Origin of the sequence: Chryseobacterium paludis (assembly GCF_025403485.1) — a bacterium.
In the GTDB taxonomy this organism is placed as follows: domain Bacteria; phylum Bacteroidota; class Bacteroidia; order Flavobacteriales; family Weeksellaceae; genus Chryseobacterium; species Chryseobacterium paludis.
In genome coordinates, this window is sequence record NZ_CP099966.1 from 1,730,145 (window position 1) to 1,960,830 (window position 230,686).

Genomic DNA, 230,686 nt, shown 5'->3' on the forward strand with positions numbered 1-230,686 from the left:
TGTAATTGTTATTCCCTGAACAACCGTTTTATGTAATAATGAATTCGTTGCATGAAGCAAAAGCTGAAATTTACCGTCTTTAAATTCTGTGATTTTAAAAACCCTCTCACCATAAGCTTTCTCTAATCCAAAAGGAAGCACTTTTACAACATCAGCATTGGCTGTCTGCCAGTTTATAATGATCTCTTCCCCTTTTTTCGCATGAATCTTATTCGATGTAAAAGTTTTGATAGCCGGTGGAATATTATATCTGAAACTTTTTTGATGATTTTCTAAATTCTGATCATAAGTTCCTCTCCTGGCTGAATCACTTAATGTTTCATAAGCTTCCTGAATTTCACGAAAACGATCTGCAAAAAAATCGTCGTTCTCATTTTTATCAGGGTGATACTTTAAAGACAATTTTCTATAGGCTTTTTTGATGTCTTCTTCTGAAGCATCCTGAGAAATACCGAGAAAATAATAGTAATCTTTCATGTAGAATGATACAAAAATAAGAATTTATTTCTCTAAATGCACTTAAAGAATATACGATTTTTGTCATTGCAAATTGAGTGATCATCTCTCATATATAACCGAAACCCCTCATAATTCTTTTTTAGGTCTCGCAGATTTCGCTTCTTTGACGGCTGATTGAGAATAAAATACGATCTATAGGATCTTCTTTTATGATTTTAATTTGCAAGAGAGAGAAGCATTTCAGTCTACCAGCTTCAAATATTCTCAGATCATCTACATAAAAAATTACGACGCGGGAAGCTATGCTTCCCGCGCCGTAATTAAACAATTTCAATTTAGTTATAGTGATTAAGCTTCTGCAGCCTCACTTCTTCTATGACATCTTGATTTGAATTCTTTTTTGAATTTACCTTTCAATTCTTCATATTGTTCTTCATTCATTTCTCTGATTTTATCTGCAAGACCAAAAGGTGATCTTTCTTTAATTCCATATTCATCAAAAATACCTCTGATAAATCTTTTTCTTTCTGCCATTTTTTTAACAGCTAATGCTACGCCTACAACGGCTAGTGCTCCTAGTGCACCTTTTAATACTGAATTTTTCATTTTTTCAAAATTTTAAATTTTACTACTTCTTGTTTTTTATATAGACGAATGAATTCTAATTTTACTTTACTACTTCTTTAAAAACTTCAAATTATTCGTTATTTCTGTTGTGTCTGTTGAAGAATCCGCTTTCGCATTTACTTCTCCACACCTCTTTGAACTTTTCTCTTTCTTCGGGAGATAAGTGTTGCATTCTTTCCCTCATCTTTCTTTCCTTAAAATCTCTCATTCCTTTTCCAAAGTGGAAACCTCCGAAAAGAATTTTGCTTAAGATCAATACTCCCATTGCCTGCCAATAGGTAATTGATTTTACGCCTAAAATTTCAGGAAGAAGGCAATTCCATAGCGACATGACAATCCATGTAACGGCTAATAAAATCAATGGTGGACATAGAATTAAAAAAATCCAACCTTTTTTGTGTTTATGATTCATAATATCTTCTTTCTATTTCTAACTGTTTAAATCTTCGTATAATGCTCTCAATCTGTTTCTCAGATGTTTCACCGCATAATTTTTCCTGCTGATAATGGTCTTTATATTTTCACCTTGTTCATCAGCTATTTCCTGGAGGGTCTTATCGTTCAGTTCATTTTCCATGTAGACCAGTTTTTGCTTTTCAGGAAGTTCTTCTAAAGCTTCAAATAACTTCTTCCAGATTTCATCCTGAAACATTTTAACTTCAGGTCCCGCACTGTCATCCATCAATAAAATATCTTTGATAGAAAAATCACCATCCTCATCTTCATATACAAAATCTTCAAGATTTTCTGTTTTCTTTTTGCGATAACGGTCGGTAATTTTATTGGCAGTAACCCTGTACAACCAACCCCCAACATTTACAATCTCAGAAAGATTGGTAATGTTACTAAACTGATACCAGACCTCCTGCAGAATATCTTCCGCATCTTCCGTGTTTTTCACTTTCGGACGAATGAAAGACATCAGTTTTCCTCCGTAGCTTGAAACGGTTTGCGAGATGATGTTTTCTTTCTCTTTCTGTGGCATTGTTATTTTTTCGACAACCTCCATACTAACATGACGATTGTACATTTTGTTTTACTTTAATAAATTTAAAATATTTTTTATCAAATATTCACTTTTCTTTTGTTAATCGTATTTTGACAGTCTGAAAAAAATAATATTTATAAGGAGCTTAATCCCGCTATCCGCTCATACTCCTCGCTCCATCCTTTGCCTGACTCTTGCTGTGGGGTAACCGCTACTATCGGGGCTATTGATCCGTCATTACGAGTAAAGCGAAGCAATCTTTTATTAACAGATCTGCTATAAGACGAGATTCTAAAGTACACTTGTGAACTACGTTCGCAGACCTTCAGCCTGTGCTCGGAATGAAAAATTCAGCTTTCAGTAACAAACAAAAAGAACGGAAAGCAAAATGCTTTCCGTTCTTTTATAAAAATTGTATCAGTCTTATTTACTTTTATTAAAATTCTCAGCAAAAAATCCTAACATATATTTGTAGAGTTCAAGTCTGTTCGGCTCCTTTCCAAAGCCATGACCTTCGTCGTATTTTACCATATAGGGTGTTTCAAAACCTTTGGCACGCATTGCTTTTACAATCTGATCGGATTCATTGATGTTCACTCGTGGATCATTAGCTCCTTGTACAACAAAAAGAGGTTTTTTGATCTTATCGATCTGAAATACCGGAGAAACCTCTCTGGCAATTTTTGCCTCTTCAGGATTATCCAGATCATACCATATCTGTTTCGTCATTTCTTTATATGGCTTCCAGTATTCAGGGAATGAATCAAAGAATGTAAAGATATTGGAAACTCCAACATAATCTACACCACAGGTATATAAATCTGGAGTTTTAATCAGCCCCATTAATGTAGCATAGCCACCGTGGCTTCCTCCGTAGATGGCAATTTTATCCTTATCCACCCATCCTTGCTGGATTGCATATTTTACTCCATCTTCCACATCATCCATTGCTTTTCTCCCTATTTGCTTATAACCTGCTTTCTGGAACTCCTTTCCATATCCCCCTGAAATTCTAAAATTCACCTGTAAGGTCGCATATCCTCTACTGGCAAACAATTGTGTTTCAGGATTAAAGCCCCAATCATCTCTAATACCTTGTGGCCCTCCATGAGGATTTACTACTAAAGGAACTTTTTTCCCTTCCAAAGCAGCTTTTGGCAATGTGATATATCCATAGATAGTCAACCCATCTCTGCTTTTGAATTCAATGGGCCTCATTTCTGCCATATCCTCTTCCTTCAATTGAGGCATCAGATTATAAAGAAGCTTTGTCTGCTTGGTTTTGGAATCATACTCGTAATAGGTTCCATATAGCTTATCACTTCCAACTACGACCAAAAGTTTATCATTATTATCATCTGATGAAACAACACCAAATTCTTTATCTCCAAACTGAGATTTTAGTTGAGCATCAATTTCTGTGTAGAATTTACTTACCGGAACAGTTTCACTTTTCACTCCGTTATAACTGATATAATCCAGTTCATAATTTCTGTTTTTACCGGCAGTACGTATTGAACTTACATCATAAACAGGATTAGAATATACATCTTTAATCGCTTCATTTTTCTTTAAGTCATATAAAACAATTTTTGCTTTATCACTGTCCAGATTTGTCACAACATAAGCCTCATCTTTATTCTTAGAATGATCATTGAAATCTATAATACTAAATGTATCAGACCAGTCCGTTGATTTAATGAGATTGAATTTCCCTGTCTTCAGATCTTTATAATAAGTCTTTGTAATCAATCCATTTTCAAGAACAATATATCCTCTTAAATCCCCATCTTTATCAAAGATATAATCATCAATAGGACTATTAACATCTTTATTTTCATACAGCTGAATCATTTCACCTGTAACGAAGTTTATTTTGTACGGTTCGAAGATCTGTTTGTTATTTTTATTCATTGTGACAACGACAAAATCGGTATCCTTTATCAATTTTACGGACCCCAGTGTTACTCCATCAAATGGAGTAAGGTCCTTGAGATTACTTCCATCAACATCCGCCGCATACAAATGAAGATTCTCATTTCCCCCTTTATCCTGAGTGAAAAACAAACGCTTTTTATTCAACCATCCATAGCTTTTTACAAGATCTTCCTTCTCTTCGATCGCTTGGGTAACTTTTCCGGTTTTTAAATCTTTTACATAGACATGATTCTTACTGTCTTTATCTTTTTCTTTATAAGAAAGAAAATTTCCGTCTGGTGAGATTTTAAATTGTGAAGCTTTTGGCCTGGCAAAATAGTCTTCAACTTTGTATTTAAAATTTCCTGTGTCATAAGAAATAAGTTTCTCAAGACTGGCTTTGGTAGATGGTAGGGTAGCATCACCGGGTAACTTAGTGGTCGTGTTTTGTGCATTCATCATAATCGTTGAGAGAGCAACCTGAGCGGTTACTATAATTTTAGTTTTTATGTTCATGACTTGTGATTTGGAGTGAATTAAAACGTAGCAAAAAAAATGCTTTCTATATTAGACGTTTAATCACCCTTAAATGTTACATTTTTCTCTCTTCAATGTGAAAAAAAAGCACGAAAAGTAAATTCCGTGCTTTTTATATGAAAAAATATTCTTTTAATGTAAATAAATTCCAAAATACCAGGTCCATAAAATAAGTATAACCTGCATTGGGAGCCTTTCTTTATATAAATAAGCCATTCCTGGGCCTGTATAATCTCCCTTAAAAATATTGACTTTTTTCTTTGATGAATTGATGTTGGCAATAAAAACCATAACAAAAAAAACAATCAACAAAACAGCTGTGGTCTCACGTATTGATGGAATCATCAATCCAATTCCAGCCGCAATTTCAATAATTCCCGTAATGTATACCCAAAACATTTTGGCAGGAATAAAATCGGGGATCATCATGGCCATTCCTTTTTGAAATTTAAAATGGGCAAAACCTGTAAACAGAATAAATACTGCCATTCCCAAATTTCCAGAAAATAAAAAATTCCAGCTTCCCTGAAACAGTTTTGTACCTAGCAAAGCCAGAATGAATGTGGCAAAAAGGATTGTTAATAATTTCATGTGTTATTTTTATCTCTCGAAGATGATACAAATTTCGCAAATGATTGCAATTAGTTCAATGCTAAAATTATAACAAAATTGTGCGTCAACTATAAAATCTGCTCAATAATATTATTTAGCTCACAGCTAATTTCCTTCAGCAAGAGTTTTTACAATTTCAAGACCTTTAGTAAAGCCTGTATTCATATGTTCTTCCCAGTCTTTTTCGGTTTGTACCTCTGCATGAAGTTTTGTTTTTCCATCAAAATCAATAAGAAAATATTTTTCAAACGCACCACTCCATTGCTTAATCTCCATACTTTCGGTGTCTTCTACACCATCCTTAATCATTCCAAGGTGTTTAAACACAATTTGATTAGGCTCATCCAAACTGTCAATGGTAGAAACCATTCCTTCATTATTTGAATCTACAAAATAGGTTTTTCCTCCTACCCTCCAATCCGATTTCATGTATGAACCCGATGAATTAAAGAACTTTGTCCATTCATTATATGTTTCAGGTCCCCAAAGGATGTCCCATACTTTCTGTTGAGGCGCATCGATTACTGTTTCATAAGATAATGTTTCCATATTTCTAATTTTGTGATTATTAAGTTAAGTAACTAAGTCTTTAGTCCGTAAAATTAAAGCTGATTTTGCGAAAGGTTTTTCACGATTTCCAAGGCATTAGGAAATTTCTCTTCAAAAAAATCTTTAAACTCAGCAGGGGTCTGGATTTCACTTTTTAAAATTGTACCATTTTCAGTTTCCTCTAAAACATAAGATTCCGTTGCTTCCCCCCAATCCTGAGGGGCTTCTACACCCTCATAAATTTCTCCCAGATGTAAAAATTTTATTTCTTTATTGGGTATATTTTTTTCAACACGGCTGTACATTCCATTATTATTGGGATCTAAAAACTTCACAATACTTCCTTCTTCAAGATTTCCCTGATAAAAAGAACCTTCTGTGAAGGCAGCTGTCCATTGCCTATAGGTCATTTTACTCCAAAGTACCGTCCATATCTTTTCAGGGGTAGCATTGATTCGTATTTCATAAGTTAATCTTTCCATATATTATTTTTAATTTAGTGTTTATAAATCTATTATTCATGGGTAACCTTCTAACCGCCGACAAAATCACCCCCATTAATGTGAATGATCTCACCTGTAATAAAACTGGAATCCTCAGAAGCAAGAAAAACATAAGCCGGAGCGACTTCAGAAGGTTGTCCCGCTCTCTTTAAAGGATTATCCTTTCCAAATGTTGAAAGATCATCAAATGTTTCTTTCACCAGTGGTGTCCAGATAGGCCCCGGTGCAACTCCATTCACTAATATTTTCTTTTCAGCAAGATTAGTAGCTAAGGAACGGACAAAGGTAGCAATCGCTCCTTTTGTTGCCGAATAATCGATAAGATGGTCACTTCCCCGATAGGCCGTAACAGAAGTTGTACAAATAATTCTTGATCCTTTATCCATTAACGGCAAAAAATCCCGTGTTAAAGAAATCATTGAAATGATATTTATGTTAAAAGTCTCCGTTATCTGATCATCTGAGATCTTTTCAATATCATTTTTAGGAAATTGCACTCCTGCATTGTTGACCAGAATATCCAGGCTCTTCCATTCCTTCTTAATTTTCTCAATACATTTGTTTCTAATTGCTTTTTTGGAAACATCTCCCTTAAATAAGAGGCATTTCTGACCTTCTTTTTCTACGAGCGTCAACGTTTCTTTAGCATCTTTATCACTTTCTTTATAAATAATAGCAATATCAGCTCCTTCTCTGGCATAATGAACTGCAACGGCCTGCCCTATTCCACTGTCACCTCCTGAGATAACGGCTTTCTTATTAAGAAGTTTTTTACTTCCTATATAATTTTTACGGATAATCTCGGGAAATAATCCTTCTTTAGGCACTTTAGATTTGGATCTTGACTTGTTCTGTGTGTTCATAAGCAAATCTTTTTCTAAAATACCATCAAATGATAAGCCGAAATAGATTTAAGAATTATAAGCTTCTTCCAACTCTTGGATAATAATTTTCTGCATTTTCATCATCACCTGTACTACTTTTTGAGCCTTTTCCTGGTTCGAATCGTTCATAAGCTGAATAAGTCTCTTTGGAACGATCTGCCAGCTAAATCCGTATTTATCTTTCAGCCAGCCACACATACTTTCTCTACCCCCACCCGATATCAGCGTATTCCAAAGAAAGTCTGTCTGTTTCTGGTCATCAGTCATGATCACCATTGATACCCCTTCATTAAAATCGAATTTATGATCATATGAAGAATCCATACAGTAAATATCGTAACCATCAATCATAAAGTTGGCATGCTGAATATTTTCAGGATTTTCATTAGGTTCACCACCATCTTTATATTTCAGAATATTTCCAATTTTTGAGTTAGGGAAAGTTTGGGTATAAAACTCCATTGCTTCCATCGCCTTACCATTATTCTGATGCATGAACATTAATGTCGGAACAATTTTTTGGTCACTTGTTTTCTCTCCGAAAAATAATTGCCAACTAACTCCATACTGATCATCAAGCCATCCGAATTTTTTACTCCAGGGATAAGAGTCAAGTGCCATCAATTCCTTACCTCCTACCAATAGCTGATCCCAATATCTTTGAACTTCATCTTCAGTTTCACATATAACCATAAAAGATACTGATGGATTTTTTTCAAAATGAGGACCACCATCCAGGAGCATTAATTTTTGACCAAAAAGGTCAATATTCATTACTACAGGAGTATCTGCAGTAATTCTTCCATTAAATACTTTGCAGTAAAATTCTGCTGATTGTTTTGCATTTCCGTCGCACCAAAGGCATGGAAAAATATCATTATTCATAATTTTTATTTTTTGTGGTGAGTTGATGTAATTTATGTTGTCAATACAAGCTATTCGATGTATTGAATTTAAGTTCATAAATCTTAGGTGTCGTAAAAAGAATGACACCAATGGGTATTGGTTAATTTTTAAAAGAAATTTGATGCTCTTGCATATAGACTTTAAGCTTCTCCATTGTATTTTTTCCAAAACCATGAAGCTGCATGATTTCATCTTCAGAATAATCTGATAATTTTTCTAAAGAATCAATCTTCTCTTTTTCTAAAGCACGTCTTGCAGGCATAGCAACTACGCCCTGCAAAAAAGTTCCCTGAACAACATGATTAACAGCACAAATGGAACTTAAACATTTTGCCATTATTAATAGATTGATCATGATTGTAAAAATATTTTAATGTTTTTCAACGTATTTGTGGAAATTATCCAAAATAGCATACCATCCATCTCTCTGCATTTCCACGGAGTTTTGTTTTTCAGGATCAAAAACTTCAGTAACTTTTGTCGTATCAGGATCTATTTTTTCAAAGATTACATCTACATTTCTCCCATCTTCAAGGTGATATTTTATCCTTTGATTAGGAATAACCTCATCATAAACACCCGCAAAATCAAATCCGAAACTTCCGTCTTTAGCTTCCATTCTGCTTTTGAATTTGCCACCTACTCTAAGGTCGTTTTCAGAGCTTGGACATTGCCAGCTTTCGTGAGCAAAATTCCATTTTATAATATGATCAGGCTTATTAAAATAATCCCAAACCTTTTCAACAGGAGCTAAAATTGTAATATCTATTTTAATAGGATCCATAATTCTATTTTTAATGATTTAGTTAAATAAGGGCAACCATTAAAAAGTTGCCCTCTAATAATTTAGTTAAATATAAGATTATTTTGCAGATTCTTCATTATAGTTCACCATCCAATGAACACCATATTTGTCCTGAAAACTACCGAAATAATCTCCCCAAAACTGGTCTTCAATAGGCATTTCAATATTGCCGCCATCAGAAAGACCTTTAAAAAGACGGTCTGCTTCTTCCCTTGATTCCGGAAATATAGAAACATAATTATTGTTCCCAACCGTTAAAGTTTGTCCGAATCCGGGAACGATATCAGAAGCCATCAGTAAGTCATCGCCAATAGGTAGAGCAATGTGCATAACCCTGTTTTTTTCTTCGTCAGATAGGTTTTCAGTTCCTGGGGCATTCCCCATTTTATGAACTTCACCGCGAAATTCACCTCCGAAAACAGATTTGTAAAAGTTGAATGCTTCTTCAGCTGTACCATCAAAATTGAGGTACGAATTTAATTTTGCCATGATATTAATTTTAAAAGTTATTGTTTATTTTATAATTTTTAAAAACAGATAGTAAGAATGATTCACAAATAACACTATTTGATTATTTGTCATTTATCTATGCCGTGTTTTTATTCTTAAAGTCGATTGAGAATTAATGATTTAAGAATTTCACTACTTCATTAGTAGTTAAGCTAATCAGATTTTCATCTGTATTTCCTTCAAAATCTGCCATCATATAAGAACCATGAGTTGCCGGAAGGATCAATAATTGAGAATCGGGAATCAGGCGCCACATTTCAACAACATGTTCTGGCTTCATAACATCCTTATCTCCAGAAATGAAAAGTGTAGGTGAGTCTATGGAGGTTAATATCTTTTCGTCCCAATCTTCAAAATTCTGCATTCTTTTGCTGTCTTTATCAAATAGATTTTCAAGTTTTGAAAAGTCAGGGTTTAATTCAAGAAAATTAATCTTCAAAGGTTCGGGCATTGATTCTAAAGTCGCTTCAGACATAGACTCAAAAAAGCCGTCTATCATTCCATTTCTTTTGAAAAATGAAGAAGCAACAATCAGTTTTTCTATTATTTCCGGATAAAGATGACCAATTTGCATGACCGTATTTCCACCATTACTGAATCCCCAGAATGAGGCTTTTTCAATTTTCAATTCCTTTAAAAGGGCTGCCACATCATGAGCATCCTGTTCGAAAGTTTCGGGAATATCTCTATGTTCGGTCTTTCCATGGTTTTGTAAATCTATTCCGATGAGTTGAAATTGAGATTCCAATCTTGAGATGACTTCTTTAAAGTCAAATAAAATTGAAGATCCACCACCATGAACGAGAACCAAAGGCTTTCCTGAACCGTAGATCTCATAGTACATTTGAATTCCATTGACTGTTTTAAAGCCCTTTTCAGTAGGATTCATTATTTAGTATTTTAAATTATCATCAGTATCATACTTCATTCCAGGATATCCCAGAATTTTTCGCATCAAACCTATTTGTCCACATAAATAGTCTTCACGACTGATAGACATTCCCGTAAAATTGAGTTTTGTCTCTGGAACATAAGGTACATTCATTCCGATTTCAAATATTTCCTCAAGCTGCTCATCCGTTGCTTCGAGTAATTTTTGATATACTTTTGGTGAAATTGCATGAAAGTTCTTCTTCAATTCTTCCAGACTTGGATAATTAAAACTCTCATCTAAAGCCTTTCCCTGAAAGAAAAGTTCTGTGTATGGATCCTCTTCCTGAAGTCCTAAAACCCAGCCTAAGCCATAACGCATATTGAGAAAATTTCCTGCCATCCAAACAATATGGTTGGTTTTACCGTCAATTCTTTTCATTCCATCTTCTTCCAAAATACCATCCAAAACATTTAAAAAGCTTTGGGAATGCATCCTGTACGCCGGAATAACGATATCTAATTTTTTTGATTTTGGTGTGTCCATTATAAATGGTTTTTAGTATTAAAGTTTTAATTCTTTGTGATTCTACTTTATAGCTCCCGATTTTCCGAGAATTCTTCTGAGGTAACCAAATTGTCCGCTGTGGTAAATTTCGTGCAGAGAAAGTCCCGAAACATCATTAATTATTGCTGGATCAATACTTTCGAGATTATTAAGATTTGATTCAAGTTTATTCTGAGTTTCTTTTAAATATGATTTTAACTCTTCAAAACTTATAAACTCATCCTTCCTGTTTAAAGGCGTTTCCCCTCTGTTATAACATGAATATTTTTCATTATCCCAAACTGATTCTTCACCTAAAACATTTAAAAAAGCATTTCTTATATAAATTAAATGTCCTAAGATCCAATTCATGCAATTTGCTTCACCATTAGGAAAAACCATTGCTTCTTCATTGGAGATACCTTCGATATTCATTGAAATCACTTTGTAATTGCTAAAGACAAGGTATTTTATGATTTCTATATCGTTTGATTTCGATTCCATAATGAATAGGTTTTAGAATTAAGCTATTCTGTTGGAAGTTGAGACATATCCGCGAACATAACTTCCCACTGATGTCCATTAAGATCAGCAAAAGCGTTTTGATACATCCATCCGTGATCCTGAGGTTCACTATATTTTGAACCACCATTCTCTAAAGCTGTTTTTACCATATTGTCAACTTCTTCGCGACTGCTAACGCCGATGGCTAGAAGCACCTGTGTCGTCTCACCCTGCGCAATAGGTCTATTGGTAAATGTTTTGAAAAATTCTTCTTTTAGAAACATGGCGAATATGTTTTGTTCGTTCAAAACCACACATACTGCATTTTCATCAGAAAACTGTTCATTGATCGAGAAACCAAGCTTGGTCCAAAACGCTCTTGTACTTTCAACGTTTTTTACGGGTAGGTTTACATAAATTTGATTGACTTTCATTGTTGTAATTTTAGTGTTAAACTTTAAACCAAAATTACCAAGTCAATATCAGAATCATCTTGCCCTATGACAAGATTTAATTTTTCTTTGGATGTGAAACTATTTCTTTACGAATTCTGCTCAGAGAAGTATCTGTAACACCCAGGTAGGAAGCGATTTGTTTTAAAGGAGCGAATTGAATAACCTGACATTTTTGTTCAAGCAAATTAAGATAGCGTTTTGTTGCTGAAAGAGTAAACATCTCTACGGAACGCTGTTTGTAGGCAAATAATTGCTGGGACATCCATGATCTTCCCCATTCTCTAAGATTAGGAATTTTATGAAACAGATCCTGAAAGGTATCATAATCTAGCTTCCAACATTCGCAGTCTGTGATACACATGATATTTTCCTGTGATGGAATCCTTTGAAAAAGAGAGAGAACTTCTATAATGATTTCATTCTCTGCAAAAAAGTGAGTCGTTACTTCATTACCATTAAAATCATTCACGAATGATCTTGCTAAACCTTTATCCAAAACATAATATTCATTAGCTGTTTTTCCTTCTTCAAGAATAAAATCCCCTTTTTGAAAACTTATCTTTTCATGAGCTTTGAAGATCTCATCCAGCTCATCATGCATGAAGAAAGGAAAATCATATGAAATTTCTAAAGCTTTATTTGCCATGAGATGAATATTTTTTAGAGTTTTAAAATTAGAATTTTTATTGGAATTGATATAAAAAAGTTTTATAAATGTAAAATTAGGAATGCTTTACTAACCTCAGTTTATCCGTTGAGTGGACCTTCTGAGAAAGGTATATTCAGAAATTTTTCATCAATATTTCCGATACATAATCAGCTTCACTTAGATTACAAATGGCTTCAGCCAAAACAATTATTATTACTTTAAAACAATGAAAGTTGAATAGAATTTGGTTTTGTTGGTTTTTCAGCATCTCCAAAAACGGTTTTCCCGCCAAACCTCCAGGAGTTCTGCCTTTCTTCTTCTATGACCTCCTGGATATCGAAATCCGGAGTGAAATCCTTTTCTGTTGCAGCTACAATCTGATGTAGCTTATTTAATGTCTTCAGTTTATCGGAATTTCCCAATTTTGACTTTTCAATTCCCTTTCTAAGAATATCTATGCTTTCATCATACACTTTCGTAGGAACAGGAAACGGATGTCCGTCCTTCCCACCATGAGCAAAAGAAAATCTCGCAGGATCGGAAAATCTTGATGGTGCCCCATGAATCACTTCACTTACCAGAGCTAAAGACTGCATTGTTCTGGGACCAACGCCCTCCAACATCAGTAGATCTTCGAAATTTTGTGGTTGCTGTTCGCGGGTTACATACAAAAGTGCACCTAAACGTTTTAAATCAACATCAGAAGCCCGAACATCATGATGACTGGGAAGAATCAATCTGGAAAAATCACTCATGATCTCAGCAGAATCTGTGTGAGAAATATCCAGAATTCCTTTTCTGCTTTGTGAAGCATTAGCATCAGTAAGATTGAGGATCTTGCCTCTATAAACTCCATTGATACCAGTATGTGGCTCTTCGACAAAAGATTTTATATTTTCCGAGTGCCAATGATAACGTCTCGCCGTTCCATCGGATTCATGCATTCCCTGTTGAACCACACTCCAGCTTCCATTATCGGCCAGAATAAAGTTATGTAGATATAATTGATAACCATCCTGAATCGCTGTATTATCAACTTTTGCAGATAGTTTACTAGCCTTTACAAGCTCAGTTCCATTAAGTCCTGTTTTATCAGCAATCTGAATTAATTCCTGAGGTGTATTTCTTGAAAGCTTTCCTTTTCCGCCACAGATATAGATACCCAGTGATTGAGAATTCGGATTTACGGAACGTTTTAAAGCACCCATTACAGAAGTAGTTATTCCTGATGAATGCCAATCCATTCCCATTACAGCACCAAAACTCTGGAACCAAAATGGGTCTGCCAGTCTACGAAGCACCTCATCCTTACCATAATCCATTAAGATTGCTTCAACTATAGAAAGTCCAAGTATAGACATACGTTCATACAACCACGGCGGTACTTTGCCATAGTGTAAAGGTAGATCTGCTGTTCCTGAACGTTTCATGTAGTTTAAAATGTAAAGTTAGTAGATATTAAATAAGATTTTGATGATTTGAATCATTAATCCAGGTGCTTTTTAATCACAAATGATATTAATATATGATATAAATTTCCGCTGAAAAGCCCTTTTTTATTGAATTTAAAATTGCTGAGGTTCTTCACTTCATTTACATTGCGTTCTGAATGACAAAATCACTCGAATGAATAAAATTCCAACCCCTTATGTTTCGCTTCATCAAATTTTTCATTAAAAACAATTTTGTTTCCAAAAGGATCATTAACTGTAAAAGACACAGCGTCGTAAAATGTTTTTTCCAGTCCGGGTCTGTTGTATTTATATTTTTTATCAATCAGCTCTTTATGGTATTCTGCTACCCCTTCTCCCCAGATAAAAACACTGCTTCCGGGTGTTGAATCTCCATGATGCTCACTTAAATGAAGAATGATATTGTCTTTTTTCACTTCCATATAAACAGGTGTATTTTCTTCGAAACGATGTTCTAAAGTAATTTCAAAACCTAACCAATCAACGTAAAACTCTATTGTTTTCTGATAATCAAAAATTCTTAGAATGGGAATAATGTGTTCTGCTTTCATTGTATATTTAATTATTGATGTGAAAGAATATTAATTAATTTATCAAACGGATCTTTGACAAAAAATCTACGGACTCCCCAGTCTTCATCAGTAATATCATAAGTTACTTCAAACCCTGAATCCTTCATCTTGTTATACACTTCATCAACCTCATCAACTTCAATGGACAGATCCGGAACAGGAGTATTATTCCCGCCTTGTGTTGCAAAACTTATCTGAACTTTCGATTCTACATCATTTCCAAATGTTTTGATCCACCCATGATCCATCAATATTTCAAGACCTAAAATATGATGATAAAAATAATCTGCACGGGACAAATCTTCAGTTTTGATGTTTGTAACAATTCTTTTTACCATTTTTATTTAAAATTATGAAATTATTACCATCAAAAAAGCCCTGCAAAAATAAAATCTTACAAGGCTTTCTTTTTAAAAGAGTTTTACTTCAATTTTATTTTAATGCTTCTAAAGCAGCACTATAATTTGGTTCGTTTACAATTTCGGAAACCTGTTCTGTATAAACTACTTTATTATTTTCGTCCGTAACGATTACCGCACGGCTTAAAAGGCCTTTCAAAGGAGAATCTGTAATGGTAACTTCATAATCATCTCCAAAGCTACTTCTGAAATCAGAAAGTGTTTCTACGTTATTCAAGCCTTCAGCAGCACAAAATCTTCCTAATGCAAATGGCAGATCTTTAGAAACATTGATCACAACAGTATTATCTAAACTGGAAGCTTCTTCATTAAATTTTCTTGCTGAAGCTGCACAAGTTCCGGTATCGATACTAGGAAAAATATTGAATACTTTTTTCTTTCCTTCAAAGTCAGAAAGCGTTTTTACAGCTAATCCAGAATCTACCAATGCAAAATCTCTGATGCTGCTTCCTACGGATGGTAAATTACCTAATGTATGTACTTCGTTTCCTTTTAATGTGATATTTGACATAATTTATTTTTTAAGGTTTTTCAAATTTACTTAAATAAGGCATTTTTCTCGTTGAAATAAAGGTTAAATAATTCTTAAAGTGCAAAAACTTATTTAGGTTTAATCTAAAAAATTTAAATTTTAACTAAATTTGTGGGAGTTAAAAAATCAAATAATAAATAACAGTATAATGTCAGAAAAATCAAAAATCTATTACACATTAACGGATGAAGCTCCAATGCTTGCTACACACTCGTTTTTACCTATTGTAAAGGCATTTACAAAATCAGCAAATATTGAAATTGCAGTTCCGGATATTTCTTTAGCAGGAAGAATTCTAGCTAACTTCCCGGAATTCTTAAGAGAAGACCAAAGAATTGGTGATGCCTTGGCTGAACTAGGCCAACTGGCTACAACACCAGATGCCAATATTATTAAATTACCAAATATTTCAGCTTCTGCACCTCAATTAGATGAGGCTATTGCGGAACTACAATCTAAAGGATTTGCTGTTCCAAATTATCCTGCTGAACCCAAGAATGAGGAAGAAAAAGCAATCAAAGCTAAATATGCAAAAGTATTAGGAAGTGCTGTAAACCCTGTATTGAGAGAAGGAAATTCTGACAGACGTGCTCCAAAAGCTGTTAAAAACTATGCAAAAGCGAACCCACACAGAATGGGTGATTGGGCTTCAGACAGTAAAACTGACGTTGCTACCATGGCCAATGGAGACTTCTATGGCACTGAAAACTCTACAACTCTTGAAAATGCTACAAAATATAAAATTGTATTCAAGGGAAATGATGGTTCTGAAAAATTATTGAAAGATTTCGCAGGTCTTCAGGCTGGAGAAATTATTGATTCTTCCGTAATGAACTTAAATGCTTTGAAAGCTTTTGTAAAAGAAGCAATTGAAGAGGCTAAAAATAAAAATGTATTACTTTCTGCTCACTTAAAGGCTACGATGATGAAAATCTCCGACCCTATTATTTTTGGTGCTATCGTAGAAACGTTCTTTAAAGATGTATTTACAAAATACGCTGATACTTTTAAATCTTTAGATGTCAATCCAAATAATGGTCTTGCAGATCTTTTTGAAAAAATAAAAGGAAACGCTCAGGAAGGTGAAATTAAAGCGGCTATTGAAACTGCTTTAGCTAACGGACCAAGAGTAGCTATGGTAAATTCTGATAAAGGAATTACCAATTTCCATGTTCCTTCAGACATTATCGTTGATGCATCTATGGCTGCTTTAGTAAGAGGAGGCGGTAAAATGTGGAATAAAGAAGGTAAAGAAGAGGATACAATAGCAATCATTCCAGACCGTTCTTATGCAGGTTTCTATCAGGCTGTGATCGATGATATGAGAGCTCACGGTAAATTAGATCCTACTACAATGGGTTCAGTTCCAAACGTAGGGTTAATGGCTCAAAAAGCTGAAGAATATGGTTCTCATGACAAAACTTTCCAGGCTGATACTGACGGAACAATTGAAGTTCAGGATGAAACTGGAAATATACTTCTTTCTCAAAAAGTAGAAAAAAGTGATATCTTCAGAATGTGTCAGACTAAAGATGCACCTATTCAGGACTGGGTAAAGCTGGCTGTAAACAGATCAAGACTTTCTGATACTCCTGCGATCTTCTGGCTAGATAAAGGAAGAGCTCACGATAGAGAGATCATCAAAAAAGTAGAAAAATACTTACAGGATCACGAGACTGCAGGACTGGACATTAGAATTCTTGATGTTAAAGATGCAATGACTGAAACACTTAAAAGAGCAAGAGAAGGTAAAGATACCATCTCAGTTTCAGGAAATGTATTGAGAGATTATTTAACAGATCTTTTCCCAATTCTTGAGTTAGGAACTTCTGCAAAAATGCTTTCTATTGTTCCGTTAATGAATGGTGGTGGTTTATTTGAAACTGGTGCCGGAGGTTCTGCTCCTAAACACATTGAACAATTCCTTGAAGAAGGATACCTAAGATGGGATTCTTTAGGTGAATTCTTAGCGCTTCAGGCTTCTTTAGAGCATTTAGCTCAAACTCAAGGAAATACAAAATCTCAGGTGTTAGCAGATGCTTTAGATGAGGCGAACGCTAAATTCTTAGCTACTGACAAATCTCCAGCAAGAAAAGTTGGCCAGATCGATAACAGAGGTTCTCACTTCTATTTAGCAATGTACTGGGCTGAAGCTTTAGGTAATCAAACAGTTGATGCTGAGATTGCTCAAAAATTCAAATCAATAGCTGCTGCTATGCTAGAGAACGAGGCTGTCATTAATCAGGAATTAATATCCGCTCAAGGTAAGCCTCAGAATATTGATGGTTACTATAAAACCGATACATACAAAACATATGCAGCGATGAGACCAAGTACTATTTTAAATGAAATTATTGATGGAATTTAAATCTATAAAAAATCTTTGGTTTCTAATTTTTGCATTATTATTTACAGTTTCATGTTCTGGCGATTCAGATGAAGTAGTTGCACCTCCCCAACCTATTGAAGAAAAAATAATTCTAAAAGATGTAATAGTCGTTAACGATACTACAATCAGATTAGAATGGACAACAACAGGTAAAAATGTATATCAGAATTTTCAATTTTTGAGAAGTAACTCTGAAAATGCAACTCCAGAATATCTGAACCAGGAAAGCGGAAGTACATTTATAAAAGTAGATGCTAATGTTCCTTATTCTTCATATGTAGATTACCAAGTAATTGGGTATACTACTAACGGTGAGCCGATAAAAAGTAATATTGTTTCTTATAAGAGACCCAGTATTAAACCGCTACTTAATATTAAACCAATAGATGCATTATTCGATGCTGATAATGGAAGTATGTTTATATTTAGCTCTACCGGTAATATAATGAGGTATGATGTAACAACAGGTACCGTTACAAAAGAAATATCTACCGGCGCTACATTGGGCTACTCGTTCTTAGGTACATATAATGGTCAAAAGGAATTATATGTTCCTAGAAATGATGGTTGGGTTTATATTTATAATCCTAATGATTTATCTTTAAAAGATCAAATAAATTTCGGAAGCGAAGTAAAAAGTGTTGTTTTAACAGATAATAAATTATATGGAACTACAGGAGCTATTTCGAATGTTTCTTTAAAATGTTTTGACAGAGCTTCTAAACAATTAATATCTGAGAATGGAAGTTATCAGTTTGGTAGAATAAAAAAAGTAGCTAACACAAGTTCGAGTTTCTTTTTTATCACTACAAACGTAAGCCCTACCAACCTTATACGTTTTAATTATAATGCCGATGGATCATTTGTTAATAGATTTGAGGACACTTATCATGGTGATTACCCTTTAAACCCTAGAATATTTGAATCTTTGCCAACCGGAAATGGCTTCTTAACAGCTATGGAAGGAGTTATTTATAATTCTAATTTAGTTTATATAGGGCAGTTACCACGTGGTAATTCAGGACTTTCAAGTTATGATTTTGATGCTAATAATATCATTGCAGGAACTGATAAAAAAAGTATTGAATTTTATAACTTAACAGGTTATGCAAAGGTAAACTCAATAAGTACTGAAAGATATCCGTTTAAAGTATTTAATTATGGGAATAAAGTAGTTTCCTTAAGCTCAATAAATGCTTTAAATATAGGTTCAGGTTATTCCGATCCTCCTGAAAATGTTATCGTAGAAATATTTAATAAATAATAAAAACCTCTCCTTCTGGAGAGGTTTTTTGATATAAATTGAATTGAAATTCTAAAACATCAGATCTTGTCTTCTACAATCACCTTCCGATGCTCTCTACCCCAATTGATCATTTCCATTATAATTTTCCCAAAGGTTCTGCAATAATCTGTAGGTATATATTCAATTAGAACCGGAGTATCCGGATACACATTTCTCGTCACCAGTTTATTGAGTTCCATATCTTTCAGTTCCTTTGAAAGCATTCTTGTGGTGATGCCGGGAATACTGCGCTCAATTTCACGGAAGCGTCGGTTACCATTACAAATCGCATTGATTACCGGAATCCGCCATTTACCCCCTATAAAATATAGGGTATCCTGCAGTGCTCTTAATTCTTCTGTCTGATCTCTTTCCATTTTGTAAAAATTAAGTTGATATACTCTGTGATACTGATTACAAAAGTATACCATTTTCACTATAACTTTGTCAAAAATTTTAAGAAATGAATAAATTTAACAACAAACTGGCTATCGTAACCGGTGGAAATAGTGGAATCGGATATGCAACAGCAAAAGAATTAATTGCGGAAGGAGCAAAAGTAATTATTACCGGAAGAAGAAAGGAAGCCATAGACAAAGCAGCAGCAGAGTTAGGAGCAGTCGGATTTGTTTCTGATCAGGGAAAATTAGAAGATATCTCTTTATTGAAAAAAGAAGTTGAGGATCAATATGGAAAAGTGGATATTCTATTTATCAACGCTGGAATTACAGGAACATTAACCTCTATTGAAAACATGAATGTTGAAAATTTTGACAGTGTAATGGATATTAACTTCAGAGGTGCTTACTTTACGCTGAGTCAGTTTATTCCTACATTAAATGATGGAGCGTCTGTCGTGTTTTTATCATCAATTGTAGCGGCTACACATAATCCAAACAGTTCGATCTATCAAGCCAGTAAAGCGGCACTAAACTCCATTGCAAAAACAGCAGCTGCAGAATTAGCACCAAGAAAGATCAGAGTAAATATGGTAAGTCCCGGGCCTACAAAAACAGAAATAATGAATAAAGCAGGACTTGATGATGTTACCTTACAAAATATTCAGGAGCGCCTGATCAATGAAATTCCATTAAAAAAAATGGGAACTGCTGAAGATGTTGCCAAACTTGTAAGCTACTTATCTGATGACAGCATATCAAGTTTTATTACAGGTACTGAAATCATCGTTGATGGCGGAATGGTTTTATAATAAAATTCTTTCAACTATAAAATACCGGAAATACTTCCGGTATTTTATAGTTATAACTGAGGGATAAAAATTCTAGTTTCACCCTTTAAATTGTCCGGTTCACCATTCTTTACATTTCATCATTCTGAACCAGTATCTACTTTTGAACCATAAAATAAAACGATTATGGATTCAGTAAAGAAAAAGAGAACAATAAAACCTATAGCTATACTATTCATAGCGATCCTGGGAACCTTTGCAGGACTGCAGCTTTTCAATCCACCACTCGAAGGTAAACCTGTAACCGGTACCATTGAAGCGCCTCGTGAAGTGATCTCTATCTTAGAAAGATCTTGCTTCAATTGTCATTCTAATGAGCAAAAACTCAGTTGGTATGATAAAATTGCTCCTCTATCATGGGCCGTAAAAAAAGATGTGGAAAGGGCGAGAGAAGTAATGAATTTTTCAGAATGGTCGCAGCTTTCTCCAGGAGAACACAAAGGAAGAATGTATTCCATCCTAAACATGATGCAGGCCGGAAAGATGCCTCTTCATGAATATACTTTGCTACACTCATCAGCAAAGATTTCCAGTAAAGATATTGAAGTGATCAGAAAATATACTTTATCTCTTTCCGGAAAAAATCCCACTCCAATAAATAAAAAAATTAATGATCCACATCAGGATATAAAACAGGCTTCCGCAGGTTATCCGGGTTTTCCTGTGTCACCCAACGGAGTTCGTTATACACCTGAATTTAAAAAATGGAAAGTCATCAGCATGAGTACGTTGTTCGACAATTCCATTCGTGTGATCTATGGAAACAATATTGCTGTTAAAGCTGTAGAAACTGATAACTTTCATCCATGGCCAGATGGCAGTATTGTGGTAAAAGCAGTATTTAAACAAACCGAATCCGCTGACGGAGAAATAAGACCTGGTGAATTTATTAACGCTCAGTTTATGGTAAAAGATGCAAAAAAATATACCGATACGGAAGGCTGGGGATTTGCTAAATTTTCCGGAAAAGATCTTCATCCGACAGGAAAAACAGCATCATTTGCAAAGGAGTCATGTATTGCCTGTCATCGCCAATTGGCAGAACCTACAGGATACCTATTCGATGTTCCCATGAAAGTAAACACAAAAAATCTAATCGAAAAATTACAGAAAAAATGAAAAATATAAACATCGCTTTTTTAGCAATTTTCTTCCTTTTAACGGCATGTAAAAATGAAGATCCCAATAAAGATCATGTACGTCTGGTGTTTGATGCAGGTCATCTTAAATTTATCGGTTCTTCATTAAACAAAAAGAAAGAAACCATGTCTGCTTTGTATGGAAACAACCAGGCACTGCTATCGCTATCAAAGAAGAAAACTCAACCGGAAGCAGGAACTAAAATGAAACTTGTCACCTGGAAGTATCATGAAAATCCACAGTACACCGGCGGAACCATCACAGGTGAATTGCTGAGTATAGAAACTGTTGAAACGAATGCCAAGGGAGAGACATCATATCATAAGGATAACAGTTCTACTAAAGGAAATACCCAATCCTTTGACAAAGAACAAAGAATACAATATATGCTGGGTTATCAACCCGTCGTTATGCCCTAATTGAAAATAAAAATTATCAGGTAATCTGGGATTGAAATATCAGTCCCAGATTATATTTATTAAAGTATTATGATTAAAAAATATTAATTTAACATTTTTAAAACCTACCTTCTTAATGCATCAGGAAAAAATAAAAATATCGCAGGCTGTCATCTGGATAAGCTCCATTTTTTTAGGGATCCTATCGTCAGTTCCCCAGCTTGCTTCTCACGACTTCAATCTCATGGAAGCTGTAGTGAACGCAGCCATTACCTCAGCTTTTGCGGTAGTCATGTGGTACCTCAACATCTTCCTGCTCAACCGCAACAAAAAAAGACGCCAGGGAATTTCTTACTCCAGGCTATTAGTGGTACTGGCATTGGGTATGGTGGTCATGTTTGCATTGGCATGGGTACAACAATTAATTTTATCCCACATCAACTTTGGTCCTGTCATGCTGATGGTAGAAGTCAGAGGGATTCTGATCAACCTTGTTTTCTATATGTTTTTAAATCTTGTTCAGCATAATTATACCGGCCAGCAAGTTCATTTGGAATTAGAAAAAGTAAAAAGTGATAACCTGGGTGCTCAATATGAATTACTTAAACAACAGGTGAACCCTCACTTTCTTTTCAATAGTTTAAATACACTGAAGTCTATGGTGGAAACGCATGATGAGGAAACTGTTGATTTTATTATTAAGCTTTCCGATTTCTATCGTTTTACTCTGGAAAGCAGAAAGCTTGATCTAATCACAGTAGAGGAAGAAATGAAAATATTAAACTCTTATCTTTTTCTTCAAAAAGCCCGATTTGGTGATGGTTTTACTTTTACCGATACATTGGATAAAGACACTTTAAAGACACTTATTCCGCCTTTCACTTTGCAGCTATTAGTGGAAAACTGTATCAAGCATAATATTGTTTCACAAAGTAAACCTTTACATATTAAGATATATGACGCAAACGATAAGATTATTATTGAAAACCCTATTCAGCGTAAAATGATTCCTGAAGATTCTTTAGGTGTTGGCTTAAACAATGTTAATATGCGTTACAAACACTTATTAGATCAGGAAATTGACATTACAGACAACAATCAAATTTTTCAAATAAAACTACCTTTTATCCATGAATATCATCATCATTGAAGACGAATTCAGAGCGGCAAAATCACTGCAGAATTTAATCAAAGAATTAAAACCTGAATCTACAATTACCGGAGTTTATGACAGTATAGAATCCAGTGTAGAAGCTTTATCCCAAGGTAACAAACCCGATCTTATCTTTATGGATATCCATCTGTCGGACGGGCTTTCTTTTGAAATTTTCAAACAGGTTGACATCACCTGCCCGGTGGTCTTTTGTACCGCATTTGATCAATATATGCTGGATGCTTTTAAAAGCAAAGGGGTTGATTATGTTTTAAAGCCATTTTCACGGGATGACATTGCTGAAGCTTTAAGAAAAGTTGACGAGTTGAAAAAATTTTTCCAAAAGACAGAAATTCCTGAACTGGAAGCTATTTTACAAAAAATAAATCAGCCTCAAGCTTCTACTAAAAGTAGTTTCCTTGTTTTTAAAAATCAAAAATACACTACGATACTCACAGAAAATATTGCCTATTTCTATATTCATAATGAAATGACCCATCTGGTTACTTTTGATAAACAGCAGTTTTCACTCACCCAATCATTGGGTCAGGTGGCAGAACTTGTTTCTCCTAAACAGTTTTTTAGAGTAAACAGACAGTATATCGTTAATTTCACAGCCATTAAAGAAATGGAACATTATTTCCAGCGTAAGATCTATGTTAAATTAGTCATTGACACTCCTGAAAAGCTTCTTATCAATAAAGAAAAAACACATAGCTTTTTCTCCTGGCTAGAAGACCGGTAATTGCTCAAATCTTAAACTTATTTTTTTCAGGGTTCACCTTTCTATTTGTCTGGTTGAGCCCTTTTTTCATTTTTTAACATCACTCAGGTATCTACTTTTGAATAAAATTAAAAGAAATGATATCTAAAAAACTATTGATAGTAGGTGTATTTGTCGCTTTACTATTTACAATTTCTGCATTTGTGCAAAAAGATAAGACTAACGAAAACTTTAAAAACATTCCGATTGGAAATAATGGTGGTTTTGCAGTCTTAGAATTATTTACTTCTGAAGGATGCTCAAGCTGCCCTCCTGCAGATGCTTTAATGGGACAGATTAAGGAAAGCAGCAAAGATCAGCCTGTGTACATCTTGGCCTATCATGTTGATTATTGGAACCGTCTTGGTTGGAAGGATCGGTTCAGTACTCCAGAAAACTCTGAACGTCAGCAACAATACAGCAGGCTACTAGGTTCTCAGGTTTATACTCCACAACTTGTTATCAATGGCAGACAGCAGTTTGTAGGATCAGATAGAGCAGCCGTTGAAAACTCTATTGTTAAAGCCTTAAGTAGTACTGGTGGCAGTATAATAGATCTGAAAGCTCAATCTGATTCTAAAGCAATCAGTGTTGCCTATAAAGTCTCAGAAAGCAATACTCAAAACAAACTACTGATCACATTGGTAGAGAAGAAATCTTCTACTAACGTAGCAAGAGGAGAAAATGAAGGCCGACATTTAGAACACTGGCAGATCGTTCATCAACAAAATCAAATTTCTTTAAAAAGCAGTTCTGAAGGCAGTTCCAGCTTCCCGTTACCTAAGGATTTTAATATCAACAATTGGGAGATCATAGGATTTATTCAAAATGCAAGAACAGGACAGATTTCGGGAGCTTCAAAAGCTATATTTCAATAAATCTTCAGGAAAGGACTAGACAATAAACAATAATAATTTAAAACAATAAAAAAATGAAAACAAAAACAACAAAAATCATCTATTGGTCAGGAGCAATTTTTATGTCATTATGGTTTGGAACAAGTGGTATATTTGAACTCATTAAAAGTCCGTTTGTATGGGATATTACTTTACAACTTGGCTATCCCCCGCATTTTATTTATATACTGGGAGTCTTCAAAGTTTTAGGAGTTATCGTACTTTTAGTTCCCAATAAGCTATTAAGATTAAAAGAATGGGTATTCGCCGGAATGTTTTTCGATATTACCTTCGCTTTCTTTTCTAAAATTGCAGTTATTGGATTTCCATCTACCATCGATGCTATTATAGCGTTTACCGTTCTGTCTATAACGTATTTTATGTTTAGAAAAATTTACAGTTCTGAACTGGTTCTTAATGAGGTTAAATTTAATTAAATATGAAAGATTCTTATTAAAATAAATCCTCTCAGTATTGAGAGGATTTATTGTTGAAACTATATTGTAGGAAATTTTATCTTTTCTTTTGTCTTGAAACAAAAGAAACAAAAGTTCAAGACTGGAATTTTCGACTAAAATAAACTTTGTTCTCTGAAAATTCTAAACTCGTACGGATATAAAGTGTATTTATTATCAAATTTATGTCCCGTACTCAAACAATAGAATTTTCTTAACGTTCACAAAATTTATTTTTTTTGACGCCTCAACTTTCTAGGTCGTAACGGAAAAATCTTCGATTTTTTTTAAAGAACTGATGTGCCCTTTTTTTATACAGCATGAATTAACCTTAAAAAACTTAAGTGTTTAAAAACTTTTGTGACTTTTGTGGTTTAAATCGTTTCTTTTGTCTTAGCTCATAAATGATTCCGGGATCCATTCAAATACACGATCCTTCTTTTTAGTAAAACCTAGACCTGGCCAAGGTAAATGATAGGCAAAAGCTCTGGATCTGGTTTCAGCTAAGTGTTCAAGGACTTTTTTACGTGATGCTATAGCAATATCCAGATCAGTATCTCCAAAATATCCCCAGTCAGGATGTGGAAACAGAATAACATCAGAGTGCATAAGATCTGCTATATACAATAGCTTCTCATTTCCTGAGGTTATAGTCACCAAAGTAAGTCCTGGCGTATGTCCTGGAGCTAGTTGAAAGTTAAAATTCTCATATAATGTTTTGTCAAGTTCATAAAATTTCAATTTTGGCTTTATTGTTCTCAGAATATTCTGAATACCGGGAATAACCTGATTAAGAAAATCAGGCTGATTCTTTAATGCACTGTTATTAAAATCTTTGAGTGTCGCCTGCATCCAAAAATCGTGTTCAATTTTTGAAATAAACATTTGAGCATTTGGGAAAACCAATTTGTTTTGTTTATCTACTACTCCACCGATATGATCGGGATGAGCATGAGAAAGAAATATATCTGTAATATCTGAAGCTGAAAAGCCCGCTTTTTTAAGACTTTTCAATAAAAATCCGGTTCTGGCATCAGCAAAAATCCCCATTCCGGTATCCATTAGGATCAGCTTATTCTTTGTTTTAACCAGTAAGACATTCATTGCCATATCGATAGAATTATCAGAACGAAAATTATCTTTAAGAATCATTTTCATTTCTGATACATTTCCGCGGGGAGCAAAAGAATTAAGATTCTCTTCGTGAATAAATCCGTCCGAAAGAATGTACAGATCGAAATCACCCAACTTTATTTTTTTAACACCCGAAAGGTCATCCTCTGTGAGTACCGTTTTCCGCTCACCTGCTAAAGAGCTTGAAAAAGGAATGACACTGAAAGCCCCGGCTAAAATTCCATTTTTTAAAAGTTCTCTTCTATTCATAATTAAATTTGTGATTTGGTAATAAAAAAACATGGATTCCCAAATAATCAGGAATCCATATTTACCTATGTTTTAGTTGTTAACCAACTTCATTGAGCCTTCACTATATCTTTCTCCTACATTAGGATATTTCTTTAAAATCATATCAATAGTATCCAAGTCGGATGTAGAAAGTTCAACATTAATTGCTGCGATATTTTCTTCGAGATATTTAATTCGTTTAGTTCCTGGAATAGGAATAATATCATCGCCTTGATTAAGGACCCAAGCCAAAGCAAGTTGAGTTCCTTTTATTCCTTTTGAAGCAGCCAGATCATTAAATTCCTTAACCAGCTTTCTGTTATTTTCAAGACTTTCTTCCTGATAGCGAGGTAATGATTTTCTGAAATCGTCGTCACCAAAATTCTCAACTTCATTAATGTTTGCAAAAAGTCCTCTTGCTAAGGGAGAATAGGGAACTAAAGAAATTCCAAGCTCTCTGATCGTGGGTAAAATTTCTTTTTCAACATCTTTGGTAAGAATAGAATATTCTGACTGCAAAGCTGTAATGGGATGAATATTATTTGCTTTTTTAATGGATTCTGCAGAAGCTTCTGATAAACCAATATATTTTACTTTTCCCGCTTTTACAAGATCAGCCATTGCTCCTACGGTTTCTTCAACTGGAATATTTGGATCAACTCTATGCGCATAATACAGATCTATAGTATCAATTTTCAAACGTTGCAGACTTAAATCTACTGCTTGTCTGATCCATTCTGGAGAACCATCAAAATAGGTTCCTGGAGCTCCACTATGACTCGCTTTACCATCTTTAAATCTAAATCCGAATTTTGTAGCGATAAAGATTTTATCCCGATTCGGAACTAAAACTTTGGAAATTAGCTTTTCATTTTCTCCATTGGCATACATATCTGCAGTATCCCAAAAGTTCACCCCCAGATCCAGGGCTTTATGCAATGTATTGATACTTTCCTGTTCATCTGCCGGGCCATATGCAAAGCTCATTCCCATACATCCTAAACCAATTGCTGATAGTTGTTCGTCTGTGTTTCCTAATTTTCTAAATTTCATGATTGCTTGTGATTTTAAATTACAGGAACAAAATTATAACAACGTAGATTAATTTTTCATATAGAATTCAAACTAAGAATTATAAAATTCAAACAAGGTCAGTTCTTAAGGCATTGGGTGTACTTCCGGTTTGTTTTTTAAAATAATTGGTAAAATAAGCAGGTTCTTCAAAGCCAAGTCCATAAGCAATTTCAGAAATATTCCAATCTGTATGTTTTAAAAGAGCATTGGCTTCCTGAATAATTCTTGCTGTGATCTGCTGGGTTGTCGTCTTTCCGGTCATCTCTTTCACAGAACGGTTTAGAGAATTTACATGAACTGAAAGGCTTTCGGCGTAATCATTCGGTGATTTCAGTTTTAAATAGGATTCAGGGCTGTCGATAGGAAACTGCCGCTCCAACAATTCCATGAACAACGAGGCTACTCTTTGTGAAGCATTCTGATGGTGCTCAAAATTCTCAGCAGGATTCATCTTCATGGTTTCATGAATTAAAAGATGAAGGTAATTACGGAGCATATCATATTTATGGATATAATCGGACTCAATTTCAGTCATCATTTTATCAAATATATCAGAAACTTTTTTTTGCTGCTCTTCATTAACAAAGAAAACCGGTGTTCCTCCTATTTTGAAAAGCGGTGAGTCCTGAAGATTTCCCAAACGGGTTCCATTTTGCATGAACTGATCTGTGAACAGACAGAACCATCCTTTCTGATTATCGTCATCCGCTTCCCATGAATATGGAATAACAGGGTTAGAAAACAGCAATGCTGGTTTATCTACACGGATCCACTTATCTGCATAATGAAGTTTACCCTTTCCAATAATCAGCGAAACTTTATAAAAATCTCTTCTGCTGTATGGGGTAACCAATGCACAGTTATCGCGGGAGAAAACATTAAAATGTCCTAAACCCGTATTCGAAAGACAGGAAGGGAAAACTCTTACCTGCGTACGATGGTAAAATTCTTGTAATGATTCTGATGATTCCATAAAGCAAAGTTATAAAATTCAAACAAAATCAAAATATTTTATTTTATACAGTCTGGGGAATAAAAAATGACTGATCTTACGAACAGTCATCAAGAAAAATTTGAATATATAGTGAAATGTGATTCATTATGGTGTTCATGTCATTTCAATTAAAATGCCAAAGCGGGGAAATCCTTTATTTATCTTTGTTAAAGGCTTGTAAGCAATTGAAAACGTAGGAAATAAATTTGGGTGGGATTTGAAATTGTGTCGTAAAGAGTTCGAGGTTATGATATTATAGTTAGATAATTACTACCTTCAAACTCTCCTGCTCTCAAACCTATTTAGCTTAATTTAAAAGAATATAAATTAGACTTAGCTTATTAAAAATTAGCCTGTTGTATTATTTTAATTTGTAATTTTAAAGAAGAGATCTGATCTTAAGTTCTCAAAATCATTTTTAATTCAACCTAATCTCAATACTTATGGAAAATGTAAAATTTGAAATATCTCCATATCAAGATGAATTGCAGATATTAATTGGTGAGAAGAAGGCTGGCTATATGTCCATAGCGATTGATGGCAGACAATTAATTGTATACTACACCAAACTTAACGAAGATCTTGAGGGGCAGGGATATGCCAAAATGCTTCTAGATGAACTCGTACGATATGCTGAGGAAAAAGACTTGTTAATAGATCCTGAATGTGATTTTGTAAGACAGCAATTTGAAAATCATCCGAAAAGGTATAAAGATATCTGGCACGCCTGAAGTTAATCTTCCCACCATGCTTTGAATTGGTTATCGGATCGATTTAAGTCTACTCTCTCTCCAATCATAGGAGTAAGGATATGTAAATTTTTCTCTTTACCGGAGTTTGCTATTTTTTTTAGCGGTTCATTCCATGGATGAAGCGCCAAAGCAAATTTTGAAGAATGAACAGGAATAATATATTTAGCATTAATATCTATACTCGCCTGTATCGTATCTTCAGGAAGCGTATGGATATATCTCCAGGCTGCATTGTATTGTCCGTTCTCCATAATAGCATAATCAAAAGGACCATATTTTTCACCGATCATCTTAAAGTGGGTATCATAACCACTATCACCCCCTAAGAACATCTTTTTTGTTGGTGTTTCCAATACATAAGAAGTCCACAAGGTTCCATTTCTTTTTATTTTTCTTCCTGAAAAATGTCTTGCCGGTGTAAAAGTTATTTTAATATTATTTTTTAGATTAGAAATACCACCCCATTCTTCTTCGATCAGCTGTTCTTCTTTGTAGCCCCACTTTTCAAAATGTGCTCCAACACCTAATGGCAAGATAACCTTTGCAACTCTATCTCTTATCTTTTTAACCGTAGGATAATCCAAATGATCAAAATGATCATGAGTAATAACAAGGTAATCAAGATTGGGAACATCTTCGGGTTTAAAGATATCAGACCCGGCAAAAGCTTTATTAAAAAACTTAAATGGCGATCCGTATGTGCTTAAAACCGGATCAATTAAAAATGAAACACCATCTGTTTGGATAAAATATGATGAATGTCCCAACCAAACAAAAACATTCTGATCTTTTGGAATTGTTTTTAAATCGGTATGTATAGCAGGTATATTCTTTAAAGGTTTTAAAAGTGGGTCTTTTTTAGCCAGAAAAAAATCATAAAGAACACCAGGCATGCTATACCCTTCTGCAATTGATGGTGTATGGCTAAGGTTCTGAAACTGCTCATCTCTGTAATGCTCAGATTTCCTCATTCTTTCCAGTCTTTTCCCTTTAGGTTCAGCGCCAAAAACGTCCTGATTGATTATTAAAAAATATGCCATCACTAATAAAATGGCTATCGCAATAATTAAATACATCATTTGATAAAAAAATAAGCATCAAATGTATTAACTTTTGTGATTAAATGATATAGCTAACAAGCAAATAACCTATTTATTTAACGTAACATTATAGGTCATACTTAAAAAATTATCATTATTTTAATATTTGAATAATTATAAACACTTAAATTTGTTGGTTTTAAACACAAAGGCTTTGAAAATTTCATTAATTCTACTCGGACTCATTTTCCTGTGGTCCTGCTCTTCTGTCACAAATAGTGAGCAACAGGAACGACTTGTCATTCCTCCTGATCAGCTAAAAAAAGATATTGATTATGCTTATGGCAAATTAAAGGAAATGCATCCTCAACTTTATCGGTATACCACAAGAAAAGATCTTGACCGAAGAATTGACAGCCTTAAACAAACCATTGACACCCCTCTAACACCTGTTCAGTTTTATTTTAAACTACAACCTGTAATTACAACAATAAGAGAAGGACATCTTTCACTAACGATTCCTTTTGATAAATTAAAAAAGGATTTCCATGGGAAGAAATTATTTAATTATTTTAAATACTATATCAAGGGAGACCACATGTATATAGTGGAAAATAAGGATTCTATTCATCATATTAAACCTGGCACTGAAATATTAAGTATTAATGATGTTCCCATAACATCCTATATCAACAGATATAAAAAACTGATTAGCAGCGATGGGCAAAATACTACTTTTACACCCTATTATCTAAAAGATACTTTTTTTTACTTTTTCAGTATGGAAAATGGCTTTTTGGATCAGGTAAAACTTGAAACTTTATATAGTAATAAGAAACAAATCTATATTCTGGAAAGAGAAAAGCAAAATGAGGTGGAGCGAGAAAAATCCAGAAGTCAGACTACCGATAATAAAGGAGGCCTCCATTGTTCCACAAACAGAAATTTTCAATTTTTAGATCATGATAATTCTATTGCTTATATAAGCATAAAGAAATTTTCAGATAATAATTCCGATAAATTCTATAAAGAAACTTTTGAAAGAATTAAAGAAGCAAAGTCATCTTATCTTATACTGGATATCAGAAATAATTATGGCGGTTCCTTACAGGAGATCAACAATCTTTACTCCTATTTGGTTTCTGAACCTTTTACGCTGATAAAACCTTCAAGATTAAATTCTGGCTTTACCCCACTAAAAACCAATTATTTCAAAAAGAGCACACCTCTTGAGTATGCATTGAAAGGAATAACCTACCCAACCTATTTTTTTCTTAAAACCCTTCATACATATAAAGGAAAAGATGGTAAATTTTATTATAAAATAAAAGCTGATAAAGTTACCCAACCGAATAAAAATGCCTTTAATGGGAAAATCTATGTATTGATTAATGGTGGAAGTTATTCGGCTTCTTCTATTATCAGTTCTAAATTAAAGTTTGATAAAAAGGCCACACTTGTTGGTGAAGAGACCGGTGGTGCAAATGACGGAACTGTTGCAGGATTTTACTCTTATCAAATACTTCCAAATTCTAAACTGACCCTACCTATCGGTTTATTGCTGGTGAACCCAAATATCACACTTACCAACTCTCTAAGAGGAGTAATACCAGATATACCAATCAGTGAAACCTTACAGGATATTATTAATAAAAATGATGTTCAGTTAAACTGGATAAAGGATGAGATAGTAAAAGAAAGGGAAAACCGGTAAAGTAAGCTGATAATGAAAAGTACATTTTTTTCAGTCCAAAAATCAGATTCAGAATATTATAAAAATATTTTTAGCGATTCTTGTTATCATATCTTCTTATTTGAGGGCATTGGAAAGATTGTGATAGATTTCACAGAATATGATTTTAATGGGAAGATTGTTCTTTTCTCTTCGCCTTTTCAAAATATTCAGATCTTAAGTGATCATTCTATTGGTGTTGAAACCCTTAGTTTTCATAGTGATTTTTATTGTATAGAATTTCATAAAAAAGAAGTTGCGTGCAACGGTTTATTATTTAATAACATTTATCTCTTTCCTTATATTGGGTTAAACAAAGAGGTTTTTGATGAGATTTCAGAGTACTTTTCAAAAATTAAGAAAGTTGATCTTCAGGAGGATTTCTCGGAATCCATTTTGCAATCCTATCTTCAGCTCATTCTTGCCATCTGCAGTAAAGAAAAAAATAAAATACTTTCCGACAAGGATTTAGTTAATGATGATTTCAAAGAGTTAAAATATTTTCAGAATTTGGTGGAAAAGCATTTTATTGCTGAGAAAACCTTATCATTCTATGCAGATCTACTGAATATCACACCTAATACCTTAAGTAAAAAGATTAAATCACGCTTTAATAAAACACCTTCACAAATTATCCAGGAAAGAGTTATTCTGGAATCTAAAAAGCAGATTCACCTAACCCGTAAATCATTTAAAGAAATTGCGTTAGAACTTAATTTCAGCGACGAATTTTATTTCAGTAAATATTTTAAAAAACATACAGGTGTTTCACCTACTCATTTCCGCAAAGAAGCAGGTATTTCGATTGTTGCAGATTTGTACAAATAAAGTCCATAATCTTCCATTCCCTTGAGTATCCATTCGTTCTAATTTTGTCAAAAAAAATAGTATGATTGAATTCTTAGCCCACTCACAGAAAAACTTTATTCATATTTTAAGAATAAGTGTGTTCATCGTCATGGCGTGGATTGGAGGATTAAAAGCTTTTCATTATGAAGCTGAAGGAATAATCCCATTTGTTGCCAACTCTCCTTTTATGAGTTTCTTTCTTAATAAGAAAGTTTCGGACACTGATAATTATGAGCTTCATAAAAGCAAAGAAGGAGAGGTCATTCCTGATCATATAAAATGGCATGAAGTAAATGGCACTTATACTTTTTCTTATGTATTAGGAAGTCTTATTCTTGGTATTGGAATTTTAGTTGTATTCGGAGTATTCTTTCCTAAGATCGGATTATTATCAGGAATTTTAACTGCTGGAATGTCTATTATTACTCTTTCTTTTCTTATCACAACACCAGAAGTCTGGGTTCCTGATTTGGGTGGTCCAGATCATGGTTTCCCTTATCTCTCAGGAGCAGGCAGACTGGTTATAAAAGATATTATTATGTTTGCAGCTGGTTTAGTGATAGCATCAGATTCGGCAAAAAGTCTCTTAAAGCAGTCTAGTAAATTGACTATATAAGATTCTCGGCGGGCATTCTGCCCGCCGAAAATTTCACTTCTGAAACTCTAATAAGAGCTCTTCTATTTTCATAATATATTTACCATAGAATTTCTGAAACCACCATTTTCCAAGGAGATATAAAAAGAATAATCCAAATACGACAGAACCTATCAGAATGCTCGCTATTTTAAGATCACTTAAGGGTTGGGGCCGAGGGATAAATTCTAATACAATAATGATCTCACAAACAAGAAAAGGAACGAAACTCAGATAAAATGAGAGGTAATATTGTTTATTCAGATTGAACTGATGAAGTAAATCTTTTAAACCATCATAAGTCTTCATCACAGGATCGCCCATTTCCTTATATAGCTTAAAGAATTTATTAAAAAAAACAAAGGTAACCAGAGCCATGGAAGCCAATAGTATAGTAAGATAAAATTTAAATTTAAATGGTGCTCCGCATAACCAGACTATCACAAAACCAAAAATAAAAATTCCAATTGTGGAGAGAAACTCATGCCTCATATTTTTACGCATCCTTTCCAGAGGAAGATTAATCTTATTTTTATTTTCAATAGTGATTTCCGGTGTTTTCTCAAAAACATCATCATTCCACGTATTTTTTAGTTCATCTATATTCATTGTTATTGATTTAAAAAATTAGTATTTATTTGAGTTTAAGATATCTTTCAACTTATTTTTAGCGCGATTCATTTTTACTCTCACATTTCCGTCAGAGATTCCCATTTGCTCAGCAATTTCACGTCCGGGGAAGTCTTCCAGATAATAGAATATAAAAGCTTTATCTATTGGGTTTAACTGATGAATAGCCTGATACATTGCAGATAATTTCTCTTCTTTTTCATCATCATACTCATCTTGTACGATCTTGTAATTTGAAAAATCCTCATTAGCGATAAAACTTCTTTTCTTTTCAGATTTTAAAAATACGATCGCCGTATTCAAAGCTATTCTGTATAACCATGTAGAAAACTCACTTTGTCCTTTGAAACTTGGATATGCTCTCCAAACCTGATAGGTAATCTCCTGAAAAAGATCATCGCGGTCATCCTTATTATCCATGTACATTTTAGAAATCTTGAAAATGATTCCCTTATGTTTTTCAATTTTTTCTAAAAATTCTTGTTCTAATGCACTCATGGTTTTTAGCTCTATAGAGTTAGTGACACTTTAGTAAAAATGTTACAAGTATTTATGAAAATAATAAAAATACATCCACGCATTTAAAAAAGTTCAATATAAATTTCGTTTTTACCATTTGGTAAATAGAATGGTTTACAGTTACAAGAAATTTGTACCCATAAAAATAAGTAGTAATGATACCAACAACAAATTCTTTAGATGGAAAACATGTAATACTAATGGGCGGCAGTGCAGGAATAGGTCTTGCAACAGCAAAAGCAGCGGCCGAAAAAGGAGCTATAATTACTATTGTCGCTTCTAATCAACATCGTATTGATTCAGCATTAGCCCAGTTACCTGAAAATGCAACAGGTCAATCCGTTGACTTGAGTAAAGAAGAAAATATCCAGAATTTCTTCACGAATCAAACTTCCTTTGATCATCTTGTATATACTGCAGGTGAGAATCTTCAATTAACGAATATTAAAGAAACTTCACTTTCAGAAGCACAAAAATTCTTTACAATTCGGTATTGGGGTGCTTTGGCAGCTGTAAAATATGGCTCATCAAAAATAAATGCCGGAGGTTCAATCGTTTTAACAAGCGGAATTGCGGGTAACCGCCCTGGAAAGGGTTGGGGAATTGCAGCCAGCATTACCTCAGCTATGGAAGGTTTTACCAGAGCTATGGCAGTTGAACTAGCTCCAATAAGGGTTAATGTTGTATCTCCAGGTATTGTAAAAACAGACTTATGGGGAGCTATTCCGAAAGAAGCCCGTGAGGAGATGTATCAACAATATGCAGACAGTTTATTGGTGAAAAAAGTCGCAATTCCTGAGGACATTGCTCTTGCTTATATTTATCTGATGGAGCAAAGTTTTGGAACAGGAAATACGATTGTTGCAGATGGTGGTGGGGTTTTAGTTTGAACTGGCGCTCCGATTGCGTAATTCAAGTTCTGAAATTTGAGATTAAATTATAGAAAAACCGTACTAAGTTTAGATTTAGTACGGTTTTTATTTTGAATTTATTACTAATCTTTAGAAGATATAATCTGTACTTAAGAAATTGGAGTCATGGTCTCTTACGATTGTGTTCAACAATTCTTTATTGGATTCCGTAAGTTTGGCTGCTACTAAAGATCTTATGGAAAAAGAACGAAGGGCATCAAATACGGAAAGCGTTCCTTCAGCACTATCCTTTCTTCCTGTAAATGGGAAAACATCCGGACCACGCTGTGCCTGACAATTGATATTGACACGGCTTACAAGATTAACAAAAGGATCGATGAGTTTTGATACTTCATGTGGATCCTGACTGAAAATACTTACCTGCATTCCATGAGATGCATTCACTTGATAGTCGATAGGCTCGTCGATACTGTCAAAGGGAACAACTGGAATTACAGGACCAAACTGCTCCTCATGATACAGTTTCATTTCACTGGTAACAGGATACACAACTGCCGGAAAAACAAAAGAAGCTTCATTATAGCCACCATTCTCATTTAAAACTTTAGCACCATGAGCAATTGCATCATCAATACATTCTTTCAGATAAGGCGGTTTATTAACTTCTGGAAGAGGTGTTATTTTAACGTCTTTTTCCCAAGGTAATCCTGGTTTTAAGGCAGATACTGCTTTGTTCAGTTTCTCAGTAAATTCAGCTGCTACTTCTCTTTGTACAAATAACAGTTTTAGTGCTGTACATCGTTGTCCATTAAAGGAAAGTGCTCCTAAAATACATTCGCTTACTGCTACATCAAGATCTGCATTCTTAGTGATGATCGCTGCATTTTTTGCATCTAAACTTAAAATAGCCCGTAACCTGTTTACTTTTGGATGCAGCTTTTTCAATCCATTAGCTACCTTACTGGATCCGATAAAGGCCAGTACATTTACTTTTCCACTTTCCATGATCGGTGTAATAATTTCCGAACCTTTACCATAAAGTGTATTTACAGTTCCTTTTGGAAAAGCTTCTTTAAAAGCGTTTAGTAAAGGATAATGAGCCAAAACACCATGTTTAGGAAGTTTAAATAAAATTGTATTTCCCATAATTAAAGCCGGGATCAACGTCGTAAATATCTCGTTTAATGGATAATTAAATGGCCCCATGCTTAAAACAACTCCCAGTGGAGCTCTGCGAATCTGAGCAATCGTTCCTTCGGCCTGTTGAAAACGTGAAGATTCACGATCCAGATCTTTTAGTGCATCAATGGTCTGGTTGATATAATCTACCGTACGATCAAATTCTTTTGTGGAATCCGCCAATGTTTTTCCAATTTCCCACATTAGCAGTTTAATGACCAAATCACGTTGCTGGATCATTAAGTACACAAATTTTTGCATACATTTTATACGCCCTTCCACCGACATTGTCGGCCACTCACCCAGTCCGTTATCATACGCTTTTACCGAGGCTTCAAGAACTTCCATTGCATCTGCCGGACTGATGTTTGGAATACTTCCCAACAGCTTTCTTTCAAGCCCGTTTTCTGTACGTATACATACCGGTGAGTAGATATTCATGACCTCCCCTTTCCATTCTACCAATTCACCATTAAGAAGATAGGTCCGCTGGTGAATTTCCTGAATTTTAAATTCTTCAGGTATTTCGTTTTCGCTTTTAAAAATCTCGTGAAGGGATGAGTTATGTACTGAATCCATATTTTTTATCTTTTTAATAATTAAGTGTCAACTTTTGATAGAATAAAGGTAGACGTTACAATTGATTATAAAAATAGGTGATTAATAGATTCGGTCTATTTAAAGACTGTTTGAATTAAAATTAATATTTGAATCTAAAAAAAGAATAATTTTGTTAAAAATAAAATTCAATGTTTTCAAAATTAATTTTCAGCGCATTATTATTTTTCTCTGTATCACATTTCGCTCAAAATACTAAAGCGGAAAATACGATTATGATGGGAGGAAAACCAGTACATACTTACTCGAAATTACCGGCCGTAGATAAAGCGGCTCCGAAATTTACGCTTGCAGATGTTGCTATGAAAGATCAAACACTAGATTCTTACAAAGGAAAATTCTTAATTCTTAATATTTTTCCAAGTGTAGATACAGGTGTCTGCTCGGCTTCTGTCCGTCATTTCAATGAAGATGCGGCCAATCTTCCAAACACAGTGGTTCTTTGTATTTCTAAAGATCTACCTTTCGCACAGAAAAGATTTTGTGGTGCTGAAGGCATAAAAAATGTAGTGATGCTTTCAGACTTCCGTTCTGACTTTGGGAAAACCTATGGTGTAGAAATTACAGATTCCATGATGAAAGGTCTTTTGAGCAGAGCTGTTGTTGTGATCGACCCTTCGGGAAAAATTGTTTATGAAGAGCAGGTTGCAGACATTTCACATGAACCTAATTATGAAGCAGCGATTAAAGCCATAAAAAATTAAGCTTCTATTCTTACAATAGTTTAAAAAAAGCTCCAGCGATTTTCAATCGCTGGAGCTTTTTATTCATATCTAATCTCCATCACATCCTATTCCATTAAATTCTTTGCTGGAATAATGCAGGAATAATAAGGCTAAAGCATCATCTACAGAATCATCCATTTCAATACTAAAAAAAGGATTTTTAAACCATTTTTTATGCGTTTGGATATCTATCAGCAATTTTTTATGTTCGAACAGTTGCATTCCTTTACCAAATTTAAAGTGACAAACCTTCGTATTATCGCCTGTTTTCACAATCCTGTCTTTACCAAAATCTGTGTAGTAGATCACTTTTCTACCGTCTGAAAGTTCTATGTCATTCCATAGAAAACCTACATTTTTGATATCATATCGTTTGGAGTCACACATAATGTATTTCTTCCAGGGGATAATTTTATTCACCTCCACAATTTTTCCTATTTCTGAATTACTTTCTGAAAACAGGGTTAATTGTCTCTTTTCGAATTTTGCAATATATCTTTTCAAAGGCTTATTTTAAAATTAAACGGTCTTTTGTGAAAAGTTTATAAAGCTAAAATCTCCATGATAGACAAGGCTCAATTGGCCTTTCTGATTACGAGTTACATCACTCCGCCATTGACAGCTAGGTTTCGGTGCCGAAATTTTCATTATTCTATTGTTTTGTATAAAAATAAAAAAACTTTGCAACAAGCAAAGCTTTTTATTGAATATTTTTTACAAAATTATAATAAATTATCATCAACCATATTAGGAAGCGTTACTTTTAAGTTTGGCTCTACTTCCATAGCTCTCTTTATAGCGAAGATTGCTCCTTCATTTCTTGCCCAGCTTCTTCTTGAAATACCATTATTAACATCCCAGAAGAGCATAGATTTCAATCTTCTGTCAGCCTCATCACTCCCATCCAACAACATTCCGAAACCACCATTGATCACTTCTCCCCAACCAACTCCACCACCATTGTGAATAGAAACCCAGGTTGCACCACGGAAACTGTCACCAATTACATTATGAATTGCCATATCAGCTGTAAATCTTGATCCGTCATAAATATTCGAGGTTTCTCTGTAAGGAGAATCTGTTCCCGATACATCATGATGATCTCTTCCCAATACTACAGGTCCGATTTCACCACTTTTAATAGCTTTGTTGAATGCTTCTGCAATTTTCATTCTTCCCTCTGCATCGGCGTAAAGAATTCTAGCCTGAGAGCCAACAACCAGTTTATTTTCCTGAGCTCCTTTGATCCATTGAATATTATCTTTCATCTGCTGCTGAATTTCTTCCGGAGAACCTTGCTGTATCTCTTCCAGAATCTGGCAGGCAATAGTATCTGTCTTATGTAAATCTTCAGGCTTTCCACTTGTACATACCCAACGGAATGGTCCAAAACCATAATCAAAACACATAGGCCCCATAATATCCTGGACATAACTTGGGAATTTAAACTCCCTCCCCAAAGTAGGATTTTCCGCCATTACATCTGCCCCCGCTCTGGAAGCTTCTAATAAAAAGGCATTTCCATAATCGAAGAAATAAGTTCCTTTTTCAGTATGTTTATTAATAGCTGCAGCATGTCTCCTTAAAGTTTCCTGAACTTTTTCTTTGAATAATTCAGGATTCTCAGCCATCATAGTATTAGATTCTTCGAAACTTTGTCCGACAGGGTAATAACCTCCGGCCCAAGGATTGTGAAGTGAAGTCTGGTCTGAACCGATATCGATTCTTAAATTTTCCTGATCAAATTTCTCCCAGACTTCAACGATATTTCCTAAATAAGCTAAAGAAACAGTTTCCTTATCTTCCTGAGCTTTTCTTACTCTGGCTACCAATTCATCAAGATTTTCATGAATTTCGTTCACCCATTTTTGATCGTGACGGATTTTCGTGATCTTAGGATTAACCTCAGCACATACGGTAATGCAACCGGCAATATTCCCTGCTTTTGGTTGCGCTCCACTCATTCCTCCCAATCCAGAAGTCACGAATAAACCACCCTGAGTTTCTTTTTTAATTTTTCTGAAAGCATTCAGCACCGTAATCGTTGTCCCATGAACAATACCTTGTGGTCCGATATACATATAGCTTCCGGCAGTCATTTGTCCATATTGAGAAACCCCCAATGCATTGAACTTTTCCCAATCGTCAGGTTTTGAATAATTAGGAATAACCATTCCATTGGTTACCACGACCCTTGGTGCATCTTTGTGAGAAGGAAATAATCCCATTGGATGCCCTGAGTACATGGTCAAAGTCTGCTCATCTGTCATCTCAGACAAATATTTCATCGTCAAAAGATACTGAGCCCAGTTTTGGAAAACAGCTCCATTTCCACCATATGTAATTAATTCATGAGGGTGCTGCGCCACGGCATAATCCAGATTATTTTGAATCATGAGCATAATAGATTTTGCCTGCTCAGATTTTCCAGGATACTCTGATATTGAGCGAGCTTTCATTTCATAATCCGGGCGAAAACGATACATATAGATTCTACCGTATTTTTCCAGCTCTTCTTTAAATTCTGGTATTAGCTCTGCATGAAACTTCGGTTCGAAATAACGTAAAGCATTCTTCAAGGCAAGTTTTTTCTCTTCTTCACCTAGAATTTCTTTACGTTTTGGTGCATGATTAATATTAGTTTCGTATGGTTTGGGTTGCGGCAACTGGTTAGGAATACCTTGTTGTATTTGTTCTTGGAAAGTCATATTTATATTAAAGTTCTTCGTTTAAAATTCAAAGTTTTAAAGATATTCAAATTAGAAAATATAATGCAAAGAAAACATAAAAAATTCCCCTCTTTTACTGGTATGGATCTCAAAATTAATTAGATTTCAGAGGCTGGTACAGATCCAAAATGCAGAATAATAAAACTTTCTAATTCTCCCATTACAACAGTAAGGTTATTTTTGATGGCTAAGTCCGTAATTCTAAAAACTTTTAATCCTAATGATTCTAAAAATTCTTGTCTTATACTATCATAACCTTGTTTTGAATCTTCAATTTCTACAACCAGGCCTAAATTATTCACATAAAAATCTACAATATAATTTCCAATGATTTTTTGTTTATCAAAGTCAATTTTATGAAATGATCTGGCACGAACCAGCATCCAGAAAAGCACTTCACTTAACATCCCTGTTTTGCGCTTATTTTTTAGGAGAACTTTCAGTTTTGGATTATAGGGTAAATTATCAACGAAATTTATCTGAATAGGGATTTCATTGATATGTGTAAGAATTTGATTCATGTTATGTTTTTATATGGATGTCACAGCTTCTCGTTCACTTGACAGGTATTTCAAAAGACCAGAATTTTCCATCTTCTAAGTTAAGAATTAAAAACCCAGGATTGAGCAAATAAAAAACCTTACTCAATTGAGTAAGGCTGGTTTTATGTAAGTACATCATCATTTTCTTCTTCATGATCATCATCATTATCACTGGTACTCCAATAATTATTCTCTTCATCTTCTGAGCCGATTTCCTCCATATCATCATCTTCATCTGCACCTGGAACATCAAGATCCATATCATAATCTTCCGCATTCTCATCGATTATTGGATTTCCGTCCCCATCCAACGGAATATGTTTTTCTTTATTAAAAAAGTCTTCATTAGGATTATAATCCATTTCTCTTAACTTTCTATTTTGCTCGTTGATGTTGTCTTCTGGTATCATACTATTAGTATTTAAAGTTAAATGTTATAGAACAAAAATAATTCCAAGTTTCATTTAATTATGGTAAACTTCAGGATTCACACAATGAATCATCTTCTCCCCTTTTGAAAATGCAATGATATTTTCCGCGGCAACTTTTGCCATTCCGTTTCTGGCCTCAATTGTTGCTGAACCAATGTGTGGAAGTATACAAACATTAGATAATCCTAATATAGGGTCATCTTTTAGAATTGGTTCCGGATTGGTAACATCTAAACCAGCCCCCCAGATTTTCCTTGAAACTAATGCTTCATATAAATCTGTTTGATTATGAAAACCACCTCTGGCTGTATTAATGAAGATAGCGTTAGGTTTCATCCTCTCAAAAACCAGGTTATTAAAAAGATCTTTCTGCTCAGGTACAAAATTAGCATGAATGCTTAAAACATCGGCTTGTTCAACCAGCTCATCAAAAGAAACGTATTTTGCATTCAATTCTTTCTCAGCTTCTTCATTATGACTTCTATTATGATAAATGATACTCATATCGAAAGCTTTCAGAGACTTCTTTGCCATTTCAAAACCTATTCGTCCCAATCCGAAAATACCTAAAGTTTTCCCGTACAATTCCTGACCTAAAGCATGCAAAGGATCAAAATCACCCCAATTTCCTTCTTTTACTTTCTGAAAATTATAGCTGGCTCTTCTTGCTACCGATTGCATCAATAAAAAAGCAACATCGGAAGTCGCCTTACTTAATACATCTGGTGTATTTCCAATAGGTATATTTCTATGATTAGCTTCCTTTATATTTACATGATCAAAACCTACAGAATATAGAGCAATTGCTTTTACATTTGGACATTGTTCAAAAAAATCTTTATCAAATGAATGATTTCCTACATTTAAAATAGCATCTGTATTTTTACAATAGCTAAGCCACTCTTCATGAGATAAGTTATCATTTTCAGGTATAGTTATTTCTAATCCTGCATCTTCAAGCATTTTTATTCCAATTTCCGGAATTCTTTTATTAATGAATACTTTCATTGTTTAATATTTATACATTTTTTAAATAAAAAACCTCACTCCTTATATAAGTGAGGCCATAACTTTATTATTTAAAAATTATTACTTATCTTCTGATTGTTCTTTATTCTTATCCCAGTCCCCGGAAGTCATTTCCTGAATCTCATTCCAAACATCCTTAGCTGATTTTTGCGTGTGGTTCATAAAACTCTTTGTAGTTTCCTGATTTTTGCTTTTCATATCATTTACATAATCCTTTGCCTGCTGAGCATATCCATCAAGACTATATCCTGGATTATTGGAGATATTTTTCTGGATATTACTAAAATCGTGTGATGATTTAAATCTGTTTGTGTCCATAATAATAAGATTTAAGTGATTTCGTCATAAGAATACTTCAATTTCTATTCCGAAAAACACCTCCGTAATATTATTTTTAATGAACAATTTTGGTGATCTCCTCTAAGAAAAGGATTATAGAATTATTGAAATTTTAAATCAAAATTACAGTTTATTTTAACCGAATCAATTCTCCTTTTCTTTTAACAATATTTTTATAATCCCATTGGATTTGTCGAGATTTTTCAAGCCATCTTTTCAAATCATCTTCACTGATTTCCTGTTTGGAAGTATATCTTTTCTCTGCTGCCTTAAAAGTTCCTTCTATTTTTAGACCTTCCTCACCAAAGGACTGTCCACTCCAAAATAGCAGACGCACAGAATCTTTTAATTTACTATATCCCACAATAGGATTTCCATCCAGAAACCATACAGGATGCCTATGCCAGATTTTATTTTCTGCATCCTGTAATTCAGCATCAATAATAAGAGATAGCTGTATACAGATTTCCTGATCTGACTTCGACTGTGTATTATTATAATCTGTAATATCAGGATGTATCATATTTATGTATTGGTATTATTAAGCATTGGAACAAATTTATATGCTCCGAATTCCTCTTTTTCAATTTCAGTCGGAGAAATTTTTGTGAACCTATATAAAACCTGTTCATCGGTTGGACCCAAAGGAATAACCATTTTCCCACCTACTTTTAACTGTTTCAACAATTCTGTTGGTAAGACGGATGCTCCACAAGTAACAATGATCTTATCAAAAGGGGCAAACGTTGGTAGTCCGGCAAAACCGTCACCAAAGCTTTGAAATTTTGGAAAAAGATGAAGCTCTCTAAATTTTTTCTTCGAAAAATCAAATAAATCCTTTTGTCTTTCAACAGTGTATACCAAACCTTTCATAGCCAATAAAACAGCAGTTTGATATCCACACCCTGTTCCGATTTCAAGTATTTTTTCTCCCGGTGTCACCTGTAAAAGTTCTGATTGCTCAGCAACTGTTGAAGGATGAGAAATAGTTTGATGTGCGAGAATTGGAAAAGCACGGTCTTCATAGGCAAAATCTTCAAAAATACTTTCTATAAAAAGATGTCTCGGAACTTCATTCATTGCCGAAAGTACATTCTTATCCGTAATCCCAATTCTTTGCTGAAGGTATTCAACTAAGATTTTTCTTTTTCCTTTATGTACAAACGAATCTTGCGTCATTAGATAGTAGTTATTAGGTTGCAGGTACTAGTTTATCACAAAAATAAGGATTAGATTTTAGATTTCAGGAAACAGCAGGAATTTTTGCTGATTAAAGTCAAAAGTGTTTATATCTAAAATCTCGTACCTAATTTATATCTTTACAAAAATTAAAAAAGCTATGTTGAAAGCAGGTTTGGTAGGTGCCGGACATTTGGGGAAAATACACTTAAAACTTCTCAATCAATCAGATAGGTATGATTTTGTAGGTTTCCACGACAAAGATGTAGAAAACGGAAAAAAATTAGAAGCCGAATTCGGTTACAAATATTTCGAAAATTTTGATGATCTATTGGACCAGATTGATATGCTGGATATTGTAACACCAACGGTTTATCATTATGATTACGCTCTGAAAGCGATCGAAAAGCGACTGCATTTTTTCATTGAAAAACCTGTTACCCAAACGCTTCAGCAAGCAGAAGAAATCCTTTATAAATGTCGTGAAAATGGGATTAAAGCCCAGGTAGGACACGTTGAGAGATACAATCCTGCTTTTATGGCAACTAAAGAATACATCAAAAACCCAATGTTTATTGAAATCCACCGATTAGCAGAGTTTAATCCTCGTGGAACGGATGTTTCTGTTGTATTGGATCTAATGATCCATGATCTGGATATTTTATTGAGCATGGTTAAATCTAAAGTAAAGGTCATTCATGCCAGTGGCGTTTGTGTGGTAAGTAAAACTCCGGATATTGCAAATGCACGAATAGAATTTGAAAATGGATGTGTTGCCAATCTTACGACTTCAAGAATCTCTATGAAGGCGATGAGAAAAAGTCGTTTCTTCCAGAAAGATGCTTATATCTCCGTTGACTTCCTTGAGAAAAAAGCAGAGGTGATCCGCATGAAAGATGCTCCTGAAGTACCTACTCCATTTGATATGATCATTGAAAATGCTGATGGAGAAAAAAATCAGATTTTATTTGAGTATCCAAACATCCAGCCCAATAATGCTATCCTTGATGAATTAAATTCGTTTGCAGATTCTATTACACAAAATAAAAATGTAGAAGTATCATTGGAAGATGGAACTGAAGCTTTGAAAATCGCTTTGGAAATTATGAAACTGATCAGCTAGATTATATAGATTGTAGTTTTCAGAAGATCCTAATACTTCATTTCTGAATATGATGATTATCATCTACAAATAATATTCAGCATAAAATTTATTCCTCTTTAAATAGTTCACCTATTTAGAGAGGAATTTTAATTTTAATTCAATAATTTTTAAATATATTTGTGATTACTAAACATTTAATTCTAAAAGTAATCCCATAATCTTATAAAATCAAACTATGAAAAGAACCATCCTACTATCCGCACTTTTATTGTCTCAATTTGGGACATCGCAATTATTAAAAACAAATGGTCAAAAAATCGTTAATGACAAAGGTGAGAATATCCAGCTTAAAGGCTTAGGTTTAGGAGGATGGATGTTGCAGGAAGGCTATATGCTTAAAACAGCAGATTTTGCAGGTCCACAATATAAAATCAAACAGAAGATTTCTGAGCTTATTGGAGAGGATGGAATGAATGAATTCTACAAAGCTTATCTGAAGAATGGAATTACAAAACAAGATATTGATTTTCTTGCTAAATCAGGATTCAATTCTATCAGACTTCCAATGCATTACAATCTGTATACTTTACCTATTGAAAAAGAGTCAGTAAAAGGCCAGAATACATGGTTAGAAGAAGGTTTTAAAATGACAGATGATTTATTAAAATGGTGTGCAGACAATAAGATATACCTTATCCTCGATCTTCATGCAGCACCTGGAGGACAAGGAAACGATGTGAATATTTCTGATAATGACAAATCAAAACCTTCACTTTGGGACAGTGAAGAAAATCAGAAAAAAACAATTGCCTTATGGAAAAAACTTGCTGAACGATATAAGGATGAGCCATGGATTGGAGGTTATGATCTCATCAACGAGCCAAACATCAACTTCACAGGGAAAAACCCAAATGGAACGGATGAAATGTCAAATGCTCCTCTCTGGAAATTACAAAAGGATATTACCACCGCTATCCGGGAGGTTGACAAAAAGCACATTATTATCCTTGAAGGAAATGGCTGGGGAAATAATTACAACGGATTGATACCACTTTGGGATAACAATATGGTTTTCAGCTTCCATAAATATTGGAACAATAATGATGATGCCACAATAAAAGGCATTCTCGAGCTAAGAGAAAAACACAATATACCGATCTGGTTAGGTGAAACAGGGGAAAACTCTAATGTGTGGTTTACAGAGTTGATACAGTTGATGAATAAACACAATATTGGCTACGCTTTCTGGCCAATGAAAAAGATTGACAACACAGCGGGTATTGCCAATGTAAAGATCACTCCGGAATATCAGAAATTGCTGGATTATTGGAAAAACGGTGGTGAAAAGCCATCAAAAGAAATGGCAACAAAAGCTTTAATGAAGATTGCTGATAATTATAAATTCAATAATACTGAAATTAAAAATGATGTTGTAGATGCTATGTTCAGACAGACAACGGATGACTCTACGAAACCATTTAAAAATCACAATGCACCAGGAAGGGTTTTTGCTACAGATTATGATTTAGGAAGGATGGGTTCCGCGTATATGGACAATGATTTCGTTAATCTCTGGGTAAGTGATCCTGCTAAAAGGTCTGAATGGAATGCTGGTCATCAAATGAGAAATGATGGGGTTGATATTTATCCATGTAACGATAAAATCACTAATCAATACTATGTAGGAAAGACAGAAAAGGGAGAATGGATCCAATATACCATCAATAGCAAAACAGATAAAAGCTATACTTTCGACATCAGATATGCAAGTGGTAGTGAATCTAAAATAAAAATCTCAGATGCATCTGGAAACGAATTAGCAAGTGTTTCATTGTCGTCCACAGAAGGTAAAGATAAATGGAAAACAATTTCAGCTAAAGGTATCAACCTGAAAAAAGGTGAAAACAAAATCAGGATCGTTTTTGAAAATGATGGTGTAAATCTCAACTATTTTGAAGTGAAATAATAATTATATTAAATTACAAATCCCTTTTTAAGTTCTAAAAGGGATTTATTTTTTAAATTTACTGCTATGAAAAAAGCAGGCTTATTATTTCTTTTTATTTCGGCATTTTCCTTTGCACAAACAACAGCTCTGGAGCAAACTATAAATTCGATTGTTAATAACAAAAATGCTACAGTAGGAGTTTCTGTCCTGGGAATTGAAGATCCCTTCAACTACAATAAGAACGGAGAGAAAAAACTTCCGATGCAGAGTGTTTTCAAATTTCATATTGCCAGTGCCGTTTTGGACTTTGTAGATAAAGGAAAGTTATCATTACACAAGAAAATCTTAGTGAAAAAGTCTGACCTTCTTGATGATACATGGTCCCCATTACGAGAGAAATATCCTAATGGTAATATCGAACTTCCACTAAGTGAAATTATCGACTTTACAGTCGCTCAGAGTGATAATAATGGCTGTGATATCCTTTTGCGCTTAATTGGTGGAACCGCTACTGTTCAGAAATTTATGAATTCCAAAGGAGTTAAAAATTTCCAGATCAAATTCAATGAGGAAGAAATGCACAAAAGCTGGGATGCACAATATGAAAATTATAGTACAACCAATTCAGTTGCAGAAGTTTTAAAAAAGTTCTATCAGGGAAAACTACTCTCTAAAAAATCTACTGATTATCTGATGCAGGTAATGCTTGGAACAAAAACGGGAACGAATAAATTAATTGAACAGCTTCCAAAAAACACCCCTATTGCTCATAAAACGGGTTCTTCGGGAAAAAATAAGAATGGACTGACTGGTGCTGAAAATGATATGGGAATTATCACATTATCTAATGGGAAGCATTATGCAATTGCTGTATTTGTAAGCAACTCAACTGAAACAGATGTTGTAAACTGCAAAATTGTTTCGGATATTTCCAAGGCCGTTTGGGATGATTTTAATAAGTAAATTTTAAAGCTTAATTTTAGGACAAAGAAAAAGACTACAGGTAATCGGTAGAAAACTTTGCTTAAACTTAACTCAATGTATTAAAATGAAAAAAACAGCCATACTTCTAAGCATTTTTTGTTTTACATTCTTTTTTTCACAAAAGAATCAAAACTATTTGCAAGTAGGTTACGCAAGTATTTGTTGCGGAACTCCTTCCGAACAACCTGTTATCAATTACATATCTCAATTTCAGAAAAAAAACAAGACCAAACCCTTTGAAATATACAGACAAAGTGGCTTAGGAAGAGAAGGCGAGTTTAATCTATATATAGGAATTGATGCCTTATCAAAAACTAAAAAAAGCAATTTTATATCAGGTCTGAAAACAGCTGTTTCATTACAAAACATGAAAAAAAATAAAAGCAGTGAAGGAAATGTGAATTTTGATGAAACACAAATTCTTACAAAAGCTGATTTAGCAAATTCAAGAAATTTAACTATCTATAAAAAATAATTTAATTTAAGGAAAAATGATCAAAAACGTTGTAGTTATCGGAGCTGGAACCATGGGAAATGGTATTGCACATACTTTTGCGCAAAGCGGATTTAAGGTAAACCTGGTAGATGTATCTCAAGATGCTTTAGATAGAGGATTAAAAACCATTACCACCAACCTCGACAGAATAATTGCAAAGGGCAACCTTACAGAAGAACAAAAAGCAGAAACTCTAGGAAATATAACCACTTTTACTGAACTTAAAAATGCTGTTGGATCAGCAGATTTAATTGTAGAAGCGGCTACTGAGAATCAGGATCTGAAATTAAAGATCTTTGGACAAATGGATGAATTTGCTCCTGAAAACTGTATTCTGGCAACTAATACTTCTTCTATTTCTATTACAAAAATAGCAGCTGCAACAAAAAGGGCTGATAAAGTGATTGGTATGCATTTTATGAATCCGGTTCCTATTATGAAATTGGTAGAAATTATCAAAGGCTATTCTACTTCTAAAGAGACTTTTGATATCATCTATGATATGAGTAAAACATTAGGAAAAGTTCCTGTGGAAGTTAATGATTATCCTGGTTTCGTTGCCAACAGAATTCTAATGCCAATGATCAATGAGTCTATTGAAACTCTTTATAATGGTGTTGCCGGTGTTGAAGAAATTGATACTGTAATGAAGTTGGGAATGGCTCATCCAATGGGTCCTCTCCAATTAGCAGACTTTATTGGTCTTGATGTATGTCTTGCAATTCTTAATGTAATGTATGACGGTTTTAAAAATCCTAAATATGCTCCAAATCCATTATTGGTAAATATGGTGATGGCAGGAAAACTAGGTGTAAAATCCGGTGAAGGGTTCTATGATTATTCTGAAAGCAAAAAAGCAGAGAAGGTTTCAAAAATGTTTTTAAAATAGTTTTAAATACATAAGTTGTACGTTATATCGCGATATGGCTAAAAATACTTATAATCGTTAATCAACGAACTGCAGCTTAATGAAAATTAAAGAAAAAAATATTCAGATATCATTGGTCATCATTACTATAGTGATGACCATTTTACGTTTTTTACTCAACGAAAAAGGCAGGGTAAATCCGGACTCGATCCGTTACATGAGATTTGCACATGTGTTTCCAACAATTGATAATACAACCACTCCATTGGGATATCCTTTAAGTATTAAGTTTTTTACTTATTTTGGTTTTGATGAATTCTGGAGCAGTAAACTTGTTGGAATTCTGGCCTTCCTATTCATCGTTATTTTTTCTTGGAAAAAGAATTTTTATCCTAAGGAATCCATTGTTATCAGTGCTTTGTTCAGCTTTATTTCGATATATGCATATACGATGAGTGAAGCATTGATCCTTCCTTTCGTATTTCTATTCTTATACACCGCTCATTTAATTATCATTGGAAAATTAAAGAAATGGAAAGCCATATTCTACCTTTCTTTATCTTTAATAGCACTATATAATATCCGTTACAGTTCATTATTCATTATTGGTGGAACCGGACTTTTTGGATTAATGGTTTGGAAAAAAAAATATGCTAAAATATTTATAGTCTCAGCAATGATAGGATGTATTTTCATCGTTGCCTATAAGTTTCTATTTTTAGATTATTTTAATGAAAGCTATATCAATCAATTTCTGGAAATGGGATTACATCCTACTTCACAACTGTTAAAAGAATTATTTCAAGGGCTTACGACCTCCTTCAACCCGTTTATTCATATGGCAGATCCGGGTGGCGGATTGATAAATTATGCAATTTATGGAATTGGCCTTCTCAATATATTGTTGATGGTATTTCTCTTTGTAAGAAGCAAACTTTCAGAGACGGAATTTTTCTTTATTGGTATTGGTATTTCAGGTATTATATGTTCTTATTTTGTCCAATATTTTTACTCTGTAAATCCATTAGATTATAGATTAATTGCGCCATTCAGCTTTCCGATCTGGTTGGTATATTTCAAAAAATTATTTAGCCTTTTTGATATTAAAGTATATGTAATTGGAGCATTGAGTTTATTATCTGGTGTCTTTTTCACCTGGCTTTCGAAAGGAAACTATCTTGAAAACAGAAAGAATATAGAACAGTTTTTACAATCCGAAAATTTAAAGAATATCCCTATTAAATTCTATATTGAAACTGAAGAAGATCTGGAAAAAATACAAATTGCGGAGTTAATAAGCACGGTAAATCCTAATGTAAGTCTAACTTTTAAGCCAAAAGACACCTTACAAAAAACCACATTAACGCGATATAAAGTTTTACAAAAAATTAGAATCGACAAGAACAAGTATCAATAATTTTATTATCTTTGAGAAAGTTAAAATATTAAAAAAATGAAATTACCAAAGTTTTTATTAGCAGATAATTCGGAATTTCCTGAGGATTTATTCGTGGTTCATACTGAATACCCAAGATTTATCTTAAACGTTGAGGAAGAAGAAGTTGAGTGGCTAGATGATTTGGAAGGCGACGATGAAGAGACCATGGCAGATGAAGCTACTAAAGTGGTAGAAGCAGCATTCAAATGGTGTGACGAAGAATTGGCTAAGTACGATGAAGAAGAGGAAGAATAAGAAAAAACATTAAAGCATAAAAAAGGAACTCAATTGAGTTCCTTTTATTTTTTATTCTGATTTATTAAATTTCAATAATAAAAGATTGTCTTTGTATAGTTCTAATGTAGTTCCGGAAATTACATATTTGTTAGCTTTCCCCATCATATCCATAAAGTTCTGCTCTACATTCATATTATCACAAGCCATTTTTGTAGAACCCATTTGGCCCGCAGCAAAATTACCTGTAGAAGTATCCAACTTCACTGTTCCAAAATAATTGTTGCATCCTGCATTTCCATTGATCTTTTCTCCTTCGATATTCAATGTAGGAATTTTTCCTTTTACATTATCTGCTAATGTCCATTTCGTATTCACTAATGACGGTTGAGATTTCCCTACTTTTGAAGCAGATGCGCTTGACATAGTTCCGCACGACGCCAAAATCACGGCTGCACTTATACTTAAAAAAAGATTTTTCATTTTTTTCTTTTTTGATTTAACCAAATTTACGGAAATTATATTATTTAAACGCTTTTCAAAGAATTTTATTATACTGCAGAACTTTATATTAGTGAAATTATTTAGTATAAAGCTATGGCAATTAGCAACAAAAAAGACGGGCTAACCCGTCTTTTTACTATATTATTTTTATAATATTCTTTTATGATCTCAATTCCGCATTAAATTCTTTTTGGAAAGATTTAATTAAAGAATCCATTACTTCTGAGATTTCTTTTTCTTCCAAAGTTTTTCCTTCATTCAGCAATTCGAAGCTCATAGCATACGATTTTTTTCCTTCAGGAAGGTTTTTCCCTTCATATACATCGAATAAATTAATATCCTTGATAAATGGAGATTTATTCTTTTTTGCTGTTTGATATAATTCCTGATAAGTAATATTTTTATCAATCAACAAAGCTAAGTCTCTTCTTATTTTATTGAATTTAGGAATATCTTTGAACTTTAATTCGTTTGTAGAACGTAGTTGCTGAGCCAATTCCAATTCTATTTCAGCATAGAAGCAATCCTGATCAATATCAAAATCTTTCAATAGATTTGTAGAAACCTTCCCGATTCTTACTAAAATTTTCCCATCTGCTTCATAAGCTAATGCATCAGAGAATCTTTCATCAGATAAAGCAACTTCTTTATAATCGATTGCCAATTTCTCTAATAATACCTTTACGTATGCTTTCAAATTATAAAAATCTGTTGCCGATTTCGGCTGTAACCAGTTTTCTGCTACATCTCTTCCGGAAACCAGAATAGCCAGTTGCTTTCTTTCTTCATACTGAGCTCTTTTGTGGTAAATTTTTCCAAATTCAAAGAACTTTATATTCTGATTTTTTCTGTTGATGTTATAGATGGCATTTTGAAGAAGTCCTTCCAATAAAGATTTTCTCATAAATGCTAAATCACCACTTAAAGGATTCAATAACTTCACAGCATCAGTTTCATCCTTTACAGAAGTTAATGAGTTGTTCATTACTTCATTGAAACCTACACTTTGTAAAGTTCTTGCCCAATTGTTTTCCAACTCATCCTGATCATTTGCACTTAATTTAACAGGTGTAAATGAGATCTTTTGTGGAGCATCAATTTTGTTGTATCCGTAGATTCTTAAGATCTCTTCAATAACATCTATTTCTCTTGTTACATCCGCTCTGTAAGCAGGAACAGAGATCTCCAGTCCATTCTGAATTTCATTTAAAACCTTTATTTCAAGAGCTTTTAAAATCTCTTTTACTTTCTCTCTATGGATTTTAGTTCCTAAAATCTGTTCAATTTTAGAAAATCTTATAATCACGTAACTGTCTTCAATTTTCTTCGGATATTCTTCCAATAGTTCACCTACCAGTTTTCCTTCAGCAATTTCCTGGATCATTTTGATCGCATGGGTGATCGCTGTTCTTGTGATATTGGGATCTACACCTCTTTCGAATCTGAAAGATGCATCTGTATTCAAACCATGAAGCTTAGCTCCTTTTCTCACTGCTACCGGATTGAAATAAGCACTTTCCAGGAAAATAGTTTTTGTTTCGTTAGAAACTCCAGAATTGGCACCCCCGAAAACTCCGGCAATACACATTGGTTTATCTTTTCCATCTTTGATCATGACTTCAGAACCATTTAAAGTTCTTTCAACACCATCTAAAGTAGTAAACTTCGTTCCTTTTTTTACCGTTCCAACCTTTACTTTTTTATCTGCTATTTTATCTGCATCAAAAGCATGGAGTGGCTGTCCGAATCCGTGAAGAATATAGTTTGTAATATCTACAATGTTGTTGATAGGACTTAAACCAATTGCTTTCAATCTGTTTTTTAACCAAGCCGGAGACTCTGCTACTTTTACGTCTTCAATAACTGCTCCGATATACCTTGGGCATAATTCAGTATCTTCTACTTCTAAAGTAAAACTGTGAGATCCCTCATTATTTAATGCTTCAGAAGCTACTTTTTCAAACTGTGCTTTTTGCTGATTGGTTGAAAGAAAAGCGTATAGATCTCTAGCAACACCATAATGTGACATTGCATCAGTTCTGTTTGGTGTTAAACCAATTTCGATAACCTCATCATTTGTCAATTCAAAATAATCTGCAAAATTCTTCCCAACTTCATATTGAGTTTCATCTAAAACCATTATTCCACCATGGTCCTCACTAAGACCTAATTCGTCCTCAGCACAAATCATCCCCTGAGAAACTTCACCTCTGATCTTTGCTTCTTTGATTTCAAAAAAGTTTCCGGTTTTATCATAGATTTTTGTTCCAACAACTGCTACAGGAACTGTTTGTCCTGCTTCAACATTGGGAGCACCACAAACAATGTTAAGTACTTTTCCGTTTCCTATATCTACAGTTGTTTTCTTTAGTTTATCAGCATTTGGATGTTTTTCACAGGTTAAAACTTTACCTACAACAATTCCCTCTAAACTGCCTTTTACACTTTCAAATTTATCTATACCTTCAACCTCAAGACCTATATCAGTAAGGAATTCACCGATTCTTTCAGTTTTCAATTCCGTTTTTATGTAATCTCTCAGCCAGTTATTTGATATTTTCATCTGCTTAAATCTATTTTTTTATCATTCAGACTCAACCATTAAGCGGTTTCATCTGTATTATTTTGAAAAACTTTACTTCAAATTTTGCGTTTACAAAGGTCGTGTTTTTTTAAGAAATAACGAAATTTTTAACTTCTCAACTCAATGTAAAAACAAAAAAAGAGGTCTTGAAAATTCAAAACCTCTGTTATTTCATTTAACTTAATTTTACAACCCAATTACTGGCATTGATAACATTAAGATATTTTCGTTTTCTTCAAGACCATCCAGAGGTTCAATAATTCCGGGTCTATTTGGTTGAGACATTTTCATGGTGATATCATCAGAACCAAGAATCGTCAACATTTCAGTTAAGAACTTCGAACTAAATCCGATGTTGATATCTTCACCATTGTAATCACAAGGAATCTGCATATCAGCCTTGTTTGCATATTCTGTATCTTCTGCGTGAAGGTGAAGAATGTTTGCAGACAATTTAAATCTAACCTGATTAGTTGATTTATTGGACATAATTGATGCTCTTTTGATCGCACCTAATAAAAGGTTTCTGTTGATCGTTAATACATTCGGGTTTTCTTTTGGAATTACCGCTGTATAGTTAGGATATTTTCCATCGATCAATCTACAGATCCAGATATGTTTGCCAAAAGTAAATTTAGCCATGTTTTCATTGAAATCGATGGTAACATCTTCATTCGAACTTGCTAAAATATTTTTGAAAATATTTAAAGGTTTTTTAGGCATGATGAATTCCATTGGTTCAGCATTCATCAGATCCATTCTTTTGTAAACAACCAATCTGTGAGAATCTGTAGAAACAAAATTTGTTTCATTTTCTCCAAACTGGAAAAGAACTCCTGTCATTACAGGACGAAGAGAATCGTTACTAGTTGCAAAAAGCGTATTGGTAAGTGCTTCAGATAAAACTCCTGCAGACATTGTCACACTTTGAGAAGCATCAAATTCCGGTAATTCAGGATAGTCATCTGCATTATCCAATGCTACCGCAAAATTATCTTTCTCATCCAAAATCTCCAGTTGGCTGCCTGTTCCTTCCGCATTATCTTTTACAGACAATGTTAGAGGTTGTTCACCATACGTTTTGATAAAATCTTGAAAAATTTTAGCAGGAACAGCAAATTTACCCGAATCATCAGACTTCACTTCCAAAGAAGTTACAAGAGTTGTTTCGCCATCAGATGCTGTAATGGTAACTTGAGTTTCGTTTAACTCGATAAGATAGTTTTCTAAAATCGGTCTCGATTGAGAGCTTGATATTACGCCACTTACAGTTTGCAAAGCCTTCTGCAGTTCCCCACTTGAAATAATAAATTTCATAGATTTAAAAATAAATTTTTACAAATATAATAAATAGAAAATAGATTAAAAAATATAATTCTGAGAGTTATTAACAACGAGTAAAAGATTTTTAAAACTACTTCCGGTACATTTTTTTGATAGCAAAACTATCATAAAGGACTAAAGATAGGCATTTTCTTTAAGCAATTAATTATATTTGTACATAATCTTATTTATCATGCGTAAACCACCTATTCATAAAAGTTTCCAGAATGCTTTTCGAGGTGTTTTTTGATGATAAAAACAGAAAGAAACTTCCAAATCGAGTGTGTTGCTCTTCTGGTTAACCTCATTCTTATCTTTTATTTTCAGCTTTCCGGCATTGATGCGACTCTAATTCTTATTGTTTCTTTCGGGGTTTTAACTGCTGAAATTTTCAATACAGCCATCGAAAGAATCTGTGACATTATCCAACCTGAATTTGACAAGAGAATAGGTTTTATTAAGGATATTTCTGCGGGAGCTGTTATCCTGATGAGTATTGTTTCGGTTATTGTTGGGATTTTGGTTTACTGGAAATATATTTTCAGCTAAGGTTTTCATTTTGATTTCTTGCAGATTATACAGATCAAGCAGATTTTTGCACCTTAGTAAAACGCACCTGTCATTAAGAACCTAGTACAATAGAGTGACAAATATTTGATCGTTTTCATAAGAATATCTTCTATTCCTTTATCGTTATCTATTGATTTTATACTTATGAAATACACAACACAACACTCAGCACACTGACTTTTTATCACTAGATAATGATATAAATTAATATATTTGTTTCAAACTAATTATATCATTAATATGAAAATCAAACTGTTTTATGCTATCATCATAGCATCATTGGTTTCTTGTGCTACAGAAACCTCGGTACCTAATCCAATTGAAATCACAAAAAGTAAAGAAATTTTAGATTTTGAAAAATCCATCAAGAGTCTTTCGAACCCCGAAAACCGTGAGACTCCTGAAGAAATAAGAAATAAAAAATCACTTGAACTTAATGACAGACGCAAGAATATTCTTATTCCATCAGCCTTGGAGTTAATAAAATCTACTGGTCCGAACGAAAAAGAAATCACCAACACAACAAAAGGAGATCGGGACAAAATTTTAACCTGGGCTGTAAAAATCTACAATGAAAAATTAAGCAAAATCAAACAAAATTCTAAAAACTAATAAACATGAAAAAGATATTTATTATTCTCGGATTGAGTTCAGGCCTTGCCATCTTTGCACAAAACAATCCAATTGATGGTACTGAAAATATACATATATTTAATGACAAAGCAAATCATACATTAGAATTACATTATACATTATTCACAGTCAATCCAACTACATGTGGTGGTGGTTTTCAAGCGCAGGGTCCAAGTATCATTTTACCTCCCGGAGGTTTAACAGATTACAAAACTTTTGAATCATCAACTACAGCTGCAGCACACCCCTATCCAATAGATAATTGGTTTAATGGAAACATAATACCTGCCGCTTCCATTACGCCAGCTATGGCATATAATGAACGATGGGCTTATATGAAGTTTCAGCTGAGAGATCCACAGAATCCTGGTAACATTCCACTTTTAAGCGGATCTGTTGGATATTATCAAAACTGTACAGGAGCACAGCCACACATAAGTGATTCAGGAACACTAAATGGTGTTACTTATTCATTTTTTGCTGAAGCTTTTACAGTTGGGACCGATTTATGGATCAATGTTCAATAAATCTAAAAAAAGCCTGTTAAATTTAACAGGCTTTTTTATAATATATTCTAACAATAACTATTTTCCCACGTAAATAAATCCCCTCTTTCCTGATTTGAAAGTGGTTTCTATTCTTTTATAATCATCCACCTCATATTCATCAGCCTTAAGAATTTCTTCCTCTGTCACTTCGAAAAGTACTCCTTCCACTTCATCTTCAGGGATCCCTGAAAATTTTAAAATCGGATGGTACTTCTCATTGCTTTTTCTTAACACTTCCGGATCAGTAATTTCCAGCATTTTAAGCGTATAATTTGTCAGAATATCTTTTTCACCTTTCAGTAATCTTCCGAATGTTTCGATCTGAACCTGTTCTTTCTGTAAGGTTCCATAAGAGAATAAGTAGGGCATTACAAATATTTTTCGATGATTGGTATAGCAATTTCGGCCATTATTCCATAGCCTTTTTCGTTGGGATGAACTCCATCCTGAGAAAGTAAAATCTCTTTATCTTCCAAAAATGCGGTATAAAAATCGATATAGATAAACGTGTTTTCAATAGCAATATCCTGAAGGATTGTATTGTATATCAATACCTCAGCATTGGTTCTAAGCTTTCCTGAAGCTACTACAACTCCATCTACATTTTTAGAAAATGGTAAGATACTTACCAGATAGATATCATTTGTAAATTGTTTTGCATGCTGGATAGCCTTTTCAATATTAACTTTAAACTGCTCAGGACGTACCATTTGTTTTCCTTCTTTTATGGCCAGATCATTGGCTTCGTAAGCCAGAAAGACAATATTTCCTTCTGAAGAATTCCTGGCTTTTAATTCATGTGGAATCCTTTTTATCAATCCTTCCGTTGTTTCGCCACCAATTCCTAAATTATAAATAATAACTTCATTACTTCCTTCATGAAATTTCTGTAATGCATACCTTTTCAGAATATCCACCCAGCCTCCAAATACACCATCATATTCTCCGTAAGTGATACTGTCTCCGAAGAACAGTCCATATATCATTTTCTTCATTATTGTTTTACCTCATCTAAAATGAGTTCAATATTTTTATGTGATTCAATAATTTCTATTAGAATATCAAACAACGTTTGCCCTTTTCCTGAAATCAATTCATGTAATTGTTGTTGAATCATTTCAACATTAAAAGGTTTTCCTTGTTTGATTTTTCTTTCATAAAATTCACGGGTAGCTTTTAATCCTAAATCATTTTTTGACTTTTCAGATTTCATCCAAGTTAATTCAACCTCATCATTGTTTTCAAAAATTCCGAAACCTCCATAAAGGATATCATCAAAACCATCCAGTGTGCCCACTTTCCAATCTACATTTTTCATTAAAACCCTGGAAGCTTCTTCATAGAATTCTGATAGATTAGAAAAATGATCGCCATTAATGGCGATCATTTTCTTATGAGTTTTATTTGAAGTATTCGACTCCATTTTTAAAGATATTATGGTAATTCGCAGTTGGAATATTTTTCATTAGCCCTTCTGCAAAACGCTCAGGGTGTCCCATTCTACCAAATATTTTTCCACATGGACTGGTAATTCCTTCAATTCCGAATAGCGAATTATTTGGATTGAATGGCATTCCATGGGCAATATTCCCTTCAAAATCTATATATTGAGTTGCAATCTGACCATTCTTATATAGCTTTTCAATCTCTGCTTCAGAAGCCATAAAACGGCCTTCACCATGAGAAATCGGAATTGTAAAAGTCTGATCTTTCATTCCTTTCAACCACGGACTTTCATCATTTATCACTTTTACAGTAACCATTTGAGAAATATGCCTTCTTATTGCGTTATGGGCGAGTGTTGGAGAATTTTCATCGAGATCTTTAATTTGCCCGTAAGGCAACAGTCCTGATTTGATCAATGCCTGGAAACCATTACAGATTCCAATGATCATCCCGTCCCTATCCAATAGATCATGAACAGCATTTTTCATCTTTTCATTCTTCAGAACATTCACGATAAATTTAGCAGATCCATCCGGTTCATCTCCTGCTGAGAATCCACCTGAGAATGCTAAGATCTGAGATTGTTTAATTTCTTCCACCCATGCATCGATACTTTCATCAAGCAATTGGTGATTGATATTTATTAATGGTAAACTGTTTACAACAGCACCTTCTTTGTGGAATGCATTTAGTGTTTCATACTCACAATTCGTTCCCGGGAACAAAGGAGCAAAAACTCTAGGTTGAGCAATTCCATGTTTTTTAATGATAATATTTCTTGGAGTTGTTGAATTTAATTTCTCATCCAGTTCAACCGTGATCTTTTCTTTTTCAACCGTTGGAAAAAGATTTTCGAAAGTTTTGGTATGTGCAGATTCGAGTTCCGAGATTTTAGATTCAAGATTATTTATTTTCAAAGTACCAGAATCTTTTACTTCTCCAATCAACTGAAGACCCGTTGAACTTAATTCTTCTTTTGCTTCAATGATCAGGCTGCCTATATTTTTAGCTAATAAAGTATTATCTTCAACATTGACCTCAGCCCCAAGTCTGTTTCCAAAACTCATTTTTGCTATTGCTACAGCGACCCCACCATCTTTAACAGTCTTTACGGAAACAATTTTTCCAGCTTTAATATTTTCAAAAATGAAATCATAAACTGCTTTTAAACTGTTATAATCCGGAAGGCCATTTTCCTGAGCAATATGGTTATAGAAATACAGTTTATTTCCGGCTGCTTTAAATTCCGGAGAAATGACATTTTTCTTTTGTCCATCAGCACAAGCAAAAGAGATCAGTGTTGGCGGAACATTCAGATCCTGATATGTTCCACTCATAGAATCTTTACCTCCGATTGCAGCTAATCCAAGATTAATTTGAGCATCATAAGCTCCTAAAAGAGATGCCAAAGGTTTACCCCATTTTTCAGGGGTTTGTCCTAATTTTTCAAAGTATTCCTGGAAACTTAATCTTATATTCTTATAATCACCACCCATGGCAACGATCTTAGCTACACTTTCTACTACGGCATACGATGCTCCAAGTAATGAATTTTGTTTTGAAATTTCAGCATCAAATCCCCAACTTGCCAAAGAAACAGTTTCTATATTTTTTGCTCCCAGGATAGGCAGTGTCTGAGCACTTCCTTCCATCAGGGTCTGCTGATATTTACCTCCAACCGGCATAGCAACTGTTGTTGCACCAATGGAACCATCAAACATCTCTAACAATCCTTTTTGAGAAGCTACATTTTTATCACTTAAGATCTTTAAAAAGGCTTCTTCTGAGAAAGCTTTGTCATCAAGCTTTACCTCTTCAAGATGAGTAATTTTTACCTCCTGACTTTTAGCACATCCATTGGTATCTAAAAATGCTCTTGAAAGATCAACGATCTTATCTCCTTTCCAGAACATCTGCATTCTTCCTGAATCTGTAACTTTCGCTACTTCTACAGCTACGATATTTTCAGCCTCACAGTATTTGATGAATTGTTCTTTATCTCTTGGATCCACAACCACCGCCATTCTTTCCTGAGATTCAGAAATAGCAAGCTCTGTTCCGTTAAGTCCTTCATATTTTAATGGTAATACATCTAAGTTTACCTCTAAAGAGTCTGCAATTTCTCCAATCGCTACAGAAACACCCCCAGCACCAAAGTCATTTGATTTTTTAATCAATCTGGTAACTTCAGGATTTCTGAACAATCTCTGAATTTTACGTTCTTCAACAGCATTTCCTTTTTGAACTTCAGTGGACATGGTATGAATACTGTTTTCATCCTGTACTTTTGAACTTCCACTCGCTCCTCCTACTCCATCTCTTCCTGTTGCTCCTCCTAAGATGATCACAGAATCCCCATCAGCCGGCTTTTCACGTCTTACCCAATCTACGGGAACAGCTCCGGTAACGAAACCAACTTCCATTCTTTTTGCTTTATACCCTTCATCATAAATTTCAGAGACCATGGTAGTTGCTAAACCAATCTGGTTTCCATAAGATGAATATCCGTTTGCAGCTTGTTTTGTAATCGTTTTCTGAGGTAATTTTCCAGGTAGAGTCTGATCCACTGATTCTAAAACATCAGCAGCACCCGTTAATCTCATTGCCTGAAAAACAAAAGATCTTCCAGATAACGGATCTCTGATCGCTCCACCTAAACAAGTCGAAGCCCCACCAAAAGGTTCAATTTCTGTCGGGTGATTATGAGTTTCGTTTTTAAATAATAAATACCAAGGTTCTTTTTTACCATCGTATTCGGCTTCAATCTGAATAGTACAAGCATTTATCTCATCAGAAACAACTAAGTTGTCCAGATTACCTGTTTTATGGAAATATCTACCACAAACTGTTGCCAGATCCATTAAAGAGATCGGCTTTAATTCACGACCCAAGAATTTTCTTTTTTCAATATAGTCATTGAAAATAGTTTCCAATGTATGTTTAAATTGTCCTTCAAACTGAATGTCTGACAATTCTGTTTCAAATGTTGTATGACGACAATGATCACTCCAATAGGTATCTAAAACTTTAAGCTCAGTTTCCGTTGGATCCCTTTCTTCAGTTTTAAAATATTCCTGAATAAATTTCAAATCATCCAATCCTAATGCAAATCCGTGTTGATTATAGAAATCCTCTAACTCAGCGTCATTGAAGTTGATGAAATTTTCGTGAATTAAAACTTTCGTTGGAACTTCATCTGCAGGAATGTCTAAAACCGCTAAGTCTTTTACCTGAGACTCCACCTTATTGATAAGCAAATCTTTTATTTTTGAAAGATCAGCCTCTGAAATACCTTCAAATTCGATCAATTTTCCACTTCTCACTTTAGACTTTTCATTTTCAGTCAGCAAAGCAATACACTGTTGTGCAGAATCAGCACGTTGATCATACTGGCCAGGTAAAAATTCCATGGCAAAATAGATCATCTCTGCGGGATTCTCCGTGTGTAAAATATCAGTAACAGGGTCTACGAAAGTGCTGTTAACCACTTTTTCGAACTCACCATCATTCAAATTAAAAATATCATATACATTGTATACTTTTACGTTTTTGACTGACGGAACAACCGTTTTTACTTCATCAAAAATTTTTGGACTTTCAACATCGAAAATTCCTCTTTTTTCTACGAAAATTCTTTTGTTATTAGACATTAGATGTCAGATTTTAAATATTAGATTTATTACTTTCTTTTTATCTTCTAGAACCAAATGCATGATTCTTTATATTTTACAGCTTCAATAGCAGATTATTGTATTTTGATCCATCTGTATTGGAAGCGTTTTTTGGGGTTGCAAGCCACCCGTTATTATTGATTACAAATTTAAAAGAATAAGGTTTCCCTTTTTCAAAATTTAATTTGGGAATTTCTAGTTCAAAACGGTTATTTTCTCTTTTCAGTAGCTGATAATTTTTACTTTCAGGTTTCCAATCGTTGAAAGATCCTACTACAGAAACTGTATTAACCAGTTTTATATCTAAATTTTTTGGATGGATATAAGTAAAAACTATATGATCTCCTTTTATTTCATAGCCATAAATTTCTTTTTTACCCGATGGAATAGTTAGATCTTCTACTAAACTATAAGCTGCATTCTGAAGATCTGGAAAAGTCTCCATACCACTGACATTTACGGTCATACAGATTCCTAAATTAAGTTCAGGGTATATAGCAAACCAAGTCTGATATCCAAAAGAACCACCATGTTTACGCCCATTTTTCCCTTTATCTGTTACCCCAAAATCATCCCAAAAATATCCAAACCAGTTTTCTTTACTGTCACTGATATTTCTTTGAGATTCCTGAGCAATTTTGTTTCCTGAATCAAGTTCATACTTTAAAAACTTCACCATATCTCCCATTGTAGATTTGGTTTTGGAACCTCCAGAGCCCCATAAAAGACTTTTCGATTCCGGCATCAATCGACCACTGGTATGATAACCATTCGCTAAAACCTCATTTTTCCCTAGTTCAAGCTTGGTGTGATCCATTCCTGATTTTGAAAAAATATTTTCTTTAAGCAATGTCTCATAGTTTTTTCCGTAGATGTTTTCTAATATCAATCCTGTAAGTTCGAGACTCAAATTACTATACTTATAACGACTTCCAGGAAGAGTGTCCAGCTTTACTTTTCCTAGATCCTGCTTAAACTGATCTTTTGAATAGCTTTCGCCCAGTTTATTATATAAAAAAGGAGTTTCATTTGTCATATTCTTCCTTAGTTCAGTATCATCAGGCAAATTACGAGGCAACGCTGTTTTGTAGGAAATAAGATCTTTAATTGTAATAGCTCTTCCATTATATTCTAAATTCGGGTAAGGTGCTTTCAGATATTTACGAATATCATCATCAAGATTAATTTTGTTTTCCAAAACTGCCTGTGCCAGCAACTGTCCCGTAAAAAGCTTAGTAACAGAAGCTATTTCAAAATAGGTATTATCATCTGCTTTGTTTCCTTTTCCTTTATCTATTTCTCCAAAATGTTTTGTATAAACTTTACCATCTTTCACTATTCCAAAAGATACTGAGTAAGCTCCCGATTTTTCCTTTAACTTTTTTGCATTGGCATCTATAATAGAATACACTTCTTTCTGGTTTTGTGAAAAACTTTTCACAGACAGAAGAATCAATAAAAAAACCGAAAGTCCTTTCATGGGTTATTGTTATTTATAAATTTATTCGGATTATCCGGATGTTCCTTTTGATATTCTTCTGCCTCTTTCATTTCTTTCTTTAACCATTTATCAAAAGGGAGTTTCTCCACATCATAGTCAAGTGCATAAAACTGTTTACCATCTTCTGAAATGATGAATTTAAACCGGAAATCGGTTTCCATTTTTCGGTAATCATAACTTTCAACTTTAAAGAACGGAAAATTTTCTTTTGGCCTCTCCGTGATCTCAAAGAATAACTTCTTCTCATCATTGGATAATTTATTATAAAGGTTCACATAATAGATACTAGAGAGCATCTTATTTTGTTTTTTGAAAAATTGAAGAATATTCCTCTCCTTTTCATTGTATTCAAAAGGATAGGGATAAAATACTCCATTCACTTCCACATCATTTTCAGATAATTTAGTTCTGGATTGAACAATTTCTCCTTTAAAGTTCATCACTCCCCATGTTCCGCCAACAATTGCTTTATGCTCATCTTCAGTTTTCTCCCAGTCACAGCCGTCACAAAATGCAGCATATCCATAATTAAAAGGAGAAACGAAATCATGTTTTGCTTCAATAATGGCTTTACCATTTCTATCTGCAAAACCAACTTTCCCATTTTTTACAAACCTTCTTACACCTTCAGCGAAATAATCAGCTCCGTTATCATAAAAGAAAGGTCTGTATAGAAAGTTTCCTTTTTTATCATAGACATATCCCCATGCATTCTTCTCTCTAGCTTCACCTTCTTTAGGACCATCAAAATAAATGGTTTCCTCTTTTACCTGTTCACCATCTTCAAGAATAGAAAACACCTTAAATTGCGCAGGAATTATAATTTTCCCGTTCTGATCTTTTACTCCAACTAAAGAATCTTTCGATTTAAAATACGTTAAGACATCCTTTTTTTGCGAAAAGGAAATTATAGGTAATAATAAAAGTAAAAAAGGCATTTTACTCATTCTTTGGATGAAATAAAAAATGCAGCCGAAAAGACTGCATATGGTGTTATACTTTTAGATCAGCTTCCAGTCCTATCAGGTCTTTGTTTTGATCGAGAATTGGTTGAACTTCATTATTAATGAACTCTTCCGTTTGAATCGGTGCAAAGCCAATGAAATTTTTAGGATCTAAAACTTCTTTTAATTTCGATTTATCAAGTTTTAAAGAATCATCATTTAAGATTCTTTCAATAAGGTCATTTTCTTTTCCTTCTTCTTTTACTTTTTTAGAAGCTTCCATAGAATGAACTCTAATTACCTCGTGGATCTCCTGACGGTCTCCACCTGCTTTTACTTCTTCCATGATGATATATTCAGTTGCCATGAAAGGTAGTTCTTCTTCGATATGCTTGTTGATTCTGTTTGGATATACTACAATTCCATTCATGATGTTGTTCCAGATCAATAGGATGGCGTCAACGGCTAAGAAAGCCTGAGGAATCGTTAATCTTTTGTTTGCAGAGTCATCCAAGGTTCTTTCAAACCATTGTGTAGAAGCTACCATTGCAGAACTTGTCGTTAAAGACATCACATATTTTGCCAATGCTCCGATTCTTTCACTTCTCATTGGGTTACGTTTGTAAGCCATTGCAGATGAACCGATTTGATTTTTTTCAAATGGCTCTTCAACTTCCTTAAGGTTTTGAAGTAAACGTAAATCGTTACTGAATTTATGTGCTGACTGGGCAATGTTTGACAATAACGCCACCACTTTTGCATCAATCTTTCTATCGTAAGTCTGTCCTGAAACTCCAAAAACTTTATCGAAACCGAATCTTTTTGAAAGTTCTTTATCTAAATGTTTTACCTTAGAATAATCTCCGTTGAAAAGCTCCAGGAAACTTGCTGCAGTTCCTGTAGTTCCTTTTACTCCTCTGAAACGCAATGTTTCCAGGAAGAAATCAAGTTCTTCTATATCAAGAACCAAACTCTGTAACCAAAGTGTTGCTCTTTTTCCTACCGTTGTTAGCTGAGCCGGCTGGAAGTGAGTGAATCCTAAAGTAGGAAGATCTTTATATTGAATTGAAAAATCAGCAAGATTTTTCATTACGTTAACAAGCTTTTTCTTTAAGATCAAAAGCCCGTCACGGATTTGAATTAAGTCTGTATTATCACCTACAAAAGCTGAAGTAGCTCCTAAATGTATAATTCCTTTTGCTGAAGGTGCCACATCACCATATGTGTGAACGTGAGCCATTACATCATGACGGAATTTTTTCTCATACTCGGCTGCTTTTTCATAATCGATATTTTCAGCATTAGCTTTCAACTCTGCGATTTGCTCATCAGAAATTTCAAGGCCAAGATCTTTTTCGATTTCAGCAAGAGCGATCCAAAGTTGTCTCCAAGTACGGAATTTATTATTATGTGAGAAATTAAATAACATTTCTTCGCTGGAGTAGCGCTCTTCCAATGGATTTTTGTAGGAATTCATTCTTTCTTATTACTTTTTAGATGTACAAAAATACGGATTTTCGTTGAGAGAGAAAAATTGTAACCATGGTTTTAAGCATTGATTAAAGTCAAAGGTTTATATGTTATTATTAAATAAGGGAAAGTCTTTTCCTATCAATTGAAAAACCCAATGAATTATCTGTTAAATTACTTATTCATTTAAAACCGGAATTTTCACATAACTATCATTATACCATTTAATGACCAAAGGTATTGAAGCATCCTTTATCGTTTCAGTACTTACTTCTTTTCCAGTTCCATAATTAAGTTGAGAAAATGGATTTTTATTTACGTTGATGGTCACAACAATTCTGCTGCCTTTTTGAATCTGTTTGCTAATAAAATGTGTATTGCTAAATTGTATTAACGTTTTTTCCTCGGGCTTAATTAAATTTCTTTTTGTAATATCTTTTGCATAACTGGCCCTACCTATATAATACGACAGATGAAAATATTTACCTTCAGGGGTTAATTCATATAACGTTATTCCCAAATCCACATCTTTTTTATTAATAGCAATATTTAAAGCTCCTAAAAAAGAACCATTGATGATCATTGACTTTTTTAGGGGATCACTCATAAAGACAAATCCATTACTTTTATTAATTTCATCTTTTTCGATAGGATCTGGATAGTATTCATCATTAGTAGTATTTTCACGATCTGCATAATTTACAGTCTGGGATAAGTATGTATTTTTGTCAGACAATTTGGGATCGAGAAAATAACAATCATTTCGTTTTTGTCCTGAAAGATAAAATTGCCATATCTCATTATGCATACTTTCAAAAGAAGGTGCACTTCGCCATTCATTTGCTCCCATAACTTCATAATTGATCTTATTTTTGAGAATTTGAGGTTTTTTCCCTTTTTTCAAAATAAAATCAAACCATTCATATGTAATCTTCTTGATATCGACCAGAGATAGGCTGTCAACTTTATATCCGTTTACTATTTTTTCGCCGCCAGCTTGCGTTCCGTAATGACTGTACGGGCCAATTATTAAATAAGATGAGTTTCTTGGATTGTATTTATCCAATTCTTTGAGATAATAAAGACTTGAATTTTGCGAATCATTATAATAGCCGTCAAAAGCAAGAACAGGAATATTAATTTTCTTAAAATCTTCTTTGTAGGGTGCCATTTTTTGCCAGTAGACATCAAATTCCGGGTGTGAGATCCATCGTTGAAATGATCGGTTTGGCTGTCCATCAATACTGTCCATTTTATTATAAGGAACACCTGTTTCCCACCATTTAAACATCATTTTTCTAAAACGTTGTCTGTCATTACCCACTTCGTTATCCAGATATTTGTTATTTCCAACATAAAATGCCCACTCATAGTTAGGATTTATGAAAATATTGTTTTCCATAGGAAGCCCCATTCCGGGTCTGTTTGCAACATAGGGAACAATAGTTTTAAGAGCCGGATGCAGTGTTTTACAAGCAGCCCATTGGGTAAAACCATTGTAACTTCCACCATACATTCCTATACTTCCATTATTCCATTTTTGTTTACTTATCCAATCAATTACATCATATGTATCATTGGCATCAAACTCATATGGATAAATTTCACTTGTACTGAATCTTTTTCCGCGAGTATAAGCAATAACACCAATATAGCCTTTATCCGCAGCATCTTTCAAGCTTTGAAGATCTCCTCCTTTATCACGGACATATATTGTAAATTGAAAAATAACCGGAAGGGGCTGCGAAACTTCTTTTTTCTTTACTATCATTGCGGAAATTTCCGCTCCATCCCGTGTTTTTATCATCACGCTATCCTGAATATCATAAAGACTTTCTTTATCTTTTATACGGGTTTCTTTTGTTTGCTGACTATAAAATATTCCAGATATACATAAGAAAAGAAAGAGCAGATATTTTAACATTTAAATTTTATTTGGAGGTTATTAAGTTAGATCTCTGTTTATGAAAACAATTGAGAAATTCAAATCATTACATATTTTTATAAAAAAAGAAGCCATTCATAAGAATGGCTTCTTTATCTATTGGTAGATTACGACATCATCTTTTTTAATTTGATAGCCTTTTTTCTTGTAGGGAACTAAAACATAACTTTCTTTAATATAGCTTCCGCTTTTCCAGATTTTACCTTTTCCTTCTTTTGTAAGGATGATACTTTTCGCATTTCCATTTGGAATGAAAATCTCAGCTCGTTTCATATCTTTACTAAAAATAACAGCTGTCATTGTGGAGTAACTTTTATCTGAGCTTACTTCATTTAATTTGATTTTCTGTTCGAAAACTCTTACACAATCATTCTTGATTTGTGAATAGGTATAACCTGCAGAACCGATACAGCCATGCACATCTCTGTCACCTCCCAAAACGGGCTTTTTTTGTTGTGCAAAAACTAAAGAACCTAGGAACATCGCGCTGAATAAAATTGTTTTTTTCATATTTTAATTATTAATGTTTTTCATTTGCTAAAAAGTGTGCCAAAAATATGGTATTAGTTAATTTAATTGTAAGATACAAAAAAAGCCATTCAAAATGAATGGCTTATAATAATATTATTTACTCCAATTAATTTTTGAATGTTTTACATCCTCTGAATTGGTTCCGATCATCAAATCAAACTCTCCCGGTTCCCAATCATACTTCAGATCTCCATTGTAGAATTTCAGATTTTCAGGTGTAATATCGAAAGTAACTTTCTTAGACTCTCCTTTTTTCAGGAAAACCTTCTGAAATCCTTTCAATTCTTTTACCGGTCTGGTAATGCTTCCTACCATATCCCTGATATACAACTGTACAACTTCTGCTCCATCATAATTTCCAGCGTTTGTTACCGTGACAGAAGCCTGAACAGTCTGGTTTCCTTTTGGATTGGAATTAGAAACACTAAGATCAGAATAATTGAATTTTGTATAACTCAAACCATAACCAAACGGATATAGAGGGGTATTACACTCGTCCATATAATTGGAACGGAATCTTTGATATTCACATTTATCTACAAGATCCTGACTTAACGGGCGACCAGTATTTTTAGCGTTATAATAAATTGGAACCTGACCGAGACTTCTTGGGAAGGTCATTGGTAATTTCCCTGAAGGGTTTACTTTTCCGAACAGAACATCTGAAATTGCATTTCCTGCTTCTGAACCTGAGAACCAAACATTCAAAATAGCGTCGGGAGTATCTTTCACATTCGTTAGTGCCAAAGGACGTCCCGTGAAAAGAACCATTGCTATTGGCTTTCCTGTTTTCTTTAATTCATTTAGCAAATCAACCTGAGATTGAGGGATCGTAATTTCAGTTCTTGAAGAAGATTCTCCACTCATTTCAGCAGATTCTCCAATGGCCAAAACAATAACATCAGCTTTATTAGCAACATCTACCGCTTCCTTTAAAAGAACTTCTTTTGAACGCGCATCTCTATCGGTTTTCTTTCCATGCGCTGCATAGATATCTTCTAATTTAGCACTATAATCGATATTTGCTCCTTTAGCAGAAATAAATTTCACTTCTTTTCCAAAATTATCCTGAAGGCCTTTCATTAATGCAACTGACTGATCATGTTTTGCAGCAACACTCCATGTTCCTGCCATATTCAATGAGTTATTTACCAATGGTCCTATTACAGCTACAGTTCCTGATTTTTTCAAAGGAAGAACCTGATTGTCATTTTTCATCAACACCATCGACTGAGCTGCTGCATTTCTGGCAATGGTGCGGTTTTCAAGATTATAAACCTCTTTTGCTGCTAATTTTGCATCACCATAACGATAAGGATCATCAAACAGTCCCAGATCATATTTAGCTTCAAGAATTCTTTTGGCAGCCATATCTATCTCAGCCTGAGTAATCTTTCCTTCTGATAAAGATTTTTTTAAAGTCGTTAAAAAACCTTCACCTACCATATCCATATCCACTCCAGCTTTTAATGCTAAAGCAGAAACTTGCTGAAGATCTCCCATTCCGTGATCTACCATTTCATTGATTCCTGTATAATCGGTTACTACAAAACCTTTGAAGTTCCAGGTTTTTCTTAAAACATCGGTCTGAAGCCATTTATTTCCGGTTGCAGGAACTCCATCAACTTCATTGAAAGAAGCCATTACCGAAGCTACCCCGGCATCAACAGCAGCTTTATAAGGTGGAAAATATTCATTGAACATTCTCACATGGCTCATATCCACCGTGTTATAATCTCTCCCTGATTCTCCTGCTCCGTATAATGCAAAATGTTTTACACAAGCTAAAATAGTATTTCCAACAGAAAGATCCTTGCCCTGATATCCATAGACCATATTTTTCGCGATCTCACTTCCTAAATAAGGATCTTCTCCTGAACCTTCAGAAACTCTTCCCCATCTTGGTTCCCTGGAGATATCCACCATTGGCGAAAAAGTCCAGTTGATCCCATCAGAAGATGCTTCTCTCGCTGCTACTCTTGCAGATTGCTGAACTAAATTCATATCCCATGAAGCAGCCAATCCTAAAGGAATGGGAAAAGTAGTTTCATAACCGTGGATCACATCCATCCCGAAGATCAACGGAATTTTCAGACGGCTTTTTTCTACAGCCACTTTCTGAACTGCCCGAATTTTATCAGCTCCTTTTATATTGAATAGTCCGCCGACTAAACCTTGTTCTACTTTTTTACCTATATCAGAACTTTGTGCCAGCCCCGTGGTAAAGTCTCCTGAGCTTGGTAAATTAAGCTGTCCTATTTTTTCATCTAAAGTCATTTTTGACAAAAGCTGATCGACAAAAGCTTTTTTCTTCGTCTGATATTGAGCCGTTTGATAGGATTGAACAGGCTTTGTTACCATTTCCTGAGCCGAAAACACCGGTGAAAGTGCTAAAATCGCTATTACAATTAACTTTTTACTCATTTTATCTTCATTTTTTATTGTATTCGTGAATTCTAGATTTCATCAATCTATCTTCTTAAATTATCGTTCTAATTTTATTATTTTACAGTTAAAGGCAGAGACGTATTTTTCTAACAATCTTTACGCTTTTAAGATGAGAGTGCTTCTTTTACTAAAGCTTTTAATTTCTCTTCTTGGATAACATCCATTCATATAACTTAGGATCTGAATAGGTAGAATCCCAGGAGTTATGATTGTCATTAGGGAAAATAATCAATTCAGCAGTTGGATTTACCGGATGTAGTTTCTGATAAAACCTAAAAGCATTTTCCGGTAAAACGATATCATCCATTCCACCATGAAAAATTTTCATATTAAGATCTTTATACTGATTGATATTTGCTGTCATTATTTGGTCTGTTGGTGCACAGACAGGAACTACCGCAGCAAACATTTCAGGATGTTCCATAGCCAGTTTCAAAGTTCCCCAGCCTCCCAATGAAAGACCTGTAAGGTAAATTCTGGAAGCATCAATTTTATATTTCCTTTGAATCTCTTTAATCAGGTTGTAAATAGTTACTGTATCCCACCAACTGTCAGCCGGACATTGAGGCGCTAAAATAGCCACAGGTTCCTTTATCAGATTTTTATACGTAAAGGGACTGTGGGCTTTTACCATTTCCAGATCTGTTCCTCTTTCTCCGGATCCGTGAAGAAAGACGATCAAAGGAATATTGCCTTTTACTTTTTGAGGATAGTCTAAAATATAAGATACCTTTTCAGCTCTTTTAAATTCTTTATTGAGCTCAGCCTTTATTTCCTGGGCACTCAAATTCAGTGAAAAGGGTAAAAGTAAAAAAAGCAGTTGGTGTAGTTTAAATTTCATATAATATTTCCTATTTTGATTAAAGTCAAATGTATTAATTCATTTTTTTAATAAAAATTTCCATGATGAAAATAACATTTATTTAATCCCATATTTTGTAGATTGGAAGCTTAATTTTTTAAGTCCTTGTTGAATTTCCGGAGCATTCATAAATAATTTCCATAAAAATCCAGTTCTGTAGTTTTCTATCATTGGAGCAATTGTTCCCTGATCTATTGCTAAATATCTTGGTGTAAACCAATTGTTATAATTGATCGATGTTGCATCATAAGGCCCTGCTGATCCTACAAATTCAGGTTTTCGCGTATAGATGAATTTCAAGAAATCCATTGATTCTTTCGGTGAATAAGGAAAACTACTCAACGCAGCTGTTGGAGAAATTATTCCATGATCATTCTGAGGAAAATGAGCATTATACCCTGTACTTCCATCTTCATTTCTGGAATAGCTCGCTGTAAGCCCCCAATAATCTGGACCATATCCTTTCCATTGTTTTGGATTTTCAACACAGTACTTATAGTCGATAAGAACCTGGTTTTTATTTAGATCAAAATAGTTTTTAATCAATTTATCAGACAAACCTCTCGGATCTAATCCGATATATGAATAATGTGCCCAGAACAAAGGTCCACCATATTCTTCCGCATAATTGTGCTTTACATACATTGGAAGCCCATACTTCGTTTTGTCCGAAAGGAAAGTTCCATTTCTTGTCCATCCTTTATAGTAGGTTTCAGCATCAATAGAATAAGTGGGTGATGAAGCAGCTAAGATATAAGTGATCATACACTCGTTATAGCCTTCCAGAGGAAAATTCATTTCCCATTGATACTCCGGTGACCAGTGCCAGTACAATACTTTTTCACCACCTTTGGTATACCAGTTCCATTGAATTCCTTTCCATAACTCATCGCATTTCTTAGCCAGTGCTTTTTCTTCGGCATTTCCGTTTTTAAAGTATTCACGAACCATTAAAATTCCTGAAGTTAAAAACGCTGTTTCTACTAAATCTCCACCATTATCCTTTTTACCGAAAGGAACAGTCTTTCCAGTTTCTCCATTGATCCAATGCGCCCAAGCTCCTTTATAACGATCAGCTTTTGCTAAAAAATCCATCATATTGGAGAGTCTTTTTACCGCTTCTTTTCGTGGAACAAAACCCCTTTCCACTCCGACTAATATAGTAGCTAAACCAAATCCTGATCCACCTGTAGTCACTACATGTTTATCATGATCCGGGTAGATATCGTCTTCATGGTAGCGCTCCCTTCCCAACATAGAATGTGGTTCTGCATACTCCCAAAAATACTTTAAAGCATCTTTCTGAACTTTATCCATCAGCTGCTCATCCGTAATATTACTTTTTACTGCTTCTTTTTTAACAAGTTCTTTATTCTGAACCTGAGCATTACAGGAAAAAAATGATGCAACTGCAAGAATAGAAATAATTCCTAACTTCATAAAATATACATTTTCATAGGATTAATTAAAAAAATAGCCAAAGTCACCTTTGGCTATTTTATATAATAATAGATTAATAACCTGGATTTTGAGTAAAGGCTCCATGGCTTTGATCCATTGCATCTAAAGGGATAGGAAATACTTCATTTTTCCCTGCTTTAAATCCATAAGGTGCTAAAACTGTAGCAGCCTGTCCTGTTCTCACTAAGTCAACAAATCGGTCTCCTTCTAATGCCAGCTCTACTCTTCTTTCATGCCAGATCGCCGTTCTTAATGCAACCTGACCTGATGCAGTAGTTCCTGGTAAAGAAGCTCTTGTTCTTACCTTATTAAGATTTGTAGTTGCAGTAGCGGTATTACCCAACTCATTCGCTGCTTCTGCGTTGATCAATAGTATTTCAGCAAATCTTAATATTCTGATATTCTGAATAGATCCGTACCCACAAGCATTATTGTTTAAAGCTTTAGGAACATATACTTTTTGATTGTAGGTTGTAACTGATAATGGATCTCCCATAGCAATTAAATCTCCTTCCGGTGTCGTTTCACCATTTCTAAGTATCGTCAGTTCTTTTCTAATATCACCTGCTTCAAAGGCATTTTCAAGTGCATTGGAAGGTGTAAAAAAGCCCCATCCAAATTGATCTCTAACCCCTTGAACTTCTGCATATTGACTTCCGCCGTACTGAGATGAACAACCACAATTTACTTCAAACACAGATTCTTTACCAAACTCACCTGCAGGCCTGAATAAATGGTTAAAATCCGGGTCCAGGTCATAACCCATAGCAATTACCTGGTTAGAAGTTTCATATGCTTTTTGCCAGTCTTTTTTATAAAGATAGACCTTAGAAAGCAATCCTAATGCAGCTCCTTTAGTTACTCTTCCAAGATCTGAAGCAGGATACGTTTGAGGAAGAACTTCTGCCGCCGCAGTAAGATCAGAAATAATAAAATTATAAACTTCTTCTACCGAATTTCTTGGTTTCTCATATACAGTCTCCACTTTATCATATATTGGTACACCCCCATAAATTCTAACTAAATTAAAATAGAAATATGCTCTTAACATTTTAGCTTCAGCAATCAATCTATTTTTTAAAGTAGTGTCCATTTGTATTGCAGGGACATTCGTGATTACCTGATTTGTTCTGTTCACTGCCTGCCATTGTCCGATCCAATATCCTCTTACACCTTCATCACTCACTGTATAGGTAAAATTATCATATACATTAATGAAAGATGAATCTCCAGGATTAGAACCTTTTAATACATCATCTGCCGGAACTCCGAAAACAAACTGATAAGGAAAAGCAGAATTTTCCCAGCTTCTTAGAAAACTGTAAATAGCACTGGTTGCTTGTAAAGCATCATCTTGAGTCTTAAAAAATGATGACGCATCATTTACACCTTCCTGTTTTATGTCTAGATAATCGTCTTTACAACTTATAACAAGTGAAAATAAAGCGATTGATAAAAATATCTTTTTCATAATGTTTCTTATTAAAATGTTAGGTTCATACCAATGGTATAGATTGCCGAAATTGGATAGATATTATTATCAATACCCATTTGTACCCTATCGGTATTTAAGATTTCCGGTGAAAAACCATGATATTTGAAACTTGTCCAAGGGTTTTGAGCGCTTACATACAATCTTAGCTTAGTAATAGACATCGAATTTGTAAATGTTTTTGGTAAATTATATCCCACCTGAATATTTCTAATTCTGATATAGCTTCCATCTTCTACGTAAAAACTATTGGGTAATATAATAGACTGATCATTGGTGGCCATAGGATAATCATTGGATGTTCCGGCACCATGCCATCTGTTATTATAAAAATCTAGATCCCAACTTTCATTTCCATATCGTTGTTCTCTATTGAAATTGTATATTTTATTTCCAAATACACCTTGGAAATCAATAGCAAAATCAAAATCATAAATATTCATATTAACACCAAATCCATAAGTTCCTTTAGGAATAGGGCTTCCGAGGAAAGTTTTGTCCCTTGCATCAATAACTCCGTTTCCATCGATGTCAGCAAACTTAAATCCACCTGCTTTTGCTCCATTTTGCGTAGCCCATGCATCTGCTTCTGCCTGACTTTGGAAAATACCCTCTACCTGGTAACCATAATAAGAACCAACGGCCTGTCCTTCTTGTAGTCTGATAATAGAATTTCCATATAAACTAGCTCCTGTTTGTAAGTAAGATCCATTGAAAACAGAAGTAATCTCATTCTTTAAGGTGGTAATGTTACCATAGACACCAATTTTTATATTATCACTGATCTTAGTATCATAGTTTACGGAAGCCTCGAAACCTCTGTTATTAAAAGAATAAGCATTCGTAATATAGTTATTCCAGTTAGCAGCTCCTGAAACTGTTCCCTGAACAATACCATAAACAACGTCTTTGGTATCTTTATCAAAATAGGTAGCATCAATTTTCAACTTATTATTAAATAGTGCCATTTCTAATCCTAGATCTCTACCCGTTGTGGTTTCCCAACCAATATTCGGATCTATAATTTGATCTATGGTTTGTGCTGGTGAACCATTATTTCCATAATATGCCCCTCCATTAATAATTGATGTATTAAGTGTGTAAGCTCTTTGCACATCTGGATTTCCTAATTTACCCCAGCTCGCTCTTAGTTTTAAAAGATTAAAAACATTCTGCTCACTCATAAAGCTTTCTTTGGAAATAACCCATCCTGCGCTAACAGCTGGAAATACACGGTATCTGTCGTTGCTGGAATATTTGGAGGTTCCATCTCTACGAATAGAAGCATTCAATAAATATTTACCGCCATAATCATAGTTTAACCTTCCAAAAAAGGACTCTATTCTATCTTGATATGGGATTACATTACGGTCACCTTTATCGTAAGTTGTCATTACAATATCAGTTCCATCCGCAATATTCAAAGAATTGTTATTTCCATTATATCTAACATTAAGTGCATCAGCATATGCCTGAGCATAAGAGCTTCTGGTCCTGGAAAAACCTGCGAGTACTTCTACATTATGCTTTCCAAAACTTCTTTTCCAACTTAATGTATTATCCCAGATATAATTTCTCGTTCTAGAATCTCTTGTTATTAGTTTTGGTGGCTTTTGATCCGCTGTAGGAACATAATTAAATGTAGGAGTATATTCGTACTTATTCGAATTAATATTATCAGAACTATAACTAATTCTAAAAGTAAAGTCTTTTAAAAATTTATATTCTCCCCAGATATTATTCAGTAATCTTTCTTCTCTAGTTTGAGATCTGTATAAATCTAATTTTGCTCTTGAATTTGGAATTTTAGCCAGGGTAAAATACTGATAGTCTCCTGTACTAGGATTAATTGGAGCATAGACAGGTGGCGAAGAATAAGCATCTAGCAACGTATTCTGAGCCTGATCAGTACGCATTTTTGAAAAAGTAAAGTTATTTCCAATAGTAATGTTATCCGTAACTTTATAAGTAAGATTAACTTTCGAGTTAAATCTGTTAAAACCACTTCCTGAATTGATTCCCTGTCCAGCATTTAAATTACCTTCATCTTGCAAGTAACCTGTACTCAAGTAGTAATTCAATTTTCCTAAATTTCCGGATGCAGAAATATCGTTAGAATTAATAATACTGGTTCTGAAAATTTCTTTAAACCAATCAGTATCCGCAGGATAATTAGATCTGTTTAAGAATACCGGATCTTTCACATTTTCATTGATCAATTTTTCATTGTACAATTCGATATACTGATCAGCGTTAACCATTTTAGGAATATTGGTTACCGTCTTAATTCCTAAATAAGAATTAAAATTAAAGACAGGTTTCTTACCTCTACCACTTTTAGTTTTAATAATAACCGCACCATTTGATGCTCTTGCTCCGTAGATCGCTAAACTTGATGGATCTTTTAACACACTCATTGATTCAATATCCTGGGGACTCAAAAATGAGATATCATCTGTAATCATTCCATCAACAATAAAAACAGTTTTACCTGTTAAAGAACTAATCCCTCTGATATCTACTCTAGGAGATCCTCCTGGCGCTCCAGAATTCAAAATCTGAACTCCGGATAATTTCCCCTGAATAGAACTTATAGGGTTAGCATTCGGTTTATCGGCAAGATCTTTTGCCGTCACAAGCCCTATACTTCCCGTAATATTTTCTTTCTTCTGGGATCCATATCCAATCATAACCACCTCTTCGATCTTCTGTTCTTTAGTAACAGTATCCTTAGGCGTCACCTGCGCATTGACGTTCATACCGAAGTATAACACAGCAATGAGTGATGAATACTTTAAATCACTTTGTTTCATATAGTTCAATTTTATTTCGTACAATCAAATTTCGAGACCGGTTTTTAAACCTTCAACCTGTCTTTAATTAAATAAATATTGTATTTCTCAAAAAAAGACATTAACCAAAATTAGAAAAATATATGAAACATTGTTAACATATCATAAAAATTCTTTAATTAGTATGATACACCATACAGCATATGTGAAAACTTCATTTTTTAACGAATTATTTTTAAAAATCAAATTGGTTTTCAATTAAATTTACAATGATAAATACAGGGTTTTATCAAAATAACTCCCCAAATCGCTATCATAAATTTAATATTTTGTTAAACAGATTTTCCTGTTTACCTTTGGCTCAATATTTGAAAATTACAATCATTAATAAAAATCAATGAAAAAATACATTTTAGCAATAGCTTTAATAGCAGGAACTGCAACTGTCATTACGACCTCTTTACAGTCTTGCAATAGTCTTGCAACAACTGACTTGGGCTTATCTATCATCAAAAGGTTATTATTGAACGGAATCGATAAAGGAATGAACGTTTATGGTAATAAAGATGCTTTCCTACAAAATAATATGGTTGATAAAGCGTTACCTAAAGAATTGAGAGATATCAATACTATGCTGGAGAAAGTAGCTCCTTCATTGGTTGCAAAAGAAAGAGAATATGTTGCTGAGGCAGCTTCTTATACGGTGAATATTTCAAAACCCATCCTGCAAAATGCAGTCAATAGTTTGAATGCCCAAGATGTAACCAGAATTATTCAAGGTGAAAAGGGTACGGCAACTTTGATTTTAAAAGAAAAGACTTCTCAACAACTGGTAGCAGCTATTGCTCCAAAAGTGGATGAAAAATTAAATCAATATGGTATCGTTAAGACCATTAATACCGCTTTGGCAGGAAGTAATTTTTTAGGGAACCTCTTAGGTGGAAATAACAACACTGTAAATGCGGGCGGACTGAGTAAATTAGCCTCTGAACAACTGGTTAACGGTTTATTTAATATCATTGAAGATTACGAAGTACAGAACTCCAAAGCTCTATTGGGACCTCTTGGAAAATAGAAAAAATTTCGTTAAATTTATATATAATTAAAATTGATAGATGGACATACTTCAAGGAAATCAACACGCAAATCCTGAAGAATTTTATAATTCTTTAAAGGAAAAATTAGAGGGTCATCATGACTTTCCGGAAGATTATTTATTTAAATTTATAATTCCTACAGATCAGGCAAAGCTTACAGAAATATATAGAGTTTTTGATGGCATCAAATTTACACTTGGTAATAGAGAAAGTAAAAATGGAAAATATACAGCTTGCAATATCAATGCTTTTGTATTGGATGCTGATCAGGTCGTAAAAATTTATAAAGAAGTTGGAAGGATAGAAGGAGTAATTCTATTGTAAAAATAAAAAGTCAGCATAAAGCTGACTTTTATTGTATATTGTATTTTGATTATTTTTCTATAAAGAATTTCACATTTTCAATCGGTCTTCCTAGCATGGCTACTGAACCTTTTATTAAAATAGGCCTTTGTATTAAAGAAGGATTTTGAGATAAAATTTCTAACCATTCGTCTTCCGAATAATTTTTACTCGCAAATTTTTCCTGATACAATTTTTCGGTCTTTCTGATCAAATGGAACACACTTTGATTCAATTTCTTCAAAACCGTTTTTAATTCTAAAATACTTAGCGGGTCTTCCACCATATTGATGATCTCAAATGGCACTCCATTCTCATCCAAATACTCTAAAACAGCATTTGACTTTGAACAACTTCCATTATGTAAAACCTTAACTAACATATTTAATTATATTAAAAAATTAAACTTGTATTATAACAAATTTAGTAAGAAATCAAGTTACAAAAATCTTAACGGATAATAAATAATTGTTAATTAAAACAATCCATTCAGTTCCGCTTCAATTTTTTCCAGGATAAAACCAAAGTCTTCAGGTTTTTCCACGAAATCTAAATCATCAACTTCAATAACCAACAGTTTCCCTTCCGTATAATTGGAAATCCATTTTTCATACTTCTGATTTAATTTTGAAAGATATTCAATACTGATCGAAGCTTCATATTCCCGTCCTCTTTTGTAGATCTTTTTAACCAGATTGGGTACATCAGACTTCAGATAGATTAATAGATCCGGAGCTGAAACAAAAGATTTCATGAGATTAAAAACAGCCTGATAATTGGTAAAATCCCTATCAGAAAGCAAATTCATATCATTTAAGTTTTCTGCAAAAATATGTGCATCTTCATAAATGGTACGATCCTGAATAATATTCTTTCCACTTTCTCTTATCTCCTTTACCTGGCGGAATCTGCTTCCTAAAAAGTAGATCTGTAAAGCAAAACTCCATTTGCTCATATCCGCATAAAAATCTTCCAAATATGGATTATGGTCTACATCTTCAAATTGTGCATCCCATCCGTAATGCTTAGAAAGCATGGTCGTTAATGTAGTTTTACCTGCTCCAATGTTTCCTGTAACTGCAATGTGCATATTCTATTTTCCCTTATGTTTTATTGATACCATGAAAAAACAACTAAATACCAACTGTCTGAATTTCCTTAGAATCTTCAATAAGCTTCTTCAAAGTATCGTCTGCAGCTTTTTCTACAGTTTGATCTTTAATAAACTTATCCTGAACTTTTTCTAATGATTTATCCTCAGATTCAGCAGGTTTCTCCGGCAATTTCTGGATGGCTTCTTCAGTCTTTTTGGATTCAGGTTCAGGATCGGCCTGCTGTTTAGCTTCTTTAATTTTTTCGAGGTTGTAAAGATAAAGGTTGTTCGCTTTGATTGCAAAATAAGAAAGCGTGTTTTTATCCACAATCTGCGCATCAGGATCTTCAAAAATCTTCACCAAACCTTTTTCAGGAACATACTTAAGAATTGTTGTCTTGGTCATCATTAAAATATATTCATTTTCTCTTCTAAAGCGTTTTCCATTTTCTAGAGGAATTTCAACCAGCTTTTCAAATTTCAAACTGTAAACCCGGAAGTGCTTTCTTGTAAGAATATAAACCTTATTTTCATAGACCAAAAGATCTACCAGATCATCAAAACTGGCATCGAAAGGATAAGAATTGATTGTTGTATCGTTTCTGAAATTATATTGAATAAGACGTTTTGAACTTTCATCCAACAACCATATCTGCTGAAGATCTTCTGCGTAAGCTATTTTTATGAAAGTAAATTTTTGTTTAAAATCTACTTTTTGGATTTCATTAAGGTTCTGATCTACAAATTTCAGTTCCTGTGCATTTTCCGAAAACAAAGGTACAGTTAATGGATTTTGAACCCCTTGAATTTTAAAGGGTACGGTAAGCATCATTTTCCCGATCTGTTTTCCTAAAGAATCGTATTTTGTTAAACTAAAGTCTTTATTTTTATAGATATAGAGGTTTCCATAATCGTCAGCAAAGAGGTCTTTTGCTTCCTTTAATTTTAAAGTATCTAATGCCACGGCTTTCTGCGCAGAAAATGAGCAGAAAATGAAAGCAAATATGAATGGTAATAATTTCAAAGTTCTTTTACTAATTATAGTGCTTCAGAGAAGCTCTACCAATTTACATACTTTATTCTATTTAAGTTAAAATTGCCTGTCATTTAATTTATCTAATAGCAATTTCATAAATCTTATTCCAGTTTTTTCCTGTCACTAACATATTTTCTCCTTTAAAGGCAATTCCATTCAAAACGTGCTCACTGTTACTTTGAGTATTTTCTGTGGTAATTTTTGTGAAATCAAATTTGCCTACTACTTCGCCATTTAAAGGATTAATTTTTAAAATGATAGGCTTATGCCAAATGTTTGAATAAATGAATCCATTATGGTATTCTAATTCATTAAGCTGCTCATAAACCTCAGCATTACCCGCTACAGGAATCGTTTTCAAAACCTTTGAAGGATCATTTACATCTAAAAAATAGAGGTTTTTTGAGCCGTCGGTTGCAATAAGATCTTTTCCGTCGTATGTTAATCCCCAACCCTCACCAATTACACTTGGTAGTGGAAATTCAGAAAGAAGTTTCAGGGTGTTTTTATCATACACGAAACCTTTTCTGTTTTGATAGGTTAGCTGAAATATTTTATCTTCTGCAATGGCGCAACCTTCAGAAAAAATATCATTGGGTTGTTTGGTTAAAGTAATAGGTGTCATTTCACCTAATGTATATTTTAGAATTTTCGAGGTATTTTTAAGTCCCGCACTCTCATAAACGGTACTCCCTTCCAGAGTAAACCCTTCAATAAAATTATTCGGATCGTGTGGGTATTCTGCTTTGATTTCATAGGAAATTTGCTTCTCAGGATTCTTTGCAAACACATTGATCGTAGCATCCTGATTTAATGTTTCTCCTTCCTTTATTTTAATGATGAAACTCACCTCATTATCTCCTAAAGTGAAAAACTTAGGATCAATTGTTAAATTTGAAGTTTCATGATCTCCAAAACTTATCGCAATACTTTCTGCATTATCTGAAACATCTTTAGGGATCTCCAGCTTATCACCAAAATGATAGCCCCTTTGCTCCATCGAATTATTATAATCGCTTAAAGTATCCAGGATCTTTTTGTTTTTATTACAAGATGTTAACAATAAGATTGACGCAAAAGTTACAGCTAGCTTTAATTTCACTGAATTTCTAATATTTTCTCAAAAATAGGAAAATTTATCACTTGGTCAACTAATTTCATTGACCCATCCTATAATTTTAAGAATATACATTAGCTTATTTCACTCTTTTATAATAGCTATCTATCTCATCAAAATAGCGCCCCAAAAGAGCGCTATTTCGATTTTATGTAAACAAAATTACTTTTGATTATTTAATTGCAACTTCATAAATCTTCGACCAGTTCTTTCCTGTCACCAACATATTTTCACCTTTAAAAGCGATGCCATTTAGTACATCATCACTTCCTTTGGTATTCTGCTTGGCGATATCTGTAAAATCAAATGTACCAACAACTTCTCCATTGGCAGGATTAATTTTTAAAACAATTGGCTTTTGCCAAACATTCGCATAAATAAATCCATTATAATATTCCAATTCATTCAACTGATCATAAGCCTGAGCACTCCCTGCCACAGCAATATATCTTACTAATTTTGAAGGATCTTTAGGATCAAGGAAATACAATAATTTACTTCCATCAGAAGCGATAAGGTTTTTTCCATCATACGTCAGTCCCCATCCTTCTCCTAATACATTAGGATATGCAAATTCCGACAGAAGCTTTAAAGAGCTTTTATCATAGATATATCCTTTTTTGCTCTGCCAGGTCAATTGATATACTTTATCACCAACAATAGTACTTCCTTCAGAAAAATCTTCCTGTGCCTGTTTTGTTGATGCAAGAGGAGTTGTGGTTCCCAATGTATATTTTAGAATTTGTGAAGACCCGTTCTGCCCATCGCTCTCATAAATTGTGTTGCCTTCTACCTGAAACCCCTGAACGAAATTGGCCGGATTATGTGGATATTCTGCAACAATCTGATAAGAGATCTTTTTCTCAGGATTCTTAGCAAAAACATTGATCGTTGCATCCTGATTCAAAGTTTCACCTCCTTTAGTTTTGATATTGAAGGTTACCGCATTATCTCCTAATGTGAAAAATTTAGGATCAATCACTAAATTCGAAGTTTCTTTATCTCCAAAACTAATGGTAATACTTTCAGCATTATCTGCAACATCTTTAGGAATCTCAAGTTTATCACCAAAATGATATCCTTTGCTTTCCATTGAATTGTTATAATCAGTTAAACTATTCAATATCTTCTTATCATTGTTACAAGACACCAACATTAAAATCGCTGCAAAACCAGCTATTATATTTTTTTTCATTGAATTTCCAAATATTTCACCAAAAATAGCAAATTTTATTCCGTTGTACTAATTTCATCAACAGCTTGACCGAATTGTAATATATATCCATTGTTGTCATAAATGGCAAATTCACGCATATCCCAGTCGAAGGTTTCAATTTCGTAACAAACTTCCGTTTTATCTTTTAATTCTTCCCAAAGATCATCTACATGGTCTACATTAAAGTAAAATGAACCTGTAAAACCTATTCCATTAAACTTCTCATGGTCATTAGGTTTTGAAAGCATAAGCTCTACATCATCTTTACGAATCGTTGCCCATTCCCATTCATCATTTCTTCCTACCAACGTAAAACTTAAAGTGTGAATGTAAAAACCGATGGTTTCATCCAGGTTTTGTGTCCAGAGTATAGGACGTAAAGAATTATATTTTATCATAACTTTTAATTTATAAGTAAAACGCAAAGACACTCATTTGCGTCTTTGCGTTTTTTATTATTTATCTTCTAGATACAATTTCAGACTTTGTCCGATAATGGCATTCCATCCTTCTGTAAAACTTTCCCGAGAAAACCCTTCACCCAATTCTTTGAAATGATCGATATCATCGTGAGTGAGCTTAACTATTGTGTCTTTTCCGTCAGGCTGAAGTTCCCATGTAACAATGGTCTCTGCATCGGAAAATTCAGGATAAGACCAGGTATGCTTTAATTTTTCATTGGCCGTAAAATCTAAAACATTACCTTGATGATGGTACTTTTTAGCTTCTCCCGGTTCATAGAAATTAAATTGCTTTCCGGTTTCCAATTCAAAATCTGATATATCAAAATACCACGATTTCATTTTCTCTTTATCAGTTAGTGCTTCCCAAACCTCATCAACGGGTGCTTCTACTTTGTATTGAACAATAATTGGAGTACTCATTTCTACTTTTTTTATTTTATTTAAAATTTATCCGTGGGTAAATCCTGTAATTTTAGCTTCATCAAAATCAAGCTGCATTTCGATCGTCCGCATCACGTGATCATCAAATATCTTCTCCCGTTTCATACGATGAAGCTCATTTCTCTGTGCCTGGATCACCTGTCTCAAAACATCTTTATTCTCGTTCATTGCTGAAACATAGTCTCCGGTAGAAGCCATACACTGGGCTTTATCTGCCATCATCATCATTTCATTTTCCAATTTATGTTTTTGATGACGTACCAGGCTATTTTTTTCTGCTAATTCTGAGAAATCAGTATCTAATTTATGCAAAGCTGTTTCTTTTAGCTTTCTCATTAAAATGACTTCCTGTTTTTCTTCAGGTATTTCACTTCCGGCATCACTTATTTTTAATAATTTTAAAATAGGAGACAACAATAATCCCTGCCCCACCAAAGTAATTAAAATAATAACAAAAGTTACGAATAAAATAATATTACGATGTGGAAAGGCATCTCCATTGGGTAAAAATGCAGGTATAGATAATGCCGCAGCCAACGATACCACTCCTCTCATTGCCGCAAAACTAATGATAAAAGGCTCCCGCCAGTCTGGCTTTGGAACTTTTAATCTGAGTTCTTTTGAACAAAGTCTCGGGAAATACATTAAGGCATAACTATATGCAATTCTTGTCAGAATAATGGCACCACCAATTACTATACTATAAAAAATACCCTCCGAAATAGTATACTCTTTCATGGCAGCAATAACAATAGGCAGTTCAAGGCCTATTAAAATAAAAATGATCGTATTCATCAAAAAGATCAAAACACTCCACACATTTCCCGACTGAATTCTTGAGGTATGGCTTAAATAACAATGTGAATTATATGACATCAGTAATCCACCTGCAACTACTGATAACACTCCCGAAAAATGAAAATGTTCTGCTCCCACATACATAATGTAAGGAACAATAAGCGTAATAATAGTATCAATATTAGAATTGGAAGGTATAATACGAAGTAAGGCTCCAAACAGAAAACCTACGGCAATTCCAATAGCAATCCCACCAATAGCCATAATAAAGAAATCCTGAACAGCATCTCTGAAAATAAACTGTCCTGAGATCACAGCCGCTAAAGCAAATTTAAAGACAATTAAACTCGATGCATCATTAATCAAACTTTCTCCTTCCAGAATACTGGTGATCTTCTTGGGAATTTTCATATTTCTTAAAACTGAGGTTGCAGCAACTGCATCAGGTGGAGAATTCACACCCCCTAATAAAAATCCCATTGCTACAGTAAGTCCAGGAATAATAGATGATGAAAGATATGCCACCACTATTGAGGTGAGAAATACCAGTCCAAAAGCCATCGAGAAGATCTGCTTCCGCCATTTATGAAAATCCTGCCAGGAGGTAAACCAGGCTGCTTCAAATAAAATAGGTGGCAGAAAAATAAGGAAAACCAAATCCGGTTCTATTTCAATGTGAGGCATTCCTGGAATAAAGCTTATCAGTAACCCTGCTATTACAAGGAAAATTGGATAGGCTACTTTCAGTTTTTGCCCGATCATTACTAATATCATCACAGACAACAAAACTGCGATTGATATTATGACGTAATTGTGAATCATTTATTTATGATTTATTAATGTTAATATTATATTGGAATCTAAATAAATTTTTTGCATCATATGTGTATTCTAAAGGACAATATTGTTCTTAGGCGTAATTACTGACGGAAGATCAGACTCATCCAGCATATCTCTCATATCAATCTCTATTGTCCGACTGATCTGTGTAATGGGAACATCATTCGGGCTTCCTTCAAAAGGGTTTACAGAAGCTTCTCCTACACTATCTAGGGTATGGAAACACCAGGTCACCAATAATGAGAATGGAATATTAAACCATATGGTAAAACCTTCCAATAAAGTCCCCTCACCCAGTTTATCGAATTCTTTCAACAATCCAAAAGGAACAAAAACAATGAACAATAATAAAAGATAGGTAGTGATAGAAGAAAAATTCCGTGGATAAGGGAAATTTTTAATTCTTTCCGCTTTTCCCTGATCATCTGTAAACTTTATCAATTGCTGATTGATCTGCGTCCATTGGAAATCATTAATTTTTCCATTGGCATAGGCTTCCATTAACTCTCTGCTTTGCATCGCTGTTAATTGTGTCGCTCTGTTTTTTTTGCTCAGGATATACTGAAGTTCATCATCAGAAAGATAATTTCTCAATTCATCATCAAGTTTGGAAAGTCTTTCAGGAATATCATACTTTTTTGAATACTCATCAAATTGTACCGTATTCATATTCTCCCATGCTCTGGGTTCTCTAAGCTGAAAGCGAAGTGCCGTTAACCATGCATAATGACGTAAGAACATTTCTTTTACTTTAGCGGGATCTTTTTCTGAAAGAGAATCTCTTAAAATATATCCAAAACTTCGGCTATTGTTAATGATTGAACCATAGATCTGTCTTGCTTCCCAAAGCCTGCTATAACTGGCATTATTTTTAAAACCTACTATAAACGCCACTGCAGTTCCCATAATTGCAATGGGCTGCCATGGGAATGAAACAAATTTCCAACCGCAATAATATAACGTTGTAGGAATAGCTGCTAAAATGGCCAGAACATAAATACTCCTTCTTGTCCATATTGCAAATTCGAGTGCTCCAAATCTTTTTCCTGAATGCATAAGTGTTTTTTATTGTTTTATTTTTTGTTAAATGGAATATTGTTATAAAATCCAATCTGAATCTGGCCTCTGTTTTTATTTTCCTGGAGCTGATTCATATAACCGGCTTCAATTCTCAAATTTTTATTAATCACATATCCTAAAGCTCCATATACCCTATTCCGATCAAATACCGGACTGTTGAAGTGTAGGAAAACTTCATTATAAACGGAAGCATAAAAGGTCTTTGGCAGCATTTCTTTGTTATTGATCGGAATATTAAGGCCCAGAAAATACCGGAATCTCATTCTGAAATCATCTTCCAGAAAACGTTCTTCCAAACGATAACGATGTTGAAGATAGATCCTTCCAAACTGCTGTTTCGTGATAAACTGTTGGAAAATCCGGTGTTCAATATTTTCTTTCTTCTCTCCATTTACATAAGGCTGACTTAAAATAAAGCCATATCCCAGTAAAACATTATTATTGTTTTCTGAAAGATCATAGCCAATCCCTGTACGGACTAACAGCTGTTCCAGATCTCCAACTGCATCGAAATTACGATACTGAATTTCATTATGCCAATTCCATTTCTTATTAATTTTATTGTTTCCAAAATACATATACCAAGCTCCCAGGTTATTTTTCTGAGCAAACGAAAATGTGGTTGCTAAAATAAAAATAACCAAAGCCAATGACCTTACAATCTCCATACTGATCTTCTGCGTTTATTCTTTATTAATTTGCCTGACCAATTTCCAGGGTGTCAAACTTCCCCTCATTATTTAAATTAAACTTAAAAAAGGTTTTAAAATCACCCCAGCTTTCTGTGTGAAACTGTCCGTAAATAGCTTTACCATCATTTTCAATCTTATCGATGGATGTAAATTTTTCATGACCACAGGCATCTTTCACAAATTTCTTAAAATCTCTTGGGTTTCCATCATCATATAATTTTGAATCTGTAGTGAAGAAAGAAGTAAAAGCTTCTGCATCACCACTCTGCCATGCCTCAAAAGCTTTCTTTACCGTTTCATTTAGTTTTGTTGTATCCATATTACTTTTTACGTTTTGTTGGGTTTGAATTAATTTTTTATCATCATTTTTCTGAGCACACGCTGAACACATTGAAAATATGATCAGCAGATAAGGGATCTTTTTCATGAAAATTTAAATGGATAATTTAAGTAAATAATAACAAGATTCAAAGCAATGAAGGGAAGTTCTATTAATGCGCCCTTGATATCTCCATGAAATAATTCTAGACACATGATTAATAATATTGTTCCGGCCATCAAAAAATTCCCCCAAACAAAGGTCTGTGGAATTAGTATCATTACTGCACTCATTAGGGTAATTGCCCCTAAAATCATAATTGCAGTATTATTCATTCCTAATTTTCCAAGCATTTGCAACATTTCCGGCTTTCCTGAAACCATTGCTAAACCTTGTTTAAAACCCATGTACACTGCAATAAGAATCAATGCAATGGTTAGTATTTTTAAAATCATTTTGTATGTGTTTTTTGTAAGTTAATAAAATCTATGGAAAGTTATCTGCCCTGTCAGAATTTCTTTCTTATTAAGCTCATTTTTTACTTTCCGGTACTCGGCTTTGATTTCATCGATTGTAAATTTCATCATTTGTTTAATTGTGTTGTTTAAAATAAGAATTCCAGATTAATTGAATTTTCAAAACTGAACCCTCTTTTTCAAATTTAAAAAAAAATGGAATGCAAATGTATAATAAAATGAAAACCGGCGGGATATCCCGTCGGTTATTTTTAACTATATTTCGTATCTAAAATATGAATATTAAGGATGAGCCTGTGTCTTTGCAGGATCATCATAGTTCACCATCCAGTTGATCCCGAATTTATCTGTAAACATTCCAAAATAGGCTCCCCAGAAAGTATCTGCCAGCGCCATTGTTACCTGCCCACCATCAGAAAGTCCGTTGAACAATTTTGTTGCTTCCTCTTTTGATTCCGTATTAATAGAAATTGAAATATTATTTCCAGGGATTAATTGAGAAGCCCAGTCTTTACCTGTATCACTTCCCATTAATATTGTTTCTTTAGAAATCGGAAGAGAAACGTGCATAATTTTATCTTTGTCTTCCTCAGGAGTTTCCTTTCCTTCCATTGGAGGCATTTCCCCAAAAGTTCCGATATAAGGATATTCTCCACCAAAAACAGATTTGTAAAAATCAAATGCTTCCCTACAGTTTCCATTGAATGTTAAATAAACGTTTACTGTTGCCATAAATATTTTTTAAAGTTTAGTTAGTTTAATTGTGTACGTTTAAGGTTTTTCTGAAATTTCTTTTAACATCGAAAGCCCTTTCTCATAATCTTTTCCTATGGAACCATCTACATTCATAAATAATTTCATGATGGTAAAAGGAAATGGAATCTGAGAAGTGAACCCCCACGTTACTTTGCTACCCTTTCCCTCAGCAATTACTTTAACATAAGTATCGGCTTCACTTTCATAAGGCGTCATAAACTTAATTGAAGTATCTATTCTTTTATTAGCAACATCTATTTTTTTTATTTCCTGACAACCTTCACCTGCTTTTTTGTTTTTGCTGCTCCAACACATTTTTTCACCAGGTTTCCCCATTATTCCCGTCCAGTCTTTTTTCATTCCCTGATCCAGTCTGTTCCATGGACTCCATTGATCCATTGCTTTCAGAGTATTGGTATTCTGCCATACTTTTTCAACCGGTGCATTTATGGTAATTGATTTTTCATATTTAAAATCACCTGAAATTAAAGCTGCCGCAACCAACCACAAAATAAGTATTGCAGCCAATACAAGCATGATCCATTTTAAAATTTTCATATCCTTTTCTATCTATGCTGATCAATTAAAATCATATTACCATCCGGGTCTTTAAGAAAGATATGTTCCGGACCTGAAGTTGTTTCATCAGCATCTTTATCCAATTGGATATTGTTTGCTTTCAAATGCTTCTGAATATCCCGTACATCATCAAAAGACTCAAGATTCTGGGCATTCTCATCCCATCCGGGATTGAAAGTAAGCATATTTCCATCAAACATAGCCTGAAATAGCCCAATCAAAGTACTTCCGTTTTTCATGATCAGGTAATTCTGTTCCATATTTCCACCCATAGAACTGAAACCTAATTTTTCATAAAAATCTTTAGACTTCTGAAGGTCTTTTACACTTAAGCTAATTGAAAATACGCCTAATTTCATATTCTATTTATTTAAAAAATAATTTAATGCTAAACAAAGAAAGCCTCAATACATACTATTGATTTGTCAAACTGGTTTTGAAGTCTAAGGTTCCATCATAACTTTTCCAGTCACCTATAAACTCAATATATTGTCCTTCGATCTTCTCATTGGTTTTATTCCACTTAAAAGTATAGATAAATTTACCTTTAAAAAGACCGGAATGCTTTCCTTTGTTTTCTTCTGCTAATTCATATTCACCGTACACACTTCCTTTCTTCTTGGTATCTTTATATTTAGTGATTTTCAGTTTACCTTCATATTTTGTGTAGGTCTTATCCACGAGAGAATACCCGGAAACAAAATATTCCTGATCATTTTTTTTATCCTGTTCAGAAATATTGATCTTAAGTTTCATAACTTGTTTATCATTTCCAATGGTTCCTGTATAGGCTTTGCTGTTATTAAGCCAAACATTAGAAATATTAGGCATCTGAGCAAAGACAAAATTGGAAATGAGAATAAGGAGTAATAAAAGTTTTTTCATTTTGTTTGTGGTTTATGTAAATATTACCTTGGCAATATCAATGATAAGGTTGAACTTAAACTAGTGCGGGAAATAGTTTTATTAGTTCTTCTGTTTAGAGTTACACTCCAAATTGAGATAAATGGTGGTTTAAGTGTTTTGCAAACATATTACTCCACTCGTGGGATTTTAGTTTACCAAAAGAGAAAGACTCCTTTCCATCGAAAGCTTCTGCTCCCAATTGTTGTGTCTTTTGAATAAATCCTATTAATCTCTTTTTTTCTTCTTCAAAATCTCTTCTTCCAACGACCATAAATTGTGGTGCTGTAGGGGAATCTCTGGGATAGGCCTTTTCGCTAACCACTTTAGGTTTTACAAAATTTTTCAATATGAATTTTGCGATAGTTCCCGGCTTTTTATGCTTTTCAGGTTCATACACCATTTCATAAGAAACGCAACAGTGAGCCAACATCTGATCCACCATCATTTTCCCCCAAATACCGTGGGTATCTTCAATAAGATTATTTATTCTATTGATATAATTCTGAGCAACTTGTGCTTCAAATACGTTTTCCATTATCTCTTTAATTGTTCTAAAAACAAAGATATTAGTTTTTTCTGATGAATTTATATCCTTTTTTAAAAACCGTAAAAACACGGGAGAGATTTGAGGCAGGAGCTTCGGGATGCGGGCTTTGTTTGTTCGAAATTATCCTATTTCATCGAAAGGATCTTCTTCCTTCGGATTCTCAGGTTTTACATATCTGAATATCAGCCATAGTTTGATCTTAAGAGCGATCCACCCGATAAAAGCATAAATAACTAAAAGAATACCTAAATGTCTCAGATATGGAAAAGTAAGTTCTACTGAACCTTTTTGTATCAATAAAATTTTGAAAGCCTGTAAGAAAGGCGTTAAAGGAATAATATTCGCAATGAATTGTACGAATGCAGGCATCGCATTCAACGGCCAGGTAAACCCACTGATAATAAACGCAGGAGAAGCAATAACCATTAAAATCTGAGTTGCTTTCAGGGCATCCGGAATTAAAATGCTGATAAAAACACCCAGAAAAGATGCTGATCCAACAAAAACAGCTGTAAGCACAATGAAGTTAAAAATTCCCTGTGGCATGGGGACTTTGAAGATCATGTGCATGAAATAGTACATTCCCACGATAAGAATGGAAAAGATCCAGACAGGAATTACTTTGATCAGCATGGTTGGGAATGCCCATTTTCTCATTCCATAATATTCTTTAACAAAAGAGCCACCCTGAAATTCTGCAGCAAAACTTACAGCCATTGCCAATAGAATTACCTGTTGCAGAACTACAGCCAACATAGCCGGCCACATGAAAATAAGGTAGTTACTGGTTGTATTAAAGAGCGTAATATAATTTGTTTTAAAAGGCTCAAATTGGGTAGCAGCACGTGTTGCAGGCATTCCCGCTTTTTGAAGTGCTTTCATAGAAGCTCCTGCTGAGAAAGTTCCGATGGTAAGCTGAAGTGCTTTTGTAGCAAAATTAGCCGTCAGCACATTTCCCGTATTGATATAGACATTTACTTCGGGATACTTCTTCTGAAGCATTCCGGCTTCGAATTTTGATGGAATGATCACTACTGCTGCAGCTTCATATCTGATCACCTCATCTTTTATACTTAGCGGTTCCTGAATATATTTAAGTACTCTGATGCCTTTATTATCCTGCAGCATTTCCACCAGCTGATTGGATAAAGGGGTATTATCCCTGTCAATCACAATCACCGGTGTATGTTCTACCTTTCCGCTTTTATACACGAACCCTAACAACGTGGCATAGAATAGTGGAGCCAGAAAGAATACGGTTCTCAGGGTTGAGTTTTTAATAAACATTTTAAACTCACGCTTTAAAAGACGGAAAAATTCTTTCATCAGTTTGTTTCTATTTCAGGATAACATTAGCATTAACCAGGATATTTTTAGCTTTATTCATATCCTTTGGCTTTACTTTAATTTCATAAATCGCATCCTGCAGTTGATAGTCCGGATAGGCAGTGGTAATATCCGCATACCTCGTCAGCTGTTTGATATACAAAATTGTTCCTTCTACATTTTCTTTATTGTAAACGACCTGCATTCCTACAGTCTGTCCTTTTTTGTATTTTGATATTTCACTTTCAGGAATAGTAAATCTGAAATAAGTACTCTCCGGAATATAACCGTTAAACAATGCAAAACCTGCTGTAGCTAGTTCTCCGGCATTCAGACTGATGGTTTCTATTTCCATATCATTTGTGGCAATAACATACCGTTCAGAATATGCTACATTAGCTTCCTGTAAAGCTCCTTTTGCCTGTGAAGCCTGTCCTGCTGCCATATCTACTTTTTCGAAACGCGTTCCTCTTTTTACATCATCCAATTCAGCGACTACAGCATCATATTGTGCCTTTGCTCCCTGAACTTTAGCATAGACCTCATCATACGCTTGTGGTGACATTAAGCTGTCCCTATACATATTGGAAGCCCTTTTGAAGGATTTTTGAGCAAAATCATATTGCTCTTTTAATCCTTTATATTTTGCTTCCAACTGTCTCAACTGATCAGCCGTAGCTCCATTTTTAGCCATTTGCTCTTGAGCTGTAGCTGCATTTACAGCACCTTGTGCCTGGGCAATTTTTGCTGAAACTTCCGGAACATCTAATAAAGCAAGGGTATCACCTTTTTTTACCGTCTGACCTTCCGTTACATATATTTTTAGAATTCTTCCGGTTACCTTTGGAGCAAATGAGACGACATCCTTTTTGGTCTTCCCTTCAGAATCATTAAGATTTTCTTTTTTTTGAGTACAACTTCCCAATAAAACCAGAAAACTAAATAGTATAGAGATATTTTTTTGCATCATTTTAATTTTAGAGGGTTAATAAAGCTTGGTAATATCCAATTCCTGGGTAGAACGCATCAATTCTATTCCTGCCCTTCGCTGGTTAAAAATAGCATTCTGATATTCCAGTTCTACCACTTCAAGATCACTTTCAGCTTCTATCAGCTGTGATGACTTGCTCATTCCATATCTGAATTCTTTTTCAGCCTGTACCAAAGCGTTTTTTGCTAATTCTTTTTCTTTGCTTTTCAATGCGATCTGTGCTGTTGCAATATCATAATTGGTTTGATTATTTGCTAAATTCAAGGTCAGCTTCTTTAAAGCATCTTCTTTCTGATTTTGTAAAACTTCTTTTCCAATTTTGGCTGTTTCCTCAGCATGCTTCCCTTCTCTACCGTCAAATATCTCCCATTTAAACCCTACCCCTGCGGTAAACAATGGCAATATATTGATATTGGTAGGTCTCCAGTCCAATTTTGCGCCTTCATAACCAATAGCAGGAATTGCGGGAATTACATTTTCAGAAGTTTTAATCCGGCTTCCATATAAGCCGATATAATAAGCTGACGCCATCAACTGAACCTTTGGAATCATCCATGTTCTTTCTGCTTTGATCTTGTAGTCAGCAGCTACAATTCCATGCTCCAGGGCACGGATCTCTGCTCTCTGCTCAATTCCTTTTTCATGGGTAAGCATATCAACCGGTGATAAAACAGGATCTATCAAACGAAGACGCTCTTTATTGATTCCCGTTAATATATAAAGTTGGGTCAGCAACAACTCTTTTTTCCCTTCATACTCTACGATCTTAGCATCTAATGTTGCCTGAGCAAGCTCTATCTTCTTATGATCATAAGGGGTAATTAAGCCATATCCTAATGCTTTATCTGCTGTTTTCCGATTGATATCAAGTCTCTTTTTACTTTCATCCAAAACATTTTTAGACTGATGAATTAAAGCCAGCTGATCATATGCCTTAGAAATACTTGCCACCACCTCATCTCTCGTTTTCTCAAGAAGAATATTTTCTGATACTTTCTTTTCTTCAATTGCCTTTTTAAGATATTTTACTTTACCTCCTGAATAAACAAGCATTTTAGCATCAGCTTTTGCGATACCTGAGAAACCTGAAATATTCAGATTGTTATTATACCTTCCTTCCGGAATCTGTATAAATGGCTGAAGATTAATTTCTGGAGATGTTAGACGTGCCGTTGCATTCACGTAACCTACCTGTCCGCTTAATTCCAAAGTCGGAAGAAAGATATCTTTCAATTTATGCTCATCAAGATCGGTAAGTTTGTTTTGGGTAACCTGCATCTTAAGATCGGAATCCCGAACCATTGCACTGTCTAAAAGTTCTTTAAAGTCCGGCGCAGACTGTGCCCAACCAAAAGCTGGAAGTATAAAAAAACCAAGGGTAAAAATCAATAAATTGTTTTTCATGGTTCATGTTTACAACAAATATAATGCAAAAAAGCTTCGATTTTACAAATAACAATCCCGATTTAGTGAATTTAAAGAATGTTCAATACAAATGGTCGGTTATCAGCATTTCACAGAGAATCGTTTAAATATGGTTTAGTTGTAAAATAATTTTCGCCGCAAAAGGATTAGTCAGGTTTGATCACATTTTTAAACGTATTCAAACAAAAAAACTCCTCTACAATGTGAGGAGTTTTTATAATAATATAGAATGAATTACTTCTGAACCGCTTTCTTCATTGCAGCATCCGGACGTAAAATTCTGTAACGTACTTCGAGATCTTTAGGCACATAAAATACCAAAGGTAATTTACTGTTATATCTTACAATTTCTGGTTGGATATAAATAAACTTCTTAGTCGCTTTTTTATTCATACAACCCATTAAAGTTCCTGCTGCCTCACCATTGGATTCTACTTCATAATAATTGTAACCCCATCCCTGCAGATCCTGAGATTTCACACTGCCCATTAAGAAATAGTTATTACAATCCAACATCTTTTCAGTCCCCACAAAATATTCAACCTTTAAATCCTGCTCATTTTTTGCAACAGGAAGCTGAATATAAACCTGCTTATATCCGTCTTTTGCTTTAGGGAACATTTCGATCTCTAATTTTTCAAATTTTTCTGCTTTCTTCTGTGCGAAAGTATTTACTCCTACCATCATTACCAATCCAGTAATTACTACTTTTGAAAATTTCATTTGTTTTCTTTTTTATTTTACTATTCCCTATTAGCCAAAAATCATTCCAAAATCTGAATATTGCTACCTTTCGTATGGGCATTCATCTGCGGAGCATAATAATTCTGCATGGTTGTAATTCCATTGGAGAACTTTCCAGATGCATTGGCTACAAAATCATATTCAAATACATATTTTCCTTTTGGCATATATTGAATATAGAAATTAGTAGAAGCATCCTTGGTAGCCTGATAATAACCCAAACTATTTTTCCATTGGTATCCTGACAATACATCTACAGGTTCAAATCCTGCAGCACGCATATCTTTAATATGAATAAATTCCATGGCACGGTCTGTATTCAGAATCATTCTTACTGTTACTTTATCTCCCACTTTTAATGGAGTTTCAGCAGAGATTTTCTGCAATTCTTCACCATTTACCGTTTTTACTTTTTTATAAAGCTCTTTGGTAATGGAGATATAGTTTTCTGATGATTTTATTTTATCTAAATCTTCGTAATACTGCCAGAACAATCCTCCCTGAACAATTCCAGGGCCAGGTTTTGTGATGGTAACTGTACCTAAGTTCTTATCTACAATATCTGTTTTCACCGTTGATTTTACATATCCTGTTGCCTGTGTTTGTGGTGCAAGTTCTTTTCCACCCCAAACGATTGTTGCTTTATCACTTTCCGCACCAGTCCATGATTTTCCAGAATTAAGAATGGTAAAAATCACCTCTGAAGTTCCTCTGGAACTACCCCATGAATTGACTTCTTTCTGAGTCACCAACCAGATCTTCATATCTTCAATGAATTTCTGATCGTTCGGTTTCAATTTATTAAAGGCTTCTAAAGCTCCGGCATGATTCACTACTTTTGAACTGAACCAACCCCAATCATTAAGGTTTTGTTTCCAATATACTCCCTGTGTTTTAGTATCTGTAGAAGTTTCTTTCAAATACGTCATCAACTTATCTGAAGTATCTTTCATTCCGTAATCGCTTAACAGCAACGCGGCACGGTGAAGTCCAAAGAATGTGAAGTCTGTAATTTTTGCTGTTTTAGCTTTTTGTTTTACCAATGTTTTTAATGTTGCTCCTTTTCCTTTTAAAGGATATTGTTTTTCCCAATAATTTCTGGTATCCAAATAATCAATAGTCCAGTTATTCCACACATTTTCTTTCGTATCAGCATATTTATTGATTTCATTATCTACATACTGTACCAATTGAGCAACCATTTCATTTTGTGTTGAGCTTTGGTAATCTTTTACATTATCTTTTAACCAAACATTGATCTTTCCTAAGTTTTTAAGGATATACAATGAAACGCTATAAGAACTAGGATAACCTGCGTACCAGGAGAAACCTCCATCCGGATTTTGTAATTTTTTGAAATCATCCCAATCCTGGTTGATTGAATTCTTCATCGTATTGGCATCAAATAATAATGCCAGTTTCTGCATCTGCTCCTGTTCGTTTTTACTTTCCAGTACCCAAGGGGTTTCTTCCAATAACAGTTGCTTTAATTCCTGATTCTTTTCAAGATTAGAATTCAATAATCCTTTGCTTTGGTACTCTTCAAAGATCGTTTTCATTTTTGGATTTGCCTTAAAGATCTCAGAAGCCAATACATCTGCAAACCATTTATTGAAGATCACATCAGCTGAACTGTTCTGATCATTTTTCAAACTTGGAAGAGCAAACATAATTTCCCAGATAGGATTCGTCGTCAATTCCAAAGTATTTGAAACATTGGCAATACTTGTTGATGTTGCGTTTTTAAGGTTATCCAAAACAAAAGTCTTCGTTTCACCCTCTTTTACAAAAACAGGAACGGCATCTGTTACCAGCATTCTATTTGGTAAAATAGCAATCGCTTGCTGTTCTCCATCAGAATAAGCACCCGCTTTTGCTACTACTTTTAAAATGATGGATGAAACATTATTCGGGACTTTTACTTTCCATGTTACTACTGAATTTCCACTTTCATTTAAATCAAAATTCTGAGTGCTTGAATTCAATCCGAATTTTGAAGAGATATCTTCATTGGTAAAGGCATCCAGGATTTGTAAATTTGCAGAGCCACTTAATTTCTTAGCGGTTAAATTAGACAATTTCGATTGAAGATTCAACTCATCCCCTTCTCTTAGGAATCTTGGATAGTTAGGTGTTACCGAGAATTCTTTCTGTGTTACCACTTCTTTCTCTAAGGTTGCAGCTCTGGCATCTTTTGTATGCGCCAGGAACATCAGCTTCCATTTTGTTAAAGCTTCCGGAGAGGTAAATTCAAAGTTTACATTTCCTTCTGCATCCGTTTTCAGGTCAGGATAGAAAAATGCTGTTTCATTAAGGTTTTGACGAACCGGAACTTTTTCTAAAGATTCTGCTCCTATTGAATCATCTTTGTCAATTACACCATCACCGTCTGCTTGTTTAGCAGCATCAAAACCTACACTTTTACGAGCATTATTAGCCTTCATTCTTGTAGTTGGTGCTGGTAAAGCGACAGAATAAGCTGCTTCTGTTACTGCTTGGCGCACTGTTACACCAGCTACCTTTCCTTCTAGCTCCTGAAGTGCCCCTCCATAATAAAGTGAGTTATCAAACCAATCAAAAGCCGGTACCTCAACATACTTACCATTAAAATATTTCAATCTTTTTTGATAATATTTTTGCTGAAGATTCTGTCTGATATCATAAGAAGTGATAATGCTATATGGTGTATAAATATTCTGCCAGTTAAAGCTATTAACAGCAAACTGATCCAAAGACATATCATACATATTCGCCAATACCTCAGCATTGATCTTCTCTTTCTCGTTTCCTGAAACTTTTACGGTCCATTTTTCCTTAGAGTTGGGCTCCAGTTTATCTCTAAACGTAACCGTTTCAATCTTCAACGGCTGTTCAGAATTTTTTATTTTTAAATTAACAGATTCAGTCTGTATATCATTAAATGCCACAACCTGAAACTGGATATTTAATGTGGCTACACTTTTATCCTTAGGAACATCTACTGAATATTCTAAAATTCCGTTCTTTAGTTTATAACTTTCAGAAACTGTATTTCCAGATCCGTTTTGAACAAACACATTCACCAAAGCATCAGGAACTGCTGAATACACATAGATTTTTGCTTTTTCACCTCTTGCTACTTCAGCTTTAGGCTCCAGAACCTTCAGGAATGTTTTCTGATTGGGTTTTAAAGAACCTTTATCCCAAACACTGAAATTCTGTACAGATTTTATCGTGTCCTTTCCTTCCATATTATACAGTTCCAATTGATAGTCTCCCGTTTCCAGTTTTCCTAAATCAAGATTGGATATTAATTGCGTATTATCAGCAGAAGGTTCCTGAATTTTATTGAAAATAACTTTTCCAACTTTCCAGTTCTTTACTTCATCATTCTTATCATATAGATCATGTGGGAATTTTTTGATGAATTCATCTTTACTGAATTTAGGTAAGTTCTGAACTTCCTTTTCGAAATTACTTCTGAAAATCCTGTCAGGTGTTTCTAATTTGGATAATTTAACCTGATATGATTTTTTAAGGTTCTGTTCGTTGTAATTTTTTGTTTCTACTTTTACTTTTACATTCTCATCAGCAAAAGTATTCTTGATCTCTTCTGCTTTAATATAATGAGAAACTGAAGCTACTTTTAATTGTGTATTGGCTGTCTGTGTCTCTCCATTAATATCCGTTGCAGAAGCATTGATCTCGTAGTTATCGATCTGTATACCTTCCAGCTTTTCATCTTTTTTAAGATCTAAACGAATAACAAATTCTCCTTTTTCATTAGTTTTTGCCTCGCCCAGAATAGAGTTTTCATTATCATCACCTTGTGGATACCACCAAAAATATCTCCAACGGATATTATGTTTTTTGATTTCGTAACTTACCGTTGTGTTACTTAGCGCAACACCTGAAAACATCGCTGCTTTTCCTTTTAACTCTATGGTCTGACCATATTTATATTCTTCTTTTACAGGATCAAAAGTAACTTCGAATTTTGGTCTCTTATACTCCTCCACTCGGATATCTTTATATCCCTGGGTATCACCATCAGTAATCAGATAGAATGCACCATTCAGTTTTCCTTTTGGTAAAATAAAACTTCCATGATAAGATCCAAATTCATTGGTCCTGAAATTCTGTACGGAAACTTCCTGGCCATTGGTATCCTGTAATGTTATTTTTTGTTTTAATCCAGATGCTATTGCCTCTATTTCTTTATCAATTCTGGTATTGATTACTTTAAAATATACCGTCTGTCCCGGTCTGTAAATCGCTCTGTCAGTAAAGATCTGAGCCTTAGTACGGTTTTGTTTATTAGGATTATAGTCATCAGAGTAGCCGTCATTACCATACACCTGCATGATCTGATAATCTTTCGTCTTTGGCTGCTGAATTAAAAATGTTCTGTAATAGTCTTTATCCGTTGTTGAAGGAAATTTGAAAACACCTTTATCACTGGTTTTTCCTTCTATTTTATTTAAAGTTTTATTGGCTACAAACTCATAGAAAGTAAGATTTTCGTTAGTAACCGGTTTGCCATTTTCACTGTTTACCAGTTTTAGTTCGTTTGAAAGTTGGTTTCTATCTGTTTTATTTTGATAGATCACTTTATTATTAGAAACTAAGAAGTAAAAATTCTGATTGACATCAAGATCTTTAGAATCGGAGCCTGCAACAGAATATTCTGCAACATAAACACCGGAAGGAAGTGGCTGGATTTCTAAAGAAGTTTTATGAAGCTGATAATCCTTGGGATCAGAAAGCTGATAGGTTTCTTTTCTTACAAGATTTTTTTTCAATTCTCCAAATGTATTTCCATAGGAGCTATTAATGTATTTCATTAATGAAGTGAAATTATCTTTTACCTCATAGATATTCAATGAAAACTCAGAAACATTTTTATATTCCGTGACTAAATGAATCGGAAGATTAGCCTGAGTCTGTTGTTCATATTTAATATTAAGATTCGGATTGGTAATCTGATTTTCTTTGTTTTTTATGTTTTCCAGAAATAAAGATTTGGGATATTGGCTTTTGGCCTGATCAGCAATAGCTAATGCTTCTTTTGATTGTTTTTTCGCAAGATATTCATTCATAATATCCTCCATAATCAAAACTTTATAATCTCCTTCCGGACCTGATTTTAAAAGATTCTGAAGTTGGGTTAATTTATCTTTACATTGATTTGAATTACAGTTTTCAGAAAGTTTCTGATGCATAAAATAAAGCTTTGCATTTCCTGTATTCTGCGCAATTAATTCATCATAAATAGTATTAATCTGAACTCTGTTTTCACTAATTTCATTTTTTGTGAAAAGGCCATTATCAGATAAGAAAGTGATTTTTCTTAAAGAATACCAATCCCATAAAGTCGGAAAATAGAGGATATCATTAGTATTGGAAAAAGCAGCCTTATATTTCTCCAGTGTTATCTTCTTCATTTCCTGCTTCTGCTGGTCGAGATCTTTGAAGTTTTTACTGAGATAATTTTTAAAGTCAAGCTTGCTCCATGTCTCTATTTGTGAAATATCTTGTGAATTCACATTCGTTCTGCCATTGATCTCCCAGGAATGCTGGCTATAATAATCTAAAAAGAAACCACTCAGAAGTACATCATAGACCATTTTCTCATTGCCTTTCAGTTGCTTTTGGGTTTCCTGTAGTTTACTAAAGAATTTTGAAGCAGAATTATTCTGATCATCGTCTGTTGTCTGATTTACAATACTGAACTCTGCTTTGAGGGAACTGATCAACTGCAGCGTATTATTTTCTTTCATAGCTTGTTTTTGTATGTCTAAAACAATGGGAAGATTTGATTTATAAGCTCCTTTCTGGCTGTTGTCGGCAATTTTTTTCCACTGATCATCGTAGTATTTCTGTGCAAAAACAGCTGAACAATTCAGCATTAAAAGCAAAAGCATAAAAACCTTGGAAAATCTTTTCATAAATGTTATTTTTGATAAATGAATTTCTTAAAAGTACTGAAAAAATATGGCATAGACAGTCAAATTTATGTCTCCTTAATGGGAACTCTTTTCGCAGTATTTTTCATGAGAGAGCAAAACACATTCCGTTTCCCTTCCTTTTTTTTAATTTTCATCACCTATTTCAGTGGTTATCTTTATACGAAGTATCAATACACTAAATATTTCTTTAAAATATTAATATTAAATGGTATAGCAGGAGTAATTTGTGCCTTTCTGATCATTCATAATCATAACGAAATAAGATTACTTAAATGGTTTATTATTGTTGTTTTAGGATTATTATATAACAGCATTTTCCTGGAGGTTTATATTAGAAAAATTCCTTTGTTAAAGGTTTTTTATGTAGGATTGGTATGGGCTCTTATTAACTGTTGGCTTACTTTACAAGAGTTCAGCCTACCCATTTTTCTAATCAGCTTCTTTTTTATCACAGCTTTAGTACTTCCTTTTGATATCAGGGATATGCAAAGTGATACAGTACAAACCTTTCCAAAATTAATTGGTATTCAGAATACAAAATACATCGCCTATCTACTGGTATTTATAAGTACCATCATTTCCAGTTTCTATCTGGATTATCCTTATTCGTTTTCTTTTTTTTTAACAAGTATTGCCACCTATATTCTTATCTATTTTTCTGAAAACAAGAGAGATGACGCTTATTTTTCTTTTGGGGTGGAAACTTGCTCTGCACTTCCTTTTTTATTTTTAGGAATAATGAAGTATTTTTGACAAATGATTATTAAGAAACTTTCTCTGTACAATTTTAAAAACCATGCTGAGAAAAAATTTGAATTTTCGCCTCAGATCAACTGCTTTGTAGGGAATAATGGTGTAGGAAAAACCAATATTTTAGATGCATTGCATTACTTGTCTGTAGGAAAAAGTTTTTTAGGAAATACAGATCTTAATAACATCAAAAAGGAAGAAGACTTTTTTACGATCGACGCTGAGATTCAAAATGATGAAAGTGAAGATACTCTGAAAATATCTCAACCGAAGGAAGCTAAAAAGATCATTAAAAAGAATGATAAAAGCTATGACAGGATGTCTGATCACATTGGATATTTACCCAGTGTAATGATCTCTCCTTATGATTCCAACCTGATTTCCGATTCCGGGGAAAGCCGGAGAAAATTTTTGGACTCCATGATCTGTCAAACCGATTCCGGATACCTTTTTGATCTTATGCAATATCAAAAAATTGTTCAGCAAAGAAATGCTTTATTAAAATATTTTGCTAAAAACAGGTTTTTTGATAAAGACGCTTTAGAAATTTATGATGATCCGATCACTAAATTCGGGACTAAAATATTTGAAAAAAGACAGGAATTCGTTTCTCAGCTAAATCCCATCATACAGAACTTTTACCATATTATTTCCGGGGGAAAAGAAATGGTTTCCGTGATCTACGAATCTCATTTACTGGAAAACTCTTTTGAAAATTTATTAAAAGAAAGCCTGGAAAGAGACCGAATGTTAACCTACACTTCAAAAGGGATTCATAAAGATGACCTCCTTTTTGAAATGGATGCTGTTTTAATTAAAAAAATAGGATCTCAAGGTCAGCAAAAATCCTTTCTTATTTCATTGAAACTTGCTCAAATGAGCCTTGTAAAAGAATTAACAGGAAAGACTCCCATTCTTCTTTTAGATGATATTTTTGACAAACTGGATGACCACCGTGTTGCTCAACTTATTGAACTCGTGAATCAGGAGAATTTTGGACAAATTTTCATTACGGATACCCATAGGGAACGCACAGAAAGTGTGGTAAAAAAGATCAATGAAGAAAGTATAATTTTTGAGATATGATGCGGTGCTCGGTGTGGAACGTAGAATTAATTTTTCCTGTTACAAAAATGATTACATCCGCTTTTTAGTATTCAGCCATGCAAGTAATGATTAAACAATACATCATTTAGAAAAAATTACAGTACTATATCCCGAATTCGTGTTAGAATTTGAAACATTAAAGACAGAATATAATACATTAGGCGGAAAAATTAATAACTATAAAAAATAGGTAAAAGAAAACCGGAACGAAAGCAAACCATAGCATATTTTAAACACAATAAACATTCCTCAAGAACCTCGAAACATATACCTTGGACCTTGAACCTGCATTTCGAACCTCGAACCCACACCTAATAACAATGAGAAAGAAAAAACGAGAATATCAGTCATCAGAATTAGTAAAATCCTTCGCCAGAATACATGGCTTTGAGGACAAACTAATAGCATTTGAAATTAAAGATTTTCTTGAAGACTATCTTGACGAAAGTCTTTTCAATGAAATCAGAAGTGTTGGCATTCAGGATAAGTGCATCATTATAAAAATAGATTCTCCATTATTGAAAAATGATTTCAAAATGCGCAGAAGCTTCTATCTTAAAAAATTTCAGGACAAATTTGGGGATGATAAATTTAATGATCTTCAGATTTTGTAGACATGGTATTACTCATCAGATCGTCTGCTTTTTTATCTAATCCCGAGCTCAGTGGAAAGAAAAACTTGAAAGGATGATTGAAAAAGTATTTGAATATTTCTTTATAAATTTCACTTACCTGTCCAAAGTTCAATTTTCTTGATCGGAATGCCAAAAACATGGACAAACCAAAACTTACCAAGAAGTTAAAGAATCCAATTAAGAATACAGTGAAAAAAGAGATCCAAAAGGTATAAGAATCTACAGAAAAATCTTTCCCATATAATCCAATAGCAAAATTTCCTGCTGCAAAGGTAATATGTCGAATATCCAGATCCAGCCCAAAGAACAATCCTACCGGAGCTGTAGTTCCAAGGAAAACCCCAAACCAAAAATTGGAAACAATTCCGGGCCAGTTTTTAGCATAATATTTAGAAAGACTTTTAGCAAATTTCGCTCCTAACAACTTTCTAATGGAAATGTTTTTTGCTATCCTTTCAGGGATCTGATAGAATACCGAGTTATTACCGATATTCCCCGAGATAATCCCAGAAATAAACAGGTAAAAACCGGCAATACTAGCATGTAAAATAGCTTTCGACTGAAAAGGGTCTAAATCTTTAAGTAATTTATCCGATCTTTCTGCCGCAAGGTTTTGAGAGAAAAATACATCCAATCCATAAATTATAGCCAAAGCAATTGGAAATGAAAGTGCTACATTTCCCACAAAAGCAATAAACTGACTTCTGAATAATTTGGATACCAGATGGGCAAATTCCGTATTATTCCTTTTACTGTTTCCTTCTTCCGACAATACCTTGGTCATAGTAGCAGCCGTCATTGCGGGCTGCTTAGTTGCCAGTGTAAAACTCATCAGGTAAATCATGACAAAGCCCATTGCATAATTCATAGAATACAGAAATGCATGAGAAAAATCACTTCCGGGAATATATCCGTAAAGCATTTTTAAAACACAAAGCGCTCCTACAATAATCCCACCACCACTGGCTTTGTAGAACATTTTCATGTATTCTTTCTTAGTGGATGTAATATAATGGGATCCTGTTTCGGCTGTATGATTAGTGATAAGGTGAGAGATCAACCTTGTACTGTCATTAATAAGTTCTGAAATGTTATTCTTATGGGATTTATAACTGAGGATATTAAAAACCAGCTGTTTGGATTTAATAATAACATCATCATCATTATTGATAACCAGTAGTTTTACTATTTCATAGATCCTTTCCGTCTGTTGACGGATCTTCAAAAGAGACTGATTGATCTTTCCTGAAATCCCATATTTAGAAGAGTTTTTAAAAGCAATATTTACAAACTCCTGACATTGCTGCGTGTATATTTTAATCTGCTTATAGCGACTGTCTTTAGAATGTAACTGGAGATCCGGATTCGTTTCAAGCTCTGCAGCAAGTCCTTCCAGTTCATTTTGTAAGGCAAGAAAAGGATTGTCGAAATTTCTATATTCAGGAGCCATTCTTACAACTTCCACTTCCATAGCCATTCCTGTTACCCGCCATGAAAGAATGTTCATAGAAAAAACGAGTTCCTTTTTGACGTTATTGTTGGTTATAAAATCTGAAACCCCTAAAATCGTAAGAAATTCATTGACCTCATTTTCGGGTAAATTATGAAGATATTCCAGGTCTTTCTTTGGTCGCAGACTTATATTATCTATCAGATACCAAACTGTTTTTTCCTTTTCTACAGGTGGCAGGACTTTGTTAAGAATCCTTTTTTTAAGCTCAGGAAAGAAAGCGTTTTCAGAAAGAATATTGGCTTCTGTAAGAGACAAATTAAAGGGTCTTCCTTCAAAAATATTATGAATATAATGCTTAAAGTTTTCAGTAAAATCAGGATTATTTCTAAAGAAATTTAGAACATCCGTAAAATCAGATCTTTTTATACTTTCTAAAAACTCCGCAAATGGCTCTAAGGAAAGGGTTTCGTTCTTAAAAGAAAAATATTTTTTAAGAACAGATTCAAAATTTGTGCTGGAATTGAAAAATTTCATTAGTACAAAGATACTATTTCAAACTAACATTTCTCATTTGTCGCAAAATCCAGTTGTGTTTCTTTGTCAGATAAGAGGACGGATTCTTAGGATCATATTCTTTAGGATTAGGTAAAACAGCAGCTATCCAGGCCGCTTCGGAGCTCGTAAGATCTTTGGAAGACTTTCCGAAATAGTATTCAGATGCAGCCTCTATTCCAAACACGCCACGCCCCATTTCGATGGAGTTAAGATACCTTTCTAAAATAATATCCTTCCCCCATACTTTCTCTATGATAAAAGTATATACAGCTTCCAATCCCTTTCTTATCCAGCTCCTTCCCTGCCAAAGAAAAATATTCTTTGCGGTCTGCTGAGAAATGGTACTTCCACCTCTTACTTTTTTTCCTTTTTCATTGTTTTTCATTGCTTTTTCAATAGCAACATAATCAAAACCATTATGAGTAAAGAACTTCTGGTCTTCAGAAGCAATAACTGCTTTCTTTACATTATTGCCCATTTCATCATAAGAAATGTAATCTCTTTGCAGTTTTCCATACTCAAAAAGTCCTCCAATCTGAGTAATGGTTATGGGTGGATTGAAAAATCTCCCCCATACAATGAACACTACATTCAAAATCAGAATGATAAACAGCAGTTGTTTTATTTTTTTCCACATACCTTCTAAAAAAGCACTACAAAAATAAACAAATACTCCGAGTTATTGCAATTCTTTCATGTATACCAACTGATAATTTGGCAGAAGTTCAGGATGGAAAATCTTAATATAATCTTTAAGAACCCAATCTGCACGTACTACACCACTTTCAAAGAAATCGTTGGCCTTTTGTTTTTCTCTTCCGGAAATACTATAGATCTTTCCTTTTGTGAATACTCCTAATTTCCCATAGAAAGGATTCATGTTCAGCATTTCTTTTTTAGAAGTATGATTTCCGGCATTTACCCAATACTGAACTTTATCTGACTTTGCGAAAACCTCTTCAAAAGTCATAGAAACAGCTTTCTCTTCTTTGTTATCTTTCAAAATATATTCTGCATTGGCATCTGAAAGATAATTCGCAACAAATGTTTTACCGCCTGACAAATACCAAACATCACCATACATTTCATTGGTTAGAACAAGTGGCTTTTCCTTACTTTTTAAGGCGAGCTGTTTGAGTTCATTGTAATTCTTTTCGATTTCCTGATATTGAGCCTGAGCTTCTTTATCTTTTCCAAAAAACTTTCCAAAAACTTTTAAGTAAGCGGTTTTCTCAAGTGGTTTCTGCTCTAGATATTCATCAAAAAAGACAACCTGTATTCCGTTATTTTTCAATAACTGATAGGTATTTTCAAAACTGGCAATATAGTTTGTAAAAATCGCATCAGGTTTTAAAGAGATTATTTTTTCAACATCATATTTCTGGTCACTTCCTACATTCTGGATCTTTCCTTCTTTAATTAAGCTTTGAATTTTTTCTGAATAAATATACTCAGGACTTGAAACTCCGATCACTAAATCTTCTGCATGTAAGGCCGAAACATACCCCATCAAACTTGCGTTTAATAAGATCACTTTCTTAAAAGGAACCTGATTGGTCTTAAAATCATAGGTGTAATTTCCCGATTTTACCTGCAATCCATTAGCTTCATCCTTGTATTTAAGCCTTTTTGAGATCACATTCCAATCATTAGACGATATTTTTTGTTCTCTTTTACAGGAAATTAGAGTACAAAACACAAATAATAGTAAAATTCTTAGTTTCATATTTCAAAGAAAAGAAAAAAGTGTTATATTTGCAAACCTTTAAGAAAGGCCTCGTGGCGCAACTGAATAGCGCATCTGATTACGGCTCAGAAGGTTACAGGTTTGAATCCTGTCGAGGTCACTAAAACGGCAAATATCTTAGATATTTGCCGTTTTTTATTTCTTAATTCTTTCAAGTTTGCGGAAAGCGTTTTTCCAGGGTGATAATAGGATCAGGTAAACACAGTGCTTACTTTTTTGAACATTTAAATTTGCTTTTCGTGTTAAATATAAGTAATCGTTTTTCTTTCAACCTTAAAAGAATCAGACTCTGAATTTCACAAAATTAAATAAACATTGCCTTCAAATTATCTATGCATAAATTAGAGTTTCAAAGAAAATAAAAACTACTTATGTTTTTCTAATTGTATTCCGCGTAAGATAGATATAATTAAACATGCAAAATGTGGCTACCGCCCCAAAAGTATGCCATAAAAAATGTGTTCCGAAACTCAACCATTCCCATTTATCAACGATGCGGAAAGTGAGTGCGAGAGCAAACGACAATAAAGCAAAGCCTACCCATTTACCTGCTTTCCACCTGGTATAGATTAAATAACTTAATACCGAAAAAAGCACAAATGAAGCCATGATTGCATAATTTACGTTGATAAAGAGAGAAGTATTATCTACCAAAATCCAATTTCTCAAAGCAAACATAAGTAGGAGATATACAAGAACCATTAAAACAGCATAGTACCATCTGATGCTCTGAGCTACAAAATAAAATCCGGCAGATAAGCAGAGCAACATAATGGGCATCCAATCCATCATGATAAATACCGGCCATTGTCTGAATGAATGGTAAACAGTTCCCCCTATGGCACCAATATATAATAAAACTAAGCAGTAGGTTAAAAAAGGATATTCCTTAAAATTACCCTTCATTTTAAGGGTCCAAAAAATGGCTATGGCTAAAAATAATAGAGCAGTTATTGCATTTAACGGCTCAGGGAAAAACTGAGCCATATCTGTTTCTTTATATAACATGCCTCCGTCCGGAGGTATTGGGTTTATCGGCATTGTCTTTTTTTTATATTATATTTCCAGGCATGCTTTAGAGTGCAAAATACAAACACAAGCCGTTTTTTTAAACATTCGTAAACATTATACTACTATACTTCTTCTAAATATAGAAAAAATTATGGTATTATATACCTGGATGTGCCCGATTGTATTTTATAAAAATGTTAATTCTACTTCTTATACCAATAAACCAGATTGATTATTTTTTGATTCAGTTTGAAATTATTTTTTGATTAAAAAGATAAACGCAAAGTTTATTAATAATTCCGCTTTATCTTAAGGAGCAAAGTGATGCGACTTTGTCGCTGATGAAGCAGTATGCTTATCCATACGCTTCGATGAATCAACTTCGTTGATTCTATTCTTTGCTTTCTTACCATCAACAGTTTCAAAAATGAAAACTTTGCGTCAGAAAAACGCTTCATCTGTATCAAATACTCCCAATCATTTATTTAGCTGCTCAACCTTCTTATCCTGAAGTGGTGTCAGCCATCTTCTTTTCTCTCCTTCTTTGAAGAATAAGGTGTGCAGCATCCAGCATTTTAACCGTATGGATGTAGGGCATAACCATATTTCTTTCCGGTAGGTTTTCATAAACGCCCATTGAGAAATAGGCAATTCCAGACATAAAATAATCAAATTCCTTGATGCTGTATTCCCTGAATGCTGTTTTGAAAACCAGCAGCGGATTCCGGTATTCCTTCTCCGAAAGCAAACCAAGAACCAACGGGGAAATCTTTTCCGGCCGGGTATCGACCGTCCATTGCCTTTCCTTCAGCATGATGAGATATCCTGCCCGGATCAACGACCTCATCGACTGGTGAAACTGGAAGATCACCGCCGGATCTTCATTGATCCAGCTATTTCTCTTTACCGCATAATTCATAATATTACTGAGCCTTTCTTTGGAAACATCCAGCTCATTGAACTGAAAGAACGTTTCCATCAACTGCAATCCGGAGTGCTTCTTGCCTGCCCTAAACCGGGGAGCAAAATCTGTTTTTATCTTTTTCATTGTTTGTATTTTTTATAAATGTAGTAAAAGAATTTCAATCACGGTCGATCGACCGTGATTTTTTATTATTTAATTACTTCATTTGTTTTCTATGACAGATATAAACGAAAAAATTTGTTTATACATTACAAAAAAATGGTTGATACCTTGGCTTCAAGAAGGCAAGTCACAAAATTCTTTTGCCAAAAATCATGGCGTAGAAGAAAGTACCATTAGAAAAATTAAAAGTGAAGAAACTTACAGAGTACCAGTCGAAACACTTTTTAAAATATGTGAAGCAAGAAAAATTAGTTTATCTGATTTCTTTAAACTTATAAATGAATAATCCTGACGAGAGTTGGGATTTTTTATGTCAATATTGTCAATTTTTCTTACTAAAATAATTAACAATCATGCATATATACGGGAAACCACATTGATATTTATTGTTATTTTCCCTATTTTTGAGATATAAAAACTAATTACAACACAATAACTGGGAAAATTCAAAATATGGAGAAAAAAAATAATGACAGTAATGAAAACAAATATAAGTTCTTAACTAATAAACCTTTAGGTGAAGACTTGTTTAAAAATAAATCCCAAGATAAAATAGCAACAGTAATAAGTGAAAAAATTCTCGATGAGGAAGGATTTAAGATTATTGGTATAGATGGAACTTGGGGGTCAGGAAAAAGTAATTTAGTACAATTAATAGAGAAAAAAGTAGAAAAAACTCATAAATTCTTTATCTATGATGTCTGGGGGCATCAGGAAGATGAGCAAAGAAAAGCTATATTAGTAGAACTAACTGAGTTCATTAAAAATGACAAAGATCTTCTTAAAAAGAATGATAAAAAAAATTGGGATGATAAACTAAAGATATTATTGGCTAATTCAAAAGAAACAACTACCATTAATCAGCCGTACCTAAGTGTTGGATTTATTTTTAGCTTGCTATCTATTGTTTATATTCCGACTGTCAATGTATTTAAGGATTCTATTAAAGATTTCTTTCAAATAGAATCATGGTTTTGGAAATTAGTATTGGTAGCTTTTCCAATTTTTATTGTTATTGGTATTTATATTTACAATCTTATTAGAAATTGGAAAAATAAAAGGGGATTTTGTAGGTCATTTCGATATGCCGCTGAAGAAACTTTTCAGGTATATACTAATAAACAGAAAGAAGAAACAAAAATTGAAACAATTTCTGAAAACCAACCATCTGTTAGAGATTTTCAAAAATGGATGGAGGAAATTGACGAAGATTTAAATAAAAAAATAATCTTAGTCTTTGATAATTTTGACAGGTTACCTAAAAAACATATTCTAAATATTTGGTCTTCTATTCATATATTTTTTGCAGAGAAAAATTATAAAAATATTAAGGTGGTATTACCTTTCGATAGAGAGCATATTCAAAATGCTTTTAAGGAATTGAATATCGATGGAACTGATAAAACTTTTGGTGATGATTACGTGAATAAAACTTTTGACATTGTTTTTAGAGTAACACTCCCGATTATGTCTGATTGGAAGCAGTTTTTTAAGAACCAATGGGAGAAAGCTTTTATTAATTATGATACAAATGAATTACGTTTAGTAATACAAGTTTATGAGTTTTTAAATAAAAGAATCACTCCCAGAGAAATTATTGCTTTTGTAAATGAGATTTTAACTATTAAACTTTTGGATGAAAATTTCAAAGAGAGATATATTGCAGTATTTGTTTTAAAAAAAGATGAAATTTTAAAAAATCCCTTAAAGGCCATTACAGATTTAGACTATTTAGATGGTTTAAAATCAATTTACTTTAATGATTCTGATTTTTCAAAGCAAATAACCGCAATCATTTATCATATTGCGGTAGACGATGCAATTGAGCTAATTTATACTCAGGAGTTAAAAGATGCATTAAACAGAAATGATGTGGATACATTTAACTCTATTTGTAAGTCTGATTTTGCAGATTCGATTTTTATGTCAGCAATTGTTGATATTGATATTTTAGAAAATCCAATTAAGACCTTATCTGAAATTCAAAAAGACACCAATATTCCTGAATTACAAATTGAACAAGCTTGGAAAAACTTTTATTATAAAGTTATAAATAAAAATCCTCAGACTGAAAAACTTGTAATTGAAGACTGGCAGCTAATTTTAATTACTAATTATAATGATGATAAATATTTAAAAACTTTATTACTCCAATATACTGAATTAATTACTGATTCTAATATAGCAGCATATACTTCTTTGATTGACCGCTTAATAGATGGTGTAGGAAGTGATAGAGTATTGCCTTTATTGGTTCCTAAAAACATTCAGGCTTCAAATTTTGTTGAGTTAGTGGAAAACAAGGGGAGCGATTATAAGAAATATAGACTAAGCTCAGATGGTAAATCTATTGATAAATATGTCTCTGAATTAAAAATTGATAATATTTTAGAATTAGATAATACTGATGTATTGTGTCAAGATTTTGTTTTAAATGATTATAAGAAACATTTAAAGATAAATTTGAATACTGCTGTAGACCAAAATGATGTTCAGAAAGTAAATGATATACTTTTAAAAATTAAAGAGACTACAAAAAATGAAAGTGCAGCATTAAAGGATTTATTAGATGATGGTAAAATATATACTTTTTATGTTGGTAATAGTTCATCAACACTATCAATTATTAACGACTTAATTGCAATGAGAATTGCGAGAGGGGCAAAATTCAACACTTCTTATAGAACATATTTTACTGATATTTTAAATACTAACGATGAAGCCAAAGCAAAGGAGATTGGAGGTGAAATTCTAAATTATGTTTCATTTGATGAACTTTTAATTAGTTCCGAATATTTTAGTGACTCCATATTATTTAAAAATATTATTTTGAGTATGTTTGCCAATTCATCTTTAGACAAATGGGCAGATATTAAGAAGCTGATTGATAATTATGATAAAATTAAATCTTCGCTAAAACTAAAAGATGACCAGCTACTAAATGAGTTAGATGAATGGAAAGTAGAAAATTCTGATTTATTTTTAGGTGATTTAAGTGATGAATTTATTGATGATTGTTTTAATTATAATGATTTTTCAATATCAAAAAGTTTTATAGAAAAATTTAATCGGGAATTTCAAAGTTTAGATAATGATGGTTATATAGCTGTTTTTGATTCTGAAAATAATATCCACTTTAAATATTTTGATTATTTGGGCACTATGTCTCTAACTCAATCCTCTTTAGATGTATTTAAGGAGCGGTTTTTATCAAAAATTCAAGAGGGTAAAGATAGTGAGCATTGGTGGAAAATATTAGACAAATATGAAGCGAATAACCCTAATTTATCAATCGAAAATAGTTTAAAAGATATTAGAGATCAGTTTTTAAACGGGAATATTGAATTAAATCTTGCTACAGCACAAAAAATTCTACCATTTTTTATTAAGTATGATTTATTAGATCCCTCAACAGATATTTTTAGAACCATTATTAAAAACAGTTTTTTAAATAATAATGAATTTTTAGATATTTTATTACAATATACGGATTATTTGAAGAATTTATATCAAGCAACTGTTCAAGGTCAAAAGGATGGATTCCGAAATATAATTAACGAGAAGAGAGATAGTAATAAAAAATTAGAGCAATTAGCTAAGCAAATTGGAATCAGAAAACCAAAAGATAAGTAATAACTATCATATATATTTTAAAAATACAAACTTGCCCTCCAAAGCCAAGAGACTTTGGACCAAGTTTTAAGCAAATAATCTTATTTACCAACTCAAAATTGGAACACTTTCCACCAGCGCACAATATTTAAAAAATGATTAATAACAATCATTTCTCTTTATGACTTATATCCTATTTTTGTAAAAAAACTAATGGACAAATTAAGTTTTCTGGAAGTTATTGCTGCGATAGCGGTTTTTATATCGCTGCTGCTTTCTGTTTTTTTATTAACGGTAAAAACAGAAAGAAAACTGGAAAACAGATTATTTGCAGCGTTCCTTATCATGAATGCCATTGATATCAGCGGAATTTTCATGCACCTTTTTGTGGACAGCTATAATCTGAAAGCTTTCAAAATATCTGCTTACTTATTGGTAATGCCTCTTTTTTATCTTTACGTGAATGCTGTTTGTTATTCTGATTTCACCTTAAAAAGAAAGCATTTACTGCATCTTATTCCTTTTACTGTTGCCAACTTAATGTTGGTTCCAAGACTTTATCTGGCAGAAGGTGCTGCTAAAGAAGCTTTCTTTACCACGATGTGGCAATCTCCTGAAATGTTTGTGTATCAGCTCATCGGGGAACTGCAGTTTTTCTTTTATATCGTTGCCGTATTCATTGTGCTTAAAAAATATAAGAAGATTTATCTTGAAAACTACACGAATCCCAACACCTTGTTATACCAATGGCTGTTTCAGCTTACCACCATTTTCCTATTCATCCATGTATGTATTATTTTTAAAAATATCATACGATATACGGCATACAACGATCTGTTTATCTGGATCCATATTGTAGCGGGAACTTCCTTTTTACTGGCTGCCTGCTGGTTTATATTAAAAGCATTAAATTATCCAGAGCTTTTTCGAAGAATTGATTCTACGTTACAACCGACAGAAGATTTTGCAGAAACATTAGAAACTGAAAATAAAACCGATGAAACAAAAAGCATTCAGATCGAACAGCTTAAAAAATTTATGGTTGAAAAAGAACCTTTCCTGGAACCTTCATTAACGATTCAGGAATTAGCGGACCAGGTGAACATTCCTGTTCGTGAGTTGTCCGTATTGATTAACCATCACCTTAATCAGCACTTTTTTGATTTTGTAAATGAATACCGCGTTAAAAAAGCAATGACCCTTCTGAAAGATCCCACGAAAAAACAATATACGGTGTTAGAAATTTTATATGAAGTGGGTTTTAATTCAAAATCTTCTTTTCATACATCATTTAAAAAATACACGAACCAAACGCCAACAGCATTCAGAAATAGTTGATAATTAATTCATTGTAAATAATCGAACTTTGAATTGCAGATAATCGGACTCATTGTATTCATTAAAATGAGTCCGACTTTTTTATATGGACTTTTTTCAGGATTCTCTACAGCATATTTGCGTCAGATTATGAATATCAAATTAAAATTCTGACCATGAAATATGTAACCCTTATTTTATTTTTTGCCTTAGTTGGGTGTAATAGTGTTCACCCAACCCATCAACAAAATATTGAAAATGCCATTACAAAAAATGCTCTTCAGTTATTAGAAGACAAAAGATTTCATTCTGTTTCCATTGCCGTGCTTAAGGATGGAAAATCTACCATCAAACATTTTGGAGAATTAACAATTGGAAAGGGAAACAAACCCAACGATTCTACCCTTTATGAATTAGCTTCTGTCACTAAAACTTTTACAGGTTATGTAGCCGCTAAAGCCGTACTTGATCAAAAAATACATTTAGAGGATGATATCAGACTCTATCTTAACGAACCATACCCCAATTTAGAGTTCAAAGGTGAGCCTATAAGAATCAAACACCTCATCACCCATACCAGTGGATTTCCTAATTTCCCTATAAAAAGCGAAAATAAGAAGGCTTTTTTTGAAGGATTGAAACTCATCAAAATTGAAACGAAGCCGGGAGAAGTCTATTCTTATTCAAACACGGCTCCGGAGCTGACCGCCTATATCCTTGAAAAAGTGTATCAAAAATCTTTTGAGGGATTGGTCACTGAATGTATTTTGAAGCCCAATACCATGAACCAAACAAAATTTACACTCACTGAAAATGACAGAACAAGATTGGTAAAAGGTTATAACGATAAAAACGAGTTAATGCCTAACTTCAACAGAACTTTATGGGGTGGAATCTCAGGATTGCACTCTACAACAACAGATTTAGTGAAATATATGAAATTGCAGCTTGACCAGTCAAACCTTATTGTCAACGAATCTCATAAAAAATTATACAAAGAAGGTTCTGATTTTTGGGAAGGATATCATTGGTACATCATAGAAAATGGTAATGAATTCATTTACAGACATCACGGTGGTATATACGGAATGCAGAATTGGTTTGTGATTTATCCTAAACAAAATATAGGAATATCCATATTGACCAACACCAGCTTTAATGAAACTGGAGAAATTTTAGAAAAAGTAGTTGATAAGTTGTATGATGACATCAAGGTAAACTAAAAAATAGGCAACAATATATTTTAATGGACTCAATCTAATCTTTTAGTAAGAGCTTATGATTGGAGCATGAGAATGGGTATGAAGTTAGAAGGTCAACAGATTAGTGAATACGATAAGTTTAAAACAAGTGTTAAAGACAGTTGGATTTTAAAGCAAAAACTCAGTAATTTTAAAATCCTAAATCCATGGAGATGAGAATATCTTTTTCAATTATTTTATTATTTTTTTGGTCTTTTTTAAATTCCCAGATTTCAATGTTGGTAAAGGAATTACCTTCATACAAATATAAATATTATGTACCGAATAATGATGAGGCAACAAATTACGAATATCAATATCCTGGACACCTTATAGAAATAACAATATCAAATACATCGGATAAAAGTGTATCTTTTCCGATTGATACAGCTAGCTATGCAATGCCTTTTACCGATAATATCGAGCTATATTATAATAGTAAGCCCAATATAATTTCTAAGGGTGATCGTTATAATGTTCTGGGAGCATATGCTTTTATATATCAAAAAGGAATATTTAAGGATTTTGATGCAGGAACTGATCCTTTTTATGAAGAGGAGCAACTGATTGAAATACAAAAAATTGAAAATACCAGACTTCAGAAGATCAACGAATGGAAAGATGCAAAAAAAATTACTGATGAATTATTTGCCACCTATAATTGGTATATGATGACGCATATGGTAACCATCTTACCCCATGATAAAATCACATATAAATTGTATTTTAATCCATTCTTAAAGAAAATGTCTGAATATAGTGATAGACTTTATTATGATCAATTAGATTCTAAAGTTCCATACAATGTCACTTTTAGATTGATACTTAATAAAAATTTGTATCAATTTCTAACTTTAGAGGATAAAAAGAAATATCCTGATTTATTTATAGGGACAATATCTTCAAATTCTCTTATTTTTAAATAAGAGACAAATCAATTTTTAATTCTTTCAACTTTGCGGAAAGCCCTTTTTCCTATAATTATAACTGGATTAGATGCAGTTGAACTCATTTCCTTAAAAAAGTTAATTGTTTTTATCAATTCGTATGAAAGAACTACATTTAGCCACCACAAATCTTTAAAACAACTCCTATAAAAAATTGATTTATACAACACTTTTAAATATTGCTATTTTTCAGGGAATAGTCTTAGGCTTGGTTATTTTAAAGTCTTCTCTCTTTAATAGCAATTCAAATAAATATTTAGCCTGCTTATTATTTACACTTTCAATTAAATTACTGAATCATGTTTTTGAGATTCAACAGGTATTCACCTCCTATCCTCTTCTCCATATTATAGATAACATCGAGTGGGTATTCCTAATGCCTGCTTTCCTATTCCTGTTTATTAAAAGCAGAACTGATCATACCGGAAAATGGAAACAAAAAAATTATTTGTTTTTTATTCCGTTTGCCTATTCCGCTGTCCTTAATATTATAAACGATCTTGATCATGTTGCAGGGGTTTATACGTTTTCTGAGTCAGGTAACCGTATCATCGGAATACTTGGATTGATTCATCTTTTTTTAGCCGTTACATTCATCCCATTCCTTCCGGTTTACTCTTATTTTATGATAAGACGTTTAAAAGATTTACAGGAAAAAAAATGGATACTTACCTTATTAACAATGGTTTCTTTCGTGCTATTTGCCTGGCTTATTACTGCTCTAGCCGGCTTACTTCTTGACTATGATATTTCTTCTACGATGAGTGTCCTGGCTTTATGTGCAACATTCATCATTCATTGGACCTCTTATATAGGCATTTACAAATATAAACTTGCCAAAAATAAAGAGGCCATCTCCAATTTTCTAAACAATGATCCGGCTATTTCGTATCCCAATCTGCAAATTGTAGAAAATAATACACCACAAGAATATAAGGAATCTATCACAGCGGATAATCTTTATTTTCAAAAACTGGAACTTCTTTGCAAGGATCAGCACATTTATACCGACAGTACCTTAAACAGAGAAAAAGTCGCTGAAAAACTAGGCATAAGTGCGGGATATGTTTCACAAATTGTAAACACGATCACAGGAGACAACTTTGCCCATTATATCAATCAATATCGAGTGGAAGCAGTGAAGGAAATGATTTCAAATTCGGAATATGACAACTATACTTTGCTGACGATGGGATTAGAATCCGGGTTTACTTCAAAAACGACTTTTTATAAAGCCTTTAAAAAAGTTACGGGTCAGACCCCCAATGAATATAAAAATACCAGCAAATAAGTACCATTTTATCCAGTTTTAAGGTTTTGAAACCCGTTCTAATTTTTATTATTTGAGTTTTGCATTCAAATAATTCAAATTAATTTTTTATGAAAAAAACCTTTTTACTACTCATCATTTTGTTTGCTTTTTATTCTGTGAATGCTCAAAATGAAACTGATGCAAACCCTTATCAGAAAAACAATGAAATCAAATTAAATTTAATAGCGCCGTTATCCGGTGCTGTGGAAGCGGGTTATGAACGACATTTAAATAAAAACTCATCACTGGGGATCTCTGGATTTTTTGTTTATGATCATAAAAAAGAAAAGGATACGAATTACTTCATCTCCCCATACTACAGATACTATTTTGGAAAAAAATACGCTTCCGGATTTTTTGTTGAAGGATTTGGAATGTTCACGTCCATTGATGGAAAAAAAATATACTCAGCAGACCACCTCACATTCACTGAAAATAAGGATATTTATGATGTTGCACTGGGTGCGGGTCTTGGCTGGAAACTGGTCACAAAAAAAGGATTGGTTTTTGAAGCCAATGCAGGCTACGGAAAACTTTTGTTCAATGGAGATAAAACAGAGCATGGCGTGGTTGCAAAGTTTGGATTGAGTATTGGTTATCGGTTTTAATATAAATAGATCTAAAACTAAAGCATAACAGGAATTTTACCTGTAGTAGATAAAACACAAAACTGAAGAAAGAACAAAATCCTGACGAGAGTTGGGATTTGTTTTCGTAAATGGATATAGAAGTAGCTATACTGACTGCTTTATCTTCAATTGAAATCATCAAAATTATATGTTAATTTTACAACTGATTAGTCCTATTAAATAAATAAAAATTAAAAAAAGCTCATTTTCAATAAATTATGTGTATATTTGTAAAATAATCAGGCTTCTGCCAGTGCTTCTTCTGATTTTTGAATTTATTCTTATCCATCAGTCTTCGCATTTTCAGCCGCTAATTTTTGTCATCAATATAACCGGTGCAGTACCTTTTCCAACTTGAATACTTTCAAGATTAAAAAAATACCAACATCATTTCTTGCTTACAAATCGATTAATTATTGTTTTGATATAATCAATTCAATAGTGGCGGTAGCCAAAATAAATAGAATACAATAATTTTTTAATACAATACAATGCAACAAGGAACAGTAAAATTCTTTAACGATGCCAAAGGATTTGGTTTTATTACTCCATCAAATGGTGGTCAAGACGTTTTCGTACACACTTCAGGATTAGTAGATAACATTCGTGAAAACGATGTTGTAACATTCGATGTACAAAACGGTGCGAAAGGCGTTAACGCAATCAATGTTAAATTGGTTTAATTTCTGAAGATTAAAATACTTCAATCGAAATATAAAGCAGATAATTAATTTTATCTGCTTTTTTTTGTCTTAATAAATAACCTTTTTAATGGTGCTTCTGTATTATGTGCCAACAATTTAAACGAAAATATTAATAAAAGGTTTGAGGATTTTTCCTTCCCTCTACTCTTCAAAATTATGATTTCTGGAAGCATTGATATCTTTGAAGTGATAGCTGAAAAAATTATCTAACTTTTCATATGGTATTAAAAGTTCTTTTTCTTTTTTCAGTAAAAATAATTTTAATGGCTTTCTCTTTGTTTTTTTCAACTCTCCCACATAGATATATAGAAAATATAAATTGATTAAACTTTACTATTATGTAAATTTGAAAAAATATAATAGCCGCTATTCAAATACGAAGTTATGAGAAAATTTATATTAATTATTTACATTTTGTCATTCAATTTGTCATTTTCGCAAACTCATCGTTTTATCTATGAACTCAAATATAAAAGTGATTCTTTAGAAAATATTTATTCTACAGAGGAAATGGTCTTGGATATTAACCCGACAGACGTAAAATTTTATGAATATGGTTTTATCGAGAACGATTCTCTGATGAAATTACCAGAACACCAATACGCCCAACACACGAGTCAAACAGGACTAACAATTTCAAGAAAAAAAGATTCTAATAAAAATATTAATTACGCTCAAATCAGGATGATGCCTTTTTATTACTCATTTGAAACAATTGATGAGATGAAATGGGACATACAAAAAGACACAAAAATTATTGACAAATATAAACTGCAAAAAGCAACGACCAATTTTGGAGGACGACATTGGACTGCGTGGTTTGCAATTGAACTTCCAATTTCAGAAGGCCCTTACAAATTCAGAAACCTTCCAGGACTTATTCTGTTTTTAGAAGATTCCAAACAAAATTATTTGTTCAGTTTTGTTCGAAACAAAAATTTCCCCAAAACATATGATACTAAAGAATTTTTAGAAACCCACTATGGAATGAATCCAATAAAACTTAATCAAAAAAATTGGATTAAATTAAACCTGGAATTTTATAATGACCCTTACGCCAGGATGAGAACGGAATTTCAGCCAAGTTGGAATGTCCAAATTAATGGTAGGAAAATCAAAGCAAAAGAAGAATTCAACGAGTTAACAAAATCAACTCAAAACGATATTCGAAAATATTACAATCCCATTGAATTAGATAAAGCTATTCCATATCCCGATAAATAAAGGGTATAAACCCACGCTGTCGCAAGCATCACGCTCGTTGCCCATTTCAAATACTACAAATTTAAATCTATTTTCAAAATCTCCTGATCATCATTATAGTAATTTCTTACACTATTATATTCCATTAGTAAGATTCTGTTACAAAACCTCTTCAGGCTAACTTAAGTTTTAAAGATCATAAATAAAGATCCGAGAAAATGTATTTTCTCGGATCAATTTATAAATGTTGATATTCTATTCTATTATTCATAAGAAAAGATATAAGAAATTTTATTGCTTTCAATTTTTCCTACAAAAAATGTATATTTTTTTAGTTTGGCCTTCTGTACATCAGTTAAATAATTATAAATGCCTTTATCTGCACATAATATTACGTTAAAATCATATTCTTTTTTATTCTCTAAGTTATAATAGTCATAAAACATTGTATCACCTCTTTTTATTTCATAGACATTCATATCCAAATTTAATGTCACTTTTTCTTTTGGAGCTAATAAAAGTAGATTATTCATAATATAAAAATTTCTTTCAGCATCTAACTCTAGCTTTAAATTATTTTTTTCCTGCCATTTTAATACTTCTTGCTTATGAATATTACTTGATGAATTAATTTGATTAATTGTATTTTCGTCAAAGTTTTGTAAATGATAACTTCTTAGCAATGATTCTATGGGTTCACCTTTTATTCTATCTTTAAACATTAGTGACAACGCAAAGAATCTATGAGGATAATCTAAGTCTTTAAGATCACTACATATTTCATCAATATTATTTGCTTTAAAACCTTTTTTATCAAAAGGTAAGGCATAATAATCATTTGTTAAGTTAGTAATATTAATAGTAATGTTCTCTTTATCTGGTGAAACTTTCTTCAATGAACATATTTTGATTTCAATTTGTCCAAAAAATAGAACATGGATAAATAATGTTGTGATGGAAAGTACTAATTTCATTTTATTTAAGGAATAGTTATAAATGTATTATAAAGTTTAATTAATTTATCTAAGTTATTGTTAACTACATTAATCGATTCTTGTGAATAGCCCCCTGCTGGCGTGAGCGTCACGCTCGTTGCCCATTCTCATATTGCAAATTTAAATCTATTTCCAAAATCTCCTGATCACCATTATAGTAATTTCTTGCAATACTATATTTCCATTCATTAAGTTCTGTTACAAAACCTCTTCATGCTAACTTAACTTTTAAAGATCATAAATAAAGATCCGAGAAAATGTATTTTCTCGGATTAATTTATACGTGTTGATATTCTATTTGCTTTTGTCATAGAATGCACCATCAAAGAGGAGCTCTCTTACTCTTTTATAAATTTAGAAAGCTCAATAGGAATTGGAGGAAGGCTATTTTTATTTTTAATGAAAGTTCCTTTTTTCCCCTCTACAACAAAAACATTAGTTTCTTGATAATCTGCGTTATAAAACCAAATTTGATTGTTATTATCAGCATATATAGTCCATTTCATATGATTACTTATTGAATTATTAATATTTCTCTGATATAAGAGATCATTATTAATATCAAAAATTCCGTAAACAATCGTTCCATCTTTAAATTCTTTTACCACAATACTAATATCTCTACCATAATATAATCCAGGTGAGTTTATAAATGTGTTTTTTTTAATAAATACACCCGAATTTTTATTATCTCTCGTAAAATTCGAATTCTTCTCACAGCTAATGAGTAGAAAAAGTGATACTACTATCAAAATAAATCTTTCCATGTTCCGTTTTTTATTATAATTGTTTGAGCCCATTTAATTGTTATCCAATAATCTTTAGGGTGTGCAACGGCTCTAGTAACACTGTTGAAAACTTTATCCATTAAAACATTATTATTATGATTTATTTGGTCTGTCCATTTCAAATTAAAATTAAAAATATATGAATCACTTGATTTATCATATTTTCCATTCATTACATAACTGAAATATTGAGTTTCATGTAGCATACCATACCCTGCATTATAGTTTCCTGTTGAGCTTTTACCATAACTCAATCTTACATTTCCTAAATGATCGGTATATTAAAAAAAATAAGAATAGAAAATTCTACTCTTATATTCCAAATTTAAACGAAAATATAAAGAGAGATCCGAGAAAGTGAAGTTTCTCGGATCAATTTATAAGTTATAAACATATTTTTATTTACTTTTTATTATATAAGCACCAGCGAGGGGTTTTCTTTGTTATTTTATACTAACATCTATTAATTACACATATTATTAGAATAAAATGCCGCATAAAAGAATTCGTGCGGCAGCAGGGGATACATGTCCAATATTATGCATCATTCTTTCAAATAACCCTTATTAATTGCCCATTTCTTATAAAAGGCAGTATTTAAACTATCAAATTCATATGTGTTTTTATTAGGAGAGGGTAGCCCAGAAATTCTTTTTAAAGCCCCAATTTTAGCTTGATATACACTAATCCCATAAAATTCTGCATCATGCGAAATTCTTTCATCCGTTATATCTTTAAATAAATATTTTATGAATATTGTATCTTTTTCACTTTTTAATTGTGAACAACCTTTCATTATTTTTGTTTTATCATCACTATTTAAAAGTTCTATAATTTTATCTTTATCATTTTTAATACAAGAAAATAAGGTTAAAATGATTAGAAATGTCCATTGAAAATTGAAATAAGTTTTCATTTTATTATTTTATATAGTTTTTGAAAAGTTCTTTATGAATAATTTCACCACCTTTAAATATAACAATATATCCATTTCCATCACCTGTTCCTGGTGCTAAGTTCACTTTACTCATCCCACGCTGGAGGGAGCGTCACACTCGTTGCCCATTTCATATACTACAAATTTAAATCTATTTCCAAAATCTCCTGATCATCATTATAGTAATTTCTTACACTACTATATTCCATTCATAAGATTCTGTTACAAAACCACTTTCATACTCACTTAACTTTTAAATATCATAAATAAAAATCCGAGAAAGCATACCTTCTTGGATTTATTTATAGATTGTTAATCTTTATTCGGACACGAGCGTGACGCTCGTGCCAGCATGGGGGAGAAAGAATTTTCTCGGATCAATTTATAAAATGTTAATATTATTTTGCTCTTTGATATAAAATAAGTCAAAAACAAAAATAGGAGCAATTTCTAAAAAATTAATGTAATGCTAGTAGAGGCAAAATGCTTGTAGAAATAAAAGATTATCTAGTATTTTGTTTAAACATATTCGCAATTTGCCATCCTTCTTTATTATCTTTTCTTTTCAGATAAAAAACAATGCCCTTTTCCTTGTCTGAAGTTAAGAAGGTTAAACAAGCCAAATTCTGATTGAGAGTAAAGTTTTTGATCATTAAGTAATTATTACTGGTGGGCCTTGAAGTTAGTATATTAATAGTTTGAGATAATGTATGAAATGTCCCATTCTCTTTTACTAATACTTTATTTTCATCGTAAATTGTGATTGTTTTATCATCATAGAAGGACTGTAAACTATTGGTTATACCTTCGCTACCAATAAACTGTTTAACAAAAATATTTCTTTGCTTGTTATCTTTTATAGACGCACATGAATTGAACAGAATACCTGCAGATACTATAATTATTAAAAAATTGATTTTATTTCTCATATTACTTAAATATTGACTGCAATAAAATAAAGTTAACCTACAATAATTCTTTATATTTCCGGATACTCATTCGTTAAATACTTATAATTGGATCTTGATTTTTCTTGTTTTTGTTGCAGAATGGCTCGTTCGATTATTATTATCCTTTTTTGCTGTGATTCCATAAAACACCAAGTAAGTCTCCATTTTCATTAAAGAAACACGCCATAAACCCAATCTTTGTTTTTAACGGAAAAATAAATACATTTTCTTCTTCCTCCTTTAAATTTCTCAATAATTACTTTTGGTATGCTATATCTCAATCGTTATAGTTGATTGCATTATAAATTAATAAAAACCCAAAATTACAATCTTCCTTATTGATTTAACACGATATTCGCAAAGTCATTTTACATTATTGTATAATACATTAGATTTCAATGTTGCATATAATAATTTATAACCCATTTTTTTTATTTTTTTTATTTGCTTTTCGGTTAAATATTCATAGGCCTTTGAAGCATTACAATATTCTAAATAAAACTTATAGGGTTCGGATGAATCATATAAATAAGAATAAGATTTAAAATTTTGATCAGTAATGTTATTAGTATTGACTTTTATCTTATAGTTTACCTTTTCTTTTGCTTTCAGAAAAATAAGATTATTCATAATACTATAATTTATTTTAGCATCTTTAATTTCTTTTATTTTATTTGATTTTTGCCATTTATCTATTATTTTATCATTAATTAGTTTCTGCTTTTTATATTCTTTAGTAATAGAGTCAAATTTGGCAATGTCAACATAATCCTCAACATAGTAAGTTAATAATTTTTTATCACTTTGCTTTTCAATCATTAACATTAATCCTAAACTGGGAAAGCTATCTTCATACTCTTGAAAATTTGAACATTCAGGTTCGTAAGGGCGAAAATTATTTTTATCTAAGGGAAAAACAAAGTTTTCTGATGTATCATTTATTATCGTAATCTCTGCAATATTAGAATTGAAATCCAGTTTAAATTCTAATTTGATTTGTGCATATGAAACATTACTACAAAATATAATAGTTATTATAAAAAGAATATTTTTCATTTTATTTGTTAAGTTGTTTTAATTTTTGGTTATATGTACTTTCGCACTCACTTTTTAATTGACCCCAGTATCCTGTTACTTTGTCAATAATTGACTGATCATATCCAGTTCCTAAATTGTTTATATTATAATAGAATGAAGCCCCCACGCTGGCGCGAGCGTCACGCTCGTTGCCCATTCTCATATTACAAATTTAAATCTATTTCCAAAATCTCCTGATCATCATTATAGTAATTTCTTACACTACTATATTCAATTAGTAAGATTCCGTTACAAGACTTCTTCAGACTCACTTAACTTTTAAGATCATAAATAAAGATCCGAGAAAATGTATTTTCTCGGATCAATTTATAAATGTTGATATTCTATTTGCTTTTTATCATAGAATACGCCAGCAGGGGCATCGATCGTCAACATAGCTGGAGGATAAAATTTCCTACTAGTTATCATAAAAAATAATACCTAGAATTATACTAAAATCTTCACTACTGAAAATGGAACAACTTCTCTTATCACCATCAATGACAGATAATCTTACATTTTTTAAGTCTGAATTTTTCATTCGCTTTACTACTTCTCTATGTCCATCAAAATGATTTTTCGTATAATTACTTAAATCTAATCTATCATAATAAATATCATATAAATGCTGTCTTTTCTGAACAAAAGAATCCATAATTACACTATTTTTAATCTTATTAATATAAGATTTAACTTGATCTAAATGGTCTCTAATACTATATAGCTCATTTATTATTGTATCACTCATATTTATTAATTTTATTTTATATATAGCTGGCGCATTCTATGACAAAAGCAAATAAAAATATTATGACTCTCATTACTTTATTTAGTTAGTTCATCTAAAACTTTAGATTCTGATCTTTCTGGAGCAAGAGTATTATTACAATTTTGTCATAGAATGCGCTAGCTGGGAGAAACTTATAAGAGTAAATAAAGCCCCATTGGGGCTTTATTGTTATTTGTCATTCCAAGTATCTTCAAACTCTTCCATTGTAATAAAGTCAGGATCTTGTAAATCAAGTTCTTCAATAGATTGATCATATAGCATAGATTCTCCTTGTTGTGGGTTTTCCAATGTTAAAAATACTTTTTCATTAGAACTAATTTCAATTTGTCCGTTAGCCCGTCCATTTAGAAAATGTATATAAAAACATATATTTTCTTCTTCCCAATACTTCTTTACAAATATTTCTTACATATGTTTATTTGGCAATTTTCTAAAGTTACCATATTTGATTCTATATTGTGACTATTTTATATAATTAATTGAAAATCAATCATATATACTAAGTCTAAAAATGAATTTATATTTCAGTTAAGATCCTATCTCGATACATATCAAACAATTTAACTTCTTCTTTTTCTTCACCTAATAATTTTTCATAAAATTCATCTCCCTTTGTAGTCCATTCTTTAAAGCTAATAATTTCACCATTTCCCATTTCTAAATCTTGAGGATCTCTCACTTCAATCAATGATGTACTCCAATATTTAGAAATATTATAATCAATTATCTGAAATAAATTACTTGGAAAAGCAAGTGGATAACTGTCAGATTCGTCTCCTATTATATAATAGAAAATGGTATCAAAGTATTTTGAAATAGCAAGTACAGCATAGGTTTTCCCTATAGTTATTTCCATTTCTGAATTATTTGCCCATTCAATTATAGCAATTGAGCTATTTTCAATCGAAATGGTGGTACTAATACATTTTACTTTCATTTTTATTTAAATTTAAAATCAGTTAACATTCCAGTTTTTGGATCTCGTAAATAGTGACCGACAGACTTCCCTCCTTTTTTACCAACACTATGATGCCACTTTTCCCAGCCCTGATATCTTGGGTCTCCTAATTTTAAATTAAGATTTCTACCCATTCCTTGTTGTGCTTCATTTAGAGCTTGAACATCTTGCTCACTTCTAGCCACTCTTCTAAAAATATTTTTATTTGATCCATATTGCTGATTTTTTGCTAAAGAGGCGGCTTCATTCAAACTACCACTAATATTTTTCAAAGGACCAGCATTACTTAAAGCTCCTTTTTCGGCTGCTAAAATCCTTAAAGCATACCCCCCACTCTGGTGCCAGTGTAACGCTCGTTGCCTATTTCATATATTGCAAATTTAAATCTATTTCCAAAATCTCCTGATCATCATTATAGTAATTTCTTGCACTACTATATTTCCATCCATTAGGTTCTGTTACAAAACCACTTTCATACTCACTTAACTTTTAAATATCATAAATAAAAATCCGAGAAAGCATACCTTCTCGGATTTATTTATAGATTGTTAATCTTTATTCGGACACGAGCGTGACGCTCGCGCCAGCATGGGGGCTGAAAGAAAAAGATGAAATGATGACAAGGCTAGAAAAGCTAATTGAAAAAAAATAAAATTAAAGTAATTGGTACATTACTTTTTCATAGAGAAGGCTTAACGTTTTAGTTAAGCCTTCTTGTTTGTCAAATATGACGCATCAGTCAATAAACAATATGCTATAAATAAGGTATTTTACTACAATATTTAATATCCGTTATACTCCTTTTGTCATATAATGCATTAGTAGAGGGGATTTATAACGGAATGTCAGGATATTGATCTTTTAATGAGTGAACTTTTTGCTCAGTAAAATTCATTTCTAGAAAGGAACTAATTTCATATACCATCGTATTGTCTTGATATTCTATTCTATTATCATAATAAACATTTAATAATTTTTCGATAAAGTGAAATGTTTTATCAGTAGCTGTAGAATTTGTAATCATCATAAATAAAAACCTAAAGTTATTTAATAATTTTCCATTTTCTATAAAAAAATTATAAACTTCATTTAATTCATTAGTAATATCGATTATTAAATTTTGTTTTTTTAAATAATCATCAATTAAATCAAATCGTAAATATGATTCTCTATATTGATTTTTAAAATCGGGGTCAAGTTCAATAGGAATATTTATATTCTTTAATAAACTAAGTATTTCGGCCTTAATCCATTCTTCTTTATTTAATATCTTATTATAAACATCATACGCCTCTTTTTGTAAATCTGTATACAATTGAGGACTATTGATAATTGAATTAATATCTACATTATTCCTAGACAAAATTCTCAAGTAGTCTAAATATTTAATTTTAAACATATAATTATTTTAAATTTTTAAAAATTCTAGGAGGACTAATTAAGCTAGCATTAAATAACATTGTTGAGGCTCCAGGAAAACCAATAGACGTTCCTTTTTCATATTTAATATAATTTAATCCAGCTGCCCTTGCAGCATTAAAAATTGGTCCTCCCGGCCCACTCCCAGACATATATTGATATGGCGTTGCATAAAACGCTCTAGCTTCTGCCTGATACATAGTATACTCAACAATTACATCGTATGAAGAGTTTGGTTTATTTATAAAATTTGCAGATAAAAGATAATCTATATCTGATCTTACATGAGGGCCTTCTCCAGAAGAATTTCTATCTTGGAGATATCCATTGGTTGATAAATATTCTGCATTTGACATAGCTCTATAAAAATGAGTTTTACCACCCTTGTCTGAAGTGTCACCATTCAATGCAAAAGGTAAAGTCCAAACAAGAGGAGCAACTGTAGCCCCAAGTTCTGCAAGAGTAGCTGTAGAGGCAGCTGCTTCGCCAGCCACAACACCTTCAGGAATTAAAGCTATATCTGTTACAACCCAAGCTCCAGCAGTTGCTTTCGTACCTTTATTACCACCAAATAACCCTCTGAAGAAATTACCAATAGATTGCCAAACAGTTGGTTTAGGAGTCCCTAAACTAGCCATAATATCTCTGAATTCCTGTGTTTCTCCAAAAGTAGCAGGCTTCTGATCATATACATCACCACCACCACGAGCACCACCAAGTGGTTCTGTTCTATTATCTCTTTCTCCTGTAATGCCCATCCACCATCCAGACCTTGGATCCTGGGGAGCCATGTCACTTGCCTCATTTGGCATTGCAAATTTTCTTCCATCAGGATCAATAAAGCTGATAGGATTATTTACAACATAATTATAGGGTGAAAATCTTCTACTTGTTTCAGCGAGAGGATCTATTACTCCCCATCTTCCGATGTCTGCCATATACATCCTAGCACCATAATCACTCCATCCTGTTTCCTTTTGCAGTTCTTTGCCGTTGTAACCATAATTGTAGGCAAGGTTTCCACTTAAACTGATAGTGTGCTTTAATCCAAAAGGATAATAGTTGTTTTCTTCAATGACCTCTGCGCTTCCTGTTGAGCTTTTAGCATAACTCAGCCTTACATTTCCTAAATGATCAGTATAGTTGTAAATATACTTATTATTTTCAAAATTGTAATACCCTTCAGCTGTAGGCACAAACTTAAGAACCTGGCTGAATGCTGTACCTGTGTCTCTGGCTTCATATTGGAATCCGTTTAGATATTCAGTTATTGTTTTGGTTTCTAAGTTCGTTCTACCCAGACCAAATGTATACGTTTTTCTAAGCTTTGTTCCATCTGCTCTGTATAGATATTTGGTATTTACGTTGATCTCTACATCTTCTGTTATCACTCTGGGACTATAGGTTTTATCAAACACCACATTATCAGGCAGGCTGAGAACATTGTAATCAATCCTAAGAATACCTTTATCCACCTGATCTTTCATGTTCCCATTGTCATCATACGTAATTGGATTCCCTGAGGTGTCAGGATACCCTGCATAGTCACCAGTAGCATCAGTTACAGAATTGAGTTTATTCCCTGTATATTGATAGGTCAAGTTATCAATCAGTCCTGTGGCACCCAGAGAATTTTTCCCATTTCTCTGAAGAGAAGTGATATTCCCGTTTATATCATATCCCACAGATTCGTTAAACAGGTTATTCTCAGGAACAGAAGCATTTGGTTCAGAATAGGCACCTTTTTTCAGTCTATTCAACCCATCATAGGTATAGGTATATCTTTTTAACACATTATCGCCTGCCGTTTTCCAGTCCACCTCGCTAATGGTTCCGTTATACTTTGATAATGTTCCAACAGGATTAGTATACTTCACTTCATATCCGAATAATTTTCCACTAAGGTTAGCTGGATTATTGACTTTGATTACTGAGCCTCTAATGTCATAAGCATACTCAATATTTTGTAGGTTATTTCCTACTTTTTTACTGGAAAGCTGAGAGAGTTCATTATAAGTATTCTCTGCTAAAAGTTCCTGAGGCTGGCCACTCACCTGATGCCATTGCTTTTTTAATCTGTTTTGACTATCATACTCAAATGTCTGGGTGATGATCCTTTCTGTATCTGTAGAGAGTCTTTTATGATAGACTTTGGATTGTTTGGGTACTCCAACAAAATCAAGTTCTGTTTCTGTTTTGGTATATCCACCCAGGTGATTGATCTCATAACCTCCAATTGATCTTCCTTTCGCATCATAATACACATAACTCTTCGTCCAGTTATCATCTTCAATGTTTTTAACTAAGGACATCACAGGCAAATTTTTGGTATTTACAGCAGCATTTTGTGTATCAGGAACAACAGGCTTACCCAATATAGTCGTAGGAAAAGAAGGGTTAAAGGAATAAGTTGGATAAGTATCATAATAATTAACGGATAAAATAGTTTCTACTTCCTTGCACCAGTCATTTGTATAATAGATCTGCATTCCGTTTCTTGTAAAGCCCTGAGCGTTTCTATATTCGGTAATGACATAATTGTTAAGTAGACTTTGCAGACTTGTTCTGTCCGCACCTGGTATAATTCCAGTATAAATTATCCTTCCAAATGGATCGTATTTTGTAAGGAACCATTTACCTGCTTTACGCAATTCGGCATCTTGTGTCATGATCAGGTGATCAGCTTTATCATACACCATATACTCCCATCCTTTTCCCGGAAGTTTTTTCTCTACCAGTCTTCCAAGAGTATCATATTTATACTGGTAGCATAAATTGTCTAATGCTGTCTGATTTGGGATAGAAGCAGTAACTGCCAATGGAGGAATTACATAGGCTAACCAGCCAAACTCATTGTATACATAATAAGTATCTGTGTCCTTGGTTCCATCATTTTTTCTCACCAAAATTACTTGTCCCAGTCCATTGGTAAATTCTGTTGTAGTATTACCATCAGCGTCAGTTACTGTACTTTTATATAGAGTATTGGCTGCATACACACCAGTATAAGAAATGGCGGTGGAGGTTGTTCCACCCGCCCATGTAGTAACCGTAGTTATCTTTTTTACGTCGCCTGCTGCATTAGCGGAATAAGAAAACTGAGTGGGATGAGTAGTCCAGTTATTTCCTATCGAAGTAATTTGTTTCAATCTTCCAGCTGGAGATTTTTCTAATGTTTTCTCACCATAAATTCTTTCGTTTCCGTAAATAGCTGTGGCATTATCTAATGGAGCTCCATACATAGCTCCACCTTGAGTTCCCACTTGAGGAATAGGGAGGTAGTCCTGGATCTGTCGTCCAAAGTCGTCATATACAATAGGAACTACCACATCTCTTCCTAGTGGTGTAGCTTTGACACTAATAGACTGTTTAGCTCTTCCCAATCCATCAAAATACTGAATGGATTGAATTTGTCTCGCATTGGGGGTCGAAGAGGTTACTTCTTCCAGATAGGCTCTGGTCTGTACGTAATTTTCATTAGTACTCGGACCTGTTTGCGCATAAGACGATCCTGCTACAAACAATATGCTGAATATATTTAAAATTCTTTTCATGATTTTTAGTGCTTGTAGTTATACTCGTATTCTTTTAATAATTTACCATTCTTATCTTCCACCCTTTGTAATCGGCCTGATTTATCATACCTGTACACTTCTCTTGTCCCGTTGGCAGTTGTGATAGAAGTTGTCCCTATTAAAGGGTCATACGTATAGGTGGTAATGGAATAATCTTTTATTGCGGTATCTTTTCTAAGGTTTTCCAAAGCCACGAGCAAAGCAGGTTCCTTAGTTGGATCAACCGCATCAGCATCAGAGGCAGTAATAGCTGCTGTAACCGTAGCAAGAGATGCGATTTGGCTGTAAGATGCTCCAGTAATTTTTGCAATGGGTTGGGTTCCTTTATAGCCATAAATAATAGCGGTAGGAATACCTGATTTTGAAATAACTTCTCTTGGATTTCCTTTTCCATCATAATTATTGATGGTAATTTCCGTCATCGGAGTTTGATTTTTAACGTCAAAAGAAAGTACCGAGCTAGGATATAAGTTAGAGGCATTATCAAATTTAGTTTCTGATTTTCCTACCAGTTTCCCATTAACTTTAGTTTCACTCTGTAAAGCAGTAGTAAGCATACGGGCGTTAATGAGCTTTGTATTGGAAACGTCTGATGCATATTTTACCGTTTTTTCGGTAATAATTCCTTCAGGAGAGGTTTCCTTTACAGTTGATACTGAAAAGTTGTAAGGACTGAATGTCGTTTCAGAAATATTTTCAAGACTGGTAGAATTATCGAAAAATGTCTTGGAAATTACTTTCGTAGATTTGATCCATGCTGCTTTTGAATTATAACCTGAGCAAGTACTATATTGAGGAGCTCCAGGGATATCATCCATTACATAATCAGTATTTTGTGAGCTTGTTATTGCATTCTGACTATTATATATTTCCTGCTTATACAATAGGCCTGTAGAAGTAATATTATAATATGGCCTGAATAGAGGTATAGTAGACGTGAAATCTTCAGCCATTTTAAAATAATATTTTGTATATCCCAGGTTTTTCGTGGCATCTCCATAAATTTCCTTTACATTTTTATAAAGGACAACAGTATTATCATAAAATTCGCTATTACCCTGACAGTTTTCAGAAGTATAAACGGCCCCACTTGAGTCATTAGGATTTGCAAATGAATTATATTCGTAGCTTGTCTTCTTTTTTAAAACATGGTCCACATCAAATTGTTCGATACTGCCTATTCTTACACCTGTTGCAAATGTAGCATTTTTATAGGGTAATGGTGCTGTAGCAATTGATTTAAGCTTAATATTACCATTTCCATAACCAGGATTGTTCCCAAAACCTTTAATTTCGAAGGTATAGTCTCCGGGACTAAGATTGTATTTCTCACAACCTAAGGTAGTAGTTGGAGTGACTTCTACCCCGGATTTCTTGAACTTAAAATTAATAACATGTGGCATATGAATAGGGTACTTATCATCATACATCTCATACGTTAGATAAGCAATATAGAAAGTTTTTGTGGCATCTATATGAACATTATAAACACTACTCTGGTTCGTATCAAAATCTATGCTCTGCTCTTCAACCAAGTTTTGATAATAAGGATTAGTTAAACTATTATTATTTAGCTGAATTGAGCTGTTGTCGTAATAGATGTCGTTAAATTGAAAGTTATACCTAGTATAACCCCCTTCCGGATGGCTCATCGTCTCTAAGGTTCGTGTTTTTGAACTAAGTGGGTTATAATATTCACTAGCACATGCATAATCATTTCCCCCAATATCCTTGTACACTGTAAATAAAAGGTCCTTATATCCGAAATTTCTTCTTTCAATTATTTCCTGGTTACTACTAAGTTTATCGAGAACTGTTAATGCTCTTCTATCTCCCTCTTCAAACCAAAACTTATATTTGGAAATTAGCCTGTTTGATTTATCAAGAAGTGATACACTATTTATTTTGTAAGGATCATCAACCCCGTTTTCTTTCAATGCATCATAAACATTTTCAAAACTTATCTTTCCAAAATCCGTAGAGATCTCCTTCAGCTTGCAGCTTTGGTATAATAGAACCGAAGATCCATTTTTGTTTATACTTTCTTTCTGGTAAGTGAAAGTGGCAACTTCAACGTTACTTTCATCCAGTATTTTACTTAAGAAAAAAGCAGATTTATAATAAAAATTAGGGTCCAATAGAGATTTACTGTAGTCATCAAAAATATATTTAAACCCTTTTTCATCTGTAATTTTAAAAGAGTTTATTATTAGAGTAGCCGTATTAGGATCTCTTGTATATTCAATCTTTATATTGTTCCCTGAAATATGATTTAGGGTAAAGGTATTATTGGTAACATCTCTGATAAAACTGAACTTGCCAGAATTTCCAGGAATATTATAATAATAGAGATCATCAAATTCATTCTTTTTATAGTCAGGTTTCGATGCATTATCATAAAACTCATCAACATACTCATTGATAACCCGAGAAACGCTACCTCCTTTAGCCAAGGACCAGCCAATACCTACTTCACTACCAGGTTTATCAATCGCAGCATTAGCAACATGATAACTTAAAACAACAGGAAGAGCAAGGCTTTTATTGCTGGTCTGAAGGTTTAATAATGGAAGTGATATATCCGGCACCCCAGTAGATAATGAAACAGGGGTATTGACATACGAAGAAAAAGATGAAACGGAAGGAACCGGTTCGGGAGTATTCCCAAAATTTCTTTGCGCTTTTCCAGAGCCAAAGATCAATATGGAGAATGATAGTAATTTATATATAGTCTTCATTGTATTATTTCTTAATGAGTTTAGCATTCGCTGTTTTATTAGTATCTGTTTTTATTACAACAAGGTAAGCTCCCTGAATAAGTGGTTGAGTATTTATTTTGGCTACCTTATTCTTCGTTTTCAAACTCTGTAATTGTCTTCCACCCATATCATATAATAAGATATCTGCGTCTTTAAAGTCAAAGCCTATTTCCACATAAGCATAATCTGATACAGGGTTAGGATAGATCTTGATATCCTGTTTTTCGATTAATTGATCCAATTGTTTATCACCCAGTTTTACGATCTTCCAGTTCTCCTTTCCTAATTCCTCAGCACTGGTTCCTGCCAAGATGATTGAACCATCTCTGTTGAGTTTGATATCAGATAATCTTTCTTCTCTCTTTCTGGACTCCCCTTCCACATGTTTCCTCCACTGTTCATTTCCGTTTTGATCCAGATATAGCATCCAGAATTTCTCATCATCAGCTTCTATTCTTCCCTCCGCCTGGGTATAACCACCTAATAGAATTCCTTTTGTTTTATCATCTGCAGAATGAATTGTGCTCATTCCCATTAAAACATCTCTGTTCTTAAAATTGTAAGATTTCTGCCACTGCTCATCACCTCTTTCATTTAAAGAAATTAACCAAACATCAGTTCCTTCTTCAATTCCTACAGTTTTATTTCCTGATCTTTCTGATCTTGATTCTCCACCAATGATATATCCATTTGAAGTTAAAGCGAGAGTTCTTAAATGATCATCTCCTTTTCCACCATAATTCTTTTCCCATTCTACTTTTCCATCTTTTGAAAGTTTGATGATCCAGTAGTCACCTTCACCAAAGTTTTCAGTTTGCTTTGATCCATTAGCACTACTTCTGGAATAAATACCTAATAATGCTCCACCATCTTTCGTTGGGATCATTTTTTCTACCTCATCAAGCCCTTTCCCACCTAAAACAAGTTGTGAAATCTCTTTTCCGTTTTTATCAAGTTTGATGATTAAGATATCTTTTGAGCCATAGCCTTTAGGTGAGTTTTGAACATTTCCAGCTACAAAAAATCCAAGATCTGTAGTCTGAATAACAGCTCTGGCTTCTTCATCAGCAGAAGTTCCCAAAGTTTTCTGCCATAATTCATCACCGAATTCATTAATTCTGATTAGCCAAATGTCTGATCCACCTTTGGAATCTTCTTTTTTGTCTAAAGATTTCCCTGAGTACGAGGTACCTCCCAAAAGCGATCCTCCATCCTGTGTTGTTACAGTTGAAGAAAGATAATCATGATTATTTCCTGCAAAATATTTCTCCCAAACCTGGTCGCCCTGCTGGTTTAGTTTCACCAAGTGAAAATCGTATCCATTATTCTGCTTCGATGTAGCCTGAGGTCCTCGAAGGCTACCTCCCTGAATAGCACTTCCCGTAATCAGATACTGCTGATCTATGGTTGTCGTAACCTGACTAAGAAAATCCTGTGTACTGGATTTAATGTTTTTCTCCCAGACTATTTCCTGAGCTGAGCTCAGAATTGTGCACATAGTAAAAGCACCAATGTAGAGTTTTTTCATCTATTTATGTTTTTAGTTAATTGATTTTTCAAAGCCTGCAAATTTAACACTTTTTAATACTTATTAATTTTACTTTAAAAAAATTTAATATGAATTTCATCATATTTTTATATTCATTTTCAAACGGTTACGTTTTATACAGTACAAAATTAGGATAGCATAGCGACAGAATACGTCGTATTATAAGTCTTTTCAAATTGGTGGAAAGCAATTTTTCTTCATGATTATGACCTACCTTTTCGTTTCTTTCCGTAATTTTTTAGTTCGCTGTATCTACTTTCTTCCCGCTCCTTTCAAGAATGAGGTGTGCCGCATCCAGCATTTTAGTCAGATGGATGTAGGGGCTGACCATATTCCTTTCCGGGACATAATCATAAGTTCCCAATGAGAAATAAACCATCCGGACATAAAATAATCAAATTCCGTGATGCTGTATTCTTTGAATGCTTTTTTAAATACCAATAAAGGGTTTTGGTATTCTTTCTCCGAAAGCAAGCCAAGAAGTAATGGAGAGGTATCTTCTAATTGGGTATTCACTTTCCATTTCTTTTCTTTGAGCATGATGAGATAGCCAGCACGCACAAATGACCGCATTGACTGGTAAAAATGAAAGATAACGGAAGAATCTTCTTTTATCCAACTATCCCTCTTTACCGCGTAATTCATAATGCTATTTAACCTCTCTTTGGATACAGCCAGTTCATTGAACTTAAAATAGGTTTCCATTAGCTGTAATCCGGAGTGCTTTTTATGCTCTGTCCAAAACCGGGTTTCGAAGTCTGTTATATTCTTTTTCATGTGTTTGTATTTTTTATAAATGTAATAAAAATTTACTAACATTCGGATTTGAGTCCGAGTTTTTTATAAGAATAAGTAATTTATTTGTTTCTATGACAGAAGCAAATAGAAAGATTGTTGAATTTATAAGGGATGAATGGGTTGTTCCTTTGAACAATAATAGCAAATTTGCTGTAGATCATAATATAGATGAAAAGACAGTTCGAAGAATAAGAGACGATGAAACCTATCAAATTGCTCTTCTTACCATAATGCGAATTTGTCATGGCAAGAATTTAACTCTTGCTAGCTTTTTCAAGATGGTTGGAATATAGATTACGAAATCTCAATAATTAATAGATCCTGACGAAAGTTGGGATTTTTTTTGATGAAATTGTCAAAACTCCCAAGAATATATTTATTCGAGACCTTTAAGAAATTATGTAAAATTACCAATTCAAAATTTTAAGATGCTTTTTATTTTTGTTGTTTACGGAAAGTCGTAAAATAATATAAATTATCATTTGTAAGTTTGACTTAGTTAATGATAAAATATAATATTATGGGACTTAAACCAGGGCCAAAAAGAACAGCAACATCAACTGGAAAACCAGATCAACGTCAACGTGATAATAAGGAGACACCAGGAAATACACCTTCTTTAAAACCACCTAAGAAACAGCAAGGTAAATAAACTATATCTTATAGTATCCAGTCTGTAAAGAATAGCGCTACTTAAAAATAAGTAGCGCTATTTTGAAAGATTGTAAATTTAAAAAAATTAGCTTTTATCCTTAAAGCTTTACTATTTATCGTTTGATTATTTTTATGGTTTTGACGAGGTTATCAGCTAAATTCACTTTGACCTGATAAACACCCGATAACAAAGCAGAAAAGTCAAGAGTTCCCTGCGTATCATTTATTGCTTTCGTAAGTACCGGTTTCCCTGCCGAATTGTAAACCGTTACCGAAAGAATCTTTTGATCGAACGAGATCGTCAGGATATCCTGTACAGGATTTGGATAGGCTTTCAGCTCATTTGCTTTTGTGGAAGCTTCCTCAACAGCAAAGCTATTTGTAAGACGGGTAACAGTTACATTGCTTACAGGACAGGCGACTGACGTAAAAATTTTACTTTGAATATCTGTCCCATCTCCTATCTGCCCCATACTATTATAGCCAGAGATTGCTAAAATTCCAACATTGTCAATAGCGAGGGTGTTGTGAGCTCCTGCTGCAATACTTTGCCAATCGGTAGAAGTTCCGATACGCATTGGTGTAGATCTATTCGTCGCTGCTCCATCACCTAATTGTCCCAAAACATTATATCCCCATGTCCAAAGCGTTCCATCTGTTTTGATGGCGATAGTAGAACCATTAATGCCTGTACGAACACTTCGCCAATCTGCTGTGGCTCCTACTTGTGTCGGCGTATTTTTTGAAATTGTGGTCCCATCACCCAATTGCCCGTATCCATTATCTCCCCACGTCCAAAGTGTCCCATCTGTTTTGAGCCCTATCGAATGGATTCTTCCTCCATCAATAGCTGCCCAATCCGTAGCTATTCCTATTTGAATAGGAGAAGCACTTCCTGTTAAAGTTCCATTACCGAGTTGCCCTTTGGAATTATCTCCCCAGGTCCAAAGCGTCCCATCTGTTTTGATGGCGAGCGTATGATTTCCTCCGGACGTTACACTTAACCAGTCTGTTGCTGTTCCTATTTGTATTGGTAAGGTTTTATTGACGGTGGTACCATCCCCTAATTGTCCATATTTATTATTACCCCAGGCCCAAAGTGTTCCATCAGATTTCAGGGCTACCATATGGCTGGCTCCGGTGGCCATATGTACCCAGTCTGTTGCTGTTCCTACCTGTGTCGGCGTATTTCTGTTGGTTTTAGTTCCATCACCTAGTTGTCCGTCATAATTCCATCCCCATGTCCATAGCGTTCCATCTGCTTTAATTCCTGCCGAATAAGATACTCCAGCCACTATTTTCACCCAGTCTGCGGCTGTTCCTACTTGTGTTGGTGTATTTCTGTTGGTTGTAGTTCCATCTCCCAGCGCTCCATCAGAGTTGTCTCCCCAACTCCATAATGTGCCGTCCTTTTTTAGTCCCATTGAATGATAAAGACCTAGACTTGCACTTTGCCAACAGCCTGTTCCGGTTGTAGGAAGTGTGGTAAAAGAACCTCCCGGCATCCAGACCACCTGACTGAAACCACAATCAGACGCTACCCACCAATAATAAGTGTGGTTAGGTAATAAATTCGTCAAATTGACCGTAGTAGAAAGAGTGACTCCATTATTCCCGCCCATAACAGGATTTGTGCTGTAAAGATACACATACCCTTGATCAGGAGCCTGAGTGGCTGCTGTCCAGCCAATAGTGGCTGTTGAAGAAGTAATATTGCTTGTTGAAAATTGTGTTGGAGGAATACAAACTTCAGGACAGGCAATAGGAATAAATATATTTTTGTCATTATTCACAGTATTAGTATTAGAAGTTCCATCACCCAGCTGACCGGAATTATTTCTTCCACAAACTTTTAAAGAACCGTCAATGCCTTTTACAAGAACATGATTTTGTCCGGCATAAACCTCCAGGTTGTCTGAAGATATACCAACTTGTGTAGGAGATGTTGTATTTACTGATCCATCTGTACCATTACCCAACTGCCCATAATAATTATAGCCCCATGACCAAAGTGTTCCGTCTGCTCTCGTTGCAAATGTAAAACCATTTTCAGCAGCTACATTTAGCCAATTGGTTTCTGTTCCAATTTGAATAGGAGCCGTTTTTTTAATAGTCGTTCCATCACCCAGTTGTCCATACGTATTCGAACCCCATGTCCATAGTGTCCCATCTGCTCTTATTCCTACAGAATACCCATATGAGGCATCAATACTTTTCCAGTTCGTGTCTGATCCGATTTGTATCGGAGCTTTTTTTGAAATGGTAGTTCCATCTCCTAATTGTCCGTTAAAATTGTATCCCCATGCCCATAGCGTCCCATCTGTTCTAATTCCTAAGGCATATCTATTTCCGGCATTAATGCTTTGCCAATCGGTAGCTGCGCCGATTTGTATTGGAATCTTTTTTGAAATGACAGTTCCATCTCCAAGCTGTCCGTAATCGTTACGCCCCCACGCCCATAATGTTCCATCCGTTTTGATTCCTACCGTAAAATCATCTCCTACACTTACACTTTTCCAATTCGCAGTTGTTCCGATTTGTATTGGAATTCTTTTTGAAATGGTAGTTCCATCTCCCAGTTGTCCATATTCGTTGCGTCCCCAGGCCCACAATGTTCCATCTGTTTTAATGGCAAAAGTCTGGTTACCGCCTGCACTGATAATTTTCCAATCGGTTACCGTTCCTATTCGGGTTGGGGTATTTCTGCCATTCACATTTAGGTCAGCCAGTTGTCCGGAGAAATTAGCTCCCCAACCCCACAATGATCCGTCTGTCTTTATTCCTACCGAATGCTCAGTTCCTGCACTCAGACTTTGCCAGCATTGAGCAAAAGAATGTAAACTGATGAATACAAATAATAAAAGTATTTTTCTCATATTTTAATTTTATAGTATTTTTTCCTACTCGTATAGCTTTTCGGTTCCGCTTTGTTTTAATCGCTTCTGAATTTCATCCCATAGGTCAACTGAACACAAAAATTTCAGGAAACAAATGAATTCTTACGAAGACATGATTTTTAAATCCTCAAATAGGTTTTGATTTTGAAAGTCCTCCGTAGATTAAATAGCATCATTACTGACACCACATGAAACTTTCCAAACTTCAATACAAGAATTTCTCACCCCCAGATCGAAAGTGAAGTATCGGAATACCCTAATACTATATATTCTTTATATCTGATTTACAGGAATAATCAAATAAACCTATGTGTTCTATATGACTTATAGCGTTAAAGAAATTGTGATAACTTAGTATTGTTTTAAATGGTTGGAAACAATAAGTTTTGACGCATTCGGATGAATAGGTACAACGTAGTTTTGTTCATTTTCATGATGTAATTAGTTTTCGGGTTAGTTTTAGTTTTTTAGAGCAAACAACATAATCTGTTATAAGAACTTGATGCTGTTGATTACAAAAATATATTTTTATTACGGATCATCAAAGCTAAAAAAACAAAAAGCAACCCATACTTACCTCATGCTTCCATACTACATTTTGATATCATTTATTTCCGTATCTTGTCTATACGTTTTTACAAAAAAAACATTTTAAAACTAAATACCTTATTTTATGAAAAACTTAAAAAACCTATCCCAAAAGCTCACCAAAGGAGAATTGAAGAAAATTTTTGGCGGCGATGGTCCTGAATTATCTCTTCCGATGTGTACACCAAGACAATGCGAGATTTTTTATACCCGATGTGACCGTGTTAGCAGCTGTCCTCCACTCTACCCTGATCCAATTTAAATAAAATACGGCTCAAAGGAGAAATACATTGCCCGCAAAATAATAGATCTAATTTGTGGGCATTTTTATAAGACAAACTGGAAGCAATTGTTTACTCCCAACACCCGAACCCTATGAAAATAAAACTTAGCTATCTACTTATTTTACTATATAGTCTTGTAAGTTGTCAGGGAAAATCGATCATCAATGATCTGAAATTCTCTAACTATTCAGGACATCCCAAAAAAATTACAGAGGTCATTACTTTTTCAAACCAAAATATAAATGAGAATATCTCTTATTTTGACAAAGAGGGTTTCCTTACAAAAGTTGAATACTATAATGTGATCAAAAGTGGATCTTCTCATGATCGATTGATCAATGAAATTACTACCTACAATTCAAAAGACAAAGCAAAACGCTATTTTGAAGTCATTAATCCTGAAACTAAGAAAATAGTAACTAACGGTTATTTTGAGAAAATATCTGATTCATTATATAAGAGAGTTTCAAATGCTACTGATCACAATATATCACTTCACAAACTATTTTATTTTGACAGAAATAACCGCCTCATAAAAACAGAAGAAACCGGAAATTTTTATGAAACCCCAATTAACAGCATCATTTTATATACCTATACCCATACCCTAAAAAATGAAATCCTTTTTGAGAATTTAACCAACCACAAAAAGTCTAAGCATGTTTATAAAAATGTAAAGCTTGATCCAAATGCCAATTCTGTGTATGAAGAATTAGTGGATGATCATGGAATTCTACAACAAAAAACAGAAAGAAAATTTGAATATTATTAATTGAAAAAATTTCTATTAAGCGTAGTTTAAGCAAGCTTCAATCTCCCTGCTCATTCGAAAAGTTTAAAAATTTATTTCACAAGAGAATATATTAATACTCCAATACCGGCATAGGCAGCAACGGTAATAATATCAGCAATAGGCTGTGAAAAGCGTTTTTCAGCAATTCTCTCGCCATTGATCTGGTTCTTATGGAATTTCAGAACTTTTTTAGAATTACGAACCGGATGCGCCACCAGGCTGTCGCTTTCCCACTTGTCAACGATGACTTTATAAGACCTGCCATCAACATCAATTTTAACATTTTTACCCGGAGTCAGTTTCCCCTGAATATCAACCGGGACAGATGTTTGCTGTAAATCCGCACCTTGAGATTTAGTGGCTGTATTTTTTGTTTGCGGAGAATTGGTGTCAGCAGGAGCTGCACGCTCATTAGATTCTTTCTTATTGCCCTTCTTATCCATTGCTGGATCGGCTGGTTTTTTAACCTGGTAAGTATAGCAACTTACAAGAGAAAATAATATAATGATGAGATAAAGATTCTTTCGCATTAGCCAAATTTAAGAAATAAACGGAAAATTCAGTATTTTCTTTTAAAAATTCTGAATTTAAAAATGTATTCCTGCTTAAAAAAGCAATTGGTATTGATTAAGATTTTAAGAATCAGTATTAAAATGCAGTGTTACCGAATAATGATATTCTCCCTAAACACTTCTCAGTTCAGCAATTTCTTTTACTAATTTCGGGTACATAGACTGTAGATCAGCTCCACCTTTTGGTTCACGGTTCATCTGCCGCTCCGGGCTATCATAATGATTCTCCGGATACAGTTCGTCAACAGTATCTCTTATTTCTGATTCATCTTCATTATCATGATTTTCTGAATAGGCATCATCAGAGACATACAGAAGTCCTTCTGCCCAGCAGTCGGCAATGTTAAAGCTGTATTTTCCATTGACCAATGACTGAATATCTTTTTCAATATCTTCAAAAAATTCTTTTCCTTTCAACAACAGCCAGCATCGGAAGTAAATAAACCCATCATCAGAAAGGGAATCGTTAAACACATAAACCCCATTCTCCAGCTTAAATCCACATTCAAGAATAATAGAAAGTTCAGCAATTTCTGCCGTATAAAGGTTACTCAGTTTCTCCCGAAGTGTTTTTTCAAAAAGAATAAGTCTTTCTTTTCCAAATTTAGAAAGGTAGGCGGTTAAATTTTCCAAATGTTCATCCACATCATATTCGCTCCAATGGGCTTTTCTCTGTTTATTGGATTTTTCAATGGCTTCCCAGAAATAAATATCAGCTCTTTCATTCTCTGAAAGTTCTTTTTTCTGTGGAACTTCGTCATGTTCCAGAATTTCAATATATCCTTTCTTTATCTTTTGATTGATCAGCTTTTCAGACTCGTGAGTACATTCTTTTTCATCAGCAAATTCTTTGATTGTTTCCCTGCCTTTTGTTCCGGTTTTGCCAAATATTATTTTTTGAGTAGTTCCCTGGTAATCTATATTCCAAAATTTATCTGATAGCTCATTTTGATTGATCAAGTGCCTTTTCATAAAGTAAAAAAATGTGATGGATTTTTAATGGAATTAAAACTACAAAAAAATAAAGAACCGATGCGCTATTTCCTCTACAAATTCCTTTCTGGCAGCCATTACCTGAAAATCTTTAAGTTATATTATAGTCACTTTAATACTCTTCCCACTCCCCATTTTGAGGATCATATTTCTGATATTCACCCGTATCTGTAAATTCTGAGGCGGTCATCCCCACTTCAAAAATATTTTCTTCATTAAAATCTGTTGAAAAATACAGTGCTTCATCGGTTAGCAGCGCTTGCCCATATTCAGGATGTTCGAAATGAAATCCATATTTGCTTTTTTCGTGTAAGACATAGTTATACTTTGCAAGACGTGCTTTTAATTCTTCAATCTGAGGTGCCGTAAACGGCTCAAGATTCTTCTCATCATCGAAAAAACTTTCGTCGTTGAGTTTCTGCTCTCTTTCTTTGGTCTCTTTTCTGAATAAATGGATGTCGTAGCTCATATCTTTTTTATGCTTTAAAAATACAGTTAGTCTATGGTTTTTTCTATGTTTTGATATTAAATTTATAAAAATAAGTAGCCAACAGAGTAAAACCTCCACTATAAAAATAGGTAAGAATGGTTGCCAATACTTATTTTGTCTGTCAATTTTACACCATCTTTGACCGGAGTTATCAAGCATGCTTTAAAACTGCCTGCCCCACCCATTATTATGCTTGCACCAGCCAATAAAAATAATTAATTTCAATCCTCAGATAACAGGGGACAATTAACAACACAACACCCTGTTAATTAGTACTTTAAATCACACAAAGAATAAAATAAAATTAATAATTAAAATAAACGAGGCAAACATAGCGAATAATCTGTTTCAACAACCAACGGAACGATCACTATAAGAATTAGATATGCTCAGGGAACATCAGCAAAAAACAGGGTTCAGGCACTTACTGGAATTTATATTCTACAGTAATTTTTTTTATGGCATTTGTACAGTCGCCGCTACCCTTGAAACCACTTTCCTTATGAAAATCCCTTTTCAAGGGATAATGCTATACATACTAACGTTTATCAGTACCATTATTTTCTATAATTATCCATACGCCAGAAGTCATTCACCTACCTCCAAAAATCCGCGTACGCGGTGGTATTCTGCTCATCATAAAATGATCTCAAAAATCCAGATTGGTCTTAATATCTGTCTATTAGGGATAATGGTGTGGATGGCGATCGTTTACTTTAATGAAATAAAAGCAATGACAGGTATACAGTGGATCCTGTTATTGATCTTCCCTATCGTAGCGGCCATGTATTACGGAAAAAATATTGCCACGCGTGCCTACAACCTTCGAAGAGCGGGATTGGTAAAGCCTTTCATCATTGGCTTTGTCTGGGCTGGCTTAACGACCATATATCCGTTATTATATTCTAATGTCATTCATTCATTCGAACAGAATTTCACCTTACTTCTGCTTATCCTGTTTCTGAAGAATTTCATGTTTATTTCATTGCTGGCAATTATGTTTGATGTAAAAGATTATGCGGATGATACCACAAATCAGTTGAACACTTTTGTTGTAAAATATGGTTTAAGAAATACACTTTTAAACATCATAATTCCATTGATCATTTTAGGTATCCTTACCTTCATATCCTATGCCTTAATGAGTAAATTCAGCATTCCGAAAATGATATTTATCCTCATTCCTTTTTTACTTCTGGTGGCGGTAACGCTGTCATTAAAAAAACGGCGGCCTCTTATGTATTACCTGGTTGTTATTGACGGACTGATATTTGTTAAAGCCCTTTTTGGTATTTTAGCTGCCATCTCATAAAATTTCATGAGGCAATTTATCAGTTTAGTTTCACTTTCATTTTTTGAATAAAACCATCCCATTGCTTATTCAGGTACACCAATGATTCCTTTTTCTCATTTTCATCCAGAGACGAATAATTAATCGAATTAAAAACCAGTTTCTTCAATGCTTTTACATCAAGCTCCCAGGAAACAAAAGCGACCCAGAAATCATAATTAAGACCTTCATATCCGTAAACACTCGGATCATCACTATTTATAGAACACTGTACTCCATTGCTTAACAAAACCCTTGCAGGATGATTCCGCAGGTCACTGACATATCCTAAAATCTGATTACTGATCGGACTTACCTCAACCAGTTTATTTTGTTTTCTGATCAACTCCATTGTTTTTGGAAAATAGATCAGATTGAGGCCATGCCCAATCCTTGGATTGTCCAATGATGAAATATCAAGAATATTTTTATTAAAGACAGAGGTACTTTCTCCTGCATGAAGAAAAAGAGGCATCTTCACTCCATACCTTTTGCTGAGTTCATTTAGTTTCATCCAATCTTCCCGGAAAGAATAGATGCTATTTCCTGCCGCCTCATCTGCAACAAGATCAAAGCCTGAAATAACATTCGGAAACTCCTTTTTAAGTTCAAAGGCTGTTTCAAGTTGTTTTTCAATACTTTTCGGATCTAAAAATTTAAAACTGGAATAAATTAATTTCAAACTGAACTGCGGGTGTGATTTCTGTATTTCTTTAACAACGTCCTGCAGATCGGTAACCGATGTTTTCAATGGATACTTTCCATGTTTAAAATCATAAAGCTCATCAAAGATAAACCTGATTTCCAGGTGTTGCACATTATTTGCCACTAAATCCAGAAACCCTTTTTTATAATATTCCCTAAAAAAAGGACGATAAGGCAACAACAGGCTAATACGTTTAAAACGTTTCTCAAACTCAATCCAGTAATCGGTATAAGTACACAGTGATTCCCGCTTCAGGATGAGAAGGTCTGCCAGTTTTTTTTCAAAATCAGGATCTGAAGTCAGTTTTTTATCAAGACCAATAAATCCTTTCGGAACTTTCCCTTCTTCAAAAAATGCCAGCTGTCCGAAAATAAACTGGTCATTATCTGCCTGATCATAAACATACGATTCTTTATACTTTCTTGCCGCAGCAATCACCCATTTCACATCGGTTATTCCGCCACTATGGGTATGCAGCAACCCTCCTTTCGGCATAGATTGAATGATCTCAAATAATTTACTGCCCTCTATCAATGGTTTTATTTCATTAAAAGAACTATTAAATAAAGGTATTTTCTGTTTGTCTGTTTCCGTAAGAAATTCCTTTCGTAACTGAAATAATTTTTTGTCCAATGCGATCTCAGCATCAGACAGTTTTATATCAGCATCAAAAGCCAATGCTTGATTTTCCTGTTCCAATAACATCCAGTTCTGTTGATAAGTGGATTTTTCAGCCACTTTATTTTGGCATCCAAACAATGGAAATCCAAAAAGTAAAATATAAGTAAGATACCTTCTCTTCATAATATTGAGGTTTGCTTTGCACACTTGATTATGCATAAGAATCTTTTGAAAAAAATAAAGGTTTAAATAAAATGATCTCCAAAAATATAATTAATTTTTTGAGTAAAACAAAATTGAACCTAACCATATAACAGAAAAAATTACTACAATACCTTTTGCATGGGCTAAAAGCTTTACACCATTTAAATGAAAATGGCGTTATTTTACATCGATGATTATTATTTTAATTGAATATATTCTAAAAGGAAAATAATAATTTTTAATCAAATTTAATAAACATCTGATCAAAATTCAAGGTCATTTTGTTGAATTGTCGGATCACATCCTGACCAATATTTCCGTAGACCGTCTCTTTATTAATCTTGTTTTTTAATAAATTTATATTTTTAAGCGGGATCTGTTTTCCTAATATATGAAAGGTATGGTTTACTTTAAATCCATCGTATTCAGCTTTTCCGCCTGCACCGCCCATACTGATCTTAACGCCTTTGTATTCCTTATCTATATTTTTTTTATTCTCTTCATAAAAAGGTGCATATAACATCGTCTGATCAGCACCGGTATCAAAAGTAAAATGTCTGCCATCAATAAAAATAAGTGGAGTCAGACCGTCAATTGCCATATTCGCCGGTGTATTTATTTTTGTTTCTTTTTCCGGTACAATAAAATAATCATCTTGCGTCAGCTGCACTTCATTTAAAGCTTCAATAACGGGAAACCCAAGGATACCATTGATCTGATAGTTTATTTGCGGAAAGCTGAGCGCCGTGTCTGCAAAAACTAAAAATATGGCATTTTCTATCGTGATATTTCCAAGAACCAGTTTTTTACATACGGCAAGATCTGCTTTAACAGAAATACCGGTAATCGCATCTACATCAATATCAGCGGGAATAATTTTCATTTTTAAACGCCTGGCAGCGGATGCTGCAATTGTGGAAATATTAGCTCCTGTATCAAAAATAAAATTCATGGTATCTTCACCGGTACTTATTTTAAGATTCTTTAAGTTCGCAACATCCTTTTCCATCTTTATGCGGGTATCTCCATTAAAAGTAACCTGTTGTCTGGGTTCATTTTCAAGAGCAGTCCATATTTTCAGGTTGTTTTTAAAGTCACTCTTTTCATCTTCTGTAAGGAGATCATTATATTGGTTAATGGCTACCTCAATAGCTTTTTTGGCTCCTTTATAATCATATTGCTTCATGCAGTTATCCTCTTTAATACGCCAGATCTTAAGCATAAGTGAATCAGGAAGTCTGGTTTTTGAAGATTCAAGTTTTAAAATCTTCTGATTAGATTCTTCAGGTTTGTTAAAAGCATTATAAAGCACTGCTTCGGTAAAATACTGGTATTCTACAGGCAGATCTTTCTTGTTTTTTTCAAAAAGTTCATGAACTATAAAAAAATTCTTTTGATCTATCTTTTTATATAAGATATCAAACTTTGAAACAGGGGTCTGGCAAAAACTAATAATAGATATGAACAACATGGCAGCCAACATGGTCTTACCTATTATTCCAATCATCCAAAATGAGTTTATTTTTAATAATCTTCCAATATTCTTTTTAATCTTAGTTTCGGAATTCTTCATACTGCTATTATTAGTTATTTGAATTTTAAACAATTTCAAGCCACTAATTTATCAAATTCCGCCATGCTAAACGATAGATACTATTTAAAATCCGGTATATTATAATGATGTTTTTAGTGAAGTTAATTCTTGTTCATTTTTAAACGGTAAGCAGTCTTAAAATTGATTAAATGCATAAAAGTAAAGACAGCAATTACCTAATATTAAAAGTGTTAAAAGAATAACTACACCAACCTCTGTACTCCTGTTGTAATATTATCTTTTTGTAATATTAAAAAACATTTCTCCAGGCATTGAAATATCTTATTTTTATTCATATATTTGCGTAACATTACTAAATAATTATAAAAATTTATAATTATTTTCATACAGATTGTACCGGTTTATTTCGAAGAATAAAAATATAAACTACAGATTATTAACAGTATTAGGTCGATTTAAAGTTCTCTTATTAATAAATTATTACTAAATCACCTTTATCGTTAAAAATATCACATAATTTATTTATTTTTATTCCTCCAAAATAAGCAATCGCTCATTATGCCTTATGGTCTAGCGTTTTGCTATGGAATTTTTCAGCTATCATTTCAACACCATAAACACTATGAAAAACTTAACCATTATTGGCGCAAAGCCTTTTGAAAAGCCGGATATCGACCTTAAATCTAATAACCTAAGGGTTACTGGAATCCACACAATTAATCGATTCGAAATTAAAGAATAATTATTAAATAACGTTTATTGTTAAATATATAACATAAATTTACTACTTTTATTCCTTCATAACAAACAATCGCACTTTATAACTAAATGTTTAGCGTTTTGTTATGAAACATTCTATCATTTCAAACCATAAATGCCATGAAAAACTTTACTATTATTGGGATAACGCCTTTTGAAAAACCGGATGTGAATCTTATCCTGAAACTACATCAGGCGGGTGCATTTCCTATCCTAAGCTTAGGACATGAGTTAACGATTGCTCAGCAAGCATTAAATCAACTCGACCATACAGATGTATCTTCTTATGGTATCTCCGCCACTGATGACAAATTTATGTCGCTTCAAATTCCAGAGAAAGTAAGCTTTGTGATACTTCCTTTCAGCCTATCAATTAATTACGCATTGGATTTACCGGTTATTTACCAGGTAAACAGTTTGGAAGAAGCCAGACAGGCTGAACAATCAGGAGCAAAAGGTATCATCGTAAAAGGGAATGAAGCTGGTGGACTTGTTGGTTATGAATCAACATTTGTATTATTTCAGCGTGTTATCAAAGAAATCAATACTATACCAGTATGGGCACAGGGAGGAATAGGACTCCACACTTCTGCGGCAGTAAAAGCATTAGGAGCAACCGGTGTCATATTGGATAGTCAGCTTGCTCTTTTTCCAGAAAGTTCCGTTCCTCAGGATGTAAAAGACCTATGCTCAAAACTAAATGGAACCGAAACAAAAATTATAGCTAATCATCGGGTGTTGGTGAGGCCAAATTCACCCGCTTTACCGGAAGATATCAGTGCCACGGATCTTAAGCAATACTTTACTGACCTTGATATCAGTAAGAGCTATATTCCCATGGGACAGGATATTTCTTTAGCAATAGATCTGTATGAAGATTTCAAAAGTCTCAAAAAGATGATCTTTGGATTTAAAGAAGCCATGTACGGGCATCTGAAACAGGCAAAAGCACTCCAGGTCATTAATGAGGATAATATGCTGGCCAGAGAACTTGGTTTAAGATATCCCATTGCACAAGGGCCAATGACCCGTGTCAGTGATGTCCCTTCATTTGCCAATGCTGTAGCCGAAGCAGGAGGTTTGCCTTTTGTGGCCCTGTCTTTACTTAAAGGTGAACAAGCAAAAGCATTGGTAATTGAAACTAAAAAACTTGCCGGTGAAAAAACATGGGGTGTTGGTATTTTAGGATTTGCACCTCAGGCACTGAGAGATGAACAGACCTCCTATATCCTTGAAGCCAGACCTCCCGTAGTTCTTATCGCAGGCGGAAGACCTGCTCAGGCTAAGATATTTGAAAAAGCAGGAATAAGTACTTTCCTGCATGTTCCTTCCCCGGCATTATTGGATATTTTCCTGAAAGAAGGAGCTAAGAAATTCATATTTGAAGGACGTGAATGTGGTGGCCATGTAGGCCCACTTTCAAGCATGGTCCTTTGGGAAAAACAGATTGAAAGAATTTTAAAAGAAGATCATCCTGAAAATATCAGTGTATTTTTTGCAGGAGGAATCCATAACGCATTCTCAACAGCATTTGTTTCTATCATGGCGGCTCCGTTAGCAGCCAGAGGTGTAAAAGTGGGTGTACTCATGGGAACTGCTTATCTCTATACTGAAGAAGCGGTAATCACCGGAGCCATCCAGGAGGAATTTCAATTGCAGGCTATGCAGGCAAAAGACACCGTCCTGTTGGAAACAGCTCCTGGACATGAAACACGTTGCTTAAACACAGCATTTTCACAACATTTCAATAGCGAGAAGACTAAACTTCTGGCTGCGGGAATGGATAAAAAAGAAGTCTGGGAACAACTTGAAAAACTAAATGTTGGTCGTCTGCGAATTGCTGCCAAAGGGATAGATCGTCAGGGTGACCAACTGGTCAACATACCTAAAAATGAACAGCTAGACCTGGGAATGTATATGATCGGACAAATTGCAACCATGCATGACCATGTGATCTCTCTTGCAGAGCTTCATAAGGATGTTGGTATTGATAATCACAAATACATTCAGCAAGCAACATTACCAGAAGAGCCTGCGTCCAATGAAAAATCACTGGATATCGCTATTGTAGGGATGGAATGTATTTTCCCAGGTGCAAAAAATTTACAGGAATACTGGCGTAATATCATTCTAGGAAAAGACAGCGTAACAGAAGTACCGGATGAGCGATGGAATAAAGATATTTATTATCACCCGGACTCTGACAGACCCGATGTATCCCATTCTAAATGGGGTGGCTTTATTCCGAAAATAGATTTTGATCCCCTCGCATTTGGAATTCCACCACAATCTCTTGCAGCCATTGAACCTACACAATTATTAACCTTACTGGTTGCTAAACGTGCCATGGAAGATGCCGGATATGGAGAAAAACACGTCAACAGAGAAAACATCTCTGTGATCATCGGAGCTGAAGGCGGTAATGACCTGGCAAATAGTTATAGTTTCAGAGGATATTATAAGCAGGTTTTCGGAGAACTTCATGATGAAGTAAAAGAGGCATTTCCACACACTACAGAGGATTCTTTCCCTGGTATTTTAGCTAATGTCATCGCAGGTCGGATTACGAACAGACTGGATCTTGGAGGCAGGAACTTTACCGTAGATGCTGCGTGTGCTTCGTCTTTGGCTGCTATTGATCTGGCATGTCAGGAACTTATATTAGGTAAATCCGATATGGTACTTGCCGGTGGAGCTGATCTACATAACGGGATCAATGATTACCTTATGTTTTCAAGTACACATGCTCTTTCCCGAAAAGGAAGATGTGCAACATTTGACAGTGATGCCGATGGTATTGCTTTGGGAGAAGGGATAGCCATACTAGTATTAAAAAGATATGAAGATGCTGTACATGATGGTGACCGTATTTATTCGGTTATCAAAGGTGTAGGCGGATCAAGTGATGGAAAGGCTTTAGGTCTTACTGCGCCTAGAAAAATAGGCCAGGTAAGAGCTTTGGAACGTGCATATGCCCAAGCAGGTATCAGTCCTGCATCAGTTGGACTTGTTGAGGCTCATGGTACAGGAACTGTAGTTGGAGACAAAACAGAACTTAGTGCACTTACCAATTTATTTAGTCGTTCAGGGGCTTTACCCGGTCAGACTCATTTAGGTTCTGTAAAAACGCAGATCGGGCATACCAAATGTGCAGCAGGATTAGCAGGATTGATCAAAGCTTCTTTAGCAGTATACCATGGTATAAAACCTCCTACCCTTCATCTTCAACAGCCTAACGCTTACTATAATGCTCAAACCAGTCCTTTTGCGTTTTATGCCGAAAGTGGACTTTGGAGCGAGAAGAACCGTTATGCCGGAATCAGTGCTTTTGGATTCGGAGGAACTAATTTCCATACCGTTATTGCAAATCACCCTAAACAAGATAATTCTGTAGCATTACAGTCATGGCCTTCTGAGCTATTTGTGTTCCGCGGAGATACTTATGAAGAGGCCAAAAACCAATTGGGACAGATCAAATCTTTATTAGAAATAAATGATGACATCTCTTTAAAAGATATTGCCTACAGCTTAACCGTAGGTTCAGAAAAACCAATACAGTTAAGTATTGTTGCCGATACAGCCGAAGACCTGATGATGAAAATCGAATTGGTTTTATTCGGTATTGAAACCAAAGACACCTTTATTGTAAATAAAAGAGCAGGTAAAGTGGCCTTTTTATTTCCTGGCCAGGGTAGTCAGCGAATCAATATGGCCCGCGATCTGTTTGTGGTTTTTCCAGCTATCCGAAATCTTATAGAAGGCTATCCGGAGCTTGAGAAAGTCGTTTTCCCTTCTACTACTTTTGATGCCGATGCTTTAAAGAAACAAAAGGAGACCATTAAAGATACCCGTTTAGCACAGCCAATTTTGGGAATTGTTGATCTCGCATTAGCCAGACTCCTTGAATCCATGGGTATTGTTCCAGATATGGTGGCAGGACACAGTTATGGTGAATTACCTGCTTTGTGCTTTGCAGGAGTATTTGGAGAAGAAAAATTAGTTGATTTAAGTATCCAGCGGGCCCACTCGATCTTAGATTCTGTAGAAGGCGGAGATCCGGGCACTATGTTAGCCGTAAGCGCTAAACAGGAAGATTTACAACCTATCCTTGAACAAATAGAAGGCTGTTATCCCGTAAATTTCAATACTCCATCTCAATGTGTGGTGGCAGGAAGTACACCGGCAATAGATAAATTAATGGAACTTCTTAGGAAGGAGCGTATTTCTGCAAAAAAATTAGAGGTTGCCTGCGCATTCCACAGTCCGTTACTTGCCAAATCCAAAGACTTATATGATGCTGTATTGAAAGATGTTCCTTTTCAGGAAATGCAAATTCCTGTCTGGTCCAATACTACGGCAGCAGTATACCCAACAGATGCATCCGAAATAAAGGAAAGACTTACCGAACACCTTGTACAACCGGTAAGATTTGTGGAAGAAATCCAGGCAATGTATGACGATGGAGCAAGAATATTCATTGAGGTAGGACCAGGAAAAATACTCACCGGACTGACTCAGTCTTGCCTGGAAAAAGATCAATTGACATTCTATGTCGAGGATAGCAACCGTAATAAACTGACTCACCTGCTTTGTATGTTTGCTCAGTACCTTGGCACTGGCCGTACCTTCAATATTGAAAAGCTTTTTGATGGCCGTAGCGCTAGATTTATTCAAATAGACCAGCCTGAACTTTATAAGAAAAACCCAGCTATCTGGCGTGTAAACGGTCAGGCTGCACAACCAACCACAGGCACACTGCCAGTGAATGGTGCATTACCTATAATAACACCACTTCAAATGAACAACTTTACCAATCAACAAGTACCTGCAGTTGATAATCAGCTTGCTGCTGAACGCATGTTGCAGGAATATTTAAATAGTATGAAATTACTTATACAGGCTCAACGGGATGTGATGCTTTCCTTCTTAGGACAGAATCCACAGATCAATCCTACTCCTGTCTATGCTTCACCTGTACCCAACCTCATCAATGATCGTTTGGTTTCTATTCCGGCTTCCCCGGTCAATACGGAGAAACCTGTTATCATTCAAACAAAACAGGCTCCATCAAAAGATATTAAATCCTTATTACTACAGGTTGTTAGTGATAAAACGGGATATCCTCATGAAATGCTGGGTATGGAAATGGATCTTGAGGCTGACCTGAGTATTGACTCTATTAAAAGGGTTGAGATTATAGGAACCCTGCGAAGTGAACTGAATATCCTTACGATCGATCATGCCAATGAAGATACCGTTATGGAGCAATTAGCGGCGATAAAAACCTTAAGTGGTCTCGTTGAATGGCTTACAGAGTATACAGGAGTAGCAGCAGTTACTGCAGAAAAAAATGGCTCAGAAGAAGTCAATGGCTCAAAACCTCAGGATCAATCTTCATTTTCTATCGAAGACCTTCAGAAAGCAATTTTGGATATTGTAAGTGAAAAAACTGGTTATCCGAAAGAGATGCTAGGTTTGGATCTGGACTTAGAAGCTGATTTAAGTATTGATTCTATTAAGCGTATGGAAATTATCGCTGACCTTAAAACCAAGATAGGATTCGGTCAGAATTTAGAGCAGGCTGATGATCTTATGGAAAAAATGGCTGCTATTAAAACACTTAAGGGGTTGGCAAATTGGATTAGTGAGATCAACAATACCGGCGCTGATAATAATAGTACAACTAACAATCACATTGATGTAAATGTTGATGTTGAAGCTACTCCAACGGTATTATCCCGTCTTCGTTTTGATCTTACTCCAAGTGATATTTCCTTAATACAAAACACTGAAATATTACAAGGAAAACGTTTTGCAATTACCCAAGACAATGGTAACCAAACGCAGGAAATTAAAAACAGACTTGAACAATATGGCGCTATTGCAGAATTAGTGGACATGGAGAAGGATCTTTCAGATTTTGACGGACTGATCATTCTGGATATGTTCTCATCTCCTGTTAAGCATAATATCATTGATCATGTTGATTTGATAAAAAAATTAAATCTCGATAAAGCAAAATGGATTTACCTGATATCAGATATTCCTGCACATCTTGAAGAGTTAACCGATACTCGTGTACTGCGCCATTATCAAGGTTATTCAGGTTTATTTAAAAGCCTGGCGCGTGAGTTTGAACAAACCACCTGCAGACTAATCAGCTTAAGCACTACTCAGAAGATGGATCAGATTGCTGAAATTGCTTTAAAAGAGATATTAGCAGCCGATAAACCGGTTGAAGTTATTTACAAAAATGATCAAAGGCATAAAGTGGATATTATACCTTCACCTTTATCAACAAGTCTGGAAGATGCACACATCCAGCTAGATCAGGAATCAGTTGTATTAGTACTTGGAGGTGCACAGGGGATCACTTCTGAACTGGCTAAACATATGTCAGAAGCTTATCCATGTACCTATATTCTTGTAGGCAGATCAGCAGATCCAAGAGATGAAGCACCAGATCATAAAGAATTGGAAGTGATGAAAACCAAGGAAGAAATAAGAAGTTATCTTATAAAAACCGGGAAATTCACGTCACCTCCTCAAATAGAAAAAGAAACGGTACGAGTTTTCAAAAATAATCAGATCCTCCATACGATCCGAGATATGGAACGCCTTGGAAGCACTGTGGTTTATCAATCTTTAGACCTTTGTGATGAAGATGGGTTAAGTGCCCTTCTCAGCAATATTTATGAAAAATACGGTCACCTGGACGGAGTTATTCATGGGGCAGGTCTTTTGGAAGATAAATTATTTAAGCATAAAACAAGCAGTTCTTTCGGGCGGGTCTTTGACACTAAAGTAAAACCACTTCGAGTACTGGCTGAACAGCTTCGTGAAGATTGCCAGTTTGTTGTTCTGTTCTCAAGTATTGCATCAGTATATGGCAATAAAGGTCAGACCGATTATGCCGCAGCAAATAGTGTATTGGATGATTATGCCAGAGCTCTTGACAAAAGGCTAAAAGGAAAAGTGATCTCCATAAACTGGGGACCTTGGAAGGGAGCAGGTATGGTTTCACCAACCTTAGAAACAGAATATGAACGTCGGGGGATTTCTTTAATTCCTTTGGATCAGGGGAAAGAGACTTTTCTTAATGAGATAAAATACGGAAATGAAAGCCAGGTACTAATCATGTCTGGAAGCAATTGGTAATCCTCTGTATAAGATAATTATGAAAAAAACAGATGTTGCTGTAATTGGTTTATCTTGTGTCTTTCCTGGGGCACAAGATGCCAACACTTTTTGGCAAAATATTGTCAATAAAGTCGACTCTACCCAACTGGCTCCTGCCGACAGGATCGATCCTGTGCACTTTAGTGATAGTACAAATTCAGTCGATCGTTTTTATTGCAAACGTGGTGGATTTATTTCTGACTACGAATTTGATCCCACAGCATTTGGCATTTTACCACTAGCCGTTGAAGGTACGGAACCGGATCATTTATTAACACTTGATCTTGTGCAAAAGGCTTTGGAGGATGCAGGAGTATTTCAGAAGCAGGTATCGTTAGAAAAAACGGGAATCATCATTGGTAAAGGAAACTACGCAGGACCCGGTGCTACCCGTGCCATCGAAATTGTGCGGACTGGTGAACAGATCTCCTCATTATTACAGGAATTATTACCTCAGGTATCTTCAGCAGATATCGAAAAAGTTAAGCATGCCTTTCAGGAGCGTAAAGGACGTTTTGCTGCTGATACTGCTATGGGACTTATCCCTAATCTTGTCGCCTCTTTAGTCGCTAACCGATTCAATTTAGGAGGAGCCGCTTTTACAGTGGATGCAGCCTGTGCGAGTGCTTTACTTGCTGTGGATCACGCTGTACAAGAGCTTAACCGTGGACGTTGCGACATGGTTATTGCAGGCGGTGTGCATACAGGACAGAATGCTGCTTTCTGGAGTATTTTTGCTCAGCTTGGAGCGATGTCCCGCCAACAGCAAATTAAGCCATTCAGCATGGATGCCGACGGATTATTAATTGGAGAAGGCTGTGGTTTCGTTGTTCTGAAGCGATTGGAAGATGCTGTCCGTGATCAGGATAAGATCTATGCTGTTATTAAAGGTGTTGGTGTAAGCAGTGATGGTAATGGAACCAGTGTTATGAGTCCGTCCGTTAAAGGCCAGTTAAAAGCTTTAAAACAAGCCTGGACTAATGCTGATATGGATGAAAAACAGATTGGTTATTTAGAAGCTCACGGTACAGGAACGCCACTTGGAGACAAAACAGAACTTCAGACCCTGGCTCAGTTCTTTGGTAAAGAAGAAGCCGCTCTCATCGCAGGTATCGGATCTGTAAAATCAAATATAGGACATGCAATGCCTGCAGCAGGTATAGCAGGTTTGATAAAGACCTGTTTAGCATTACATCATGATACTTTACCACCTACATTATATTGTGAAAATCCGGTTGCCGATATGGAGCAGACTCGATTTGCACCCGTACAGGAACCAAAAAACTGGTCAAAATCAGGTTTGCCAAAAGTGGCAGCAGTGAATGCTTTTGGGTTTGGAGGTATCAATGCACACGTTGTTCTTGAAGGATATGATAAGCCGAAAAAAGACCGTGTATTACTTTTAGCAAGAGCAACAAACGAAGAATTACTTTCCGCTTTACGGAATAACGAAACTATACCGGGCGAAGGAGATTACAGGGTTGCCCTCTTTGATCCAACACCTGAAAGAATAGAAAAAGCGATTAAGATTGTCTCTAAGAAAAACCCTTGGCGCAACAGACAGGATATTTGGTATACCTCTATTCCTTTATTACGCGATGGTGGTAAAATAGCCTTTGTTTTTCCTGGCTTAGATGGCCTTGCAAAAGGTGAAGTAGACAGTGTCAGTCGTTATTTTGGATTAACTGAACCTATACAAACTGAAGGTGATGGTCTGTTAACCGATGCATTAAACATTTTTAATTCATGCAGCATACTGGATACCGCGTTGAAAAATTTGGGTATTTCACCAGATATGAATGCAGGACATAGCTTAGGAGAATGGCTGGCTGGCTATTCCGCTGAGCTGGCAGAGGTAAACTCTGTGAAATCATTGATCGATGTACTTAATCCGGAAACTTTTGAATTAAAGGATTCCAGATTTATTGCGATAGGAGCAGGTATTGATAGCATTACACCCCTTATTGCAGAAATTCCAAATGTATATGTTTCTAATGATAACTGTCCCAATCAGGTTATCCTTTGTGGCAGCAATACCGCTCTTGATGAATTAGTTCCATTATTAAAATCTAAACAGATATTTCATCAGATTCTGCCATTCCAATCTGGTTTTCATTCTCCGTTTGTTGCTGACAAGCTTGATTTAATTCTAGAGGGAATGGAACAGGTACAGTTTCAAAAAACAAAGATCCCTTTATGGTCTGCGACCACCCTCACCCCATATCCTGAAGATCAGGAAGCGATCAGAAAACTGAGCGCTGAACATCTTGTTCAGCCGGTTCGCTTCCGCGAGCTTACTGAAAAGCTTTATGAAGAGGGTGCCCGATTTTTCATCCAGGTGGGTGCCGGCGGGTTATTAGGTTTTATTGATGATACATTAAAAGGAAAGGCCTTCAGTACTGTCGCTTCCAGCTTGCCAACCCGATCTGCACTTACTCAGCTGGAGCGTGTGGTCGCTGCATTATTTGTGGAAGGTAAAACTGTAGCACTTGACTTTTTAGACATCCATAATGATTCAAAAAAACCATCAGGTAAAGGAATCAAACTGCAATTGGGATCACCCATTATCCGTGATTTTAAAGAAATAAAATCTTTAGCACAATCTTTTGACACAAAACAAAAAAGTGTTTCAGCAACGGTAGCTAAGACGGGACATCCTCTTGTGCAGGCATTTCAGGAGAACATGACTGATATGATGCGTATGCAGGAAGAAGTACTGACCCTCTTTCAGAATCGTCTGGAAAATAGAGTTACAAATCCTATATTGACGAAAGTACCCACCCATGCGAATTTCTCCAAATCTCTGCATGTTAACCTGGATAGTCATCCTTACCTCATCGATCATAGTCTGTTGAGACAACCCAAAGGATGGACCGATATTGCAGATATGGAACCGGTTATTCCCATGACCATGATTTTTGAAGTATTAGCTGAAATAGCCCAGGCAGAAATAGAAGGAACACAGGTACATAAAATCATGAATGTAAATGTGTTTCAATGGATGAACGTTGCCAAACCTTTTGAGAAAACAGTAAAGGGAGAATGGCGATCATCAAACCACGCCTATCTGGATATTGAAAACTTCGCTAATGCAGAAGTGTTACTAACCTCATCAGCTCCTGTTGTTCCGGCCTTTGATCTTTCAATCGGAGATCTTTTACCAATCAATAGAACCCCTGAAGAGATCTATGAAAAACATATGTTTCATGGAGAAGCTTACCAGGGTATTACGGAGATTTCATCGGTTGGAACCAAAGGTATCGCAGGGAAAATTAAAGGAAATGGAGGAAAAGGTTCCTTATTAGATAACGCCGGGCAATTATTTGGACTGTGGCTACAACTGACTCTAACAAAAGACCGTATTGCTTTTCCTGTGAAAATCAGGGATATCGAATTTTTCGGTAATATGGATGATCAGGAAGGCTTATTTGAATGCTTCTGTATACTCACTGATTTAAATGAGGAATTTGCAACCGCTAACATCATACTGAAAAGAAACGGAAAAGTCTGGTGTGCTATTACAGGATGGCAGAACAGGAGACTTGAAATTGATGAGGCATTATGGAACGTTTCAATGTCTCCTTTACATAACCGACTTTCAGAAGAAATAGCTCCTCAGGTATTTTATTTTCATCAAGCTTACTCCAGAGTTGTTTCATGGGATTTTATTATGAAACGCTATTTCAATCAAACTGAAAAGAAATATCATAATGAGCTCTTACCTAACAAGCGAAAAAACTGGATGGTGAGTCGTGTAGCCGTGAAAGATGCTGTAAGAAACCTGTTACGCCAACAAAAAGATCATGCTTGTTTTCCTATTGCATTTGAAGTACGTTCGAATGAGGTTGGCAAACCTTATCTTATTGGTGATTCTACAGAAGATATCCATGTATCATTAGCTCATAAAGGAAAAGAAGCAGTAGCTATTGCCCGTCATGGAAGCCCCGTAGGAATTGATATGGAACTTATTGAAGAACGCAGCTCAGGATTTTATGATCTGGTATTTACTGATGCTGAATTAGCATTATTAAAAGGCCGGGATCAGGCTGAATGGACCACCCGGTTCTGGGTAGCCAAAGAAGCCTACGGAAAGTTTTTGGGCACCGGTCTGAAAGGAAATCCAAAAGCATACGAAGTTGAACTTATAACAGATGATCATTTATGGATCAATAAAATTGAAATAAAAACTATTAAACACCTAAATTATATTATCGGATGGACACTCTAAACCACACATTAAAAATGAATCACGAGGAACTATTCACTCTTTTAAAAGGCTTTATCACCGAAGTAATTGGTGAAGAATTTGTAGAAGAAATGGACATTACTCCAGAAAGCTCGTTCACGAAAGACCTGGAAATGGACAGTATAGAAATCGTTTCTTTTTCTGAGAAAATCAAAGCCCATTTTGGTGAACAAATTGATTTCACCGGCTGGCTTTCTTCTATGGACTTAGATCAATTGATCAATCTTGACCTCCGTATGATCATCAATTATATCTACGAATGCCAATAATTACTGTTGACAATAGGAAAGTCCATATACAGGAACTCAATAAGGACGCTAAACAAACCGTGGTGCTTATCCACGGGATGTTCAGCAACTTATCAATTTATTATTTTAATATAGCTCCTATTCTGGCAAAACATTATCATGTGGTGATGTATGATTTAAAAAGCCATGGCATGAGTGAGCGTTTTCAAGATGGATACGACCTTGAGAGTATGTCATCCGACCTGCTCAATCTGATGGACTTTTTACAACTCAAAAAAGCACATCTTGTCGGCTACAGCTTCGGAGGTCTTATTGCACTGAAAACAGCATTAAAATATCCAGACCGTGTTGATAAACTTGCGGTTATGGAAGCTCCGGATCCCAGAGACGATAAAACGCGTGGTATCATTGACGAATACAGTAAGGAGTTTCTTGAACATTATGTTGCTAATTTTACTGATACTACAAAAGTACAAATGGGTAAACGGCAAATGGAAAAAAACCACCGTATGTATGAGTTCTTATTTGAACAAACGAGCATCAAAGCAGATATGATCAAAGAAAAGGATTTTCTCAATGAGACTGATTTATCCGAATTGGCTTCTTCTACATTATTGCTCTATGGATCCCAATCCAATTGTAAGCCTACAGGTGAATTATTAAAAACGCAAATTGGCAAAGCTGAACTGGAATTGATTCCTGGTGATCATAATATCCCTATACAGGAACCGGCTCAGATAGCAGAAACCATCAATCATTTTTTATCTAAATTTTAAACACAAAACTATGGCTAAATTTGTATTTGTTGTCCCTCCATTGACAGGCCATGTCAATCCAACTCTAAGTATTGGAGCGACTCTATTGGAAAGAGGGCATCAGGTGGCTTGGATCAGTCTTGATAAAAATTTAAGCACCAAACTTCCTGTTGGAGGAGAATTATTAGTTATTGAATACGATCAGACAGATGAATCAAAAAAAGAAAGTGAACAATATCTCGATATAATTTCAAAAAAAGTAGTGTACGGCATCGACAGCATCAAATTTCTTTATGAAGATGTACTCATTCCTTTAAACAGACATTGCTATAATGGTATTGTTACTTTGCTAAAATCATATCAACCGGATCTGGTTATTGGGGATCATCAGCTATTCGTCGCATCTATTGCTGCGAAAAAGCTAGGTCTTCCTTACAGCACATCTGTTACTGCTCCCGCTGCCATTAAAATTATGGACGAATTGCCTAAGGTACACGAATGGGAAGTGAATCAGATCATCGAACTGCAAAAGGAACTGGGAATAACAGAAAACCGTTCATTGGCTTCTTCAGATCTTTTAACCATGGTTTTAACGTCCAGGTATTTCTTTGGTGAAATGGAGTTACCATCCAATTATCAGTTTACGGGCCCAGTTCTTACAGAACGCCGTATTTCGTGTGAATTTGACTGGGACAGATTAAATAGCAGCACTCAGAAGAAGATTTTAGTAAGTATTGGTACCACATTCGATCATGATCATAAGAAAGCTTTTTTCCAAAAGGTAGTTGATGCATTTCAGAATGAAGATTTAACCGTTGTAGTGGTTTCAGATCCACAGCTTTTTGATAGCTGGCCGGAAAATTTTATGGTCTATCAACAGGTTCCTCAATTGGATCTATTACCTTATCTGGATGGAGTCGTTTGCCATGGAGGACATAATACGGTTTCTGAAGCACTTTCAAATGGCCTGCCTTTAGTGGTTATTCCAATTGCATATGATCAATCCCATGTAGCTGGACGTGTCGTACGTACAGGGGCTGGTGAACGTCTTAATTTTAATAGATTTAAATCAAATCATTTAAAGGAAGCTGTACAGCAGATCTTAAACAACCCTGAGTATCGTAAAGCAGCCGAAATTATCCGTCAGTCTTTCATTGATGCCGGAGGTTCAGCAACTGCAGCCAATTTACTTGAAAAGGCTATTATTTCTTCTTCGGAACAAATAAAACCCCGCTCTAAATTCTTATTTGTTATTCCACCGTTCTTTGGACATATCAGTCCTACATTAAGTGTCGGTGTAAGCTTGATTGAAAGAGGACATGAAGTGAAATGGTTTGGAATTACCCCGCTTTCCAATGAACATATTCCGGAAGGAGGATCTTATTTCTATCCTGAAGAAGATCTTATTCCATATCAGGATGAAATCAAGCGTATCCTGAAAAGACAGGATGATGGACCTGCCTGTTCCGGACCTGAAGTAATGAAACTCGCATTAGAAGAAACCTATGTTCCATTTGCCAAAATGATGATGCCGGGATTAAGCCGCCTTACGGAAAGCTGGAAACCTGATGTCATCGTTAATGACTGTATTTCTTTTGGTGGAGCATTGTTTGCTCATAAACATAATATTCCTTGTGTAACGACCACTCCTGTTCCTCCGGATGTAATGGGAGATACAGAAAAAAGTGCACCTAAAATATTTGAATGGCAACAAAATCTGATCAAAGATCTTCAAAAAGAAGTGGGAATTGATGATGATGGTATTTTTATCCATTCTCATAAATTGAACCTCGTGTTTACCTCACAGGCTTTTGCAGGTTTTGAAACCGTACCTTCTCATATGAAGTTTGTAGGTCCGGTAAAAGGGCGACCAAATGATGCTCCTTTTGATTGGGATCGTTTAAATGCATCTACCACACCTAAAATATTTGTGTCTTTAGGTACTCTGTTGGTGGACATCAGAAAAGCTTTTTTCGAAAAGATCATCGCTGCATTTGCAGATCAGCCGGTTACTATTGTAGCAGCTACTCCACCTAATATTTTTGAAGAATGGCCATCTAATTTTATTGTAAATAGTTTTGTACCACAATCAGCGTTAATGCCACACATGGATATGGTTATTTGTCATGGAGGTTTTAATACCGTTAATGACACATTCCGTAATGGATTGCCAATGTTGATTACACCAATTGCTTATGATCATTTTCATATTGCAAAATTAATTGAGCAGGCAGGTTGTGGAAAGAGTATCCGATACAAACGATTGCGTATTGAATCGCTTCGTGAAACAGTGTTTGAATTGCTTGAGGATCCAACATACCGAAATGCAGCCAAAGAGGTTCAGGCTACCTTTCTTACTGCAGGCGGCAATGATAAAGCTGTAGAATTGTTAGAAAATTTTGTACAAGAAGAACAATCCGTATTAGTTTCTGTTTAATCCTATGAAAAGAAGATTGTTATTTGGTGAGCGCATGTTGTTAGGCGATGGAACAGAACCTTTCAATGCGGTTATTCCTTTCAGACTGAGGGGTGACTTCAAAGAAGAAGAAATCCAGCATGCCCTGAATCTGATTCAGGCCAAACACCCATGGTTAAGAGCACTCATCACTCACGATGAAAAAAATGTGCCTTGGTTTGAAGTGCCTAAACTCACCATACCTATTCCTATAAGGCTAGTGATCCGTGAAGGAGAAGATGATTGGCAGGAAGAATCCAAGAAGGAATGGAATACGGTCTTTGATTATAAAAAACTTCCCTTAATCCGCTTTGTATGGATTAAAGGAGAAGGAGTATCAGATATGCTTTTTGTGTTTCATCACTGTTTATCTGATGGAGGTTCCGCGATGACATTTTTATATGAATTTCTAAAGGTATTGAACGATCCCACTACCGATATTGGTATTGAAAATCCCATATTAGGAATTGAAGATGTTGTTCCATCTGCAATTTTAACAAATCGCAGACAGAAGCTGAAAGCAAAATTTATAGGCCGACTGGCAGCAACAGCTATCAAATGTTTTCCTATGAGAAAAAAAGCTATTGACCGGCAAAACGATTATCTTATCCATTGGAAATTTGATCAGACGACCAGTAAACAATTGATCGCTTACTGCAAATCAATAGAGATTACTGTTAATACTTTTTTAAGTGCCACCTTACTTCAGACATTTAAACAAGTAAGAGGAACAGTAGCCTTTAATAAAGTTTCATGTCCTGTAGATATCAGGCGTTTTGCAACACAGATAAAAGAAGATCATATTTTCGCTTTCGGACTGATGATTACCATTTCATCCAATGAGAAAATGAGTTTTTCAGATAATTTACCATTGATGCAGGAAGCTGTAGAGCGTGAAACTTCGAAGCTCAATCCATATCTTACTATGATGGTAATGGAATCCGGACATGATGCTTTAGAAAATTTCACAAAACTATTAAAGAAAGGCAAATCATCCAATGATTGTATGTTCTCGAACCTTGGACGTATCCAGATCCCTCATGATTATAAGAAATTTACAGTAGACACTATTTTTAGTCCTTCAGTAATTGGTCCTTTGGGTAATACTACTACCATGGTGACTTCAACATTCAGAGGGAAAATGGACTTCTGTTTTATGGGAAGTGAGGGGTATTTACCCTATTCGGAGGCTATAGCCATTCGCGATGAAATGATAAAATCGATTGAAGCACAGCTGGAATATGTAGCCGTATCATAATTAATTTAATAAGAAGAATCAACATTAATTTCAATATAACCATGAGAAGAAAATTATTATTTGGTGAGCGTATGATACTAGGAGATGGAACTGAGGCTTTTAATGGCATCATTCCGTTCAGACTAAAAGGTACTTTCACATTGGAAGAGATCCAACAGGCTTTGGTTCAGCTTCAAAATAAACATCCATGGCTTAGAGCACACGTCATCCACGATGAAGAAAATATTCCCTGGTTTGAAGTCCCTGAAAAGGTTGTACCCATTCCTATAAGGGAAGTTCCCCGAACAGGAGAAGACGATTGGCAGGAAGAATCTATGAAAGAATGGTATATGCCTTTTGATCATAAAAAATTACCTCTGATAAGATTTGTATGGATTAAAGGAGAAGAACTTTCAGATATGTTTTTCTCGTTTCACCATTGTTTATGTGATGGTGGTTCGGCAATGACCCTTTTGTATGAATTTTTACAGGTATTAGATAATCCATCTGCTGATATTGGTATTGAGAAACCTATCCTTGGAATTCAGGATATCGTTCCGGCAGCTATTTTAAACAGTCGCAGACAAAAGCTGAAAGTAAAATTTATAGGCCGGGTGGCATCTACTATAATCAAATACGCTCCTTTGGGCAAAAAACCAATTGAAAGGCAAAAGGACTATATGATCCATTGGAAATCTGATCGTGAATTCACACAACAACTGATCTCTTACTGCAAATCGAATGGTTTTACAGTTAATACTTTTTTATGTGCAATAGTCCTTAGGGCATTTAAAAAAATAAGAGGAAAAACGGCATTAAATAAAATTTGTTGTCCTGTAGATATAAGACGTCTTACACCTCAAATTAAACATGACCATATTTTTGCTTTTGGGTTGATGGTTGAAGTTTCTATCAATGAGAAAATGGATTTTATAGATAACGTACGTCAGATGCAAGAGACCGTAAAACGTAAGACTGCCAAACTTGATCCTTACAATAAGATGATGGTGATAGAGTCCTGGCACTATGCTTTGGATGATTTCACAAAGATATTAAGGAATGGTAAGTCAACCAATGACTGTATGCTCTCCAATCTGGGGCTTATTCAGGTTCCTAATGATTATAAGAAATTTACTCTGGATACCGTTTTCAGCCCTTCCGCTCTTGGTCCTTTGGGTCAAACCACAGGATTTGTAGTTTCAACATTCAATGGAGAAATGGATTTTACTTTCATTGGAAGTGAGGGATATTTAAAATATTCGGAGGCATTAGCGATTCGTGAGGAAATCATAGAATCCATTAAACAACAAATGGAATATATAGCAGTATCATGATCAAACGAAAATTAATGATGGTAGAAAGAATCATGTATGTTGATTCCAAGACACCTTTAAACTGTGTATTTACTGCAAAAATAAATGGAGTACTTCGAGAAGAAAACTTTATAGTAGCTTTAGAAAAAATTCAGCGGAAGCATTCTTTACTTAGATCCAGGATTGATATCGATAGTGAACAGTATCCTTTTTTTATAGAAGAGAAAGAGATGACCGCCATTCCTATTCGCACAGTGCAGCGGCAAACTGATGAAGATTGGTTGCTGGAATCCGAAAAAGAGTGGTTCCGCATGTTTGAAGATCATAAGAAACCACTGGCTCAGCTGGTATGGGTTAGAGGGGAGGCTGTCTCTGAAATTCTTTGGGTATTACCTCACTGTATTTGCGATGGAACATCACTTGTAACCCTGATGCGGGAACTTCTCTGTCTGTTGGATAATCCCTCTCTGGAATTGGATTCTTATCAGGCATTTAGCTCCGTCAATGATTTTCTTCCTGCCGGGTTTAATACAAAAAAAAAGGTGCGCAAAGCAAGGTTCTTTTTGCTGATGGCCAGACTCTTTTTTCTGATGCAGCGGAAAAGTAAAAAAAGAAATCTTGGGAAAAACTATGTCATCCATTGGAAATTGAATCCAGAAATAACCACGCAGATTACCAATACCTGTAAATCTCATGGTGTTTCTGTACACTCTCTATTATGTGCTTCATTCATGCAGGCATTTCAGGAAATACAGGGATCTCAGGCTAAACGAAAAGTGATCAGCCCTGTGGATGTCCGTCATTTTATTCCGGAAATTAAGCAGGATCATGTATTTGCTTTTGCCCCAACGGTAGAGCTTTCTTTAAAAAAAGGCAATCACGGCTTGTTTGATCACGCCGCACAAATTAAAAAAGAGCTCCTTGAGAAAATACAGAAAATAGAGGCGCGGGAACTTTTATGGATGGGTGAACAGATGCATCCTATCGTTGAGCGTATGATCAAAGTGCTAAAATCAAGCAATGGCGGACATGATATTACCTTGTCCAATATGGGTAAAATTGATATCCCGGATAAATACCGGAATTTTAGGCTGGAAACAATTATAAGTCCCACAGTTGCTTTTCCCTGGTTGAATTCGAATACCCTGGTTACAACTACCTACAACCAACAAATGGACTTTACCATGATGTCGAATGAAGATTTTCTTTCCCAGCAGAAAGCCACCGAAATTAAAGATAAAGCTCTTGAATTACTAACTGTATCTTTGCAGAATTAATCATGAAACCTGATCCATCTAAAGAAATAAAAAAGAAAACTACCCTTAAACGCTTTTTAATAAAGCGAACCCTTTATTATGTCCTTCCCAATATGATTTTTAATTTTATTGTTGCTTATGCAAGCTTCAGGGAGTTGGGTTATACTCATTTCTTTGCAGGAACACAAAATCTGGCGAGGCTTACTTTGCCAATGGCCATATTTTTACCCGTCATTCTCACCATTGATATTATCAAAAGAGTGACTGTTGCTGCCGAAGAAGGATCTATTGAGTTTATGATCGATGATAATCTCAATACAAAAAGATTAATGACCAAATTGAGCATTTTACACGGTGTTGTTAGTGGTTTATTGGTGCTATCCATGTTGTTTTTAGCACAATATAACTTATCAGAGTATTATAAATTAGATGCTACTGCAATGGCCATTCTTGTTGGTGTACTCGCTGGTTTACTGTCTGTATTGTCTGTTTATCTGCCGGTTAGACACTTAAGAAAATACTTTTATAAACCGATCTCAACCACTGAGTCTATTCACTGAGTCATTTTGCGGCTTTTTTTATATTATTAAGTAATTACTGATTTCGTCAGAATATAATTTTTAGAGGCTAATAATTGTTAGCACCTTACAGGGAAATATTTTCCGAACTTTTTAATTAAATTAAATTTAATATTATAAATTTGTCTTTCTAACACATCAGAAAACATGAAAAATTTATTTTATCAATCCCTTGGGACAGGTCTCTCTGAGGCTATTCCTTTGTATCAACCGCCTCTTTTTCAAAACCATACTAAGTTTTCACCTTTTTTAATATAAAGCGATCTAAGTAATTTGGCATGAACTCTGTTGCTACAGAGTTGAATGTTGTACATCATATAGCCTGTATTTCAAAAATAAATATCAAAAAAAAGTGTTACTTTTGCTTTAGGGACGAAGTTTTCCAGATTATTTCATCCCTGAATTGTGAGGACACCATATTATAAAATGTTAAAAATCAATCCAATGAGGAAAATAATTTTACTATTTACTTGTCTGTTCGGTATTTCAAGCTTCGCACAAATTAAAGTGTTGAAAAATGAAAGTTTAGTGGAAATAGGTAAAGATAATTCTGTTGGCTTATATAAAAAGGAAGATAAATTTACGGTTAATTATCAGGATCTTAACACCAGTAATCTCAATACCTTCAGGTCTTTCTCTTTCCAAAATATGAATGGAGATGTAACAGATCTTTATAAGCTGATTACAGATGGGTTCATATCTCTTCCTGAGAGCAATATTACTTTAGAACTTCCTAACGATATTATAGAGCTTCATTATGAAAAAAATTATGGCCAGCCTACTGTTCAGTTTATCCAGTATATCAATAAGAACAGAAAGTATGTTGGAAAATCTCAATTTTTAAATAAAAAGCAGGTAGATAAGATCTTTGGAAAAACAAGTGGAAAATCAGCTCTGTATGATAAATCAGCTGGCATGAATAATACCCATATCAACAAACAGGAAAATTCAGCCTCAACTAATAATTCAGGCAATAAAAATAAAAAATCCAGAAAATAATTATTATTTTTACAATATAACTGAACTCATTCACAGGAATGAGTTTTTTTATTTTTATTTTTGCAAAAAGATCATTACATCATATGTCGCTTCAAATAATCAATTTAACCAAAAAATTTGGTGAGCAAACTGCTCTTAACGATATTAATATCACCATTGATAAAAATGAGATCATAGGTCTTCTGGGACCAAACGGTGCAGGAAAATCAACTTTAATGAAATCTATTGTAGGGGCACTAAAGATTGATGAAGGGCAGATAATTTTTAATGATAAAAACATTTCAGAACACGAAATAGAAAGCAAGAAAAACATTGGATTTCTTCCTGAAAACAATCCTCTTTATCTGGAAATGTATGTGAAAGAATACCTGCAGTTTGTCGCTAATATTCATAAAATATCTGAAAGCCGGGTTAATGAAGTGATAGAGCTTGTAGGAATTACACCTGAAAAGTCTAAAAAAATAAGTCAGCTTTCAAAGGGGTATAAACAGAGAGTCGGTTTAGCACAAGCTATTATCCATCAGCCAGATCTGCTAATTTTAGATGAACCTACCAATGGTCTGGATCCTAATCAGATCATCGAAATCAGAAATGTAGTAAAAGAAATTGGCAAAGAAAAGACTGTTCTTCTCTCTACGCACATTATGCAGGAAGTTGAAGCCTTATGTTCACGTGTCATTCTTATCCATAAAGGAAACATTCTTCAGGATTGCCCGATCGATGAATTTAAGGGGAAATTTGCCAGTCTGGAAGAGGCTTTTGCCAGCTATACATCGACTTTACCGCTATCTTAAATGGCTTTATATTTGATTAGGTTCAGGTAATCTAATTTTAAAACCTATTTGCCATGATCAAAAAAATTTTAATGGGCACGTTTTTTATAGCCCTATTTTCTACCGTTAATGCTAATAGCCTTAGCGAAAATCCGATTATACAATCCAAAAGCAGTTCAGCCTATTTTCAGCAGGTTCCTAAAACAGTTATTATTAAAACTAAGAAGTTTAAAGTACGAATTGATTTACAGCCGAATGGAAAATACCTTTATCAGGCTTGGGGTGCCAATTCAAAAATAACCTCGAAACCGAATATGATCATCAGCGATGGTGAATTAGTTCCAGATGGTTCCGGAGGAAACTATTACTATGACTTTACAAATAAAGGGTATCATTACCAGATTTGGAGAAATTATCTTACCGATTCAGCGAAAAAAGCACCTTACACACTTGTTGTAAGTGATGAAAACGGTAATACTGTGGTAGAACAAGATGGACAAGTCGTTAAAAAATAAAATAAAAACTCTCACTATCAAGGTGAGAGTTTTATTTTATGCTCCCAGCTGTTTAAGCTGTGTATAGAAATTACTATCTGCAAAACTATCTTTTGCTGCATTATAGCCTATATTAAAGATCTCTTCTAAGCGATCTTTTTTTCTTTCAAAAGTTCCATAGCTAGAGAGTTCCTGTGATGAAATAAACCAATCACAGTAACCAAATTTTCCTTTTTCAATTCTATAAGAAAGAAGATCATAAGAACGGGAAACAATGGCTTTGATCGATTTTAAATCTTTAATATCGATCTCATGAGGCGGAGATACAAAAACTCCAATTAATTTATCACACTCCTCTCTGATGATATCTGCCGGAAAATTATTTAACACCCCCCCATCACAGAACATTTCTTCACCAATGATATAAGGGGTTGTAATCCCTGGAATTGAACATGAAGCAATGATAGCGTCTGTCACCATAAAGTTGTCATCAAATATCTTCTCTGTCCCCGATACCAATTCTGTGGCAACGATTTTTACTTCTTTATCCAAATCTCCTAATTTCATATCATGAAAGATCGGTTTCAGATAATTTGTAAAAATAATAGAAGAAACTAATCCAGGTTGATTGAAGGCAAAATGCTTCCAGTTGAAGAAATAAACTGAGTTGAAGAATTCCAGAATTTCTTCCGGTGTTTTACCTACAGCATATAAACATCCTACAATAGAACCGGCACTGCAACAAGACAGTACATCAATATCAATATTCTTTTCAATTAAGAATTTTAAAACTCCGGCATGTGCAATACCCTTGGTACCACCTCCTGATAAAACAAGCCCTACTTTCTCAAGATTCATAGAATAAAATTAAGAAAACAGGGCGAGAAAAACAGATTATTTTTTATAAATATGCCAATTTTAAAATTATTTTAATAAAAACTCCTGCATAAATCTTATGGTCGCAAGACGTTGGAAATCTATATTTTCCTTTTTCCGAAAGCCGTGACCTTCGTTTTTAGCTTCCAGATACCACACTGTTTTCCCCTGAGCTTTCAGTTTATCTCTCATCTGTTTGGCCTCTGAAACGGGGACTCTCGGATCATTGGTACCCTGAATAATAAACATCGGCTTTTTGATTTTGTCAATATTGTTCAGAGGGGCAATTTTTGTAAAGAATTCAGCCATTTTGGGAATTCTTTCGTCCCCATACTCTACTCTCCGTAGATCCCTTCTATATTCTTCTGTATTTTTCAAGAAAGTATTAAAATCGGAAATCCCTACAACATCTACAGAACATCGGATTTTATCTGCATATTCATAAGCAGTAGCCAATGTCATAAATCCACCATAACTGCCTCCCATAATCATTATCCTGTCTTTATCCAGTTCGGGTTGTTTTGCAATCCAGTCTAATAAGGCACCAATATCTTTAACAGAGTTCATTCTTAAATCCCAGTTATCAGCAGCTATAAATGTTTTTCCATATCCTGAAGAACCTCTTACATTTGGAAGGATCATTGCGATACCCATTTCATTGGTGAAATAATTACCTGAACCTAATGATGACGCCATAGATTGGCTTTCAGGACCACCGTGTATGGAAATAATAACAGGCCTTTTACCTGTAAACTTTGATGAAGCAGGATAATAAAATCCAGTAATCCGGGTATGATCAAAACTCTTCCATTCTATTAATTTTGGAACGGACATATCTGCAGGCTGCATCTCTCCCTGCTCACTTTCTGTCCACCTTTCAATATTTCGTGAAGCCAGATCGAGTTTATAAATATCTGTTCCGCTATTGGCTGCTGACTGTGAAAAATAAAGTGACTTACTATCACCTGTGAATTTTGTTCCTCCGATCAGACCCATAGGAATCTTATTGATTGGAGTATACTGGTTGGTATTTGTATCCAAAAGATACATTTTATTAATTCCATTTTCATTGGTTACAAAAATCAATTTAGATTTATCTTTTGATACTTCATAACTTTCAACATTCCAAGGAATTGAACTCGTTAAATAGTTGATCTTTTTTGTTTTTAAATTTAAAAAAGCCAATCTATTAAATTCATTGTCTCTGTCTGTTGTATACCATATTTCATCTGGAGTTTTTCCAAAAGAAGCTCCGGTCTGTACCACTCCTTTTTCTTTTCTATCTGTAATAGATTCAAGATTTTTAGTTTCCAGATCATAGATGTACAGATAAGAATCATTAGCTGAAATATGTTCATCAAGGAGTATTTTTTTTCCATCATCTGAAACATCATTAATTCCCCAGCCACCACCTTTTACCTCTAGGATTAGTTGTGTATTTTCCGGATGCAAAGGATCCATATAATAAATATCTCTATCCCCACCATTTCTCTTTGTTGATGTAAAAAAGAATCCTGATCCATCTTTTTTCCAATTAATACCACTGTTCTGGCTTCTTCCGCCATCGGTAAGTAATTTAGATTCGTATGTTTTTAGATCCAGCTTATACAGCTGTCCAAATTCATTCCCTCCGGCATCCCTTATGTAGATCAGATATTCTCCTTTTACCGGTTCATAACTTGCAATATTCACTGGTTCATCAAAAAAAGTAATCTGTTTCCTATCTCCCATGGGGCTGGAAATTTTATGAAGCTGATTAGTTGATGCAAAACGGGTTGTTGCGATCAATTCTTTGCCATTTGGATGAACATCGGCTAATCCAGCATTTCTGGTTTCAGAATATTTTTTAATTGCCTGGGCTAAAGCTTTTGGAATAGGTAAAATATTTTCTGCAATAAGGTTTTCATTAGGGCTTACCAGCTCATTTTTTTCTTGTGCTGAAAGAACCATCCCAGCCATAGAAAGAGCAATCATGATATATTTATTCTTCATATTTAATTTTTTACTGAAATTAAATAATTTTCAACAAAAAACCACAGATAAAATCTGTGGCTATATACTTTCTTAAATTAGAATTAAGATTTATCAATTTTAGAATCATACAATCGAAAAAGCTCAACATAATCTGCCTCAGTTTTCGCTCCTTTCAATTTTTCTTCCAAATCCGGATAAGCCTTAAGCATTTTTCTAAATGCCCCTTTAAAATCATTAAAAAATCCTGAATACAATACATTCTTATCCTTATCAATAATATATCCTTTGATTTCAAGCTGAACACGAAGTGCCGGATTACGATAATCTTTATACCAATTTATATTTCTACCTTCATACATAATTTCAATTAAACCTTTTTCTTTCGGCAACCTTTCTGCGGATTCGAAATACTCATGTTTTACATTATTTTCATCCGTAATTTTAATGTACTTTACATCAGTCGGCTCTACCCAGGTCTCATTTCCTTTATCATCTTTCATTTTCATTTTAAATAAAATCGTAGCAAAATAATATTTCTTATTTGTGAATCTACCTACATTTCTGATGGTAGCTTTGATCGTATCATTAGAGTTTTTTAAAATATATTGCACCGGGAAAAAACCTTTATTTTCCTTCTCCTGAGAAAATATAATCAGCGAAAACAAAGAAAAAAATAAAATTAATGTATTTTTCATAATTAAAAAATTAAAAAAAAGCCCAGACAAAATCTGAGCTTTATTATATTATCTGGTAATATTCTATTTTATAAATTAAATGTGAATTACTTCACCATAAGCAGCAGCAGCAGCTTCCATGATAGCTTCAGAAACTGTTGGGTGTGGGTGGATAGATTTGATGATCTCATGACCTGTAGTCTCTAGTTTTCTAGCGACAACAGCTTCAGCAACCATATCTGTTACTCCTTCACCGATCATATGACATCCTAACCATTCTCCATATTTAGCATCAAAAATAACTTTGATAAATCCATCAGTATTTCCGTTTGCGGTTGCTTTACCACTTGCAGAAAGAGGGAATTTACCAACTTTGATCTCATATCCTTTTTCTTTAGCCTGCTTTTCCGTAAGACCTACAGAAGCAACTTCAGGGTGGCAATAGGTACATCCAGGGATATTACCGTAGTCAATTTTCTCTACGTGCATTCCTTTGATCTTCTCAACACAAGTGATTCCTTCAGCTGAAGCAACGTGAGCTAAAGCCTGAGTTGGGATAAGATCTCCAATTGCGTAATATCCAGGAACAGATGTTTCGTACCATTCGTTTACTAAAACTCTCCCTTTATCAGTCTGGATTCCTACTTCTTCTAAACCGATATTTTCAATGTTAGCAGCAATACCTACCGCTGAAAGTAAAATATCCGCTTCAAGAGTAATGTTTCCATTAGCTGTTTTTACGTTTGCTTTAACACCTTCTCCGCTAGTATCTACACTTTCTACAGAAGCATTCGTCATAATTTCAATTCCTGATTTTTTCAGAGATTTTTCTAAGTGTTTAGAAATTTCTTCATCTTCAACCGGAACGATATTTGGCATAAATTCAACAACAGTTACTTTTGTTCCCATTGTATTATAGAAGTCAGCAAATTCTACTCCAATAGCTCCAGAACCCACAACGATCATAGATTTTGGCTGCTCAGGAAGTGCCAATGCCTGTCTGTATCCGATTACTTTTTTACCATCCTGAGGTAAGTTTGGTAATTCTCTTGAACGTGCACCTGTTGCAATAATGATATTGTTTCCAGCATATTCAGTTACTTTACCATCTTTATCTGTAACAGAAACTTTTTTATCTTTTAAAACTTTAGCCGTACCAAGAATAACATCAATTTTATTCTTTTTCATCAGGAACTCAATTCCTTTGCTCATTTTGTTAGCAACACCACGGCTTCTTTGAATTACATTTGGAAACTCAAAACTTGCTTCCACTTTGTTCAAACCATAATCTTCTGCATGATTGATATAATGAAAAACCTGAGCAGATTTCAATAAAGCTTTAGTTGGTATACATCCCCAGTTAAGACAAATTCCTCCTAAGTTTTCTTTTTCGATAATTGCAGTTTTGAAACCCAATTGTGCCGCTCTAATCGCTGTAACATATCCACCAGGACCACTTCCGATGACAATAATATCGTAATTCATTAGCTTAAAATTTTTATGCGAATTTAAGGAAAAAATATTGGATGTAACGTATTTATGAAACTTCATATTTTGTAGAAGATATAGACTATTTATATACTTATTACCGCATAAATAATACATAATCAGCTAAAAAAGAAGGGTGTTTTTAGATAACATTTCCTCCACATCCCCTTATTAATAAAAAATAATCATCATTTTTTTCAACAACTAGTATATTTTTTTTATTTTTATAAAAAAAAACAATGAAAAATTATTATTTGGTTATTTTACTATGCAGCGTATTCGCAAATGCACAAGTCGGTATTGGTACAACAAATCCCAACAGTACATTAACAGTCAATGGCTCTTTAGAAGCGGATTACAAGGAGATTACAGCAGCTACTTATGCTATAACATCTACGGATCATTATCTGACTTACAATGGAACAGCTCTTACTACGTTTACACTTCCTGTAATAGGAACAGGTACTACAAGCTATACCGGAAGAATTTACAAGATAAAAAATGTATCTTCATTTAATATTACTATTCAAGCCTCCAGTGGAAATACACTAAGAGCAGATAACACACCAGTTCCAACTTTTACAGTTCCACCAGGAGCTTATGCCGAAATTGTTAATAATAGTAATACGACGGGTGGAACATGGGATTTATCTTTTTCTGCTTTACCAAAGCCAGGAAACGTTGAAGTTTATGGTACCTCTTTATCTATTCCTCCTCATGGTGCAGGTACTGCCCCTGTTGCTGACTGGACCAACCATACGAATGCAACATTCGATACAGGTTCAGGTACAGACAGATGGTGGGTAATCAGCAAAACTTCTTTTGCTTATGCCCATACGGCGAATTTTGCTAACACCAGCAGAATGACCCTTGTTTATGAATATCAGGGAACTCCTTTCAATATTACCAATATGTTTCCTATCTTAACGGCTGGTAATAATTCCAGTTTTCCAGACGTATTCACTGCATCGTTTGTAAGTCTTGCAAATAACGGGACTGCCGGAAGAACCAGAATTACAGTATCTGTTGCCCGTATTGATTTTACCGGTGCCAATGGTTCAAATAATAGTAACTGGACGGGGACTTTTATGCTTAATTTATTGTTAGCAAGAAGAGTATTCTAAAAATTACCACAATATAACTATCTATAAAAAGAGCAGGAAATACCTGCTCTTTTTACATTTCAATGCTATTAATATTTTCAAGTAATCTAAATGATTACATTTTTTTCAGTAATTTTTTTTCGTTTCGATATTTCCAATTTAAAGCCTTTAATTGGTCTCGTTTCATCTTTTTGGTCGCTAGTGGATGATTCAAAATAAGTTTCTTTTCTCGATTGTATCGTTTATCCAGCTCACGTGATTTCATATTAACCAGTTCACTTTTCGAAGGATGCGGCGGAGGTGTTGGATGTCTTTGTGCTGAAACATTCATCGATAGGCCTACTAATAATAGTGTTGATATAAATAACTTATTCATGATATTTACTTTTATGAATGGCTTTAACAAAATGATTACGATTAATTAAATTCATTCAGGTTTACAGTCAATCTTACATATATCGTACCAGCATTTTTGCAGCAATTTATTGAACTTCAATATTCTGCTTTAAAGGCAGGTTTTTGGAAGAATTTCCGACCATAATTCGGTATGTTCCCCGTTCCACAGTCCAATTCATTTTTTCATCTAAAAATTTCAACTCTTTAATAGGAAGTTCTATGGTCACCTGCTTTGATTCTCCCGGTTTTAGATATACTTTCTGAAAACCCTTCAACTCGATCACTGGTCTAGAGACTGAGGCTAATACATCTTTTACGTAGAGTTGAACCACCTCACTTCCATTTGTTGATCCCGTATTTTTAACATTAACTTTAGCAATCACGGTTTCATTTTCAGTGTACTTTATTTTATCCAATTTTAAATCCGAAATTTCAAAAGTTGTATAGCTTAATCCAAATCCAAAAGGATATAAAGGTTCACCACTTAGGTCATAGTAATCATTTCCTCTTCCGGTTGGATGGTGATTATAACTTAACGGAAGCTGACCTTCTTCAACAGGAAAAGTAATGGGTAATTTTCCAGATGGGCTTTCTATTCCGAAGAGCACTTTTGCAATTGCATTTCCACCTTGCTCTCCTGGATACCAAACATCTAAAATCGCTCCTACCTCATCTTTCCAACTGGTTGTTTTTATAGCGGAACCACCTATTAAAACTACTGTCGTAGGTTTATTTAATTTTGAAACTCTATGAATAAACTCTTCTTGATTTCCGGGAAGACTTAAAGAAGAACGGTCTTGAAATTCACCTTCATGAATTCCGGCTGTAATAATAATATGATCTACCTCTTCAGCAAGCTTTAAAGCTTCATCAAAATCCTTTTGGCCATCAGGTATTCCATAGTTCCATATCAGCTCTATATGAGCTTCGCCTCTGTTTTCCCTAAATTCTATCTTTAAATCATACTCTTTATTTTTAGTAAAATTAACCTCAGCAGTTTGAGTTGAATAGCTAAGTTTTTCCCAACGATCAACAATCATTTTTCCATCCAAAAACAATCTGAATCCATCATTTCCCTGCAAGCCCAATTGGTACTTCCCTGACTCCGGAGCTTTTAATTTCCCGATCCACTGCACACTGTAATTATCCGGCTGTAGCTTTTCCTGATCCGGCGAATATAAGGTCCATTTAAAACTCAATTGTTCATCCTGTCTTTCAAAAGCAGGTTTTCCTTTCAGATCACTATTTGAAAAATAGCTCCCTTTTAATCCTTGCTTATTGTCAAACAACAAAAATTCACCAGGAACTGTCTTTAATTTTTTTAAATTCCAGTCAATCCCTTTTGAATAAACAATATCAACATTTTTATTTTTACAAAATTTTTTGATTCCTTCCAATATACTCACTTTGCTTTTTCCTGGCCCGGAATATCCACCTAATCTTGCATCAGCAGCATCCGCTCCAACAATAAGGATCTTTTTCATATGCTCAGATACAGGAAGGGTATTTTCTCTGTTTTGAAGGAGAACAAACGATTCAATTGCCGCTCTTTCCGCTAACTTTGAATGGTCAATTTTCTTCAAATCTTCAATATCCTTATCTGACACATATGGATTGTCAAATAATCCCAATTCAAACTTCGCTCTTAAAACCCTTGAAACGGCGTCATCAATTCTTTCTCGTGAAATCCTGCCGTCTAAAAATGGTGGAATAAACAGTTTATAGTGTTTGTAATCTGTTTGAAAAATAACATCTAAACCGGAATTAATTGCCTGCGCAGAAGCATCATCATAATCTTTTGCTGTAAAATGCAAGACATTCGCTCCACCTACAGCACTTGCATCACTAATCACGAAGCCTTTGAAATTCCAGTCTTTTTTCAATTTTTCAGTTAGTAACCAATGGTTGGCTGTGGATGGTCTTCCATCAAGTAAATTATAAGAGGTCATTACAGATCTGCTTTTTCCTTCTATAAATACTTTATGAAAAGGAATTAAGTGAGTTTCTTCCAAATACCGCTTACTCCAATGAATCGGATAAGAATCTCTCCCACCTTCACCTACGTTGGCGAGGAAATGTTTTGGTGTGGTAATGATTCCAAGATTTTCGAATGAACTGACAAAATTCACTCCCATCACAGAAATTAAAAAAGGATCTTCACCATAGGTTTCTTCCGTTCTTCCCCATCGCACGTCACTGGCAATATTGACTACCGGGGTTAAAATCTGACGGATTCCCCGTAATTTTGATTCTTTAGCAATAGCTGTTGAAACATCTTTCATTAATGAAGGGTTAAATGATGCAGAGAGGGCAATTGCCTGTGGAAAAGCTGTTGCGCCTTCACGCATTAAACCATGCAGGGCTTCATCAAAAGGAATAATGGGAATTCCCAATCTTGATTCTTCAATAAAATATTTCTGGATCCTATTGATTTTCTTTGCCAGCCTCTCTCCATCTTCGTTTGCATTATATTTTAGCATTTGCCCGGCTACTCCATCACCTTGATTTCCAGCACTCACCTGTAGTCCAAAGATTCCGTGCTGATATTGTTTTTTTGGAATACCATCAAGATCTCCGGGAATCATGAAACATTGCCAGAACTTCTCTTCAGGAGTCATTCTTTTTAATAAATCCAGTACTCTTAGCTCAACTGGTTGTTTAGAATCTTTATATAAAGGTTTTTGTGCAGAAACGACAGTCATATTCAGAAACAAGGCCACTCCAATCAACTGATTACGATACGACTTCATTACTGAATTATTTGAATTACTGTTGCATACTTCAACTGTTTTCTTTCATCAGGAACTTGAACATCAATTCTATTCCCCTGTTGTTTCCATTTAATTTTAGATGAAATTCCTAAAATCTTTATTGATTTCGGTTTAAAGTTTTCAGGAATTGTAAAGTTCAAATCTGAAGGTGAGGAATAATCGGATTTTTCCTGAATATGGAAAATATTCAGCATTTTTCCGTCTTTACTTTTAGTGTAATAAAAATCTCCTTCATGATAAGGCGCGACACTTCTTGTTGCAAACACCGCAGACTGATTTTTCTCCATCCATCCGGAAATTTCCTTTAGTCTTTCATACACAACTGCATCATAATCACCATTTGGACCTGGAGCAATATTCATCAGATAGTTTCCACCTCTTGAAATAATTTTAATTAAAGTTTCAATAATCTTTTGAGACGATTTATAATGATCGTTAGGAACATACGAAAAGGAATCTCCCATTGTGATGCAGCTTTCCCACGGAATTGACAGTGGTTGCTCAGGAACTGCCTGCTCTGGAGTAATATAGTTTTCCCATCTTCCAGGAACAGTTCTATCTACGATGATAATTCCCGGCTGATTTTTCCGGGCCATATTCCCAATCTTATCCATATCAATATCCTGTTCTACCTTAATGGTTCTCTGCCATTCTACATGAGGATCAATCGTATTAAAAGGTCGAACCCAGCCTCCATCCAGCCAAAGAATATCTATTTTCCCATAGTTTGAAGTGAGTTCATTAAGCTGATTAAATGTGAATGTCTTAAAGTTCTCCCATCTTTCAGGATATTTTTTCGGATCGTAGTTTACATTTCTGTCTTTAGGTGGAAAATAAGACCACCAATAATCATTAGAGTGCCAGTCGGGTTTTGAGAAATAGGCACCAATCTTAAAACCATCTTTTCGAAACGTATTAAAAATCTCTTTTGCAATATCTGCTTTGGGATTCCTAGAAAAAGGTGTCTTTGGAGAAGTAATTTTATAATCTGATTCCCTGGTATCAAACATGGCAAAACCATCGTGATGCTTCGTTGTAAAAACAACATATTTCATTCCCGCCTTTTTCGTAGCATCAGCCCATTTTTGGGGATTAAATTGAGTCGGATTAAAAGTAGTCTGCAGGTTTTCATAATTCTTTACGTATTCATTGTATGTTTTCCCATGCTCGGACTTACGTTGAGTCCATGATTCATCTTCAGGACATAAACTCCAGCTTTCAACCACTCCCCATTGGCTGTAGGTTCCCCAATGCATAAAAAGTCCGAATTTTAAATCCTGCCAGTCTTCCAGGTTTTTCACAACTAAAGGATCAGTAGGCTTTTCATAACCTTTTGAAACATTATGTGCCTGTGAAAAAAAGGTTGCAGAAAGAAAAAATGATGCAAGAAAAAAGGTTTTAGTTTTTTGTTGGATGAGCATAGAGAAATACTTTTCGCTAAAGTAATAATCCTGTTATGAATTCGCAAAAAATAGTTTTTTACTCAAATTGCTGATTACTTAACAACAGATCATTCAGATTTATCTACAGATCTGTGATCGTTTTTAGTTCCCACAGACTTCACAGATCTTTTCATTTTTATCGGAGATAAAAACCTTGAGCTTTAAAAACTCAATACTTAAAAAAACTTAGCGCCTTTGCGTTTAACTATTCTTCAGCTGCTTTAATGCAAAGTTTTATAATGATGCTGTTTAATTTAAGTTAGCAAAGAATAGCTTCGCTTAAGAAGCTTCTGGGGAAAATATAAAAATCTTTGATTTTTCAAGAACTTATGTGATCTTCTTATACGGTATGTATCAAACCTAAAATAACTAAAGTGTCTAAAAACTTTTGTGTCTTTTGTGGTTTAAATTAAATTTTGTAATGTAACATCAATATCCGGAAAAGAAAACCGGAAATTATTTTTCACCAATATTTCTGGATATACATTTCTGCTTTTTAGTAAAAGTTCTGTTTCTGTTCTCAAAAATATAGATGCAATTTCTAATTGCCAGATCGGAGCATTCATTCCAAAAGGCATTCTTAATCGAGCTCTTAACTTCTTCATCAATTCTTCATTGGATAGAGGATTCGGTGCTGTTACATTAATTGGACCTGAAATATTTTCATTTTCAATGATCCATTCTACTGCACGACAGAAATCATCTACATGAATCCAACTGACATTTTGATTTCCATTTCCCTGTTTACCTCCTAAGCCCAATTTCGTGATCTGACGAAGTTTTGGAAAAGCACCTCCATTTTTCCCTAATACAATAGAAGTTCGTAAAGCCACTTTTCTTACCTCATCATGTCCAACTTTGAAAAATTCTTTTTCCCAGCTTTTACAGATATTCATTGAAAAATCATCGCCAATAATTCCATTTTCTTCTGTATTCAAATGCTTTTCTGAATGCACATAAATGGTAGCTGAACTTGCATTGAGCCAAACTTTAGGCTTGTTAATACAGTTATCAATGGCTTGCTGAAGCACTTTTGTACTTTCAATTCTTGACGTATAAATTTCTTTTTTATTTTCATCAGTATACCTGCAGTCAACGGATTTCCCTGTAAGATTGATTAAAACATCAGAATCTTCAAGGAAATCTTTCCATTTATCTAATGTTTGGGCATCCCAATATACTTCGTTTTTGCGTTTCGGATTTCTGGTTAAAATATAAACCTGATTTCCTTTTTCTATAAAATATCTTTCTAGGTTTCTTCCAAGAAAGCCGGTTCCAGCAGCTATAATTATTTTCATGATTATTGGGTTTAAGGTTTAAGGTTTAAGGTTTAAGGTTTAAGGTTTAAGGTTTAAGGTTTAAGGTTTAAGTAAAATACTTTCTTAGGAAACTTAAACCTAATTAAATGATATATTTTTTTACTTTGACTTCAATTTCAGAGCCTTCGGCAAGCATTACGGATATGGGTTCCTGATCATTTAAAAACTCAAAATCCTTTCCATAGATACTACGAAACTCAATGTCCAGTTGATAGCTTTTTACAGGATAATACTCCCATTTTGGATGGCAAACCTCATATTCAGATGTTTTACTATCTCTTTTGGTAAAGCCATAATAATGTTCGGTAATGAATTCAAACTCTGAGTTACTTTCCATTGGTAATGCTTCACTATCTGCTATCACCTCGATAGAATGCCAGCCTTTATCTTTCCATGAATATTGAACTTTCAGTTCACTATCTTCTTGATGAATCAAGTTTTTCATCGGCATTGTTTTGTAATTCTCTTTGTAAAAAGAATTGGCTATAAAACTTAATGCCCATTTCGGAACAATCTCTTTAATGAAAACAACTCCTCTTTTCCAGGTGTTCTTTTCTTTTTTCTTTACATAAAAACGAAGATTTACTTCTTCAAAATCCCGGTAAAAAGGGATTGACATTCCCAGTAATTTTGTATTTAAAAACATAAAGCCCACTACACTTACATAACATTTTCCATTATAAAAATCGAGTTCGGTACCTTGTGGAAGGTATTTTTCCAGAATTTCCGGACTTACTTCATAATTGATGATGGCTAATTTGCGCCATTCGGCTTTTAGAAAGTTCATGATTCAGCTGCTTTTTTAATGGTTGCATTTCTTTCCAGCAAAAAGCCTTTAAGATAATTTTTAAGGAAAAATGTATTAAACAATTTTCCGACAATGTTAAATGGAGATTCAAACTCGAAAATATCTGTCATTATTGTATTTTTACCTTCTTGTTTAAACAAATGCTGGTGTTTTAAAGATTTAAAGGTTCCTTTCAACATAATATCTGTAAACTCATAAGGTTTTTCCATGCTGCTTATCTTTGAGGTATGCGTTTGATAGAATCCTAAATGTTTTGCTCTCCAGGTTACCGTTTCATTCAATTCTATTAATCCACTTGTACGTCCTGCAATAGCTTTTTCCTTAGTTTTGAATGTTGACTTCTGGTGTAAATCAATATCTCTCGCCAGATCAAAAACTACATCAATATCAGCTTTAATAATTGTTTCTAAACAAATTCTAGACATACCAGTAAATTAAAGTAATTAAAACTATTGTTCTGTAGATAATCCAGCTTATTGTTGGAAGAAAATTTAATCTTAAAATTTTGCATCTTCTTACATGCTCAAAAAGCATGATAGAAACGATCATTCCAAAATAAATAATATAGAAAACAGAATTGAAATTGGTAAATAAAACAGGTATTAAAAGTAGCGTTCCAATCAATGACACGGTCATCATATTCCCCAGGTAATCCCAGATCTTATCTTTCAAATACTTTTTTAAAAATAGGGTTTGCCATGCAATTTGTCCTAAACAAACTATAAATTCCCTAAGAAAATTATGACCTAAATTCAAATTAAACTTACCTGTGTACAGACTCAAAATATATGCTGAGAAAAATACAACAAAAACCATGTATGTCAACCTGTATTTTAAATTAAAATCCGGAATACAAGATTGATCTGAATAGTCTTTTTTTGATGGAATAATCTGCTTTCTATTGTAAGAAACAAAAGAATATAATTTTTTAAAAAACCAATACAAAGATTTTATTCTCGCTATTTTCTCCAATACCGGAAATGAATTTCCAATGATTAAAAGTAAACTGTCCAAACCATAAACAACTTCATTCTTATTGTGATCAACTAAAGCGATTTCATTTTTTGCACGGTTAAAATCTACAATTGATTTGTTTTTAAAAGTCATTTCACTAAATGCTTCTCTTCCATTTTCATCAAGCATTCCACATTTTGTAAACCCTTTTGAATAGATATTGCACATAGGACATTCATTGTCGTAGATGAGGGTGTGGTTTTTTAGCGTTTTCATTTTGTATGTTTTAAAGATTGGTATATTTTGTAAGTCTCATAAGTGTATAAAAATGCTAACACCGGACTGTATATAAGAGCAGCTATCAGAATGAATCCAAAAAAATTTGTAACATCATTATCATTTGGATTTAATCCTACTACAGCAACAGAGAGCCAAACAGGAATTATGCCTATTCCGTAAACAATATAGACTATTGATTTTTTCTTTTGCTGAAGAGCTTTTATGAAAAAGCTTATTAACTGTGGGATTCCCACTATGAAATAGAATAAAATAAATCCTACTCCTAAAAATACACCTATAAAAGCCGCTGTGATTCCCATTATTAAACAAGATAATTGAATATAGTAGTCATAGGTTATCCATTTTTCCATGTCAATCAGTTTTTAAAAGTTATTCTTTTTCTTCTTCCGAAATAAAAGATCAGAAATAAATGAATGATTAAATTTTTCATAATTATTATATTTTCAATAATTTTTGAAAGTTAATTTGAAATAAAAAAGGATTTTGAATCCTTTCCGTGCTATAAATTATTCTTTTTTAGATAGCCTGATATTTTATCATATAGATGGAAATGACAAGTTCCATCAATAATTGTATCATATTTCCCTTTGTATTCAAAAATATAAATCCCTGTAGTTGTACATCCACCATTTTGGGGTATCTGACGTATCCTGTTTTCAATATCGATGAAGTAGGCGAGTTCTTTTTTATCTATTTTCTTTGACCTTTGACCTCTCCAAACAAAATAATCATTCCCTTTATTTTCAAGGACCACAGAATCCGCATTATGATGAAAACAGCCCTTAGATTGATAAATTAGTTTTACATTACTATCTTTCAAGCTTTCAAATGCTAAATTTGCAATCTTTTTAATTGACTTATCAGGATTAATACTTATTCTATAATTTTTCGACTCAGCAACAACCTGTTCTTCATTTATTTTATCTCCAAAAAGATTGGTGTACACAAATGTATATTTTCCTTTATCAATACTATCAATTTCAATTCTCTGATCTAGGCTCGGAGTATATTCATCCGGCTTTAAACTCCTAAAAACCTTATTATTTCTCAGAATAGTAATTTCAAAGAGATCATAAAACCTTTTATCTGATTTGTCTACACTCTCTATGTTTATATCAAAACTCGCATACACCTTTTTTTGACAGCTCATCATACTCGCTAATAAAAATAATAGAATAAACTTTTTCATTCTCTTTGCTACTTCAATAAGTTAGTGATCTTTCCTACCAACCAGTGATCATCACTCTTAATCGCCAGATCCATAATGTTATTGATCTTTCCAGTCACTGAGCTAAAGTCCTGCATTAATTTAATAAACTCCTTAGCTTCGTCTGAATCATTATCTTCAATGTTTTTCAACTCTTCTAAAAAAGAAATGACAGGTTCAATTTCTCTCTTTCTGCGCTCCTTAGTAATTTGTTTAAATAAAAACCAAACATCCTTTTCTGCGATGAAATATTCCTTTCTGTCTCCTTTCACTAATTCTTTCTTTACAATTCCCCAATCCATTAAAGCCCGTAAATTCATATTAGCATTTCCTCTTGAAATTTCAAGTTGCTCCATTACTTCATCTGTAGATAACGGTTTCCCACTTGCCAGAAGCAAAGCATGAACCTGTGCCATAGTACGGTTGATCCCCCAATTGGTAGCAAACGTTCCCCAAGTCTGAATGTATTTTTCTTTAGCTTCTGAAAGTTTCATTTTGTTTTCTTTTGAATTTCTATTACAAATGTAATAATAATTTTCGAACTTTCAATAATTATTGAAAGTTAAATTTTTTATTTTTTAATATATATTTTCCTAATAATATTCCCATTTCAAATTTAACTTTTCACGCTGTAACAAATCTCTTATAACAACGACTATTAAATAATAATCTTTATAGTAATGAAATATAACAAAATTGCATCATTACTTTTTGTTTTGTCTGCAGGAAGTATGATGTTCGCACAAGATGACTTGATCAACAAGTTAAAAAACAATCAATCTCAAAATGCCAATTTTAAATTTACCACTCTAAAAGATGTTGGTGCTACTTCGGTAAAAAATCAGGGTTCTTCAGGAACATGTTGGAGCTATTCAGGAAATTCTTTCCTGGAATCTGAAATGCAGCGTATGGGTAAAAAACCTGTTGACCTTGCAGAGATTTTTACGGCGAGAAATTCTTATCACGACAAAGCAAAATTATATGTACTAAATAGCGGAGCAATCAGTTGGGGTGATGGTGGAGAATTACATGATGTAATCAACATGTACAAAAAGTATGGAGCTGTTCCTCAGGATGTTTATACAGGATTAAGACCTGGGCAAACTACCAATAATTTTAAAGAAATGCAGGATAAAATAAAACCTGTATTAGACAGTTTGGTTCAGGCAGCTACAAAAGGTAAACTTTCTGATAACTGGATGTCTTCGGTAGATGCTATACTCGATGAATACTTAGGAAAAGTTCCAACAAACTTTACGTATAATGGGAAATCATATACTCCAAAAACATTCGCTAATGAAGTAGTAGGAATCAATGCTGAAGATTATGTAGAATTATCATCATACAAAGATTATCCATATTTTCAGAAATTCGTAAATCCAATTCCTGATAACTGGAGCCATGATTCTGACTGGAACGTTCCAATGACAGATATCACAGCTATTGTTGATAATGCAATATCTAAAGGATATTCTATTGGTTGGGCAACTGATGTTTCCGAGCCTTATTTCTCATACAAAAACGGAGTGGCTTATGTTCCGGATGTTAATTTGGATCAAATTACTCCTGAAGTAAAAAAAGAATTATTCACTGAGCCTAAAAAAGACAAAACGATCACAGAAGATATGCGTCAAAATGCGCTTAATAATCTTTCTACTACGGATGATCATGGTATGCACATTGTGGGATTGGCAAAAGATCAGAGTGGAAAAGAATATTATATGGTTAAGAACTCTTGGGGTGTAACCAATGATTTTGAAGGATATATTTATGTAACAAGACCTTATGTTGAATATAAATCAACTGCTATTTTGGTACATAAAAATGCAATTCCAAAAAGTATCTTAAAGCAATTGAAGCCTACCAAAAATATTGGTTTATAAGAGTCACTATTGTCATTTGATATGACAATTTTAGATATTTAAATCTGTTAAAAAGCTGCTCTAAGAATTTTTAGAGCAGTTTTGTTTTTTACGAAATGCTAATACACTGATTCCAATAAGATGTTTGTATTCTAAAGACGTATCATTAATTTAAACAGAAAACATCAAAATATATAAAATTAACTCCCTGTTATAAGAATTAAAACACTAACAATGATTTGAAGTGAAACCAAAAATATTATATTTGTGATCAATCAACAAATCAAAAAATCAAAAAATATGAAAAATTCAAAAAAATTAACAAAGTCAGAATTAAAAGGAATTAATGGCGGAAATGCTCCTGAATGTCCAGTTGGATCAATAGCATGTTATCATCGGCCTCAGAATGGCATTCCCAGCTATTGGACTTGTGAATTAAGTAGTGTTGGGTGCAAAAGTTAGAACCTATTAAAAACCCGCTTTCAGTATTTCTGAAAGCGGGTTTATTCTATTATTTATTCCAATTAAAATATCGCTGGATATTTTTGTGGGTTTGTTTCATTAAACATCGCGTAAATCTTTTCCACCATATCATCTGATGATGGTTTACTGAAATAATCTCCATCACTAGCATAAGCAGGTCGGTGATCATTTGCAGCAATTGTTAATGGATCAGAATCTAAATATCTAAAAGCTTTTTGCTTCTCTAAGATCTGTTGAAGAATAAATGCTGAAGTTCCACCTTCTACATCTTCGTCGATAACGACTAATCTGTTTGTTTTCTTTACACTTTCAGCGATTTCATTTGTTAAATCGAAAGGAATTAAAGATTGAACATCAATTACTTCTGAAGAAATACCTAATTTTTCCAATTCTTCAGCTGCTTCCATAACGACTCTCCATGTAGAACCGTACGTTACCAAAGTTACATCTTTACCTTCTTTAGTTACTTCAATTTTTCCTACAGGAACTGTAAATTCACCTAAGTTATCAGGCTGTTTTTCTTTTAGTCGATATCCGTTCAGACATTCAACAATAACTGCAGGATCATCACTTTGAAGCATTGTATTATAGAATCCGGCTGCTTTTGTAAGGTTTCTTGGAACAAGTACCAGAATTCCTTTTGAAAGGTTAAGGATTCCCGCCATTGGCGAACCTGAATGCCAGACACCTTCTAATCTATGTCCTCTTGTTCTGATGATCACAGGAGCTTTCTGCCCGCCTTTAGTTCTGTATTGAACAGTAGCTAAATCATCGCTCATTCCCTGAATACAATATAAGATGTAATCTAAATACTGGATTTCAGCAATAGGTCTTAGCCCTCTCATTGCCATACCGATACCCTGACCTAAAATAGTCGCTTCACGGATTCCTGTATCTGCAACACGAACTTCACCATATTTTTCCTGCATTCCTTCTAAACCTTGGTTTACATCACCGATATTTCCGGCATCTTCACCAAAGACAAGTGTTTCAGGATATTTTTCGAATATTTTATCAAAGTTATTTCTTACCACTACTCTTCCATCTACATCTTCAGAGTTGTCAGAATAAACAGGCTTAACCTCTTTAATATTTTCTGCTTTCCATTGAGACTGAGAATATAAATGAGATGAATAGTTGTCTTTTTCCACTTCCAAAATCTCATTGTATTTCTGCATCAATTGGTTTCTTTCGGAAGTGTTTGTACCTCTTGTAGCCAATAATGATATCCTTACTAAATGGAAGATATCTTTCTTAGCTTTAGAAACTAATTTATTAAACTGCGCAATGTAATTTTCAATCTCTGCATTTTGTCCTTTAAGATTTTCAACCAAAGGTAAAACAGATTTCGATAGATCAGAAATTGTTTTCTGGTAATTTCCCCAAGCTATTTTCTGGCCTGCCTTTACCATTTTTTTAGCTTCCTCATCTATGGCATCCAATTCTTCAGTTGCAGCAATAACCTCTTCTTTTCCTTCAATTTCAATTGAGTAATTCAAAATCCATTCTCTGAATTTTACTAATCCATCAAAATCAGCTTCCCATGAAAGACGCTCTTCATTCTTATATCTTTCGTGAGAACCCGAAGTAGAGTGACCTTGAGGCTGCGTAACTTCAATTACGTGAACCACTACAGGAACACTTTCTGTTCTTGCAAAATGTTCTGCTCTAGCATATGCGTCCAATAAAGCTGGATAATCCCAAGCTTTTACCTGAATAATTTCACAACCCTGGTTTTCACCTTCTTTTCTTTGGAATCCGCTTAACATTTCAGAAATGTCAGCTTTCGCTCTCTGATTCTTAGTAGGTACTGAAATCCCATAACCATCATCCCAGATTGAAACGATCATAGGAACCTGAAGCGCACATGCTGCGTTCAATGTTTCCCAGAAATGGCCCTCTGCTGTAGAAGCATCTCCAATAGTTCCGAAAGCAATTTCGTTTCCGTCCTTTGAGAACTTCTCAGAACCATCAAATTTTACTGATTTATATATTTTTGAGGCCTGAGCCAATCCTAACAATCTAGGCATCTGACCTGCTGTTGGAGAAATATCTGAAGAAATATTTTTCTGAGACATCAAATTCTTCCAGCTTCCATCTTCATTTAAACTTCTTGTTGCGAAGTGACCATTCATTTGTCTCCCTGCTGAAGCAGGCTCTCTCTCAACGCTTGTATCAGCATATAACTGTGCAAAAAAGCTTTCAACCGTTAAGGCATCTACAGCCAATGCAAAAGTCTGATCTCTATAATATCCTGAACGGAAGTCCCCATTTCTGAAAACTTTCGCCATTGCCAACTGTGGTAACTCTTTACCATCACCGAAGATCCCAAACTTAGCTTTCCCAGTAAGAACCTCTCTTCTACCCAGGTAAGACATTTCACGAGAAATTCTTCCCAACTTATAGTCTTCAAGTATTTGATTTTTAAAATCTTGAAAGGAAATCTTCTGTGTTTCAATATAGGTTGTTTGCATAGCCAAATATAAAAATTTTTAGTTCTCGAAGTATTTTGCTAATATACACTTTTTAAATTAATTTTAATTTTTAATAATCTTTTTTAAAAATTTGATAATAGAGGAAATTGTGTTTTATTTTAAATAAATTTGTATAAATGGAAAAAAAATCACCGCATATATTAAATGCATCGAGTAATCTTTTAGGGTTTTCTTTGATCATAATTACATCATTGAAAATCACTAAAATCAGTGTTCATACTTATTTAGATGAGTTTGCGGGAATTGCCTGTATTCTTTTTGCATGCAGTTGTTTCTTTTCATTTTTAGCAATAAGATCTAAAAGTGAAAAAAGAGAAACCAAGTTTGAAAACATTGCGGATTATTTATTTTTAATCGCATTATTATGCATAGTCCTAGCTGTTATAATTGTTACACTAAGAATAATTTAAACATTTATGGATAGTTTAGAAATAATGATCAAATAAAACAATTTACAAATCCACTGACCGCTTTATAATCAGATTCGCTTTATTTTAGGATAAATTGAAGATTACGACATTTAAGTATTTTACCAATAATTGATTATGGCAGAGAATTATATCAATCGGATATACTTGGAAACCTTAATTATTTTCAGAATGAATGTCTGATCATTCACTGCTTTTTATTAAAACTTTCTTTCAATTACATAATCTAACATACTGTGCAATGATCTTTTGGCTTCAGAATCGGGAAATTCATTAAGAAGATCCTTTGCCTTTTGTTGAAAATCTTTCATTACACGAATTGCATAATCCAAACCACCTGAACTCTTTACAAAAGCGATTAATTCTTTTACACGTTTTTGGTCGTTATTATAGCGTTTTATGGTATTTAGATAATATTTTCTGTCTTTGTCACTCGCAATTTTCAAAGTATGAATTAAAGGGAGAGTCATTTTCTGTTCTTTAATATCGATACCAACAGGCTTTCCAATAACGTTTGAACTTAGATAATCGAATAAGTCATCTTTAATCTGAAATGCCATTCCCGTATAAGTTCCAAAATCCTGCATTCTTTTAGCAAGCTTTTCTTCTGCATTATTCGATAAGACTCCTATTTCACAACATGCCGCGATCAATGTTGCTGTTTTCTGACGGATAATTTCATAATAAACATCTTCTGTAATATCGAGCTTTCTTGCTTTTTCCAGCTGAAGAAGTTCACCTTCAGACATTTCTCTGATTGTTCTGGAGATAACAGCCAGTAAATCATAGTCTTTATGATCCGTTGATAATAACACTGATTTTGACAATAAATAATCACCTACCAAAACTGCAATTTTATTTTTCCATAGTGCATTAATAGAGAAAAAATTACGTCTTTTAAAACTTTCATCCACAACATCATCATGAACCAGTGTCGCGGTATGGATCAATTCTATCATGGAAGCTCCGCGATAAGTCTTTTCATTAACATCACCTATCAGTTTCGCACAGAGAAATACAAACATCGGACGCATTTGCTTTCCTTTAGTAGTAACAATAAACCGAGTTACTTTATCTAATAAAGGGACTTTACTCTGCATTGATTCATAAAACTTCTGCTCGAAAAGTTTCATTTCTTCATTGATCGGTTGTTTGATTTCTTCTACAATATTTGCCAAAATCGGTGAGTGATGAATAAATAATTATTAATATTCACAAAGATAATTTTTTTCGGGTAATTTTAGTAGAAAATTCAATCTTTGAGTTGTTCTTTTGGAATAAAATACAGACTCTGCTTTACGGTTCCTAATGGATATCTGAATTTTTCACCTGAAATATACAGTCCTCGATCATCTACTGCTATTCCTTCGATTTGCCCAACAGAGGTAGCACTTCCTAAATAGTAGTGTCTGGGTTTTTCTTTAAAAAAGACTCCAGGTTCTGTTTCCTTAAAGATATCCAGAAAAACTTCTGTTTTTTTTGTATAACCCACTAAGTAAAGTTTTTTATCAAAATAGGAAGCATCCGTTACTACAAAATCAGTTTTATATGTTTCAATTTTCTCAGCTTTTTGCTGTTCTGAAGTTCCTGGATCAACAATATAATGTGATGTTGCTTTTGCAGCCCATTCTTTAGTAAAAATATGCAATTTACCATTCAAATAGATCATTGCTTCCGCATCGAAGTCGTTACTGGTATTTTTTGAAATAAATTCTTTCTGTTCAGGATAGTAAAAAGAGATCTTAACGCCATCTAAAGTTCTTTCAGAATCTGGAATTTTAGAGGTATTAATCATAACAAGATTTTCATAAGGAACTTTGTAAATCGTAAGATCTTTTCTGGTTCCTGTATTGTTTCCAAAATCTCCGATATAAAAGTTTTCACCATCATTGGTTAGTGCTTCCCAATCTTTATTAATTAAATTAGTTTTGAAGGTCTGAATAATTTTCCCATCATTTTTATCTATTTCAAAAATTTCCGGTTTATTACCGCTGTCATTGAAAGTATAAAGTTTTCCATTGAGTAAATTCAACCCTGAAGTTTCCTGAACCTGATCTTCAAGAAAATTGATTCTGTATTTTTTTATTTTAAGAAAATCGGCCTGCTGAGAAAAAGCAGCTTGAAAAACAAAGACTGTAAAAATGAGGATAAACTTTTTCATTGAATAAAAATACGGTTTTCACTGCAATAGATTGATCCGCAGTTTAAATTAAATCTATGAAAAATAAGTTTTAGCTAAAGCCAATTTAGACAGACTATATCACAATCTAATAAAAATTCATGCCGACTTCTGTTGCTTACGCGCTTTCTTCTCAAAATAATCTTTTTGATACTGTCTTACTGTTTTCCCCGTTCCATCGTGTCTCCAACCCGGAGAGTTGAAAATATAATTAATCCTGTCCGAAAATTTTAATCCAGGCTGTTTGATATCTTTCCAGATTCTTCTCCATTCATATAATAATACCGTATCAGGTCTGTTATCGGGCATCCTAGGATAAATTCCATATTTTACAGGTGTATCCGGATCTTCTTTTTCAAAAGTTCCAAACATTTTATCCCAGATGATGAGGCACATTCCCATATTCCTGTCCAGATATTTAATGTTGCAGGCATGGTGTACACGATGGTGCGATGGAGTGACTAAAATATATTCTAAAAATCCCATCTTTTTTACAGTCTGGGTATGAACCCACGTTCCATATACCTGTCCAATAGCATATACCACCATGATATGCCATGGATTAAAACCTAAAAAAGCCAACGGTGAAAAGTATAAATATCTATAAAGGGGTTGTAAAACAGGACTTCTGAATCCCGTGGTCAGATTAAAAAATTCTGAATTATGATGGGTAATATGCACAGCCCAAAAAGCTCTGGAATGATGATCAACATAATGAAGCACATAATACGCAAAATCAGTGATCACAAAACAGATAAGCCAGTACCAAACTGTAAAATCCCAGGAAAAAAGTCGGTGATTGTAAAAGAAAAACATCACTCCCATTGCAAAAACCTTCATTATCAAATCCAAACCGAAGTTCATCAATGCCAAATAAACGCTTGTTGCTACATCTTTTTTATCATATAGTTTAGCCTCGGAAACATGGCTATAAATCATTTCAGCTAAAATTACAGTAGCATGAAATGGAATTGCCCAGGCATAGACATTTTCTAATCCATCTTCACCCAAAAAGTAATTCATTGTTACTAATTTTTGTACAAAGGTAGGATATTATAAAAGTCAGAAATCGGATTGAATTATTTTTAATGAAATTTTAATCGGTAACCTTATTGGCTAATTGTCCACATGCAGCATCAATATCTCCGCCACGGCTTTTTCTGATCATTACAGTAATGCCGGCATTTTCAAGTTGACGAACATAATTTTCTTCTGCCTGTTTATTGCATTGGTCATATTTACCATCACCGATCGGGTTATACTGGATAAGGTTAACTTTAGAAGGAACTTGTTTACAGTATTTAATTAAAGCTTTAATATCTTCATCACCATCATTGATCCCTTTCCATACACAATATTCAAAAGTAATTGTATTCCCTGTTTTTTTGTACCAGTATTGAAGTGATTCCATAATATCAGTTAATGGAAACTTATCTGAAAACGGCATGATTTCATTACGTTTGGCTTCTATTGCCGAGTGAAGTGATAAAGCCAGCTTTACCCGTAGGTCATCATCCGCCAGCATTTTGATCATCTTAGGAATTCCTGAAGTTGAAACAGTAATTCTTCTTGGAGACATTCCCAGGCCTTCAGGTTGAGTAATTTTTCGAATCGCTTCAACTACATTTTTGTAATTCATCATTGGCTCCCCCATTCCCATAAAAACAATATTCGTAAGAGGCCTGTCAAAATACATTTTACTTTGACTGTCGATTAGAGCGACCTGATCTACAATTTCAGCAACTTCAAGATTTCTCATTCTCTTCAACCTTGCCGTAGCACAGAATTCGCAATTTAATGAGCATCCTACCTGTGAAGAAACACAAGCTGTCGTTCTCGTTTCTGTAGGAATTAAAACGGATTCCACCATTAAGCCATCGTGAAGCTTCACCCCATTTTTAATAGTTCCGTCTTTACTTTTCTGAAGTTGGTCAACGGATACTGGATTAATGGTATATTCTTCGGAAATTCTATCACGAAGCTGTTTCGAAAGATTCGTCATTTCATCTATAGAATGGAGGTTTTTACTCCACAACCAGTCATAAACCTGTTTCGCTCGAAACGGTTTTTCTCCTAAAGTCAAAAAATAGTCTTTAAGCTGATCTAGTGATAAAGTTCGGATATCTTTCATTGTAAGGTGGTGATCTTAGGTTGAAGGTTGCAGATAACTAATACCTGCAACCTATTACCTAGTATCTTTTATAAAATTAACATTGCATCACCGTAAGAATAGAATTTATACTTTTCTTTTACGGCTTCCTGATAAGCATGCATTATAAAATCTCTTCCTGCAAATGCAGCAATCATCATCAATAATGTAGACTTTGGGGTATGGAAGTTGGTGATCATTGAATTGGCAACTCCAAAATCGTGAGGCGGATAAATGAACTTATTTGTCCAACCGTTAAATGCAGAGATCTTCTTGTTTGAAGAAACTGAAGTTTCTAATGCTCTCATTGTTGTAGTACCTACAGCACAAACTCTTCTGTGTGCATCTACTGCTTTATTAATGATATCAGCATTTTTCTCATCGATGATGATCTCTTCAGACTCCATTTTATGCTTAGAAAGATCTTCCACCTCAATTGGATTGAAGGTTCCTAAACCAACGTGAAGGGTAACTTCTGCAAAATCAATTCCTTTGATTTCCAATCTCTTCATTAAATGTCTGGAGAAATGTAAACCCGCAGTAGGTGCTGCAACAGCTCCTTCAATTTTTGCATAGATCGTCTGATATCTTTCAGCATCTTCAGGCTCTACTGCTCTTTTGATATACTTTGGAAGCGGTGTTTCTCCTAATTCTTTTAATTTTGTTCTGAATTCTTCATAAGAACCGTCAAACAAAAATCTCAGTGTTCTTCCTCTGGAAGTTGTATTATCGATAACTTCAGCAACTAAAGACTCATCTTCAGTAAAAAACAGTTTATTACCGATTCTTATTTTTCTGGCTGGATCAACCAATACATCCCAAACGCGAGTTTCCTTATCAAGTTCTCTTAAAAGGAATACTTCGATTTTAGCACCTGTTTTTTCTTTATTTCCATAAAGACGTGCTGGGAAAACTTTAGTATTATTGAAAATAAATAAATCCTTCTCATCGAAATAATCCACTACATCTTTAAACAACTTGTGCTCTATTGTTTCTGTTTTTCTGTCAAGAACCATTAGTCTGGCATCATCTCTGTGCTCTGATGGATGTTCTGCCAATAATTCCTCAGGAAGGTCAAAATTAAAATCGGATGTTTTCATTTTTTTAAATTACGGTTTAAAAATTATTGAAATTACAAGTGTAATTTTCGGTGTGCAAATATACGACATTGAATACCCCTTTGTCAAGCTTTATTTAATAAAGCTGTTAAATGGTTAATATTCACTATACGTTTCAATGCAAAAAAACTGTAATTTGGCCATCTAAAAATTATTAATTATGAGCAAATATTCATTAGAAGCATTCGTTAATGAAACTAAGGAAAACCCACAGGAAAGGGATTATTTTGAACTTGAAAAACCTCAGCTTTTAGAGATCAATCTTAATAACCAATCGGTTTGGACCAAAAGAGGAAGCATGGTTGGATATATAGGAAATATTAATTTTGAAAGACAAGGTATGATGTCTGGAGGATTAGGAAATCTCTTAAAAAAAGCAATCAGTGGTGAAGGAACCAAATTAATGAAAGCGGAGGGTACTGGAAAGCTTTATGTGGCAGATTCAGGGAAAAAAGTTCGCATCCTTCATTTAAACAATGAATCTTTATGTGTAAATGGCAATGATGTTTTAGCACATGATCAAAGTATAAAAAGTGATATTACCATGCTAAAGAGTATCGCAGGAATGATGGCAGGTGGATTATTCCAGGTTAAATTATCGGGAACGGGACATATCGCTATTACCACTCATGGTGAACCGTTAACACTTATGGTAACTCCAGACAGCCCTGTTTTTACAGATCCTAACGCAACTGTTGCGTGGTCTGGAAATCTAACTCCTGAACTGAAAACCAATGTTTCATTTAAAAGCCTGATGGGAAGAGGTAGCGGTGAGGAGTTTCAAATGAAATTCTCTGGAAATGGCTGGGTTCTTATTCAACCTTATGAAGAAGTATATACTGTAGAAAAATAATACATTTAATATAAACATTTCGTGTAGTTAAACTCCTTATTTTTGTTAAACATTAAAACAAAAACAAAATGGGTAATCTTCTAAAAATATTTTTTTTGTTGATTCTTTTTCCTATCGTTATTATTGCCCAATCATCAAAGAAAAACTATGAATATAATATAGATCTGCTTCATATGAAAAATGATGAAGTTATGGTTTCTTTTACTCCACCTAAAAACAATCTGGAAAAAGGGAAATTTATTATACCCAAACTTGTTCCCGGATTTTATCAGGCTATGAATTTTGGGCAATATGTTTCCGATGTTATTGCGACTGACAAAAATGGAAAGAAAATACGAACAGAACGTTTAGATAAAAACAGCTGGATGGTGAATGACCTGAAACATGTGAAAAAAATATCATACCTGGTTACAGATGGTTGGGATTCTTTACAACAAAATACTGACGGAGCAAAATCTGCGGGCAGTACTTTTAAAAAGGATAGTGTTTTTGTCATCAACTATAATTCTTTAGTAGGCTACTTTGAAGAAATGAAAGATGCTCCTTATGAAATCAGTATTAACAAAAATAAAGATTTTTATGCTTCCTCCGCATTGGATTATAAAAAGAAAAATGATAGTACTGATATTGTTTGGGCAAAGGATTACCGGAAATTAGTAGACTCACCTGTGCTCTATTGCGTTCCTGATACCACGTGGTTAAAAATAGGAACTACTGAGGTGCTCGTATCATTTTATAACAATAAAGAGCGGCATTATTCCCAAAAAATAGCAGATCATATAAAGACTATTTTAGAAAATCAAAAAGCTTACTTAGGAGGAAAACTACCTGTTGACAAATATGCCTTTTTGATCTATTTTGAAACTTCAAAAGAAAGGGGATCTATTGCCGACGGTCTTGAACACTCGAGGTCTACAGTCTGCCTATATCGTTCCGGAAATATGAACTTTTTACCGGATGCTTTAAATAGAGTTGCTGCCCATGAGTTTTTTCATATTATCACACCACTCCACATTCATTCGGGAGAAATCCAGCACTATGATTTTTTAAATCCTACCATGTCAGAGCATTTATGGCTTTATGAAGGTATGACAGAATATGCAACCATACATATGCCTATCAAACAAAAGATGATCAGTCTGGCAGATTTTGAAAAAAAACTGGAAGAAAAGATACAGGGTATGAAGGAGTTTGATAATACATTATCTTTTACGGAACTGAGTAAAAATGCAATGGAAAGACAAGATCAATATATGAATTTCTATCAAAAAGGACCACTACTCGGATTATGTTTAGATATAAAACTACGCGAACTTTCTGGCGGAAAAATGGGTACTCAGGATCTTATGCAGCGGCTCATGAAAAAATATGGCGAAGATAAATATTTTAATGACAATGATTTATTCGATGAAATCACAAAAATGACTTACCCCGAAATACGTACATTTTTCAAGGATTTTATAGAAGGTACAAAACCTATTCCTTTGAAAGAATATCTTGCAAAAGTAGGTTTCACCTATGATGAAACCACTGGAAAGATAGGTACTTTAGTAAACCCTGATTCAAAACAGATTGCCTTGAGGAAAGCATGGATCGATCAATAGGTTTTCAATATCTATACAAAGATTGATGACATCACTTCTCTGTTATACATCCTTATAGAAAAACAACCATAACTTACTCTTAACAACTATCCTTAATAAAACCTGTGTATTATGAGAAATATACTAACAAGCCTGCTTTTATTAGCAATAAATATCACTCATTCACAAATCTCAAATGTTGAGAAAGTGATTGATTCCAGTGTGAAAGATGATAACTTTAACGGAGCTGTTTTAGTAGCTCAAAATGGCAAAACTGAGTTGCTTACTTATAAAGGCTTATCAAACAGACACTATAACATCAATTTCTCAGATGATACTAAATTCCATATTTTTTCTTTAACTAAATCATTTACTGCAGTAATGATCATGCAGCTTTATGAAAGAGGAAAAATCAATCTGGATGTTCCTATTGCTACTTACTTACCGGACTACAAAGGTGAGGCGGCAAAGAAGGCAACAATAAGAAATTTGTTAACTTACAGTAGTGGTAGATTCAATAAAGATCTAAGCTCCCCGGAATTGATCCATCAGGCTTATGATAATACGATCTGGAATCTGGATGACTTTATTACTACCTTTTTGTCTGAAAAGCTTATTGACAAACCCGGTACAAAGTTTAACTACAATAATGGAGATTATATCCTTCTTGGAAAAATTATTGAAAATATCTATGGTAAATCCTATGAAGAAGTTTTAAAAGAACAGGTATTAGTTCCTTTAAAAATGAACAACACTGGTCTGCTGCATCATAATGATATCATTCAGAATATTGATGATGGTTATACAGGTGCAGATTCTGACGCATTTGCACTCCATACACCTACCAATACCTATATAGATAATTTGTATGCTGCAGGAGGCATGTATTCTACACCAAAAGATCTTTTGATCTTTGATCAGGCCATCTTCAATCATACTTTATTAAAAAAAGCTACTGTAGATACTATGCTCACCCCTTATAAAGAGCTTGGTGAAACTGCTTTTAGCTTTTGGGTTTATCCTAAAAAATTTGGTAATATCAATACTTTATTTGTAGAACGCCAGGGTGAAGGTTATGGGCACAGTTCAAATTGGGTACATTTACCAGAGAAAAATCTAACCCTAATTATATTATCAAATACCAAAGATATTAAATACCTCAACAAAATGAGAGAAAGGATAATTAACGCCTATTATGGACAATAATCTGTTAAAATAAATTCTTAAGTTAAAGAAACTACCCATTTCTGTTGGGATTTTAATATTTTTAAAACCTCAACAATCTATAAACAGGAGAATAGATTGTTGATACCTTGATTTTACAAAAGGTTAATGACAGATGAATTCTAAAAAAACACTTCTCATATTAGCCGGTGGCTTAGGCAGCCGGTATAAAGGACTTAAACAAATCGATGGAATATTGGATAATAGCTCTCCTATTCTTGAATATTCTATTTACGATGCATTAGCGGCTGGCTTTAATAAGATAGTTATTGTTATCAATCGTTTTATTCCTGAAAGCTATATAGAAAGGCTGGAAAATATTTCTGCTAATAACAATTTTGAATTGCATTGGGTATATCAGGATATCAACCAGTATGTACCTGGTAGCTTTGATCATTCATCCAGAGAGAAACCCTGGGGAACAGGACACGCTGTTCTCTGTGCTAAAGAATATATCCATGAACCTTTCGTTATGATCAACGCAGATGATTTTTACGGAAAGGAAATTTATCAGCTGGCTTCAAATGAGATTGATCATCAAAAGATTTCAAGTTCACAGTTTGAACTTATTGCCTACCCCATTTCTACAACATTAAGTGATAACGGTACAGTAGCCCGTGGGATATGTACAATGGATACTGAAAGTTTCCTGATAAAAGTGGAAGAACAAACTTCTATCCGAAAAGAGAATGAAACCATTATCTATACGGACAACGGGAAAAATATTGAAGTAGATCCAGAGACTTTGGTGTCTATGAATTATTTCGTTTTTCATCCAATCATCTTTGATTTACTGGAAGTTTATTTTAATGATTTTATAAAGTCTGATCCACAGCCCAACCAAGAATTTTATATACCCGCTGCTGTACAGAAAATGAAGGATGAAAAAGGAATCAAAATATTGGTCAAGACTTCACCTTCTCAATGGATAGGGATGACTTATTCCGGTGATAAAAGTATTTTAAAAGATTATCTTGAAACAGAAATTCAAAACCATCAATATCCACAAGATTTATGGAACTTAATCGCATTATCTTAAAATTTATTGACGCTGAAGATTGTATGGTCAGTCCGATTAGTAATGGATTGATCAATACGACCTATCTTGTAGAAAACAATCAGACTCAGGAAAAATACATTCTGCAGAAAATCAACACTGAAGTTTTTAAAGATCCTGAACGGATCATTAATAATCATCTTAAAATAAATAAAATCCTTCAGGAAAATGATTATCAACTTTACATTGCAGAACCTGTTTCCTCCTCTTCAAAAGAGTTCTTAATAACGGATGAAAATGGCCATCAGTGGCGAATGACTGGATTTATAGACAACAGCATTACTTTTCTTACTGTCCCTTCTGCAGAAACAGCCTTTAAAGCAGCTCAGGCTGTAGGTTATTTTCTTAGTATGATCAATAATACCACAACTCTTCCTGTTATTGAGGATCCTTTACCTGATTTCCTCAATTTTGAAAAGAGAATTTTAGATTATAAAATCTCATTAGAAGATGGAACTTCTGCTTTAAAAGAAAGTGCAAAAACTGAAATAGCATTGATGAATCAATTATTGGAGTTACCTCATCAATGGATCCAAATGCAAAATAATGGTCAACTGCCCAAAAGGATCATTCATGCAGATGCGAAGATCAGTAATATTCTTTTTGATCAGAACCATGATCCAATGGCTGTAATTGATTTAGATACTATAATGATTTCTACTATTCTGTATGATTTTGGAACTATGATTCAGTCGTATACCAATACTACTAATGAAGATGACGGAACAGCAAAAGATAATTTTAATCCCAATATTTTTAAGTCTGTGAAGGAGGGCTTTTTATTTCATTTAAAGGATCAACTGACTTATGAAGAGTTTGAAAATCTCGATTATGCAGCCCAGGTTGCCATATATATCCAGGGACTCCGTTTCCTTACGGATTATTTAAACGGGAGTACCTATTACTCCATAAAATATCCCGAGCATAATCTTGACAGAACGAAAAATCAGTTGGAGCTGTTGAAGGGATTAAGAACTTATTTGAAGTGTGATTAAGTTACACAATAATCTGACTGATTTGCAAGAAACTAAATTGTTTTAAAATTTTTGTTCTTTTTTGAAAGGTTCTCCATACACTTTTCTTCATTTCATTACGAAAAATACTCGAACTGACGGTAAATCAATATTTGCAGGTACATAAAATTGCAGGTACATAAAAGTTGAATAGGACAACGTCACTTCGAGTAGATTTTGAAAAAATCGTATCGAGAAGTTTTTAAATACTAATTACCTTGCTAATGAAAAACTTGATTTCTATATTGTGCATACTTTGAGAAAGATAAAATACAATCAAAATCAGCGTTATCTGCTTGATTCGCGAGAAGCTAATAATCTACTCTAAAAACTCCAGGATTCTCACCCAGTCTTCCAGTTTCTTCTCATATGAAACGGTATGCAGAGGACTTGTTGAAGGAAGTAAGATAATGGGAAGTTTATAATCTTTTCCTAAAGCTTTTTGCAGGTTTTTATACGATTTCCCGCCATTACAAAAAATCACTTTTACATTAGGATATTCTTCCAGAAGCTCTGCAATCTGATTAGCTTCTTCATTTCTGATTTCGGAGTCAAGGCTGCCTTTTCTTTCGCAGGAATCGATAACATCCCAAAGTGCAATGTGATGTTTCTTTAGCGTCTCCATTCTTTTTGTATAATCTTCTGTAAAATCCTCACCGAATAGTTCAAAGATGATCTTCCAGAATTTATTTTGCGGGTGGGCATAATACTGTTGCATTTCTAAAGACTTCACACCGGGAATAGAACCTAAAATTAGAATTTCAGACTGAATATCAATAAGCGGAGGAAATGAGGAAATACGGTTTTGCATGGTTCAAATATATAAAATTTGGCTAAAGCCGTTGAATACTTTACAATAAAAAAACGGGCTAAAGCCCGTTTCTATTGATATTTTATTTTTTATAAAGTCTCTTTCAACCAATCAAAGAATTCTCTTTGCCATACCAATCCGTTTTGTGGATGAAGTACCCAGTGGTTTTCGTTAGGGAAATATACTAATTTAGTTTTAAGACCTCTCAATTTTGCAGCCTGGAAAGCTTCCTGTCCTTGTTCATAGGGAACACGGTAATCTATCCCACCCTGGAAGATCATAATTGGTTTATTCCATTTTTCAACAAAGTTACTAGGGTTGAATTCGGTATATGCTTTTGGCATAGGTTTTTCCCATGGAGAACCCAGATCCCAATTAGCGAACCAAAGCTCTTCTGTTGTTAGATACCAAGATTTCATATCAAACAATCCATCATGAGCAATAAATGTTTTGAATCTGTTATCATGAATTCCAGCCAGCATGAATACACTGTATCCGCCATAACTTGCTCCTACAGCTGCAACTCTTTCTCCATCTACATAGGGTAAAGATTTAGCATAATCTGTAGCTGCCAAATAGTCTCTCATTGGCTGTCCACCCCAATCTTTAGAAATCTCCTCATTCCATTTCGTTCCCCATCCTGGCATTCCTCTCCTGTTTGGTGCAACCACAATATATCCATTTGCTGTCATTAGGGCAAAGTTCCATCTTACACTGAAAAATTGTGTCAATGCAGATTGAGGTCCTCCCTGGCAATATACTAGTGTTGGATATTTTTTATTAGGATCGAAGTTTGGTGGATAATGGAACCATACACCCATTTCTTTTCCATCTGTCGTCTTTACCATTTTCAATTCAGATTTTCCCTGAGCTAATTTTGCATAGGTATCTTTATTAGCTTCTGTGATCTGCTTCATTTCTCCGTTTTTAACGTTTACAGAGAATATATCTGTAGCATGGTTTACATCAGTTCTTCCTACTAAAAGTGTATTTTTAGTATCTGCAAAAATTTCATTCACATCAAAATCACCTTTTGTGATCTGTTGCACTTTTGCATTTTTAGGATCTATAGAAAATAACTGTTTTGTTCCTCTAAACGCTGCAGTAAAATAAATCGTTTTGGAATCTCCACCCCAGAAAACATCTCCAGAAACACTTTCATCCCAACCTTTTGTAAGGTTTTCTATTTTCCCGGACTTCCAGTCCATGATTTTTATATCATTTTTATCGGCTTCATATCCATCTCTTTCCATACTTTGCCAAACCAATGATTTCCCGTCAGGACTGAATTTTGGATTAACATCATAACCTTTATTTGTCTCTGTTAGGTTCTTTGTAGAACCAGAAGCTACATCATAGGCAAAGATATCTGTATTGGTACTTGTTGAATATTCTTTTCCACTTTTTGGCTTAGTAACATACAATAGCTGTAAGGAATCCGGGCTCCAGATAAAATCTTCAGTCCCCCCGAAAGGTCTCTGCGGAGAATCCCAGGTCTTTCCTTCCAATAAGTCTTTTGATGATTCCACTTTATCTGAAGTATTGACTACAAAAACATGGTTATATTTCCCTTCATTGTAGTAGTCCCAGTGTCTATGGTTCAAATCTGTATAAACCTGTGCCGTGGTTTTTGGGGTATCACTATATTTATCTTTCCCCATTACTTTCTCAACCAAAACCTGTTTGCTGAAAGCTATTCTCTTTCCATCAGGAGAAATTACAATATTATCAGCTTCTCCGATCGTATAAAATTCTGTCCAGGTTTTCCCATTGTCTTTAGAAAGAAAGATTTTATCTCCTTCCTGTGCGTAGATCCCATTCTTATCCCACTGAATAAGTGATTTTTTACCAAGGTCTATTTTTGAAGACTGATTATTAAGAACATTAAGAAAATAGTTCTCATTTTTCGTTTTTTCTGTTTTTAGATCTACCTGTCCTACTTTGTAAATAAGAGAAGACTGATCCGGTGAAACGGCCTGTACTCCCACTTTTTTCAAAGTCCAAAGAATTTCAGGTGTCATTAACTGTTGTGCATTCATTAAAAGTGGGGCTGCTAAAGCCAGCAGACTGTACTTAAGTTTCATAAATTCCTGTTTAAATCAAAGATTGCCAAAGGTATGTAAATGTGTTTAAAATTCAAATTAAAGAAGTAGTTATAATTTGTATTTAATTAATTTTACGTTTAACTATTAAAAACTAATTATCATGAAAAAAATTTTACTTATTACGTTATTCTTTTCATCTTTTTTTCTTTTCTCACAAATAAATATGATTCCTGGAGGTACCCATTATAACGACACCTATCAGGTAACAGTTTATGGAAATGGAACAATTTACTACACTACAGATGGTACTACTCCTACATTGAGCTCCAATTCCGGGGTTAATAGTTTGTCGATTACAATCGATCAGAATAAAGAAATTAAAGCATTTTTAGTGAACGGACAAGGAAGTACTTCAGCTATATTCACCAGAAAATATTACACTGGAGTGATCCCGACAGCAAATATTTATTTTAAAGTTCCTTCAAGTTGGACAAACGGAAGTTGCGCAATGATCGATATGGTAAATCCTAATTCAGTTAACGGTTTTGTTATTGATAATATCTGGCCTGGATTTCCAATGATCAACACAGGATGCGAAGGCTGGTATAAGCTCATAAGAAATTTCGAAAATGCCAATGTAAGTTTCAATAATTGCACTCCATTTTCAAATATCCCTACCAGTATCAGCACCAATGTAATTCCAGTGGGAAGTACGATATATTACGATTTTACCAATGGTGAAATTAGCAATCCTCCTTCGTGTCTCTTTTTAAATACCGATGAAACCAAAGAAAAGAATATTACGCTGGTAAAAGTTTACCCAAATCCGGTTTTTGATGTTTTAAAAATCAACAGCATTAAAGATTTTAAAGACTATGAAATTATAGATACCAGTGGAAAAGTGATATCTAAACATCAGATTTCTACCAACGAAATCTCTATCAGTCATTTAACCTCAGGAAATTATTTTATAAAATTAAAAGATCAGCAAGGAAATGTCATTTTCTTAAAATTCATCAAAAAATAAAATAAAAATCCGTCAGTTAAAAACTAACGGATTTTATTCTGATATGGCTATATTCTATGGCTTAATCACCATCTGAGAACATAGAGTTTGCCAGAGAGGTAATAAGAGAAAGGGCAATACTGAAAATAAGTGCCCACCAGAAACCGTCTACTACCATACTGTCTATGAAATAATCAGCAAGCAGGATGATTAATGCATTAATTACCAAAGCAAACAATCCTAACGTAATGATTGTTAATGGAAGTCCCAAAAGACTTAAAACTGGTTTTACGATCAGGTTTAAAAGACCTAAAACAATGGCGAAAATAATCGCAGTTGAAAAACCTTCAAAATGTACTCCCGGTAAAATTTTTGTTAAAAGGAACGCAACGATTGCAGTTACCAGTAATCGGATAATTAAGTTCATATGATTATTTTTAATAGTTCCTAAATACTTATCAAAACTCATTCCATATAGTTCTCTCAGGACTATTGATAAAAGCTTTTGTAATTAAAATTAAAAAATATATGCTCTAATATTTCTGTTTTCAATGATATAGGGAAAACATCTATTTTTTAAAAATGGGTATTTCCCCTTTTATTTTATAGGATTGAAATCTGGAACTTTACTTCAATGAAATACTAAAAACACTGAACCAACAAAAATTATTAACCCAATCATTTAAAATTTCACATCATGGAAGCTCCAGAACCAACCAATCTTGCCAAAGGCACACGAGTGAGTGCAGGCGAAGCCAGTCTTTGGCATATTCACGAAGAACATATAAAATATGGCTCTATTCAGGAAACAAGAGTTAATTTACGTGGCAGGACTCTTATAAAAATAATGGAAAAGCTAGCTGAAAACGCTGGAATTAATGGTCCTTATATTCGGTCTCAAAGACAGATTGAAACTTATCAGGAATGTATCGATTATATTAATGAACATTATGATTAATCAATTTTTAAAATGATGAAATTGCCTAAGGAATACTTAGGCAATTTGTTTAAATCAACACCTACACGCTTATATTAGCAAAAGTTTATTTTCCAGAAAGTATAAAGGCTCTATAGATCAGTTCAGTATTCATTACAATCGTTTGTTCCGGGGATGATTAGGAGTGTTATAATTTAGCACACAAAATAAATATTCCTTTTTCATATCTACAGAGTATGCGGTTTACAAAAAAGAAAACCTCGAGGACGAATGGGATATGGGGCATGTTTAATCCTGTTGGAAATAATGCTTACCTGTGGTTCTCTGTTCAGGCTTATTCTTTCTAGGATTCCAGATTATTTAAGTCTCATCATAGTAACCAATGAAGTGGCTACATGACTTTCAGAATTCTCACTCTCATCAATTGCATAGATTTCTGTTCTTATAACACTTATCTTACCTCCACCTTTTACTACATAAGATTTTGAAACCAATGCATCACCCATCGCCGGTCGTAAATAATTAACTTTAAGCTCTATTGTTACCACGTAGCAATCTTCTTTATAATTACTCACTGCAGCATAGCCAGAAGAGACATCTACTAAAGAAGCAATCATTGCTCCATTGAACATTCCCGCTTTCCTGGTCATCATTTCCATCTTCGGAATTTTAATGGACACAAAATCAGTTTCCACTTCAAGAAGTTCTGCTTTATAGAATTTTAATGTTTCGGAACGGTTGAAACTATCTGTTATAAGTTGCCTTTTTTCTGGTGTCATGGATTGAAATATGATTCTGACAAAGGTAAGGAAAGGATTGAACTTTTAATTGTATTTTTCAACCACAAAAGGCATAAAAGCTTATAAACACCTAAGTTATTTTAAATTTAATATGCTGTATAAGAAATACACTCAAGTTGTAAAAATCAAAGATTTTTTGTTAATGTCCAATCCATTTTTATCAAAGATAAAAATCCTTGCGCCCTAAAAAACATACGCACAATAAAAAAATTGTGTCCTGGCGTTTAACGAAAAATTTTATTTTGAGGTTTCTTCACCTTTGGTTCGCAATGACTAGGCATCGTAGTAGTGTGTTAATTTAATTGTACCGTGAAGTCATCAGATAATGAAAGAACGCCTTCTGTTATGATATTAGGATGACTGCTGAAACCTTTTAATTTTGAAGTTTTTCCTTTTAAAATAAGATCGAGAAGTTGTTTTTCAGACAGTTTTTTTCCAAAAATTTCAAATGGTATTTTAAACCCACAGTTCTTAAAATTAGAACATCCCACAGCTGTATTTCCTTTAAACAGATTATGTTCTTTACATTTCGGGCATTTTGTTTCCTCCCAGGATTGAAGTTCTTTTTTTACAGCAGGCTCTCTTTTCTTTTTTTCCACGACTACCTCTTCTTCCTGTAAGGTGATCACCTTTCCTTTTCCGTCGACCACTTTTTTTGTCAATTCGGAAACCATCTGAATCAACTCTTCTTTAAACTGATTGGCTTCATATTCCCCGCTTTCAATTTTACGAAGTTTTAATTCCCATTCTCCCGTTAACTCCGGGCTTTTAAGAAGCTCATCCTCGATAGTATCAATCAATTGAATTCCCGTTTGGGTAGCATACAGATTTTTTCTTTTCTTTTCAATATATTTTCTTTTGAAAAGAGTTTCTATAATATTCGCTCGTGTTGAAGGTCTTCCGATACCATTATTTTTCAACAATTCGCGAAGTTCTTCATCTTCGACTTGTTTTCCGGCAGTTTCCATAGCTCTTAGAAGCGTTGCTTCCGTATAAGGTTTTGGCGGCGAAGTCTTTCCCTGATGGATCATAGGATCGTGGGGGCCTGTTTCTCCAACAGTGAATTCAGGAATGGTCTGCTCTTCCTCTTTATCTTTTTCTTTATCAGTAGGTTCTTCTTTTGCATCTTTAGCATACACGGCTCTCCAGCCAGGTTCAAGAATCTGCCTTCCACTTGTTTTAAAAGGAATTGTTCCCACTTTTCCCTCTACCAAAGTGTTTGAAATTTTACATTCAGGATAAAAAACAGAAATAAAGCGTTTAGCAATAAGATCATAAACTAATTTTTCCTCTCTGCTTAAATTTTGTGAAGGTGGAACTTCAGTTGGAATGATCGCATGGTGATCGGTCACTTTTGCATCATCAAAAACTGCTTTAGATTTTGGAATCGGCTGCTCTAATAATGGAGAAATAAGCTCCTGATAAAAATACATTTTCTTAAGAATACCTTCTATTTTCGGATAAAGGCTTTCCGATAAGTAGGTAGTATCCACACGAGGATACGTCACATGTTTTTTCTCGTAAAGACTTTGAATATATTTTAGGGTGCTATCTGCAGAATACCCATATTTTTTATTGGCTTCCACTTGAAGTCCTGTCAAATCGAAAAGTCGTGGATTCTTCTCTTTTCCTTCTTTAATCTCAAAAGAAACGATCTCAAAAGGATTAACTTTAAGATACTCCAGACCTTTTTCAGCACGGTCTAACGTTTTTAATCTATCGATCGCCGCATTGAAAATAACATCACGGTATTTGGTTTTTAGTTCCCAGTATTCTTCGGTGTTAAAACTGTCGATTTCTTTCTGACGCTGAACCAACATTGCCAAAGTTGGTGTCTGCACTCTTCCTATGGAAAGAACAACTTTATTGTTGCCAAATTTCTTGGTAAAAAGTCGGGTTGCATTGATTCCCAATAACCAATCCCCTATTGCTCTTGCATTTCCTGCTAAATAAAGATTCTTATAGTCATCAGCAGGTTTTAATTTTTCAAAACCTTCTTTAATAGCTTCTTCGGTAAGCGACGAAATCCATAAACGTTGAATGGGCTTATTGCATTTAGCCTTCTGTAATACCCAACGCTGGATTAATTCTCCTTCCTGCCCGGCATCACCGCAGTTAATCACCTCATCACATTCTTCAACCAGCCTTTCTATTACTTTAAACTGATTTTCAACCCCTTTATTGGGGATTAGTTTTATCCCAAATTGACTAGGGATAATGGGTAATAAAAACAGATTCCAGGATTTGAATTGTGGTCCATAATCATGGGGCTCCTTAAGGGTACAAAGATGTCCGAATGTCCATGTTACACAATAGCCGTTTCCTTCCATATAGCCTTGTTTAGGTGTGGTAGCACCTAATACTTTGGCAATATCTCTGGCAACACTGGGTTTCTCGGCAATACAAAGCTTCATGAATATTCGGGATTATTGAAAGGGCTGCAAAATTCGGGATTTTTTTTGGATTTTCCGGAAAAAGTTATGAGCGGAGTTTATTGAAAAGAAAGTAAGCCTTGACAAATAAAGATTCATAATCATTTTATCATAAGGATAATGTACCTGATCAATTTGTATCTAAATATTGTCAATTAAATTTTGTAGTTTTGGTTAAGAAGTTTTTTATGGATCTTTTACAAGATAAAAATGACAGCTTCACTCACAGTGAGATTGGTAAACAGGCATTTTGGTATGACTTCATTGTCTCCTTAAAATATCGCTGGCATAGGCGCATAGCTTTGCTTCTTCTTTTTGGACTTCTATTCCTTACTTCAAAAGAGAAAGAATATATTGGATCCTTGGATATCTATTTAAATATAGCCTTTGTTCTTTATCTTTTAATTTTAATTTACCTGAATGTCTATGTTCTGATCCCAAAACTATTAACCAAAAGTAAAATATTCCTATACATTCTCAGTCTCATTGCACTGGCTGTTTTTACTTTCACTTTAGTGATGATTTTTGATCAGGTATTTTATGAATATAGGATTACAAAGAATGGGAAAACAACCTTCTCTTTTGTGAGTCTTCTTCATTTTACTCTTTCTTTTAATATTATACTTGCCTCTACTACAGCCATAAAACTCTTTCAAAATTGGCTGAGGACCCGGGAGAATTTTTATAAAATGCGGGAAATTAATTTTCAAAATGAACTGGCTCTTCTAAAGAATCAGATTTCTCCCCACTTCTTATTTAATACCCTAAATAACGCCAATATCTTAATTGAAGATGATCCAAAGCTGGCCTCATCATTAATTTTAAATCTTTCTGAGTTACTTCGGTATCAGATTTATGACTGTTCCGAAGAATCTATTATCCTAAGTTCGGATATCCACTTTTTTGAAAACTTCCTTTTTATAGAATCTTCGCGAAGGGATGACTTTGAGTATGAAATTTTGGTAACCGGAGAAAAACATGATATTTTAATTCCCCCATTACTTTTTATTCCTTTTATAGAAAATGCTGTAAAACACAACAACAGTTATCAAAAGGCGTTTATAAAAGTTCATTTTCATTTAGAAAACAATATTTTGCATTTTACCTGTGTGAACTCTAAAAGATCTGATGAATCAACTGTATATAAAGGAGGAATAGGACTTACTAATATCAAAAAAAGACTTGATCTACTTTATCCTGGTAAGCATCAACTTATTATTGACAATAAACCTTCATCATTTTTTGTAGATTTAATTTTAGAACTATGAACTGTATAATTATCGACGATGAACCTATTGCAAGGCAGGGAATGTCAAAATTCATTAATAAAGTCCCTGAGCTCATCCTTAAAGGTATCTTTAAAAATACTGATGAAGCTAAATCATTTTTGGATGCTCACGATGTTAATCTCATTTTCTTAGATATACAAATGCCTGGTATTAATGGAGTTGAATTTGCCAAAACACTTTCTAAAAACACTCTGGTGATCTTTACCACAGCACATATTAAGTATGCTTTAGATAGTTATGAAGTAGATGCTATTGATTATCTGGTAAAGCCAATCCGTGAAGAACGTTTTTTTAAAGCTGTAAATAAAGCTTTGGAGTATAATTATTTTTTATCAGACTCTTATGAAAAGGGGCAATACAAAGCTTCCGGAGAAAATAGTATCCTGATACGGGCAGACCGACGGGATTACAAAATTCTTTTTGGTGATATTCTTTATATCGAAGGGATGAAAGACTATGTAATTATAAATCTTGGTTCAGGAAAACTTATTACCGCGATGAATCTTAAGACAGCACTTTCTAAAATTCCAGAAAATTTATTTGTGCGGATCAGTAAATCCTATATCGTTAATGTTTCACATATTACAGCAGTAGCCAACCATGCTGTATTTATTAACGATATAGAATTACCTCTTGGAATAAGCTATAGAAAATATTTTATGGAATTTTATAAGGGAAAATCCTGATTTTTACAGCTCAATTCATAAGTGATCAGAATATGATATATTCTTTTTGTTTTTCCCGATATTCTTTTTGATATTGTTTCACCGTTTTTCCTGTACCATCGTGTCTCCATCCCGGTGGATAAAAGAGATATTTTACACGATTCTTAAAAGAAATTCCAGGCTGAGTAATATCTTTTCCTATTCTTCTCCATTCATAAAAAAGGACGGTTCGGGGATCTTTAGATTTTATTTTCGGATATATTCCATACTTAACAGGTACTTCAGGATCTTCTTTTTCAAATGTTCCAAAAATCTTATCCCAGATGATCAACCCCATTCCCATATTACGATCCAGATATTTGATATTACACGCATGGTGAACGCGATGATGAGAAGGTGTAACCAAAATATATTCTAAAAACCCCATACTCTTAATCGTCTGGGTATGAATAAACGTACCATAGATCTGGATTAAAGAATAAGCCAGCATCACATGCCATGGATTGAATCCTAAAAATGCTAAGGGAGAAAAAAACATATACCTGTACAAAGGCTGAAATACCGGACTTCTAAAACCTGTAGTAATATTAAAATAATCCGAGTTATGATGTGTTATATGTACCGCCCAAAAGACACGGGAATGATGGTCTACATAATGATGAACATAATACGCAAAATCCTGGGCAAGAAAAACTGCAATCCAGTACCATATTCCAAATTCCCAATCGAAAATCCGATGCTCATAAAAGAATAGCATAACAAACATTGAAAAGCCTTTCATTATGATATCCAACCCATAGTTTAACAGAGCAAAAAAGACATTAGTAGCGACGTCTTTGGTTTCGTAAAGCTTTTCTTTATTGAAATGGCTATAACCCATTTCAATAAAAATAACTACAATAAAGACAGGAACGGTCCATTGCCAAATAACTTCCTGTCCATGGTCTCCAAAAGTTTTATTAAAATCAAACATTTTTTTCTGCGAAGCTATAGAGTATGAACATTGGAAGTTTTTTTTTTAGATGAAAGTCACTTTTTTTTATACATCTAATATACTTACAATCACCTTAATAATTGATACAAAAAAAAATAAAAATGTACTATTTTTATTTTTTTTTGCAGGTCATTCTCCTTTTTAATCTTTCAACCATACATCATTATATTCCTCAGGATGACGTTTGAACTGAGCAAAAACATAAGGACATAAAGGAACTATTTTAAGATCATTTTCTCGTGCATAAGAAACAAGTCTTTCCAGTAGTATTTTCGCAAAACCTTTTCCTTCGTGCTCAGGATTTACTTCTGTATGATAAACAGTTAATTTTTGTCCAATCACCGAAATATCCATTTTCCCCACTTTTTGATCATCAGAAAATAACTGAACTTCTCCTCTATTGTGCGTATTGATAACAACTTCTGTTCTTTCCATTTTTATTTTTTTTAAACTAATTTTTAATAAAATAAAGATATCATGTTTAACAACAACAATAAATATCCTATGATAATTTCTACCTCTTGCTTTTTACCAGTTTTTCAAAGCCTTATCAATCTTATACAATAACAAATCCCTTTTAAACTTTAAGTTTAAAAGGGATTATCTTTTGAATTTCTAATACATTATATTAGAATCAAGATTACAATTGTGGAGTATTGATTACGATAAGTTCCAAATCTCCTTCTTTTAAAAGTGTTCCGTTACCTACTCGCATTGAGTCTACTTTGAAACTTGAATAATAGATATTTGGTAATTTAAACCAAAGATAAATATGAGAATCTGTACCAACATATTGACCAGCTATAATAGCTGTGCTTGCAGCCACATAAGTCTTATTGTTCATCAATGCTCCGGAGGGCTGGTAACAATATCCTACCCAGGTTACATCAATAATGTCACCATTCTGATAATTATACCCGGATGCCCGGATGTGAAACATCTTACTATCCGTATTTGTTCTATAAGGCATTTTCACATGGAAAATCTTATCGGTATTGTACTCGGTAGTAAAAAACTTAAGAATTCCTTCTCTTGTACTTCCTACATCTTCTGATCTTACAAATTCAGGATTATCGAGATGTACATAGCTGTCAAGAAGATCTCCAAACTGCTCTTCTGTAGGCCTTCTACCAGCCTGAAAATATTCTTTTAATCGTGTAATTATTTTTTTTGCCATGATGACTAATTGATTAGAGTTTTTAATTGTTCTATTTCTTTATTTTGAGAAATCATGTAAAGCGTAAGTTCTTCAATTTTTTGAAGTAGCTTCATCTGAAAGTCCCCAATTTTAACACCATCTTTGATCATTGTTTCACCGGATGGAATTTCCGGCAGATGTTTATTTTCTTTAATATAAGATTCCAATTCTTGTAAATCAGGCATGTGGTAATCAGTTCTGATTGGAGAATAATTATCATAATACTTCTGAAAAACATAATCTGCTGGAACATTCATATCAACAATAACATCTTCAGCATGAATTTTTCCTTTTACAGTAAGTTTCTGATCAGGATTCATTGTTCCTATTCCTACGTTTCCAGCATCTCTATTTAGGATGACATTATTTCCAAGTGGATTAATATGAAGTGGGGTTGATGCATGACTCTGTATCCAAGTATATTGTCCACTACATCCGAATCTCAAATTTACCTGAGATACATCTCCTAGTATTAAAGTTCCTTCCTGATCCGGATCACTCAATTCTGAAACAACATTCATTTTTCCATAAGGATTCATTGTTCCTATTCCTATATTCCCCTTAGGATGTACACATAGTCTTACAGCAGCATTGGTAACAAAATTAATTGCTCCAAAAGTATCACTCAACCCATTATTTACAATATTAAAATCACTATAGGTACCATATCTGAACCCTGAACCGGTATATCCAGAATTGACTTCCAAATCAGCACTTGAATGATATTTGATGGTTAACTTATTACTTCCACCTGCAGCTTCATTTCTATCAAATAAACCTGAAATGTAATTATTGTCGCCCTGCCCAACTGGAGCTTTCACATGGAGCTTTGTTTCAGGCAATGATGTTCCTATTCCCAAATTATCATTATAATGGATATAATGTGTTCTCTGCCCTATAAGAGTATTAGTGTAGATATTAGAAAGTTTCACCTCACTAAAATCCTGTGTATCGAAAGGGCAATGATAAGTAATTCTGATATCATATATATTCCCTGAATGATGAGTGTGATAAATAGTTATTTTATATTGATTAATATTAGCATCCCAGACTATATCTCCAATATAAATATGATTAATAATAGGACCTCCCGCCTCCACTATTCTTGAGGTAGGCGTATACCACACTGCATTATCCGGATTAGATCCCACCTGAAACAGTTTTTTGATATTTCCGACCGTATTCGTGTACATCCATGTTCCCACAATTTCTATTTCAAGAGACCCTGACATTCCTCTGTTTCCCAAAAGAATATCCACAGCCTGATCAAATACATCGTTAGGAAAGTCAACATCTAGTCTTTTTTTTATGTAATTCTTAGGAAACAGTTGTGAATCTTCCAAATTGGCAAAGCTATCCATTACGTCACCAAATTGTGCTTCTGTAGGTCTCTTCCCTGATTTAAAATATTCTTTTAATTCTGTTATTGTCTTTTTTGCCATGATTAATCTGTTTTTAAAACATCAATCTCCTTTTTAATTGAGATCATGTATAATGTTAATTCTTCTATTTTCTGCAGTAGTTTGATTTGGAAGTCTCCTACTGAAAGTCCATTATCCATCATCTCTTTTGCAGAAGGAATTTCTGGGAGGTGACTTTTTTCGGAGATGAATTTTTCAAGATCACCAATCTCCCTTAGATTATAATCGGATGCAAAGACATGATCCGCAGTAGGTGTCGCAGTAATCACTACATCCTTTGCTTCAATTTTACCATATAGAGCCATATTACCTGCATCTGATAAAAACAATCTTGGTCCAGATGATCCATCTGTAGAATAATTCCAGAACTGCAATCCATTACCATAACCTCCTGTCATATTGTAGATTGCCCATTTATTAGCCGTACCAAATGCTGTTTTGGTTGGATTTTGTAAGAGAAGAGCACCTCCTTCATTACTACTAACTTGTGATGCTATAACTCCCTGCACATCTAGTTTCTGCTGTGGATTATCAGTACCGATTCCGACATTTCCATTCGGGATTATTCTCATAAGTTCTGACATCGCAACAGGAGAATCCTGGGCAACCTTTTGATAACTGGAAGACAAAAATCGAATACCATCGTTACCAGCAGTTACAGCGGTCTTATAGCTAGGATAAGATCCACTACTTGACAGCCAGCCAAAAGCTGTTGTATTATCTGCTTTTGCACCATAACTCATATAGGTTTCCGCATTACTTCTTAATGATCCCCAATTATTGACGGAACCATCTTCATAACGGATAGAAAACGCATTGACTCCTGTTGTGCCATCAGTATTGCCCACCAAAATATTTCCCCAGACATCTAGTTTAGATCTTGGATTACCTGTTCCAATTCCTACATTTCCATCTGTGTTAACCTTCAATCCTATTTTAGCACTTTCAGATGAAAAAAGATTTCCAACCCATAAATCCCATTCATTTGTCATGGGTTGGCGGTCTACATTCTCAGTAGTATTTCCTCGGTTGTCTAAAACATTCCATGCCTGATTTTTATTAATAGATCTGACTTTAACAACTAACTGCATTTTTTGTTCTGAAACACCTAGTGTCTTCAGGGCTCTGATTCGAAATTTTGATAGCCCTCCATTAACATCTACGGTAAAGCATACATTTGTACTTCTATCAACATAATTATTCTTATTTACAGCCCCACACTCTCTCCAAATATTTTGATTATAATGTGAAGTTGCTGCAATATGAGTAGCCGCTGAAGCAATATTTCCTCTGGTATATGCAATAGATATTTCATAAAACCCTGATGCATTAGCAGCTACAGATTCAAATCCGACAAATTCTATATAATCTCCAATTTGATAGTTCTCAGGGAATTCAAGCTTAACATTATACTCAGATATTTTTAAATTTCGAATGCTCTCATCATCCAAATGCACATAGCTATCGATCAAATCCCCAAACTGGCTTTCTGTTGGTCTCTTTCCTACTTTAAAATATTCTTTTAAGGCTGCTATTGTTTTTTTTGCCATAATTTTGTTTTTTCATGATCAGTCCCTCCTCCCACATGGTTGGGAGGAACTGACTCATTTTTATTAATTATAATTAAGGGTTAGTTAGGGCTAACGATAAATGTTTGCTCGATGATCATTCCATCAGTTCCATCGGAAGAAATTCCACCAATGTTTGTTGAAGAATCCGGACTGTACAGGGTGATAATTCTGTCATCCTTGCTAAACATACCTGAGGTATTTTCCGCAACAACTTTAAAATGGTAGTAAATAGGATTCCCGTCTGCATCTTTTACTGTAAGCGGATCCAATCCTATTTTTTCTAATCGCAAGAAAATCGTATGATCATTAATATCAAATATTTCTTTAGGAATCCAGGCATCAGTATTTGTCTGGGGATCGTTTTCAAAAAGAAATAACTGCACTTTTGAAGTATCATTTGGAACAATATTCATTCTTGCCACTTCTTTCCAATTCCCTTGATTACTCATTTGATAAAGGTGATATCTACCTTTATAGCATTGTTCATTCCAGCTCAGCAGACCTGAAGTAACCACATTTCCGGTAATCGGATTAGATTCAAATTTCAATTCCGGTGATTCTGGTAAAACATTTTCTGTAATAGTTGTAATCATCAATTTTGAGGCTTCAGAAGGTGCATATTCTGTTACAATTACATCGGATTGATTGTTTCCACTATAATTTGCTTCTGCATATTCTACTTCAGCTTCTACCGTTACACGATAGTACAACGGATCACTGAAAGGAACTTGAGGTAAATCTGAAAACCCATCTTCTAAAACCCATGTCTCATGATCCAACATTCCTGCCGCTTCAAGGTCAAGTTCTTTAACCAGCTCCATTGTTCTTACAGAGACTGCATCCTGCATATTAAGAGCACGGTATAGTTTTGCTTTCTTAATATTGTAGATTTTGTTGTACGAATTGATTGTCACTTCCATTTTTGGTAAAACATTCTGTTCTTTATTTTCCAGAACAGGGATCACACTTTTAATTTCAGGAGTTCGCAATGGGAATGAATTAACCATTCTTACCGGGCCAACAGCAGGACTTAATTCTCCCTGAACCAATTGAGCGTTGGTTTCCTTTACAGCATAGAAATAAACACTTGTAGAGGCACCATCTAATGTGAAATCGACAAATAGTGTTTTATTGGTTCCCAAAACTTTCATCATTGGAGCCATATCGAACTCTGGACTGGTGGGATTCAGGAAAGTTCCATTTTTATCTCTAATTGACTGAGCTTTTGGAATGGGTTGATAAGTTCCTCCTTTAATATGCTGATACAGAATTGGAATCTCTGTAAGAGGAACAAATGAATTCTGAATCGTTTCCCTTACAAAATCATAGAATGTTAATTTCCCAAATCTTCCATTTGCATCCGGATGAATAATTTCATGCAGCATATCCTGAATATGATGATACTCCAAGGGGCTAATACTATCGTTATAGTAGCCGTTATGCTGAACAATGAATTCGTTGATACTTCTAAACAATGCTTTATTATTCGGAATAGGAAAACCATATCCATTATACTCTCTGAACTTGCTTGTTGAAGGATCAAGTGTTGCATTCGCCAGTTCCAATAATCTGGCATTGAAAAATTCATCATTATTATGGGTGCGTATATCTTCTATAGAGTCCGCTGTTGGAGTAGCATTATACCCTTCTGTATATTCATATAATGAACTTAATAGAATATCATCATTGCTGCGAAGATACATTACACTAAATGGCCTGTGTCCAAAACTAGTTGTAAACGCATATGATGAACGTCCAAAATAATCTGGTCTTGTAGCATATTTTGCACCCAATGGTTGCTCTGGAGTTTTAGGAGCTTCAATTCTTCTTCCAAACATCATGGTAGGAATGGAAATTCTCGATTTATAATCATTGTAGGTGAGATCAATGCTCCGAGCCCCGAAAATACTGTACTTTTCCAATACATCAGGATCCTGAGGAATTACAAAATCTTTCGTCAGTCGGCATGGTGCATTATAATAAAGGTATGCTCTGTATCCTGGATAGAAATTTACCTCTTCTGTTCTTGAAAAATTATCCGGCTGTAAAGGATCAGTTGCAAAAGATTCATCCAAAGCAAATAATCTTAAATCTCCGGTTCCTATATTATCAATACGAATTACTTTAAGTGTTCTCAGTTCCTTTCCCTGCTGACCGGCGACGGAAACACGTACACTTCCTCTATACCATTGTACACTGTCCGCATTGGCAATCATTGAATGTTGAGGATGGTGACTCAATGTATATCCCGGGAAATTAAGTTCATATAATCCTGAAAAAGGGGCACCATTAGTCTCTGCTCTTTTGATATTGGCATGTTTTTTTATTCCTCTGAATTTTCTGAAATAGGTGTTGTAGGTTATATCTGGAGCTACTCCTGATTCGACTGTAATTTCTTCAGTATAAATAGGCCAATTGTCTCCAATTTTAATTTTCAGAGGGTGTGGATTTGATGTTCCCCAGGTTGTCGTATTTTGCATATTTTCCACAACCATAAAGGATTCATCTACATTGGGTACTACAAAATTAGCAGGATCAAAAACCACTGGTGTATTTTGTCCAAAAGCATTTCCAACCTGTTTTTTATAAATATGAAAGATCGGAAAGTCGGGATCGCTACCTGAAACGATATTATCAATAATATAATCGTCAGCTCCTACTTTAAAAATACCACCAATATAATTTTGAAACTCTCCGACAGGAATCGTAGGGTTTAAAACCTGTGCAGGACTTGTAGCCGTAGCTGTACTGCTTAATTGTAACCCTTTTGTTTTAACTACAGAAACCAATGGATTTCCAGAAAGATCCGTTATCGTATCTACTACTCCAAACACCTGGTTAGGGATTTCAGGGCGATAAAATACTTCTATCTGATCAGCAAATAATTCTTCATTATCAGGTAGCGGATTAAAGGTAGACAGATCTACACCATTTATAGCTTTTTGATAAGAAATCATATCTTGTGATGCATCATATTCCATGGTAAGTCTCACCAAAGTTTTATCATTGGCCAAATTCTGCGCATACATATCTTGCTCATTCTGAGAAGTAAGCAATAATGGCAGCTCTTCCTGAATTAAAAAAGCATTAACACTGGAAGGCGGCAATAAAGTATTTGCAGGTCTTATCTTTGACTCCACTTGCCATACTTTCTCTGATAATTTTGATCTTGAGAACCAATTGACCCCGTAGGAACCATATACATGTTTTCCTGATCTTGTTTCTTTATGTACATAAGCTGGATTTCCAAAATCCGGAAGCCCAATAGCTACAGTTTCATTATATGATTCGTTACCATCTGAAAATACATTTCTAAAATTAGGATCGTTTGGTAATTCAGGAAGCCTCCATTCTGTTTCATCACTTGATCTATATTCGATACCCACATGAACAGGATAGGTAAACTTAGACATATCAAATTCCTGATTGGTATAATAAAATGGACTGTCAGCAGGTTCATCCGGAGTCATTTCTTCCGTCATTAAGCTTAAATATCTTCCTGTACCATCATGGGTATATCCATCAGAATCAGTAAGACCGCTCATTGTAGTTCCTGCAGTAGGATCGGCTGATACCATTCCTGGAACCGGTTCTTTTAAAATAACCGGTAAACACAAACGTTGATCATCCAATGATGTAGGTAATGTAATCGAAATATGATTAAGCTCATTAGCGCCCTGCCCGTTGCCTAAATCTGCAAGCGTAACATAATAAGCGGCATAGATATATTGATCGTTATTATAAATCTGATCGCTCATATCCAGGTATCCCAAGCCTAACATTCTTGCAGTATGATAATCAAGCCCCGCCATTTGAAGATTATTAAAGTGAGAAAACTCCAAAGGGTTAGGATCACTCTGATCATCATTCAGGTAGTAATAATCAAGAGCTAAAGGGTTAGCAGCATTATTACTTAGTTCCAGATATCTCTTAACAGAATGTTTAATCGTATTTTCAGGATCATCCAATTCATTCCATCTTCTCTGATAATTTTTGATATTTACAAATTCATTATCATTATATCTTGGCCAGACAGCATGTATAGGATGATGATCCGGATCCGGATCCAGTCTGTATTTTAGTACTTCATCATCATCCAAGGAAAGTCCAAACTTTCCAATTTCTTCCCAATTACTCTTAAAGACCACATCTTCATAAAATTCAAAATCAACTTTTGTAATAATTGTATTGGTAGGTAAAAATCGAACACTTCTTCCATTTTCAGCAAATATTTTTTCCGAAAAATCGACAATATTCTTTCTGAATGTAACATTCTTTGGTAATCCCAATAGGTCAGTTTCTACAGAGAGAATTTCTGTTTTTGCTTTCCCATCTGATTGTGGAGTAAGTTGCGTAGAGAAAAATAATTTTTCTCTACATTCAACTTCAATGATATTACTTCCATACTGTTCCAAAAACTCTTGTGGATTTGAAAATGGATCGACTGTATTTCTTACTTCGTGATATTTACTGATATTTCGGAAATACACATAAAACATTCCCACTTCACGACCCCCATACAACCATAGACCTTCTGAGTCAACGACTGTTGTGGGAGAGTCTGTAAGGTAAAGACTTCTGACTTGAGGATTGTAAGACGTTCTGAATATTCTTACGAAATCATCCTCTTTATTAAAACCTTTTGGCACACCTGAATAGTTACCTCCTTTTGGCAGGTGTTCTGCAGCTGGACCTTTCAGTGTCCATCTTAAATGAATTCCCGGAGTACTGTCTTCTCCCTTGGATCCGGCAGCTTGCACATATAGACAATTCGATTGTAAAAGAACATTAGTAGTAGGAAGTGATCCTGCAGCCCTATTTGTATTATTATTTATATTGAAAGACATGTTTATTCGTTTATTTTAATATTTTTAGCAACAATTGTTTTGGAAATGTCATATTTATCCCCGTTCCAAACTTTATAAATGAATTGGAAATTCATTTCATTTTCTACAATAGATTTCCCTGTATTCATGATAAGAGCCTGGGCGTAATCTTTTGAATAGATCATACTGTAATTACTATCTGGAAGAAGTTTTCCTGAACTATTCGGTTTTACGACTTCAATCATTCCTTGGTTTTTCGGATCATTAAGATCTACTGTTGATCCTTTTACCCTATTAATATTTTCAATTGGAATCTTAGGATGATTGAACGGCTCTGGATTTCTCACAAGAATGGCAATAACTTTTCCTGTTGCCGGATCAATAATTTTATTAAATTCAGTCGTAGGAGCATCTTCCTGTGGAGTAACCCCAAACAATCCCTGAACAATCCTGTCAAACGGATGTTGATATTGCATTGCAATTGCCTGACTTAAAGGATTCGTACATACATTTTTCGGATCGGTATTAATGATATCCCAGGCAGCATTAATCTTATCTGCAGTCAAAGATTTTTCAATACTGTAAACAGCTGGTTTCTTTTTATCAAGCCCATTTTCATCCTTATAATCAATAAGATAACTACTTACCTGCGCTTCAAAATCCTTATATCGAGAAGTCTGGAAAACAAACTTGTGAACTTCTTTAGCATAATCCTGCTTAATTTGTTCTGTTATATTAGCAAGATCAATTGTGTCGGTTCCCCAATAGAAATTCAGAACCTGAGCTGTATAAAGTTTTTGAGGCTTTAATTTCTTAGGAGTTGCAATTCGGTAGGTAGATTTTGGCTTAACCATTGTTATAATTCCTGTACAGTTAACTCCACTGTTTAGCAAATTAAAATACTGATTCATCACAGGAGGAATTGCTGGGTTATCATCATTTGCCCATTCTTCAAACGTTTGAGGAATATCAACCGGTGAAGTGACAATATCCTGATAAGTAGCATCTAAAATCGGCGGATTTATGATCGAAATTCCTTCTACAGGATCTTTGATAATGATTTTCATAGCACCACCTAACTTTTCCATATCCCCATATTTCTCCCATCCGTCTAATAGTTTAGAAACATAACTTGATGTAAAGTATAAGGATATTTTTGTCGTTTCATCATCATAGAACAGCGGTTTTGCACTGACTATATTTCCGTCTGCATTTGGATAAGAACGTTGATAATCAATATAAGCTCTTAATGAGGTGTGAGGATATTGATCAGGATGCGGAGTCTGATGATCTATAACAGTTCCATTGGTATCACGGATTTCCCCGGTAGTATCTTCTAAAATAACATCAGCACCATTCTGATCTTTAAGCTTAATTTCACCATAAGTAGCATCTTTATCTAAATGGAAGAATCCCAGAGGTCCACCCGTACGGAATGTATAAGCATAACTGTATTCTTTAGCATTCAATCCATTATCAACAGTATCTTTTAGCTTAAACCTTACATAGTAAGACGTATCAGGTCTCCAGATCGGCTGAACTGATTTTGTAAGGGCAGTAACTGCAGCCTGAGCATCCTGAGTAATAGCGTCTTGAGTAGGAATATCTACATTATAAGCATAATCTTCTACAGACATCCATTTAATCTCATGAAACAATGTAAAGCATTTCTTCTGATCAACACAATTCCCTAGATCTTTTAAAATTGAAATAATCTCTCTACAAGCATTATCAAATAATGTTTTAAAGAAAGAGTAATCATTCCAACCCCCTTTAATAATAGTCTCAATCGTTACGATCTGTCTTCTTAAAATCTCATTAAGATACTCGTATCCCGGATTTTCTTTGATAAATATATAGTACGCATTCAACAATGGAGAATTGCTCACTACAGGATCAGCGCTAAATTCACCAAATTCCTGAGCAGAAAGATTAGTAGCTAAATTGCATAACTTCTGATCTACACAAAGATTCATCCTTTGTAACAGATTATTGATCTGTTTTAATTTGGTCTTTAAAATTTCAAAACGAGCTATGATCTCAGGATTATTATCCGGATTACCATTGATATATTCTTTTAAATCCAATAAGTACTTATTGTATTGTTCTACGTTTATGATCAGTAGATCTGATGGAATACCCGATGATTGTAGAATATCTAAAATATAATCATATGTTCCTGATTCTATATTTTCATTGATCATTCGAACATAGTTATACTCTTTAACTCCAGGAGAAGGGTTTTTCCTATCAAAAGGCAAGATGAAATTATTGTTGTAATATTTTACCAGTTCAGGATATATCTTACAAACAATTTCGTACTTCTCTTTTCTTGTTCCTTCACATCCTTGTGATTGTAATTGAGCCAGTTGATATTCAAGTTCAGCATATAATGCAGGATCACTTGGTAGCACTGGATCTACTATTCCACCATTATCCAAGGCAATCTGATATCCCTGATCCATTAATACCGCCATCTGTTGCAAAACAAGATCAATCTGTGCATTGTCTGTCACATCAGGAGTAATAACAATTTTTGTAATACCATTCGTAGGTATGTTATCAGGAGAAATCGGATTTTGAAGTTCATCCTTAGAATAATATTTATCCTGTACATCATATTGTACTACGGACTGTGTATTCGTAAGATCAACAAGCGGACTGTAATAAGCTACCGTTACCCCTGTACTGTAGGTACTTAATTTCAATGAAACCTCTTTCGACGGATTTGGCAACATAATCGTAAGCGAAGAATGGTTCTTAAACAGTAATGATTGGTTAAAACCATATAGGTTTATTTCATCAGAAACCTGAGCATGATCTCCCTGCATTACAGGATTTCCATTTGAATCTACTGTATATTGAACATCACCCGATATTTGATAAGAAGCTCCTTCACTTTGGAAGAAATTAGACGTTGAAGCATAATAAAGCGTATTCAACGGCTTTTCTAAGAAATCAGAAACTGAGCTTTCAATATGTTGTCCTTCACAGAATAATGTAGAAGCCAAAACTCCATATTGTTCCGGAATAAACCATCCGGGATTTCCCTGTTCAGTGTAGGAGAATGGGGTCATTCCCAACAATCTGATTGCATTATATTGATTATCTTTTTTCTGCCACTGTCCTACTTTCAGGTTATTTAACTCTGGATTATTTGGTTCCATCGCTTTAAAAGGATCATAAGGTACCCAGCCTGAAGTCCCATCGTTACCTAAGATTTCAATTTTCTCCAATGAATACTGATGCTTTACCTGTCTTAGTTCCAGACCTTTCATTACTTTATCAGGTGGAATAAGATCTACTGAATTACCTGCAGCACTGGTATAGCCCCCGATAATACTGTTTGTAACAGTGTTTGGACGTAATCCTTTTGTTGTTTTGATATCAATATAGGTATCCAAAGGCACTACATTTTTAATCGAATTAAAGGCTGGTATTGTATCCGGACTTACCTGTTGTAGATCAAACGTCTCATTCGTCAACATACTCACTCCTTTTACAAGACTATCCGTCTGATCCTGAATTTCTGTAAATGGATTCACAGGATCTCTTTCCACTGTTTTATTGAATTCCCATTTAAGCTCAACTTTAACACTGAAACTGATTTTAAAGAACAGGATCTTTAATTTAAATGCAACACTAAATGCACCATAAATTAAGAACGGCTTCGGTGATTCTACGGCGAGAAGAATTGTAACCGCTGCATAAATACGGATGATCTTCACATCAATATCAATCGCTAATCCTGCTTCGAAATAAGCACCCATCTGAGGTTTTTGGAAACTGATCTTTCCTCCAAGTTCAAGGTAAGCAAGTACAAAGATCTTAACCGGACCGAATTTTCTGTCGAATCTGAATTCTCCTCTAGCTCCCGCTTCAATTCCTTTTCCGGAAATCATTAAGAATGCCTTCAGAGTAAATAGATCTTTCAATAGTTTCGCCTGAATCGGATTTTGTTTTGTTCCGAAATTAATGTACCAGGCTGAAGGATTATTAAAGAAGAAACCAGCCTGAATTTCTGCGTACAATTTGATGATATCACCTGATTCTTCAGGGAATTTATAATCCGCTCCGAATCCGAACTCCAATGAATTGTCTCCAAAAATAAAGAAAGCAAAGAATGGTGGATCATCCTGGTAAGTCACCCTACTGGAAAGAAGTTTCATTCTCGCATCCACCATAACCATGGATGGAAGTGATAATAATAACATGGCGTTAGCAGAAATAATATTTCCGTTAGCCATCGTATCTCCAAGCAATGCTCCTACTCCTAAAGAGAATGGAAAGCTATATTGTTCTGTCTGATCCGGGCGACTGAATTTTTTAACCCCAACTCCCCTAGCTGGAGCCGTATAATATTCATACCAGGTATTCTCAGAAGTCATATTGATTGCTTTCTTTTCTGCAACATACCGGTAACCAAGCAAACCACGGAAACCATAGATGGATACAGGTCCTAACGCAATCGGGTTCGGAAGCTCAATATTGGCATCGATCAGAAATGCAGGATATTTCGGCGCTAAACGCATATCTACTCCACCTGTAATTCGGGGATTTTTCACCTTAAGGCTCACTCCACCCTGATATTCCTGGAATTCTCCAGGCTCAGGAATAGACAACCAACCTTTGATTGAAACCGTCGGATCGTTTGAGTTAGCCGGAATCACCATATCCACGTGGATCGTTTGGATATGAAGATATGAGTTATGTGGTTTATTTTGAGTCACATCATCATCGATCGTATAATAGAATTTAATTCCGTCCCCACGGGCATCAATTCCTGCAACTCCAATACTTACCCCACCATCGAAACCGAAGTAGTTGTATTTACGAATATGATCTCCGAATTGTCTTTCATGAGAACCAAAGTGGATTGCGGTTACCGAAACCTCTACAGGACCAATTGGAAGCTTAATAGGCTTTGGAAGCGTCATATTTCCTCCATTCACTCTGAAGTCGATGCTGCCATCGCTATAAATTCTTAAAGTAGAAATACTTAAAGTTTGTCCTTTTAATAAACCACCAAGTAAATCATCTACAAATTCGACATCAGCTGATGCTCCGATGAAAAATTTATCATCTTCTTTCCCTAATTCAACTGACTTTAGATGTAGTTTAAAAACTCCGGGCAAAGTAATAGAAGGATCAAAAGGTGGTACAGCAGCAGCAGCTAGACGGAAATCACCATCAGCTTCTATGTGTCCCTTTACATTAATATTAGCAGGATTCCCGTTTGAGTCAGTAAATTTTGGAATAAACAATTGCCCTTCAATATTAGAAGAAACAACAGAATTCTGTTTTAAGGTAACATCAAAAGACTTGAAACCTACTTTGAATCCATCTTGTGAACCAATCCTTTTCCAAAGAATATTATTACTTAAACCTGATAAATAAGACTGGTAAGCTGCGGCATTCGAGAAAGTGATCGGATCTGTTTGACCTAAAGGCTTTAAGGAAAGCGGGAATTTAAACGGATAAGGAAATTCTGATGATGAACTGATCGTCTGAAGAGTTGTTTTCAGTTCCGTGTAATCATCTATTTCAACTTCAACCATTGCCTCGGTCGTTGTATCCTTTTTGTATAACGTAACTGGATATTCAAAATTGAATTTACTGTTGTAATACTCAAATGGAACTCCCGGATTTACAATTGGCACTGATTCTAGCATAATTGTTCCCGAAACTCCTCCTGTTCCTACCAGTAAATCATACCCACCTAATCTTAGTGATGTCGTTGTATTTTCTGGTGGTGTATTATCGTTATGGAACCATTTTGGAGGGAAGGTCACTGAAATGGCCCGGGCATATACTCCGATAAAGTCATTGGGTCTTCCATCTGCATCGGCTTCCGCAATATTTGAAGTTTTACTTAAGTCTACTTTTAAACTTTCAATCTGCAGAATCAAGCCCGTATTTCCAATACTTGCATAAGAAGGCTGTAGAGATCCTGACAGATCCATCTGATATCCGAAACCTGATTCTGTATCTGCATAAAAATCAGCTTCTGCAAACAAGAATTTTGTTTTTGTATTTGGAATTTCATTTCCATTGGCATCTACCGGCTTTAAAATATTGGTGGGAAATTCTACAGCTGCTGTTAATTTTAGTGTAGCCCTTACTTTTGGTAAAATAATATCTTTTATAAAGCTTTCTAAATCATTGGGTAAAAAAGCTGAAAAGAATAAATCGATCTTTAACTTTGCTTCATTGAGATTGCCCGACGATAAGATGTACAATCCAAAAATAGTGGGTAATACTGATTGATTAAGGTCGCTAATTTTATTTATTAATACTTGGTATTTATCATTTTCATAATCATCAATAATAATATTACTTCCATATAATATATTAATATCTTCTATTAACTGTTGGAAATTGGATTGTGATACATCTGGAGTAATAAATAAATCAGTAGCTGTTCTTAATGCATCTGTCTCAGAAATTTCAAATATAGCAAGTCCTAAATGATACAGATCCTCTGCTGAAAAAGAAAACTGATTGGTTTTAAAGTATTTTATAAATCTTAATATTTCCCAATTCCAATATAAGCTTATAGGAAATGAAGATATATCTCCATCTTGAAAATCAGGATTTAAAACCAAAGATATTCCGGTTCCCGGAAGCTCTAATGCAAGTTTTGTCTTACTTACAATACTCAGACTGTGAAAAGACTCACTTCCTGAAATATTCTTTGAAAAATA

Annotated in this window: 202 protein-coding genes and 1 tRNA gene (2 of these 203 only partly in view); 69 read left to right on the plus strand and 134 right to left on the minus strand. The window is 34.2% G+C overall.

Annotated elements, in window-relative coordinates; genetic code table 11:
• The 22 genes from NG806_RS07600 to tpx (NG806_RS07705) all read right to left on the minus strand — a co-directional run.
• Positions 1–477, minus strand: partial view of a J domain-containing protein gene (locus NG806_RS07600; protein WP_214831467.1) — the 5' portion only. The gene continues 171 nt to the left of window position 1, outside the view; 477 of the gene's 648 nt are visible here — the first part of the coding sequence; the start codon lies at positions 475–477; its stop codon lies off the left edge, out of view.
• A 330-nt stretch (positions 478–807) separates the two neighbouring features.
• Positions 808–1,065 (minus strand): hypothetical protein, encoded by a 258-nt coding sequence (locus NG806_RS07605; RefSeq protein ID WP_214831468.1) that lies wholly within the window; start codon positions 1,063–1,065, stop codon positions 808–810.
• 91 nt (positions 1,066–1,156) lie between these two features.
• Positions 1,157–1,498 carry a hypothetical protein gene (locus NG806_RS07610; RefSeq protein WP_214831469.1) on the minus strand — a complete coding sequence of 114 codons (342 nt, stop codon included), beginning with the start codon at positions 1,496–1,498 and terminating at the stop codon, positions 1,157–1,159.
• Positions 1,499–1,516: 18 nt separating this feature from the next.
• Positions 1,517–2,071 (minus strand): RNA polymerase sigma factor, encoded by a 555-nt coding sequence (locus NG806_RS07615; protein ID WP_251040608.1) that lies wholly within the window; start codon positions 2,069–2,071, stop codon positions 1,517–1,519.
• Between the two features lie 426 nt (positions 2,072–2,497).
• A complete protein-coding gene (locus NG806_RS07620) occupies positions 2,498–4,507 on the minus strand; it encodes a S9 family peptidase (protein WP_261512577.1) in 2,010 nt (669 codons plus the stop codon).
• Positions 4,508–4,660: 153 nt separating this feature from the next.
• Positions 4,661–5,119, minus strand: coding sequence for a DoxX family protein (locus tag NG806_RS07625; protein ID WP_214831471.1), 459 nt, complete (start codon positions 5,117–5,119; stop codon positions 4,661–4,663).
• Positions 5,120–5,245: 126 nt separating this feature from the next.
• Positions 5,246–5,689 carry an SRPBCC family protein gene (locus tag NG806_RS07630; protein ID WP_214831472.1) on the minus strand — a complete coding sequence of 148 codons (444 nt, stop codon included), beginning with the start codon at positions 5,687–5,689 and terminating at the stop codon, positions 5,246–5,248.
• A 53-nt stretch (positions 5,690–5,742) separates the two neighbouring features.
• The gene (locus NG806_RS07635) at positions 5,743–6,171 is read right to left on the minus strand and encodes an SRPBCC family protein (RefSeq protein WP_261512579.1); all 429 of its coding nucleotides are present in this window, start codon (positions 6,169–6,171) and stop codon (positions 5,743–5,745) included.
• Between the two features lie 50 nt (positions 6,172–6,221).
• Positions 6,222–7,055 carry an SDR family oxidoreductase gene (locus NG806_RS07640; protein ID WP_261512580.1) on the minus strand — a complete coding sequence of 278 codons (834 nt, stop codon included), beginning with the start codon at positions 7,053–7,055 and terminating at the stop codon, positions 6,222–6,224.
• Positions 7,056–7,103: 48 nt separating this feature from the next.
• Positions 7,104–7,961 carry a VOC family protein gene (locus NG806_RS07645; protein ID WP_261512581.1) on the minus strand — a complete coding sequence of 286 codons (858 nt, stop codon included), beginning with the start codon at positions 7,959–7,961 and terminating at the stop codon, positions 7,104–7,106.
• Positions 7,962–8,082: 121 nt separating this feature from the next.
• Positions 8,083–8,319 carry a helix-hairpin-helix domain-containing protein gene (locus NG806_RS07650; protein ID WP_251040609.1) on the minus strand — a complete coding sequence of 79 codons (237 nt, stop codon included), beginning with the start codon at positions 8,317–8,319 and terminating at the stop codon, positions 8,083–8,085.
• A 33-nt stretch (positions 8,320–8,352) separates the two neighbouring features.
• Entirely contained in the window at positions 8,353–8,766 is a 414-nt protein-coding gene (locus NG806_RS07655; protein WP_214831477.1) for an SRPBCC family protein, read from the minus strand.
• 78 nt (positions 8,767–8,844) lie between these two features.
• On the minus strand, positions 8,845–9,276 hold the full coding sequence (locus NG806_RS07660; RefSeq protein WP_214831478.1) for a VOC family protein: 432 nt from the start codon (positions 9,274–9,276) through the stop codon (positions 8,845–8,847).
• A 133-nt stretch (positions 9,277–9,409) separates the two neighbouring features.
• On the minus strand, positions 9,410–10,186 hold the full coding sequence (locus NG806_RS07665) for an alpha/beta fold hydrolase (protein WP_261512582.1): 777 nt from the start codon (positions 10,184–10,186) through the stop codon (positions 9,410–9,412).
• Between the two features lie 3 nt (positions 10,187–10,189).
• The gene (locus NG806_RS07670; protein ID WP_261512583.1) at positions 10,190–10,714 is read right to left on the minus strand and encodes a DinB family protein; all 525 of its coding nucleotides are present in this window, start codon (positions 10,712–10,714) and stop codon (positions 10,190–10,192) included.
• A gap of 42 nt (positions 10,715–10,756) precedes the next feature.
• A complete protein-coding gene (locus NG806_RS07675) occupies positions 10,757–11,218 on the minus strand; it encodes a hypothetical protein (protein ID WP_214831481.1) in 462 nt (153 codons plus the stop codon).
• Positions 11,219–11,241: 23 nt separating this feature from the next.
• Positions 11,242–11,652, minus strand: a complete 411-nt coding sequence (locus tag NG806_RS07680; protein ID WP_214831482.1) for a VOC family protein — start codon at positions 11,650–11,652, stop codon at positions 11,242–11,244.
• A 76-nt stretch (positions 11,653–11,728) separates the two neighbouring features.
• On the minus strand, positions 11,729–12,319 hold the full coding sequence (locus NG806_RS07685) for a Crp/Fnr family transcriptional regulator (protein ID WP_214831483.1): 591 nt from the start codon (positions 12,317–12,319) through the stop codon (positions 11,729–11,731).
• 221 nt (positions 12,320–12,540) lie between these two features.
• Positions 12,541–13,752: a DUF763 domain-containing protein gene (locus tag NG806_RS07690; protein ID WP_214831484.1), complete on the minus strand. Its 1,212-nt coding sequence runs from the start codon at positions 13,750–13,752 to the stop codon at positions 12,541–12,543.
• A gap of 188 nt (positions 13,753–13,940) precedes the next feature.
• Positions 13,941–14,345 (minus strand): glyoxalase superfamily protein, encoded by a 405-nt coding sequence (locus NG806_RS07695; RefSeq protein WP_214831485.1) that lies wholly within the window; start codon positions 14,343–14,345, stop codon positions 13,941–13,943.
• Positions 14,346–14,356: 11 nt separating this feature from the next.
• Positions 14,357–14,704: a VOC family protein gene (locus NG806_RS07700; RefSeq protein ID WP_214831486.1), complete on the minus strand. Its 348-nt coding sequence runs from the start codon at positions 14,702–14,704 to the stop codon at positions 14,357–14,359.
• Between the two features lie 94 nt (positions 14,705–14,798).
• Positions 14,799–15,296 (minus strand): thiol peroxidase, encoded by a 498-nt coding sequence (tpx, locus tag NG806_RS07705; protein WP_214831487.1) that lies wholly within the window; start codon positions 15,294–15,296, stop codon positions 14,799–14,801.
• A 169-nt stretch (positions 15,297–15,465) separates the two neighbouring features.
• Between tpx (NG806_RS07705) and NG806_RS07710 the strand changes: the two genes are divergently transcribed.
• Together NG806_RS07710 and NG806_RS07715 are read left to right on the plus strand one after the other, a co-directional pair.
• On the plus strand, positions 15,466–17,685 hold the full coding sequence (locus NG806_RS07710; protein ID WP_261512584.1) for an NADP-dependent isocitrate dehydrogenase: 2,220 nt from the start codon (positions 15,466–15,468) through the stop codon (positions 17,683–17,685).
• Positions 17,675–18,970 carry a hypothetical protein gene (locus tag NG806_RS07715; protein ID WP_214831489.1) on the plus strand — a complete coding sequence of 432 codons (1,296 nt, stop codon included), beginning with the start codon at positions 17,675–17,677 and terminating at the stop codon, positions 18,968–18,970. Before NG806_RS07710 ends, NG806_RS07715 begins: the two co-directional genes overlap by 11 nt.
• A 59-nt stretch (positions 18,971–19,029) precedes the next feature.
• Here NG806_RS07715 and NG806_RS07720 read toward each other — a convergent pair whose 3' ends face one another.
• The gene (locus tag NG806_RS07720; RefSeq protein ID WP_214831490.1) at positions 19,030–19,368 is read right to left on the minus strand and encodes a winged helix-turn-helix transcriptional regulator; all 339 of its coding nucleotides are present in this window, start codon (positions 19,366–19,368) and stop codon (positions 19,030–19,032) included.
• Positions 19,369–19,454: 86 nt separating this feature from the next.
• Here NG806_RS07720 and NG806_RS07725 point away from each other — a divergent pair, with 86 nt between their 5' ends.
• From NG806_RS07725 to NG806_RS07755, 7 genes are all read left to right on the plus strand, one after another.
• A complete protein-coding gene (locus NG806_RS07725) occupies positions 19,455–20,201 on the plus strand; it encodes an SDR family oxidoreductase (protein ID WP_261512585.1) in 747 nt (248 codons plus the stop codon).
• A 165-nt stretch (positions 20,202–20,366) separates the two neighbouring features.
• Entirely contained in the window at positions 20,367–21,359 is a 993-nt protein-coding gene (locus NG806_RS07730) for a heme-binding domain-containing protein (protein ID WP_261512586.1), read from the plus strand.
• Entirely contained in the window at positions 21,356–21,799 is a 444-nt protein-coding gene (locus NG806_RS07735) for a cytochrome P460 family protein (protein ID WP_261512587.1), read from the plus strand. The genes NG806_RS07730 and NG806_RS07735 overlap by 4 nt, the downstream gene beginning before the upstream one ends.
• Positions 21,800–21,914: 115 nt before the next feature.
• A complete protein-coding gene (locus NG806_RS07740) occupies positions 21,915–22,928 on the plus strand; it encodes a sensor histidine kinase (RefSeq protein WP_214831494.1) in 1,014 nt (337 codons plus the stop codon).
• Positions 22,909–23,676 carry a LytR/AlgR family response regulator transcription factor gene (locus tag NG806_RS07745; RefSeq protein ID WP_261512588.1) on the plus strand — a complete coding sequence of 256 codons (768 nt, stop codon included), beginning with the start codon at positions 22,909–22,911 and terminating at the stop codon, positions 23,674–23,676. Before NG806_RS07740 ends, NG806_RS07745 begins: the two co-directional genes overlap by 20 nt.
• 116 nt (positions 23,677–23,792) lie before the next feature.
• Positions 23,793–24,572 (plus strand): DUF1223 domain-containing protein, encoded by a 780-nt coding sequence (locus NG806_RS07750; RefSeq protein WP_261512589.1) that lies wholly within the window; start codon positions 23,793–23,795, stop codon positions 24,570–24,572.
• Between the two features lie 53 nt (positions 24,573–24,625).
• Positions 24,626–25,027, plus strand: a complete 402-nt coding sequence (locus NG806_RS07755) for a DoxX family protein (RefSeq protein WP_214831497.1) — start codon at positions 24,626–24,628, stop codon at positions 25,025–25,027.
• Between the two features lie 411 nt (positions 25,028–25,438).
• On the opposite strand, the gene NG806_RS07760 is transcribed toward NG806_RS07755, so the two are convergent.
• The 3 genes from NG806_RS07760 to NG806_RS07770 form a co-directional block, all read right to left on the minus strand.
• Positions 25,439–26,428: an MBL fold metallo-hydrolase gene (locus tag NG806_RS07760; protein WP_214831498.1), complete on the minus strand. Its 990-nt coding sequence runs from the start codon at positions 26,426–26,428 to the stop codon at positions 25,439–25,441.
• Positions 26,429–26,500: 72 nt separating this feature from the next.
• Entirely contained in the window at positions 26,501–27,502 is a 1,002-nt protein-coding gene (locus tag NG806_RS07765; protein WP_214831499.1) for an aldo/keto reductase, read from the minus strand.
• A gap of 88 nt (positions 27,503–27,590) precedes the next feature.
• Positions 27,591–28,496 (minus strand): helix-turn-helix domain-containing protein, encoded by a 906-nt coding sequence (locus NG806_RS07770; protein WP_214831500.1) that lies wholly within the window; start codon positions 28,494–28,496, stop codon positions 27,591–27,593.
• 464 nt (positions 28,497–28,960) lie between these two features.
• On the opposite strand from NG806_RS07770, the gene NG806_RS07775 reads away from it, so the two are divergent.
• Positions 28,961–29,248 (plus strand): GNAT family N-acetyltransferase, encoded by a 288-nt coding sequence (locus NG806_RS07775; RefSeq protein WP_261512590.1) that lies wholly within the window; start codon positions 28,961–28,963, stop codon positions 29,246–29,248.
• A 2-nt stretch (positions 29,249–29,250) separates the two neighbouring features.
• Here the strand turns inward: NG806_RS07775 and NG806_RS07780 are convergent, their stop codons facing one another.
• Positions 29,251–30,348 carry an MBL fold metallo-hydrolase gene (locus NG806_RS07780; protein ID WP_214831502.1) on the minus strand — a complete coding sequence of 366 codons (1,098 nt, stop codon included), beginning with the start codon at positions 30,346–30,348 and terminating at the stop codon, positions 29,251–29,253.
• A gap of 175 nt (positions 30,349–30,523) precedes the next feature.
• Here NG806_RS07780 and NG806_RS07785 point away from each other — a divergent pair, with 175 nt between their 5' ends.
• From NG806_RS07785 to NG806_RS07795, 3 genes are all read left to right on the plus strand, one after another.
• Positions 30,524–32,023, plus strand: a complete 1,500-nt coding sequence (locus NG806_RS07785; protein ID WP_261512591.1) for a S41 family peptidase — start codon at positions 30,524–30,526, stop codon at positions 32,021–32,023.
• A gap of 12 nt (positions 32,024–32,035) precedes the next feature.
• Positions 32,036–32,869, plus strand: a complete 834-nt coding sequence (locus tag NG806_RS07790) for a helix-turn-helix domain-containing protein (RefSeq protein ID WP_261512592.1) — start codon at positions 32,036–32,038, stop codon at positions 32,867–32,869.
• Positions 32,870–32,930: 61 nt separating this feature from the next.
• Positions 32,931–33,506: a YkgB family protein gene (locus tag NG806_RS07795; RefSeq protein WP_261512593.1), complete on the plus strand. Its 576-nt coding sequence runs from the start codon at positions 32,931–32,933 to the stop codon at positions 33,504–33,506.
• Positions 33,507–33,539: 33 nt separating this feature from the next.
• Here the strand turns inward: NG806_RS07795 and NG806_RS07800 are convergent, their stop codons facing one another.
• Positions 33,540–34,133: a hypothetical protein gene (locus NG806_RS07800; RefSeq protein ID WP_214831506.1), complete on the minus strand. Its 594-nt coding sequence runs from the start codon at positions 34,131–34,133 to the stop codon at positions 33,540–33,542.
• A gap of 18 nt (positions 34,134–34,151) precedes the next feature.
• Entirely contained in the window at positions 34,152–34,652 is a 501-nt protein-coding gene (locus NG806_RS07805; RefSeq protein WP_261512594.1) for an RNA polymerase sigma factor, read from the minus strand.
• A 176-nt stretch (positions 34,653–34,828) separates the two neighbouring features.
• On the opposite strand from NG806_RS07805, the gene NG806_RS07810 reads away from it, so the two are divergent.
• On the plus strand, positions 34,829–35,563 hold the full coding sequence (locus NG806_RS07810) for an SDR family oxidoreductase (RefSeq protein WP_261512595.1): 735 nt from the start codon (positions 34,829–34,831) through the stop codon (positions 35,561–35,563).
• A 111-nt stretch (positions 35,564–35,674) separates the two neighbouring features.
• Here NG806_RS07810 and NG806_RS07815 read toward each other — a convergent pair whose 3' ends face one another.
• On the minus strand, positions 35,675–37,303 hold the full coding sequence (locus NG806_RS07815) for an NADP-dependent glyceraldehyde-3-phosphate dehydrogenase (protein ID WP_261512596.1): 1,629 nt from the start codon (positions 37,301–37,303) through the stop codon (positions 35,675–35,677).
• Positions 37,304–37,473: 170 nt separating this feature from the next.
• Here NG806_RS07815 and tpx (NG806_RS07820) point away from each other — a divergent pair, with 170 nt between their 5' ends.
• The gene (tpx, locus tag NG806_RS07820) at positions 37,474–38,046 is read left to right on the plus strand and encodes a thiol peroxidase (protein ID WP_214831510.1); all 573 of its coding nucleotides are present in this window, start codon (positions 37,474–37,476) and stop codon (positions 38,044–38,046) included.
• Between the two features lie 69 nt (positions 38,047–38,115).
• Here the strand turns inward: tpx (NG806_RS07820) and NG806_RS07825 are convergent, their stop codons facing one another.
• The 8 genes from NG806_RS07825 to NG806_RS07860 all read right to left on the minus strand — a co-directional run bounded on the left by NG806_RS07825 (position 38,116) and on the right by NG806_RS07860 (position 44,316).
• On the minus strand, positions 38,116–38,571 hold the full coding sequence (locus NG806_RS07825) for a hypothetical protein (protein WP_214831511.1): 456 nt from the start codon (positions 38,569–38,571) through the stop codon (positions 38,116–38,118).
• Positions 38,572–38,789: 218 nt separating this feature from the next.
• A complete protein-coding gene (locus NG806_RS07830) occupies positions 38,790–40,775 on the minus strand; it encodes a urocanate hydratase (protein ID WP_261512597.1) in 1,986 nt (661 codons plus the stop codon).
• A gap of 119 nt (positions 40,776–40,894) precedes the next feature.
• A complete protein-coding gene (locus NG806_RS07835; RefSeq protein ID WP_214831513.1) occupies positions 40,895–41,317 on the minus strand; it encodes an endonuclease domain-containing protein in 423 nt (140 codons plus the stop codon).
• Between the two features lie 143 nt (positions 41,318–41,460).
• Positions 41,461–41,748, minus strand: a complete 288-nt coding sequence (locus NG806_RS07840) for a hypothetical protein (RefSeq protein WP_214831514.1) — start codon at positions 41,746–41,748, stop codon at positions 41,461–41,463.
• 54 nt (positions 41,749–41,802) lie between these two features.
• Positions 41,803–42,777 carry a 2-hydroxyacid dehydrogenase gene (locus NG806_RS07845; protein WP_261512598.1) on the minus strand — a complete coding sequence of 325 codons (975 nt, stop codon included), beginning with the start codon at positions 42,775–42,777 and terminating at the stop codon, positions 41,803–41,805.
• Positions 42,778–42,858: 81 nt separating this feature from the next.
• Positions 42,859–43,116 carry a prevent-host-death protein gene (locus NG806_RS07850; protein ID WP_261512600.1) on the minus strand — a complete coding sequence of 86 codons (258 nt, stop codon included), beginning with the start codon at positions 43,114–43,116 and terminating at the stop codon, positions 42,859–42,861.
• Between the two features lie 151 nt (positions 43,117–43,267).
• A complete protein-coding gene (locus NG806_RS07855; RefSeq protein WP_261512601.1) occupies positions 43,268–43,660 on the minus strand; it encodes a DUF1801 domain-containing protein in 393 nt (130 codons plus the stop codon).
• Between the two features lie 2 nt (positions 43,661–43,662).
• The gene (locus NG806_RS07860) at positions 43,663–44,316 is read right to left on the minus strand and encodes a protein-L-isoaspartate(D-aspartate) O-methyltransferase (protein ID WP_214831518.1); all 654 of its coding nucleotides are present in this window, start codon (positions 44,314–44,316) and stop codon (positions 43,663–43,665) included.
• 160 nt (positions 44,317–44,476) lie between these two features.
• Here NG806_RS07860 and NG806_RS07865 point away from each other — a divergent pair, with 160 nt between their 5' ends.
• The 7 genes from NG806_RS07865 (at position 44,477) to NG806_RS07895 (ending at position 51,410) form a co-directional block, all read left to right on the plus strand.
• Positions 44,477–45,439, plus strand: a complete 963-nt coding sequence (locus NG806_RS07865; protein ID WP_214831519.1) for a Gfo/Idh/MocA family protein — start codon at positions 44,477–44,479, stop codon at positions 45,437–45,439.
• A gap of 217 nt (positions 45,440–45,656) precedes the next feature.
• Positions 45,657–47,387: a cellulase family glycosylhydrolase gene (locus NG806_RS07870; protein ID WP_214831520.1), complete on the plus strand. Its 1,731-nt coding sequence runs from the start codon at positions 45,657–45,659 to the stop codon at positions 47,385–47,387.
• Positions 47,388–47,453: 66 nt separating this feature from the next.
• A complete protein-coding gene (bla-A, locus tag NG806_RS07875) occupies positions 47,454–48,332 on the plus strand; it encodes a CGA/CIA family class A beta-lactamase (RefSeq protein WP_261512602.1) in 879 nt (292 codons plus the stop codon).
• Positions 48,333–48,417: 85 nt separating this feature from the next.
• The gene (locus NG806_RS07880; RefSeq protein ID WP_214831522.1) at positions 48,418–48,828 is read left to right on the plus strand and encodes a hypothetical protein; all 411 of its coding nucleotides are present in this window, start codon (positions 48,418–48,420) and stop codon (positions 48,826–48,828) included.
• 19 nt (positions 48,829–48,847) lie between these two features.
• Complete coding sequence (locus NG806_RS07885) at positions 48,848–49,738, plus strand: 3-hydroxybutyryl-CoA dehydrogenase (RefSeq protein WP_214831700.1); 891 nt, start codon at positions 48,848–48,850, stop codon at positions 49,736–49,738.
• A gap of 79 nt (positions 49,739–49,817) precedes the next feature.
• Positions 49,818–51,134: a hypothetical protein gene (locus NG806_RS07890; RefSeq protein WP_261512603.1), complete on the plus strand. Its 1,317-nt coding sequence runs from the start codon at positions 49,818–49,820 to the stop codon at positions 51,132–51,134.
• A gap of 36 nt (positions 51,135–51,170) precedes the next feature.
• Positions 51,171–51,410 carry a hypothetical protein gene (locus NG806_RS07895; protein WP_007845674.1) on the plus strand — a complete coding sequence of 80 codons (240 nt, stop codon included), beginning with the start codon at positions 51,171–51,173 and terminating at the stop codon, positions 51,408–51,410.
• A gap of 51 nt (positions 51,411–51,461) precedes the next feature.
• Here the strand turns inward: NG806_RS07895 and NG806_RS07900 are convergent, their stop codons facing one another.
• The 3 genes from NG806_RS07900 to dnaN form a co-directional block, all read right to left on the minus strand.
• The gene (locus NG806_RS07900; RefSeq protein ID WP_214831524.1) at positions 51,462–51,872 is read right to left on the minus strand and encodes an META domain-containing protein; all 411 of its coding nucleotides are present in this window, start codon (positions 51,870–51,872) and stop codon (positions 51,462–51,464) included.
• Between the two features lie 181 nt (positions 51,873–52,053).
• Positions 52,054–54,456, minus strand: a complete 2,403-nt coding sequence (gene pheT / locus NG806_RS07905) for a phenylalanine--tRNA ligase subunit beta (RefSeq protein WP_214831525.1) — start codon at positions 54,454–54,456, stop codon at positions 52,054–52,056.
• Between the two features lie 207 nt (positions 54,457–54,663).
• Complete coding sequence (dnaN, locus tag NG806_RS07910) at positions 54,664–55,794, minus strand: DNA polymerase III subunit beta (RefSeq protein ID WP_089026989.1); 1,131 nt, start codon at positions 55,792–55,794, stop codon at positions 54,664–54,666.
• Between the two features lie 255 nt (positions 55,795–56,049).
• On the opposite strand from dnaN, the gene NG806_RS07915 reads away from it, so the two are divergent.
• The 3 genes from NG806_RS07915 to NG806_RS07925 all read left to right on the plus strand — a co-directional run bounded on the left by NG806_RS07915 (position 56,050) and on the right by NG806_RS07925 (position 57,530).
• Positions 56,050–56,349 (plus strand): diacylglycerol kinase family protein, encoded by a 300-nt coding sequence (locus NG806_RS07915; RefSeq protein WP_261512607.1) that lies wholly within the window; start codon positions 56,050–56,052, stop codon positions 56,347–56,349.
• Positions 56,350–56,610: 261 nt separating this feature from the next.
• A complete protein-coding gene (locus NG806_RS07920) occupies positions 56,611–56,982 on the plus strand; it encodes a hypothetical protein (RefSeq protein ID WP_261512608.1) in 372 nt (123 codons plus the stop codon).
• 5 nt (positions 56,983–56,987) lie between these two features.
• Positions 56,988–57,530: a hypothetical protein gene (locus NG806_RS07925; protein WP_261512609.1), complete on the plus strand. Its 543-nt coding sequence runs from the start codon at positions 56,988–56,990 to the stop codon at positions 57,528–57,530.
• Positions 57,531–57,587: 57 nt separating this feature from the next.
• On the opposite strand, the gene NG806_RS07930 is transcribed toward NG806_RS07925, so the two are convergent.
• The 14 genes from NG806_RS07930 to NG806_RS07995 form a co-directional block, all read right to left on the minus strand.
• Entirely contained in the window at positions 57,588–57,920 is a 333-nt protein-coding gene (locus NG806_RS07930; protein ID WP_214831529.1) for a gamma-glutamylcyclotransferase family protein, read from the minus strand.
• The gene (locus NG806_RS07935; protein WP_261512610.1) at positions 57,920–58,546 is read right to left on the minus strand and encodes an SGNH/GDSL hydrolase family protein; all 627 of its coding nucleotides are present in this window, start codon (positions 58,544–58,546) and stop codon (positions 57,920–57,922) included. The genes NG806_RS07930 and NG806_RS07935 overlap by 1 nt, the downstream gene beginning before the upstream one ends.
• A complete protein-coding gene (locus tag NG806_RS07940; RefSeq protein WP_261512611.1) occupies positions 58,546–58,974 on the minus strand; it encodes a ribonuclease inhibitor in 429 nt (142 codons plus the stop codon). The genes NG806_RS07935 and NG806_RS07940 overlap by 1 nt, the downstream gene beginning before the upstream one ends.
• Positions 58,952–62,647, minus strand: coding sequence for a phosphoribosylformylglycinamidine synthase (locus NG806_RS07945; RefSeq protein WP_261512613.1), 3,696 nt, complete (start codon positions 62,645–62,647; stop codon positions 58,952–58,954). Before NG806_RS07945 ends, NG806_RS07940 begins: the two co-directional genes overlap by 23 nt.
• Before the next feature lie 76 nt (positions 62,648–62,723).
• Positions 62,724–64,148, minus strand: a complete 1,425-nt coding sequence (locus NG806_RS07950) for a serine hydrolase (protein WP_261512614.1) — start codon at positions 64,146–64,148, stop codon at positions 62,724–62,726.
• Positions 64,145–65,107 carry a WG repeat-containing protein gene (locus NG806_RS07955; protein ID WP_251040611.1) on the minus strand — a complete coding sequence of 321 codons (963 nt, stop codon included), beginning with the start codon at positions 65,105–65,107 and terminating at the stop codon, positions 64,145–64,147. Before NG806_RS07955 ends, NG806_RS07950 begins: the two co-directional genes overlap by 4 nt.
• 55 nt (positions 65,108–65,162) lie before the next feature.
• Positions 65,163–66,590, minus strand: a complete 1,428-nt coding sequence (gene purB / locus NG806_RS07960) for an adenylosuccinate lyase (RefSeq protein ID WP_179472973.1) — start codon at positions 66,588–66,590, stop codon at positions 65,163–65,165.
• Positions 66,591–66,761: 171 nt separating this feature from the next.
• On the minus strand, positions 66,762–68,507 hold the full coding sequence (locus NG806_RS07965) for a CocE/NonD family hydrolase (protein WP_261512615.1): 1,746 nt from the start codon (positions 68,505–68,507) through the stop codon (positions 66,762–66,764).
• Between the two features lie 117 nt (positions 68,508–68,624).
• Positions 68,625–69,038 carry a hypothetical protein gene (locus NG806_RS07970; protein ID WP_214831536.1) on the minus strand — a complete coding sequence of 138 codons (414 nt, stop codon included), beginning with the start codon at positions 69,036–69,038 and terminating at the stop codon, positions 68,625–68,627.
• A 114-nt stretch (positions 69,039–69,152) separates the two neighbouring features.
• Positions 69,153–71,483, minus strand: a complete 2,331-nt coding sequence (bglX, locus tag NG806_RS07975) for a beta-glucosidase BglX (RefSeq protein ID WP_261512617.1) — start codon at positions 71,481–71,483, stop codon at positions 69,153–69,155.
• Between the two features lie 160 nt (positions 71,484–71,643).
• Entirely contained in the window at positions 71,644–72,348 is a 705-nt protein-coding gene (locus tag NG806_RS07980; RefSeq protein WP_214831538.1) for a carboxylesterase family protein, read from the minus strand.
• Positions 72,349–72,426: 78 nt separating this feature from the next.
• Positions 72,427–73,809, minus strand: a complete 1,383-nt coding sequence (locus NG806_RS07985) for a glucoamylase family protein (RefSeq protein ID WP_214831539.1) — start codon at positions 73,807–73,809, stop codon at positions 72,427–72,429.
• A gap of 73 nt (positions 73,810–73,882) precedes the next feature.
• Positions 73,883–75,301: a RagB/SusD family nutrient uptake outer membrane protein gene (locus tag NG806_RS07990; protein ID WP_261512619.1), complete on the minus strand. Its 1,419-nt coding sequence runs from the start codon at positions 75,299–75,301 to the stop codon at positions 73,883–73,885.
• Positions 75,302–75,312: 11 nt separating this feature from the next.
• On the minus strand, positions 75,313–78,135 hold the full coding sequence (locus NG806_RS07995) for a SusC/RagA family TonB-linked outer membrane protein (protein ID WP_261512621.1): 2,823 nt from the start codon (positions 78,133–78,135) through the stop codon (positions 75,313–75,315).
• A 376-nt stretch (positions 78,136–78,511) separates the two neighbouring features.
• Here NG806_RS07995 and NG806_RS08000 point away from each other — a divergent pair, with 376 nt between their 5' ends.
• Together NG806_RS08000 and NG806_RS08005 are read left to right on the plus strand one after the other, a co-directional pair.
• Positions 78,512–79,189, plus strand: coding sequence for a DUF4197 family protein (locus NG806_RS08000; RefSeq protein ID WP_214831542.1), 678 nt, complete (start codon positions 78,512–78,514; stop codon positions 79,187–79,189).
• Positions 79,190–79,229: 40 nt separating this feature from the next.
• Positions 79,230–79,535: a DUF493 family protein gene (locus NG806_RS08005; RefSeq protein ID WP_214831543.1), complete on the plus strand. Its 306-nt coding sequence runs from the start codon at positions 79,230–79,232 to the stop codon at positions 79,533–79,535.
• Positions 79,536–79,584: 49 nt separating this feature from the next.
• Here NG806_RS08005 and NG806_RS08010 read toward each other — a convergent pair whose 3' ends face one another.
• The 22 genes from NG806_RS08010 to NG806_RS08115 form a co-directional block, all read right to left on the minus strand.
• The gene (locus NG806_RS08010; RefSeq protein ID WP_214831544.1) at positions 79,585–79,935 is read right to left on the minus strand and encodes an ArsC/Spx/MgsR family protein; all 351 of its coding nucleotides are present in this window, start codon (positions 79,933–79,935) and stop codon (positions 79,585–79,587) included.
• A 93-nt stretch (positions 79,936–80,028) separates the two neighbouring features.
• Positions 80,029–80,643: a deoxynucleoside kinase gene (locus NG806_RS08015; protein ID WP_214831545.1), complete on the minus strand. Its 615-nt coding sequence runs from the start codon at positions 80,641–80,643 to the stop codon at positions 80,029–80,031.
• Positions 80,644–80,686: 43 nt separating this feature from the next.
• On the minus strand, positions 80,687–81,670 hold the full coding sequence (locus NG806_RS08020; protein WP_214831546.1) for a hypothetical protein: 984 nt from the start codon (positions 81,668–81,670) through the stop codon (positions 80,687–80,689).
• 88 nt (positions 81,671–81,758) lie between these two features.
• Complete coding sequence (locus NG806_RS08025) at positions 81,759–82,784, minus strand: glutaminyl-peptide cyclotransferase (protein WP_261512622.1); 1,026 nt, start codon at positions 82,782–82,784, stop codon at positions 81,759–81,761.
• A 187-nt stretch (positions 82,785–82,971) separates the two neighbouring features.
• A complete protein-coding gene (locus NG806_RS08030; RefSeq protein WP_214831547.1) occupies positions 82,972–83,994 on the minus strand; it encodes a glutaminyl-peptide cyclotransferase in 1,023 nt (340 codons plus the stop codon).
• Positions 83,995–84,029: 35 nt separating this feature from the next.
• On the minus strand, positions 84,030–84,413 hold the full coding sequence (locus NG806_RS08035; RefSeq protein WP_214831548.1) for a VOC family protein: 384 nt from the start codon (positions 84,411–84,413) through the stop codon (positions 84,030–84,032).
• Positions 84,414–84,470: 57 nt separating this feature from the next.
• Complete coding sequence (locus tag NG806_RS08040) at positions 84,471–84,899, minus strand: SRPBCC family protein (protein WP_214831549.1); 429 nt, start codon at positions 84,897–84,899, stop codon at positions 84,471–84,473.
• 27 nt (positions 84,900–84,926) lie between these two features.
• Positions 84,927–86,540 (minus strand): Na+/H+ antiporter, encoded by a 1,614-nt coding sequence (locus NG806_RS08045; RefSeq protein ID WP_214831550.1) that lies wholly within the window; start codon positions 86,538–86,540, stop codon positions 84,927–84,929.
• A gap of 69 nt (positions 86,541–86,609) precedes the next feature.
• On the minus strand, positions 86,610–87,614 hold the full coding sequence (locus tag NG806_RS08050) for a bestrophin family protein (protein WP_261512624.1): 1,005 nt from the start codon (positions 87,612–87,614) through the stop codon (positions 86,610–86,612).
• 17 nt (positions 87,615–87,631) lie between these two features.
• On the minus strand, positions 87,632–88,306 hold the full coding sequence (locus NG806_RS08055; protein ID WP_214831552.1) for a DUF2490 domain-containing protein: 675 nt from the start codon (positions 88,304–88,306) through the stop codon (positions 87,632–87,634).
• A gap of 25 nt (positions 88,307–88,331) precedes the next feature.
• Complete coding sequence (locus tag NG806_RS08060) at positions 88,332–88,757, minus strand: nuclear transport factor 2-like protein (protein ID WP_214831553.1); 426 nt, start codon at positions 88,755–88,757, stop codon at positions 88,332–88,334.
• Positions 88,754–89,104, minus strand: a complete 351-nt coding sequence (locus NG806_RS08065) for a DoxX family protein (protein ID WP_214831554.1) — start codon at positions 89,102–89,104, stop codon at positions 88,754–88,756. Before NG806_RS08065 ends, NG806_RS08060 begins: the two co-directional genes overlap by 4 nt.
• 303 nt (positions 89,105–89,407) lie before the next feature.
• Positions 89,408–89,857 carry a VOC family protein gene (locus NG806_RS08070; RefSeq protein ID WP_214831555.1) on the minus strand — a complete coding sequence of 150 codons (450 nt, stop codon included), beginning with the start codon at positions 89,855–89,857 and terminating at the stop codon, positions 89,408–89,410.
• A 39-nt stretch (positions 89,858–89,896) separates the two neighbouring features.
• The gene (locus NG806_RS08075) at positions 89,897–90,439 is read right to left on the minus strand and encodes an SRPBCC family protein (protein ID WP_214831556.1); all 543 of its coding nucleotides are present in this window, start codon (positions 90,437–90,439) and stop codon (positions 89,897–89,899) included.
• Positions 90,440–90,447: 8 nt separating this feature from the next.
• Entirely contained in the window at positions 90,448–90,819 is a 372-nt protein-coding gene (locus tag NG806_RS08080; protein WP_214831557.1) for a VOC family protein, read from the minus strand.
• 55 nt (positions 90,820–90,874) lie between these two features.
• On the minus strand, positions 90,875–91,345 hold the full coding sequence (locus NG806_RS08085; protein WP_214831558.1) for a hypothetical protein: 471 nt from the start codon (positions 91,343–91,345) through the stop codon (positions 90,875–90,877).
• A gap of 100 nt (positions 91,346–91,445) precedes the next feature.
• A complete protein-coding gene (locus tag NG806_RS08090; protein ID WP_214831559.1) occupies positions 91,446–91,901 on the minus strand; it encodes a DUF1569 domain-containing protein in 456 nt (151 codons plus the stop codon).
• Between the two features lie 132 nt (positions 91,902–92,033).
• Positions 92,034–93,239, minus strand: coding sequence for an ABC transporter permease (locus tag NG806_RS08095; RefSeq protein ID WP_214831560.1), 1,206 nt, complete (start codon positions 93,237–93,239; stop codon positions 92,034–92,036).
• Positions 93,240–93,249: 10 nt separating this feature from the next.
• Positions 93,250–94,206 carry an HlyD family secretion protein gene (locus NG806_RS08100; RefSeq protein ID WP_214831561.1) on the minus strand — a complete coding sequence of 319 codons (957 nt, stop codon included), beginning with the start codon at positions 94,204–94,206 and terminating at the stop codon, positions 93,250–93,252.
• Between the two features lie 18 nt (positions 94,207–94,224).
• Entirely contained in the window at positions 94,225–95,634 is a 1,410-nt protein-coding gene (locus NG806_RS08105) for a TolC family protein (protein WP_214831562.1), read from the minus strand.
• Between the two features lie 255 nt (positions 95,635–95,889).
• Complete coding sequence (locus NG806_RS08110) at positions 95,890–96,378, minus strand: ecotin family protein (protein WP_214831563.1); 489 nt, start codon at positions 96,376–96,378, stop codon at positions 95,890–95,892.
• Positions 96,379–96,419: 41 nt separating this feature from the next.
• Positions 96,420–102,326, minus strand: coding sequence for an alpha-2-macroglobulin family protein (locus NG806_RS08115; RefSeq protein WP_214831564.1), 5,907 nt, complete (start codon positions 102,324–102,326; stop codon positions 96,420–96,422).
• Between the two features lie 18 nt (positions 102,327–102,344).
• Here NG806_RS08115 and NG806_RS08120 point away from each other — a divergent pair, with 18 nt between their 5' ends.
• From NG806_RS08120 to NG806_RS08130, 3 genes are all read left to right on the plus strand, one after another.
• Positions 102,345–103,100 (plus strand): UbiA prenyltransferase family protein, encoded by a 756-nt coding sequence (locus NG806_RS08120; RefSeq protein ID WP_214831565.1) that lies wholly within the window; start codon positions 102,345–102,347, stop codon positions 103,098–103,100.
• Between the two features lie 3 nt (positions 103,101–103,103).
• Positions 103,104–104,183, plus strand: a complete 1,080-nt coding sequence (recF, locus tag NG806_RS08125; RefSeq protein WP_261512625.1) for a DNA replication/repair protein RecF — start codon at positions 103,104–103,106, stop codon at positions 104,181–104,183.
• Between the two features lie 341 nt (positions 104,184–104,524).
• Positions 104,525–104,818 (plus strand): hypothetical protein, encoded by a 294-nt coding sequence (locus NG806_RS08130; protein WP_214831567.1) that lies wholly within the window; start codon positions 104,525–104,527, stop codon positions 104,816–104,818.
• Here NG806_RS08130 and NG806_RS08135 read toward each other — a convergent pair.
• Genes NG806_RS08135 through NG806_RS08145 form a run of 3 tightly spaced genes read right to left on the minus strand, consistent with a single transcriptional unit; the run spans position 104,796 to position 108,573 of the window.
• On the minus strand, positions 104,796–106,826 hold the full coding sequence (locus NG806_RS08135; protein WP_261512626.1) for a site-specific recombinase: 2,031 nt from the start codon (positions 106,824–106,826) through the stop codon (positions 104,796–104,798). The two genes, NG806_RS08130 and NG806_RS08135, sit on opposite strands and share 23 nt — an antisense overlap.
• 13 nt (positions 106,827–106,839) lie before the next feature.
• A complete protein-coding gene (mtgA, locus tag NG806_RS08140; protein WP_214831569.1) occupies positions 106,840–107,484 on the minus strand; it encodes a monofunctional biosynthetic peptidoglycan transglycosylase in 645 nt (214 codons plus the stop codon).
• Between the two features lie 42 nt (positions 107,485–107,526).
• Positions 107,527–108,573: an ABC transporter substrate-binding protein gene (locus tag NG806_RS08145; protein ID WP_261512627.1), complete on the minus strand. Its 1,047-nt coding sequence runs from the start codon at positions 108,571–108,573 to the stop codon at positions 107,527–107,529.
• 47 nt (positions 108,574–108,620) lie between these two features.
• On the opposite strand from NG806_RS08145, the gene NG806_RS08150 reads away from it, so the two are divergent.
• Positions 108,621–108,694: transfer RNA gene (locus NG806_RS08150), tRNA-Arg, on the plus strand.
• 269 nt (positions 108,695–108,963) lie between these two features.
• Here NG806_RS08150 and NG806_RS08155 read toward each other — a convergent pair.
• Together NG806_RS08155 and NG806_RS08160 are read right to left on the minus strand one after the other, a co-directional pair.
• Positions 108,964–109,635 carry a hypothetical protein gene (locus NG806_RS08155; protein ID WP_261512629.1) on the minus strand — a complete coding sequence of 224 codons (672 nt, stop codon included), beginning with the start codon at positions 109,633–109,635 and terminating at the stop codon, positions 108,964–108,966.
• Between the two features lie 472 nt (positions 109,636–110,107).
• Positions 110,108–110,653, minus strand: coding sequence for a hypothetical protein (locus NG806_RS08160; protein ID WP_261512631.1), 546 nt, complete (start codon positions 110,651–110,653; stop codon positions 110,108–110,110).
• A gap of 91 nt (positions 110,654–110,744) precedes the next feature.
• Between NG806_RS08160 and NG806_RS08165 the strand changes: the two genes are divergently transcribed.
• The 9 genes from NG806_RS08165 (at position 110,745) to NG806_RS08205 (ending at position 121,678) form a co-directional block, all read left to right on the plus strand.
• Complete coding sequence (locus NG806_RS08165; protein ID WP_214831573.1) at positions 110,745–110,978, plus strand: helix-turn-helix domain-containing protein; 234 nt, start codon at positions 110,745–110,747, stop codon at positions 110,976–110,978.
• Positions 110,979–111,145: 167 nt separating this feature from the next.
• On the plus strand, positions 111,146–114,325 hold the full coding sequence (locus tag NG806_RS08170; protein WP_261512632.1) for a KAP family NTPase: 3,180 nt from the start codon (positions 111,146–111,148) through the stop codon (positions 114,323–114,325).
• Between the two features lie 192 nt (positions 114,326–114,517).
• The gene (locus tag NG806_RS08175) at positions 114,518–115,642 is read left to right on the plus strand and encodes a helix-turn-helix domain-containing protein (protein WP_261512633.1); all 1,125 of its coding nucleotides are present in this window, start codon (positions 114,518–114,520) and stop codon (positions 115,640–115,642) included.
• A gap of 155 nt (positions 115,643–115,797) precedes the next feature.
• Complete coding sequence (locus NG806_RS08180) at positions 115,798–116,844, plus strand: serine hydrolase domain-containing protein (protein WP_261512634.1); 1,047 nt, start codon at positions 115,798–115,800, stop codon at positions 116,842–116,844.
• A 254-nt stretch (positions 116,845–117,098) separates the two neighbouring features.
• Entirely contained in the window at positions 117,099–117,788 is a 690-nt protein-coding gene (locus NG806_RS08185) for a hypothetical protein (RefSeq protein WP_261512635.1), read from the plus strand.
• Between the two features lie 175 nt (positions 117,789–117,963).
• A complete protein-coding gene (locus NG806_RS08190) occupies positions 117,964–119,100 on the plus strand; it encodes a helix-turn-helix domain-containing protein (protein WP_261512636.1) in 1,137 nt (378 codons plus the stop codon).
• Positions 119,101–119,189: 89 nt separating this feature from the next.
• Positions 119,190–119,729: a DUF3575 domain-containing protein gene (locus tag NG806_RS08195; protein WP_261512637.1), complete on the plus strand. Its 540-nt coding sequence runs from the start codon at positions 119,190–119,192 to the stop codon at positions 119,727–119,729.
• Positions 119,730–120,241: 512 nt separating this feature from the next.
• Positions 120,242–120,433, plus strand: a complete 192-nt coding sequence (locus NG806_RS08200; RefSeq protein ID WP_214831582.1) for a cold-shock protein — start codon at positions 120,242–120,244, stop codon at positions 120,431–120,433.
• 405 nt (positions 120,434–120,838) lie between these two features.
• Entirely contained in the window at positions 120,839–121,678 is an 840-nt protein-coding gene (locus NG806_RS08205) for a GLPGLI family protein (protein ID WP_261512638.1), read from the plus strand.
• 242 nt (positions 121,679–121,920) lie between these two features.
• Here NG806_RS08205 and NG806_RS08210 read toward each other — a convergent pair whose 3' ends face one another.
• The 14 genes from NG806_RS08210 to NG806_RS08275 all read right to left on the minus strand — a co-directional run bounded on the left by NG806_RS08210 (position 121,921) and on the right by NG806_RS08275 (position 138,231).
• Positions 121,921–122,631, minus strand: coding sequence for a hypothetical protein (locus NG806_RS08210; protein WP_261512640.1), 711 nt, complete (start codon positions 122,629–122,631; stop codon positions 121,921–121,923).
• 359 nt (positions 122,632–122,990) lie between these two features.
• Entirely contained in the window at positions 122,991–123,419 is a 429-nt protein-coding gene (locus tag NG806_RS08215; protein ID WP_261512641.1) for a hypothetical protein, read from the minus strand.
• Between the two features lie 565 nt (positions 123,420–123,984).
• Positions 123,985–124,356: a hypothetical protein gene (locus NG806_RS08220; RefSeq protein WP_261512643.1), complete on the minus strand. Its 372-nt coding sequence runs from the start codon at positions 124,354–124,356 to the stop codon at positions 123,985–123,987.
• 524 nt (positions 124,357–124,880) lie between these two features.
• The gene (locus NG806_RS08225) at positions 124,881–125,306 is read right to left on the minus strand and encodes a hypothetical protein (RefSeq protein ID WP_261512645.1); all 426 of its coding nucleotides are present in this window, start codon (positions 125,304–125,306) and stop codon (positions 124,881–124,883) included.
• Between the two features lie 139 nt (positions 125,307–125,445).
• Positions 125,446–125,580 carry a hypothetical protein gene (locus tag NG806_RS08230; protein WP_261512646.1) on the minus strand — a complete coding sequence of 45 codons (135 nt, stop codon included), beginning with the start codon at positions 125,578–125,580 and terminating at the stop codon, positions 125,446–125,448.
• Between the two features lie 110 nt (positions 125,581–125,690).
• Complete coding sequence (locus tag NG806_RS08235; RefSeq protein WP_261512647.1) at positions 125,691–126,383, minus strand: hypothetical protein; 693 nt, start codon at positions 126,381–126,383, stop codon at positions 125,691–125,693.
• 439 nt (positions 126,384–126,822) lie between these two features.
• The gene (locus NG806_RS08240) at positions 126,823–127,152 is read right to left on the minus strand and encodes a hypothetical protein (protein WP_261512648.1); all 330 of its coding nucleotides are present in this window, start codon (positions 127,150–127,152) and stop codon (positions 126,823–126,825) included.
• Positions 127,153–127,711: 559 nt separating this feature from the next.
• A complete protein-coding gene (locus NG806_RS08245; RefSeq protein WP_261512649.1) occupies positions 127,712–128,131 on the minus strand; it encodes a hypothetical protein in 420 nt (139 codons plus the stop codon).
• 2 nt (positions 128,132–128,133) lie between these two features.
• Positions 128,134–128,424 (minus strand): hypothetical protein, encoded by a 291-nt coding sequence (locus tag NG806_RS08250; RefSeq protein ID WP_261512651.1) that lies wholly within the window; start codon positions 128,422–128,424, stop codon positions 128,134–128,136.
• 560 nt (positions 128,425–128,984) lie between these two features.
• Positions 128,985–129,551: a hypothetical protein gene (locus NG806_RS08255; protein WP_261512653.1), complete on the minus strand. Its 567-nt coding sequence runs from the start codon at positions 129,549–129,551 to the stop codon at positions 128,985–128,987.
• A 4-nt stretch (positions 129,552–129,555) separates the two neighbouring features.
• Entirely contained in the window at positions 129,556–133,125 is a 3,570-nt protein-coding gene (locus tag NG806_RS08260) for an RHS repeat-associated core domain-containing protein (protein WP_261512654.1), read from the minus strand.
• Between the two features lie 5 nt (positions 133,126–133,130).
• The gene (locus NG806_RS08265; RefSeq protein ID WP_261512655.1) at positions 133,131–135,884 is read right to left on the minus strand and encodes a hypothetical protein; all 2,754 of its coding nucleotides are present in this window, start codon (positions 135,882–135,884) and stop codon (positions 133,131–133,133) included.
• Between the two features lie 4 nt (positions 135,885–135,888).
• On the minus strand, positions 135,889–137,433 hold the full coding sequence (locus NG806_RS08270; protein ID WP_261512656.1) for a T9SS type A sorting domain-containing protein: 1,545 nt from the start codon (positions 137,431–137,433) through the stop codon (positions 135,889–135,891).
• Positions 137,434–137,760: 327 nt separating this feature from the next.
• The gene (locus tag NG806_RS08275; RefSeq protein WP_261512657.1) at positions 137,761–138,231 is read right to left on the minus strand and encodes a hypothetical protein; all 471 of its coding nucleotides are present in this window, start codon (positions 138,229–138,231) and stop codon (positions 137,761–137,763) included.
• 92 nt (positions 138,232–138,323) lie between these two features.
• Here NG806_RS08275 and NG806_RS08280 point away from each other — a divergent pair, with 92 nt between their 5' ends.
• Both NG806_RS08280 and NG806_RS08285 read left to right on the plus strand, forming a co-directional pair.
• Positions 138,324–138,545: a hypothetical protein gene (locus tag NG806_RS08280; protein ID WP_261512658.1), complete on the plus strand. Its 222-nt coding sequence runs from the start codon at positions 138,324–138,326 to the stop codon at positions 138,543–138,545.
• Between the two features lie 227 nt (positions 138,546–138,772).
• Positions 138,773–138,904, plus strand: a complete 132-nt coding sequence (locus NG806_RS08285) for a hypothetical protein (RefSeq protein WP_261512659.1) — start codon at positions 138,773–138,775, stop codon at positions 138,902–138,904.
• 115 nt (positions 138,905–139,019) lie between these two features.
• Here NG806_RS08285 and NG806_RS08290 read toward each other — a convergent pair whose 3' ends face one another.
• Positions 139,020–141,782: an RCC1 domain-containing protein gene (locus NG806_RS08290; protein WP_261512660.1), complete on the minus strand. Its 2,763-nt coding sequence runs from the start codon at positions 141,780–141,782 to the stop codon at positions 139,020–139,022.
• Positions 141,783–142,766: 984 nt separating this feature from the next.
• Here NG806_RS08290 and NG806_RS08295 point away from each other — a divergent pair.
• The gene (locus NG806_RS08295; RefSeq protein ID WP_261512661.1) at positions 142,767–143,447 is read left to right on the plus strand and encodes a hypothetical protein; all 681 of its coding nucleotides are present in this window, start codon (positions 142,767–142,769) and stop codon (positions 143,445–143,447) included.
• Positions 143,448–143,518: 71 nt separating this feature from the next.
• On the opposite strand, the gene NG806_RS08300 is transcribed toward NG806_RS08295, so the two are convergent.
• The 3 genes from NG806_RS08300 to NG806_RS08310 all read right to left on the minus strand — a co-directional run bounded on the left by NG806_RS08300 (position 143,519) and on the right by NG806_RS08310 (position 145,502).
• Positions 143,519–143,998: a hypothetical protein gene (locus NG806_RS08300; RefSeq protein ID WP_261512662.1), complete on the minus strand. Its 480-nt coding sequence runs from the start codon at positions 143,996–143,998 to the stop codon at positions 143,519–143,521.
• Between the two features lie 153 nt (positions 143,999–144,151).
• The gene (locus NG806_RS08305; protein WP_214831601.1) at positions 144,152–145,012 is read right to left on the minus strand and encodes a DUF4240 domain-containing protein; all 861 of its coding nucleotides are present in this window, start codon (positions 145,010–145,012) and stop codon (positions 144,152–144,154) included.
• Positions 145,013–145,145: 133 nt separating this feature from the next.
• The gene (locus tag NG806_RS08310) at positions 145,146–145,502 is read right to left on the minus strand and encodes a hypothetical protein (protein WP_214831602.1); all 357 of its coding nucleotides are present in this window, start codon (positions 145,500–145,502) and stop codon (positions 145,146–145,148) included.
• Between the two features lie 523 nt (positions 145,503–146,025).
• Between NG806_RS08310 and NG806_RS08315 the strand changes: the two genes are divergently transcribed.
• The gene (locus NG806_RS08315; protein WP_214831603.1) at positions 146,026–146,835 is read left to right on the plus strand and encodes a UbiA prenyltransferase family protein; all 810 of its coding nucleotides are present in this window, start codon (positions 146,026–146,028) and stop codon (positions 146,833–146,835) included.
• A 19-nt stretch (positions 146,836–146,854) separates the two neighbouring features.
• On the opposite strand, the gene NG806_RS08320 is transcribed toward NG806_RS08315, so the two are convergent.
• Together NG806_RS08320 and NG806_RS08325 are read right to left on the minus strand one after the other, a co-directional pair.
• On the minus strand, positions 146,855–148,363 hold the full coding sequence (locus tag NG806_RS08320; RefSeq protein ID WP_261512666.1) for an amidohydrolase family protein: 1,509 nt from the start codon (positions 148,361–148,363) through the stop codon (positions 146,855–146,857).
• Positions 148,364–148,622: 259 nt separating this feature from the next.
• Complete coding sequence (locus NG806_RS08325; RefSeq protein WP_261512667.1) at positions 148,623–149,957, minus strand: retropepsin-like aspartic protease; 1,335 nt, start codon at positions 149,955–149,957, stop codon at positions 148,623–148,625.
• An 861-nt stretch (positions 149,958–150,818) separates the two neighbouring features.
• Here NG806_RS08325 and NG806_RS08330 point away from each other — a divergent pair.
• The 12 genes from NG806_RS08330 (at position 150,819) to NG806_RS08385 (ending at position 172,252) form a co-directional block, all read left to right on the plus strand.
• A complete protein-coding gene (locus NG806_RS08330) occupies positions 150,819–157,856 on the plus strand; it encodes a type I polyketide synthase (protein ID WP_261512668.1) in 7,038 nt (2,345 codons plus the stop codon).
• Between the two features lie 19 nt (positions 157,857–157,875).
• Positions 157,876–162,105, plus strand: a complete 4,230-nt coding sequence (locus NG806_RS08335) for a type I polyketide synthase (protein ID WP_261512670.1) — start codon at positions 157,876–157,878, stop codon at positions 162,103–162,105.
• A gap of 14 nt (positions 162,106–162,119) precedes the next feature.
• On the plus strand, positions 162,120–162,392 hold the full coding sequence (locus NG806_RS08340; RefSeq protein ID WP_251040612.1) for an acyl carrier protein: 273 nt from the start codon (positions 162,120–162,122) through the stop codon (positions 162,390–162,392).
• Complete coding sequence (locus tag NG806_RS08345; protein ID WP_214831609.1) at positions 162,383–163,147, plus strand: alpha/beta fold hydrolase; 765 nt, start codon at positions 162,383–162,385, stop codon at positions 163,145–163,147. The genes NG806_RS08340 and NG806_RS08345 overlap by 10 nt, the downstream gene beginning before the upstream one ends.
• A gap of 10 nt (positions 163,148–163,157) precedes the next feature.
• Positions 163,158–165,563, plus strand: a complete 2,406-nt coding sequence (locus tag NG806_RS08350; protein ID WP_261512671.1) for a glycosyltransferase — start codon at positions 163,158–163,160, stop codon at positions 165,561–165,563.
• 4 nt (positions 165,564–165,567) lie between these two features.
• Positions 165,568–166,839: a condensation domain-containing protein gene (locus NG806_RS08355; protein WP_214831611.1), complete on the plus strand. Its 1,272-nt coding sequence runs from the start codon at positions 165,568–165,570 to the stop codon at positions 166,837–166,839.
• A gap of 41 nt (positions 166,840–166,880) precedes the next feature.
• Entirely contained in the window at positions 166,881–168,152 is a 1,272-nt protein-coding gene (locus NG806_RS08360; protein WP_261512673.1) for a condensation domain-containing protein, read from the plus strand.
• The gene (locus tag NG806_RS08365) at positions 168,149–169,408 is read left to right on the plus strand and encodes a condensation domain-containing protein (RefSeq protein WP_261512674.1); all 1,260 of its coding nucleotides are present in this window, start codon (positions 168,149–168,151) and stop codon (positions 169,406–169,408) included. The genes NG806_RS08360 and NG806_RS08365 overlap by 4 nt, the downstream gene beginning before the upstream one ends.
• Before the next feature lie 2 nt (positions 169,409–169,410).
• Positions 169,411–169,947, plus strand: coding sequence for a hypothetical protein (locus NG806_RS08370; RefSeq protein ID WP_214831614.1), 537 nt, complete (start codon positions 169,411–169,413; stop codon positions 169,945–169,947).
• A 462-nt stretch (positions 169,948–170,409) separates the two neighbouring features.
• Positions 170,410–170,964, plus strand: a complete 555-nt coding sequence (locus NG806_RS08375; RefSeq protein ID WP_214831615.1) for a hypothetical protein — start codon at positions 170,410–170,412, stop codon at positions 170,962–170,964.
• Between the two features lie 83 nt (positions 170,965–171,047).
• Positions 171,048–171,758: an ABC transporter ATP-binding protein gene (locus NG806_RS08380; RefSeq protein ID WP_261512676.1), complete on the plus strand. Its 711-nt coding sequence runs from the start codon at positions 171,048–171,050 to the stop codon at positions 171,756–171,758.
• 53 nt (positions 171,759–171,811) lie between these two features.
• Positions 171,812–172,252, plus strand: a complete 441-nt coding sequence (locus NG806_RS08385; protein ID WP_261512677.1) for a hypothetical protein — start codon at positions 171,812–171,814, stop codon at positions 172,250–172,252.
• Between the two features lie 36 nt (positions 172,253–172,288).
• On the opposite strand, the gene NG806_RS08390 is transcribed toward NG806_RS08385, so the two are convergent.
• From NG806_RS08390 to lpdA, 4 genes are all read right to left on the minus strand, one after another.
• Positions 172,289–173,089 (minus strand): patatin-like phospholipase family protein, encoded by an 801-nt coding sequence (locus tag NG806_RS08390; RefSeq protein WP_214831618.1) that lies wholly within the window; start codon positions 173,087–173,089, stop codon positions 172,289–172,291.
• A 66-nt stretch (positions 173,090–173,155) separates the two neighbouring features.
• Positions 173,156–175,099 (minus strand): S9 family peptidase, encoded by a 1,944-nt coding sequence (locus NG806_RS08395; protein WP_261512678.1) that lies wholly within the window; start codon positions 175,097–175,099, stop codon positions 173,156–173,158.
• An 83-nt stretch (positions 175,100–175,182) separates the two neighbouring features.
• On the minus strand, positions 175,183–175,776 hold the full coding sequence (locus tag NG806_RS08400; protein WP_261512679.1) for a hypothetical protein: 594 nt from the start codon (positions 175,774–175,776) through the stop codon (positions 175,183–175,185).
• Between the two features lie 75 nt (positions 175,777–175,851).
• Positions 175,852–177,240, minus strand: a complete 1,389-nt coding sequence (gene lpdA, locus NG806_RS08405; RefSeq protein ID WP_214831621.1) for a dihydrolipoyl dehydrogenase — start codon at positions 177,238–177,240, stop codon at positions 175,852–175,854.
• A 242-nt stretch (positions 177,241–177,482) separates the two neighbouring features.
• Here lpdA and NG806_RS08410 point away from each other — a divergent pair, with 242 nt between their 5' ends.
• The gene (locus tag NG806_RS08410) at positions 177,483–178,367 is read left to right on the plus strand and encodes a hypothetical protein (RefSeq protein WP_214831622.1); all 885 of its coding nucleotides are present in this window, start codon (positions 177,483–177,485) and stop codon (positions 178,365–178,367) included.
• A 94-nt stretch (positions 178,368–178,461) separates the two neighbouring features.
• On the opposite strand, the gene NG806_RS08415 is transcribed toward NG806_RS08410, so the two are convergent.
• The 10 genes from NG806_RS08415 to NG806_RS08460 form a co-directional block, all read right to left on the minus strand.
• Positions 178,462–178,722, minus strand: coding sequence for a hypothetical protein (locus NG806_RS08415; RefSeq protein ID WP_214831623.1), 261 nt, complete (start codon positions 178,720–178,722; stop codon positions 178,462–178,464).
• A 106-nt stretch (positions 178,723–178,828) separates the two neighbouring features.
• Entirely contained in the window at positions 178,829–181,492 is a 2,664-nt protein-coding gene (locus NG806_RS08420; RefSeq protein ID WP_261512680.1) for a beta-glucosidase, read from the minus strand.
• Complete coding sequence (locus NG806_RS08425; RefSeq protein WP_261512681.1) at positions 181,492–182,934, minus strand: alpha-L-fucosidase; 1,443 nt, start codon at positions 182,932–182,934, stop codon at positions 181,492–181,494. Before NG806_RS08425 ends, NG806_RS08420 begins: the two co-directional genes overlap by 1 nt.
• Before the next feature lie 425 nt (positions 182,935–183,359).
• Positions 183,360–184,253, minus strand: a complete 894-nt coding sequence (locus tag NG806_RS08430) for a TIGR01777 family oxidoreductase (protein ID WP_315941769.1) — start codon at positions 184,251–184,253, stop codon at positions 183,360–183,362.
• 103 nt (positions 184,254–184,356) lie between these two features.
• Positions 184,357–185,061, minus strand: coding sequence for a YqjF family protein (locus tag NG806_RS08435; RefSeq protein ID WP_261512682.1), 705 nt, complete (start codon positions 185,059–185,061; stop codon positions 184,357–184,359).
• Positions 185,058–185,507, minus strand: coding sequence for an SRPBCC family protein (locus NG806_RS08440; protein ID WP_214831627.1), 450 nt, complete (start codon positions 185,505–185,507; stop codon positions 185,058–185,060). The genes NG806_RS08435 and NG806_RS08440 overlap by 4 nt, the downstream gene beginning before the upstream one ends.
• Positions 185,500–186,312 (minus strand): hypothetical protein, encoded by an 813-nt coding sequence (locus tag NG806_RS08445; RefSeq protein WP_261512684.1) that lies wholly within the window; start codon positions 186,310–186,312, stop codon positions 185,500–185,502. Before NG806_RS08445 ends, NG806_RS08440 begins: the two co-directional genes overlap by 8 nt.
• Positions 186,309–186,686 carry a hypothetical protein gene (locus NG806_RS08450; RefSeq protein WP_214831629.1) on the minus strand — a complete coding sequence of 126 codons (378 nt, stop codon included), beginning with the start codon at positions 186,684–186,686 and terminating at the stop codon, positions 186,309–186,311. The genes NG806_RS08445 and NG806_RS08450 overlap by 4 nt, the downstream gene beginning before the upstream one ends.
• Positions 186,687–186,835: 149 nt before the next feature.
• Positions 186,836–187,525: a hypothetical protein gene (locus NG806_RS08455; protein WP_214831630.1), complete on the minus strand. Its 690-nt coding sequence runs from the start codon at positions 187,523–187,525 to the stop codon at positions 186,836–186,838.
• 8 nt (positions 187,526–187,533) lie between these two features.
• Positions 187,534–188,037 carry a GbsR/MarR family transcriptional regulator gene (locus NG806_RS08460; protein ID WP_261512685.1) on the minus strand — a complete coding sequence of 168 codons (504 nt, stop codon included), beginning with the start codon at positions 188,035–188,037 and terminating at the stop codon, positions 187,534–187,536.
• A 186-nt stretch (positions 188,038–188,223) separates the two neighbouring features.
• On the opposite strand from NG806_RS08460, the gene NG806_RS08465 reads away from it, so the two are divergent.
• Complete coding sequence (locus NG806_RS08465; RefSeq protein WP_214831632.1) at positions 188,224–189,426, plus strand: C1 family peptidase; 1,203 nt, start codon at positions 188,224–188,226, stop codon at positions 189,424–189,426.
• A gap of 279 nt (positions 189,427–189,705) precedes the next feature.
• Positions 189,706–189,867: a bacteriocin-like protein gene (locus NG806_RS23085; protein WP_449243641.1), complete on the plus strand. Its 162-nt coding sequence runs from the start codon at positions 189,706–189,708 to the stop codon at positions 189,865–189,867.
• Between the two features lie 62 nt (positions 189,868–189,929).
• On the opposite strand, the gene NG806_RS08470 is transcribed toward NG806_RS23085, so the two are convergent.
• The gene (locus NG806_RS08470) at positions 189,930–192,362 is read right to left on the minus strand and encodes an alpha-ketoacid dehydrogenase subunit alpha/beta (RefSeq protein WP_261512686.1); all 2,433 of its coding nucleotides are present in this window, start codon (positions 192,360–192,362) and stop codon (positions 189,930–189,932) included.
• 137 nt (positions 192,363–192,499) lie between these two features.
• On the opposite strand from NG806_RS08470, the gene NG806_RS08475 reads away from it, so the two are divergent.
• Complete coding sequence (locus NG806_RS08475) at positions 192,500–192,793, plus strand: hypothetical protein (RefSeq protein WP_214831634.1); 294 nt, start codon at positions 192,500–192,502, stop codon at positions 192,791–192,793.
• 218 nt (positions 192,794–193,011) lie between these two features.
• On the opposite strand, the gene NG806_RS08480 is transcribed toward NG806_RS08475, so the two are convergent.
• The 5 genes from NG806_RS08480 to queA all read right to left on the minus strand — a co-directional run bounded on the left by NG806_RS08480 (position 193,012) and on the right by queA (position 198,239).
• On the minus strand, positions 193,012–193,989 hold the full coding sequence (locus NG806_RS08480) for a polyprenyl synthetase family protein (protein WP_261512687.1): 978 nt from the start codon (positions 193,987–193,989) through the stop codon (positions 193,012–193,014).
• 74 nt (positions 193,990–194,063) lie between these two features.
• Positions 194,064–194,972, minus strand: coding sequence for a hypothetical protein (locus NG806_RS08485; protein WP_214831636.1), 909 nt, complete (start codon positions 194,970–194,972; stop codon positions 194,064–194,066).
• Positions 194,973–195,089: 117 nt separating this feature from the next.
• Positions 195,090–196,013, minus strand: coding sequence for a sterol desaturase family protein (locus tag NG806_RS08490; RefSeq protein ID WP_261512688.1), 924 nt, complete (start codon positions 196,011–196,013; stop codon positions 195,090–195,092).
• A 73-nt stretch (positions 196,014–196,086) separates the two neighbouring features.
• Positions 196,087–197,121 (minus strand): 23S rRNA (adenine(2503)-C(2))-methyltransferase RlmN, encoded by a 1,035-nt coding sequence (gene rlmN / locus NG806_RS08495; protein WP_214831638.1) that lies wholly within the window; start codon positions 197,119–197,121, stop codon positions 196,087–196,089.
• 68 nt (positions 197,122–197,189) lie between these two features.
• A complete protein-coding gene (gene queA / locus NG806_RS08500) occupies positions 197,190–198,239 on the minus strand; it encodes a tRNA preQ1(34) S-adenosylmethionine ribosyltransferase-isomerase QueA (RefSeq protein ID WP_214831639.1) in 1,050 nt (349 codons plus the stop codon).
• 178 nt (positions 198,240–198,417) lie between these two features.
• Here queA and NG806_RS08505 point away from each other — a divergent pair, with 178 nt between their 5' ends.
• From NG806_RS08505 to NG806_RS08525, 5 genes are all read left to right on the plus strand, one after another.
• Positions 198,418–199,110: an AIM24 family protein gene (locus NG806_RS08505; RefSeq protein ID WP_214831640.1), complete on the plus strand. Its 693-nt coding sequence runs from the start codon at positions 198,418–198,420 to the stop codon at positions 199,108–199,110.
• A gap of 68 nt (positions 199,111–199,178) precedes the next feature.
• Positions 199,179–200,714: a M61 family metallopeptidase gene (locus NG806_RS08510; RefSeq protein WP_261512690.1), complete on the plus strand. Its 1,536-nt coding sequence runs from the start codon at positions 199,179–199,181 to the stop codon at positions 200,712–200,714.
• A 111-nt stretch (positions 200,715–200,825) separates the two neighbouring features.
• Positions 200,826–201,899, plus strand: a complete 1,074-nt coding sequence (locus NG806_RS08515) for a serine hydrolase domain-containing protein (RefSeq protein WP_214831642.1) — start codon at positions 200,826–200,828, stop codon at positions 201,897–201,899.
• 133 nt (positions 201,900–202,032) lie between these two features.
• Positions 202,033–202,956: a nucleotidyltransferase family protein gene (locus NG806_RS08520; protein ID WP_261512691.1), complete on the plus strand. Its 924-nt coding sequence runs from the start codon at positions 202,033–202,035 to the stop codon at positions 202,954–202,956.
• Entirely contained in the window at positions 202,932–203,969 is a 1,038-nt protein-coding gene (locus NG806_RS08525; protein WP_261512692.1) for a phosphotransferase enzyme family protein, read from the plus strand. Before NG806_RS08520 ends, NG806_RS08525 begins: the two co-directional genes overlap by 25 nt.
• Before the next feature lie 337 nt (positions 203,970–204,306).
• On the opposite strand, the gene NG806_RS08530 is transcribed toward NG806_RS08525, so the two are convergent.
• Together NG806_RS08530 and NG806_RS08535 are read right to left on the minus strand one after the other, a co-directional pair.
• Positions 204,307–204,798, minus strand: a complete 492-nt coding sequence (locus tag NG806_RS08530; RefSeq protein ID WP_261512693.1) for a DNA-deoxyinosine glycosylase — start codon at positions 204,796–204,798, stop codon at positions 204,307–204,309.
• Positions 204,799–204,887: 89 nt separating this feature from the next.
• Complete coding sequence (locus tag NG806_RS08535) at positions 204,888–206,882, minus strand: S9 family peptidase (RefSeq protein ID WP_261512694.1); 1,995 nt, start codon at positions 206,880–206,882, stop codon at positions 204,888–204,890.
• Positions 206,883–207,003: 121 nt separating this feature from the next.
• Between NG806_RS08535 and NG806_RS08540 the strand changes: the two genes are divergently transcribed.
• Positions 207,004–207,870 (plus strand): T9SS type A sorting domain-containing protein, encoded by an 867-nt coding sequence (locus tag NG806_RS08540; protein WP_214831647.1) that lies wholly within the window; start codon positions 207,004–207,006, stop codon positions 207,868–207,870.
• 61 nt (positions 207,871–207,931) lie between these two features.
• On the opposite strand, the gene NG806_RS08545 is transcribed toward NG806_RS08540, so the two are convergent.
• The gene (locus NG806_RS08545) at positions 207,932–208,276 is read right to left on the minus strand and encodes a phage holin family protein (RefSeq protein WP_214831648.1); all 345 of its coding nucleotides are present in this window, start codon (positions 208,274–208,276) and stop codon (positions 207,932–207,934) included.
• A 270-nt stretch (positions 208,277–208,546) separates the two neighbouring features.
• On the opposite strand from NG806_RS08545, the gene NG806_RS08550 reads away from it, so the two are divergent.
• Positions 208,547–208,807, plus strand: coding sequence for a hypothetical protein (locus tag NG806_RS08550; protein ID WP_214831649.1), 261 nt, complete (start codon positions 208,547–208,549; stop codon positions 208,805–208,807).
• A gap of 335 nt (positions 208,808–209,142) precedes the next feature.
• Here NG806_RS08550 and NG806_RS08555 read toward each other — a convergent pair whose 3' ends face one another.
• Positions 209,143–209,565 carry a PaaI family thioesterase gene (locus NG806_RS08555; protein WP_214831650.1) on the minus strand — a complete coding sequence of 141 codons (423 nt, stop codon included), beginning with the start codon at positions 209,563–209,565 and terminating at the stop codon, positions 209,143–209,145.
• A gap of 314 nt (positions 209,566–209,879) precedes the next feature.
• Positions 209,880–212,000, minus strand: coding sequence for a type IA DNA topoisomerase (locus NG806_RS08560; RefSeq protein WP_261512697.1), 2,121 nt, complete (start codon positions 211,998–212,000; stop codon positions 209,880–209,882).
• A 206-nt stretch (positions 212,001–212,206) separates the two neighbouring features.
• On the opposite strand from NG806_RS08560, the gene NG806_RS08565 reads away from it, so the two are divergent.
• Together NG806_RS08565 and NG806_RS08570 are read left to right on the plus strand one after the other, a co-directional pair.
• On the plus strand, positions 212,207–213,286 hold the full coding sequence (locus tag NG806_RS08565; protein ID WP_214831652.1) for a sensor histidine kinase: 1,080 nt from the start codon (positions 212,207–212,209) through the stop codon (positions 213,284–213,286).
• Complete coding sequence (locus NG806_RS08570; RefSeq protein ID WP_261512698.1) at positions 213,283–213,993, plus strand: LytR/AlgR family response regulator transcription factor; 711 nt, start codon at positions 213,283–213,285, stop codon at positions 213,991–213,993. The genes NG806_RS08565 and NG806_RS08570 overlap by 4 nt, the downstream gene beginning before the upstream one ends.
• Positions 213,994–214,018: 25 nt before the next feature.
• On the opposite strand, the gene NG806_RS08575 is transcribed toward NG806_RS08570, so the two are convergent.
• From NG806_RS08575 to NG806_RS08605, 7 genes are all read right to left on the minus strand, one after another.
• The gene (locus NG806_RS08575) at positions 214,019–214,945 is read right to left on the minus strand and encodes a sterol desaturase family protein (RefSeq protein ID WP_214831654.1); all 927 of its coding nucleotides are present in this window, start codon (positions 214,943–214,945) and stop codon (positions 214,019–214,021) included.
• A gap of 162 nt (positions 214,946–215,107) precedes the next feature.
• Positions 215,108–215,401 (minus strand): GNAT family N-acetyltransferase, encoded by a 294-nt coding sequence (locus NG806_RS08580; RefSeq protein ID WP_261512699.1) that lies wholly within the window; start codon positions 215,399–215,401, stop codon positions 215,108–215,110.
• 205 nt (positions 215,402–215,606) lie between these two features.
• Positions 215,607–216,143 carry a hypothetical protein gene (locus NG806_RS08585; RefSeq protein WP_214831656.1) on the minus strand — a complete coding sequence of 179 codons (537 nt, stop codon included), beginning with the start codon at positions 216,141–216,143 and terminating at the stop codon, positions 215,607–215,609.
• A gap of 5 nt (positions 216,144–216,148) precedes the next feature.
• Complete coding sequence (locus tag NG806_RS08590) at positions 216,149–217,606, minus strand: hypothetical protein (protein ID WP_261512700.1); 1,458 nt, start codon at positions 217,604–217,606, stop codon at positions 216,149–216,151.
• Between the two features lie 2 nt (positions 217,607–217,608).
• Positions 217,609–219,135, minus strand: coding sequence for a hypothetical protein (locus NG806_RS08595; RefSeq protein WP_214831658.1), 1,527 nt, complete (start codon positions 219,133–219,135; stop codon positions 217,609–217,611).
• Between the two features lie 80 nt (positions 219,136–219,215).
• Complete coding sequence (locus NG806_RS08600; protein ID WP_261512702.1) at positions 219,216–224,003, minus strand: hypothetical protein; 4,788 nt, start codon at positions 224,001–224,003, stop codon at positions 219,216–219,218.
• Positions 224,004–224,005: 2 nt separating this feature from the next.
• Positions 224,006–230,686: the 3' portion of a hypothetical protein gene (locus tag NG806_RS08605; RefSeq protein WP_261512704.1), read on the minus strand. Its footprint extends 135 nt past the window's final position; 6,681 of the gene's 6,816 nt are visible here — the last part of the coding sequence; its start codon lies off the right edge, out of view; its stop codon occupies positions 224,006–224,008.

Excerpts from the sequence above, each read along its gene's own strand:
- NG806_RS07925 (WP_261512609.1), top strand. The coding sequence starts at position 56,988 with ATGAAAAAGATATTTATTATTCTCGGATTGAGTTCAGGCCTTGCCATC.
- NG806_RS08460 (WP_261512685.1), bottom strand. The coding sequence starts at position 188,037 with ATGAAACTTTCAGAAGCTAAAGAAAAATACATTCAGACTTGGGGAACG.
- NG806_RS08160 (WP_261512631.1), bottom strand. The coding sequence starts at position 110,653 with ATGAAAAAGATAAAAACAGATTTTGCTCCCCGGTTTAGGGCAGGCAAG.
- tpx (WP_214831487.1), bottom strand. The coding sequence starts at position 15,296 with ATGTCAAATATCACATTAAAAGGAAACGAAGTACATACATTAGGTAAT.
- NG806_RS08390 (WP_214831618.1), bottom strand. The coding sequence starts at position 173,089 with ATGAATCTTGAGAAAGTAGGGCTTGTTTTATCAGGAGGTGGTACCAAG.
- NG806_RS08305 (WP_214831601.1), bottom strand. The coding sequence starts at position 145,012 with ATGAAAAGGCACTTGATCAATCAAAATGAGCTATCAGATAAATTTTGG.
- NG806_RS07855 (WP_261512601.1), bottom strand. The coding sequence starts at position 43,660 with ATGATACATCCTGATATTACAGATTATAATAATACACAGTCGAAGTCA.
- NG806_RS07775 (WP_261512590.1), top strand. The coding sequence starts at position 28,961 with ATGGAAAATGTAAAATTTGAAATATCTCCATATCAAGATGAATTGCAG.
- NG806_RS08265 (WP_261512655.1), bottom strand. The coding sequence starts at position 135,884 with ATGAAGACTATATATAAATTACTATCATTCTCCATATTGATCTTTGGC.
- NG806_RS07695 (WP_214831485.1), bottom strand. The coding sequence starts at position 14,345 with ATGAAAGCAGAACACATTATTCCCATTCTAAGAATTTTTGATTATCAG.
- NG806_RS07730 (WP_261512586.1), top strand. The coding sequence starts at position 20,367 with ATGGATTCAGTAAAGAAAAAGAGAACAATAAAACCTATAGCTATACTA.
- NG806_RS08270 (WP_261512656.1), bottom strand. The coding sequence starts at position 137,433 with ATGAAAAAACTCTACATTGGTGCTTTTACTATGTGCACAATTCTGAGC.
- NG806_RS08005 (WP_214831543.1), top strand. The coding sequence starts at position 79,230 with ATGGACATACTTCAAGGAAATCAACACGCAAATCCTGAAGAATTTTAT.
- dnaN (WP_089026989.1), bottom strand. The coding sequence starts at position 55,794 with ATGAAATTTATTATTTCAAGTGGGGAACTGCAGAAGGCTTTGCAAACT.
- NG806_RS07840 (WP_214831514.1), bottom strand. The coding sequence starts at position 41,748 with ATGATACCAGAAGACAACATCAACGAGCAAAATAGAAAGTTAAGAGAA.
- bglX (WP_261512617.1), bottom strand. The coding sequence starts at position 71,483 with ATGAGTAAAAAGTTAATTGTAATAGCGATTTTAGCACTTTCACCGGTG.
- NG806_RS07980 (WP_214831538.1), bottom strand. The coding sequence starts at position 72,348 with ATGAAATTTAAACTACACCAACTGCTTTTTTTACTTTTACCCTTTTCA.
- NG806_RS08425 (WP_261512681.1), bottom strand. The coding sequence starts at position 182,934 with ATGCTCATCCAACAAAAAACTAAAACCTTTTTTCTTGCATCATTTTTT.
- NG806_RS08575 (WP_214831654.1), bottom strand. The coding sequence starts at position 214,945 with ATGTTTGATTTTAATAAAACTTTTGGAGACCATGGACAGGAAGTTATT.
- NG806_RS08450 (WP_214831629.1), bottom strand. The coding sequence starts at position 186,686 with ATGGAAAAATGGATAACCTATGACTACTATATTCAATTATCTTGTTTA.
- NG806_RS08090 (WP_214831559.1), bottom strand. The coding sequence starts at position 91,901 with ATGGAAAACGTATTTGAAGCACAAGTTGCTCAGAATTATATCAATAGA.
- NG806_RS08210 (WP_261512640.1), bottom strand. The coding sequence starts at position 122,631 with ATGAAATTAGTACTTTCCATCACAACATTATTTATCCATGTTCTATTT.
- NG806_RS08505 (WP_214831640.1), top strand. The coding sequence starts at position 198,418 with ATGAGCAAATATTCATTAGAAGCATTCGTTAATGAAACTAAGGAAAAC.
- NG806_RS07950 (WP_261512614.1), bottom strand. The coding sequence starts at position 64,148 with ATGAAAGGACTTTCGGTTTTTTTATTGATTCTTCTGTCTGTGAAAAGT.
- NG806_RS07710 (WP_261512584.1), top strand. The coding sequence starts at position 15,466 with ATGTCAGAAAAATCAAAAATCTATTACACATTAACGGATGAAGCTCCA.
- NG806_RS08175 (WP_261512633.1), top strand. The coding sequence starts at position 114,518 with ATGGACAAATTAAGTTTTCTGGAAGTTATTGCTGCGATAGCGGTTTTT.
- NG806_RS07880 (WP_214831522.1), top strand. The coding sequence starts at position 48,418 with ATGAAAAAAACAGCCATACTTCTAAGCATTTTTTGTTTTACATTCTTT.
- NG806_RS08105 (WP_214831562.1), bottom strand. The coding sequence starts at position 95,634 with ATGAAAAACAATTTATTGATTTTTACCCTTGGTTTTTTTATACTTCCA.
- NG806_RS08445 (WP_261512684.1), bottom strand. The coding sequence starts at position 186,312 with ATGAAAACGCTAAAAAACCACACCCTCATCTACGACAATGAATGTCCT.
- NG806_RS08015 (WP_214831545.1), bottom strand. The coding sequence starts at position 80,643 with ATGCACATTGCAGTTACAGGAAACATTGGAGCAGGTAAAACTACATTA.
- NG806_RS07965 (WP_261512615.1), bottom strand. The coding sequence starts at position 68,507 with ATGTTAAAATATCTGCTCTTTCTTTTCTTATGTATATCTGGAATATTT.
- NG806_RS08295 (WP_261512661.1), top strand. The coding sequence starts at position 142,767 with ATGAAAATAAAACTTAGCTATCTACTTATTTTACTATATAGTCTTGTA.
- NG806_RS08165 (WP_214831573.1), top strand. The coding sequence starts at position 110,745 with ATGACAGATATAAACGAAAAAATTTGTTTATACATTACAAAAAAATGG.
- NG806_RS08320 (WP_261512666.1), bottom strand. The coding sequence starts at position 148,363 with ATGAAGAGAAGGTATCTTACTTATATTTTACTTTTTGGATTTCCATTG.
- NG806_RS07725 (WP_261512585.1), top strand. The coding sequence starts at position 19,455 with ATGAATAAATTTAACAACAAACTGGCTATCGTAACCGGTGGAAATAGT.
- NG806_RS08365 (WP_261512674.1), top strand. The coding sequence starts at position 168,149 with ATGATCAAACGAAAATTAATGATGGTAGAAAGAATCATGTATGTTGAT.
- NG806_RS08525 (WP_261512692.1), top strand. The coding sequence starts at position 202,932 with ATGGAACTTAATCGCATTATCTTAAAATTTATTGACGCTGAAGATTGT.
- NG806_RS08465 (WP_214831632.1), top strand. The coding sequence starts at position 188,224 with ATGAAATATAACAAAATTGCATCATTACTTTTTGTTTTGTCTGCAGGA.
- NG806_RS07670 (WP_261512583.1), bottom strand. The coding sequence starts at position 10,714 with ATGGACACACCAAAATCAAAAAAATTAGATATCGTTATTCCGGCGTAC.
- tpx (WP_214831510.1), top strand. The coding sequence starts at position 37,474 with ATGTTTTCAAAATTAATTTTCAGCGCATTATTATTTTTCTCTGTATCA.
- NG806_RS08595 (WP_214831658.1), bottom strand. The coding sequence starts at position 219,135 with ATGGCAAAAAAAACAATAGCAGCCTTAAAAGAATATTTTAAAGTAGGA.
- NG806_RS08335 (WP_261512670.1), top strand. The coding sequence starts at position 157,876 with ATGAAAAAAACAGATGTTGCTGTAATTGGTTTATCTTGTGTCTTTCCT.
- NG806_RS07750 (WP_261512589.1), top strand. The coding sequence starts at position 23,793 with ATGATATCTAAAAAACTATTGATAGTAGGTGTATTTGTCGCTTTACTA.
- NG806_RS08345 (WP_214831609.1), top strand. The coding sequence starts at position 162,383 with ATGCCAATAATTACTGTTGACAATAGGAAAGTCCATATACAGGAACTC.
- queA (WP_214831639.1), bottom strand. The coding sequence starts at position 198,239 with ATGAAAACATCCGATTTTAATTTTGACCTTCCTGAGGAATTATTGGCA.
- NG806_RS08065 (WP_214831554.1), bottom strand. The coding sequence starts at position 89,104 with ATGATTTTAAAAATACTAACCATTGCATTGATTCTTATTGCAGTGTAC.
- NG806_RS23085 (WP_449243641.1), top strand. The coding sequence starts at position 189,706 with ATGAAAAATTCAAAAAAATTAACAAAGTCAGAATTAAAAGGAATTAAT.
- NG806_RS08440 (WP_214831627.1), bottom strand. The coding sequence starts at position 185,507 with ATGTCTAGAATTTGTTTAGAAACAATTATTAAAGCTGATATTGATGTA.
- NG806_RS07665 (WP_261512582.1), bottom strand. The coding sequence starts at position 10,186 with ATGAATCCTACTGAAAAGGGCTTTAAAACAGTCAATGGAATTCAAATG.
- NG806_RS07770 (WP_214831500.1), bottom strand. The coding sequence starts at position 28,496 with ATGGAATCATCAGAATCATTACAAGAATTTTACCATCGTACGCAGGTA.
- NG806_RS07655 (WP_214831477.1), bottom strand. The coding sequence starts at position 8,766 with ATGGATCCTATTAAAATAGATATTACAATTTTAGCTCCTGTTGAAAAG.
- NG806_RS07900 (WP_214831524.1), bottom strand. The coding sequence starts at position 51,872 with ATGAAAAATCTTTTTTTAAGTATAAGTGCAGCCGTGATTTTGGCGTCG.
- rlmN (WP_214831638.1), bottom strand. The coding sequence starts at position 197,121 with ATGAAAGATATCCGAACTTTATCACTAGATCAGCTTAAAGACTATTTT.
- NG806_RS08280 (WP_261512658.1), top strand. The coding sequence starts at position 138,324 with ATGACAGAAGCAAATAGAAAGATTGTTGAATTTATAAGGGATGAATGG.
- NG806_RS08520 (WP_261512691.1), top strand. The coding sequence starts at position 202,033 with ATGAATTCTAAAAAAACACTTCTCATATTAGCCGGTGGCTTAGGCAGC.
- NG806_RS08060 (WP_214831553.1), bottom strand. The coding sequence starts at position 88,757 with ATGAAAAAGATCCCTTATCTGCTGATCATATTTTCAATGTGTTCAGCG.
- NG806_RS08470 (WP_261512686.1), bottom strand. The coding sequence starts at position 192,362 with ATGCAAACAACCTATATTGAAACACAGAAGATTTCCTTTCAAGATTTT.
- NG806_RS08590 (WP_261512700.1), bottom strand. The coding sequence starts at position 217,606 with ATGGCAAAAAAGACAATAACAGAATTAAAAGAATATTTTAAATCAGGG.
- NG806_RS08100 (WP_214831561.1), bottom strand. The coding sequence starts at position 94,206 with ATGCAAAAAAATATCTCTATACTATTTAGTTTTCTGGTTTTATTGGGA.
- NG806_RS07815 (WP_261512596.1), bottom strand. The coding sequence starts at position 37,303 with ATGGATTCAGTACATAACTCATCCCTTCACGAGATTTTTAAAAGCGAA.
- NG806_RS07605 (WP_214831468.1), bottom strand. The coding sequence starts at position 1,065 with ATGAAAAATTCAGTATTAAAAGGTGCACTAGGAGCACTAGCCGTTGTA.
- NG806_RS08565 (WP_214831652.1), top strand. The coding sequence starts at position 212,207 with ATGGATCTTTTACAAGATAAAAATGACAGCTTCACTCACAGTGAGATT.
- NG806_RS08085 (WP_214831558.1), bottom strand. The coding sequence starts at position 91,345 with ATGAAAAAACTTTTATTACTCCTTATTCTCATTTCCAATTTTGTCTTT.
- NG806_RS08255 (WP_261512653.1), bottom strand. The coding sequence starts at position 129,551 with ATGTTTAAAATTAAATATTTAGACTACTTGAGAATTTTGTCTAGGAAT.
- NG806_RS07680 (WP_214831482.1), bottom strand. The coding sequence starts at position 11,652 with ATGAAAGTCAATCAAATTTATGTAAACCTACCCGTAAAAAACGTTGAA.
- NG806_RS07615 (WP_251040608.1), bottom strand. The coding sequence starts at position 2,071 with ATGCCACAGAAAGAGAAAGAAAACATCATCTCGCAAACCGTTTCAAGC.
- NG806_RS07740 (WP_214831494.1), top strand. The coding sequence starts at position 21,915 with ATGCATCAGGAAAAAATAAAAATATCGCAGGCTGTCATCTGGATAAGC.
- NG806_RS08515 (WP_214831642.1), top strand. The coding sequence starts at position 200,826 with ATGAGAAATATACTAACAAGCCTGCTTTTATTAGCAATAAATATCACT.
- NG806_RS07630 (WP_214831472.1), bottom strand. The coding sequence starts at position 5,689 with ATGGAAACATTATCTTATGAAACAGTAATCGATGCGCCTCAACAGAAA.
- NG806_RS07790 (WP_261512592.1), top strand. The coding sequence starts at position 32,036 with ATGAAAAGTACATTTTTTTCAGTCCAAAAATCAGATTCAGAATATTAT.
- NG806_RS07610 (WP_214831469.1), bottom strand. The coding sequence starts at position 1,498 with ATGAATCATAAACACAAAAAAGGTTGGATTTTTTTAATTCTATGTCCA.
- NG806_RS08145 (WP_261512627.1), bottom strand. The coding sequence starts at position 108,573 with ATGAAACTAAGAATTTTACTATTATTTGTGTTTTGTACTCTAATTTCC.
- NG806_RS08275 (WP_261512657.1), bottom strand. The coding sequence starts at position 138,231 with ATGAAAAAGAATATAACAGACTTCGAAACCCGGTTTTGGACAGAGCAT.
- NG806_RS07635 (WP_261512579.1), bottom strand. The coding sequence starts at position 6,171 with ATGGAAAGATTAACTTATGAAATACGAATCAATGCTACCCCTGAAAAG.
- NG806_RS08510 (WP_261512690.1), top strand. The coding sequence starts at position 199,179 with ATGGGTAATCTTCTAAAAATATTTTTTTTGTTGATTCTTTTTCCTATC.
- NG806_RS08115 (WP_214831564.1), bottom strand. The coding sequence starts at position 102,326 with ATGAAAAGATTTTCCAAGGTTTTTATGCTTTTGCTTTTAATGCTGAAT.
- NG806_RS08310 (WP_214831602.1), bottom strand. The coding sequence starts at position 145,502 with ATGAGCTACGACATCCATTTATTCAGAAAAGAGACCAAAGAAAGAGAG.
- NG806_RS08185 (WP_261512635.1), top strand. The coding sequence starts at position 117,099 with ATGTTGGTAAAGGAATTACCTTCATACAAATATAAATATTATGTACCG.
- NG806_RS07700 (WP_214831486.1), bottom strand. The coding sequence starts at position 14,704 with ATGGTAAAAAGAATTGTTACAAACATCAAAACTGAAGATTTGTCCCGT.
- NG806_RS07675 (WP_214831481.1), bottom strand. The coding sequence starts at position 11,218 with ATGGAATCGAAATCAAACGATATAGAAATCATAAAATACCTTGTCTTT.
- NG806_RS07995 (WP_261512621.1), bottom strand. The coding sequence starts at position 78,135 with ATGAAACAAAGTGATTTAAAGTATTCATCACTCATTGCTGTGTTATAC.
- NG806_RS08340 (WP_251040612.1), top strand. The coding sequence starts at position 162,120 with ATGAATCACGAGGAACTATTCACTCTTTTAAAAGGCTTTATCACCGAA.
- NG806_RS08120 (WP_214831565.1), top strand. The coding sequence starts at position 102,345 with ATGAATTTCTTAAAAGTACTGAAAAAATATGGCATAGACAGTCAAATT.
- NG806_RS08400 (WP_261512679.1), bottom strand. The coding sequence starts at position 175,776 with ATGAAAAATACATTAATTTTATTTTTTTCTTTGTTTTCGCTGATTATA.
- NG806_RS07895 (WP_007845674.1), top strand. The coding sequence starts at position 51,171 with ATGAAATTACCAAAGTTTTTATTAGCAGATAATTCGGAATTTCCTGAG.
- NG806_RS07830 (WP_261512597.1), bottom strand. The coding sequence starts at position 40,775 with ATGACTTTCCAAGAACAAATACAACAAGGTATTCCTAACCAGTTGCCG.
- NG806_RS08110 (WP_214831563.1), bottom strand. The coding sequence starts at position 96,378 with ATGAAATTTTCAAAAGTAGTAATTACTGGATTGGTAATGATGGTAGGA.
- NG806_RS08050 (WP_261512624.1), bottom strand. The coding sequence starts at position 87,614 with ATGCATTCAGGAAAAAGATTTGGAGCACTCGAATTTGCAATATGGACA.
- NG806_RS07620 (WP_261512577.1), bottom strand. The coding sequence starts at position 4,507 with ATGAACATAAAAACTAAAATTATAGTAACCGCTCAGGTTGCTCTCTCA.
- NG806_RS07845 (WP_261512598.1), bottom strand. The coding sequence starts at position 42,777 with ATGAAAGTATTCATTAATAAAAGAATTCCGGAAATTGGAATAAAAATG.
- NG806_RS07780 (WP_214831502.1), bottom strand. The coding sequence starts at position 30,348 with ATGATGTATTTAATTATTGCGATAGCCATTTTATTAGTGATGGCATAT.
- NG806_RS08240 (WP_261512648.1), bottom strand. The coding sequence starts at position 127,152 with ATGAGTGATACAATAATAAATGAGCTATATAGTATTAGAGACCATTTA.
- NG806_RS08200 (WP_214831582.1), top strand. The coding sequence starts at position 120,242 with ATGCAACAAGGAACAGTAAAATTCTTTAACGATGCCAAAGGATTTGGT.
- NG806_RS07720 (WP_214831490.1), bottom strand. The coding sequence starts at position 19,368 with ATGGAAAGAGATCAGACAGAAGAATTAAGAGCACTGCAGGATACCCTA.
- NG806_RS07935 (WP_261512610.1), bottom strand. The coding sequence starts at position 58,546 with ATGAAGAAAATGATATATGGACTGTTCTTCGGAGACAGTATCACTTAC.
- NG806_RS07920 (WP_261512608.1), top strand. The coding sequence starts at position 56,611 with ATGAAAATCAAACTGTTTTATGCTATCATCATAGCATCATTGGTTTCT.
- NG806_RS08315 (WP_214831603.1), top strand. The coding sequence starts at position 146,026 with ATGAAAATCCCTTTTCAAGGGATAATGCTATACATACTAACGTTTATC.
- NG806_RS08170 (WP_261512632.1), top strand. The coding sequence starts at position 111,146 with ATGGAGAAAAAAAATAATGACAGTAATGAAAACAAATATAAGTTCTTA.
- NG806_RS08415 (WP_214831623.1), bottom strand. The coding sequence starts at position 178,722 with ATGAATAAGTTATTTATATCAACACTATTATTAGTAGGCCTATCGATG.
- bla-A (WP_261512602.1), top strand. The coding sequence starts at position 47,454 with ATGAAAAAAGCAGGCTTATTATTTCTTTTTATTTCGGCATTTTCCTTT.
- NG806_RS07805 (WP_261512594.1), bottom strand. The coding sequence starts at position 34,652 with ATGAGTGCATTAGAACAAGAATTTTTAGAAAAAATTGAAAAACATAAG.
- NG806_RS08585 (WP_214831656.1), bottom strand. The coding sequence starts at position 216,143 with ATGGCAAAAAAAATAATTACACGATTAAAAGAATATTTTCAGGCTGGT.
- NG806_RS07625 (WP_214831471.1), bottom strand. The coding sequence starts at position 5,119 with ATGAAATTATTAACAATCCTTTTTGCCACATTCATTCTGGCTTTGCTA.
- NG806_RS08535 (WP_261512694.1), bottom strand. The coding sequence starts at position 206,882 with ATGAAACTTAAGTACAGTCTGCTGGCTTTAGCAGCCCCACTTTTAATG.
- lpdA (WP_214831621.1), bottom strand. The coding sequence starts at position 177,240 with ATGAATTACGATATTATTGTCATCGGAAGTGGTCCTGGTGGATATGTT.
- NG806_RS08545 (WP_214831648.1), bottom strand. The coding sequence starts at position 208,276 with ATGAACTTAATTATCCGATTACTGGTAACTGCAATCGTTGCGTTCCTT.
- NG806_RS08075 (WP_214831556.1), bottom strand. The coding sequence starts at position 90,439 with ATGAAAATTTTAAAATGGATCATGCTTGTATTGGCTGCAATACTTATT.
- NG806_RS08040 (WP_214831549.1), bottom strand. The coding sequence starts at position 84,899 with ATGAGTACTCCAATTATTGTTCAATACAAAGTAGAAGCACCCGTTGAT.
- NG806_RS08555 (WP_214831650.1), bottom strand. The coding sequence starts at position 209,565 with ATGACACCAGAAAAAAGGCAACTTATAACAGATAGTTTCAACCGTTCC.
- NG806_RS07955 (WP_251040611.1), bottom strand. The coding sequence starts at position 65,107 with ATGCCTTTTTTACTTTTATTATTACCTATAATTTCCTTTTCGCAAAAA.
- NG806_RS08560 (WP_261512697.1), bottom strand. The coding sequence starts at position 212,000 with ATGAAGCTTTGTATTGCCGAGAAACCCAGTGTTGCCAGAGATATTGCC.
- NG806_RS08385 (WP_261512677.1), top strand. The coding sequence starts at position 171,812 with ATGATCAAAAAAATTTTAATGGGCACGTTTTTTATAGCCCTATTTTCT.
- pheT (WP_214831525.1), bottom strand. The coding sequence starts at position 54,456 with ATGAAAATATCAAATAACTGGCTGAGAGATTACATAAAAACGGAATTG.
- NG806_RS08260 (WP_261512654.1), bottom strand. The coding sequence starts at position 133,125 with ATGAAAAGAATTTTAAATATATTCAGCATATTGTTTGTAGCAGGATCG.
- NG806_RS07890 (WP_261512603.1), top strand. The coding sequence starts at position 49,818 with ATGAAAATTAAAGAAAAAAATATTCAGATATCATTGGTCATCATTACT.
- NG806_RS07860 (WP_214831518.1), bottom strand. The coding sequence starts at position 44,316 with ATGACGCAAGATTCGTTTGTACATAAAGGAAAAAGAAAAATCTTAGTT.
- NG806_RS08490 (WP_261512688.1), bottom strand. The coding sequence starts at position 196,013 with ATGAATTACTTTTTGGGTGAAGATGGATTAGAAAATGTCTATGCCTGG.
- NG806_RS08455 (WP_214831630.1), bottom strand. The coding sequence starts at position 187,525 with ATGAAAAAGTTTATTCTATTATTTTTATTAGCGAGTATGATGAGCTGT.
- NG806_RS07735 (WP_261512587.1), top strand. The coding sequence starts at position 21,356 with ATGAAAAATATAAACATCGCTTTTTTAGCAATTTTCTTCCTTTTAACG.
- NG806_RS08095 (WP_214831560.1), bottom strand. The coding sequence starts at position 93,239 with ATGAAAGAATTTTTCCGTCTTTTAAAGCGTGAGTTTAAAATGTTTATT.
- NG806_RS08030 (WP_214831547.1), bottom strand. The coding sequence starts at position 83,994 with ATGAAAAAAAATATAATAGCTGGTTTTGCAGCGATTTTAATGTTGGTG.
- NG806_RS08540 (WP_214831647.1), top strand. The coding sequence starts at position 207,004 with ATGAAAAAAATTTTACTTATTACGTTATTCTTTTCATCTTTTTTTCTT.
- NG806_RS08580 (WP_261512699.1), bottom strand. The coding sequence starts at position 215,401 with ATGGAAAGAACAGAAGTTGTTATCAATACGCACAATAGAGGAGAAGTT.
- NG806_RS07660 (WP_214831478.1), bottom strand. The coding sequence starts at position 9,276 with ATGGCAAAATTAAATTCGTACCTCAATTTTGATGGTACAGCTGAAGAA.
- NG806_RS07850 (WP_261512600.1), bottom strand. The coding sequence starts at position 43,116 with ATGGACACAAACAGATTTAAATCATCACACGATTTTAGTAATATCCAG.
- NG806_RS08225 (WP_261512645.1), bottom strand. The coding sequence starts at position 125,306 with ATGAGAAATAAAATCAATTTTTTAATAATTATAGTATCTGCAGGTATT.
- NG806_RS08045 (WP_214831550.1), bottom strand. The coding sequence starts at position 86,540 with ATGATTCACAATTACGTCATAATATCAATCGCAGTTTTGTTGTCTGTG.
- NG806_RS07970 (WP_214831536.1), bottom strand. The coding sequence starts at position 69,038 with ATGAAAAAAACAATTTTATTCAGCGCGATGTTCCTAGGTTCTTTAGTT.
- NG806_RS08035 (WP_214831548.1), bottom strand. The coding sequence starts at position 84,413 with ATGATAAAATATAATTCTTTACGTCCTATACTCTGGACACAAAACCTG.
- NG806_RS08350 (WP_261512671.1), top strand. The coding sequence starts at position 163,158 with ATGGCTAAATTTGTATTTGTTGTCCCTCCATTGACAGGCCATGTCAAT.
- NG806_RS07715 (WP_214831489.1), top strand. The coding sequence starts at position 17,675 with ATGGAATTTAAATCTATAAAAAATCTTTGGTTTCTAATTTTTGCATTA.
- NG806_RS07915 (WP_261512607.1), top strand. The coding sequence starts at position 56,050 with ATGATAAAAACAGAAAGAAACTTCCAAATCGAGTGTGTTGCTCTTCTG.
- NG806_RS08055 (WP_214831552.1), bottom strand. The coding sequence starts at position 88,306 with ATGGAGATTGTAAGGTCATTGGCTTTGGTTATTTTTATTTTAGCAACC.
- NG806_RS08395 (WP_261512678.1), bottom strand. The coding sequence starts at position 175,099 with ATGAAGAATAAATATATCATGATTGCTCTTTCTATGGCTGGGATGGTT.
- NG806_RS08155 (WP_261512629.1), bottom strand. The coding sequence starts at position 109,635 with ATGCCGATAAACCCAATACCTCCGGACGGAGGCATGTTATATAAAGAA.
- NG806_RS08290 (WP_261512660.1), bottom strand. The coding sequence starts at position 141,782 with ATGAGAAAAATACTTTTATTATTTGTATTCATCAGTTTACATTCTTTT.
- NG806_RS07755 (WP_214831497.1), top strand. The coding sequence starts at position 24,626 with ATGAAAACAAAAACAACAAAAATCATCTATTGGTCAGGAGCAATTTTT.
- NG806_RS07765 (WP_214831499.1), bottom strand. The coding sequence starts at position 27,502 with ATGAAATTTAGAAAATTAGGAAACACAGACGAACAACTATCAGCAATT.
- NG806_RS08435 (WP_261512682.1), bottom strand. The coding sequence starts at position 185,061 with ATGAACTTTCTAAAAGCCGAATGGCGCAAATTAGCCATCATCAATTAT.
- NG806_RS08235 (WP_261512647.1), bottom strand. The coding sequence starts at position 126,383 with ATGAAAAATATTCTTTTTATAATAACTATTATATTTTGTAGTAATGTT.
- NG806_RS07640 (WP_261512580.1), bottom strand. The coding sequence starts at position 7,055 with ATGAACACACAGAACAAGTCAAGATCCAAATCTAAAGTGCCTAAAGAA.
- NG806_RS07690 (WP_214831484.1), bottom strand. The coding sequence starts at position 13,752 with ATGAAACGTTCAGGAACAGCAGATCTACCTTTACACTATGGCAAAGTA.
- recF (WP_261512625.1), top strand. The coding sequence starts at position 103,104 with ATGATTATTAAGAAACTTTCTCTGTACAATTTTAAAAACCATGCTGAG.
- NG806_RS08355 (WP_214831611.1), top strand. The coding sequence starts at position 165,568 with ATGAAAAGAAGATTGTTATTTGGTGAGCGCATGTTGTTAGGCGATGGA.
- purB (WP_179472973.1), bottom strand. The coding sequence starts at position 66,590 with ATGAATTCCTACAAAAATCCATTGGAAGAGCGCTACTCCAGCGAAGAA.
- NG806_RS08195 (WP_261512637.1), top strand. The coding sequence starts at position 119,190 with ATGAAAAAAACCTTTTTACTACTCATCATTTTGTTTGCTTTTTATTCT.
- NG806_RS07985 (WP_214831539.1), bottom strand. The coding sequence starts at position 73,809 with ATGAAGTTAGGAATTATTTCTATTCTTGCAGTTGCATCATTTTTTTCC.
- NG806_RS07870 (WP_214831520.1), top strand. The coding sequence starts at position 45,657 with ATGAAAAGAACCATCCTACTATCCGCACTTTTATTGTCTCAATTTGGG.
- NG806_RS08530 (WP_261512693.1), bottom strand. The coding sequence starts at position 204,798 with ATGCAAAACCGTATTTCCTCATTTCCTCCGCTTATTGATATTCAGTCT.
- NG806_RS07650 (WP_251040609.1), bottom strand. The coding sequence starts at position 8,319 with ATGGCAAAATGTTTAAGTTCCATTTGTGCTGTTAATCATGTTGTTCAG.
- NG806_RS08380 (WP_261512676.1), top strand. The coding sequence starts at position 171,048 with ATGTCGCTTCAAATAATCAATTTAACCAAAAAATTTGGTGAGCAAACT.
- mtgA (WP_214831569.1), bottom strand. The coding sequence starts at position 107,484 with ATGTGGAAAAAAATAAAACAACTGCTGTTTATCATTCTGATTTTGAAT.
- NG806_RS07795 (WP_261512593.1), top strand. The coding sequence starts at position 32,931 with ATGATTGAATTCTTAGCCCACTCACAGAAAAACTTTATTCATATTTTA.
- NG806_RS07940 (WP_261512611.1), bottom strand. The coding sequence starts at position 58,974 with ATGGAGTCGAATACTTCAAATAAAACTCATAAGAAAATGATCGCCATT.
- NG806_RS08180 (WP_261512634.1), top strand. The coding sequence starts at position 115,798 with ATGAAATATGTAACCCTTATTTTATTTTTTGCCTTAGTTGGGTGTAAT.
- NG806_RS07945 (WP_261512613.1), bottom strand. The coding sequence starts at position 62,647 with ATGTCTAATAACAAAAGAATTTTCGTAGAAAAAAGAGGAATTTTCGAT.
- NG806_RS08245 (WP_261512649.1), bottom strand. The coding sequence starts at position 128,131 with ATGAAAGTAAAATGTATTAGTACCACCATTTCGATTGAAAATAGCTCA.
- NG806_RS07930 (WP_214831529.1), bottom strand. The coding sequence starts at position 57,920 with ATGCCCTACTTATTCTCTTATGGAACCTTACAGAAAGAACAGGTTCAG.
- NG806_RS08325 (WP_261512667.1), bottom strand. The coding sequence starts at position 149,957 with ATGAAGAATTCCGAAACTAAGATTAAAAAGAATATTGGAAGATTATTA.
- NG806_RS08360 (WP_261512673.1), top strand. The coding sequence starts at position 166,881 with ATGAGAAGAAAATTATTATTTGGTGAGCGTATGATACTAGGAGATGGA.
- NG806_RS08205 (WP_261512638.1), top strand. The coding sequence starts at position 120,839 with ATGAGAAAATTTATATTAATTATTTACATTTTGTCATTCAATTTGTCA.
- NG806_RS08420 (WP_261512680.1), bottom strand. The coding sequence starts at position 181,492 with ATGAAGTCGTATCGTAATCAGTTGATTGGAGTGGCCTTGTTTCTGAAT.
- NG806_RS07745 (WP_261512588.1), top strand. The coding sequence starts at position 22,909 with ATGAATATCATCATCATTGAAGACGAATTCAGAGCGGCAAAATCACTG.
- NG806_RS08370 (WP_214831614.1), top strand. The coding sequence starts at position 169,411 with ATGAAACCTGATCCATCTAAAGAAATAAAAAAGAAAACTACCCTTAAA.
- NG806_RS08300 (WP_261512662.1), bottom strand. The coding sequence starts at position 143,998 with ATGCGAAAGAATCTTTATCTCATCATTATATTATTTTCTCTTGTAAGT.
- NG806_RS08550 (WP_214831649.1), top strand. The coding sequence starts at position 208,547 with ATGGAAGCTCCAGAACCAACCAATCTTGCCAAAGGCACACGAGTGAGT.
- NG806_RS07800 (WP_214831506.1), bottom strand. The coding sequence starts at position 34,133 with ATGAATATAGATGAACTAAAAAATACGTGGAATGATGATGTTTTTGAG.
- NG806_RS08000 (WP_214831542.1), top strand. The coding sequence starts at position 78,512 with ATGAAAAAATACATTTTAGCAATAGCTTTAATAGCAGGAACTGCAACT.
- NG806_RS07645 (WP_261512581.1), bottom strand. The coding sequence starts at position 7,961 with ATGAATAATGATATTTTTCCATGCCTTTGGTGCGACGGAAATGCAAAA.
- NG806_RS07990 (WP_261512619.1), bottom strand. The coding sequence starts at position 75,301 with ATGAAAAAGATATTTTTATCAATCGCTTTATTTTCACTTGTTATAAGT.
- NG806_RS08375 (WP_214831615.1), top strand. The coding sequence starts at position 170,410 with ATGAGGAAAATAATTTTACTATTTACTTGTCTGTTCGGTATTTCAAGC.
- NG806_RS08570 (WP_261512698.1), top strand. The coding sequence starts at position 213,283 with ATGAACTGTATAATTATCGACGATGAACCTATTGCAAGGCAGGGAATG.
- NG806_RS08010 (WP_214831544.1), bottom strand. The coding sequence starts at position 79,935 with ATGTTAGTTAAGGTTTTACATAATGGAAGTTGTTCAAAGTCAAATGCT.
- NG806_RS08220 (WP_261512643.1), bottom strand. The coding sequence starts at position 124,356 with ATGAAAACTTATTTCAATTTTCAATGGACATTTCTAATCATTTTAACC.
- NG806_RS07760 (WP_214831498.1), bottom strand. The coding sequence starts at position 26,428 with ATGAATAGAAGAGAACTTTTAAAAAATGGAATTTTAGCCGGGGCTTTC.
- NG806_RS08410 (WP_214831622.1), top strand. The coding sequence starts at position 177,483 with ATGAAAAATTATTATTTGGTTATTTTACTATGCAGCGTATTCGCAAAT.
- NG806_RS08485 (WP_214831636.1), bottom strand. The coding sequence starts at position 194,972 with ATGAAAAAGTTTATCCTCATTTTTACAGTCTTTGTTTTTCAAGCTGCT.
- NG806_RS08135 (WP_261512626.1), bottom strand. The coding sequence starts at position 106,826 with ATGAAATTTTTCAATTCCAGCACAAATTTTGAATCTGTTCTTAAAAAA.
- NG806_RS08070 (WP_214831555.1), bottom strand. The coding sequence starts at position 89,857 with ATGGCAACAGTAAACGTTTATTTAACATTCAATGGAAACTGTAGGGAA.
- NG806_RS08475 (WP_214831634.1), top strand. The coding sequence starts at position 192,500 with ATGGAAAAAAAATCACCGCATATATTAAATGCATCGAGTAATCTTTTA.
- NG806_RS08130 (WP_214831567.1), top strand. The coding sequence starts at position 104,525 with ATGAGAAAGAAAAAACGAGAATATCAGTCATCAGAATTAGTAAAATCC.
- NG806_RS07835 (WP_214831513.1), bottom strand. The coding sequence starts at position 41,317 with ATGAATCAAATTCTTACACATATCAATGAAATCCCTATTCAGATAAAT.
- NG806_RS08080 (WP_214831557.1), bottom strand. The coding sequence starts at position 90,819 with ATGAAATTAGGCGTATTTTCAATTAGCTTAAGTGTAAAAGACCTTCAG.
- NG806_RS08285 (WP_261512659.1), top strand. The coding sequence starts at position 138,773 with ATGGGACTTAAACCAGGGCCAAAAAGAACAGCAACATCAACTGGAAAA.
- NG806_RS07865 (WP_214831519.1), top strand. The coding sequence starts at position 44,477 with ATGTTGAAAGCAGGTTTGGTAGGTGCCGGACATTTGGGGAAAATACAC.
- NG806_RS07685 (WP_214831483.1), bottom strand. The coding sequence starts at position 12,319 with ATGGCAAATAAAGCTTTAGAAATTTCATATGATTTTCCTTTCTTCATG.
- NG806_RS08330 (WP_261512668.1), top strand. The coding sequence starts at position 150,819 with ATGAAAAACTTTACTATTATTGGGATAACGCCTTTTGAAAAACCGGAT.
- NG806_RS08600 (WP_261512702.1), bottom strand. The coding sequence starts at position 224,003 with ATGTCTTTCAATATAAATAATAATACAAATAGGGCTGCAGGATCACTT.
- NG806_RS08430 (WP_315941769.1), bottom strand. The coding sequence starts at position 184,253 with ATGAAAATAATTATAGCTGCTGGAACCGGCTTTCTTGGAAGAAACCTA.
- NG806_RS07810 (WP_261512595.1), top strand. The coding sequence starts at position 34,829 with ATGATACCAACAACAAATTCTTTAGATGGAAAACATGTAATACTAATG.
- NG806_RS08215 (WP_261512641.1), bottom strand. The coding sequence starts at position 123,419 with ATGGAAAGATTTATTTTGATAGTAGTATCACTTTTTCTACTCATTAGC.